Below are 225701 nucleotides of genomic sequence, written 5' to 3' on the forward strand. Positions count from 1 at the left end.
CGACACCGCACCCCCTAGAAGCAACAGCCACCCACGTTTGAGGAAAGGACCAACCATGCAAAAGCGCCTTCATTACTCCTCTTTGGAAATTAATCGTCGGGCGGAAGAGTTGATTAAGCACTCCGCCAATCGCTATCGGATTACGGTGCAAATTGCCAACCGGGCTAAACAGCGGCGGGGGCTAGAGGCCAGTGAAGATCTGGATGATCTGCCCCTAAAGCCGGTGATCCGTGCCATTATCGAAATGTCCGATGAAATTGCCCAACCAGAGTTGCTGGCAGATTCCTAGCCATGGGCAGACAACGAGGCTGGACGTTTTTGGGCTGGGTGACCTGGGGGTGCTTGCTGGCACTCCTATGGTTGCCCCTCAGTAGTGCTTGGAGTGGGGGGCGATCGCAGTCTGACCCCAATTGGCCCAATGCTACTGGTCAAATTTTCATTAACCCCCGTTTGGTGGCAGAAACCCTCTATCCGAAGTTGCCCGGTTTCCCGAAGGAAAATCACTACATCCGCCAAGAAAATCGTCAGCCAGCGCCGGAGAGTACGCTCCTAGAGCGATTCATTATCTATCACACGACTGTCAAAGGGCGATCGCCCCTCTACCGTTTTGACTGGAAAATTTCCCTTGCCGACTATCTTGGCCTCAATGACTTCCTGCGGGCAGAAACTTACCCGGGACACTCTTACCTAACAGTTAACCCCATGGAAGGGGATATTGCCGCCATTCGCCAACTCAATCGTCAACAACGGGATGCCCTAGTCAGCACACTGGCCACCTTCTACGCCCAACAGGCGGGGTTGACCCCTACCCCACCCCAACCTCCCCAACCCCAAACAATGCGGCCAGAACCGACACCGAACCCCCCCACCGTTTTCCCTGCGATTCCCCAACCCGGCAGTGCGGGTCTTTTGGCACCCGCCACCCCCCCGCGATCAATGCCCACTGGGGAATCTCGCTTTTTACTGCCCTAGAGATTTGCAATTGAGTTCATGTGTTATGGCTGTTCCAATTACTGAGTTGCTCACCCCTGAGATCCTCAAACCCGCTCGCTATTTGGGCAACGAGCGCGGTGCGGTTCATAAACCCTGGGAAGCTGCAACGGTGCGCTGGGTGCTCACCTATCCAGAAATCTATGAGGTGGGTGCTTCAAACTTGGGCCACATTATTCTCTACAACATTCTCAATGCTCTCCCCGCTCAGCTGTGCGATCGCGCCTACCTACCGGCAGCGGATTTAGCCGCCAAATTGCGAGCCACCCAAATGCCGCTCTTTGCTGTGGAATCGCGCCGTGCCCTACGGGAATTTGACATCATCGGCTTTAGCCTCAGCTATGAGTTGGGTGCGACCAACATTCTGGAAATGCTCGACTTGGCGGGGCTACCCCTGACTTGGCGGGAGCGACAACAGGCATCCCTAGAAGATATTCCCCTCATCTTTGCCGGAGGACAGACAGCGACATCGAACCCCGAACCTTACGCTGACTTCTTTGACTTTTTTGCCCTTGGGGATGGCGAAGAACTCTTGCCTGAAATTGGCCTTGTCGTGGCGGAAGGCAAACAAGCCGGCTTGAGTCGTCAAGATTTGCTATTGGATTTGGCACAGGTGCCGGGGGTCTATGTGCCCCAGTTTTATGATCGCCAGGGAGATGGCTCTGTTAAACCCAATCGCCCCGACGTCCCCGAGCGAATTTTGCGGCGGGTGGCTACTCCAATGCCCCACTATGCTATTGGCTTGGTGCCCTATGTGGAAACCGTTCACGATCGCCTGACGGTGGAAATTCGGCGCGGCTGTACGCGCGGCTGTCGCTTTTGCCAACCGGGGATGCTGACTCGGCCTGCCCGTGATGTTGCCCCTGAGGAGGTGATTGCTGCCATTGAAACGGGGATGCGTGCCACGGGCTATAACGAGTTTTCCCTACTCTCTCTGAGTTGCTCCGACTATTTGGCTTTGCCCGCCGTGGGGGTGGAAATTAAAAACCGTCTTCAAAACGAGAATATCTCCCTGTCGCTCCCCAGTCAGCGGGTGGATCGCTTTGATGAAAACATTGCCCACATTGTGGGTGGTACTCGCCAAGGCGGGCTCACCTTTGCCCCGGAAGCAGGAACGCAACGACTCCGGGACATTATCAACAAGGGTTTAACCAATGAGGAATTGCTGCGGGGAGTAAAAACGGCCTATGAGCAGGGCTGGGATAAGATCAAGCTCTACTTTATGATTGGCCTGCCGGGGGAAACCGATGCCGATGTTTTGGGGATTGCGGAAACCATCCGTTGGCTGCGGCGGGAGTGCTGGATCAAAGGACGCAAGCCCCTGAGCTTTAACCTGACCATCTCCAACTTTACCCCCAAGCCCCACACCCCCTTCCAGTGGCATGCTGTCTCCACCAGTGAGTTTCTGCGCAAACAGGAGCTGCTCAAGGCAGAATTTCGGACGATTAAGGGTCTGAAGGCCAACTTTACCGATGTGCGCATCTCGGCAATGGAAGACTTTGTGGGTCGGGGCGATCGCCAACTCGGCCCTGTCATCCGCCGCGCTTGGGAATTGGGAGCCCGTGAAGACTCTTGGTGGGAAAACCTGGATCGCGCCTATGCCGCCTGGACTCAGGCGATTCAAGAAGCCGGTTTGGACTGGAAATACCGCCAACTGGAAGCGGGCGAGTGGAACGTCTTTAGCGGTGGCAGCCACAACCTCGATGCCCCCCTACCCTGGGATCACATTGATACGGGCATTAGTAAAGCCTGGCTAAAGGAAGACTTACACCGCGCCCTGGCAGCGGTTGTGGTGCCCGACTGTTCCTTTGATGGTTGTTCCCACTGCGGCGTCTGTGGTATTGATTTTGGCCATAACGTGGTCGTGCCACCCCCGCCGCTGCCGCCCATTCAAGGTCAGCCCCAAGTTCCCCAAGAACGGGTTCAACGTCTGCGGCTCACCTTTGGCAAAACGGGCGAGATGACCCTCCTCAGCCATTTGGACCTGCTGCGCCTCTTTGAGCGGGCCGTCCGCCGTGCCCACTTGCCCATTGCCTTTAGCGGCGGATTTCACCCCTCACCGCGCATCTCTACCGCCAGTGCCTTGCCCCTCGGCGTGACCAGCTATGGGGAAATTGTGGACCTGGAGTTTTATCGTGAGGTCGATCCGGAAACGGTGCTGGCCCAATTGCGGCAGCAGCTGCCTCAGGAGATACCCCTCTATGGCTGTGAGGTGGTGCCCCTCAGTGAACCTGCGGCTAGTCAAGCCCTGCAAGCTGCCACCTATGAACTGCTCATCCGGGCACCTGAACCCCTAGAGCGGGAGACTTGGGAACAGTGGTTAGAGACCTTGCGAGCCACGCCTGAAATTCTCTATGAGCTAGCCACCAAGTCAGGGAAAACCCAGGTGGCTCAATTTGCGCGATCGCCTCCTGGAGATTCGCCTCAATGAGTACCAAGATCACTGGCCAACGGTGAGCCTGATCTACACGGGGGTCTGTCGCAACGATGGCACGTTCCTGCGGCCAGAGCATTGTCTCTACTTGTTAGAGAAAGTCAGTGGCCACTCCTTAGAACTGGGGGCGATCGCCCGTCAGAAACTGCACCTCGCAACACCATGAACCTAGCAACGCAAATTCACGGCGGTCTGATTGTCTCCTGCCAAGCCCCGCCAGATTCCCCTTTGGCAGCACCAGACATCATTGCCGCTATGGCCAAGGGCAGCGGTTTTGCGGGGGGCAGTGGCCGTGCGCATCAATACCCCAGCCCATATTCAGGCCGTGCGCCAAGCGGTGAATGTGCCCATCATTGGCCTCTGGAAGCAGACCTTGCCAGCGTACCCTGTGTATATTACGCCTCGCTTTGCCGATGCGGTCGCTGTTGCAACAGCAGGTGCCGATATCATTGCCCTCGATGCCACAGCGCGATCGCGCCCTGAACCTCTACAGGACTTGATTCAGCGAATTCACGATCAACTGGGCAAGCCTGTGATGGCTGATATTGACTCCCTGGAAAATGCGGCAGCCGCGGTTGCTGCGGGAGCTGATTGGGTAGGCACCACCCTCTTTGGCTACACCGAAACCACGGCGCATACCCCGCCCCCCAGTTGGTCGCTTCTGAGTCAGCTTGTCGAGCAGCTCAACGTGCCTATTCTCTGTGAAGGGGGAATTGCCAGTCCAACCATGGCCGCAAAGGCCTTGGGTTTAGGGGCTTGGGCGGTCGTTGTCGGCACCGACATTACCGGTATTGATCTTAAGGTGCAGCGGTATGTCGCGGCTCTCAAGGCTAATACAGCCCTTTCTTAGGGGAGTGGCTGTAATCTCTGGCTCCGGCAGACTGAGACCTACTCCTGATCCCAATGCCGCCTAGGGAAGGGGAAAGCTTTGGTGAGGGCGCTGCGCCATTGAAAACTTTTACCCTAGTTTATTCTAGGCCTGTCGAAGTTGAGGCGTTTGTATATTTTCCTCTCTATTCCGACCGATAAACGAGAGTTTGTGGCAAGATAGAGCCTATAGCGACTAATACACCTGTTAGCCTAGGAGCCACTATCTATGAGCCTAAAACTTGGGGATGTCGTACCCAACTTTACCCAAGCCTCCTCCATGGGAGACATCAACTTCTACGAGTGGGCAGGGGATAGTTGGGTTGTCCTGTTTTCTCATCCAGCGGATTATACCCCCGTTTGCACGACAGAACTGGGCGAAGTGGCGCGGTTACGCCCAGAATTTGAGAAGCGCAATGTCAAAGTCTTGGCTCTGAGTGTCGATAGTGTGGAGTCCCACCTCGGCTGGATCAAAGACATCGAAGAAGTGAACAACGTCAAGGTGGATTACCCGATTTTGGCCGACGAAGACAAAAAAGTCTCCAACCTCTACGACATGATCCACCCCAACTCCCTGAATAATCTGACGGTGCGCACGGTCTTTATCATTGACCCCCAAAAACGCCTGCGCCTGACCATGACCTATCCTGCCAGCACAGGCCGCAACTTTGCCGAGATTCTGCGGGTCATTGATTCGCTGCAACTGACGGACAACTACAGTGTGGCAACCCCGGCCAACTGGCAAGAGGGTCAAGAGTGCGTGATTGTGCCTTCCCTCAGCGATGAAGAAGCGAAGCAGAAGTTTCCCAAGGGCTTCAATGCCGTTAAACCCTATCTGCGCTTGACACCTCAACCTAACAAATAGCCTAGATTAGCCTAGACAAGTCATGGCACACCCTGAGCTGTTCGGGGTGTTTTTTTGTGCCTCGGCAGCATCCCAAGATAGGATAATTTTGCATGGCAAAACCAAGGAAAGGAATAGAGGCGGAATGCAGCGCTGGATACTTTGGCTTTTGATACCCCTTTTCGTCTGTTTGAGTGGATGCGTCCAAGCAGATATGGTCATCCAGCATCAGGGACAAACTGGGGGGAGCCTAACCTACACGCTAACGCTGCCTCAGCCCGATCCGCCCTTTACTGAGCAGGTCATCCAGCAGGCGCGCCGCTTGGGGGGAGCGGTCAAGGAACGCGATAAAATCCATCTGCAGGTGACGATCCCCTTTGACACCAGCCAGCAATTGGCCACCGTCCTCAATCGCATTGGTCGCGTGCCCTATCTCCCCCAAGTCACTGCTGAGGCGGATGTTTTTGACCAGAACCTGTTGCTCTTTGTCCGGGAACGCTTTCGCTATGACATTGACCTGCGGCCGTTGGGTATTGAGTCCCGTGATCAAGCCGTTCTGGTGGCACCGCAGTCATTGCTGAATTTTCAGCTTGCCCTAGAAACCCCTTGGGGGGCACGCCCGATTGAACGCCCAGCCATGGCCAAGGACACAGTGGTGAACCCCCATGTTCAGCGGGGGGGCGATCGCCTGACTTGGACATTGATGCCCGGTTATCTCAATCACCTAGAGGCAGTCTATTGGTATCCCAGTCCCTTGGGGTGGGGTACCTTGGTCATTGTTAGCCTACTGATGTTGGGCAGTTGGCTGCGCACACGTCTTAGCGGTTCTGCCTAAGATTCCCATGAGATGGTCTGGCCCCCCGGGGAGTTGGCAACGGTATCTTGCCTATTTAATTACAGGACCTCTGATTGTCCTCAACCTTTGGGTGGCGGAGCAAGTTTACCTCTACTTTGAATATCCGATTAATATCCTTGTCATTGCTGCCATCTTGGCTTTTTTGCTCAATCAAGTGGTGATGCGTCTTTGTGGTCGCGGCCTGCGGCGCCGGCAGGCGATCGCCCTGGTGTTACTGATTACTCTTTTGGTGGTCAGCGTATTGATGCTGTTGCTGCTCCCCCTTGCTATTCAACAGGCGGAAGAACTCCTGAATCAACTGCCAGAGTTGGCAGATACCAGCAATCAAAATTTGCGCCATCTGGATCAACTCCTGCGCCGCTACCAGTTCCCTGTGGGGGTGAATGACTTGATGGCAGAGCTGGCGATCCAGATCAAAGGAATTGCTGCCCTGTTACCCAGTGTCGCCATTACAACTGTAACTAGGTTTTTTGATACTCTCTTGGTATTGATTCTGACGGTATATATGCTCTTTTATGGTAGTGGGATTTGGCGCGGGCTCATGCAACTGGTACCCAAGCCCTGGCGGCAGGTGGTAGATGACACTTTGCGCCTAAATATTCGCAGTTTTTTTTCAGCGCAACTGTTTCTGGGGCTGTTTATGTTTCTTGCCCTCATTCCCTTTATGGTTGCCCTGCAGGTTAATTTTGGCTTTCTGTTTGCCCTTATCATTGGAGTTGCCCAGTTAATTCCTGTGGTAGGGGCAACGCTGGGGATTGGTTTTGTCACCCTGCTCATTCTCTTTCAGGATGCGTGGCTGGCTTTGAATATTTTCCTGATTGCTGTGGTTTTGCAACAGATTAAGGACAATGTGCTCGCCCCCAAGTTATTGGGGAATTTGATGGGACTCAACCCCCTCTGGCAGTTTATTGCCCTGCTCATTGGCGCACGGGTGGCAGGTTTCTTGGGAATTTTACTGGCGATTCCCCTAGCAGCAACAGTCAAGATGGTTCTGGAGTCGCCTCCTGCTCCGGAGGCCTAGCTGACGGCCGGGATTGGAAAGTTTTGATCAACGCACACACCCCATGGCCAAAAACATTCATGGTAATGGCGTTTGTGCCACCACCAATGACCCCACCAATCAAGGGCAGGGCCCGAACCATCACACTTTTGCTAGCAACTCTGCCAATAATCCGTTGAGCTAGGGGCCGCGGTAGCTGTTGTATTACTTTTTGCAGCAATTGGGGGAAGTTTTTTTTTACTGACCGTCTGACGACGGTGCTGAAAACTTGCCGACACAATTCGGCGCCAAAGTAGTCTGCGAGCTGATTAGCGGTAACTCCAGAGGCGACGGCAATCAGCACCCTCAGCACATTTTCATCTTCAACATCTAGGCCATAGATGGTAAAGAGGGCTGCTGTGAGCTTTGTTTGCGAATAGGCAAAATAGCTAAGATCCGGTATCAGGCCGAACCAACCCATCAGGCCAGTGACCACACCAGTGCCAAAGGACCAGAAACTGGCCTCGTAAATGGCATGATTGGCCATGCGATCGCGATCGCCCTGCCATTGAGGATCGCGGATAAACTGGTGTCCCCATTCTTGCCCCTCCTGTACAGCGTCGCGCAGGCAGGCCCAAGAGTTGAGCAGACCGGCCCAAGAGAAGTCAGCTTGCTGGGTCATAGGCACCCTCTGGATGGGGGATGGTTTACTGATTTATGTTATCCATTGGTTATTCATTGGTGAATTGCGGATATGCACGCCAAGCTAATAGATGACTATTTGGGCACCGCTGCCGTGAGTACCTCGTGTCCCGCAGCTGTGACAAGGACATCGTCTTCAATGCGCACCCCAATGCCGCGCCAGCGATCGCCAATCTCCGGTTGACCTTCGGCTGGCGTTGCTTCAGGGTGAATATAGATGCCCGGCTCCACGGTCAACACTTGCCCCGGCTGGAGGGTTACCCATGTCTCCTTGTTGTGCTTGTATAGACCGACATCGTGGACATCGAGCCCCAGCCAGTGACCGGTACCATGCATAAAGAAGGTGCGGTACTTCTGGGTCTGATTCTCTTTCCCTTCATTGATGAGGGCTTCAATTTCGCCGCGCAGCAGGCCAAGGTCAACCAAGCCTTCAACAATCACTCGCACAGCCGCATCGTGGATTTGGTTGTAGGTATTCCCCGGTCGCACCTGCGCAATCGCCGCTTTTTGGGCAGCGAGGACAATATCATAAATCGCCTTTTGTTCGCCGGTAAACTGGCCACTCACAGGAAAGGTGCGGGTAATATCGGCGTTGTAGTAACGATAGGCACAGCCCGCGTCAATCAGGAGCAAGTCTCCTGCTGCCATTTGCCGTTGGTTTTCGGTGTAGTGGAGCACACAGGCATTCGGACCTGAGGCAACAATTGAAGGATAAGCAGGGCCATCGCCCCCCCGCAGGCGAAACACATGTTCTATCTCTGCTTGGATCTCGTATTCCCAGCGCCCCGGAGCAGCCAGTTCTCGCGCCCGTTGATGGGCTTCGACAGTGATGGCGATCGCCTGCCGCAGCAACGCCAATTCTGCTGCCGACTTAATTTGGCGCATGGGTGCCAAGAGAATACTGGGATCGGCGATCGCCCGCGGACCGGTGCCCCGTTTCGGTAGCGTCGCCAGCAGCCGCTGGTAGTGCTTGAGAATCAGTTGATTAAAACACTCGTTGTGACCAAAGTGGTAGTACAGCGGATCCCCCGTCTCCAAATAGCGGGGCAGGTGCTCCTCTAGCTCACCAATGGGATATACGGCATCGGCGCCTAACTCCTCCTTGGCCGCGTCTACGCCAAGGCGTGCCCCTGTCCAAATCTCTTGGCTGAGATCCTTGGGCTGCACAAAGAGCACATAGCGGTGCTCACTGTGGTTGGGCGCAAAAACAGCAACCGCCTCTGGCTCATTAAAACCCGTGAGATAGTAAAAATTACTCTCTTGGCGAAAGTTGTAGTGCACATCATTGTGCATGATGGCGCGCGGGGCGCTGCAAAAAACAGCGACACCGCTGCCCAACTTTTCTAAAAACTGCTCTCGCCGCTGCTGATACTCTGCCTTGATCATGTTTTCTCAGGAGGGGTAATGCCCGAGGACAACCCCCTTGAAAAGGGCCTGGTGGGGGCGGAGGGACTTGAACCCTCACGACTTGTTTAAGGTCAGCGGATTTTCATCCTCCTGCCGCTTTCGCGACCACCCCTTGGGTGTTGAGGATTGGACTCTCCCTTTACCCGCGTAGAGGACCTACGGTAGGGTAGCTCCCGTCGAGTCTCTGCACCTTCCGTTTCCGCAGGTATGCTCCTGGGAAACGGCTTGGCTCAGGATTGCCATATTTGCGCTATGGGCAAACGTAGGTTTCCCTGAATTTGAGAGCCTTCACTTAATAGATTTCTCTACTAAGGCTCAATTGCTTAAGTCCGCAGCGTCTACCATTCCGCCACGCCCCCTTAAATACCGCTACTATACCACCTTGGCTTTGGGGGATGCAATTCCTACTGGCGTTGGTAATAAGCCCGCAAACCCTCCAGAAGAACCTGATTTTCGCTGTCACGGCGCACCGCTACCCGGAAGTAAGAGGCACCCAATTCGGGAAAGCTGCAACAATCGCGAATTAAGATGCGATGCTGCTGCAGGAGGTAGGTTTGCAGGGACAAAATGGAGCCGGTTGCTTGAATGAGTAAAAAGTTTGCCTTGCTGTTGGTCACCACCTTTAGTTCGGGCAAAGCGTTCAGCGCAGCGGCAAAGGCATGGCGGGCGGGTGGCAGCCACTGCCATGTGTGCTCCTGAAAGGGGCGATCCCCTAAAGCCGTAACGCCAGCGATGATGGCCAGACTGTTCACACTCCAGGGATCCCGCCATGCTCGCCAGCACTGCCAACGTTCGGGCGAGGAGAGGGCATACCCTAGACGCAGACCCGCTAGACCATAGAACTTCGTCAGCGATCGCAGAACAATTAGATTGGGGTACTCAGGCACAGCCGCGATTAGAGACTCGTTTGCCGCCGGCGGCAAAAAGTCCATAAAGGCCTCATCCACCACCACTAAGGCACCTGTCTCTAGCAGGGGTTGGAGATGACTCCGCGACCAGAGATGCCCACTGGGGTTATGGGGGTTGTTGACAATGATGGCATCTCCCGGCGTCAGTTCTGGTAAAACCTCTGAGAAATTGTTTTGTACCTGTGGCAAAGGAAGGGGAACCAGTGTACTGTCAAAGGCCGCCACTGCCCGCCGATAGTCGGCAAAGGCAGGAACAACCACAAAGACGCGCTGCCGCTGCCCACATTCACGCCCCACCCAGGTCAACAACTCCGCTGCACCATTCCCCACCAAAAAATAATCCTTAGGCAGCCGATGAAGGGTAGTCAGCGCCGCCACCAAAGGACGGCAATCGGGATCGGGATAGTCGCGAATTGTGGCAAGAGACGCCTGCAGGGCAGCAATCACTGACTTTGGCGGACCCCAAGGGTTGAGACTAGCAGAGAAATCCAAAATCTCATCGGGGGCACACCTCGCGATCGCTGCCGCCCAAGCTAAATTGCCACCGTGGCGCGGGGGATGCAACCTATTTTTTCTTGCCTTTGGCCGCTGGTTCCGCCGCCGCAGGAGGCGCAACTTTTTCTTTGAAGAGTTTCCCTGCTGAAAAGGCGGGAACGGTAGTTGCTGGGATTTGCATTTTTTCCTTGGTTTTGGGGTTGCGCCCTTCACGGGCTTTGCGCTCCCGAGGTTCAAAGGCACCAAAGCCCACCAGTGTTACTTTTTCTCCCTTGGCCACGGCCTCCATGATTTCCTCTACGGTGGCAGAGATAATTGCCTCAACTTGCTTTTTGGTGACGTTGTTGGCACTATGGGCACGATTAAACACAGCATCCACGAGCTCAGCTTTATTCATGGGGATAACTCCACAGAAACATTAAAGATTGTTTAATTGAGAAGATAATGGTGAAAGGCACGAAACCCTTGCCTCTGCTTGCTTTCAAGCCTCATTCTAGAATAGCTAGACTCCAAGTGTAACCCTGAAACCTTTAAAATATGTGCTTTTCCAGTGTTTTTATCCATTAGAAATCCCTGAAACCCTTGATTTATCAGTTCTTTGGCAGATTCTCCCTGCCTTTGAGACGGGGTTTAGGTCAGTGACAGTTGTTAGAAAAATTAACAAATGGCAGCAACCTGAGATTGAAACCTGGCTCCCACAGCACAAAAAAGCCCCCTGAAGGGGGGATGGAAAATTCACAACTTTGATGATTGGATTCAGAGATGATTGGATTCAGAAGCGTTGATCAAGGTTGATCGCGAAGAGGATGCCTGATTCACCACCTAGGCATCATCAAGGGCAGCAATACCCGGCAGTTCTTTGCCTTCGAGGAGTTCAAGGCTCGCTCCGCCACCGGTGGAAATGTGGCTCATGCGCCCGGCCACGCCAACTTTTTCCACAGCGGCCACAGAATCGCCGCCACCGATAATTGTGGAGACTCCTTGACTGGTGAGCTCGGCCAAACAGCGGGCGATCGCCTCTGTCCCCTTGGCAAATTGATCAAACTCAAACACCCCCATGGGGCCATTCCAGATCACCGTTTTGCAATCTTGGAGTGCCTCTTGGAAGCGCTTCACGGAAGCAGGCCCGATATCTAGCCCCATCCAGTTGTCAGGAATCGCTTCAATGCTGACCACTTGGCTATTAGCATCGTTGGCAAAGTTATCCGCCACCACTACATCTGTTGGCAAGAGCAACTCCACCCCTTTTTCTTGGGCCTTGGCTTCCAGGTGCTTGGCTAGCTCTAACTTGTCTTCTTCCACCAGAGACTTGCCAACATTGAGCCCCTGCGCTTTGTAGAAGGTGAAGATCATGCCACCGCCAATGAGCAATTTATCCACTTTTTCTAAAAGGGCTTCAATGACACCAATTTTAGAAGAAACTTTCGATCCCCCCACAATAGCCGCCAGGGGACGGCGGGGGTGTTCGATGGCATTTTGCAGATATTCCAGTTCTTTCTCCATCAAAAAGCCCGCCACGCAAGGACTGAGGTACTGAGTCACCCCAGCGGTTGAGGCATGGGCGCGGTGCGCAGTGCCAAAGGCATCATTGACATAGACTTCGGCACAGGCGGCTAGTTGCTTGGCAAATTCAGGATCATTTTTTTCTTCCCCCGGATGGAAGCGCACATTCTCCAGTAGGCAGACATCCCCGTTGGCCATGGCTTGGGTGTGGGCAATCACCGCATCGCCAATGCAGTCATCGAGCTTGGCCACGGGTTTGTGGAGCAGTTCTGAGAGCCGCTGGGCCACAGGGGTGAGGCGCAACCTGTCATCCACCCCCTTGGGACGGCCAAAGTGGCTGACCAGAATGACCTTTGCCCCTTTGCTGATCAGGTCTTGAATGGTGGGCAGGGCCGCACGGATACGCGTATCATCAGTGATGACGCCATTTTCATCGACGGGGACGTTAAAATCCACCCGCACGAGGACACGCTTGCCTTCTAAGTCGGCGGCGGATAACTGCGCTACGGATTTTTTAGACACGCTAGAGCCTCCTAAATGCGTTAAAAGATAGATGATAGTACTAGGGGTATAACAATCCCGGCTAGCGATGGAGTGATGCGCTACAAATCCCTCACCTGATTCTACCCAAGGGCGTGCCCTTCCACTTGACTCCCATGAGGTGAACTCTATGTTCAAAACCATTCTTTTTCCCATTGATCGTAGCCGTGACACCCAAGAAGCCATGCCCACCGTGGTTGAGATGGTGAAACTGTTCCAGAGCCAGTTGTTTCTGCTGTCGGTGGAGGAAAGCCCAGAACCTGATCCGGAGCTAGAGGCAGCGATCGCTGAATTTTTGAATCGAGTGAAGGACGCCTTTGCCCAGCACGCGATTGTGGCGGAAACCTTGCTACGGCGCGGCAAACCTGCCTTTGTGATCTGTGATGTGGCCGATGAGATCAATGCCAGTTTAATTATTATGGGCTGTCGAGGAACGGGGCTTACCCCAGAGGGGTTCCAAGAAAGTGTTAGCAACCGCGTGATTAATTTGGCGCCCTGTCCGGTCTTGATCGTGCCCTAGCGTAACTGAATCTTGCGGCGCTTGAAGTTTCGTCACAGACGGCCTAGCCGCTGGGGCGATCGCCGATGATCAAAAAAAGGAAACGTACCGGCTTATCCTGTGGTTGATCTGCATGCTGAATTCAACGGATGTGACGCCTATAGCTTCTGCCCCCGCTGCCGATCAACTGCAAGCCCTTGGGGTGTACATCACTATCCATGGCCATTTCTATCAGCCCCCCCGCGAAAATCCCTACCTCAATGCTATTGAACACCAACCCAGTGCCCAGCCATTTCACGATTGGAATGAGCGCATTTACTACGAGTGCTATCGCCCCAATGCCTTTGCGCGGATCCTCAACGATCGCGGTGAAGTCATTGATATTGTCAATAACTTTGAATACCTAAGCTTTAATATTGGCCCAACGCTCTTTAGTTGGCTTGAGCGCTACGATCTGGAGGTCTATCAGCGCATTATTGAGGCCGATCGCCACAGTTGCCAGCGCTTTAATGGCCATGGCAACGCGATCGCCCAAGTCTATAATCACATCATTCTGCCCTTGGCCAACTATCGGGATAAATTGACGCAGATTCGTTGGGGCAAGGCGGACTTTCGGCGGCGGTTTGGCCGCGAAGCGGAGGGAATGTGGCTGGCGGAAACGGCCATTGATTATGAAACCGTAGCGGCCCTGATTCAGGAGGGGATTCGCTTTACTGTTTTGGCGCCTTCCCAGGCCCAACGCTGTCGGCCGATTCTGCCTGAGGGGGATGCCGAGTGGATCGAGGTCAGCGGCAGCCAAATTGATCCAACGCGTCCCTATCGCTGCTATTTACCGGGGGGCGATCGCCAGCGGGATTACCTAGACATCTTCTTCTACGATGGTCCCATTTCGCGGGATATAGGCTTTAGTGACCTGCTCACTAGCTCGCAATTTCTGGCAGGACGGTTGGGGCAGGCCGTGCGCGGCGATCGTCGCCCCAGTCAAATTATTGCCGTTGCCACCGACGGTGAGACCTTTGGCCATCACAAGTATGGCGGTGAAAAAGCCCTCGCCTATGCCTTTAAGGTGGAATTTCCCCAGCGGGGCTGGCAGATTACCAACTTTGCCTATTACCTCAGTCTGTTTCCCCCCACTTGGGAAGTGGAACTCAAACCAGTCACCGCTTGGAGTTGTGCCCATGGCGTCGATCGCTGGCAGGACAATTGTGGCTGCGGCGGTGGGGGCGAGTGGCATCAACGCTGGCGACGCCCCCTGCGGGATGCCCTGAACTGGTTGCGGGATGAGCTAATTGATATTTATGAAACCCTGGGCAGTGATTTATTTCAGGAAGTTTGGGCTGCCCGCGATGCCTATATTGAGGTGATTGCCGATCGCTCCCCGGAGACCCTGCACCGCTTTTTGGCACACCACCAACGTCGCCCCCTGAGTCAAAGCCAGCAAATTGATGCCCTGCGTCTGCTGGAGATGCAGCACCATGCCCTGCTGATGTTTACCAGTTGTGGTTGGTTCTTTGATGAACTCTCGCGGCCGGAGGGGGTGCAAATTCTCCGCTATGCAGCACGGGCGATCGAACTGGCAGGGGATGTCGCCGGTGTACAGTTGGAACCCGAGTTTATTGAGCGGCTGGCAGCGGCCCCCAGCAATGTGCCGCAGTTTGGCGATGGGGCAAGGGTCTATCACCAGTTGGTCAAAACCGCTCAAATTAGCTTACAGCAGGTGGCTGCCCACTATGCCATCAGTTCTCTCTTTAACAGTTATTCCCGCCAACACCAACTCTACTGCTATGAGATTGAGCAGGGGGATTACCATCTCCAACGCATGGGCAGCCTGACGCTGGCGATCGGCCAAATTCAACTCACCTCGACGATCACAACCGAGTCACAACTGTTGATCTTTGCTGTCTTGCACCTGGGGGGCTGGGATTTCCACTGTGCTATTCAACCCTTTCAAGGGCGGCGCGAATATAGCCAGATCAAGACCCATCTCCTGCAAGCCTTCCAACAGGGCAGTGCGGCGCGGGTGGTGATGGCGATAACGGAACGCTTTGGGGGGGTGGCCTACAGCTTGGACGATCTCTTTGCTGAAGAACGACACCGCCTCATGGGGGTGCTGGCGCGGGAAACCCTGACCCGCTTGGATCAGCTGTATACCCAAGTCTATCGCGATAACTACGGCATCCTCATGGGGTTTCAGCGGGATGGCCTAAGTGTGCCCCAGGAGTTGCAGGTGGCCGCGGCGGTGGCGTTGACCCACCGTGCCATTAGCCATTTGCGCTCTTTAGAGCAAGACCTCAGCGATCTGGGTGATTTGCCCTTGGCAAATCTGCAAAGCCATTTGGCAGAGTTGGCGGCGATCGCCCGCGAAGCACGCCTGTTGGGCTGTCAGCTTAGCCTTCAGGAGCAACAGCGACCTCTTGAGCAGCAAATTAGCACCGGATTGCGTTACCTTGCCCACCACCTCAACGGCGACACCCTTAACCAGTTGAGTCCCTTACTGCAGGACTTGATCGCAATCGCCGATGCCTTGGGTTTGAACCTGAATCTAGATCGAGCGCAGGAGCAGCTTTATACCCTCATGGGTCAACTGCGACAGAAGGGCATGCCCCTCAGCGAGGGCGATCGCCGGCACCTGCAAACCTTGGCCACCCGCCTTAAGGTTGATCCTCACCTATTGGTTCCCCTTTCTTCCTAGGGAAGCATCGCTGCTCAGTCTAGAACCAATCCTGGGAGGAGATCTTCCCCAGAGCAGTGCCGCGGGGCGATCGCGACGGCAGGGCATGTTTGGGAGCGGTAGATGTCCCCTGCCCCAGTTCTAGCAGGTTAGGAAAGTTGCCTCTGCCAAGACCAAACCACATCTAGTTTCGTTAAAATCACCAAACTAGCCCCACAAACCGACCGAGGTAGGGGGAGTCGCTAGAAAAAGTTGTGAGGAGTAGGTATGTCGTCAACGTCGCCAGAAATGGCTGAGGCTTTGGTTGCTTCATCCCCTGTTACTGAGCGGGGGCTGATTCCACGGGTATTGCAACCGGCACTGCAGTGGTGGTTATCCTCACAGCTAGAGCAGGCAACCGGACTGGAAATTGAGATTCAAGGGGGCGATCGCCAGCTACTGCGCGGGTACTTACCGCACGTGCGCATTGCCGCCGCAAAAGCCAGTTATCGCGGGATTCAATTGCGCCAAGCGGCAGTCCAAGCAGAACAGATTCAGATTAATCTAGGGCAGGTATTGCGGGGCAAACCCCTAAAACTATTGGCACCGGTGCCGCTGCGCGGGGAACTGGTTCTCAGCCAAGAGGATCTGAACGCCTCCTTGGGGGCCCCTCTCCTGCAATCCGGCCTACGGGAACTGCTGAAATTGCTCCATCAGCGGGGCTTGGGCAAGGTGGGAGTAGATTTCCAAGAGTGGCAACTGCTGCATACGCAGGGAGAATTGGGGACTGGCTGCCTCAAACTGAGGTTCTCGATGGTAAATGCCCAAGGAGAGCAGGTGGATTGGCATCTAATGACCCATGTGCGCTTGCAGGATGAACGCAGGCTCTGCTTAGAAAAGGTGCACTGGCAAGGGGAACGTGATATTCACCCCACGGTGACCATTGATTTGGGTGATGGGGTCGCTATTCAAGAGTTGCGGCTAGAAGCGGGTGCCCTCAGGGTACAGGGAATGATTTGCATTTATCCCTAGGTTGCTCAGCAACGCTGCCACGCGCCCTAAGTCCTTGACCCCTGGCTGCCTTTCCACCCCACTGGCAAGGTCAATCCCTTGGGGTTGGGTTTGGGCGATCGCCTGACGGCAATTTTCGGGTGTAATGCCCCCTGCCAGCCACCAAGGGCAAGGAATATGTAACGCTTTAAGTAGCGTCCAGTCAAAGGGTTGACCCGTGCCCCCCAACTGCTGTGGATGGTAAGCATCCAAGAGAATGCGATCTACAATCGGGGTGTAGGCGGCAATCTCGGCGAGGGTGGCGGCCGATCGCACCCGCAGGGCTTTGATGAGCACGATATGGGGCAAGGTCTGGCGCACCGATTGGCAAAATTCAGGGGATTCACTGCCATGGAGCTGTAGCGCTTGTACCCCTGTGGTTGTAACTAAATTGGCTAATGCCTCTAAATCAAGATTGGCGACGACAGCTACCGTCAGTACGGAAGGGGGCAACTGCCGACAAATGTCTGCAATGGTTTGGGGGCTGACGTAGCGGGGCGAATGGGGAACACTAATAAAGCCAAGGGCACTGACACCCATTTGGGCGATCGCGATCGCCTGCTCTGGCAGAGTCAAGCCACAAATTTTGACAGCAATTTTTGCAGGGACGGTTGAGTTAAGCATTTGTAACGAGATGCACTATTTTGTAAAGAACTGGCGGTGGGCAAGCCGGGGGTTCCGTATAATTCATGGGCAATTGTACCCATTTAGGAGGAACCATGGTGTTAGCCACGCTCCCCGATACCACTTGGACGCCCTCTGTGGGGTTGGTGGTGATCCTCTGCAACCTGTTTGCGATCGCCATTGGCCGCTATGCCATTCAAGCGCGGGGAAAAGGCCCCGGCTTACCCATTGCCTTGCCTGCCCTCTTTGAAGGCTTTGGTCTGCCAGAATTGCTGGCCACCACCAGCTTTGGTCACCTTTTGGCGGCTGGCGTGGTCAGTGGCCTACAGTACTCCGGCGCCCTCTAGGGGGGGAATGCCACTGGCAATCTGACGGCAAATGAAGGGCAGTACCTCTGTATTTCTACTGGCAGTGGAATTTTCCGTAAAGACCACCAAGGTATAGGGGCAGCGATCCGGTAGTTCAATGTAGGCCGCATCATGGCGCACCCAACTGGTGAGTCCCGCCTTTGACCACAGCCTTGCCCCCGGAGGTAGCCCTTCCCCCAAAAAGCCCTGCACTTGGTTTTCTGGATCCTCAGCCAAAAGCTCTGGATCGAGCGATCGCTCCATCAGTGCCATCATCGCTTGACTGGCGCTGGCAGAAACCGCAACGCCGCCAACAATACTGTGGATTAACTTAGCCGTGGCATTGGTGGTCAGACGATTGGCATTGCGGCGATCGCGCCCGACAAATTCCTGCTCTCGTCCATAGGGGCCATCGCACCATGTTTTTTGATTCACGTTGATAGGCGTTAGCTCTGGCCACCCAAAGGACTGAAAATAGCGATTGACGATATTGCGCTGGTATTGCCACGTCCGAAAGGGCTCCGGCGGCAGCACGGGGCCACTGGTGGTTCCCGTGAGCATATCCACCACTAGGCTGGTGGCATCGTTGCTGGAATCCACAATCATATCCCGCATGGCGCGTTCCAATTCCGCATCTGGCTGAAGCATGCCACTGTGGAGCCACTCATGACAGGCCACAAGATAAAACAGTTTCACCACACTGGCCGGGTACATCGGCACATCGCCGCGATAGTGAGCGCCGGGAATCGGGTACTGCCAAAATTCTGTTGCCGTAAGCGCTCCGCCCGTATTCACGGGAATGGGTGGTGGATACACCAGCAAGGTCAGGGCAATGTCCTCTTGTCCTAGCCAAGGAAAGTGTTGCCATGTCCCTTGGAGCGTCCGCATCACCAGATCCGTGAGATAGGTGTTGGCCTGAAAAAAGGTCATTGGCTGCTCCCCTTCTACTCGGGCGATCGCTCCCCGCCATTGCGGGCACCGGAATAAACCAAGCCGCGTTCCACATCCATCGTCAGGATGGTGCCCTCACGAATCAGGCGAGTGGCATTTTTGACGCCCACAATCACCGGAATCCCCAGCCGCAACCCCAAGACAGCGGCATGGCTTGTGAGGCTGTCCTCCTCGGTAATAATGCCCGCCGCTTTGCGAATCGCTTCCACCAACTCAGCACTGGTGCGCTCCGCCACCAAGATTTCTCCACTATTAAACGTGCGCACCGGCATCCCTTGGCGTACCACCCGCGCAGGGCCACTAACAGAGCCATGGCCAATGCCACAACCCCGCCCCATCACTGAGGTAACCAGTTCCACCTTGATCATATCCGTGGATCCAGAAACCCCTTGCAGCGTGCCCGCCGTCATGACCACGAGATCCCCCTCCTCAAGGAAGCCCCGCTCCTGGGCGGCATTAATCGCTGCCTGGAAGGATTCGCGCATCGAGGGATGATCCAGTGTCAGCAGTGGTTCTACACCCCACACCAACTGCAAACGCCGCGCCACTTCAATGTGGGGAGTTGCCGCCAGAATGGGAATTTGGGGACGAAACTTAGAGACATTCCGGGCGGTGGCACCGCTCTTGGTTTGGGTAATGATGGCCTTGGCATTGAGTTGGGCCGCCACCTGTCCCACCGCTTGGCTAATGGCATTAGGAATGGAACGCACCACCATAGGGTCAGCAAGGGGAGGTTGGCGCAGTTGGGTTTCGTTGTCAATCCGCGCTGCAATTGTGGCCATCATCTTCACGGCTTCTACCGGGTAGTCGCCCATTGCCGTTTCATTGGAGAGCATCACTGCATCGGTGCCATCGAGGATGGCATTGGCAACATCAGAAATTTCAGCACGGGTGGGGCGGGGACTTTTGACCATGCTGTCTAGCATTTGGGTAGCCGTAATCACCGGAATGCCCAGGCGGTTTGCCGCGGCAATCAGCCGTTTTTGCAAAATGGGGACATCTTCGGCGGGCAATTCAACCCCCAAATCGCCGCGGGCCACCATGACCCCATCACAGACGGAGAGAATGGCATCCATCTGCTCGATCGCCTCGTGCTTTTCGATTTTGGCAATGACTGGCACCTGCTTCCCAGCGTTGGCAATCAGTTCTTTGATCTCCAGTACATCTTGGGGATTGCGAACAAAGCTGAGAGCCACCCAATCTACCCCTTGATTGAGGCCAAACATCAGATCTTCGCGATCTTTCTCTGTCAAGGCTTTAATCGAGAGGTAAACCCCCGGAAAGTTCACACCCTTGGCGTTTGAGAGCGTGCCCCCTACCACAACTCGACAGTGGAGCTCCCCCGCCTCCTTGTCTACTTCTTCCACCAGCATTTCCACGCGACCATCATCGAGCAAAATGGTGGCCCCGGTGGGCACCTCCTGAGCCAAGGGGGGATAGGTAATCGAGCTAATGTGCTGATTGCCCATGATGGGACGACTCGTGAGGGTAAAGCGATCGCCCCGCTTTAGAGCAATTGAACCATTTTCAAACCGCCCAAGGCGAATCTTCGGACCCTGCAGGTCCTGCAAAATGCCCACCGGTTGACCCAACTCATAGGAGATTTGCCGAATCAGGCGAATGCTGCGCTGGTGATCGTCGTGGGTACCATGGGAAAAGTTTAGACGCAGGGTGGTTGCTCCCGCTTGAATAATGGCGCGCAGCTTATCGGGGTGACTCACTGCTGGGCCAATAGTGGCGACAATTTTGGTGCGTCGTTGCAACGGCTGGTTAGACATGTTGAATTGAGTCGTTCTTAATTTTTTTTCGTTAAGCTCCAACAGGTTATCCTATTTTGTGGAGCCTTGATAGAGGGATGGCCGCAGTGGCTTTTTGAGGGCTTTGTTTCTAGCCTACAGCGATCGCTTCCCCCTTGAATAAGCAGTAGTGGCTATGCAGTAGTGGCTATAATGTGAGAACGATTCTCGCCTGTGATACACCGCCTATGATGACCCCTCCTCTTCCTACAACCGGCAAAATGGACGCACTAAAGCATGGGCTGCCCGTGACGATTATCACGGGGTTCCTCGGCAGCGGCAAAACAACACTCCTCAACCACATCTTGACAAACCAAGAGGGGCTCAAAACAGCGGTTCTCGTCAATGAATTTGGCGAAATTGGCATTGACAACGAACTGTTGGTTGCCAAAGAGGACGACATGGTGGAGCTCAGCAACGGCTGTGTCTGCTGCACCATTAACAGCGACTTGGTCAATGCCGTCTATCGGGTTCTCGAGCGGCCCTGACAAGGTGGACTATTTGGTCGTGGAAACGACCGGTCTGGCGGACCCCCTGCCTGTGGCGCTGACGTTTTTGGGTACCGATCTCCGCGATCTCACCCGCTCTGGACTCCATTATTACGGTGGTGGATGCGGAGAACTTTAGTCTGGATCTCTTCAACAGCAGCGCTGCCCAAAGCCAAATTGCCTATGGGGACATTATTCTCCTCAACAAGGCCGATCTGGTCACCGAGGAACGGTTGCAGGAGCTCGAACGGCGAATTCACGAGATGCGTGAGGGTGCACGCATCCTTCGTACCGTTAAGGCGCAGGTGCCGCTTGCCCTTGATTTTGAGTGTGGGCTTGTTTCAGAGCGATCGCTACTTTCATCCTGAACACCAGCACTCTGAGCATGACCACAATCATGATCACGATCATGAATGTGATGAACATTGCGATCATGATCATCATCACCACCCTCATCACTCCAATCACCTTGAGGAGGATGGCTTTACCTCCGTGTCTTTCCAGAGCGATCGCCCCTTTGAACTGCGAAAATTCCAGTATTTTCTTGACCACCAACTCCCCCAATCCGTCTTTCGCGCCAAGGGCATCCTTTGGTTTAAGGAAAGTCCCCGCCGCCACGTCTTTCACCTCAGTGGTAAGCGCTTTAGCCTCGATGATGAGGAGTGGAAGGGCGATCGCAAAAATCAACTGGTTCTCATTGGCCAGAACTTAGATCATGCAACCCTACTGAACCAGTTGGCCGCCTGTGTCACTGATGCATAGCTGATGCATAAAAGTCAATCATGGCCAAGCAACGTCGCAAAGCGGACTTTCCTAGCAAAATTTGTATCGTCTGTGGCCGTCCTTTCCAGTGGCGCAAAAAGTGGGCAGCTTGTTGGGAAGAAGTTAAATATTGCTCCGAGCGCTGTCGGCGGCGGCGATCGCAAATTCAATCATAATATACAACTCTACGCCTACTTAATCAGAGAAAGAGGCTTGAAAGTTAGCCATTGAGCTGCTGAAAGCGCTTGACTGTTTTAGAGGGCTCCTGTACACTGCTGCCATGGGGGAAAGCTTGATAGCCCTATTAATTGCAGACAGCTCAACAATGAGCTTGTCTTTCAAGGCTATCAAGTTATGCAAACAAAATTCGCTTCGACTTGCTGCGCATTTTTTGTACAGTCGCAGGAGTCGACTAAAACCATGATAAGCAAACATTCCTTTTCCCTCTATCTTCTTCTGCTGTTGTCAGTCTTTTGACCACTCCACTCTACGCAGTCTCACCAGCCCTTGGCCAAACAAGAGATTGTGGAAACCCCGGTGGTGGAGGCTTTTTCGACTCCACGTTAGGTCTCAACAGTGACAACCTCATTTGTGGTTCCCTAAATTCAGGCTTGGCTGGATTAACACGCGCAATAGCAGTTGGTATACAAAACACAGTGCAAAATGCCAATACGGAAATCACTGCGGTTGGCACTGGGAACACTGTGGAAAGTGTCAATGCACAGAACCACACACTGGGCTCTAATAATCAAATTGGAACCCCTGGTGGAGCTCCTCCCGGCTTGGACGTTGGAAATAACAACACAGCGATAGGCGCACAGAATACCGTTGCCACTACCGGTACGCCCTCTGGAAGTGGGTCATTCCCTAATGCTGCTCGCAATAACAATACAGCTGTTGGCTACCAAAACATCGCTGACGGCAATACCTCAACTACTGGGAGTAATAATACAGCCCTTGGTATGCAGAACCAAGCTATAGGCGACAGCAATACGGCCGTGGGGATGCAGAACTCAGCCAATGCTGTCAATGCCACTGCGATGGGGATGCAAAATAACTACAATCCTTCGACAAACGCCTACCTTACACCCGGTCAGCAGAGCACCGCTGTTGGCTTCCAGAACCAAGCCCAAGGGAACAACAGCACAGCTGTGGGGTTTGCTAACTTTGCCCAAACGGACGATAGCAGCGCAATGGGGTTTGCTAACCAAGCTCTAGGAGCCAGGAGCACAGCAATGGGGTTTGCTAACCAAGCTGTAGGGAACAACAGCACAGCTGTGGGGTTTGCTAACTTTGCCCAAACGGACGATAGCAGCGCAATGGGGTTTGCTAACCAAGCTCTAGGAGCCAGGAGCACAGCAATGGGGTTTGCTAACCAAGCTGTAGGGAACAACAGCACAGCTGTGGGGTTTGCTAACTTTGCCCAAACGGACGATAGCAGCGCAATGGGGTTTGCTAACCAAGCTCTAGGAGCCAGGAGCACAGCAATGGGGTTTGCTAACCAAGCTGTAGGGAACAACAGCACAGCTGTGGGGTTTGCTAACTTTGCCCAAACGCGGCACGCTGGGTTTCAACCAAGCCTAGGGCCAGCACAGCAATGGGGTTTGCTAACCAAGCTGTAGGGAACAACAGCACAGCTGTGGGGTTTGCTAACTTTGCCCAAACGGACGATAGCAGCGCAATGGGGTTTGCTAACCAAGCTCTAGGAGCCAGGAGCACAGCAATGGGGTTTGTTAACCAAGCCAATGCCGCCAATGCCACAGCCGTGGGGATGCGAACTCAGCCAATGCTCCAATGCCACTGCGATGGGGTATGCAAAATAACTACGATCCTGCGACAAACACCTACTTTACACCCGGTCAGCGCAGCACTGCTGTCGGTTTCCAGAACCAAGCCCAAGGGGATGACAGCACGGCAATGGGGCGTAGCAACACAGCACAACTCCGTGGCACCGCTGTCGGTTTCCAAAACCAAGCCCAAGGGGACGACAGCACTGCTGTGGGTTCTGCGAACCAAGCCCAAGGGAATGACAGCACCGCAATGGGGACGTAGCAACACGGCACAACTCCGTGGCACTGCCTCGTCGGTTTCCAAAACCAAGCCCAAGGGGTCAGCGAGCAGCACTGCTGTGGGTTCTGCGAACCAAGCCCAAGGGAATGACAGCACCGCAATGGGACGTAGCAACACGGCACAACTCCGTGGCACTGCTGTCGGTTTCCAAAACCAAGCCCAAGGGGACGACAGCACTGCTGTGGGTTCTGCGAACCAAGCCCAAGGGAATGACAGCACCGCAATGGGACGTAGCAACACGGCACAACTCCGTGGCACTGCTGTCGGTTTCCAAAACCAAGCCCAAGGGGACGACAGCACTGCTGAACCAAGCCCAAGGGGACGACAGCACTGCTGTGGGTTCTGCGAACCAAGCCCAAGGGAATGACAGCACCGCAATGGGACGTAGCAACACGGCACAACTCCGTGGCACTGCTGTCGGTTTCCAAAACCAAGCCCAAGGGGACGACAGCACTGCTGTGGGTTCTGCGAACCAAGCCCAAGGGAATGACAGCACCGCAATGGGACGTAGCAACACGGCACAACTCCGTGGCACTGCTGTCGGTTTCCAAAACCAAGCCCAAGGGGACGACAGCACTGCTGTGGGTTCTGCGAACCAAGCCCAAGGGAATGACAGCACCGCAATGGGACGTAGCAACACGGCACAACTCCGTGGCACTGCTGTCGGTTTCCAAAACCAAGCCCAAGGGGACGACAGCACTGCTGTGGGTTCTCAGCAATGGGGTTTGCTAACCAAGCTGGGACAACAGCACACTGGGGTTTGTTAACCAAGCCCAAGGGACACAGCACAGCAATGGGGTTTGCTAACCAAGCTGTAGGGAACAACAGCACAGCTGTGGGGTTTGCTAACTTTGCCCAAACGGACGATAGCAGCGCAATGGGGTTTGCTAACCAAGCTCTAGGAGCCAGGAGCACAGCAATGGGGTTTGCTAACCAAGCTGTAGGGAACAACAGCACAGCTGTGGGGTTTGCTAACTTTGCCCAAACGGACGATAGCAGCGCAATGGGGTTTGCTAACCAAGCTCTAGGAGCCAGGAGCACAGCAATGGGGTTTGTTAACCAAGCCAATGCCGCCAATGCCACAGCCGTGGGGATGCAGAACTCAGCCAATGCTCTCAATGCCACTGCGATGGGGATGCAAAATAACTACGATCCTTCGACAAACACCTACTTTACACCCGGTCAGCGGAGCACTGCTGTCGGTTTCCAGAACCAAGCCCAAGGGGATGACAGCACGGCAATGGGGCGTAGCAACACAGCACAACTCCGTGGCACCGCTGTCGGTTTCCAAAACCAAGCCCAAGGGGACGACAGCACTGCTGTGGGTTCTGCGAACCAAGCCCAAGGGAATGACAGCACCGCAATGGGACGTAGCAACACGGCACAACTCCGTGGCACTGCTGTCGGTTTCCAAAACCAAGCCCAAGGGGACGACAGCACTGCTGTGGGTTCTGCGAACCAAGCCCAAGGGAATGACAGCACCGCTGTGGGTTCTGCGAACCAAGCCCAAGGGAATGACAGCACCGCAATGGGACGTAGCAACACGGCACAACTCCGTGGCACTGCTGTCGGTTTCCAAAACCAAGCCCAAGGGGACGACAGCACTGCTGTGGGTTCTAATAACCAAGCTATTGGGGCTCGCAGTATTGCAATTGGTCGCGCAAGCTTAGCAAATGCTGACGATAGTACTGCGATAGGTCAAAATGCCCAAGTCACTGCTTCCAACAGCGTAGCAATTGGTGCCGGCTCAGTCGCCACCGCACCAAATGTAGTTTCTGTTGGTGCTCCTGGGCAAGAGCGAAAAATAGTTAATGTTGCTCCTGGTATCATTGCACCAACAAGTACCGATGCAATTAATGGCAGCCAGCTTTCTGCGCTCATTAATCAACTATTTGCCACCGGTATTTGCTCAATTACGGGTGCAACGGTGACATGTGGAAACATTGCCTTGGGAAATGGAGCGACTCCTGTGGGAGGGGGAGCGATCGCCATCGGTAATAATGCTGCGACCAATGCCAATAACGCGATCGCCCTTGGCCCATCCTCCCAGGCCCTTCATCCCAACAGTGTGGCCATTGGTGCCGGCTCCGTCACCACCGCACCAAATACTGTTTCAGTGGGTGCCCCTGGTGCTGAACGTCGGATTACCAATGTCGCTACCCCCATTTTACCCACTGATGCCGTCAACAAAGCCTATGTTGATGGTATAGGCGCAGTGGCCCTAGGAGCTGCCAATGCCTATACCGATGCCCAAATCAATCAATTACGGGGTGAAGCTTTTGCGGGTATTGCTTCTGCGGCTGCCCTATTGCCCGTTGTGCCGGCGCGCTCTGGTGAAACAACCTTCAACATTGGGTTTGGGTCTTATGGCGGCTATAGTGCCGTAGGCATGGCGATGGCCCATCAAGCAGGCCCAGTGGTCATTGATGCTGGCGCCAGTTTCTCGAGTGCCGGATCGCCGCTGGTTCGCCTGGGTCTTGGTTTTCGGTTTTAGCCCCATACATGATAACCCCGCCGTTAGGAGCAGACGGCGGGTCAACTCTCTCATATTTCATATTTCTCATATTTGAGCTATTTGAGCAGCTCCCTCCTTTGCGGGCGCTAAATCTCCAATTCAATTGCCGTGGATTGGTTGGGGCCAAGGGCCAGTCCGCTGCGTCGGCCGAGAATCCGAAAGACTTTGATTTTGCGCTCTTTACCCTTCAGGGGCAACGGTCCCCAGGGTTCAACTTCGTAGCGATCGCCCAGGTACTGCAAGGTTTCTTCGGCCACTAAAATTCGACAGGGACCAGGTTGCCGGTGCTTGTCTACACTTTCAAGGCGGGAGGCCGTATTCACGCTATCCCCAATCACTCCGTACTCTAGGCGGTTCTTGCTCCCCAAACTGCCAACAACAATGGGCCCGGTGTAAATGCCAGCGCGCATCATCATCTGCGGTAGCCCCTGGGCCGCCCATTCACGGTTGAGTTCCTCCAGGAGGTTGCCCAGGGCTAAGGCGCAATCCACTGCATTCCGAGCATCAATAGCAATTCCTTCGCGACTCGTGCGCTGAATGGGAACTCCGAATACGGCCATAATGCCATCGCCGGTGAACTTGTTAATGACGCCGTGGTAGCGGTGCACCACATCGGCCACTTTTTCCAAATAGACATTGAGCCAGTTAAACAGCTCCTCCGGCTCCATTTGTTCAGAGATGGTACTGAACCCCTTTAAGTCGGTAAAAAGGAGCGTGGCAATCAGGCGCTGGCCGGGCAACTTGCCCTCCTTGAGGAGTTGATCGCGCCGTTCCCACATCGTTGCTGCAATTTCCGGGGAGATACTCTGGCCAAGGAGGCGCATCACCATTTGCTGTTGCCGTTTGGCTTGCTGGGCGGTATAGGTAATGACTCCCCCACTGGCAACCAGGAAGGTCAATGCGGGTGGGACCAGGGGAATCCACCCCGACTTAAGAAACAGGGCGTAGCCGGTGAGGAGTAGGGTCACTAATGCAATTCCCGCAGCGGTTGCCAGGGCTAAGGGATGGCGCACTCGCCAAGCCAAAATTGCACCGATCAATGCCCAAAGTACAGTCCAAAGGTGCTCAACACTTTTGGGCCAAAACCAAATAAGCGCCCGATTCCCCAAACCCGCGTCAATGAATTGCCCCACCATTTGGGCATGGATAAATACCCCCGCCATCCGCTGATTGTCCCGCTGGCCGGAACTAAAGGGCGTATAGAAAAAATCTTTGCCACTTTCGGCAACGTTGCCAATGAGAACCACGCGATCGCGAACCAACGCAGGAGCAACCCGCTCATTGAGGACATCCTCTAGGGGCACCCATGTCACTGCCCGCTGATCACCGCGATAATTGAGCATAATCTGATAGCCCGCTGTATCCGCCCCCACATAACCGCCATCATTGGGTTGCAGGGGAGTAAAAATGCTCGGTCCTAGCTGCATTACACTGGGATCGGCATCACTGGCCCGCGGCTCTATTCCTTCATCGGCCAGATACCGCAGGGCAAGGCGCAAGGAAAAGGAGTACAGGGTATTCCCCTGATCGTCTGGCAAAAACAACAAACTGCGACGGACAATGCCACCCGTGTCAACCACAATATCGTTAAACCCCACTTGATCCGCACTCAGGGCAGCGGGAGGACGAATCGTGGCGTTCATGGCATCCCCCAGCTTGGTGACGGCAAACAGGCGATCGGAACTTAGCCAAAGGCGGTTTAATGCCTCATGCCCCGGCGGTACAGCAAAGTCGCGGTAAATATCCAGACCAATTGCACGGGGTTGATGTTTGAGAAGGTTTTGCAGGGCTTGGGCGTAGATTTGATCCGGTAGCGACAGAGATCGGTAACGTTGAATATCGGCTTCGGTGACTGCCACCACCAATAGTCGCGGATCGGGGCCGGGCATGGGGCGCAATTGCATCAGGCGATCGTAGGCACCCAATTCCAACGGCTGGAGCCCACCCATTTGGCGAATGCCAATCACCACGGTGCTGGCCAGGGCACTGGCGCCAAGAATCAACCCCAGATCGGCAAAGGTGCGGCGGAAGTGGGACAATAGGGGCAGCATAGCTTTGCAGGCAAGCAAAGGATTTCCTTCATCCTATCGCTATGAAAAATTACTTGGTAGCGACACTCGGCGATCGCCTCCAGGCTGAGGCCGTTTACACCCAGCTTGAAAAGGACGGTTTCCCCATGGAAAAAGTAGCTCTCTTGGGGCGAGGCTACAAACAGTGGTCAGAGTTGGGACTGACGGATCCATTTCAAGTCGCCCGCCAGCAAATGCAACGGATGTTGATCTGGCTGGTTCCCTTTGGCTTCTTTGCCGGTTTTACCTTTAACCAAGCAACTCAAATTGACATCCTGCCGATGCTGGATCGCCTAAACAATAGTCTTTTGGGGGGCATCTTTGGGGCGATCGCCGGCGCTCTCGGTAGTCTCACCGTGGGCGGTGGCCTCCAAGTAGTCATTACGGGTAAGTCTGGCATCCCCTTTGAAAAGCGATTGCAGCGCGGCAAATACCTGATCTTGATTCAAGGGAGCGACAGCGAGATTCGCCGTGCCGAACGCCTGCTCAAGGTCCAACCCCTAGAAACCCTGCAAAGCTACACCCTCGACGAGTAGGGAATTATTTTCTCAAAACGCTCAAAACGGGAACGCCAACTCTCCCCCCTGATGTGGTATCTTAGAAAATTGCAGTGAAAGGGTCGGTGCCCGAGTGGTTAATGGGGGCGGACTGTAAATCCGTTGGCTACGCCTACGCTGGTTCGAATCCAGCCCGGCCCATCTGAACAAAAGCCAATCAATCAGTTAAGACGAGCCAATTAAGGCCCAAAGAAGTTCTAGCCTTGCGGCCCAACTCTGATTCAGTTAAGCCAAGGGAACCAAGGGAACCTCCACTGCCCCAATCTGCGGCCAATTGACCTCACCCAGGGGCAATGGTCCAAGGAATCGTCCCCGAAAGCGGCCCCTGGCTCAGTTTCCCTCCCAAACTGCGCTAGGATTGTAACGGTTTGTCACACTCCTCAATTTTATATTAGGAAATTTTCAAGAAGAACCTATGAGTCTGCCGATTCGTAATGTTGCCATTATTGCCCACGTTGACCACGGCAAAACCACCCTGGTGGATGCCCTACTGCGCCAGTCGGGTACCTTTCGCGAAGGGGAAGATATTCCCGAGTGCGTCATGGACTCCAATGATCTGGAGCGCGAGCGCGGCATTACGATTCTGGCCAAGAATACAGCGGTTCGCTACAAAGACTTGACCATTAACATTGTTGACACCCCCGGCCACGCCGATTTTGGCGGTGAAGTGGAGCGCGTCCTCGGCATGGTGGAGGGCTGTTTGCTAATTGTGGATGCCAACGAAGGGCCAATGCCCCAAACGCGGTTTGTCCTAAGAAAAGCCCTTGAGAAAGGTCTGCGACCCATTGTGGTGGTGAATAAAATTGATCGGCCCCAGGCGGAACCCTATAAGGCTATTGATAAGGTGTTGGACCTATTCATTGAGCTAGGGGCAGATGACGATCAGTGTGAGTTTCCTTATCTTTTTGCTTCGGGCTTGGGGGGCTACGCAAAAACAGATCTAGACGAGGAGGGCAAGGATATGCAGCCCCTCTTTGAAGCCATTGTCCGCCACATTCCACCGCCAGTGGGCAATCCCGATGCGCCGCTGCAACTTCAGGTGACAACCTTAGATTATTCGGAATACCTAGGGCGGATTGTCATTGGCAAGATTCACAATGGCACCATCCAAGTGGGGCAGCAGGCAGCCTTGGTCAAGGAGAATGGCCAAATTGTCAAGGCAAAAATTACCAAACTCTTGGGCTTTGAGGGACTCAAGCGAATTGAACTGGACACAGCCAGTGCGGGCAATATTGTGGCGATCGCGGGCTTTAGTGATGCCAACATTGGCGAAACCGTTACCGACCCCAACAACCCCCAAGCCCTACCCCTGATTAAGGTGGATGAACCGACCTTGCAAATGACCTTTGCTGTCAACGACTCCCCCTTTGCTGGTCAGGAGGGAACCTTTGTGACCTCGCGGCAGTTGCGCGATCGCCTGTTTCGGGAACTGGAGACCAACGTGGCCCTGCGGGTCGAAGAAACCGACTCCCCCGATCGCTTTGCCGTTTCTGGTCGGGGTGAATTGCACCTTGGTATCCTCATTGAAACGATGCGCCGTGAAGGCTACGAATTCCAAGTGTCGCAGCCACAGGTGATCTACCGTGAAGTCAATGGCCAGCCCTGCGAACCCTATGAATGCTTAGTGCTCGACGTTCCCGATGAAGCCGTTGGCGGCTGTATTGAGCGCCTCGGCCAGCGACGCGGTGAAATGCAGGATATGCAGGTGGGGGGCAATGGTCGGACCCAACTGGAGTTTGTAATTCCAGCGCGGGGTCTCATTGGTTTCCGGGGCGAGTTTATGCGCCTGACGCGCGGCGAAGGGATTATGAACCACAGCTTTTTGGACTATCGTCCCCTCGCTGGCGAGATCAGCACCCGCCGCAATGGCGTCTTAATTGCCTTTGAGGAGGGCACAGCCACCTTCTATGCCCTAAAGAACGCCGAAGATCGCGGTGTCTTTTTCATTACCCCTGGCACCAAAGTCTATAGGGGCATGATTGTCGGTGAGCACAACCGTCCCCAAGACCTTGAAATTAATGTCTGCAAAACCAAACAACTCACCAACTTCCGCTCCTCAACGGGGGATGAACTGGTGCAACTGCAATCCCCCGTGGAAATGAGCCTAGAGCGGGCCCTGGAGTACATTGGCCCCGATGAGCTGGTGGAGGTAACGCCCCAATCGATTCGACTGCGGAAAATGAGCAGGAAGCTGGCACGCCGCTAATGCTCACGAATGCTTTTTTTGCCCTCTCACTGTTTCCCTATTTGGGGTTTTTGTACTTCATGACCCGCAACCCCCACACCCCCCGTTTAGCCCTCATTGGCTTTTATGGGACCCTGGTCTTTGTTGCCGTCACAATTCCAGCGGGCCTCTATGCCCAAAGGGTCTATGGCACAACCCTCGCCAATGTAGATAGCTTGCATGGGGGGGCAGAGTTTTTTCTGACATTGGCCAATATCCTGATTGCCTTGGGCTTTCGCCGCGCCCTCAAGGAATCGTCGTAGTTCACTGTGGTTCACCTATTGCCAGCGGCATAACCAGAGGAAGCGAAGCCAACTGCGCAGGAGCGCCAAGCCCGCCAGTGCCGCTACTGTAAAGAGGGCGATCGCTCCTCCTAGGGCTTTGGCTGACCACAACATTGCCCCCGCCAAGAGGGTAAAACCCGCCACCCCCAGATAAACCAAACAGATCAACAACCTCTCAATTCGCCGCAGTTGCCGCTCCATCGTCGGATGACGCACAGAGACTTGTAGTTCGCCGCGAGCCAGGCGATCCTCTAACTGTTGCAGCCGCACTTCAACCCGACTGGGCTGATGTAGTCGCTGGTTGATTAGGGTTTGGGTTTGACGAATCAATTCTCGCCAGCCCGGCCGTGAATGACGCATCAATTCCTGAACAAAGGGTTGGGCAGCGGCACTCAGGTTGTACTCAGGGTCTAGGCTGCGGGCAATGCCATCGAGGGTGGTGAGGGACTTGAGAATGTAGGTCATCTTTGCCGGTAGGCGAAAGGGTTGCTGCTCAAAAAGGGCATAGACATCCTGTTGCAGTTCTCTAAAGGCGGCTAAATCCACCGGCCGTTCAGTAAATCGATCTAGAATCAATTGCATGATGCGCTGTAGGGGTCTTTTGTCGGCCACCGGTATCAAGAGTCCCAGTTCCATCAAGGCAGCAATCACGCGATCGCTATCCTTTTGCAGCACGGCAAAAAATGTTTGCACCATCTGCTGCTGATTCAGGGCGGGCACCTCCGTCATCATGCCGTAGTCATAGAAGATGAGATCACCCTCTTTGGTCACGGCCAAGTTCCCCGGATGCGGATCAGCGTGGAAGAAGCCATCAAGCAATAACTGCTTGAGATAGCAACAAATTCCCCGCTGGTTAATCATCCGTGGATTCAAGCCAAAGGCTTCCAGGGCGGCGCGGTTGTCCACACGAATGCCGGGGAGATATTCCATCGTCAAGACATAGCGGCAGGTATGGCTCCAATAGACTTTAGGGACGCGGATGTGGGGATCTTGGGCAAAGTTGGCACGGAAGCGATCGGCATTTTGCCCCTCTTGAACATAATCAATTTCCCGCAACAAAATACTAAAGAATTCCTCATAAATCTCCTGAAGGGTATAGGGACGAAGAAAAGGCAGCCAGCGATCGGCCCAACGAATCAGCGCCCCAATGGCCAGATAGTCTAGATACAGTTGCGCCTCTAGGTGGGGACGCTGGACCTTCACTACCACCTTTTCGCCACTGTGGAAGGTGGCGCGGTGAACTTGACCGAGACTGGCGGCAGCAAGGGGTTTTGGATCAAATGTGGCGTAGAGATCCCCAAGGGGTTGCCCCAAGTGTTGCTCAATGAGGGCGATCGCCCGCCGTGAGTCAAAGGGTGGCACCTGATCCTGTAGTTGCCTCAGGGCCTCAATATAGGCGGGAGGCAGCAGATCAAAGCGCGTCGAGAGAAACTGACCAATTTTAATAAACGTCGGTCCCAAGACCAATAATTGCTGGACCAGCCAACGGGCCCGTTGCGATTGGGCGCGATCGCTCCGCCGCCGCCAAGTATAGTCCCACAGCAGTTGACTGCCAAAGCGCCCCAAAACCCCCACAATTTGGCCGATACGGCGCAACAGCAGCCAGCGACTGGGACGATAGGTAGTAAAGACAGCACCCCCCATGGAGCGGCAATCCCAAGAAAGCGGCCAACCTCAACAATACCGCCTTTTCCATGGACATAGAGACCGGAGCGACCCGCCTTTCGCTGATTCCCTGGCACTGTGTCTATGATGAAAGTAGAATCTTGATTGGAATTAATTATGGCGACTACACGTCAGTTTAGTAGCTTTACGGATCTCCTAGCCACAACGGATAAGCCCCTCTTGGTTGACTTTTATGCCGACTGGTGTGGCCCTTGCCGAATGATGGCTCCTATTTTAGAGCAGATCAAGAAACAGTTGAAATCAGAGGTCGAGGTGGTCAAAATTGACTCTGAGCGCTATCCTCAACTGTCGAGTCAATACCACGTTCAGGCCCTGCCGACACTGATTCTCTTCCACCGCGGCCGCGAGGTGCAGCGCTGGGAAGGGGTGCAGCCGCCAGAAGTGCTGATTGACGCCATTCGCCGCCTGTAAAATTCTTTGCAAGAAACGGCTTTGAGGAATCAGTCAGGGTTGGCCGATATTAGCTATTGGACATTGCTTGTACCACCGTTGGCAGGGGGGGTCATCGGCTACTTTACGAATGATTTAGCAATTACAATGCTCTTTCGGCCCTACAAGCCAGTTTATGTAGGCGGCAAGCAACTCCCCTTTACTCCTGGTCTCATTCCCCGCAATCAGGAGCGGCTGGCCCGTCGCATTGCCGATGCGATTTTGGGTTCCCTCTTAACGCCAGAGGAGCTGCAAAACTTAGCGCGGCGTCTGTTGCAAGTACAACGGGTGAAGGCGGTCATCCATTGGCTCCTCCAAACAAGTCTTAACCAAATTCAGGCTCAAAGTGAACAGCGATCGGCCCAAGTTTTGGCGAATATTCTGCGGGATTTTTTTGGCAGTGCCTTGCCCCGTTTGATTAAGGTGTGGTCGCGGCGGGACGATTTTTTGGAGGCGCAACTCAATCAATTGTTTGATCAGGTATTAGTGGAGCTGCAACTGAATGATGAACAGGCGGAGAAACTAGCGGATTGGCTGCTGTCGGTCATGCTGCCCCCCGATCGCCTGCGACTGGCGATTATTGACTTTCTCACCGATCGCACGATTAATGTCCTCGATCAAGAACTACGCCAAAATACCAGTGGCACCTACTGGGTCCTGGCCAATCTTGTGGGAGTGCGCAATACTTTGATTCGTCTGCGGGAGTATTGTCTCAATGAACGGGAGGCCTGTAACCGCCGTCTCGGAGACTTGATTACAGCATTGGCACTGCGGCAACGCTTGGTAGAAGCCCTGCAAAATATCACCCTGCAAAGTTTGCCCCTCGGCACGGTGCGGGAGCTACGGCAACTGTTTCGGCAGACGGTGCGCAGTTATATCCAAGAGCAGGGCTCTAGCGTCATTGAAACGGTCAGTCAAACGGTGGAGTGGGAAACGATTTCCCTGAGTATTTTGCGGCGACTGCGGGATTCGGCCAGTCTGGGGGCCTCCTTGGAAGTGGTCAGCGATGAGTTGGCCTTGGTGCTCGATCGCTATCTGGAACGGGATATGGAACTGATCATTGAGCGGGCCATTCCGATTTTGGATTTAGATCGGGTGATTGTGGATCGGGTTAAGGCCACCTCACCAGAAAATCTCGAACTAGCAATTCAGGGCATTGTTCGCAGTGAGTTGCAAGCGATTGTCCGCTTGGGGGGCATTCTTGGCTTTTTAATTGGGGTGGTCCAGGCGGGCTTTTTGTACTGGCAAAGTCTGCAAGTGCCCTAAATTGGCACTTTGACTTCAGATTCACCCACCAACTGGCGCAGGTTTTGGCAGCGAATCAGTTCAGTGACATCAAGAACGGGACGGCGTTCTAACTCTGCCACCTGAAAAATACCTGAAAGGAGCGCTTTGGCGGCCTCTTGTTCGCTGTAGCCGCGCCGTTGAGCCAAGAGCAGGGCCTGGCGATCGGCTGCCACTTCCACGGGAATCCCCCGCGTATTTTGCCACACTTGCAGCCCCGCAAAGGTAGTTAGCCCCCCCGCCACCAAAATACCAATGGGGTCTGCTTGGATGACCTGCAAGACGGTACCCAGTAAGCCGGCCACCGTGAGCCCTTGGTAGAGGTCAAGTTTAATCAAACCCGTGGTGTTAAACCAAGCCACTGCCCGCAGCAGTAACAGATCGCGCTCTCGGGTGTCGAGATGCTGCCACAGGCGAAAGTTAATTTCAATCGGGCGATCGCCCCAAGGGAGAGGGGGCTGATAGCGCAGGACCTGGCTTTGTTGTGGTCGAGAAACCAGCTTACAGCGCATCCGGGCCGACGCCGGCATTAGATCAAGCAGACGACGAATCTCAGCTTCTGGGGTCATAGGAATAGTGATGCAATCAATGCTCTGCCCCTAGTCTGCCATTGCTGTACGTTTCCGGCAATCTAGCAGATTCCTTAGAATAAAGGGGCATGTCTTTTTTGTGTCCAAATCAAAATGGTGATGACATCGGCCTTTGCCCCCTCAGAACAGTCGCTGGTTGCTTCTGCTCAGGAGCTGCCCGCCGTGGATGTGGCGATTGTGGGTGCCGGGATTGTGGGTCTGAGTCTGGCCTGTGCGCTACGCAACAGTGGCCTAGCGATCGCCCTCATTGAGGCAACTCCCTACAGGCGGGAAAACACCAGGGGTCAAGCCTACGCCCTCCACCAAGGGTCTCGCTACTTCTTTGAGGGAATAGGGGTGTGGGATAAGCTCATGCCCCATGTGCAGCCCTTTGAGGTGGTACAGCTGTCCGATGCTGATTGCCCGTTGATGGTTGACTTTTATCCCCAGGATTTGGGCACAGCGGCAGTTGGCTATGTTGCTGAACATGCAGCGATCGCCGAGACCCTTCAGGGCATTTTAGAGTCTGCCAGCAATGTCACACTCTACTGCCCGTGGCGGGTAGTGACCAACGAAGTGCAGGGCGATCGCGCTCAGTTGACCCTCGTTTCTGGTGACCCTACCGAAGCCAAGGTGGCTCACTTGGCAGCCCGTTTAGTGGTCGCCGCAGATGGTGGCAAGTCTCCCCTACGGCAGCAGATGGGCATTGAACCCAAGGGATGGAAATATCCTCAGTCCTGTGTGGTTGCCACCCTCGATGTTGCCCATCCCCAACCTGTGATGGCCTATGAGCGCTTTTGGCCGACGGGACCCATGGGGGTATTACCGCTACCGGAAAATCGCTATCGCGTGGTTTGGACCTTACCCCACCCAGAGGCGGAAGCCGTTGCCGCCCTCGACGATCGCGCCTTTCTTGCCAAACTGCAGCCCTATCTTGATCCCCAGATGGGAGAGATTACGGCTGTGAGCGATCGCTTTGTCTTTCCAGCCCAATTCATGCAAGTCAACTCCTACGCGGCGGATCGCTTTGTGGTCATTGGCGATGCAGCCCACCGCTGCCATCCCGTGGGGGGACAAGGACTCAATTTGGGACTGCGGGATGTGTGGAATCTGGCACAGCAGATTTTGGCTACCCCCCTTGAGGAAATTGGCGATCGCCACCACCTCATGCAATTTCACCGCCAACGCTGGTGGCAAAATCTCCTGACCCTTGCTTTCACCGACTTCCTTAACCGCCTGTTTTCCAATACATGGTGGCCTTTGGTGGCGGGGCGCCGCTGCGGGCTGTGGCTGTTGCGAACCGTTTCCCCCCTCAAGCGTCTGGTGCTACGGTTTATGGCAGGTCTCCTACTCCCCCTGCCGACCAATTGTCAATTCCCCAGAAGGCGTTAAAACTTTCTACGCAAGTCTCTCCAGTGCCAGCACTCTTGTAGGATCAATTTGACAGAGAAACCAACTGCTTGGGAGACAGGGATGGCTGCTACGGATGATCTAGAGAAAATTCGCCGCCAGTTCGACTATGGTCCCTATCCCCGTGTGGCCATTGACAAAACTCCCAAGGATGACCCCAACGTTCTTTTTGTCCACGATTTAGTGACCCCCTTTTATCTGCGGGATCATCGGGTACCAGAGACCAAGGGTAAGCGGATTCTCGATGCCGGCTGTGGCACGGGCTATAAGTCCTTAGTGCTGGCGATCGCCAACCCCGGCGCGGAAATTGTGGGTATTGATCTATCCCCTGAATCTGTGAAGTTGGCGGCGGAGCGGCTCAAGTTCCATCACGTTGATAACGTTTACTTTGAGGCGCGCTCGATTTTGGATTTGCCCAGTTGGGGCGAGCAATTTGACTACATCAATTGCGATGAGGTGCTGTATCTGTTGCCCGACCCCATCGAGGGCCTCAAGGCGCTCAAAAGTGTCCTCAAGCCCGATGGTATTTTGCGCGCCAACCTCCATAGTGCGCTGCAACGCTTCCCCTTCTTTCGGGCCCAAAATCTCTTTAAGCTGATGGGCTTGATGGACGAGAATCCCGAAGAAATGGAAATGGATATCGTCCGCGAGATCATGAAAGAACTCAAGGATGGTGTGGACCTCAAAGCCCGCACCTGGCACCCCCACTACGAACAGCAAGAGAGCAATGAGACCCTCTTGGCAAATCATCTCCTGGTGGCAGATAAAGGCAGCACCATGCCCCAACTGTTTCAATACCTAGCGGCGGCGGGTTTGGAATTTATTTCCATGGTCAACTGGCGCCACTGGAATCTGGTGGATCTCTTCAAAGACCCAGACAACCTGCCCACCTTTTTGGCCTTGAGCCTACCGGATGTGCCGCAGTCCGTGCAGTTGGAGATGTATGAGCTGCTGCATCCAGTGCATCGCCTCTTGGATTTTTGGTGTAGTCCGCAACCCCGTGCCACCGTAGCCGACTTGGGGGAATGGTCTGAGGAGCAGTGGGATCAAAGTACGGTTCATCTACATCCGCAACTGTGTACGGAGGCAATCAAGGAAAAATGGCTGGGGTACCTCAATGATCGGATGATTGTTGATCTGGGTACATTTATGTCCTTCCCAAGTCCCACCCCTGTCTATGTGGATGCCCTCGGTCTGGCAACCCTATTGCCCCTGTTTGATCACCCCTTGGCGTTTCCAGACTTGTGCGATCGCTATCAACGCTTAGCACCCCTTGACCCCGTCACACTTGAACCCCTTGAACCAAGGGTGGCACGGCAACAACTGCAAGCCCTCTTGAGCCGCTTGGAAGTCAATTTGTTTGTTCTCGTCAGCCTACCCTAGGCCAATCCAGGCCAGAACTTGGGCAAGCGCCAATCCCAAATAGTTGGCGATCGCGTATCCCAGCAATCCCAACGTCATCCCTACACCCAGCAGTTGGGGCTGATGCCGACCAGTGGCTTGGGCAACGGCGGTGGTCGGTCCGCCAATGGCCGCTTGGGAGGCAAGAGCCAACAGTTCTACATCCAACTTCAGGAGGACCCCAAGGCCAAAGGTGACGAGACCATGGGTAAAGACAATCACAGTGGTAAAGAGAATCATTTCCATTCCCACCGGAATTAGGGATGGCACATGGGTACCAGCACCAATCACCGTAAAAAAAAGATTCAGGCCAAACATCCCCAAAGCACCTGTGCCCCGCAGATAGCGCATCCACTGAAATTGCGCCAATGCCAAGCTGAGGGTGGTGAGCCAGACAATGGTGGGAATGAGCGGCCAAAACTGATGCAGTGCCCTTGACAGTACCAAGACAGCCACGGCCATGCTGAGGAGAATCGCTAAATCGAGGGGAGCGATCGCCGAAGCGGTGGGTAGGGAGGTTACGGTAACCGCTTCCCCCTCCTCCTGGGGTGGATAAAAGCGGGCCAACAGCGAAGGCAGACTCAGGGTGGTTGCCAGCCAAATAGCCGTGAGCAGGTTATCTGCTGTCGTGGCCGCACTAAAGAGCAAATCCGAAAGCTTAAGGGCACGCCCAACCCCCACAAAGTTAAGGCTGCCGCCAATATAGCTGGCTGCCAAACTTCCCGCCAAGCGGGGGGTATCCGCCAAAAACCGACTATGGAACAGTACACTGGCAAGGAGCGCACCCACCAAGGTTCCAAAACTGGCAAGGCCAAAGGCCAACAGGGCCGATCGCCCCAAGCGCCGCACATCCTGTAAATTCACCAGCAGCAGTAGCCAGACAATCGCCAAGGAGGTAATGGTGTCGTAGATCGTGTCGTAGACGGCAGATTGCTGGGGGATAATACCAACATTGGCACAGATCGCCGCCAAAATCAAAATGATCAGCGAAGACCCCAACCGTGCTGCCCAGCGAAAGCGATGCTCTAGCCATAGTCCTAGAGCCGTCAGTGTCAATAGAATGCCCCAAAGGATCAAGGATTCATCCATGGGGCGTCAATTCTGGTAGCCGCTGTCCCAAGCGGGTGGGTTGCTCATAGACCCGCCGCAGGGTATTCACATCCCGCTGCGAAATCGGGGGCGGATCCGCCACCTGGGCAAAATAGAGGGCATCCGTGGGTAGGGGGCTATGACCCCAAATGCCAAGGGCATGACCCAGTTCATGGCGCAGCGCCGCCAGGACAAACTTAGGGGCCTGGGTAGGACGCACCACCACCCGGCAGCGATGGCGCAGCACCCCTTGGCTATCCACAAAGAGTTCATAGGTGGTTTCGGCGGAGCGGACGCGCCGCTTGTTTTGATCCGTGGGTCGTTGAGAAAGAAGACGGATGTCAGCGGGACGGCTGGGATCAACAATTTCTAAGGGCAAATAGGCTGACCACTCCGCTACTGCCTGTGCCGCGGCTGCTTGCCAGACATGGTTCGGATCCCACTGGGGGGGTTCAATGGCAACGGTAACTGGGAACTGAGTCCACAGTAAATAGCCCACTTCCACCGGTTGGACGTTATCAAAATAATCTTCGCCTTTCCTAGGAATCTCAGCTAGGGAGGGGGGCAACGGATAGTGAACCGCTGGTGGTAATTGGATATTCTGGCGCCTCAGGTTTGGGGTGCCCGCCAAGGACTGCCAATTGCCTTGGGTACCGCCCAACATCAGTCCTAGGGCAACCATACACACCAAGAACCACCACCAACGCTTCATACTGGCTCCTCCTTGCTCCTCAACAGGTTGGCACAAAGGGCCAGCCCGGAAATTGCCAGAGAATCATGGGAATCGCCACCGTCCAGAAAAAGGCATTGAGCAAGGCAATTTGACCCGCCAGATTCATGGGTAAATGTAACCACCCCTGCAACACCCAGCGATCCAAGGGCAAGACCAACAGCCACATGAAACAGACGATGGCCATTCCACCCCAAAAGATTGGCCAGCGGGTGTTGCGATTGAAGCTTTCAAAAAAGGTTTGACCCACCAGTTCCTCAAGAAGGGCGACGGGAGCGGAGCGGTATTGCCCACCCGTGGCTGCGGTGGCCGCAGCCAGTTCTGGAGCATGATCACCCACGACAATGGCATTGATTCTCACCCGTTGCTGACGGGCATTGGCAACCACACCCGCGTCCACAGGGGCTGCACCATCGGTAATGAGGAGCACTTCGCGGCAGCGATTGGGCACCTGTTGCAGTTGTTGGGTGGCCATGGCGATCGCCCCCGCCAGATTTTTGGCCGTCGGATCCACCTGCGCTAACAAATCACTGCGATTGAGGGCTTGATCGAGTTGGGTGAGGAGCAGATCGCTATTGGTCTCAAACCGGGGCGTAAGAAACACTACATTGCGGCCAAAGCCCTGGATCATGACTTCATTGGGGTTGGTGAGATGCCGTTGGTTGCGTTGTAAGTAGAGCTTGGCCGCGAGCACCTGTTGGGCCATGACAGTTTGTGGTTGATTAAATTGCAATGGATTATTGCCAAACGTACTGCCGCTGAGATCAAGGGAGAGAACAACGGCAACACTGGGGCGTCCCCAATTCAACAGCGAAAAGAGCAGCGCCAGGAGGAGACAGCTTATTAAGAGAAGGAGGGGAATCTGAAAAAGAGGGTAATACCACAGTGGTCGCCGACGGGTCATAGCTCACCTAGGGCAAGGTACCGCTAAAGACGGCAAGGGCAGGTCCGGTCATATACAGATGTTGGCTAGGCAAATCCCAGCGAATCTGGAGATCGCCCCCTGGCAGTTCAACCGTGGCTTGGGCTTGATCGCCCCCAGGACTCAGGCAACCAGTCAAAACAGCAGCGACTAGGGTGGCACAGGCTCCCGTTCCACAGGCAAGGGTCATACCGGCTCCCCGTTCCCAGACGCGCATCCGCAGGCGATCGCTTCCTAGGACTTGCACAAACTCAGTATTGGTGCGCTGCGGGAAGGCTGGGTGATGCTCAAACTGGGGACCAATCACAGCTAAATCCAGGGCAGCTACATCCTCCACAAAGGTGACACAGTGGGGATTGCCCATACTCACGCATGTCACCAACCACTGGCGATCGCCCACCGTGAGGGGGACATCAATCACTTTTTGATCTGCAGCTGCCAAGGTGGTGGGAATCTGCTGCGCCAAAAGTTGGGGTTTGCCCATATCCACCGTGACCTGACCATCCGCTTGTACCTCCGGTACGATGAGGCCGGCAAGGGTGTCAATGCGGTAGCGCACAATTTCACCGCCAGAGCGACCCTCAAGGGCAAAAATGAACTTGGCCAAACAGCGAATGCCATTGCCGCACATTTCCGCCACTGAGCCATCAGCATTGTACATCCGCATGCGGTAATCACTTTCCCCAGTTCCCTGCAGTAAAAAAATGACACCATCGGCACCGACCCCAAAGTGGCGATCGCACCAGTATTGGGCTTGTTCCGGGGTTAAGAGCAGCTCTTCCTGATGGCGATTATCAATGAGGAGGAAATCGTTACCTAATCCTTGGTACTTCTGAAAAAATAGGCTCATAGAATTGAAAAAGTAAGGGAGGGGAAACCAATGACAGATGAATTTGACACGGCACTGCCTAGCATTCGCCAAGTACAGACCTTCATTAAAGATAGCACCGAGGTTGAAGTCAAGCTCAGCACCAGCGATCTTGTGGTTGGTAAAGTGCGCTGGCAGGATACGAATTGCCTCTGCGTTGTCGATCACTATGATCAACCCACAATTATTTGGAAGCAGGCCATTGTCTTTATTAAACCGAAGCTAGCCTAAGGGCCACAGTTGCAGTGCCACTGCCAAAGCCTCTTGATAGACCATCTGCCAAGGGTGCTGATGTTGACGAGCAAGGGCGGCACAGTCTTCGTATTCCGGCTGGACATTGATCCGCTTTCCTTGGTGCTCCGCTACTTTCACCCGCACTTTGCCAAAGGGGGTTGGGATTTCCTGCATTTGCCGCTCTAGAATATAGCGCTCCTGTACCTGACGCCGTAGCCCCAGGGTTGTGGTTTCACGGAAGAGCGTCTGCACACAGGCGGCCTCAGCACTAGGGGGACACAGTACCGTCACCAACACCCCCAAGCGCGATTTTTTCATCGTTATCGGCTGACAAAAGACCTCAATGGCCCCGACGGCATAGAGTTGTTCGCAGGCATAGCTAAGGGCTTGGGGGGGCATGTCATCCAGTTGGGTTTGCAGTTCCACAACTGTTTTTGCGGTTCCTGTTTCTGCTGAATTCAGCGGCGTTCCCAACCAGAGCCGCAGTAGATTGGGTAGGGGCAGCTCTTGAGTACCGGCGCCCAAGCCCACCCGTTTCAATGTCATTGCTGGCGGCGCACCAAATCCCTCACTGAGGGCACAAACAAGAGCAGCTCCCGTAGGCGTGACTAATTCTTTTTCAATGCCGTTGCTGTAGAGGGGCACTTGATAGCTTTGGTACAGTTGCAAAACAGCGGGAACAGGAACTGGCAGTTGACCATGGGCCGCTTTGACCATTCCGCCCCCAGTGGGTAGAGCCGAGCAGTAAATGTGACTCACATCGAGGTAATCCAACCCCAAGCAGGTGCCGACAATATCCACCAGGGCGTCCACCGCCCCCACTTCATGGAAGTGCACTTTTTCGGGCGCAATGCCGTGCACGGCACCCTCAGCAATGGCCAAGGCTTCAAAAACCTTAAGACTCCAGTCGCGGGCGCGATCGGGGAGATGGGCGGCCCGGATTTGGTCGGCAATCTCCGGCCAATGGCGATGGTGATGGGACTCGCGATCGCGCAGATGTACCTGTGCTTTTAACCCCCGCTGTCCCTTGCGCTGTACCGTTTCTGTAGTCAACTCAAACTCATCGGCAATCCCTAACTTTGCTAATTGGCTTTGGAGATAGTCAAGGGGAACCCCCAGATCAAGGAGGGCACCTAAGCACATATCCCCAGCCACACCAGCAGGGCAATCAAAATAGGCAACAGTCATGGCAGATTACAGGCGCAGCACTAAGGGATATGGTAACAAGGGACAATTGATTGATATGCTGCCTATTCTTATCCCACTTTTGCTTTTGCAGAGTCTGTTGCTGCCCCCTCTGACCAAATCAACTGTTGATACACCATTGGGGGGGCTGCCATTGGTAGCGCCTCAAGTTAATGCGATCGCCCCCCTCAAAGATAATCCCCTCTACCTCTAGGCGCCAGCGCTGCAATTCATCTGTCCCGCGGCGTTGGGGCCCATAGGAAATTTTGCCTTGAGCATTGACCACGCGGTGCCATGGAATGTCAGAATGGGGTGCCACCCGATAGAGGGCATAGCCCACATAGCGCCCATGGCGAGGCCAGCCACACAGGGCGGCAACTTGGCCATAGGTAGCCACACGCCCTAGGGGGATTTGCTGCACTAGCCAATAAATTTTTTGTTGAAACGTTAGTGCCCCTGTGTCCATCTTCATAGGACTTTATACTTTTTTTATACTTGCTTGTTTTTATGCTTGTCGGTCAGAGTCAGCCCTTCTAAATCCGTATTTCTACGGAAGCAAGCCTCAAAACGACCCACCTAGATTAAACATTAAGGGTAGTAACAGGATTACTAAGTTCAATTAAGAACAACTGCCCCCAAAAAGATAGATCGGTCATGATCTAAGCAGCAGCAATGCGGAGGCAGGGGAGGGTGGAATTCGTAGCTTGTTTTGAACCATTACGTATGTCTCATCTAATTGCTTTTTGCTCAATGATTGCTTCTATGCCTTTTTGACTTGACTTTTCCAGTGTCTTTGTCAATATTCCTGACGCTATTGGATGGAGTCCCCTATGACCATGACCAGTTCCCGACCCCAAGCCGCCGCTGGCGATCGCTACGGTGTTCACCATCTCCTGCGCAAAAAATACCCGAAACGCCACCATCACTATGCTTTTTGGGACTTCTTTCACTTCGATAGCGATAGCGGTACCTACACGGATTGGAACAATGCCCGCAACCTCCTAGTGACCGAAGATTTTATCATTGGTCTCATTGAAGGTCTGGAAGAGGAAGTGGGACCTGCTTCCAGCGTGGTTATGTACAAAATTGGCCAAGAATGGGGCCGGCGCGATGCCCAGTTTTTTGCAGAGTGGTTTCCCAGTGAATATGGCTATGAGCAGGGGATCAAGCAAATGCGGCTTCCCTATGTCCTCGAAGCGTGGTGGTGGCCCTGCACGACCCAAGGCTGGGGGAACTGGGAAGTGGATCTCAGCGAGCAAAAACACGGCTTCATGTTCATCAATATCTTTGATTCGGCAGTGGCGCGCACCCTAGGCGACGTGGGACGGCCAGTTTGCCACCTCTATGCAGGACTGTTTGCTGGTTTCTTTAGTGGCTTGGTTCAAAAAGAACTCGGTTGTATTGAAATCCAGTGCTACGCCATGGGCGAAACCTACTGCAAATTTGTCTTGGGCAGGCAGGATCGCATTGACGCGGTTGCCTTTTGGCAGAACGAAGGCGCCTCCGCCAAAGATATCGAAAAACGGCTCCGCAGTGGAGAATTGGTTTATGGGGAACCTAAACGATAGTTGGCAGCAGCAAACCGTTGCGGCATTCTTTGAGGAGCTGAACTGGCTCGGCTTGATCCGCCAGCAGCCAGTGACAGAAACGGTGGTTCTCAACTGGCAATCACTGAAGGTGGGAGAATTTTGGCAGCGCGTCAATTGGCTAGGTCTTGAGGTGAAAGGGGCGATCGCCCCCCCTAGCCCCCAGCAATGGCCGAACTACCGCGTTAGGGACTTCTTTGGGCGCATGAATTGGGAAGGGGTAGGCGTGATCTTGCCCACCGCCTCGCCGGTCGCCGCCGCGGAAATGACACCGCCGCCTACCCTAGCCAGCTCTTGGGCTGCTTGGTCAGTTGAAACCTTTTTCCGCCAACTCAACTGGGAGGGCCATCGCGATCAAACCATCTCCCTAGAGCCAAGTTTGTCCCTGTGGCACCTATCAGTCAAAGACTTCTGTGCCAGTCTGCCTTGGGCAGGCCAGCCCCTGATCGCCCAAGTGAGTAAGGTGGCAGAACCGCCCCCTGTCCCCGTAGAGCCCGAAGTCACCCTCTCACACTTAGCAAACCTGTTTTAGGAGACCCCTATGCACACCGAATTGCTGAATCTCTACTACAAAGCTGAAGAAAATTACCTCAGCAATGTGGACATCAAAGTCTTTCGCCACCACATCGAGTCGCTTCAGCAGCGGTTGAGCACCTATGAATTTCTGCGGGATCATGAAATTGCAATCTTCCAGCCAGTAGCTGACGCCCTGCAAAAGAAATATCCCACCGAACCCCCCCAAACCCTTGAGCAGGTGTTGCGGCAGGCGATCGCCCTCCTGCGCTATGCTGCCATGGCCATGCTCCTCAATAATCCAGAGTTTTTGCAGCACCGGCTCCTCGAATGGCTCACGGAAGTGGTCAAGGCCCACCAAACCCAAACCCTATGGAGCAGTTGCCATGAGCTTCTCAGTGCCCGCCTCAAGGAAATGCTCACTGACGCTCAGCAGGACTTGATTTTGCCGCTATTGGATCAGGCGCAAGCGACCCTTGTGGGCGTGCCAGCGGTGGTCTCTGTCCACGCCTAGATGACTGTTGAAATTGTTTGTCAGGCCTACGAATGAGGATGTCCTATGATCTCCGTTGCTGATTTGGTCAAAGATGCCGCCATCCCCGGCAATTACTACGCTGCCGATGCCTATGTGCAGGGGGATTTTGAAACCGGTCTCATTGAAAACCGCAAAGGTGCCCGTCTGATTGCCCTGCCGGATATTTTGCTGCAAGCCATCTATGCGGGCCTCCATCAAGAAGTAGGGCAGGCCTCTGGGGTTGTGCTTTTTAACTGTGGTCGCTGGTGGGGCAAAAACTTTTATCGCCGCTTTGTGGCTGAGGTGAGCGAGTACTATGGCCGTCCCCTTGCGGAGATGGAAATGGTGGAGTTTCTCCAATGCCTCAAGGAATGCTGGAAGACCCACGGTTGGGGCAGGATTGATCTCGATGTCAGCTTTTACCAGCAGGGCTTTTTGGTGGTGAAAACGTGGGACTCTCCCTTTGCGGCGGCAGCTCCCCAAAATACGGGCCAGCCCCAATGCGCTGCGGAAGCAGGGATTTTAGAATCCTTCTTTAGCCAATTGACCGGTCGCGATCTCCACTGTGTGCAAACCGCCTGTGAAACCCTAGGAGCAGCCAATAATTGCTTTGTTTTGGGGTTGCGCGAGCGCGTTGAACCGGCCAAGGCTTGGCTCCAGGAAGGACAGGGTCATGACACAATTATGGAGCGGCTATGTCGTGCTCAGGCCCCTTGAGTATGATCCTAAAGTAACTCCCTATGCGTCATTAATAATGTAAGGAGAAAAGAGCAGTGGCCAAAGTTGTCAAGCTTGAACCCATCTCGCGGGAAACCACGGTTAACACCAACGACAATTTGCTGTCTGCTCTATTGGACTCTGAACTCCATGTGCTCAAGGAGTGTGGCGGGCGCGGAATGTGTGCTACCTGCCATGTCTATATCAAAGAGGGGATGGAGAGCCTTTCCCCGATCACTAAGCGGGAGCAACGCACCCTTGAGGTGATTACGACGGCAAACGCAACTTCCCGCCTCGCCTGTCAGGCACGAGTTCTGGGGCCGGGGGTAGTGGTAGAGCTTCCCTCAGGGATGTATATCAATGCAGTAGAAGATATTGAGTCTTTGATTGGGCGGCGGGCAGAGCAGGATATTTTGCACCCCCTCGACGGTCGTGTGTTAGTGGAGGCAGGCAAGCTGATTACGCGCACGATGATTACCCAGTTGAAAGATACCCAAGTTAAGGTGAGTGAATACCTCGCCAATACGTCGGATGCTTAACAACCACTTCATTTTTATCCTCAGGGAGGCACTGTAGTATGGAAGACCGTAGTTTGAACTCCCATGACGCGCCATCGCCCAGAGGGCTCGAACCCGTAGAATGGGGCGCAACAGGTTTAACGGTTGTGTTGTCTGTGGCCGCTGCTGCAACCCAACAAACAATTTTGAGCGCGATCGCCCCCTTGCCCCTTTCGTTGGCGGTGGGCTTAAACTTAGTGAGCCGTAAAAAACTGGCTGACCAGCTCCAAGCCTTCGGCCAGCAACAGGAGGCCAAAATGGCTGAACTGGTAGCATCCCAAGGGCAACAGCAGTCAGAGTTGGCTAACCTCACCCTTGCCCTTGGTCGGGTGCGCGATCGCCTGGAGGACCTCCAGCAACAGGTGGAAAAACTAAGTCAAGGCACCCAGCATCTCCATGACTATACCCGCATTCTCGACACGGAGCAAAAAGAACTTGAACAGGTTCTTGACTGCCTGCGGGAAATTGAGAAAAATACCCAAGTTATCCAGGTGAATCCCAGCCATGCCAAGGCCTACTACAACCGCGGTCTGACCCATCAGCGGCTAGGAGACGTGGAAGCAGCCATTCTCGATTACACAGAAGCGATTCGCCTCAACGATACCTATGCCAAGGCCTATCATAATCGCGGTGTGGCGCGCTCAACGGTGGGCGATCGCAAGGGAGCAGTAGAGGATCTGCGTACAGCAGCGAAGCTGTTCTTTGAACAGGGGGATATTAGCAGTTATCAGCGAGCACGGGATCTGGCCAAGCGCATCCATGAAGTAGGGAGTATTGAACAGGACAATAAAGAACTCCCCTTAGAAATTCTCTTCTCTTAGGGAGCAGTTCATTTTGTTCCTGACCCTGCATTGACAGGGGCGCGATCGCGAATCATATTGAGAGCTGTTTTTGACAGATAGTTGAGGCTGGTTGTTGGCCACAGCGCATGCTGCTCTAAGTTCGCGTTACCGGCTGGTGGATCTTGCAGGTCAGGGCCAGTACGGACAGGTCTACTTGGCAGTCCATCGCCAGTCGGGGGAACTGGTCGCAATTAAGGTACTCAATGAGCAGCAATTGTTGACCCGTGGCTTTTTACGGGAGTTGAATTTTCTCCTGACCCTTCAGCATCCCCATGTAGTGGGCTGCCAGGCCATCGACTACATTTGCTTACCCACGAGCCCCCGAACTCGTCGTAGTTTGGTGATGGATTATTGTGTGGGGGGCACATTGCGATCCCTCCTTGATCAAGAGCAGGCGTTGCCTTTGGCTACCGCTTTGCGCCTAGCGCTGGATATTCTCTCTGCCTTAGCCTACGCCCATCACCGCGGCATTCTCCACTGCGATCTCAAACCCGAAAATATCCTCCTGGAGGTAACTGCTACGGGCTGGCAGGCAAAGGTGTCCGATTTTGGCGTGGCACGGCTAATTGAGGATGTCAAGGGCAGCGGTCAGACCGGTTCCCCGGCCTACATGGCGCCGGAGCGCTTTTATGGTCAAACGCTGCCCGCTTCAGATCTCTATGCAGTGGGAATCCTCCTGTACGAGATGATTGTTGGCGATCGCCCCTTCCACGGTACACCTGCTGAACTCATGGCTGCCCACCTCAGCCGCCCCTATACCCTTCCCGAGGGACTGCCCTTTCTGGTGCGGAGCCTTATTGCTAAGGCATTGGATAAATTACCGCAGCGCCGCTATAAAAGTGCAGGGGCAATGACGATGGCTGTGCAACTCGCTCTCGAGGTTATCGAAGCAGAGTGTCATGGGCAGCCTCTATTGTTTTCTAGGTCACCGGCGACGGTTTGGCTGGGGGAACCCCAAGGTTTTTCTTTGCCGCGACCGCCCCAACAGCTTGCCAGCACGGCCACAAGGTTCTATGGGGTGGTGGGCGATCGCCTGTGGGCTTGGCAAAGCAGGGATTCTCAGCCTGAAGTGATCGGTCAATGGCCGCTGCCACCCCTACCGCTACAACTCTATGGTGGTGAGTTCAGGGCTTGGCTGCGGCTTCAGGGGCTGCCCCCACGGCTTTACTGCATTGATGAGCAGCAGATTCCCCTAGGATGTCGTCTGCTGTCCACCCACAACAGCTTAGCCATTGATACCAGTGGTTACTGGTGTGCAGAAACCGAGATTGATCCTGATGTCGGAACATTGACGCTGCATATCCAACGGCTGCATGGTCAAGGAGAGCGCACCCTTCGCTGTGCGTGGCAGGGACGGGTGTGGGTCGATACACTCCTGCTCAATCGTCGCTATGGCGCGGTGATTAGTCGCTCCCAAGATCCTGAAACGGCGCATCCCATCACCCATTTTCAACTCTTTGACCGCCGAGGACACTGGCGACTATCCACCCAACTGCCTGCCCACTTGACGTTGTTCACCCCTGCCCATCACCAACCATGGCAAGTAGCGGCGTTTGAGGATCATCCGCAGCAACCTCTATTGATGCTTCTACATTTGCGGCCTTGGCGGATTCAACGCTTGGGGCTGCGGTTTCGTCCCCAATTTCTCTGTGCCACCCCCTGGGGCTATGTGGTGGCGGGTCGCCATAGTTTGAATTTAGTGACCCACAGGGGCGAAATTGTCGGTACGGCGGACAGTGAACAGGAGATTGAGGGCCTTGGCTTTACGGGCGATCGCCACCTTTGGTTGATTCGCCGGCAGGGAGGTGGGTGTCTGATACAAACGTGGGACATTACCACGTGGGACATTAACCTCATCCTCTAGGCCAGCAACCTATGATAGAAAGAATAGCCGTGGGATATGACCCATGAAACAGCCGCAGATTCTCAAAATTACCCGCAAAGCTGCCAGTCTTAAACAAAAGCAAAAACAGCAGTCATCTCCTGTGGCGCTTGATGTAACAGCAACAACGGTGGCCTCTGAACCCGTTGTTGAGGTAACAGCGGGCGATCGCGACAGTGCCCAGGGGCGTCAACATTGGTGGAGTGAACGCTGGATAGGTGTGCTGGAGTCCTTTGGCTGGCGACGGCGCCTAGAGCGGGCACGCAATTATGTGCGGGAGGGGCGAGTCCTAACCTTAGAGTTCAAGGGCAACCAAGTCCATGCCCAGGTTCAGGGCACGGCTGCCGACCCCTATCACGTCAAACTGCATTTGGATGCCTTTAGTGAAGAGCAGTGGCAATATGCCATTGACGGCATGGCCCAAAAAGCCTTCTATGCCGCAAAGCTCCTGGCGGGTGAACTGCCCCCCAGTATTGAAGAAGTCTTTACCCAAGCTGGACTGAGTTTATTTCCCTTTACGAAATTTGACATCCATAGCCGCTGCAATTGTCCTGACCCAGTCAATCCCTGCAAACATATTGGCGCCGTCTATTACTTGTTGGGGCAGTACTTCAACGAAGATCCCTTTCTGCTCTTTCAATTGCGGGGCAAAACCAAAGAAGAGATTCTCCAACGCCTGCGCCACTATCGGGCAACAGCTACCACCCCCTCTATGGCGCCTACCCCCCCACCCCTCTATGAGCCGCCGAAAACCGATGCTCACTTTTGCCAATATCGCCAGCCCCTACCTCCAGAGTTAGTGGTGCTTGTCCCCAGTGGCCAACCCCATGGCGTGCTTTCAGTCTTACCCCCCTTTCCCCACGAAGTTTCCAGTGAAGTGGCACAGTTAATGGCCACCCTAGAGCAGATGTACAGCAGTGCTAGTCTTGCCGCCTGTCGGTTGGCCATGAGTGAACCCCCTGGCGTAGAAAGTAACCAATGAGACCAAACCAGTATGACGGTTACAGCGAAAGTCTTAAACACGGTCTCAAAGTAGAGGACGTCTTCCTCCAAAGGCCCTAAAAAATATCAGGGATCCTGCTCTCCTGGTCAAAACCCATATTCTCCGTGCAAGCAATGTCGAGTGGCTCAACCCCCAGCAGATTCGCCCTTTGGCCAAATGAATTCAAGTGGTTACATCCCCTTAGCCCAGCGATCGCCCAACCTGTCAACAATATCCACCATTTCTGAATTGCTCCAACCCGCCAGGAGATGGCCAGCAATGGCACAGCCCCCCGCACCAACGCCTTCCTTGACAAATCCCTGTTCATAGGCCCGCAGGGCAGGATGACGGGATAAGCTGAAGTCAAGTTGCGTGTAAATGAGCGGACACTGGACACGCTCGGCCAAGCGGTGAATCTGAGCCGTTTGATCTTCAATCAGCCAACGAGTTGTGCCCACCACAATTTGTTCTGGCTGCCAAGGAAGCTGACGCCACTGGGCGATCGCCCGCCCAAACGCATAGACCGCGATCATTTGGGATCCCCCCGCCAGCAAAACGCTACAGGTTTGACTGGCCCGCAGGGCCATAGCAGCGACCACCACCTGCATTGGATCGCCAATGGCCGCTACACAGGTGAAGGGATTTGCCTTAGGAGGGAGATGGGCCAGCCCCTTTTGAACGAGCGACCACTTTTGGGCGTGGTTGCTTTGGCGATGGCTACTGCCTACACAATCGCGAGCGGCGATGCCCAGACTTTCACAGAGGGCAAGGGCCGTGGTTGTGCCCCCCACGACGCATTCAGCAATGATCAGCCATGGATATTGGCTGCTGAGCTTAGCACCCCAAGACCATCCCTGTTCCCAGAGGTGCGCTACCATGGGCGGTGTCATCGCCTGACCCGTGGTTAGGCAGCGAGCTGGGGTGCCCCCTAAATCAATCATCTCGGGCAAACGCGGTAGGGGTAAACCCGCATCAAAGACGTAAAGGGGCAACGCCAAAGCCTCAATGAGGGCACGAGTAATTAGGGCAGGGGAAGCACCCGCCGTCAGGGGTGGTAGGGGATAGTGGTAGTGGGGTTGAATGCCTCGCAGCAGGAACTCACCATCGGCCAAGGCGGTAATTTGGCGATCGCTGGCGGTTTGACCTGCCGCTGAGATACCCGGAATCAAGGCTGTTTCTGTAAAACCTAGGACACAGACCAGCGCAGGCAGTTGGTGGTTCTGATCGAGCAGGGGTAACAGGCGATCGCGCCACGATCGCGCCATGGCTTCACCCGCGGCAATGCCAATCATAGCAGCCGACTCACAATTCCTGACCACTGCACCTGCTTGAGGTGTTCACGGCGATAGGAGAAAAAGCACTCAGCATCGCGAAACGTACAGTGGGGTGATAGAGCAATTTGCTCATCCCGGAGTCCCCATTGCAGCAACTGCAGACGATTGATCCGTGCCACATCCACTCGCAGTCGCTCAGGATGCGGATCGAGAAAAACCACCTCTGGATCGAGGGCAGCTAAACGCTCGTAGAGCACTTCACGATCCATGGTGTCAGTCACTCCCTCAAGAATCGTCTGCGCCAAAGCACGGGCAACATTTAGCCCCACCTGATACACCTCACCACCGATCGCTGGCCCCATAGCAACCCGTAAATTGGCCAGATCACTCCCTAGGGCCGCCATCTGCTGCAGGGTGGCCCGAGTCACGCCTAGGGCTGTCCCCCGCCAGCCGGCATGAATGGCTGCGACCCGGCCACTGACGACATCAGCAACCAGCAGTGGCACACAATCGGCACTACAGACCCAGAGCGCTTGGTCAGACCCTGTGGCCACGAGGGCATCCGCCGCGAGACGTTCATCAGTGTCTAAGATCTCTGGGGCCAGAGCAACCCGATTGCCATGGACCTGTTGAGTCTGCAGGGGCTTGGCGGACGTTGTCAAAGCAGCGGTGAGGGTGCTGAGGTCTTGTCCTTGCCAATCGCGAGTAAAAAAACCATGGGGAAACCTCTGCAAGAGATCGCAGGTGAGAAAACGTCCAAGGTCAGTGGTTTGCCAGTGCCACATTGTCAGATTGGATCAATGGTTTTCTAAGGTATTGATAACTCACTGGCGACTCACCATTCCAATGTATCCTTGTTTTCTGAATCTGACTGATGCAGTTTATGGAGGAGAAAGCCCGCAATGGGATCTAAGCAGCGGGGGGCAAGTCAAAGAGAACTGTGGTCATATAACGTTCTGCCCAAGCGCTGCCAAAGGCTTTCTCAAGAACACGGCGCGTTTTATCGTTTTGCTGCTGCTGATGGCAGTACTGCCGTTGCCCGGCAATGACAGCTTCTAGGTGATCCGTGGGTACAGCCTGCTGGCTAAGTTGACAGTGGAGGGTGAGGTACTCACCAATGCGATTTAGAAATTGCTGTTCCTCCGTTTCTCCCTGTGGCCGAATAAAAATGCAAAAAGGCGAGAAGATATGCCCCCAAGGGGGCAACTCACGCGGTTGACTAAAGGTGAGCTTCGGCAAAGCATTTAAGGCAGCGGTGTAGGCAGCGGGTAACTGACCCGTCACAGGGGAAAGATCCACAATCGCAGCACTAATTTGCCCCCGGCCACCGACCAGATCGCAGCCAAACATGGGTAGGTCGTAGCGTGGCTCTGGAAACATGACGCAGTGCAAAATGTCCAAACTCTCCCCTACCCGTGCCAATTCAAGGTGGAGCTTGCGAAAGGGAGGGGCTTGGTAGCAGCGGTTCTCAATGGTGAGCCGTTCCCCTTCCAGTTTACCCTCGACATAACCGAGATCTTCAGGCAGGGCGTAGGGTGCCAAGGGCAGGAAAGCCTGCCAAATCGCCTCAATGCGATCGGCGAGCCGCTGAATCAGAGGATGCTGGTGTTGACGCACAGACATAGCCTTGATCGTAACCTAAGTCTGGGCCGCTTGCGAGGGAGCGATCGCCCCCGCTAAACTAACCAAGAGTCTAACAGCCGAGAGATTATGCCAACTCCACTTGCGACGGCCACTGACCCAAAGCAACTTCAACGGGCAATTCGCGCCAGCCAAGACTTTCTCTTTTCGCAACAATATGCCGAGGGCTACTGGTGGGCGGAATTGGAGTCCAATGTAACCATGACCGCAGAGGTAATCCTGCTCCACAAAATCTGGGGCACCCAAGAGCGACTCCCCTTGGCCAAAGCGGAACAGTATTTGCGCAACCATCAGCGGGATCACGGCGGTTGGGAACTGTTTTATGGCGATGGGGGTGATCTCAGCACCAGTGTTGAGGCCTACATGGCACTACGACTGTTGGGGGTCCCCGCCGATGATCCGGCCTTGGTCAGGGCACGGCAATTTATCCTTGCCCGCGGTGGCATTAGCAAAACGCGCATCTTTACCAAACTGCACCTTGCCCTCATTGGTTGCTACGACTGGCGGGGGATTCCCTCCCTGCCTTCTTGGATCATGCTGCTGCCAGAAGGTAGCCCCTTCACGATTTATGAAATGTCCAGTTGGGCGCGCAGTAGCACGGTGCCGCTGTTGATCGTCATGGATCGCAAGCCTGTTTATGGGATGGACCCGCCCATTACCCTCGATGAACTCTATGCCGAAGGACGGGCAAACGTGGTCTGGGAACTGCCCCGCCAAGGCGACTGGAGTGATGTTTTTATTGGCCTCGATCGCGTCTTCAAGCTCTTTGAAACGCTGAACATGCATCCCTTGAGAGAACAGGGGCTAAGGGCTGCTGAGGAATGGGTGCTGGCGCATCAAGAACCCAGTGGCGATTGGGGCGGCATTATTCCGGCAATGCTCAACTCCCTATTGGCCTTGCGTGCCCTTGACTATGCTGTTGATGACCCCATTGTGCAGCGGGGGATGGCAGCAGTGGATCGTTTTGCCATTGAAACAGAGACTGAATATCGCGTGCAGCCCTGTGTCTCTCCAGTTTGGGATACGGCCTTAGTGATGCGGGCCATGGTGGATTCAGGTGTGGCTCCCGATCACCCGGGCCTTGTCAAAGCTGGCGAATGGCTGCTCTCCAAGCAAATCCTTGACTATGGGGACTGGCACGTAAAAAACAAAAAAGGGCAGCCGGGGGGCTGGGCCTTTGAATTTGAAAATCGCTTCTACCCCGATGTGGATGATACCGCAGTAGTGGTGATGGCGCTCCATGCTGTGACCCTGCCCAATGAAAACCTGAAACGGCAAGCCCTTGAGCGGGCAGTCGCTTGGATTGCCTCAATGCAGTGTCGGCCGGGGGGCTGGGCGGCCTTTGATGTGGACAACGACCAAGATTGGCTAAACGCCATTCCCTACGGCGATCTCAAGGCAATGATTGACCCGAATACTGCTGATGTCACGGCCCGGGTGCTGGAGATGGTGGGGCGGTGTCAGGTGGCCTTTGACAGTGGTGCCCGCGATCGCGCCCTTGCCTACTTGCGCAATGAGCAGGAACCGGAAGGCTGTTGGTTTGGCCGCTGGGGGGTGAACTACCTCTATGGCACAAGCGGCGTGCTGGTTGCCCTCTCCCTTGTGGCTCCTCCCTACGATCGCTGGCGTATTCGCCGTGCCGCAGAGTGGTTGGTGCAGTGTCAAAATGCCGATGGCGGTTGGGGGGAAACCTGCTGGAGCTACAATGACCCTTCCCTCAAGGGCAAAGGAGACAGCACCGCTTCCCAAACGGCTTGGGCAATTATTGGCCTTTTGGCCGCTGGCGATGCCACGGGGGACTATGCCACAGAAGCCATTGAAAAGGGAATTGCCTATCTTCTCAAAACGCAGCGCCCAGATGGCACATGGCACGAGGATTACTTCACCGGTACTGGCTTTCCCTGCCACTTTTACTTGAAGTACCACTACTACCAGCAGCACTTTCCGCTGACAGCTTTGGGCCGTTATGCCCGCTGGCGCCATTTTTTGGCCAGTTAGTTGAAACTAGAAGGAACGCAGTTGTTGCTGATAGGCCAAGGTATCGGTGCCACAGAGGGGTTGGGGGCTAACCACGCATTCATTGCTGAGGCCAGAGCGGATTAAATTTTCGGCAGTTAGCTGGCGATCGCGGGGCGCAGGGTGTGTACTCAAAATTGTCGGCGGTGCCCCTCCCTCCCCTTGTAATTTCTGGAGAAAGGTCACCATTGCCCGTGGATCGTAGTTGCTGCGAGCCAATAGCCCCAACCCATAGCGATCGGCTTCTAGTTCCTGTTCACGACTGCGGGGACGGCGAAAGGCCAGTTCCATGGCAAGTTGGACGCCGCGATCGCGATCTAGGCCGGCTGCGGTCATTAACCCCTGGGCGATCGCCATTTGTTGCAGTTGCCGAATCACATGGCGCCGGTCAATATGGCCAATTTCGTGGGCAAGGACACTGGCTAATTCCGCCTCATTTTCTGCCCGCAGCATTAGCCCTGTCGTGACATAGACAAAGCCCCCCATCGTCGCATAGGCATTCACTTGCCGGTCTTGAATGATGTGAAACTGATAGGGCAGCCCTCGACGTTCACCGACATTAACCAAGCGGGTACCAATGCTATTCACATAGTTTTGAGCGGCGGGATTCCGAACCAGGCGCATTCCTTGCCGTAGCATCTGCTCGTGGATCTGTTCCCCCAAAGCCACCTCTTGGCGGGGTGAGATATTTGATAGTTGGATGACCTGAATTCCCTGCCACAGCAACCGCTGCCAGAGATTTTGTGCCTGTACCGCAACAGGATGGCAGGCGATCGCCATCCCCCAGACCAAGCTGGCAAAGAGGAGAAACCAACGTTGTTTTTTCACGACCCATGCTTCGCGTAAAATCCACACCCACGCCTAGCGGCTACTTGCCCGCTTCTGACTCCTCTATTTTAGACATTGTTCCCAAGGCTTAATGTTTTTTAATCTCTGGCACCCGTAGCCCTTTACTGGCCAGCCACTGTGGGTTGAACAGCCGCGATTGGTAGCGGGAACCCCCGTCGCACAGCACGGTGACAATGGTGTGGCCGGGGCCGAGTTCCTTGGCGAGGCGTACCGCTGCCGCCACATTAATGCCCACGGAGCCCCCCATGAAAAGGCCATCGTAGTACAGCAGTTGATAAATGATCTCCAGGCACTCTTGATCCTCAATTTGAATCGCATCATCAATGGGAGCGCCTGCTAAGTTTGCTGTAATGCGGCTATTGCCAATGCCTTCAGTGATTGAACTCCCTGTGCTACTGAGGGTACCCGTTTTTACATAGCTATAGATGGCACTGCCCATAGGGTCGGCAATCACAGTGCGAATGGCAGGATTTTTTTCCTTGAGAAACAGGGCGACACCTGCATAGGTGCCCCCAGTGCCAGTTGCTGCTACCCACGCATCAATTCGGCCATCGGTCTGCTCCCAGATTTCAGGGCCAGTGGTTTCGTAGTGGGCTTGGCGATTGGCAAGGTTATCGAACTGGTTCGCCCAGATGGCATTCTCCATCGCAGCAGCAATTCGACCAGAGAGCTTCACATAGTTATTGGGGTCTTTGTAGGGCACGGCAGGAACGGGGCGCACCTCGGCACCAAGGGTGCGCAACAGGTCAATTTTTTCCTGGGATTGGGTATTGGGAATCACAATCAGGCACTTGTAGCCCTTGGCATTGCAGATGTGGGCTAGGCCAATGCCGGTATTGCCAGCTGTGCCCTCGACCACTGTGCCGCCGGGTTTGAGAAGGCCTTTTCTTTCAGCATCTTCAACAATGTAGAGGGCAGCTCGATCCTTGACGGAGCCACCGGGGTTGAGGAACTCCGCTTTACCGAGAATTTCACAGCCTGTGAGGTCACTAAAGGAATTGAGGCGAATCAGCGGCGTCTGCCCGACGGTGCCGACAAAACCCTGTTTAATATTCATGCCGTCGTTGTTTTAAGTTGACTGAATACTTTTATGGTAAAAGGCTTTGCCGCTAGAATTCCCTTCAGAGAGAGCGATCGCCCAGTGTCCCTTTAGCATTCACCTTTGCTATGATTGGAGATCCGTGGAGAGGTGGCAGAGTGGTTGAATGCGCTTGACTCGAAATCAAGTTTAGGGTAACACCTAACGGGGGTTCGAATCCCCCCCTCTCCGTTGATAGCCGCGATCAAATGGGATTTGCTGTCGTCCATAAGTGGGCGATCGCGCGTCACCCGAATTGACCGCGCTGGAATTTCCGGCGTAATGCATTCATAGACAATACATTGGTAGAGAATAATTAAAGCCGCGTTTTTGGGCAATAGACACCACCTCGAAAGCGTGACCGTCAATCTCCAAGGGCGGTGTCAGGCGATCGACCATATCCCAGCCCAGTTCTTCAATAAACAGAGACTCAAACTTTTAGAGATACTTTGGGGCGCGTTAGCGATTCAGTGGCATCTTAGATTAACTCAAACAGCGTTCAAATCAGTGGGAAAGTCAGGATCAAGCTCGGACGTATAGGGGCAATTCTCGGGCAAGTCTGAATACTCTAAAGGTGTTTCCTGCATCACCAAATCTAGTCCAGCTTCATAGGCATCGGCGATCGCCTCTGATAGATAGGGCTGGAGGCTGGGGCTTTCCTTCAGGAGTTGCAAAATTTCTCGCCGCTGCTCACGAATGGTTACTCGCCAGCTTTTACTACGCTTTTCGGGTTGATAGTCCCACTTCAGCAGGTGCCCAATCAAAACACCGAGTCTATTTCTCAGTTCTTGACGCTGTTGTTTTCCCAATGACTCAATTTCCTCCACTAAATTAGGAATATCTAAATGCTTAAAATCTCCCTCCTTGAGCAACTTTGACTGCTCTAACGTCCAGGCGTAAAAATCGGTTTCATAGAGATTGGATTGCATCGTGTCCTCCTTTGTTCTACTTGCTCCTAATCTAATAAACCCATCGAACAGATAATCTGCACTCCATCTTGCCGTTCTTCCAGGTTGATCACACACAGGGCATCATGCTCCCGCAGAAATGTCACCAGTTTTGCTAACTGCTCATTGCTAATTCCTGCTTTGATCTCTCGATTCAGGTGCTTGATCGCATTCTGCTTCAGTGGCTACTAGTTAATCTCCTCGATCGCCCCTTCCAGGTTCTGCCACTCCGTGCCCATTGCCAATAGGGGGGTGGTTTCGCGACTGGGTTGAGTGTCGGCCATCAGGCGATCGTAAGTTCGTGCCGCCGCACTACGCTTATTGCCCAGGGTACCCGCCACCGTTTTGGTTTGCTCCGCGATCAGTTCTGCCCCCCGTTTCACGAGTTCATGATGTTGGGGATGGGGAGGCAACCACGGGGTATCAAGGCTGCATCGCGCCATGCGTAAAATTCGCATCTGAGACGGGGTAACCTTGTTGCCGTCTTTGTCTACCCATGCAAAGCATCGGTGCCGCTATCTGTTTCGAAATAGCTATAACTGAATCAAGGCTATTGGCATTGAATAGCCATGTATCCTTCATTTGCAAGAATGCTTTTTTGAGATGAAGGGCATTGACTGTCCTGTATGGTCTTCCCAAGATTAAAAGGGTTTCCATAGCTCTACGCCATCTCGCTGATCAATCCCCTGCACGAGGACCTTGACCACTTCATCGCGAGCTGTGGGCAGCACTTTACCAGTAAAGTCAGGGTGAATCGGCAATTCTCGGTGCCCGCGATCGATGAGTACCAATAACCAAATGGCATTGGGGCGACCGTAATCATGGACGGCATTGAGGGCGGAGCGAATCGTGCGACCACTAAAGATCACATCATCCACCAAGACCACAATCCGCCCGCAGAGATCGACTGGAATCAGGGTCTGACGGGGGGTACGCGGGCCAATGCGATCCAAGTCATCGCGATAAAACGTGATATCCAACTCACCAATGGGGAGGCTCACGCCTTCCAGTTGTTCAACTTGTTGTCCTAGGAGCTTGGCAAGGGGAACCCCACGGGTATGAATCCCCAGCAACACTAACTTGTCGAGGGCATCGCGAGCCTTTTCCACCACTTGGGAAGCTAAGCGCGTTACAGTGCGCCGTAAATCATCGGCACTTAAAATCTCAACAACTTCGCCAGCCATGGCCGTCACGGTAGGGAATTCCAAGATTCTAGCGAAATTCCCGCAAAAAGAGACCCTACGCCAAGCGGGTAGGGCCAAAGACGCAGTTAGGAGGTATCTTGCTTCCCTACGATACTGCCCATATTTTGAGGTGGCTAACGCTTTTACCAATTCTTTAGATTTAGCGCAATTAACTGTTACAATACATGAGAAACTGTTATTTAGAATACCAAACTTTACGGCTGCTTTCTAGAATGGGCGGGGAAATGGTTTTGACTGTTGCCAGCCTGTGCAACTCTCCTGAAAAAGACTGCGGCTGGCTCGCTCCACTGTTGCTCCGTTACCCTAAAAGCTAGGAAAGAATTCTTGAGAAATTGGGCAATGACCAGCACTCCCTTCCGTATCCATGCTCCCTTTGAACCCACGGGGGATCAACCCCAAGCCATTCAAAAACTGGTTGCCGGGGTACAGGCAGGACATCGCTTCCAAACGCTGCTAGGGGCAACGGGTACAGGCAAAACCCACACGATCGCTCGCGTTATCGAGGCCCTTGGCCGCCCCACCCTTGTTTTGGCGCACAACAAAACCCTGGCGGCGCAACTGTGCAATGAACTGCGCTCATTCTTTCCCCAAAATGCCGTTGAGTACTTTATCTCCTACTACGACTACTATCAACCGGAGGCCTACATTCCCGTTACCGATACCTACATCGAAAAAAGTGCCTCTATCAATGAGGAAATTGATATGTTGCGCCACTCCGCCACCCGCTCCCTCTTTGAACGGCGGGATGTGATTGTGGTGGCCTCGATTAGCTGCATCTACGGTTTGGGAATTCCCGCAGAGTACCTGAAGGCCGCGATTCCCCTCGAGGTGGGCAGAGAAACAGATCTGCGGCAACTGTTGCGACAGCTCGCAACCATTCAATATACTCGCAACGATGTCGAACTAGGGCGGGGGCGTTTCCGCGTCAAGGGGGATGTGCTTGAGATTGGTCCTGCCTATGAGGATCGCCTCATTCGCGTTGAGTTCTTTGGGGATGAAATTGAAGCGATTCGCTATGTCGATCCGCTGACGGGGGAAACCTTGCAAAGTTTGGAACGCCTGAATATCTATCCCGCGAAGCACTTTGTCACCCCTGCCGAACGCCTGGAAGCAGCCTGCCTTGCCATTGAAGCAGAACTCCAAGCCCAGGTGGCTAACTTGGAAGCCCAAAATAAACTCCTTGAGGCACAACGTCTGAGCCAACGGACCCGCTATGACTTGGAAATGCTGCGGCAAGTGGGCTACTGCAACGGTGTGGAAAACTACTCACGCCATCTCGCAGGTCGGGCAGCGGGGGAACCGCCAGAGTGTTTAATTGATTATTTTCCTGCGGATTGGCTCTTGGTGGTGGATGAGTCCCATGTAACGGTGCCGCAGATTCGCGGCATGTACAATGGCGACCAAGCCCGCAAAAAAGTGCTGATTGATCACGGCTTTCGCTTGCCCAGTGCGGCGGATAATCGCCCCCTAAAGCCGGAGGAATTCTGGCAGAAGGTGCAGCAGTGCATCTTTGTTTCGGCTACGCCTGGGGATTGGGAATTGGCGGTGTCCACACAGGTCGTGGAGCAAATTATTCGTCCCACGGGAGTCGTGGATCCAGAAATTTTTGTCCGCCCCACCCAAGGGCAAGTGGATGATCTCTATGGGGAGATTCGCTTGCGGTGCGATCGCCACGAGCGGGTGCTGGTGACCACCCTCACGAAGCGGATGGCGGAGGATCTAACGGAGTACTTCCAAGAGCGGGGGGTACGGGTGCGCTATCTGCACTCAGAAATCAATGCCATTGAGCGCATTGAGATTCTCGAAGCCCTACGCCAAGGGGACTTTGATGTCCTGATTGGGGTAAACCTGCTGCGGGAGGGATTAGATTTGCCGGAGGTGTCTTTGGTGGCAATCCTTGACGCGGATAAAGAAGGCTTCCTGCGGGCGGAGCGATCGCTCATTCAAACCATTGGCCGCGCTGCGCGGCATGTGCGCGGACAGGCTATTCTCTATGCGGACACCCTCACAGAGAGTATGCAAAAAGCCATCCAAGAAACTGAGCGCCGCCGCGCCATTCAACTGGCCTACAACCAAGCCCACGGCATTACCCCCCAGCCCATTGTCAAGAAAACCAGTAACGCTATCTTGGCCTTTTTGGATGTGTCTCGCCGCCTCAACGCTGAGTCAGCACCCGTCTTATCTTCCCAAACCCTACAGGAACTGAGCCTAGAGGACATTCCCCAACTGATCCAAGACCTTGAGGCAAAAATGAAGGCAGCTGCCCAAGAATTGGCCTTTGAGGAGGCCGCCCGCTACCGCGATCAAATTAAGCGTTTGCGCGATCGCCTTGTGGGGCACCCCTAAAATTATGAACTTTTGTAATAGTTCGCAACAGTCCGTAAACGGGAGCGAAGGCAGGGAAGCCCTAGCGTGGTAAGCTAAGTACGATTTTAGATCCGCACAATTTCGGCTGGCGTTCGGGTTGACGCTAGTTTTACCAGTTCTAGGAGTAAGAAAAACCTATGCGTGATGCCGTCACCACACTAATTAAAAACTACGACTCCACCGGTCGCTACCTCGATCGCGATGCTGTTGACAGGTTGCGCTCCTACTTTAATTCCGGTGCGGCACGGGTGAAAGCGGCAGCAGTGATCAATGCCAATGCCGCCGCCATCGTTAAGGAAGCAGCTTCTGCCCTCTTTACAGAGCAGCCGGAACTGATTCAACCCGGCGGTAATGCCTACACCACCCGCCGCTACGCCACCTGCCTACGGGATATGGACTACTACCTGCGCTATGCCAGCTATGCCATTGTGGCCGGGGATGTGGATGTCCTCAACGAGCGTGTCCTCGAAGGTTTACGGGAAACCTACAACTCCCTTGGCGTGCCCATTGGACCAACGGTGCGCGGCATTCAAATTATGAAAGAGATTGTGCGCGATCGCGTGGCTGCGGCTGGCATCGAAGACACCCGTATTGTTGAACAGCCCTTTGACTACATGTGCCGCCAACTTAGTGAAGTGAATATCTGAATATCCTAGGTTAGCCAAGGTAGAGGACTCTGCAACATCTGCAACAATAGAGAGCAGTGGCGCCGGCGATCGCCCCTCTCTATTTTCTAGGCAGCAGTCATGAAGATTCGCATTGGCAATGGTTACGACATTCACCGGCTGGTGCCGGAGCGTCCCTTGATTTTGGGTGGCGTCAAACTAGAGCATTCCCTAGGACTGCTAGGACACAGCGATGCCGATGTCCTCACCCACGCAATTATGGATGCCCTCTTGGGTGCCCTCAGCCTTGGCGATATTGGTCATTACTTTCCCCCCAGCGATCCGCAGTGGGCAGGGGCAGATAGTCAAGTGCTGCTGGCAAAAGTGGCGGCACTCATTGCCGAGCGGGGCTGGCAGGTGGGCAATATCGATGCTGTTGTGGTGGCAGAGCGTCCCAAGTTGAAACCTTACCTCGATCAGATGCGCGATCGCCTAGCAACCACCCTCGGAATTGATCGCGACCAAATTAGTATCAAAGCCACCACCAATGAAAAACTAGGCCCTGTGGGACGTGAAGAGGGCATTGCTGCCTATGCGGTGGCGCTCCTGCAGTCAGAAATGGAGGATACCCCCTAGGTAACATACAGGCTGTAGTGAAAGTCCGTTTGCTCACACTGGCTTTGCTGGAGATTGGCATGGCGAAAATTTGCCCAGCGACAGATGGCATGACTGAGGTTGGCACGCACAAAAAGGGCGTGGGCAAAATACCCCCGCGTCAGCCCCGCATAGGCTAAGTTGGCGGCATAGAAGTTGCAGCGATAGGCCTGAACCCCCTCAAGGGAAGCCTGCACCAATTGCGCAAACCGCAGCGTTGCTTCATTGAGGCTAGCACCCATCAACAGGGCAAAGGAAAAATCGCTAGTTGCCGCGCGGACATGGCTGAGATCCGCTTCGCACCAATTGCTGTGGCGACAATCCGCCTGCTCAAGGGTGGCCCAGGCAAAATCGGCATAGGTAAAACGGGCGTACTGCAAGTTAGCCAGTTGAAAATTTGCCCGCTGGGCAGTGGCGCGATCGCCCACAGTTTTTAAGAACAACGCCCCTCGGCAATCCGCATCGTCGAGGTTAGCCGCCGTCAGATCCGCCTCGTACAGGTTGGCAAAGCGCAAATCCCCCTGGGCAAGGTTCACCTCCCGCAGACAGGCACGGCTGAGATTACAGCCCCGCAGGTCATAGCCCCGCAAATCCATGCCCGTAAGATTCATTTCGCTAAAATCTACAGTAAGCTGAGGGTAAATTCGCCGCCATTCGTTCCAAAGGTGTTTTCCCCCCCGCAGGCGATCCTTCACTACCGGATTTAAGTGCCCTTTGATCATCATTCTTGCCTTGAGATTCCTCACATTTCATTATCGAGGCGCGAAATTTGATAGAATTTCGTCTATGTAGCCCTATCGCTGACGAAAGGAGAATGGGTTTGAAACAAGCAACCCTACATCAGCTTAAGGTTTTTGAGGTCACTGCTCGCCACGGCAGTTTTACCCGTGCTGCCGAGGAACTCTTTCTGACGCAGCCCACCGTCTCGATTCAAATGAAGCAGTTGACCCGTGCCGTTGGTATGCCCCTCTTTGAGCAAGTGGGCAAACGGCTCTATCTTACGGAAGCTGGCAAGGAACTGCTGGCCACCTGCCAAGACATCTTTGAACGCCTTGAGCGCTTTGAAATGGCCATTGCCAACCTCAAGGGTCTCAAGCAGGGACACCTGCGGCTGTGTGTCATTACCACGGCCAAATATGTGATTCCGCGGCTGCTGGGGCCCTTTTGCCAGCGCTATCCAGGTATTGATGTGGCGTTGACCGTCACCAACCACGAGCAGGTGGTGGAGCGTATCCGAGGGAATATGGACGATCTCTATATCCCCAGTTGCCCGCCAGACAATGTGGATGTGGAGTGCCACCGCTTTTTGGATAATCCCCTAGTGGTGGTTGCCCCCAGTCACCATCGCCTCAGGGGCCGCAGTAAAATCCCGATCCAAGAGCTGGCGGGGGAACCCTTTATTATGCGGGAGCAGGGATCGGGCACCCGCCAAGCTGTGGAGAAGCTCTTTGCGGAGCACGGTGTGCCGATTAATATCCGCCTTGAACTGGGGAGTAACGAGTCCATTAAGCAGGCGATCGCCGGTGGCTTGGGAATTTCTGTCCTGTCTCACCACTGCTTAGCCCTGGATCGCGAGTCCAGCCAGTTGACGATTCTCGATGTCGAACATTTCCCGATTCAGCGGCACTGGCATCTGGTCTATCCTGCTGGCAAACAACTGTCGGTGGTGGCCCAGGCCTTCTTTGACTATGTGTGTACCGAGGGACGGGAGATGATTGAATCGAGTCTCACCTATCCCGGTGGGGCGGCGCCGGCCAAGGAACTCAACCCTGTCTAGCATGGTAACCCTCGAATTTCTTACCTTGCCCGATCCACCGATCGCGACAGATCACAGCCTCCTGTTGCTCCACGGCTGGGGGGCCAATGCCAGAGACCTGATTTCCCTTGGTCCCTTGCTGGCTCCCCAAGCCCAAACCTATGCGGCGGAAGCCCCCTTTCCCCACCCCTATGTGACGCAAGGGCGGATGTGGTATGACCTGAATCAGCACAATGCCCTCAGTGGCTCATTACTGCTCGATGAGCGAGCCACGGATCTAGCCACCAATGAGGCGGCACTGCGGGCGTGGATTGCCAGCTTGCCCATTGATCTCAGTCGCACTATTTTAGGGGGATTCTCCCAAGGGGGAGCCCTGACATTGGCGGTGGGCTTAACGTTGCCCTTGGCGGGGTTATTAGTCTTTAGCGGCTATTTAGTCCGCCCACCAAGGGTGACAGCCACCTCGCCGCCGGTGCTGATGATCCATGGCACAGCGGATCCAGTGGTGCCCTTTGCCAGTGCCCAAGCCAGTTGGCAGGCCCTGCAAACCGCGGGAGTGAAGGGAGCATTTCATGCCCTACCGATGGCCCATGAAATTAACGGGGAGGCGATCGCGATCGCTCGCCAGTTTATCGAGAAGACCCTGCTTAAAGTCAACTCAGATTGAGTAACCCATAGGCAAGCAAAGCGCTACCGATTGGGACCGTCAGATTATCAATCCCTCGCCAAGCAATCAGTTCCAAGAGGGTTGCACCCACACCCACTAAAGGAGCAACCCAGAGCGACGCCAAGGGGGCAATGGGGGTCAGGGAGAGGGCCGCCACTAGAGTACTCACCCAAAACATCGTCAGGGTTCCTTCCCAGCTTTTACTGGTTCCCGGCAAGGGATGGCGTCCCCAGTTAATTCCCACCAGGGCAGCCAAGCCATCTCCCCAAGCCATCACTAAAATTCCCAGAACCGCCAGTTCCGGCAGCGTCTTCCAAAAGAGCGCCATTAATGTGCCAATACTCACCGCATAAAAAAAGGTACCCCAGCTTTGGCGCCCCACGCCACTAATACTGCGAAAGATCGGCACGCGGTACGAAACCAGTGTGACCATACCAGCGATCGCCGCAGCTACAATTCCCCAGCTCGTGGGTACCCCGAGGGCGTAGGCAATCAGGATGACTTGACCTGCACCAATGTGAACCACTTTCCGTGACCATTCCTTGGCGTTGGGAAACCAAGCGTGGATCAGTTCTGCAACTAACAGCACCAAGCCCAGCCAAGCTGTGACCCAAATTCCTGCCCAGAACATTCTCATTGCTATCCTCAGTGAACGGCCACTCCTTACTTTGTCTGCTGGGGCTGCTGGGCAAAAAACTGGGTCACAATCTCAAGGATGCGATCGCTAGCATGACCATCGCCAAAGGGATTAATCGCCGTTGCCATACGGTTGTAGGCCACTGGATCTGTCAGCAGTTCAATTGCTGCTGCGGCAATCCTATCCGCAAAGGTACCCACTAGTTTAGCAGTGCCAGCAGTGACCGCTTCCGGCCGTTCAGTGGTTTCCCGCAACACCAAGACTGGTTTGCCGAGGCTAGGGGCTTCCTCTTGTAGGCCCCCGGAATCCGTGAGTAGGAGGGTTGATCCCTTAATCGCCGCCACCAGGGTGGGATAGTCTAGGGGCTCCGTAAGAAAAACGCGGGGATGGTGTTCCAAATAGGCTTTGAGGGGTTCACGCACCGTGGGATTGCGGTGCAGGGGCAAGAGTAAGGCAGTATCGGGAAGGGTGTTTAAGATCTTCAGGAAGCCATTGGCAATGTCTTCTAGGGGGGCACCCCAGTTTTCACGACGGTGAACGGTGGCGAGGAGGACACGGTACTGTTGCCAGTCAAGGCCGGGAACCTCACAGACGGGCTGGCGATCGGCCACTTGCAGCAGCGCATCAATGACAGTATTGCCCGTCAGGTGAATGGTACCTGTGACGCCGGCGGCCTGAAGATTCTTGACAGCTTGTGCCGTGGGGGCAAAGTGCAACTGCGCCAATTGGGAAATGAGACGGCGGTTTGCTTCTTCTGGATAGGGATTATAGAGATCGTTGGTGCGCAAACCCGCTTCCACATGACCGACGGGGATTTGCTGATAAAAGGCGGCAAGGGTAGCGGCAAAGGCTGTTGTCGTATCCCCCTGTACCAAAACAAGACGGGGGAGGAGTTCTTGGTAGAGTTCCTCAAGGCCTTGGAGAGCGCGGCAGGTAATTTCAGTCAGGGTTTGCTTTGGCTGCATAATGGCCAAGTCCCGATCTGCCCGTAGGTCAAACAGTGCCATCACTTGATCTACCATCTCGCGGTGCTGTCCAGTGAGGACAACGCACGGGGCAAAGAGGGGCGATCGCTGCAAGACTTGAATAACCGGTGCCAACTTGATTGCCTCCGGGCGCGTACCCAACGTAATGCAGATCGGGATTGGGGAAGCAATCATAGCCGTCTAAATACCAAAAATAGTACTTTTAGTGTACCGAGAAGGGAGTGTCAAAAAGGCAAAACAAAAAGTCAAAAAGTGTCTAGTTGCCACTGCCCATGGACAGTTGTCTGTCAGGCCTTTGCCAACCTGTGGAGTCTCGCGGCGCCCCGCCAGGACTTCTTCCATAGGCAGTCGGGTGGGGGTGTGCCATCTTTGTAAGAAGAACTGTATGTTAATAATAGAAGGGAATGCACCGCCATTGCGCTCGCTGAGGTGGCCATGATTGAAATGACTGTTGCTGGGATTGCCCTTGATGCCACTAACCGCCGCACACCAATTGTGTTGCTCAAAGACGGTGCTGGACGGCGAGCACTGCCCATCTGGATTGGTGATAATGAGGCGCGGGCAATTTTAATGGCCTTGGAAAATCAACGGGCACCGCGACCGATGACCCATGATCTGATGGCAGATATTCTCAACGAATGGAATATCACCCTAGAGCGGGTGGTCATCCACTCCCTCGAAGACAACACCTACTATGCGGTGCTGACGCTGCGCCAAGGAGAAACGCGTAAAGACATTGATGCTCGTCCTAGCGATGCAATCGCGCTTGCCCTGCGCTGTGATTGCCCGATTTGGGTGATGGAAGCCGTTGTTGCCGATGCCTCGATTCCCGTCGATCGCGATGCAGACGAGGAAGAACGCCAAGCCTTTCGCCGCTTTTTAGATTCGATTCGCCCTGAGGATTTTGTGCAGCAGGGACGGGGAATGGAGGAGGATTCCTCCGCAGGTTAGGATGCGTTACCGCCCGTTTGGTCGCACCGGGTTAGAGCTCTCGGTGTTTTCCCTGGGAACGATGCGGGCCTTGGGCAGTCCAGAGGTGATGCAAGCGGTGATTGAGGGGGCGATCGCCCACGGCATTAACCATATTGAGACCGCCGCCGCCTACGGTGCCAGCGAAGCCTACATTGGCCGTGCCCTGAAGGCATTGGGGCAGCCCGCCGTCTTTATCACCACCAAACTATTGCCCCAAGGGGATGCGGATCACGTCCAGCGACAAATTGAGCAATCCCTTGAACGTCTCCAAGTCCCCCGCTTAGACGGTGTCGCCCTCCATGGAGTGAATACCCCTGAGCATCTGGCGTGGCTGAGCAGTGAAGGGATGGCCATGCTACGGCAATTGCAGGCAAAGGGGGTGATTGGCGCCCTAGGCTTTTCCAGTCATGGTCCCTTAGAGATCATTTTGTCGGCGATCGCCAGCAATCAATTTGACTTTGTGAATCTCCATTACACCTACTTTCAGCAACGCAATGCCCCAGCGATCGCTGCTGCCGCTGAGCAGAATCTAGGCATTTTCATCATCTCCCCAGCCGACAAAGGGGGAAAACTCTACCAACCTTCCCAACGGCTGCAAGATCTCTGTGCCCCTTTTCACCCGCTCCATTGGAGCTATCGTTGGTTGCTCAGCCAGCCTGCCATCACAACCTTGAGCATTGGGCCTGCCACCGTTGCCGAGTTGGCCTTTCCCTTGGCCGTGGCCGATCAGGTGGGTCCCCTCAGCCCCGAAGAGCAAGCCGTGGGCGATCGCCTCCAAGCGGTGATGCAGGCCGCCCTAGGCAGCGATCTCTGTCGCCAATGCTATGCCTGTCTGCCCTGCCCGCAGGAGATTCACATTCCCGAGGTGTTGCGACTCCACAACTTGGCTGTCGCCTACGACATGACCGAGTTTGGCAAATATCGCTATGGGATGTTTGGCCGCGCTGGGCATTGGTTTCCCGGACAACCCGCCAACCGCTGTACTGAATGTGGCGATTGTTTGCCTCGCTGTCCCAGTCGCTTAGAGATTCCGCGGCTATTGCGGGAAACCCATGAGCAGTTGCAGGGCAGCTCGCGATCGCGCCTTTGGCAGACGATCTAGGCCGCCGCCTTTGCCATCACTGCTAATAATTCTCGCCATAGCCGTTGGGTCACAGGTCCTGGGCAAACCGGAAAGATAACCTCATGCACTTGGCGAATCGGCATTAGCAGGCGCACCGAGGAACTGAGAAAGCCCTCACTGGCTCCTGCTAGATCCTGTGGGGTGAGAATCACTTCCCGATGGGGAATACCCAAGTCTGCAACGATCTGCAACAGCGTCGCGCGCGTAATTCCGTGGAGGATGCCAACGGCGGTGGGGGGTGTCTCGACCACACCATCACGGACAATCCAGAAGTTACTGGTCGTGGCCTCCGTAATCTGCCCTTGGGCATTGAGAAGAAGGGCGTCCTCAAAACCCGCCTGCTGCGCCTCCAATAGCGCCAAGATATTGTTGAGGTAATTGCCCGTTTTAGCTGCCGGATCAAGGGCAGCAGTGCTTGTGCGTTGCCGCTTTGCAATGGCAAGGCGAATGCCCTGTTCACTCAATGTTGGTTCGGGGGCGATCGCCATCAACACAATCAATAGCCGCGGTTGGGTGGTCGGTTCTGGCAATAGGCCAATGCGGCGATCGCCACCACGGGTCACCACAATCCGAATGTAGTATTCTCCTGTGGGGGCAGCCGCTAACGTGCGTTGAACTTCTTGGGTAATGTACTCATCAGACCAGGGCACACTCATGTAGAGATAGGCGGCTGAGGCGCGCAATCGTGCTAGGTGCTCTGGCAGGGCAAAGGGAATCCCCCGGTACGTACGAATCACCTCATAAACACTGTCACCGTAGAGAAACCCCCGATCAAAAACAGAAATGGAGGCCTCTGGCGTAATCACCCCATCCAAGTTGCACAGCAGCACCCGCCCTCTCCCCTAGGGTTGGCGTTCCACTTCGGCTTTCATGCGCTCAAGGGTTTGATGCATTTGATCAAACATGGTTTGGGGAGACATCCCAAACTGGCTCAGTTGAGTTTCCAGTTGTTTGATGGTCATCTGCGCCATAAAGTCATCGGACAACTCAAACCGCTTCATAAAAATACGGTAGCGGTCCATGAGTTCTTCCATTTTCTCGATATAAATTTTTTTACCTTCGCGGTCAAATTTGCCGTACTCGGAGCCAAGCTGCATCAACTGCTGGTAGTCCTGAAACAGACGTTGCGCTTCCTGTTGAACAATTTCTGAATCAAAGAATCCCATACGACCCTGCCCGATACAGCAACAACCAAAATGGCAACGCTTGACTCTTTGGTTTGTTATCTAATGGCATTTTATCAAAGGCACTTTAGGCGGGGGTGAGAGGGAAAACCGATCCTTTACTCAAAGTTTGGGCCCAAGCGATCGCCGCCAGAAAACTCTGGGGGTCTGCTACCCCTGTACCCGCGATATCAAAGGCCGTGCCGTGATCGGGAGAGGTGCGAATAAAAGGCAAGCCAATGGTTGTATTCACCGCCTGCCGAAAGGCGAGCATCTTCACGGGAATCAATCCCTGATCATGGTAAAGAGCGAGGTAGGCATCGTAGGCGGTGGCGGGGGCAGGACGTCCCCACCACGCATCGGCAGCCCCAATCCAGAGGGTATCGGCGGGCACAGGGCCAATCAGTTCAACTTCGGGATACTGCTGCTGGGCTGCTGCGAGCCATGGAATCAGCCAAGTCACTTCCTCTTGGCCTAAGTGTCCCTGCTCACCACTGTGGGGATTCAATCCAGCAATGGCAATGCGAGGCCGCTCTAGATGTCGCCGCTCCTTCAGGAACTGCACCAGCAGTGCCAGTTTTTCGCTTAGGCATTGCGGCGTCAGGGCTTTGGGAACGGCCTGGAGGGGGATATGGGTAGTCGCTAGCAGTGTAGTCAGAACCCAGCCGCTCACCGGCGATCGCCCCAGAAACAACATGCCCACATGGGCAGTTCCTGTGAAGTGAGCCAGCACTTCCGTTTGACCAGGAAAGGTATAACCGACCGCTTGCCAGCTGGCCTTAGAAATCGGTGCCGTTACAATTCCGGCCACCTCGCCGGCGATCGCCCGCTGAATGGCGGTTTTGAGATAGGCAAAGCTGGCAGCCCCACTGGCAACACTGGGATGCCCTGGCACAATCACCGCGTCGAGGGGATGCTCCCATATCTGAAGCTGGGCGGGATCAATGGCCACCTGTCCCTGTTGACATAGGCGAGCATAGGTCTCCTCTAATACTTGGCCTGTACCCGCAATAAAAAACTGCCCTAACATTTCTGAGGGCAGATGAGCTAGGGCTTTCAGGAGAATTTCTGGGCCAATACCCGCCGGATCCCCAAGGGTGAGGGCAAGGGACATCCTAGGCTTCTTGAAGAATCGGTGCCGCCGAATCGTCTTCGGTGGCCTCGGGAATATCCTCCATCCCTTCCTCAGTGGTCTCTCCTGCGGCCTGCTGCTGTTGTTGCAGGAGCTGCTGCCGATAGCGCTCTGCCATCTCTTCAGCTTTTTCATAGACCAGCTGGCGATTTTTCACCATATCACCGGGTTCTGGCTCCAGTTGCTTCGTGGAAAGGGAAATCCGACCCCGCTCCGCATCCAGGTCAATAATCATCACCTTGACCTGGTCATTGACATTGAAAACACTGTGGGGGGTATCAATGTGATCGTGGGAAATCTCAGAAATGTGCAGCAGCCCACTGACACCACCAATGTCAATGAAGGCACCGTAGGGCTTAATCCCACGCACCGTTCCAACCACCACTTCGCCCACCTCCAGTTTGTTCATCTTGCGCTCGACAAGGGCACGGCGGTGGCTGAGTACGAGGCGGTTGCGCTCTTCATCAACCTCTAAAAACTTCAGGGGGAGTTCCTCACCCACCAACTCTTCTTTGTTGACACGGGTGCTGATGTGGGAACCGGGAATAAAGCCCCGCAGCCCTTCAATGCGGACAAGGGCACCCCCACGGTTGGTGGCAAAGACCTGGGAGCGAACCGTGGCATCTTCGGCTTGGAGTTGGCGAACGCGCTCCCAAGCCCGCATGTACTCAATGCGACGAATTGAGAGGGTAAGCTGCCCTTCCTCGTTTTCATCCGCCAGGATAAAGAACTCGCGGGTTTCGTTAGGTTGCAGTACCTCTTCCGGACTCTCAATCCGGTTGATAGACATTTCTTGAATGGGGATATAGGCGGCGGTTTTCGCACCGATGTCAATCAGGGCACCCTTTGGTTCGATGCTAAAGACGGTGCCAGCAACAATGTCGCCGGGGTTGAAGTGGTAATCGTACCGGTCCAGTAAGGCTGCAAAATCAGCATGCGTAAAGCCCACGTCTAACGTTTTTTCCTGATTGACCATGCGAGTGTTTTCCTAGCTCCTTTAACGAAAATGGGGGTGTATAGTGAGTTATCAAGCGGGCAGAAGTGGGTGCCATACGCAATCATACCAGCGATCGCTCGAACACTTTCTGACTGGATCTACAATGTTAGCCTAGAGTTTGCCCGTTGGCTAGCGGAATCGATAAAATTTTGGTCACTGATGAAGATAAATGTTAATTTTTGTGTACTACTGAGGAGTGGGCATGGCGCGACTAAACCGCCGACAGCTCAAGCAATTTTGGCAGGAGTTCCGCGAATTTGCCCTGAGGGGGAATGTCATTGAGCTGGCGATCGCTGTTGTCGTCGGTGGGGCCTTTGGCCGCATGGTGACTTCCCTTGTTGAAGACTTGATCATGCCTTTGGTCAATCCCCTGATTCCCGGGGGCGACTGGCGCGACCTCACCGTCGGGTCAGGGCTTAGAATTGGCAAGTTCTTGGGCAGTTTCCTTGACTTTGGGGTAATTGCCCTGAGCCTGTTTATTCTCCTGAAGCTGATTTTACCTTTTCTGCCTAAGAAGCCCCCTGCCCCCGAACAACGGGAGTGTCCCTATTGCTTGGAGTGGGTACCCCTCAAAGCAACTCGCTGCCGTGCCTGCACTGCTGAACTGCCACCGCTTTAGGAGTCCTGGCAATGCAACGGTGGCAACGCTGGTTCTCTGGGCTATGGGTGGGGCTATGGCTGAGCATCCTAATCAGTTGCGCAACAGCACCGCCTCCCCCAGGCACCCAGATTGAGTTCTGGACGATGCAACTGCAACCGAAATTTACTGATTACTTCAATCGCCTGATTGCGGCATTTGAAGCCCAACATCCCGATGTCCACGTGCGCTGGGTGGATATTCCTTGGACGGCAATGCAGACCAAAATTCTCATGGCGGTGTTAGCGGGCACGGCTCCCGATGTGGTGAACCTCAATCCCGACTTTGCGGCGTTGTTGGCAGGACGCAATGCTTGGCTAAATCTCAATGACTATGTACCCCCCGCTGTCCGTGAGCGCTATCTACCGAATATCTGGCAGGCTACGACGTTAGAGGGCAAGAGCTTTGCCGTGCCGTGGTACCTCACCTCACGGGTAACGATTTATAACAAGGCGATTCTTGCCGCCGCTGGGGTCGATCGCCCCCCCCAAACCTTTGCCGAACTGGCCAGTGTAGCTAAAGCGGTGAAGGAAAAAACAGGCAAATATGCCTTCTTTATCACCATGGTACCCGAGGACTCTGCCGAACTGATGCAGGCCATGGTGCAGATGGGGGTGAAGTTAGTAGATGAGCAAGGCCGTGCTGCCTTTAATTCCGCCGCGGGCAAAGCTGTTTTCCAGTATTGGCTGGATCTCTATCGTCAGGGACTCTTGCCACCGCAGGTGCTCACCGAAGGCCACCGTCAAGGCATTGAGCTGTATCAATCGGGACAAACAGCTCTATTGATGACCAGTCCGGAATTTTTGAACGCGATCGCCACCAATGCCCCCGGTATTGCAGCGGTTTCAGCCCCCGCTCCCCAGTTGACGGGCGAGACTGGCAAAAAAAATGTTGCTGTGATGAATTTACTGGTGCCCCGCCAGAGTCGCCATCCTGAACTGGCCGTAGAATTTGCCCTCTTTGTTACCAATGATCACAACCAACTTGCCTTTGCTAAGGAAGCAAATGTCCTGCCTTCTACACAAGCAGCCTTAGCGGATCCCTACTTTCGTACCATTGGCGCAAATGCCACTCCTGTAGACATTGCCCGCTCCGTCAGTGCTGCTCAAATGGGCCAAGCAGAGGTTCTCATTCCCCCGCTGCGGGATATTAAGGAGCTACAACGACTCCTCTATGAGAATTTGCAGGCAGTTCTCTTAGGACAAAAGACAATTGATCAGGCACTCGCGGATGCAGAAAGCGCATGGAATAGCCGCTTAGGATAAATTTCCCCAGGTCTCAAATCTCTACCTGCATACCAAGCTCCACCACCTGTTCAGATGGCAGGCGGAAGTAGGTCATGGCATCCTCGGCGTTGCGGTATAGCCAAGCAAATACAACCTTTTGCCAATAGGTCATGCCGGGGGAGTGGGTTGGGATGATTGTCCGACGGCCTAAGAAAAAACTCATGGGTTGGCCCTTGAGGGGGAGATTGAGGGCATGTTGGCAAGTTTCAAGGGCAAGTAGCAGATCCGGGCGATCGCGAAACCCCGAGGTAAGGATGATTTCATAAATACCGACATCTGTGACCCTATAGGCCAATTGTTCCGATAGGGGCACATGGGGTGAATTCGCAGTTGCTAAATGGATAAAAATCGTCTGCTGATGCAACACATGGTTGTGCTGAAGGTTTTGAATAAAGCTGGGTGGAATCGTGTGGGGAAGGGGTGAGAAGAAAACAGCAATCCCCGGCACACGGGCAACCCCTTGACTGAGCAGCTCCTTGAGGGAGAAACGCGCATTCGCTTGCAGGAGTTGCTGACGCAGCAGAACCTGCCCTTGTCGCCACGTCCCTAAGAGCATATAGACAACCCCACCGAAAGCGAGGGGATACCACCCACCGTGGGGAATCTTGAGAGCGTTGCCGATTAGGAAAGCAATTTCAATAACTAAAATACTGACCCAAACAAGGCCAATTTGCAGAATAGACCACCGCCATAGGTGCCGCGCCACCAGAATCAAGCAGAGGGTTGTAACCACCATGGTTAGGTTAACCGCCAAACCATAGGCACCTGCAAGTTCCGATGACTTTCTAAAGGTCATGACCAACAGCACAACCGTCACCAGTAACAACCAGTTGATCACAGGAATATAAATCTGACCACGGTGATGATCATCCGTAGCATCAATGCGCAGGCGAGGCAGATAGCCTAACTTTATGGCCGCCGCCGTCATTGAAAAAGCGCCTGAGATCACTGCTTGAGACGCAATGACGGTGGCCAATGTACTGAGGATGACTAGGGGCAATACGCTCCACTCAGGTACAAGTTGAAAAAAGAGATTATGGGTGGCTGTTGGATGCTTGAGAATGAACGCACCCTGCCCCAGATAATTCAAGGCAAGGGCGGGAAAGACCAGACGATACCACGCCAAGCGAATTGGCTGGATGCCAAAGTGTCCCATATCGGCATACATGGCCTCGGCACCCGTCAGTGCCAAAATCACTACTCCCAAGAGGAAAAACACTTGGGGAGGATGGCTGTAAAGCAGTTGTACTCCCCACCAAGGATTGAGGGCATTCAGAATTCGGGGCTGCTCGAAGATGTGGATGGCCCCAAGGATGCCTAGGGTCATAAACCAGAGGAACATGATAGGGCCAAAGACCTGCCCCACTTGGGTGGTACCCCGATGTTGAAACCAAAACAACCCCACTAAAATAACCACCGTCAGTGGAACTGTCCAAGCCCCAAGCTGAGGACTGAGTACCTCTAACCCCTCAACGGCAGAGAGGACACTAATTGCAGGGGTAATCGTGCTATCTCCATAAAACATGGCCGCCCCCACCAGGCCGAAAATGATCACCCAGCGCCGCCATTGGGAACTGAGGCGAATTCGCGAGAGGACAAGGGCCATCAGGGGAAAAATGCCCCCTTCACCACCGTTGTCAGCACGCAGGGCAAAGGTTGCGTATTTCAGGGTTGGAATAAGGACAAGCGCCCAGAGGATCAAAGAGAGAATGCCGTAGATATTGGCAGGGGTAACTGCTAGGAGGTGGAGAGGGTTAAAGGTTTCCTCAAAGGCATAGAGGGGACTTGTCCCGAGATCACCATAGACGACGCCGAGGGCACCCAGAATAAGCAACCTTGAGGGTTGATGGTCAGCATTCGTTTTAGTCATGGCTGGATGGAGTGAGTTAGTGACTTAAGCTATCGAAGCGGATATTCGCTTGAGCCATGCGTTTAAGGGCTTCACCTAGGCGATCGCAATCGGCAATGAGACTGATCCGCACGTATCCTTCACCGCCTTCGCCAAAGGCATTGCCGGGGGTCACAACAATACCCGTTTCCTGAAGCAGCTTGAGGGCAAAATCTGTCGAACTCATGCCCAGGGGGACGGGCACCCAGAGATACATGGTTGCTTGGGTTGGGGTGAGTTGCCAGCCAAGTTCATTCAAGCCTTGAATCAGAAAATCTCGCCGCTGACGATAGCGATCGCACACGGAGGCAATGTAGCTATCGGGCAGGCTCAGGGCGACCTCTGCGGCTTTCTGTAAAACCGAAAAAACCCCATAGTCCAAGTTGGTTTTCAGGGTACGCAAGCCCTGGATAATGTGGCGGTTGCCCACGACAAACCCAACCCGCCAACCCGCCATGTTATAGGTTTTTGAGAGGGTATGGAACTCAACGCCGATTTCCTTGGCACCGGGGATTTCGAGTAAGCTGGTGGGTTGATAGCCATCAAAGGCCAGTTCGGCGTAGCAAAGGTCATGCACTAAAAGGATTTGATATTCGCGGGCAAAGGCAACCACTTCTTCAAAAAAGGAGCGGGGGGCGATCGCCGCCGTGGGGTTGCTGGGATAGTTGAAGTACAAAACCTTGGCTTGGCGGGCAATGTCGCTGGGAATCTCACTGAGATCAATGAGCCAACCCTTTTCCCGTTTGAGAAGGAGGGAATAGATGTTGGCACCGGCGATCGCCGGCCCCCGAAAATGGGCAGGATAGGCCGGGCTAGGCACAAGGACGACATCCCCCGGATTCACGTAGGCAAGGGCAAGGTGCGTCAGTCCCTCCTTTGATCCCAAAAGGGGTAGGGCTTCACCCTCGGGATCCAGGAAAACATTATAGCGGCGCTGATACCAGCGAGTAATGGCCTGCCGGAAAACGGCTGTGCCTTCAAAGGGGGGATAACCGTGGTAGCTGGGTTCCTCAAAGGCAGCAATAGCGGCTTCAATCACTGGCCGCGGTGCTGAGCCATCGGGATTACCCATGCCCAAGTCAATGAGGTCGAGTCCCTGCTGCCGCGCTTTCAGCTTGAGTTCATCAAGGCGAGCAAAAACGTAGGGGGGCAATGCCCCAAGGCGATCGGCTGGCTGAATCCACTCTAACCCCATCTAGCGGGCACTCCCATCCAAGACTTTGGCGCTGTAGCCGACCACGGTGGACACCATTGCTTCTAGGACTAGGTCAGGGGTCACGGGAAACGGCAGATAGTGAATATCGGAATGGGGTGCACAGGCAACCGTAGCTGCGTGCTGGAGTTGCGCCAAGCTGGCCTCTCGGAAGCCCAAATCCTCTAAACTCAGGGGCAGACCCACCTGTTCATAAAACTGGCAAAGTTGATGGCGAGCACTGGTGGCCAGTTGACTGCCTTGGACAATCTCTTCCAAGCGTAGTTGGACAAGAATACCGTAGGCCACTTTTTCACCGTGGAGGGTGCCCTTACTTTGGGGCAGTTGGGTCAAACCGTTGTGGATGGCATGGGCTGCTACTGTGCGGCATTGGGCACCCCCCAATCCACCGATCATTCCTGCCATCAGGACACTGGCATCAACCACATTTTCCCAAGCGGGACTGCCCACATTCGCCAGGGCTTCGGCAGACTGCTGTAGGAGAATATCGCGCAATACCCGCGCTTGCTGTACAGCAGCGACAATCAGGGTTTCTTGGCGGTGGCCACTACTCACCGAAGCCTCATACCACTTGGCCAGGGCATCACCAATGCCGGCAAGCAGGGTTCGCTTCGGAGCTGTTTGAATCAGGGCGTAGTCCAACAGCAGCAGATCTGGGCAACGGTGGAGTGCCACATCATAGGCAAAAGCACCGGCCTCTGTATAAACATTGGAAAGGGCTGTCCAAGCAGCGCAGGTGGCTGCCGACGTGGGGATGGTCACCACGGGCAAGTGAAGTTGGTGCCCCAAGAGCTTAGCGGTATCCAACGCTTTGCCACCGCCAATGCCGATGATCAGATCACTGCCTTGAGCCTCTTGGCGGAGTTGGGCAAGGATAGACTCACTGCACTCCCCGTGGAATGTTCCTACGGTGAAGCTAAGATCATAGCAGTGGGCGATCGCCTGCCACTCCTGCTCAAGCAGCTGATACCGCTGCGGTGAAACCACTAAAAGGGGATGATGCCCCAATTGTGCAATAGCTTCCCCGGCTGGGGAGAGAATTGACCAACCGCGATAGACGTGGGTAGGCGCGATGCAAAGGGATGAAAAAGCAGCAGTCACAGGCTGTACAAACAAACGGCAGGAGCTTCTCGCAGCATAGAGCGGTTTTCGCTCTTGCCATAGAGATTTTCCACTATCTTAACTACTTTTCTGCTGACTTTCCGTTTGCACGTACAAAATAATCAAAAACACGCTTGGCACCAGCACAAACAGGGCAGTTGCAATCAAGCCGAGTTGGTTGACTTCCATGGTATCTGTCCCAATAACGCTGAATTTTATTTTATCAATGCTGTGCGCCCCTGGGGGCGATCGCTCCCAGCCAAGGTGGTGATCACAGATTCGGCAATGTTTTGGGCGGTTACGGGAGCCAGCAAAATACCGTTGCGGTAGTGCCCGGTGGCAAGCCAAGTGTGGTCGTCTATTTTTTCGATGATTGGTGCTGGGCGATCGCTCGGACGCGGTCGCACTCCCTGCCACTGTTGCGTTAAGGGAGCTGTTTGCAAAACCGGCCAAAGCTCGCTGGCTCGTCTATGGAGTTGAGCAAGGGTTTGGGGATTCCCAATTAAAGTGTTGCCCTCCACAGTGGCACCCACCCAGACCTGCCCCCAAGGCAAAGGGACAAAATGAATCCCTTCAGCGGTCATCACTGGTGTATTCGCCTCAACCTGACAGGCGAACTCTAGGGCTTGTCCTAAAACCGGTTCCAGAGTAACAGGGCGATCCAGGGCTTGAGTGAGGGGCGTTGTCCCGAGACCCGCCGCTAAAATTAGGCATTCGGTCTCAACCGAGCCCTGATCCAATTCCAGAACCCACCCCCGCGATCGCTGTAAAGACCTGACGGGGCTTTGATAGCGGAATTGCACCCCCCGTTGACGAGCGGCTTGGCGCAAGGCTTGAGTGAAGGGTTTCGGTGCGACCTGGCGATCGCCCGTTGCCCACAGGGCGCCGTGAACAAGCTGAGGATTCACAAGGGAAAATTGATCCTGCACCGCCTGGGCCGAGAGCCACTGCGCGCCTTGGGGGGCCTGTTCTTGCAGCCATGCTTGGGTAGCGATCGCCGCCGCTTCTGTGGTGCAAATTTCCAGAATGCCTTGGCGTTGGTAGGGGATCTGGATCCCAGTTTGCGCCTCCAGTTCTGGAATCAGGGTTTCGTAGCGTGCCAAGCTGGCCTGGCGCAGTTGAAAGTTGCGTCCGCGCCGCCGCCGACTGAGATGGACAATGAGAACCCCTAGGGCGGCGCCTGTCGCTTGCCAATCTTCCTCCCCCTGGGCTTCAAGGACAAGAATCGGTGTTGCCGCTGCATCAAGAACCCGACTCAGTTCATAGGCGATCGCCGAACCCACCACGCCGGCGCCCACAATCGTCACCGTTGCATTTGCTGGCAGCACCGTCACAGCGTGGCAACTGTATTCACTAATTCCCAGTTTTCATTTTCGGCGATGGCGCGACTCACACGGTCAAACCATTCAAAGCAGTGATTATTTTTCTTGAGGGTCAGTTCCTTGTTCTTGAGCACCAGATCAAACTTGGTGACATCCTTTTGGGGTGTGGTTTTATCAATCAGGACTTCAACGGTAACCAGTTGGGACATTGAAATAGTATCGACCGTCCTCTCCCGTGCCACCACGTAATCATCCCCGACATGGGTCACTGTCAAATCGCAGGCCTCTAGGGTTTGCACCAGCTCTTCCTTTAGCCGTGCCCGGGGGAGTGCAATCGTAACAACACGAGCATATCGAGCCATAACCGCCAAGTGGTAAACTAATAATCTGCAAATAATGGTTCTGGTGTGATCACGGCGCAAATGGAGTGCTGTCGCTGCTAGGGCGTCTAGGACATCACAGGGAATTAAGCATTACGCCCATTGTATGGGTTCCTTGCATCGTACCGGCCGCCTGCCGCGATTATATCAAACCTTTTCTTGAAATTGCTGGATTCATGCATTCTGCTACCCATCCCTATGCGGGTTTATTTATTGTCCTAGAGGGGGGAGAGGGCGCCGGCAAAACCACCCAAATGGGGGCGATCGCCACCTGGCTCGAAGAAAGTGGCTGGTTGGCAAAATTACGAGCCTCTGATATTGATCCCCCCTTGCTTTTGACCCGTGAACCGGGGGGGACGCCCCTTGGCCAAGGCCTACGGCAATTGCTGCTCCATAGTGATTTAGAGATTGATCCCCTAGCGGAGCTGCTCCTCTATGCCGCCGATCGCGCCCAACATGTGGCCACCTGTATCCGTCCGCAACTGCAACGGGGGGGCATTGTCCTGTGCGATCGCTATACGGCTTCTACCGTTGCCTACCAAGGCTATGGGCGGGGGCTGGACTTGCAGATCATTGAGCACATCAACCGGATTGCTACGGGGGGTTTAGGAGCGGATGTAGTTCTCTGGTTAGATCTTCCCGTCGGTGTTGGTCTTGCCCGTACCCAACAGCGGGGCATAGCGGATCGCTTCGAGCAGACTGCGGTGGCCTTTCACGAGCGGGTTCGGCAGGGATTTATGGCCCTAGCTCAGCAAGGGAGCGATCGCTGGCAGCGGATTGACGCCCACCAACCCCTAGATCAGGTGAGTAAAGCTATTCAAGATTGCCTAGCAGCTCATCTGCACCGCTGGTTTGAGACCTTGAAGAAGCGCCTGACTGGGGGCGATCGCGACTTGCCATAGCTCTAGTCCTTCCCGAAAAATTTGCTCCATGGGCAGCATCTGGCCCCTGGTGGTCATAAAGCGGTGATCCGGTGTTGCACAAATGGTCGAGCCATCCTCCAATTGATACTCATACACGGGACGGAAGCCCTGAAAATGCCACTGGGCAATGGGCTGCGTGTAAAGATGACCTTGGGCATCAAGACTATACACGTGACAGGTCAACCGCTCCTGCACCAAGCGCCGAATGGGAACCGCACCATATTCCACGGTCATCACCGCAGTCTCACCACTCAGGCAGTATTCAGCGAAATCCAGCATCTGCTTAAAAAGTTCTTGGGCTACGGCACTGGGCACCCCATTTTTAGCTGCTCCCTCGATGAAGAGGGCTTCATGTTTTTCCATTTCCTCTTTTTTCTTTTTGCCCATCGCCCGGCGGAGGAGATCCGCTTGACCCAGGGAATAGCCCGCCAAGTCCTGTGCCATCCGCATGATCTGCTCCTGATAACACAGGACGCCGTAGGTTTCGCTTAATATCGGCTTCAAACGCTCATGTTGATACTGAATGGGCTCGCGGCCGTGCTTGCGGTTAATGAATTTCGGGATCAGCCCAGCATCCAAAGGCCCCGGTCGATAGAGTGCCAGCACCGAGGAAATGTCCTCCAGATTCGAGGGCCTCAGTTCACGGACAATTTGGCGCATCCCCGAGGATTCCAGTTGAAAAATTCCCTCCAGTTTACCTTCCGCTAACAGTTGATAGGTTTTGGCATCATCGAGGGGTAAAGCATCAAGGTCAATCCGCTGACCATGGTTTTTTTCGATCAGTTCTTGGGTTTTTTGGATCATGGTCAGATTTTTCAGACCCAGAAAGTCCATCTTCAGAAGGCCGAGGGATTCTAAATCCTCCATGAAGTACTGGGTAATCACGGCGCCATCGTTGTTGCGCTGCAGCGGCACCAGTTGATCCAAGGGTTCTGAGGCAATGACGACGCCAGCCGCATGGACACCATAGGTTTTGTTGGTGCCCTCAATGCGCATGGCCATATCAATCCAGCGGCGCACGAGCGGATCAGTGTCGTACTTTTCCTTGAACTCCGGCGCAGGGGTTTCCTCGGAGATCATGACTGCCAATTTGACGGGTTTGCCCCGCACCACGGGAATCAGTTTCGCCATTTGATCGGCTTGGCTATAGGGAATATCCAGCACCCGTGCCACATCCTTGAGCACCGCCTTGGAGGTCATGCGGTTGAAGGTGATGATCTGGGCGACGCGATCGCTGCCGTATTTTTGGGTCACGTACTGGATGACTTCCTCGCGGCGGTCAATACAAAAGTCCGTGTCAATGTCGGGCATGGACTTGCGCTCAGGATTCAAAAAGCGCTCAAAGAGCAAGCCATGGTGAACCGGATCAATGTTGGTAATGCGCAGGGCATAGGCCACCAGGGAACCCGCTGCCGATCCCCGCCCCGGACCTACGGGGATGTTGTGGTCGCGGGCATATTTGATGTAGTCCCAAACGACTAGGAAATAGTTGGAGAACCCCATCTGCTGGAGCATTTTGAGTTCGTATTCCAAACGCTGCCGATAGGTGGCCTCCAACTGCTGGCGATTGCTGAGGTGAAATCGCTCTAGCAGTCCTTGCCATGCCACTTGCTCTAGGTAGGTATCTGCTGTATGGCCAGGCGGCACCGGAAACTCTGGACTTTGGGGTTCACGAAAGATGTTATAGGCTTCAATCTTGGCGGCTACTTCGAGGGTATTCGCCAAGGCCTCTTGAATGACCTGATCGGGCAAATGATCCCGAAACAGCCGAGCCATTTCAGCGGCGGATTTCAGGTACTCTGTACCGCTATAGCGCATCCGCTTCTCATCGCTGAGCAGCTTGTTGGTTTGGATACAAAGCAGGGCGTCGTGGGCTTCAACGTCATGACAGGAAATAAAGTGGGAGTCATTGGTGGCAATAATTTTGATCCCCAACTCACGACCAATGCGCACCAGTTCAACGTTGACCACCCGATCCTCTTGACTGCCGTGGTCTTGGATCTCAAGGTAAAAATCCTCACCAAAGGTCTCTTGATACCAAGCAGCAACACTGCGTGCTAAATCCGGTTTGCCCTGCAAAATAGCTTGGGGAATTTCCCCTCCCAAACAGGCACTGGTGACGATCAGCCCTTCGCGGTATTGGGCGAGGAGTTCCTTGTTGATACAGGGGCGGGCAAAAATCCCCTTTCCCTGAAAGCCCTGAAGGTGAGAGATGGTGGTGAGTTTGCAGAGGTTGTGGTAGCCTTGCTTATTTTTGGCCAGCACCACTTGGTGAAAGCGGGGTTTGCGCTCCTGTTTGGTGATGTCGCCATTGATGACGTACATCTCATTGCCAATAATTGGCTTTAGGGGCTTGCCGCGACAGAGCTTTAGCAGTTCAATGGCACCATACATTACCCCATGGTCCGTGAGGGCGATCGCCGGCATTCCCAATTCCATTGCCCGTGCCACTAGGTCGGGAAGCTGACTAGCACCATCAAGCAGACTGTAATCACTGTGAATATGCAGACCGACAAAGGACATGGGCAACGGCTACCAACTTAGGAGAAAGGCAGGAGACTAGGACAACTCAGGCAAGCTGTTGAGATAGGCCTTGAAATCCGCTTCAGCCTCGCGGAAGCTCTCTTGAGCTACGGGAATACTATCGAGATCGGCGCCTTGATCAATTTTCAGGAAGTCATCGGTCAGGGCACGGGTCAAGGCCGTGGGGGTGGGTTGGTCCTTTGCCAAAAGGTTGCGGTTGAGGGCTCGCATATCCATCAACATTTCACCGAGGGGGCCGCGCATAATGTTGCGGGCTTCCTGCCAATCGCCTTTGGCGATGCTGACCTCTAAATCAGCAAAGCGTTCGGCATTTTTCTCAATGTCGCTCAGGTAGTCTTGAATGCGAGTAATTTGCAACTCACTATAGGTGGGTGGGGGTGAGGTTGTGGCACTGGGGCCGCCACAGCCGACTAAAATAATAGCAACAATGCTTAATAGGATTGAAATTAAGGACTTTTGATTTAGACGCAGCATAGAACCTCAGCAGTCAATAGTGTCTTCAAAAACACGGTTCTATTCTGCCATGATCCCGTCGCGATCGCCCGCCGTGCAGCGAAGCTGTTTGCTCCTTGAGGGTATCTCTGCGGGGCAATCCCTGACCCTGAGGGGATGCCCCCACACCACGGTTGCCTGATCGTAGATCACCATTCCCGGATTAGCACCCTTCGGTTTTTGCACATACTTGCGGCGGGTATAGACGACGGGCACTTGGGCACTGGCTCGCGCTTGACTATGGTAGGCCGCCAAATCCGCCACGTATTGAATATCTTTGTCACTGGGGACATCCCCCGCTTCAAGGCGGAGAATGACATGACTGCCGGGAATCTCTTGGGTGTGAAACCACCAATCGTAGGGACTGGCAACGCGAAAGGTGAGATCGTCGTTCTGACGGTTGTTGCGCCCCACAAGAACCGTAAAGCCACTCGGTGTTGTATAGCGTAGGTAGGGACTAGGGGTGGTTGGCGGACAATAGTAATCGGGGGCTATCAGGTATCCCTGTTGAATCAGTTCAGCCCGAATCTCCTCAAGGACATCTAAGGATGTGGCCGCAGCCAGGGTGACCGCCACCTGATCCAAATAGGCAAGTTCCCCTTCAGCAGCCGTGAGGAGTGGCGTAATGTGCTGCTGGGCACGTTTCAGTTTTTGGTGTTGCCTGTATAACTCCTGAGCCGTTTGGATGGCACTTTTTTCTGGGGAGAGGGCAATGGCGAGGGGTTCTTGGGTGGTAAAGTCCGTCACGATCAGTTCGGTCATGCCGGGTTGCCACAGGTGGGCATGGGCCATGAGTAAATCTGCGAGGTACCGTGGGCGATCGCCCCCCACCGCTGCCGCCAATCGTTCCCGAAAGCCCTCAATCTTGGCGATGAGTTTTTGCCGTTGTGCCTGTAGGCTCTGGTGCAACTGTTGCTGAAGTTGCTGTGTTTGCTGTTGCTGGAGTTGGTCTTGGTAATAGGTGGCCAGGATCTCGTGGATGCTGCCGGTGGAGGAGGTCTGCACTCCAAGCGGGGGAATGACGCGATAGCCCGTTGCTGTGAATTGAGGCACAAAATGCCCCCTCTCTAAACACTTCAGCCAGTGCTGCCAATGGTCAAACAGCCGCCGCCACTCTGCAGCGCTTAGATCTGTAGTGCGACACTCTGGGGGCAAAGCGGCATCGGCCAGTAATTGCTGTACCAACGCAGGACTCAAGCCCCGATAGGCCTTCAGGAGTTGCTGCCGCAGCAGTCCGGGGATCACACTCACCTGTTGTTGCCATTGCTCAAAGGGAATCTCGCTACTGGGCAGCGCTGCCGTCAGGGGGGGTGGGGGCACATAGGGCTGACCGGTGAGAATTGGCCGCAAGCGGGACTGCTGGGGGCTGACTTGGTGGGCGGCGGTAACAATTTCCCCCTCAGCGTTTACCAGGATCACGTTGCTGTACTTGCCCATGATCTCGGCATAGAGACGCCACTGCGTTGCTTCCTGCAGACGGGGTGCAAATTCCAAAACCACAACGCGCTCCCAGGGGTTGATTAAACCAACCCGCACAAGGGCAAGGCGATTGAGTTGGGCATGAAGCTGCTGACTAAAGGTAAAGGTGTCTGGCTGGCGGGGGGGCGGTGGTTCAAAGGCAACGCGTGCCGCTTGGGGATGCCAACTGAGGGTCAGCCAACCCTGTTTTTTGAGTGTGCGTAGAGCCAAGGCAATCGTGTGGCGATCGCGCTGGTAAACCGTTTCGAGCCGTGCTGGTAGCCAATGTTGGAGATCGGCACAAACAGCACGCAGAGTAGTTAAATCAACGGGTTGCACCGTCCAAACTCCGCAGGATTTTTTGAGGGAATCGGCATCAAGCTATACTAGTCTAGCCACTCTCTGGCCTTTTGCCACCCTGTGCTCGCTATGGCACTTTCCCGTCAATATCCACCCCCCTTACCCCTGGCTCAGCCTTGGCGACGGGCGATCGCCAGCAGCATTGACTTTATCCTAATCTGGCTGACGAGCGTTGTCGGTATCACACCGGGAGCGGCGATTCAGTGGGGGCAACTCTTTGTCTTTGCCATCGTTTGGTGGTTACTGCGGGTGGCGATGGTCAACCGCAATAAGGGTCAAAGCCCCGGCCATTGGTTGATGAATGTGCGACTGTTGGATCAGCGGCAGCGGACACCGGATCTGCTCTCCCTCAGCAAGCGAGAACTGGTGATTGGCATCGGGGCACTGCTGACATTGGCGGGCTTGGAATCCTATGGCCCTAGTATGGCCCTCATTATTTTGGCGCTGCCCTTAGCCGTTGACTGCAGTCTGGCCTGGATTGATGAAGAACACCGCACGCTCCACGATCGCCTAGGCGGCACAAAGGTGTATCGTTGTCGGCGGGGCTTTGCCCTCGATCGCAAGCTGATTGAATTGGTCAGCAAAATCCGCAAAGATCTGCCATAATTAGAGATCGGCTCACTGGATAGATAGGCAAGACCATGGCTAAAGCAAAAGGCGCCAGAATTATTATCACCCTAGAGTGCACAGAGTGCCGTACTAATCCGGCACAGCGATCGCCCGGTGTCTCTCGCTACACCACCACCAAAAATCGTCGCACCACCACAGGGCGGTTGGAACTGAAGAAATTTTGCCGCTACTGCAACAAGCACACCGTTCACAAAGAAATCAAGTAATTTAGAGGACAGCTATGGCATTTTATCGGCGACGCATTTCCCCCATTCCCCCTGGCCAACCCATTGACTACAAAGACGTGGATTTACTGCGACGTTTTATCACGGAGCGGGGAAAAATCTTGCCGCGACGGGTGACCGGTCTCACTGCCAAGCAACAGCGGCAACTGGCAGTAGCCATTAAGCGGGCACGGATCATGGCCCTCTTGCCCTTCTTGAATCTCGAAGGCTAGGAACTCGCGCTCGCCAATTGGTTTTTGTGAAGGGGTAGGTTGAAGCTTACCCCTTTCTAAATATGCCAATAAAGAACAAAACACTATCCAGCATCACCATCGCCAATCACCTCATGGAACTCATCTGTTTTTTTCCGCTGAGGCCCCTCTCGTCGAGGAGGTAACTAATCCTGGAAACTTCCACCCCAACTTCCTGGGCCTGATCGATTAAACGGTCATCGGGGTTGGCAGCAACATCTAGCACTAAGGCCGCCCCCTCAAGTTTCCAAGGACGAAGGGGACCACCTTGGGCACTCAGTGGTCTCGTTTCAGCCAGCGATGGAGGGTGGCGCGACTTACCTGAAAGATTATTAGGTGGCCTCATTGATTTTGCCACCTTGCTTGACATAGGAGACAACTCCTCATGTTCTTTAAGGAGCCTTTGAGGATATTCGGGATGCGGCAGGGGTAATCTATTTCCCTTTGCAATATATCACTCCCTTTCGAAATAGCTATATTTTTGCTTGCTCTCCCTACCTAGCTGTGTAAACATGAGAATGGTTATCATTCATCTGTTTCTCTATGGCTATTCAAGCGCACCTTAAACGCTGGGGGCTGCTGCTAATTCTGGGGGTATTTTTGGGCAGTTGTGCCCCCCCAGCCCAGTCGCCACAGGAGCGGGAGACCTCACAGACCTCACAGACAGCAGGGCAATTCACGATTGTGACGACTTTTTTACCCATCACTGCCTTTACAAAAGCGGTCGTGGGCGATCGCGCCACTGTCGAGCAACTGTTGCCCCCTAATGTTGATGCCCACGACTTCCAAGCCCGTCCTGAGGATGTGCGGCTTTTGGGGACGGCAAGGGTCTTGGTCAAAAACGGCCTTGGGTTGGAAACGTTCCTTGACCCCTTAATCAAGAATGCCGCCAATACAGACCTTAAAGTCATTGATACCAGTGCTGGAGTAACCCCAATTGCCAGCGCAAAGGGTGATCCCGACCACACCCATGATTACGACGACCATAGCCACAGTCATAGCCATGGTGAATTCAATCCCCACATTTGGCTAGATCCCCAGCGTGCTGTCCAGCAGGTAAAAAATATTCGTGATGGTTTGATTGCCGTGGATCCTGAAGGGGCTGCCATCTATGAAGAAAATAGTGCTGCCTTTATTCAAAAGTTAGAAGCACTCGATGCCCTGGCACGGGAAAAGCTCACTCCCTTTGCCGGCAAAACATTTGTGATCTATCACGATGTGGCCCCCTATTTTGCCGAGAGGTATAACCTGAAAGCGATCTATCTCGTGGGCAATCCCGCCGTTAACCCCTCACCAGCGGACGTGCAACGGGTGATGCAGGCGGTGCAGCAAAGTGACCTGAAAACGCTCTTGACTGAACCGGGGCAAGAACAGGCCTTTGAAAGTTTAGCGCGGGATTCGGGGGCAAAAGTGAGTGTGTTTGATCCCCTAGAGCGTGCCCCTTCCGCAGCAGATCTCACCCCTGCCTATTTCCTGGGCAAGATGGAGCAGAACATTCTCAACCTTGCTGAAGCGTTTGGGGCGCAACGGCAAGCCCATCGTTCCCCTTATTCCTTGGCGGTTTTGGAGTTGGCGTGGATACCCCTGTGAAGGAATACCTACTGGAGGTGGAAAACCTCTCCGTGCGGCGGGGCGATCGCTGGGTGGTGGAAAATGTCTCCTTTACCCTCGCAGCCAATACGAATATGGCCATTATTGGTCCCAATGGGGCAGGCAAAAGTAGCCTGATTCAAGCCATTTTGGGAATTATTCCCTACCAGCAGGGACGGGTGACGCTCCTAGGGTATGGCATGACCTATCGCCGCACACTCCCCTATGTCCGCCAACAGGTGGCTTATTTGCCACAGAACTTCCAGTGCGATCCCCGCATTCCGATCACAGTGGCTGAATTTGTGGGTTTGGGCTGGGGGCAACCGACATGGCAGTGGCCTTGGCAGTACCGCCAGCAGCGCGATCGCGCCATCTTTGAGAGTCTCCAACGCCTGAACATAGAGCATCTTGCGGCGCAACCCATGAGTTCCCTTTCCGGCGGCGAAACAAAACGCGCCCTCTTGGCCTATTGCTTGGTGCAACCCCGTCGTCTCCTGATTTTGGATGAAGCTCCCGCTGGCTTAGATTGCCGAGGTGAGCAACAGTTTTACGATCTCCTCGAGACCCTCAAGGTGAGCGAGGGCTGGGGGATTTTACAAATTTCCCATCACTTGGAGCGGGTCAGGGCAACCTGCGATCAGGTGCTGTATCTTGATCGCTCTGTCCAAGGACTAGGAACTCCCGAAGGGGTGCTGCAACAATTTGCGGCCTAGGGGGCTGATTCTCTCCTGAATTGAGCAAAGAAATCAAGCAGAATCCGCTGGTGGATGGCTCCTAAGGGGCGATCCTCCCCGAGGGCTTGGGCATAGTGAACGCCAGCCACCACAGAAGCGTAGGGTACTAAGTCCATCCCCTGTCCTTCGTTGAGTACCAAGCTGCCCAATTCACAGGTTAAAGGGCCTGTGAAAATATAGCGATGTACTTGGGGATCGCTGTACTCGCCAAAAAAGGTGAGCTGGGGTGGGCAGTAGCCAATCTCCTCATAGACTTCCCGCTGAACGCCCGCGAGCGGTGCTTCTTCAGGTTCAAGGTGGCCGCCAAAAAGTCCCCAGTGGCCAGGATACAAGATATGGGCATAATCATCTCGCAGTTGCATAAGAACGCGATCGCCTTGGTAGAGAATGGCAAGGGCAACGGGAACAGTCGTAGTTGCTGGCATCGTCTTGCAGAATGTGTCCTTAGGGCTAGGTTACCCTAGAAACGGGAATCTTAAAGTAAAATGAAAAACATAGCCCTTGAGAGATATGGCAGGCTGCTATTGCGACGGTAATCAAAACGGTAGGCAACGGTGAACTAGACATAAAGCTACGCCTTTAGAGGGTATTGCCGTTCCATCTGAGCAAAATCAACGCTGCCCATACCCATAGCAAATTTTAGATTTTTACATCTTTTTTATAAGATTTTACAAATTGGTATACGGTGGCACATTCTTAAGATTGTCTTAATATTTCTCTTGGGGTTGCGCTATTCATTTACTCGTTTTCTGGAGTTAATTGTCCTATGTTTTACCGCTTAGCCGAACAACACCGCCAGTTTATTCGCGACTTGGTGCTGAACCTGCAAGCCCTAGCGATCGCCCTCGAAAATCGAGGCTACATGGCCTCCTGCTACACCTGTGGCGGTGAACTCAACAGTGCCTCCTTCATGGTCAGCTTGGCCGACAACCACCTAATTCGCTTTTTGGTCTCTGATTATGGAATTACTTGGACTGAAATGCGGGACGACCGCGAACTGATGAAACTAGAAGGGGCAGAGGCCATCAACCAACTGCAAGAACTGGCCAATCTCCTCAAGGAAGTACGGGTCCCCACTGCGGTTTAACCCTGGCGGGGCTACCCTCGCCGCTTTTGTCGGTGCTAGCTTAAAAGTAGCTGGGCTTCCCTTCTGCTTTAATCCTCACCCTCAATGACTGAAGTTTCCCTTAGTTGGCAACACCAGTACCGCAGCGTTAACCAAGTGCGCCTGCACTACGTCACCCAAGGCAGCGGTGATCTAGTGATTTTGTTGCATGGCTTTCCAGAGTTTTGGTACTCTTGGCGATTTCAAATTCCCGTTTTGGCTCGTCATTTCAAGGTCGTAGTGCCAGATCTGCGGGGCTACAATGACTCCGAGAAGCCTGCCCACGGCTATGATCTCGATACCCTCAGCCAAGATGTAACGGCGCTCATTCAAGAGCTGGGCTATGAACGAGCACACATTGTCGGCCATGATTGCGGTGGCCTCATAGCTTGGCATGTGGCGGCACGCTTTCCGCAGAGGGTGCAGCATTTAGCGGTTTTGAATACCCCGCACCTCTACCCTGTGGGACTGGAACTCTGGCAGCAGTTGGAGCATTTTTGGCGCAACTGGCCGCTATTGGCTTGCCACATCCCCGGCTTAGCGGAATACTGGCTAGGGCACAATCTGCGGAGTTTTTTGCAGGATTTCTTTCAGCGCTACTCCATCCGCAAGGCGGCCTTTTCAGCAGAAACTGTGCAACTCTATCAAGCGGCTCTTGAAAAAGCGGGAGCGATCGCGGCTGTCCTCAAAAGTTATCGCCATCTTTTTTCACCCCAACAGTGGTGGCACCTACTGCAACAGCACACGGAAGCCATTACCAGCCCCACCCTGATCCTCTGGGGTGCCGATGATCCCCTCGCCCCGCCCCGCCTTGCCAATGGTATTGAAGCGTTGATCCGTGCACCGTGGCGGCTGAAATACCTGCCTGAGTGTGGCCATTGGGCCCAACAGGAAGTGCCAGGGCTCGTCAATCGCGAACTCCTTGCCTTTTTGCGGGCATAAAAAATCCCCCCACCCCTGAGGCAGAGGGAAAGGTATTTAATTTAATAAGGCATTTACTGAGCCAATCAACGTCCTTAGGCGAGCCACTCCAGCACCGCTTCTTCCTTGGTATTGGTGCGGCGTTCGGGGGTTTCGCGAGTGAACTTCATGTGAATGGCGCGGTTTTGTTCCCCATCTGCGGCCACTGCTAAGATCGGGAAGTCGATGAGGCCATCTTGGAAGGACATTTGGAAGCGGAACGTGCCATCGGGATTGAGTTTGATGGGGCGCCCACCAATGGTGACGGTGGCATCTGGCTCCGTAGCCCCATAGACAATGAGTTCAGCATCCGCCACTAACCAGAATTTGCGCGGACGAATGGGAGCCGCCGAAGCTGAGAAGCCAACGCCCGACATCGTCAGACCCGAAACCGTCGGCACCGCCCATAGCCCAACTCCAGAGGGGAAGACATAGGAACTGATGGCCATTTCTGGCAACTGGGAGATGGAGCCGGGGACTTGGTGCATAGAACCAAAGAGGGAACCCGCCACCCGTTGCGCTTCTGCCCCTTCGGCCATGGCAAAGATGCCCTCATAAATGGGATTGGGTTCGGCAGTGCCTGCCAAGGGTGCCCCCAGATCAAAGAGGGTTTTGCCCCGCAGATCCATATCCCAATCCACGGTAATGAATTGATCCCAAACCCAATCTGAGGGGTAGGCGGGGGGAATATGAATGGGGGCAGAACGAGCTAGAACTAACCAGCGGCCATCGGCACAGCGATAACCAATTTCCACTACATAGTCGCGATCGCTCACGGGGATGGGCAGATACCACTCCCGCGCCAACTCATCGCAGGGGTACTCCTGAACACTGTGGGGAATTTGGCTATCGAGGTTGATATTGGTGGCATCGTAGAGGCGTAAAGCCAGTTGCTGCCCCCCTTGCCGCCGCAATTGTTCGCGGTGCTCGTTGGGCACATCCCAATAGGCGTAGGCCCACTGGGGATCACGGGGCATGAGGACAATGCGGCTTTCACCATAGCCACCCGGCAAATCCCCAAGGCCTTCATCCACTGCGGCCAAGAGAACATCATCTTGAGCAGGACCGAGGTCAAACTTTGCGGCTTCCACTTTTTCTTGTGACTCCAGACTAGAGGGGACAGGTTGGATAGAAATGGTGGTGGTTGATCCGTTGGCTTGCGCCTGTTTTTCACGGATGGCAGCGAGGAGCTCATCTTTGCGCATACGGCTATAGCGGGATACTTGCAGTTCACTGGCAACACGCCGCAACTGCCGCAATGTCATTTCTTCTAACGGGGGGCGATCTTTTGGCATGGGTGCCTCCTTCGTAGGTTGATAGACGAAGCTATCGTTTGCCCTTGATCTTTGGCAAAAAACTCGTGGGGCGTCAAGGGAATTGCCAAACATCCCTAGGGATTTATACGCAGTTTATCCCTTTGTGGGGATCAAATGTTAGAGTTTCGTGACAATTCTGCGGTGTGGGGATCAAGGGAGTGGCTGCCATTCCCTCTCTAGGCCGCCTTCTGTAGGGGGCAAGGGAGTATAGTTAAAGATGTATGCCTGCAATCTCCCTAGGCGTTGGATCACGTAACCAAGATCATTCCAAGTGCTATGACGATCGCCCCGAGCCGCTCCCTTGCTGACCTGTGCCGTGCTGACTTTCCGATTTTGGCGCGACAGGTCCACGATCGCCCCTTGATTTACTTTGACAATGCGGCCACCTCCCAGAAGCCCTTGGCAGTTCTCAATACCCTTGAGGACTACTATCGGCGCTATAACTCTAATGTCCATCGGGGGGTACACACCCTCAGTGCTGAGGCCACGGCCGCCTATGAAGGGGCACGGGAAAAGGTGGCGCGTTTTGTCAATGCTGCCCATGCCGAGGAAATTATCTATACGCGCAATGCCAGTGAGGCGATTAACCTCGTGGCCTATAGTTGGGGCATGAATACGCTGCGGGACGGGGATGAAATTATCCTGACGGTGATGGAGCACCACAGTAATTTGATTCCGTGGCAGTTTGTGGCCCAAAAAACCGGTGCTCGCCTCAAGTTTGTCGAACTGACGCCAGAGCAAACCTTTGACCTCAACCACTACGAAAGCCTTTTGAGCGATCGCACGCGCTTAGTGGCCGTGGCCCATGTATCTAACACGCTGGGGTGCCTCAACCCGATTCCCGAGATTGCCCGTCTTGCCCATGCCAAGGGGGCGCGGGTATTGGTGGATGCCTGCCAAAGTGTGCCTCACCTCCCCATTGATGTGCAGCAGTTGGGGTGCGATTGGCTGGTGGCCTCCGGTCATAAAATGTGTGCCCCCACGGGCATCGGCTTCCTCTGGGGACGCTCGGAACTCCTGCGGCAAATGCCGCCTTTTTTGGGGGGGGGCGAAATGATTGCCGATGTCTTTCTTGACCATGCCACCTACGCCGATATTCCCCATCGGTTTGAAGCGGGAACGCCGGCCATTGCGGAGGCGATCGCTCTGGGGGCCGCGGTGGATTACCTGAGTCAGTGGGGGATGGCACGCATCCATGCCTACGAGCAGGAACTCACGGCCTACCTCTTTGAACGCCTCCCAGAGCTTCCTGGTGTCACGGTCTATGGCCCTACGTCGGGCGATCGCGCTGCCTTGGCCAGCTTTACCGTGGGTGAGGTGCACCCCCACGATCTCTCGACCATCCTGGATCAGGCGGGAATTGCGATTCGGGCAGGACACCACTGCACTCAGCCTTTGCACCGCTATTTAGGGGTTCAATCCACGGCACGGGCTAGCCTTTACTTCTACAACACCCGCGCTGAAATTGATCAGTTTATTGCTGCCCTGGGGGAAGCGATTGCCTTCTTTAGCGACGTCTTGGCCTAGGGCTTGAGGCTGAGCAGTTCACTGGCTTGCGCCTGAAAGCCGGCACTAGTGAGGGCATGGCGGGCGCGATCGGCATCCTCAACGCGAAACTGTGGCCCTAGGCGTACGTACTGGGCATGGTAGCCATCGGTTACTTTAATCACCACCGGCACCTTGGGCATTTCTCCCGCCTGTTGCTTGAGCACTTCCGAGAGACGACTTTGGGCCTGAATGTCCCCCGCCTGCTCTACGGGCAAATCCACAAGCACCAGTTTCACCGCTTCAAGGGGCTCGGCATCTTCAATCAGGAGTTGGGGGCGATCGTCACGCATTTCTAGGGTGCCCCACAGCAATAGGCGGTGATCAAGCTGCAATTGCCCCTGAATTCGCTCATAGGCCTTGGGAAAAACCACCGCTTCCGCCTGACCTGTGAGGTCTTCCAACTGGACAATGGCCATTCGCTCGCCGCGCTTGGTGGTAATGGGCTTGAGTGCCGTCAGCAGGGCAATCACACTCACCACCCCTTGACCCGTGTGCTGCTCGAGATCCGCCAAGCTAATGGGGGCAATCATGGCCGCTGGCCGGTGAATATCCTTGAGGGGATGGTTCGATACATAAAATCCCAGCAGGTCTTTTTCTTGGCGGAGCTTTTCGGCATCGGGTAAATCATCAACCGGGGGCGCACTGGGGGCTGGGTCATAGCTGCCGCTGGATTCATTGCTGGAGCCCCCTGCCAACATGTCAAAGAGATTTACTTGCCCCACCGCCCGATCTTTGGCGCGCGCCTGTGCCCACTCCAGCACGAGGGGGAGATCCTGCAGTAGTTGGTTGCGGTTGCGCTGGGGATGGAGACTATCCATGGCACCACAGGCAATCAGGGATTCAAGGGCGCGACGGTTGAGAATGCGACTATCGCCCCCCGCACGGGGAACTCGTTCGCAAAAATCCGCCAAACTTTGAAAGGCGCCCCCCTCTGCCCGCGCCTGCAAAATGGCCTCAATCATCCCTTGGCCAACGTTGCGTACTGCCGACAGACCAAAAAGAATTTTTTCGCCCACGGGGGTAAAGTCAATATCTGAGTGATTCACATCGGGGGGTAACACCTCAATCCCCATACTCAGGCAGGTGGCAATATAGCGCTGTACCTTGTCTTGGTCGCCACTATTGGCCGTGAGCAAAGCTGCCATATACTCGACGGGAAAGTTGGCCTTGAGAAATGCCGTTTGATAGGTAACGTAGCCGTAGGCCGTCGAGTGGGACTTGTTGAAACAATTAGCGGCGATCGCCCCATTGGCCAAAAGAAAGTTGTGATCCCTGGCTAAACCAATGTCATAGACCGCTTGCCAACCCACCAACCGCCGGCCGACAATCTTCACGCTTCACCTTTCCAAACGCTGCGCTCCCTATTCTAATCGTCGCACTGTGTCGCGAGCGGGAATTCGCACATCTCGCAGGGGTATCCCCCTGAGACACTGGTAATGGGCGGTGAACCAGTCGGGGGTTTGCACCCCTATACTGGCTAAGGCGGCTGTGGTGGGAAAAGGCCACAGTTGCTCAAAGATCACTTCCCCCTGCCAGTCAAATTGCAGAAAATAACAGCCCACGGGGGCCTGCAAGTGATCTAGGAGTCGTCGTCCAAGGGCATAGAGGGTTTGTCGCTGGCGATCGCTGGCATGGATGGGTAACTGCCATGTCCCTTCGATGCAGCCAATAATTTCGCCAAAGAGCGTCCCCTTTGCCGTTTGGGCCAGGGGCAACTGATAGAGACCCCCGGTGCCGGTTCCTATTCCCCACCGGGAAACCAAGGCACTCAAAGCTTGACACTGCTGCCAAAGGTGGGATGATGCCCAATGGGTAAGGCTATAGTCCAGTACCGCTGCTTGGGGAGCGATCGCGATCGGGGCATCGAGGGGACAAACCACAATCTCAGCACTCCTGTGACATTGTTGCAGCACGGGTACCACGTTTGTCACTACTTGCTCCGCAGACACTTCGGCCTGCCTTGGCTGTGCTGCACACCAGATCCGTAGTTTCAATCCTCCAACCCTCCTGCTGCCAGGGCAGCTCACCAGCGCTCCATGAGCATCGCCTGCTGAGCTCAGAAAATCACATCCGCCAAAGTTTCATTGTAGGTGTGGGCGGTCAAATTGCCATCCTCTGCCCTTGGCAGTACTAAGCGGACTGGCTCTTAAGCACTTCCTGCAAAGCTGCCTGTGCCCTTGGGGCGATCGCTCATCCTTCCCTAAACCGATCTACTCAATGCCGGCTGCGATCACCGGCGATCAAAAGTTGGCGGACACTTCTGACAAATCCACCCCAGCTGCTGCATCGCTCAAGTTAGACATCTCTAGGCGCATCCGCAACTCACCTAAAAGCCCCACGGCTAGCCGAGCCGAATCGCTGGACCTTGACGGGAAGCCCTACCAAAAGTCTTCTAGGATGTTTTTGAGTTCCCGCGGAGGTCACCCCTTGATTTCTGCTCACCTAAGTATTAAAGCTGGGAATCAGGCCAATCCGCGCAGGTTGTAATGAGGCTAATCCCTGCTGTTGCTGCTGGCGGGCCTGGGCAGCCAAGAGGGTTTGCAGATTCCGCAATTCGGCACGCAGTTGAGCGTTTTCTTTTTCGAGGCTTTCAATCTTCAGTTTCACTTGAGTGAGTCGCTCACTAAATTTTTGCCGATAGACTTCGGGCATTTCTTGGATGACGCGCTCCAGCATCTCATTGCGGTCGCTCAATGCAATCACTTGAGCCTTCAAGTCGTTCATTTCCGCTTCGCGGTTTTGTGCCTGCTGTTGGTAGGCAAGAATCTGCTCTTGATAGGCTGCGATTTGCGCCTCCACCTGTTGCACCTGTGCTTGCAACAACCTCAGGGCTTCGGCATTGGCGGCCTCAGTCTTGCGGGCTTGGTAAAAGCGCACAAATAACTCAGGATGCTGCACCATGAGTTGATAGAGTTCCTCTGAGAGTTGCTGCACGAGTTGATCCCGTATCAGCAGTTCATCGGCGAAGTTGAGGGAAGTCTCGTTCACGGCGGCGGCTCTCCAAGGGATTGTGCTGTGGCCAATTTTACGTTGATTCTGATCCACCCATGCAAGATTTAGAATTTTCCACCTACCATCGGCCGGTGTTGGCCACGGCGGTGCTTGAGGCCCTCCAGCCCAAATCGGGCGGCTTCTACTTGGATGCCACAGTGGGCGGGGGCGGCCACACAGCACTGCTATTGCGGCGTGAACCCACCTGTCGGGTGCTGGCGGTCGATCAGGATCCGATGGCTCTAGCGGCAGCTCAAGCATTCCTTGCCCCTTTTGGCGATCGCGTCCAGTTTTGGCAGGGCAACTTTGCTGATCTGCCTGTGGCTGAAGCGATGTTTGATGGCATTCTCGCCGATTTAGGCGTGAGTTCTGCCCAGTTGGATCGCCCAGAGCGAGGGTTTAGTTTTCGCTTTGATGCCCCCCTCGATATGCGCATGGATCCCGCTAACCCTTTGACAGCTGCAACGGTGATCAATCACTACAGCGAGCGAGAACTGGCGGATATTTTCTATGAATATGGGGAAGAACGGTTTGCCCGCCGCATTGCCCACCAAATTGTGGCCCGTCGCCCCCTCAACAGCACCCAAGAATTAGCGCAGTTGGTTGCCCGTTGCCTCAAGGCTGCCCCCCGACAACGCATTCATCCAGCCACACGGGTTTTTCAGGCCTTGCGTATCTATGTCAACCAAGAGTTAGCGGTGCTCGACCAATTTTTGGCGCGATCGCCCCACTGGTTAAAGCCCACAGGGCGCATTGCCGTTATTAGTTTCCATAGCTTGGAGGATCGGCGGGTGAAGCAGGCGTGGCGTGCCAATCCCCTCTTGGAAGTCCTGACGCGTAAACCAATTGTGGCGGATGCCGTGGAGGTGAGCCTTAACCCGCGGTCGCGATCGGCAAAGCTACGAATTGCGGCGCGTACTTGTGCATGAATTGTTCGAATGATGGTTTATTTATGGGTATCTTTACAGTGCGTCCTAATCTTTTAGGGCAATCCATTCCTGAGGAGTGCTGGAGTTTATGGTTGCTGCCCCTAAATTCAAATCCCGATTTATTCCCCAATCCTCGCCAAGGCTGACGGAAATTCGGCCCCTCCCCCAGCCGCCGGTGCCCCTTTGGCAAAAAACTTTGCTGGGGATTCAATGGGTTTCTGGGGTGGCCGCCACCGGTGCCCTCGTCGCTGTGCTGCCTCTCTATGGTTGGTCAGCCCTCTCTCAGCAGCAGTGGAGCCAAGCCTATGAGCGCTTGGAAACCCTAAAACGGCAGGAGCGGGAGCTCCTGGTGAGCAATGAAACCCGCCGCTATCGGGTGACGCAGCAAGTGCAACGGGCGCCCCAAGGTCTTGTGCCCCAAACACCACAACATGTTCTTTTTGTCACTAATGAAAGCAAGATTGCTGCCAAGACTCATTTTGAAGGGCTCCCCGTGATGCCACCGCCTCGGCGCACTGTCAATTACTGACCGCTATCCATGAAAACTGCCCGCCCCCAAAATCAATTCCTGCCCCCCTTGCGCGTCGGCCTGATCTTTGGCTTTTTGCTCATGGGGATGGGGGGAGTGGTTGCGCGTTTGGTTTATTTGCAAGTGGTTCAGGGGGAAACCTTAGCGGCACGGGCACAGCAACAACAACGGCGCTATACCCCGCCAACTTTGGCACGCTACCCAATTACCGATCGCCGAGAGACGGTTGTTGCCCTAGATCGGCCCGTGTTTACCCTCTTTGCCCATCCGATTCAGTTCAAAGTGGCGCGGCCAGCGATCGCCCGCGATCTAGCTCCCTTACTCCAGCAATCCCCAGAGCAACTCTTGGCCAAATTCAGCTCCTACCCTACGGGCGTCCCCATTGCCTACGACGTCGATGAAGAAACCGCCGCCAAAATTCGCGCCCTCAACTACGATGGCCTAGAACTGAACCAAGCCTGGCAGCGCATTTATCCGCAGCAGGAACTGATGGCGGGCATTGTTGGCTATGTGGATCGTGACCACCAGGGTCAGGCGGGGATTGAGTTTAGCCAGAATCAATTTTTACAGGTTCCCCATAGCCGCCACCTCCTCTCGATGAATGCCCTAGGGGAGTGGCTGCCAACGCTTGCCCCTGCGGATCCACAGGCCTTGAATCAGGGATACCATGTGCGCCTCACGATTGATAGTCGTCTGCAACAAACGGCACGCCAAGCCCTGCAACGGCAGTTACGCAAATTCAATGCCAAACGCGGCACCGTCATTGTCCTAGAAGTGAAAACTGGGGCGCTGCGAGCCTTGGTCTCGGAACCCTCCTACGATCCCAATCATTACTACCGTGCTGATCCAGCCCTTTTTCGCAACTGGGCGGTGTCGGACCTCTATGAACCAGGATCAACCTTTAAGCCAATCAATACGGCCATTGCCCTTGAACTAAACGCCATTACTCCTGATACGGTGTTGCCCGATGAGGGACGAATTTTTGTTGGCGGTTGGCCCATTCAAAATAGCGACTATAGTCAACGCGGCGGCCGCGGTGCCCTTAGAATTGCCGAAGTTCTCGCCTACTCTAGCAATGTGGCCATGGTGCACATGATGAGTCGCATTCCAGCCCGCCACTACTATCGCTATCTCCATCGCTTGGGACTCACAGAGACAGTAGGCAGTGATCTCCCCTTTGAAACAGCCGCCCAGTTAAAACCGCCGGAGCAATTTATTAACTATCCGATTGAACCGGCAACGGCCGCCTTTGGTCAAGGCTTTTCTCTGACGCCCCTTCATTTGGCTCAACTATTGGCGGCGATCGCCAACGGTGGGGAGATGGTCACTCCCCATGTCATTGACGGCCTCTACGATGAAAATGGCCGACTGCAAAAACGCCTTGAGCACCGCCCCCCGCGACGGGTCTTTTCGCGGCGCACCAGTCAAGCGGTGGTCAAAATGCTGGGAGAAGTTGTGCGCTTTGGTACAGGGAAAGCCGCCCATATTCCCGGCTATCGCTTGGGGGGCAAAACGGGCACAGCGCAAAAGGCGATTGGCGGTACCTATGGCAATCTGCGTATTACCAGCTTTTTTGCTGTCTTTCCCCTCGAGCAGCCCCAATATGTGATTTTGGCGGTGGTGGATGAACCCAAGGGAGATGATGCCTATGGCTCAACGGTGGCCCTTCCAATTGTGCGAGCGGTTACGGAGTCACTGATTACGATTGAGGGCATTCCTCCCTCACATCCACAGGAATTGCGGCGCCCCACTGCACCAGCTTCAGTGTCACAATAGGGAAGAACAGCGCAAAAGGACGGTATGCTTCAACGGTTTTTTGCCACAGCGTTGGCTGTTTTCGTGGTGTTGCTGGGAGGCTGCTCTGCTGCCAGTGGACTGCAAGCCTATGTGGATAGCTACGATGGCTATGAATTCCTTTACCCCCGCGGTTGGGTACAGGTCCAGGTCAAGGATCCGGTGGATGTGGTTTTTCACGACATTATTGAGACGACGGAAAACGTCAGCGTGGTGGTCAATCCCGTGTCTAGTACGAAATCCCTTGAGGAATTGGGGTCGCCTGCGGAGGTGGGCGATCGCCTGCTGCGCAATATCATTGCTCCCAGTGAAAGTGGCCGCAGTTCCGCCTTAATTGCCGCCACCTCCCAAAAGGCTAATGATAAGACCTACTACATTCTGGAGTATGCGGTCACTCTACCGGGGGATGGCACCAATGCTCAGCAGCGGCACAACTTGTCGAGTATTGCCGTGAGTCGAGGTAAAGTCTATACCCTCAGTGTGTCAGCTCCTGAAGAGCGCTGGCCAAAAGTGGAAGACCAATTTAAGACCATCGTGTCCTCGTTTACCGTATATTAAATTAAAATACTAAAGCAAGAATCGGGGAGTTAGCTCAGTTGGTAGAGCGTCGCGATCGCACCGCGAAGGTCAGGGATTCGAGTTCCCTACTCTCCATGGTACTGCCCTATCCACCGTTGACCCGCTGCCGTAGTCTGTTAACGATTGGCGGCGATCGCAACCCATGACCCATCCACCACAATTTCCTTACGCTTCGTTTCAATCCTCAATCGCCTTCACTGCGACTGCCGCTGACCAGCTTAAGGTACTGCCGCCTTTCCTCTGGGAGGAATTTACCCGGTGTCAGTGACAATGCTGGGCAACCTCCTGCCCAACGTTGTAGAGTGAGGACAAGATATCGGCGCTTTGATTTTAACGTTGATCTTAACGAAGTCCTTGAGTTGGGAACATAACGGGAATATTGGGATTGACCCATACTTGACAATTGAGTTCGCTACTGGCGGGGAAAAAAGGAATTGGGTTGCCTGCGGCATCGGTGACTTCTGGCAGGTATTCAACGGTTCGGGCATCAAATTGACAGGTGTAGGCACCATAAATGACACGCTGGCGATCGCGCAGGATCAACTGATAGCCAAAGCTGCGACTGGCATTGCCCAACTGATAGATCAGGGCAAAACGCCGTAAATAGGGCAAGCGTCCCCAAGCAGCGGCGGTCACAAAGGCTTCAATTTTGCCCCCTGGCCCCGCCATGGCTGGAAAGGCTTGCCAGCGTTGAATCACCTGGTCACCAAACTGCTGCACGGCCCACCATAGGCTGGGTACTGTTAAACCCACTGCTGAGGGGGACTCGCTAACCACAACTTGCTTTTCATTGACAGGCAGTGCGATTGCCGCCGCCACCGCTAGCGGTAAGTCTTCTGTCGAGGTATTAGCAGCCGTTTTGAGGGGATGCAATCCCAATAGAGCGATCGCTCCCACGGCACTCAACCATTGGCCCCAGGCCTTAGGGGGGAAGAGGGTTCTCATTTGCCTTGAGTCAAGCAGGAACTTACCCCTATGTTACGAATGCAGCCATGCCTTCAATACATCGAAGAGGCTATTGCCGCCCCAAGCAAGGGCAATCAAAATTGATGTGGTGACTGCTAGACCAATCAAAGAGATAACTACCCCTGCCAGACTAATCAAACCATCGTCATCCAAAAGACCAAACCCAATCGTAAAAATGCCCATCGCGGGAATTGTGTTGGTGCCGGGAATAGGCAAAATCATCGAGATCGCCATCAGCGATACAACAACTCCCAAGCCCAAACGTCCGCCTCGGGTAGTGCAAATGGCGCGCAAGCGGGGACGGGAGATCAATTCAATCCGTCGCAGCCACGGTAAAGCTGTGCGCACAATCTTCTGAATCTGGGATCGCGGCATCGTGCGCTTGAGCAGCCGCGGGGGCAGCCAAGGGATTGAGGCACCCCCAAGCAATTGCCAGCCCAACAGTAACAGCACCATGCCAAAGGGCGTGGCGTAGCCGGGGGCAGGCAGCGGTAGGGCTGAGGGTAAGGAAAGAACCGTCAACAAAAACCCAAACATCCGCTCGCCGGCCAATTGGAGAATCTCTTCTAGGGAAACCAGTGGCTGAGTTTCTCCTGTGATCGGGGTGGCCAAGGAGCCTAAAAAAGCGCGTTCAAGGTCAGTTGACAGTTTTGCCATGGCCAATGGGAAAAAGTGCCGTCAAGTTAGGTGCCTTCGCCAATCCATACTACAGCCCTTTGCCCAAGTTTTATACGATAAAATAGTCAGACTGTTGGTGATGCTGAGCACCCGTGACCAGCGATCCCAGGGGTGCGATTAAACTAAACCCATGGCAACCCCACCCGACTTACCCACAGAGTTGCACCTGATCAACCCGCGGCGATCCCTGGGGAAAGTATACCTTGACTGGATGCCCCAACCCGGTTCCCATGTAGATCACGAAGGGGAAACCTATACCGTGTTAGAACGCCGTCATCGCTATCAGTTTCGCGGTGGCCGCTATCAACTGGAAAAAATTGCCCTCTATGTGCAGCCCAGTGACACCCTTCGCGATCGCCAGGTTGTCAATGGGCAGTGGGTCATTGGCGATCCCACCTGCCGTTGGAATGCCCTTTCACCCTTGCTGCGCTGTGCGGTGAACCCTCAAGGCTCCTGCCAAGCGTGTCAAGATTACCAGCCTCGAGAACCTTAGCATTTCCTTTCTGAGCTCAAACATCCCCGCCAGGGCGGGGGAGGGTTGTTGAACTCGGTACCGTCCAGCTACTGCCCTGGGGAGGTCATGTAGGACGTTGCCGGTAGGACAATTTTCACCGGTTGAACGTGCCAGATGTCTTGGCAGTACTCGCGAATGGCGCGATCGCTAGAAAACTTACCCATTCGCGCCACATTGAGAATTGACATTTTTACCCACTGGGCTTGATCTTGATAGACCTGAAGCACCCGCTGGTGGCAGTCCACATAGCTTTGGTAGTCTGCCAAAAGGCAGTAGCGATCCTGTTGCCAGAGGTGTTCAACCAGGGGCCGAAAGAGTTCCGTATCGCCATGGGAAAAGTATCCAGAGGCAATGAGGTCAAGCACCCGCTTCAGCCTTGGATTGCCATGGGCAAACTCCCAGGGGCGATAGCCGTTGCGCCACAATTCCTGTAACTGCTCCACCGTGTGGCCAAAGAGGAAGAAGTTTTCAGCCCCCACCTCTTGACGAATCTCCACATTGGCGCCGTCGAGGGTGCCAATCGTCAGGGCACCATTGAGGGCAAATTTCATATTGCCGGTGCCTGAGGCCTCATACCCTGCCGTTGAGATTTGCTGGGATAAATCTCCTGCTGGATACACCTGCTGTCCCAAGGTGACGTTATAGTTGGGCAAAAAGACGACCCTCAGGCGATCGCGCACCGCTGGATCACGGTCAATCACCTCAGCCACGGAGTTAATGAGCTTAATGATTAACTTGGCCATATAGTAGCCCGGTGCCGCCTTGCCGCCAAAAATAAACGTTTGCGGCACCATCTCCAGTTGGGGGTTGTCCTTCAACATCTGATAGAGCGTGATGACCTTGAGAACACACAGGTGCTGCCGTTTGTATTCGTGGATGCGCTTCACCAAGATCGAGAAGAGGGAATGGGGATCCACCGTTACCCCTAGGCGATCGCGAATGTATTGCGCAAGGCGTTCCTTGTTTTGATGCTTCACCGATCGCCACTGGGCTGCAAACTCGGCATCCTCTGCCAAGGGTTCCAATTGCCGCAGTTGATCCAAGTGCTTCACCCACTCTTCGCCGATGTGTTCAGTAATCAAACGCGTTAATCCCGGATTGCTGAGCAGCATCCAGCGCCGGGGGGTGATGCCATTGGTTTTGTTGGAGAATTTCTCTGGTGTCAGTTCGTAGAAATCCTTGAGCACTGTTTGTTTTAAGAGTTCTGAGTGCAGCGCCGCCACCCCGTTAATGGCATGACTGCCCACTGCTGCCAAGTGGGCCATGCGCACATAGCGGCAACCACTTTCATCAATGAGCGACAGTCGCCGCAGGCGATCGTTGTCCCCCGGGTATTGCAGGCGCACCTCATCTAGGAAACGGCGGTTGATTTCATAGATAATTTGCAAGTGGCGGGGTAGGAGTGAGCCAAAGAGATCTAACGGCCATTTTTCGAGCGCCTCGGGCAAGAGGGTGTGGTTGGTGTAGGCAAAGGTTTGGCGAGTAATGTCCCATGCCTGTTCCCAAGGCATGAGATGCTCATCCACTAACAGGCGCATCAGTTCCGCCACGGAAATGGCCGGGTGGGTATCGTTCAACTGAACGGTGAACTTTTCATGGAAGCGGCTCAGATCCTGTTTGCCCAATTGTTTGTAGAGGCGGATCATATCCTGAAGGGCACAGGAACAGAAGAAATACTGCTGCATCAGCCGCAGTTCTTTGCCCTGCAACTGCTCGTCGTTGGGATAGAGGACCTTTGTGATGTTTTCTGAGGCAATTTTTTGGTTGACGGCACCGTAGTAATCCCCCGTGTTAAAGGCTTGAAAGTCAAAGGACTCCACCGCCTCTGCCCGCCATAGACGTAGAAGATTGGCGGTATTCACCTTGTAGCCCAAGATCGGGGTGTCATAGGCCATTCCCTGAATCACTTGGTGGGGTTCCCAAACGACCCGATAGCGGCCCTGATCATCGGTGTAGCTATAGGTATAGCCGCCAAACTTCACCTGCAAAATCAATTCCGGTCGTGGGATTTCCCACGGGTTGCCATAGCGTAACCACTTGTCGGTAATCTCTACTTGCCAACCATCGCGGATCTCTTGGTCAAAGATACCGTACTCATAGCGAATGCCATAGCCAATGGCGGGGATTTCCAAGGTAGCCAAAGAATCCATGTAGCAGGCGGCCAAGCGACCCAAGCCGCCATTCCCCAAGCCCGGCTCTTCCTCCTGATCGAGGAGTTCTTTGAGGTTCAAACCCGCTTGCCGCATGGCTTCTTCAACGGCTTCATAGAGTCCGAGGTTAATCAGGTTATTGCCAAGGTGGGGCCCTAGCAAAAATTCAGCGGAGAGATAGCAAACGGTGCGGCTTTCTTGATCTCGATAGGTTTTCGCCGAATTCAGCCAGCGCAACAGCAGGCGATCGCGCACGGTGTAGGCCAAGGCCAAGTAGTAGTCATTTTTTGTCGCCACTTCGGGGAATCGCCCTTGGATAAAGAAGAGATTATCCATAAAGGCGCGGCGCAGCGTTTCAATGCTCGTACCGGTGCGATCGTCTTCCGTGAGGACTGTCGGACAACCGGGCGGAATGAGACTGGTCATTGTGGGAATCCTCGCAAAGAATGAACGCGATGAGTAGTCAGCCCTTCCCTTCTGTTCTATCGCGATCGCCCAGGATTCCCCGTTAAGTACAGAATCTCTTTACTAGCACTCTTTGCCAGCAAAGGGGGGCAAGCCCTTCCCTAGCCTTCATTCACTGTGGGAAACAGTTGACAGGTCAGTTCTTCATCGGCGGGGTCAGGGGGAGGACTGTCGAGGGTTTGGGGGTGTTGATAGCGTTGATAGAGTGTACTCAGAAGTTTGATCAAGCGATCGCCCCCACTGGCATAGAGAGGATCCTGGGGCAAACGTGCCAAAGCAGTAGCCATTTGCGTCTGCAAAATCTCTAAATCACCATAGCGGCGGGTCAGCCGTTGCAGCAAATCCATGAGGGTAAACCGCTCTAGGCCTTGGGCATGCACCGGTTTGCTGGTCAACAGAGCGGCCACAAGAAGCTTCATATGCAGGGGGGTACAGTAGCGGGTGACTTCCAATCGCAAATCGTAGAGATCTGCAGTGCTGAGGGTGGGCGCCTCGATGGTCAGTGTAGCCGTCGCAGCTTGGCTGTAAAGGGGGACCAAAATTTGCAGCAGTACAGCTGCGGGAACCTGATAGGCCTGTGCTTTGTTGAGACTATTGACAATAGCAGTTAGGTGCTGTCCCAAGAGGGTGGGGGTTTTTAGCCGTTCAAGGATTTGGATGATTACCTGTTGCAGGTCGCTCACGGTCCATGGCGGTGCTTGGGGCGGCCACTGATTTTGCTCAAGGGCATACAGTAGCTTAAAAAGGCGGCTCTGCTGCGGGTGCTGGGCAATTTGTTGGGCAGCGGTGGCAATTGTAGAAGTCCTTGGGGTCACAGGTTGGCTAACAGTCCCTCGATACTGCATTGTAGCCAATTTTCCTCAACAGTCATTCATTAACAGTCATTCATTTAATCCTCCTGATGGCCAAGGGAGGATTAGTGCTTCTGCTAGGATTGGGAGAGTTTAGGGGTGGCAGAACAACGGTGAGAGCGCTTTTCCATCGTTTGCAGCAGCGTCTCAATGAGATGGTGGTGGGTCGGGGGCATCGTCCCCTTGAGGCCCTTGGCTCCCGTAGATCAGGTTGCCCCCCTCGATGAACAGGCTACTGCTCTCGATCTGCTGCCTCAGTAATAACGTGCCCTTGCCCATTGGCAGCAACAGAAGGTCTTGTCCTCGACCCTCTTGCGGATCAAACCCTAGGATTGGCTAGCTTCAATCCCACAAGTTGCCCGCAAACGCGCTTGCAGGAGTTGACTCACCACCTGACGTCGAATAAATGCTTGCTCAATTGCTGGGGAGACTGAACGTGGCAGTTCCATAGGTTGCCTTTAATTCACCGTTGCTCACGGCGACACCAGCTTCCGTGCGCTCCCTACACCCACAGATGATAGGCCTCAGTTTGATCTTAGCGACCATTGCCGGCGATCGTAAAAACGACTGCCAAAATGCAGCTTGTGGGGATTTGCTGACACTATTGCGAAGAGGATACATTCCCAGACTGGGGCGACGGCCCTTTGGGTTCGCAAAACCCGTAGATCACCTTACTGCCATGAATAACAACATAGAGCGTCACGCCACTGAGGATAACAGGCATGAGCTGCTCCAGCCAAGGCAGGTGGCAACCGAGGCGAGTGAGCACAACGGCAAGGGCATCGTCCAAGAGGCTAATCAGCAAAGGTAACAACCGCTGCAGCAGAGCAAGAATCTCTGATAAATAGCCATCACTATCCATAAATGTCTTCTCAGATAATTTGACGCAGAGAATAATTTTAAGTACAGCTTAAGTAGAAGCTGCTTTGCAGGTATGGAAAATACTTAAATTGAGTCATTTTGAGTCATTACTTACACCCTTTTGCACAAGGGTTGAAACCCGAATCAATACTGTATAAATCAATCATTATCCCCCCATGAAAGATATATCCTAATGTTTAGAAATTTTGTTTAGAAATTTTGAAAAATGAGCCGCAGGCTGTGATGGGTTGTGCTACAACAGCACCAAGCTGAGGGATTTTTGGAAACTTTTAAAAACCATAACACTTCTATTATAAACAACCGCCATGCACGGGGGAAGATAGCCTTTCTCTAAAGTAGAGAGTACATAAATAGGCTGTAATCCTGTCATAAAGCGGTTTTGACTTTTCCAAGCAGGATGAATCTTCGCGAACAGAGCTGTAACTGTAATTAATTGTTACATCAACATATATTTCAAGGGTCAGTATCTAGGATGGAAGGGGCAACAGCGGCAGGTGACCTATGAAACGGTTGTTGAGCAATCGGTGCTGTTTTACAATTCTGTTGGCGATCGCCACCGCCACAGGAGTTGGTTTCCCGGGATTTGCGCAAAATGAAACTCAACAGTTGCGCGATATTATGCAGCGGTTGGATGCCCTCCAACAGCGCTATAGTGCTGCCGTCAGTGAACTAGATGTGATTCGTAAAACCCCCTTTGGCGGCGATACTCATAATGTCATTGCCCTTACAAATCAAATTGAGCAGTTCCAAAAACAGGGGAATTATGGCGCAGCGGTGGCACCCTCGCAGGACTTGGTGGCGATCGCCGAGCGGGTTTTAGGGCCTAATCACCCCACCGTTGCCGCCGCCTTGAATAACCTTGCCGTCACCTATAAAGAACTCGGCAACTTCGGTGAGGCTATTCCCCTTTACCAGCGCAGCTTGGCCGTTCGGGAAAAAGCCCTTGGCCCCAATCATCCCGATGTGGCCACCAGCCTCAATAACCTCGCCAATCTCTACACCGATCAGGGTAACTACGGTGAGGCGCTGCCCCTCTACCAGCGTGCCCTTAGGATCCGTGAGCAAACCCTTGGCAAGAACCACCCCGATGTCGGCTTGAGTCTCCACAACTTGGCAGTGATGTACCATTTGCAGGGCAGCCTAACCACCGCCTTGCCCCTCTACCAGCGCAGTCTTGGCCTCCTTGAACCCGCCTTAGGGGCAGCACACCCCCTTGTGGCAACGGTGTTGAATAACCTTGCCGAGGCCTATCGTGCTCAGGGCAGTTATGGGGCAGCGCTTCCCCTCTATCAACGTAGTTTGACGATCCGGGAAAAGGTGCTGGGGACAGATCACCCCGATGTTGCTACGAGTCTTAACAACTTGGCTGAACTCTACCGGGTACAGGGGAATTCCGGGGCAGCCCTTCCCCTCTATCAGCGCAGCATTGCCCTGCGGCAGCGCACCCTGGGTGATGAGCATCCCTACTTGGCCCTGAGCCTTGCCAACTTAGCAAAAGCCTACTGGGCGCAGGGGAATAGCAATGAAGCCCTAACGGCTCTCAACCGGGCCCTTGAGATTGAAGAGGTCAACCTCAGCCGTAACCTAGTGGTTGGTTCCGAGGAATATAAACGCAACTATCTGGCCACATTTCAAGACTCCACCAATACCGCCATTTCCTTCCATTTGCAGGGGAATCCGCAAAATCCAGCAGTAGCCAACCTGGCGCTGACAACCATTTTGCGCCGTAAAGGTCGGCTGTTGGATGTTTTAGCGGCAACGATAAGCCGCCTGCGCAATCAACTGGATGCATCGGCTCAGCAGCAACTGGAGGAATTAATTCGTGTGCGCACCCAGATTGCCAGCCTCACCTTTGGGCGCGATCGCCCCTCCTCCGCCCATCAGATTAGTCAACTGGAACAGCGGGCCAAGGCACTAGAAGCACAACTGGTGAGCCAAAATGCCAACTTCCGTTTGGAAGTCACCCCCGTAACCCTCAGGGCTGTGCAGCAAGCCATTCCCGCCAATGCCGTGCTGCTGGAGTTTATTGAATATGTGCCCTACAACCCAAAAACCAACCGTTGGCAAGCTCCCCGCTATGCCCTCTATGCGCTGAAGAATAGTGGTGCCCCCCAATGGCGAGACTTGGGGACGGTGGCTGATCTGAATACGGTCATTAAAGCGGCGCGCCAGCGGATGGCGGATCCAAGATTGCCAGCTACGGTAACGAAGCCCTCTTTGCAGGCGGCCTATGAGCGCCTCTTGGCTCCTCTGGAACCCTTCCTAGCGGGCAGCACCCATCTGCTAGTGGCTCCCGATGGGCAGTTGAACACTCTGTCCTTTGAGGCCTTGGTGGATCGGCAGGATCGCTATCTAGTGCAATCCTATACGATCACACTGCTCACCTCAGGCCGCGACTTGCTGCGGCTGCAACAGCAGCGCAAACCCGCAACCCCCCCCTTGGTGGTGGGCAATCCCACCTTTAGTCAAGGGAGTGGTCGTGCCCTGGCAGGGACTCAGCGGGGGGTCAACCCGCGATCCCTGGATTTGCGCAGCCTCACATTTACAGAATTGCCGGGGACGGCCACCGAGGTAAAAATCCTGAGCACCCTGTTGCCCCAAGCTCAAGTGCTCACGGGCAGGGATGCCACCGAAACGGCGATCAAAGAAACCCGAGGCCCCCGTGTGCTTCACTTGGCCACCCATGGATTTTTCTTGGAAAGGCCGTCCGTGTCTCCCCAAGTCCTGCAAAATAGCCGCGGCCTCAATGGCGCGGTTCCCTTGGGTGGTGAAAATCCCCTCTTGCGCTCTGGCCTGGCGCTGGCGGGCTTCAATCAACGGCAGAGTGGGGTGGATGATGGGGTGCTAACAGCTTTTGAGGTCACTGGCCTCAACCTCGATGGCACCGAGCTGGTGGTGATGTCCGCCTGTGATACGGGGCGCGGCGATATTCTCAATGGCGATGGTGTCTATGGATTGCGGCGAAGCTTTACCTTGGCGGGGGCGCGCACCCAAGTGAGTTCCCTTTGGAAAGTGGACGACGCCACGACCCAACAACTCATGGTTCTCTTTTATCAACAGCTGGCAGCGGGCAAAGGACGCAGTGAAGCTCTCCGCCAAGCTCAGTTGCAGTTAATGACTGACCCCCGTAAGCAAATTCCCTATTTTTGGGCTGCCTTTGTCAGCAGTGGTGAGTGGCGACCGCTTCCTTAGGGCCGGGGATAGGTGATAGGGGTTTGTAATTGGATGCCGAGGGGGCGATTGCGATCAATCCAAAGCATTGCCCCTTGCCGCCGCGGCGGTGGCTCTCCCCAGAGCACAGTGACACTGCCGGCGGGCAAAGGTTCAGGACTAGGCCATTGACTAGTGAGCCAGACAAGGGAATCAAGGGGATACTCAGCAGCGTGGTCGCCGGGGGCGATCGCCGCCAGGGCCCGCAGGACGGTTGATTGACCGTGGAGCATGCCCGTGACCGGACTCCAAAACTGAACGGGAATTTGCTGTTGCAAACTGTAAAGGTAGAGGCTGGCCGCCGCAATGACTGCCTGCTCAAAGTCTTCCGCGCTCCAGTGGGGACGGGTATCAAGGGCAACAGTCACCGCATTGCCACCGCTAAAGGTATCAAACTCTCGCACCCGCAGTTCTCCATAGCGCGCGCTGGTGCGCCAATGCACCAGACGCAGAGGGTCTCCCCAGCGGTAGGGACGTAGGGCCCGGGTGATGCCCTCTTGGGCAACGTGAAGATGATGCTGGCGATCGCGCCACTCTTGGGAAATCTCTTGCCCCAACTGATCTAGCAAAGGACACTGTTGCAGTTGCAAAACCTGCGGATAAACGACCACCTGTTGCGGTACAGCAAAGGAGCGCTGACACCAAAAGAGTCCCAGGGGGGCGGCAGTGCGCAGTCGAAGTTGTTGCCACGCATAAATGCCCCGACGGGGCGGGATAAGCTCGTACTGCCAAGGCACAGTTTGCTGTGGCAGCAGTTGCTCGATCGCCTGTTGGGGAAATTGGCGCTGGGTGGCTGACCAGAGGCCACGGGGAACAAGGTCAATCACTTGCAAATTGTGGCGAGGCATTTGGGTGGCGTTGGTGAGTAAGACCGTGAGGCGGAGGCGATCGCCCGCATGCACTGGATCCACCTTTGTGCGCTCCAGCAGTAATCCCTGCAAATGGCGCGGTGGTAAAATTGCCGCCACCAAGAGCAGACCAAAAATGATCCCCGTAATAACGTAGAGCCAACCCGCCATGGAGTTAATGGCAGCGGCAAAGAAAAACAGATTCATTCCCAGCAGCAGCAGTCCGCCATAGGCGGGAGCCACCCAACGTTCCTCCAAAAACTGATTGAGGCGACGCAGCTTGGTCATTGCAAATTTTGGTCTTAGGAGCGGTGGGACTCAGCGGGCAATCGGCTAGGAAACAGGTGGACAAGCAGTTGCTGCAAAGCTTGACGAAAGTCCCCCCTAACACAGCCAGGATCAAACCGCTGCACCAATTCCCCGCGATCAAAAAAGAGAAGGGTTGGCAAGCTCGTCAATTGAAAGTGACGACTGAGGGCAAAGTTTTCATCGGCATTGATCCTGAGAATTTGCAACCGTTGGGGTAGCGACTGCTCCAGTTGATCCAGCAACGGATCAATGAGGTGGCACAGGCCACACCAAGGAGCCCAAAAATGCACGATCACAGGCACGGGGGCACTGCGAATTTGTCGCTGGAATCCTTCAATATTAAACTGCTGAATGCCCTTCACTTTGTTATCTCGTTTTGCCTTGGGATCATGGTACCAGTCAGCGGCGGTTTTGCAGCAGCCCTCTGCGGCGATCACATGCCGTAGGATCAAAATAGTTCATAGGATTTCGATTGACCTTCCCAATGACCCCCCGTCCTTCCCCCAAGCCCACCCTTTGGCAAAGACTGTTCCCCCTGCTGTTACGGGAAGCGATCGCCACGCTTCAGGGGATCAGCCACCTCCTCAGCAGAGCCACGGAGCAACTCACGGGGATGGCCACCCAGCAGGGGATCGCTACAGAACAATTGCAGCCCGAACGTTCATGGGTCAGTCGAGGGGCAGCCCTATGGTGGCAGAGCCTGGGCTGGGTACAGCGACGGCTGCCGAGTCACCTCCAGCAGCGTTATAACCGCACCACATTGACCGGGATCGCGATCGCCCTCCTTTTCATTCTGCTTTGGTTGAATCCTCTCCGTTGGTTTCAATCTCCCGCGCGGTCAACGGTGAAGGCGACCCAGCCTGCTCCACCCACTGTGCTGGTGCAACCCCGCCCCGCCCCGCCACCAACAACGGCAACACCACCTCCCCCACCCGCACCGCTGCCCACTCCCTCACCGGCGGCGATCGCTCCTTCCTCTGCCGTCAGTGACAGCCTCACCGTCCGCCAGCAACTGCTGGCCATTTGCGATCGCTACAGCAACGCCCTTGATCCCACCTTTACCCTCACCCCCAGCGAGCAGCGCCTGGAACTAATGCTGGCCAACCATTGGTACGATCTCAGTCCTGCAAAGCAAGATCAGCTGGCGCAGAACCTTTGGCAAACCGCCCATGACTTGGGGTATCAGACCGTAATTGTGATGGATACCGAGGGTCACCGACTGGTGCGTGATCCTGTGGTGGGTGACAATGCTATCGTCATCCGGCGCAAGCTGATCTAACCCTCCCTCTTGGCCGTCAGTTTCACCAATCCGCTAACTTAGAAAAGTGCCAACTTCTGCAGGCTTCTATGAGTAACACCATCCTTTCCCCCGAAAAGCGCAAAGCCCTTGAGTTTGCCATCTCCCAAATCGAACACAACTTTGGTAAGGGCAGCATTATGCGCCTTGGAGATGCCGCCCGCATGAAGGTGGAGACTATTTCCAGTGGCGCACTCACCCTGGACCTGGCGTTGGGCGGCGGTCTACCCAAAGGACGCATCATTGAAATTTATGGGCCTGAAAGTTCAGGGAAAACCACCTTAGCCCTCCACGCCGTAGCCGAAGTCCAGAAAGCCGGTGGAGTTGCTGCCTTTGTGGATGCCGAACATGCCCTGGATCCCACCTATTCTGCTGCCCTAGGGGTGGATATTGAAAACCTGCTGGTGGCGCAGCCGGATACTGGAGAAGCGGGCTTAGAAATTGTTGATCAACTGGTGCGCTCGACGGCTGTGGATATTGTGGTGGTGGACTCTGTTGCTGCCTTGGTGCCCCGTGCTGAAATTGAAGGGGACATGGGAGATAGCCATGTGGGGCTGCAAGCCCGCCTCATGAGCCAAGCCCTGCGCAAAATTACCGGCAATATCGGTAAAACGGGCTGTACGGTGATTTTCCTGAACCAATTGCGGCAAAAAATTGGCGTCACCTACGGTAACCCGGAAACGACAACGGGGGGAACAGCCCTCAAGTTCTATGCCTCGGTGCGCCTAGATATTCGCCGGGTGCAAACCCTGAAGAAGGGAACAGAGGAATTTGGGATTCGCGCCAAAGTCAAGGTCGCCAAAAACAAGGTGGCGCCTCCCTTTCGCATTGCGGAGTTTGACATTATTTTTGGCCAGGGGATTTCCAAGCTCGGCTGCATTCTCGATATGGCCGAGGAAACCGGTGTGATTACTCGCAAAGGGGCTTGGTATTCCTACAACGGCGAAAATCTTGCCCAAGGCCGCGACAACACAATTCAGTACATGGAGGAGAACCCCACCTTTGCCCAAGCGGTTGAACAGCAGGTGCGGCAAAAGCTAGACCAAGGAGCAGCGGGCTTTGCCAATAGGGTGACTCATACCCATGAGGACATTGGCGAAGGGGAATAGGGGCGATCGCTCGCGAGGGACTTGCGCAGCAGCAGTTTCCGCTCTCCCCAAAAGGTGAAGCCTTCCTCAATCACTTCAAAGCCACAGCGGTCATATAACTGCCGCGCTGCTTGATTTTGGGCAAGGACGTGAAGATAGAGATCGGAATAGGTAGAGCAAAGGTGGGTCTCAACCGTGTGTAATAGCCGCCGGCCAATGCCCCGTCGTCGGTAGTCGGGATGCACGGCCAAGTTAGAGAGATAAGGGCTGGGTTGACCCTTGATCTCACGGAGATGCACCTCAACACTTCCTACACAGCGAGAAGCGTGTCCTATCGGGATGACGGCTAGCCAACAGTGGTAGTGGGGACGCTCGCGCTGCCAGCGATCGCGCAAATCCTGCTCAATCCCCAACTGGAGAAAACCGCGCCAAAGGGCTTGCCAACCGCCACCGGGATGAAAACTCAGCGCCACCAGCTGAGCCACACTTGGCAAGTCGGTGATCTCCGCTGCCCGAATCTCAATCATGCTAGGGCTGAGGCAGGGCAGATTGCTCCAGTTGGCTCATCAGTGCCCGCAGGGGGGGCTTGGCCAATAGGGTTTGCGTATCCGCCACTAAGCGATCGCCCCAGAGGTTCTCCCGTTGAAACTCCACCGTGCCGTAGCGGCTATCGAGACGCAGCGCTTCCTCTGCCAGTTGGAGTGCCCTTGCTTCTTGCCCCAGTTGGAGGAGAGCCGTTGCCAAGGCCAGTTTAGGCTCACTGGCCTTGGGGTCAATCTCTGCCGCCCGTTCCCAGTTCTTTGCCGCCTGCTGAATCCTGCCTTGCTCATAGAGCACCAAACCAATGTTGGTGTAGGCTGGCCAAAACTGACGATCCAAACGCAGGACACGGCGGTATTGCGCGATCGCCTGCTCCTTTTCTCCCAGTTTGAGATAGGCATTGCCCAGATTAAACCATTCCTCTGTGGCATCAGGTTTGAGAGCCAATCCCTGCGCGATCGCCCGCGCTGCGGCTCCATAGTGCCCCAGGCGAAAATGAGCAGCGCCTAAGTTGAAATAAGCCCCTGGATTTTTGTCTTTGAGTTTCAAAGACTGCTCTAGGGCTGGCACCGCGTCCTTGGGTTGATTAACTGTTAGGTAGAGCCCCCCCAGTAAGGCCCAAATTTCGTAGGCTCGGGGTGCCAACTGCACTGCCAGTTTTGCCCGCACCAACGCATCTTGAAATTGCTGGAACTGGGCCAGTTGCAGGGCTTCTTGTGCCACGATAAAACCATTTTGTTCCATCTCCTTGGCATTGAGTTCAAGGGTGCGCGGCAGCACCACTTGGGCTGTGGCTACACTGCTACTCAGGAGGGCTAGACTAAGACCAAGGACAAAGCGGGCAGTTGTTTTAAACACGGTGGGCGTCTCGGTGTGAACTGAGCAGGGGAGATTCCTCTTTAGTTTGCCACAACCTGTCAGCATTTGGTGTTTGCTGCTGCCACCTTGGCGCCAAGACGCTTGCTTGCTGAAAAACAATAGATTAGTTTAGACCTTGGCTAGGGTCTCAATTTATATTTTTCTTCACATTTTCTAAACAAAATTAAATGTGTTTTTGAGGAAACTTAAATGTCAAGAGGTGCAGATCAAAACATCCCCAACTATCTTGTTCCAGCGATTCTTTCAACACTTTGTTGTTGTTTACCTGTTGGGGTTATTGCAATTATCTTTGCCGCCCAAGTTGACTCAAAATTGGCCGCTGGGGATCGCGCCGGGGCGCTCGATGCCTCAAATAAGGCCAAGTTGTTCACTTGGATTGCCGTCATTTTAGGATTGCTGGGAACTGTTCTTTATGCGGTGCTCATAGTTCTCTCAATTATGGCCGAGCAGGGGGGCAAGTAGCCGGCAGGCGTTCATAATGGTCAGGCGATCGCCAGCGCAACAGGTGAGTGGCCGGTTGTTGTAATAGTTCAGTCCTCAAGCCCAGAGCCCGGCGCGGGTTTACCGTCGCCAATGTTAACGCTGCTTCAAAATTGCACACTCCCCAGTCCACCAATCGTCCCACCATGGCCAGAAGCGGCACTGTGGTACCGCAGAGGGTGCCATCGGCCAATCGTGCAGTGCCATTTTTAACCTCAATGTGCCGCTCATCCCAAGGGTACAGGCCATCCCCTAACCCCAGCGGTGCCAGCGCATCACTGACTAAAAACAGGCGATCGCCCGCGCATTGCCACAACAGCCGCAGCATTTGCGGGTGAACATGAACCCCATCGGCAATCACTCCACACCAGACCCGCTGATCGGTCAAGGCAGCCGCTAACAGTCCCGGCTCTCGATGGTGGAGGGGAGGCATCGCATTAAAGGCATGGGTAATCATGGTGGCACCCGCCTCAAAAGCCGCCTGGGCCTGCGCGAGGGTGGCCATGGAGTGCCCTAAACTGACGGTAATTCCTAACTTCCGCAAGTAGGGCAAAACCTGATGGCTTGTATCTAGTTCCGGCGCTAGGGTGAGAATGCACACTGCTGGGCTAAACGCTGCCAGAACCGCTTGAACGGCTTCCAAGGTCAAGGGTTGCAGATACTCTTGGGGGTGGGCCCCCCGCTTGTGGGGATTGAGAAACGGCCCCTCTAAATGGACGCCGAGAATCTTAGCTTCTGGCTCCAGCGAATTTGGCACATACTGGTGAATCAGTCCCAAAGCGGTGTGAATTGCCCCTAAGGGAGCAGTTACGATGGTGGGGGCATAGGCATCAATCCCCTGTTGCCAAAGGTAGCGACTAATTTTAGGCAGCGGTGCTGCCGTCTTCAAGCCCGAAAAAGGAATGCCTAAGGCACCGTTAATTTGTAAATCCACCCCCCCCAAGGAGAGATAATCACCAGCAAAATCAACAACGCCAACCGCTTGCGGTGGAATTAAATCTGCGCCAATGGCGACTACCTTGCCATCGGCAAGTTGGACCTGTTGCAGGCGATCGCGCCCCAAAAGCCGGACCCGATCCAGCCATTGCGGCGCCATCATGCGGGCGTTGCTTGTAAATCAGGACGTTCTTCGGGCACAATTGCCCCCTCGACAGGACACACCTGCAGACAGATACCGCAGTCAATGCAAGTGGCAAAATCAATCCAGAACCAATCCGTACCTTTGGTATTTTTGCCCGGCCCTGGATGGATACAGGCCACCGGGCAGGCCTCGACGCAATCAGCAACCCCTTCACAGGTATTGGTGACAATGGTGTGGGCCACAGTGTTTTCCTCACTGAGAATGGAATTCACCTATCAATTGTAAATCCCGCGGCTAAATCCCCAAATCTGACTTAGCCGCTTCAGCTGCCTCTAAGAGCGCAGGTGTGGGTAGTTCCTGCCAGTCGCGATCGCCGATTTCCCCATAGAACCTTTCATCATAGCTACGGGTTTGAATCACCACCGGCATCGGCACTGCATGGCCAAGAACCAGAGCCTGTTGTTTAGAATCTAGCTTTGCTAACACCGAACGCAACTGCTGTGATCCGGGCACCCCCGTGAAAATTGCCTCAATGTCTTTTTCATCGTTGAGAAGGGCAGTAATACGAGTACCGATTTGGGACATGATTTCGCTATCAATGCCCGAAGGCCGTTGATCCACAACTAGCAAGGTCACGAAATACTTGCGCATTTCGCGGGCGATCGTGCCAAAAATGGTTTGCCTTACAGTGGCAGGATCCAGGAAGCGGTGGGCCTCCTCAATAGTGATTACCAGTTGACGGGGGCGATCGCTGGGATTTTTGGTCTGTAAAAACACCTCCGATTGCTGGACGTAGGCTTGATGGATGCGACGGGCAATAATATTGGTTGCCAGCATATAGGAGAGCATATTGGCTTGGGAGCCAAACTCAATGACCACATGGTGACCGGCAGCCAGGGTCTCTAAAATCTGACCGATGTAGTTTTTAGCGCAGGTATTCCGTAGGTACTTCAGTTGTTCTAGCCGCGTGAGTTTGCGCTGCAGCGCCATGATGGAAGCCTTGCTGCCCATTTTCGTTTCACAAAACTCCTGAATCTCCTGATTGGTCATCATCAGCAGGCGAGTGATCCAGCCTTTGCCAAACTCATTGCGCAGAATCATGGCATTTTCGAGGCTGGCCTCCGGGAGGTTGAGTTCTGCCTGCACCAGCGCCAAGTCCTCGACCTCGATTTGATCAAACCCAATGTAGAGTTCCTGGGCGTCGCGCACACCCCGCCGTTGGGTGGATTCCGGGTCAAGGGTATAGATCTTTACTTGGCTTGGAAACAGTTGCCGCAATCCCTTAACGGTACTCAGTTGCTTGCCTTCCCGGGTGGCCTCCCAGCCATACTCCGAGTGCATATCAAAAATCAGGTTCACCGCCGCCTGTTTGCGGATAATCCCCGACAACAACAGCCGCGTCAAAAAGGACTTGCCCGTTCCCGACTTGCCAAATACGCCATTGCTGCGCTCGACAAAGCGATCTAAATCCAAACAAATGGGCACCGCCATATCCAAGGGCGTACCAATGGCAAAGTTGCGCCGCTGCGGATCATCCTCCCAGCCAAAGACGGCGCGAAAGTCCCGTTCACTAGCTTCGTAAACCGGACTGAAGTGGGCAGGAATGGTTTTCACAGGGCGTAATTCCTGCTCCTCGTCGAGAATCATCACCATTGGCGCCACACTTAGGGTGGCAAAGGTGCCACTGCCCGCCAGCACCTCCTGCAAAAAGGTATCTTCAAGGGCGGGGGGATTGAGGAGAATGCGGGGATTGGCAGTGCCGAGAGCAACATCGGTCAGCAGGCAAAAGAAGCGCCCTCGCCGGCCTTGCACCACCAAAAATTGCCCCACCCGCAGTTCCTCCACTGAAACCTGACCGCTGAGTCGCACTTCAAGGCCTTGACTGAGGGAGCCTTGGACGACTATTCCCAGTTGTTGAGCCGTCATCTTTATTGCGCTGTCACAACTTGGATCCGTTGGGGATCGCCAAAGCGGGGAGCACCAGCTTGGCTGCGGAATTCCGCCCCCGGTCGTTGAGGCGGTTGGAGGGTTTGACTGAGGTGCTGCACATAGCGATCCTGTGCCCGCCGAAAGCCCTCTAGGTTGCTGCCACCATTCAGGAATGCAAAACAGACAGTGCCGTATTGAGCCGTCGGCAAGACCCCCACAAGGGCACTCACACTCCAAAGGGAACCGGTTTTCACTAGTGTTGCCGCAGGCAATTGCCGATCCTCTAATGTGCCGCCGTCGCGTCCCGCCATAGCGAGCACCTCTGCCAAGCTGTGGTTTTTCGCCGCCAACGCCTGTTGGAGGGCAAAGAGCATCCCGCAAGCAGCCCGTGGGGAAATGCGATTCTCTTCCCCTAGACCTGAGCCATTGATCAGTTGAATTTCCTGGGCAGGCACCTGGGCTTTACGGGCTGCCACCTGAGCAACCGCCGCCGCCCCCCCCGCCATTTCAGCGAGGCTTTCAGCAATCTGATTGTTGCTGTAGATATTCATTTGCCGCACAATTTCCCCCAAGGGCAGGGAGCGATGCTCTAGGCGAATTGTGACCTTGGCAGGGATTGTGCCTTGGAAGCGTGTGCGACCGGCAATACTCACTTGGGGGCGCGGTTGTTCCTTGAGGTGCTGGGCATAGGCCGCGGCAATTTCGGGGGTCCAACGGCGATGATCTAGGGCAAGTTTAAATAGTGCTGCGCTGGTCTGTAGCTCAGGGTAAAAATTCATCATAAAGGGAGGGACGATGACTAGGTTCCCTTGCACGTGGCGAATCCCCAAGCGATTGAGGGCGTTCCCGAGGGCGATCGCTTCCTCCCAAACAAAGAGGGGATCATTGCCGCCAATCAAGACCAAATCCCCCCTGAGCACACCATTGTCTAGCCTGCCTGTCGTGCCAATGCGAGTGAGGAACTGATAGTCAAAGGGGTATTTGTCGAGCACAGCGAGGCTCGTGGCGATTTTGGTGACCGATGCAGCAGCAAGGGGGCGATCGCCCTGGTGGTTTACGAGTAACTGCTGGGCACTTTGAATCCAAATCCCCTGTTGGCTGGGGGCAAAGCCTTCTTCAGCTAGCGTTTGCAGGTAGCGATCGCGATACTGATACAGCGCCGCATTATAGGGAAAAATCACTGCTTTGAGAGCCTCAAAGGGCGGCTGTCCCCAGTACCATGCTACTGCTGCCAATAGCTCCAACATGGGCCCTCTAATTCACCGTCAATTCCCACCAGCCGAAACTGGGGCCGATAAAACGCACTGTTAACCAAATCACCACTAGTAGGCCAATCCCCAGCCACGTTCCTCGCGTCACCCATTTCTGAATCAGCAACAGTTGCTCCTTTTTTAGCCAGCCCCCCTGTTGTTGACCGTAGGCCTCACCGAGGGTTTCTTTGCGCCGTTTTGCCTCACCCATAGTTGCTGCCAGAACAGTTACAGTCCCTATCCTAGAGCTTTTGGGGAGCAATGGTGAGCAATCTGGACCAGTCTCTAGAGCAACCGCGGCCACGGGCTTACCTTTAGGACTCTAGGACGAAGTTCACCAACTTGCCCGGCACAACAATGACTTTTTTAATGGTTTTACCCGCGAGATAGCGTTGGCCAATCTCTGAGTGCTTGGCAGCTTCCTCAAGTTCGGCTTGGCTGGCAGCGGCTGGCACTTGGATCGCGCCACGGGTTTTACCCATGACCTGAATGACAAGGGTAATTTCATCGGCAACGAGGGCAGTGGGGTCTGCTTTTGGCCAAGGCTGGCGGTGAATTGAATCAGTGCCCCCCAGTTGGTGCCAAAGTTCTTCGCTGATGTGGGGGGCAAAGGGAGCAAGGAGGGTGAGTAGGGTTTGGATGCCTTCGCTATAGACCCCAGAGGTGTAGCAGTCGGCACTGCTGAGGGCATTACTGAGTTTCATGAGTTCAGCAACAGCCGTATTCAGTTGATAGTCACCTTCAATGTCCTCACTGATTTCTTTAATGGCTGTGTGAATGGCACGGCGCAGATCTTTTTCGGCTTTGGTTAGGGTTGTGGGCAGGGGTTGCCCCAGCCGACCCCCCTTGGCTTTGAAGGTTTGTACGAGTCGCCAGACGCGGTTGAGAAAGCGAAACTGCCCTTCAACATCAGCATCGTCCCATTCCAGGTCTTTTTCGGGGGGCGCTTTGAAGAGGATAAACATCCGCGCTGTGTCGGCGCCGTACTGTTGGATGACATCGCCAGGAGCAACGCCGTTGTACTTCGACTTGGACATTTTCTCGTAGACCACCTCTAGGGCTTCCCCGGTGTCGGGGTCGGTGGGTTGGTTGAGATCGGCGATGCGGCTGGGAATGATGTATTTACCAGTGCGCGGATTTTTGTAGGTGCGCCCTTGAACCATGCCTTGGGTAAGCAGTCGCTGAAAGGGTTCACTCACATGCACGAGCTGGCGATCGCGCAAGACTTTGGTAAAAAAGCGCGAGTAGAGCAAATGTAGAATGGCGTGCTCAATTCCCCCCACGTACTGATCCACCGGTAACCAGTCCCTGATGGCTGCGGGGTCAAAGGGGGCTGCACTGTTGCGAGCATCAGCGTAGCGGAAGTAGTACCAAGAGGAGTCAATGAACGTGTCCATGGTATCCGTTTCCCGCTGAGCCGGCCCACCACACTGCGGGCAGGGGACATCGCGCCATGCAGCAAGCTTCGCCAAGGGAGAAGGCCCGCGACCGGTAAACTCCACGTCTTCAGGGAGGAGCACCGGTAATTCGGAGCGCGGCACCGGCACTGGCCCACACTGCGGACAGTGGATGATGGGAATGGGGACGCCCCAATAGCGTTGGCGGGAAATGAGCCAATCCCGCAGCCGATACTGCACTTGCGCCCGTCCCCAGCCTTGAGCCGCTGCGTATTCGGTAATCGCTACTTTAGCGGCGGTGGAGTCCATGCCATCAAATTGACCACTGTTGATCAATCTCCCCGGCTCTGTATAGGCGGCCTTGGGGCGGGCACTGGCTTTGCCGTCTGGGGGGATAATCACCTGGCGAATGGGGAGCTTGTGGGCTTTGGCAAACTGAAAGTCCCGCTCATCGTGGGCAGGTACACCCATCACGGCACCGGTACCGTATTCGTAGAGGACATAATCGGCAATCCAAATGGGGATTGCTTCGCCGGTAAAGGGATTTAGGGCTTTGCCGCCGGTGGCCACACCCCGTTTGGGGCGATCGCCGGCTGTACGTTCCAGTTCACTTTCCTGTTGCACACTGGCAATAAAGGCTTCGACAGTTTTGCGGCGGCGGCTCGTGGTCACTTTCAGTGTGAGGGGATGTTCTGGCGCCAGCACCACGTATGTTACGCCGTAGACGGTATCGGGACGGGTGGTAAAAACACCAATTTTCTCATCGCTGCCCACAATTGGGAATTCCAAATAGGCACCGGTGGACTGACCGATCCAGTTGGCCTGCATTAATTTCACCCGCTCTGGCCAGCCGGTCAGTTGTGCCAAGTCATTCAGCAGTTCCTCGGCATAGGCGGTAATTTTCAGGAACCATTGCTTAAGCAGTCGCCGTTCCACCAAGGCCCCCGATCGCCAGGACCGTCCCTCGCTGTCCACCTGCTCATTGGCCAAAACCGTTTGATCCACGGGATCCCAGTTCACCGCTGCCTCTTTCTGGTAGGCCAAGCCCGCCTCAAAAAATTCCAAAAACAGCCATTGTGTCCAGCGGTAGTAGTCGGGGTTACAGGTGGTCACCTCCCGTTCCCAATCGTAGGAGAGGCCAAGGCGTTGCAGTTCTTGGCGCATTTGGCCAATATTCTGGTGTGTCCAAAGGCGGGGATGAATGCCCCGTTCAATGGCGGCATTTTCCGCCGGCAGGCCAAAGGCATCCCAGCCCATGGGGTGGAGAACGCGGTAACCCTGCATCCGCCGACAGCGGGCAATGACATCGGTAATCGTATAGTTGCGGACGTGCCCCATGTGCAGATTCCCTGAGGGGTAGGGAAACATGGAGAGGGCATAGAATTTGGGCTTTTGCGGATCGGTGTCGGTGCGATCCAGTTGGCGTGCAGCCCATTCCTGTTGCCACTTGGCCTCAATCACTTGGGGGTCGTAGCGATCGTCCACAACAGTTTTCCCGAAAGAACAGCTTATCTATTGTATCTGGCCCCTCACCCTCCAAGATGCTGCAACGGTGGCCTTAGCTTTCAGGTGCAGCAACCGGACGTAGCCGATAGCCTTGACCATAGACCGTTTGAATCAGGGAGGGTTCATCCCTATGCTCAATTTTGCGCCGTAGGAGCCGGATCTGGGCTGCCAATAGGTTGCGATTGACACAGGGCTGATCCGGCCACAGTTGACTGGCAATCAATTCATGGCTGAGCAGTTCCGTCGGGTGCTTGAGGAAGAGCGCCAAAAGTGCCGTTTCCTTTTCCGACAGGCAGATGCACTGTTGTCCCCGGTAGAGCAAACGACCTTCAACATCTAAACGCAAATCCTGCCAGCAAAGAATGGGGGCTGTACACCCCATCGTATGCCGCCGTCGCAGCAGTGCCCGTACCCGTGCCAGCAATTCCCGTAGTTCAAAGGGCTTCACCAAATAGTCATCGGCACCGGCATCCAGACCGCATACTCGGTCATCGACGGTATCCCGAGCAGTGAGGAAGAGAACGGGGGTCTCATCACCGGCTTGGCGCCATCGTTGACAGAGTTCTAGCCCTGTGGGCGGGGGTACCATCCAATCCAAAATCAATAGGTGGTAGGGGCGCTGCCTTTGCCAGTAGGCTTGAGCCGTTTCACCATCATAGGCCACGTCAACGTGGTAGCCCTCTTGACGTAGGATGTGACCTAAGGGGTCGGCTAGTTCCGTTTCATCCTCTAGTAGCAGAATGTGCTCCACAATTCAATTGATGGCCGACGGACACCAAAGTTTGAGCAAGGTCTTTTTGAGTTAGGCCGCTGCTTGTAGCAATTGAGGAGGAACAGGAATTCCTGCTGCCATTGCCTCTGCTGGGAGCGTGGGTAAAAGGCGATAGCAGTAGAGAATAAATTGCTCTAACCACACTTGTAACAGATCTTGCTGCTCCTCGTTGAGGTAGCGATCGGGAGCAGACCCTTGGGCATTGTAAAAGGTCTCAACCCGAATGGTGCGCAGCCAGGCATTGTTAGGGCGGGTAATCAACCAGTAGTTACGCACAAGGTCGCAACCGAGGTGATTCTGGGCAATCTGGCTGGCCTTCCTAAACCATGGCAGATAGTTTTGCAGCTTCTGTAGGACTGGCGGTGTCAACAGAGGGCGTACTGGGGATGTCACACCAAGTAGATTGAGGATTTCACCCTCTAGTGCCAAGAGCTAGGCCAAGTTGATGGGCACAGACGCGTTAGCTCTGAGAGTAGCACATCAGCAGTGTTGCTAGGGTGGCACGGGTTGCTTCTGGGAGTGCCTCAATCAGAAGAAGAAGCTGGTTTTCGGTTGGCAGGGGGCTCTCAGAGAGCATTGAGGCTTGGTGTTGATAGATTTCTTGGAGTGTACTGAGGAGCGGAGGAGGTAGGCACATGGTTAGTTTACTTTTGCGGGTTTTGTAAGTTAGCGCTGCTACATCTAGTCTGAGTCAGATAATTAAAATAATCTATTTCTTCAATAGTATTTTATTTACTGATGGCGCTGTTTCTAAAACAGGGGATAGCTCAAGGGGATGAAATTCTTTTCAATTGGAGCTTTTGCTGTTTTGAGCCCGTTCTATGCAAAAAAGGGTTGTCAATCCGCTGGCGATCGCTTGCCAAGCCCCTAGACAATACGCTATGCTAAGTAGGCTAAAGCAACGCGGGGTAGAGCAGTCTGGTAGCTCGTCGGGCTCATAACCCGAAGGTCCATGGTTCAAATCCATGCCCCGCCATTTCAAGTTTTAAAGGAATCCCAGAGCCTACTGACTCCCGATGTCTTTGTGCTCGGCTGATGCATGGGTGTCGGCCTTGATTTGGTGCAGGGCAGCAATAAGACGCTGGCGATCGCCCTCTAGCGCTTGATCCAGTTCGGGCAAAAAGTAGTTGTCTGGCCACAGCGGTGCAAACAGAGTTACCATCGGCAAGTTGTCAATGGCAATGAAAAAGTCTGTGGGTTGAGGGCCATCAATGTGGCGGCTATTCACGCCAAAACCGGCGCGGGTATAGGTAATGGCAACGGCAGGTGCCGCAGAACGCAGCCAATCAAGGGGGGTTGGCTGACCGGTCATGGAGCGCACGAGTTGTTCCAGTTGCTCTGGGCTACCCGACCAAATGGAGGCCAGGAGGTCACGGCGGTTGTTGGGGGCAGCCCACGCCTTGAGAAAGACTGCCAGCGTTGTGGGAGCCTTTAGTGTCGTCTCCCTGGGGTTGGCCAAGGGGCGCAGCCACACAGCGAGGGGGTCAGTAGCCGCGGGCAATTCCCCTTGCCACCAGCGCAGTAGGGTTGACACTTGACGCACATAGTCTCCGGCGGGGCGATCGCTGGGAATTTCCTGCCCTAGCTGACGATAGCGCTCCGTGACCGCCTTCAAAACTGGCTGGTAAAAGGGTGCCAAAGGGGCCACCCGCCAAGCTGGACTGGTGATGAAGATGGGATGGCGCAGCACCTCAAGGGTCAAGGCTTGGGTGGCAAGTTGGGGTTGATCAGCACCAATGAGGGCTAAGCCTAGTCCCAGAAAATTCCCCCGTTTAGCGGGTACCAATTGAGCCGCTTTCACAAAGGTAGGAATTGCTGCTGCAAAATTGCCACTGCGCCAGTAAAGCCATGCCAGATTACTATAGCCAAACTCGAGGTGGGGAGACAGGGCAATGCCTTTCTCAAACTCCAGGATGGCAGTACGCAAGAGATTGCTCTGGGCCGTCGGGTTATCTGTCATCATGGCTCGTTGACCATAGTTCCAGCCCAGTTGCAGCGGATAGTAGGGTTCCCAAGGGGCGAGTTCCTGGGCATGGAAGAGCTTTTCGCTAAATTGATTCCAGTCGGGGGGGCGCGTCAAAAGTGCTAGGAAGCCTGCGCTGCTGCTGCTCCAAGCGCGATGGATAGGGGTGAGCCAAGCCACCATTGCCACGATGATCCCCAGACCAGCAGCCACCAGAGAGAGTGCCCAGCGGGTTCGTAACCGTTCGGGAGGGATTTGACCCTGACCACTGCGAATCAGGGTGGTTAGGAGTGTCAGTTCAATCAGAAAGAGGCCACCAATACCGACGTTATCGAGCTGAAAATCGGTGAGACTGAGAACCCCATAGCCCCAAAGGGCGAGGTAGAGGGCGATCGCCAGCCGTTGTTCCCGCTCTTCTAAGTTCGGCCACCAGCGACGGTAGCGGCTGCCCCAATAGACGAGGAGCCCTACCCCTAAAGCCAAAGCGGCTGTCCCACCGATCCCCAGCTCTGCCCACACTTGCACAGGAGTACTGTGGAGCTGATAAATCCACTCCGCTTCGCGGCCAGCCCAGCCCGGACGATAGTGCTGATACCAGAGGGGCACACTGCCCAAGCCATTCCCCCTAAGAGGCTGGGCAGCTCCCATGCGCCAGCCAACTATACTGGTAATCCAGCGGTAGGCCAGTTCGCTCCCTTGTCCTCCCTGCAAAAGAGCCGCTAAGCTGCGTCGGAGGCGATCGTTGGCCAGAGCAACCATTGCTAAGCCCACCAAAGCCAAGAATCCCCACCCAGAGCGGCGCTGGCAGCGATAGTGCCAAATCCAACCCACCCCAAGGGGAATCACCATTGCCAGCAAGCCGAGGCCGCCCCCCCGTGAAAATGTGGTGTAGAGGGTGACTAGACCCAAAAGCAGCACGACAATCCAAAATGGGCGCGATCGCCACCACGGTTCACTGGCTTCTGCTTCAATGGCCAAAAGTCCCACCAAAGGCAACGCTAGCAGCAGATAGCCCGCCACATAGTTTTGGTGGCCAAAGGGTGCCCAGTTGCGGAGTTCCAAACTGTCCCCATTGAGGTGGGGGGATAATCCTTGGGGGGTATCAAAAATTGCCGTGGTGATCGTTGTGCCCAGCCAAAGGCTTAAACTGACAAAGATCACGAGGGCAGTGAGATAGCCTTGAAAGCGGACGATTTGCCAGCGTCGCTCTGGAGTGCGCAACCAAGCCCCCAGCGGATAAAGGACAGCGATTCCCCCCAAGAGTGCCCAGCCATACCAGCGAGCCTGATTGGGAAAGGCACTCAAGGTTCCAGAAATCCCCAATGCCAACAGGAGTAACAGCACCACGCCATCAAAGCCATTCCCCAAGGGCTGCACCCGCCGTTGATAGGCCAACACCTGCAAAAACCAAAGAAGAGGCACCCCCACTGCCGCTTGCCACAGGAGTACCCAAGGCCAAGCTACCATCAGGCTGTGACTGTCCGGCAGAAGGGTAAAAAGGGCATAGCCGGCTGCGCTGAGGAGCCCCAGCAATATCCCTTCTTGCCTAGCGGCTTTTTCCTGCCAGCTTTCCCCCTGGCTCATCCAGTCTCCTCAAGCAAAGGCTGCCACGACCCGGTCCATGGCCTCAACCACGTTCTCGCGGCTATTGAAGGCCGAAAGACGCAGATAACCCTCGCCCGCGGCCCCGAAGCCAGCACCGGGGGTACCCACTACAAAGCAGGTGTGCAGTAATTTATCGAAAAAGTCCCAACTACCCATACCGGCAGGTGTCTTCAGCCAAACGTAGGGGGCATTGACGCCGCCATAGACCTCAAAGCCTGCTTGGGTCAGTTTTTCGCGGATAAGACGGGCATTTTCCATATAAAAGGTCACCAATTCCCGTACTTGGGCTTGGCCGGCTTCAGAATAGACAGCTTCGGCGCCCCGCTGCACAATGTAGGAGACGCCATTAAACTTCGTGGATTGTCGCCGTAGCCAAAGCGACCAGAGCTGCACCACTTCACCACCGCTGGTTTCTCCCTTGAGATCCTTGGGCACAACGGTAAAAGCGCAGCGGGTTCCCGTAAAGCCGGCATTTTTGGAGAAGGAACGGAATTCAATGGCGCACTCGCGGGCACCCGGGATTTCATAGATCGAGTGGGGAATAGCCGGATCGGTAATAAAGGCTTCGTAGGCAGCATCGAAGAAGATGATTGCTTTGTGGGCACGGGCATAGTCTACCCAGGCCTGCAAATGCTCCCGCGCGGCCACGGCTCCGGTGGGGTTGTTGGGGAAGCAGAGGTAGATGAGGTCCACAGGTTCACTGGGTAGCGTGGCAGTGAAGTGGTTTTCAGCGGTAATTGGCAAATAGACCAGTCCAGCGTACTCCCCCCGTTCATTGGCTTCGCCCGTATGCCCTGCCATGACATTGGTATCCACATAGACGGGATAGACGGGGTCTGTAACCGCAATGCGGTTGTTGCTGCCAAAAATGTCCAGGATATTGCCGGTGTCGCACTTGGAGCCATCAGAGATAAAAATTTCACTGGCATCAATGTCACAGCCCCGCGCTTGGAAGTCGTGGGCAGCAATTTTTTCCCGCAGCCAGGGATACCCCTGCTCAGGGCCATAGCCTTTGAAGGTGGCGCGATCGCCCATTTCTTCGACGGCTTTGATCATCGCCTGCCGACAGGCCGCCGGCAGCGGTTCGGTGACATCGCCAATCCCTAGGCGAATCAGGGGGGCATTGGGATGGGCTTGCAAAAATTGATTGACACGGCGGGCAATTTCTGGAAAGAGATACCCTGCTTTGAGTTTGAGGTAGTTTGCGTTAACAAAGGCCATAGTGCGGTTGAGTGGCAACAGAAGGTCAATATATCAGGATTCGAGAATCCCTTTCAGGCGAGAGTGCGCCAATGCCAGCGCCTCGGCCAATTTTTCCGGTTGAGATCCCCCCGCTTGGGCAAAGTTGGGACGCCCCCCACCGCGCCCGCCACAGACTTGGGCAAGTTCTGCGATTAGTTGACCGGCATGCACACCCCGCTGCACAACATCCTGACTGGCAGCTACTAAGAGGTTCACTTTGTCAGCAGCAGGTTGAGTGGCCAACACCACAGTTCCACTACCCAATTTATTTAGGAGCCACTCGGCGGCGGTTTTTAGCCCTTGGGGATCCACGCCCGCCAGCGAGGCAATGAGAAGGTGGGTATTGCCGACGGCTTCAGCCTGCTCCAAGAGGGCTTGGGTCTTAGCGAGGGTCAGTTCCGCTTTGAGATGTTCCAGTGCCTTTTGCTGGGCTTTGAGATCTGCTTGTAGTTGGCTAATGCGATCGAGAACCTCTTCCGGTTTAGCTTTGAAGCGATCGCACAGCTCGCGGACAATGCTATCGCGCTGTTGCAAATAGTCACGCACCGCCGGGCCAGCAATGGCTTCAATGCGACGAATTCCAGCGGCCACCCCACTTTCACTCACAATCTTAAAGAGGCCAATTTCAGCGGTGTTGTGGACATGGGTGCCACCACAGAGTTCCATAGAGACACCGGGAATATCGAGAACTCGCACCTGCTCACCATATTTTTCGCCAAACATGGCGATCGCCCCCCTGGCCTTGGCTTCCTTGAGGGCCATGATATAAGTGTGGGTGGTGTGGCTTTCACTGATCCAGGCGTTAATTTGATCTTCAATCTGTTGCAGTTCCTCCCGGGTCAGGGCACGGGGACAATTAAAGTCAAAGCGCAGCCGATCAAAGGCCACCAGTGACCCTGCTTGGGAAATGTTCTCGTCAATCAGCTTTTTCAAGGCCGCCTGCAAGAGGTGCGTTGCTGTGTGGTGCGCCTGTACCCGCCGCCGACAACTGAGATTAATTTGTGCAGTCACGCGATCGCCCACCTTTAGGCTGCCGCGCTCCACTTTGCCGTAGTGAACAAACAATTCCTTTTGCTTTTGCACATCGTGGATTTGCACCAGGGCATCACTGCTGGCCAAGTACCCGCGATCGCCAATTTGACCCCCCGATTCGGCATAAAAAGGGGTTTCCTCAAGGATCACCTGCACTGCCGTTCCTGCCGTTGCCGTTGGTGCCGGATGACCCGCCACCAAAACCGCTGTTACTGTCGTCGTCAAACTAAACTCGTCATAGCCCCGAAACTGCGTAGGATGCAGTTGATCCGCCAGGGAATCAATTCCCTCCTGAACGGTAATATCAATAGTTTCGTGGGCTGCTTGGGAACGTTGTCGCTGCTCCGCCATACAGGCTTCAAACTCAGCCACATCCACACCAATACCTTGCTCTGCGGCAATCTCTTGGGTCAACTCCAATGGGAAGCCATAGGTATCAAAAAGAACAAAGGCATCCCGCCCTGCCAGTTGCGGTTGACTGCGTTTTTTGCCCTTAGCCTTCTTCAGGGGAGACAGCATCTGCGCCAAGAGCTTCTCACCCCGATCCAAGGTTTTGAGAAACTGTTCCTCCTCCCGCTGGAGCTCGCTGAGAATGACTGCCTGCCGCTCGCGGACATTGGGATAGACAGTGGCAGCCAGATCAATCGCCACTTGAGCCAGATCAGGGGTTACCAGCCCATTGATCCCCAACAGCCGACTATGGCGCACAATCCGCCGAATCAACCGCCGCAGGACATAGCCACGCCCCACATTACTGGCAGTGACACCATCGGCAATGAGATGAACCACCGCACGGGTGTGATCGCCAATGACTTTGAGGGAAGTTTGGGTGCTGGTATTGGCTTTGTGGTACTGAATCCCGGCTCGCTGCGCCGCTGTCTCAATAATTGGGAAAATTAAGTCCGTTTCGTAGTTGTTGGGTACCCCTTGGAGCACCTGCGCCATCCGCTCCAAGCCCATACCGGTATCAATGTTTTTCGCTTTGAGGGGGGTACGGCGACCTTGGTCGTCTTGGTTCAACTCCATGAACACTAAGTTGTAGAGTTCGATGAAGCGGCCATCGTCATCGAGATTAACGTTCGCTAGCCCCTTTTCTGGATAGAAGTCGTAGTAAATCTCAGAACAAGGGCCACAGGGACCCGTCGGCCCCGCTGTCCAAAAGTTGCTCTCCTCGCCCATGCGCTGGATGCGCTCCTTGGGTAAGCCCACGTGGCGATGCCAAATGTCATAGGCCTCATCGTCATTTTCAAAGACGCTCACCCAGAGCCGTTCCGGGGGTAAACCATAAACCGTGGTCATCAGCTCCCATGCCCAAGCAATGGCCTCTGCCTTGAAGTAGTCACCAAAGCTAAAGTTGCCTAGCATTTCAAAGAACGTGTGGTGGCGAGCGGTGCGACCCACATTTTCAATGTCATTGGTGCGCAGACATTTTTGAGCGGTGGTGGCGCGGGGCACCTTCGGCGCTTCTTGACCGAGGAAAATCGGCTTGAAGGGAAGCATGCCGGCGATCGTCAGCAGCACCGTTGGATCGTCAGGAATCAGGGACGCACTGGGTAAGATGGTGTGTCCTTTGGCGGCATAGAAATCGAGGAATTTCTGGCGAATTTGATCACCGGTGAGAGCAGTGATCGCCGACGCAGAGGGGGAGGAGGTCATTGGAGCAAAGTCTCAACGGAGCGTAGTAAACGGCAAAAATACTATTCCATCATACTGGATTGTCTTGGATGTGAAATCCATGGGCGATCGCCAAGTTGAAGTCTCTACATCCATGGCATTCGCTTAGGGAACAAACACGCCGCGTAAAAAGGTTTCCAGGTAAAGATGAATCAATTGGCGGCCAAAGAGACCGCTAAAGATGGCCGCCACTGCTAGAAAAGGGCCAAAGGGAATGGGCTGGCGGCGCTGAATCCAACCCAGGGCAATACCGAATCCCCCCATGAGGCCACCGAGGGCAGAGGCCAAAAAAAACGTAACAAGCAGCCCCTGCCAACCCAGCCAAGCGCCGATCATCGCTGCTAGTTTACCGTCTCCGCCGCCCATTACCTCTTGATTCAGGGCGATCGCTCCCCCCCAGCGAATGAGATCAAAGAGCCAAATGCCAATCACTGCGGCAATGATCCCCTCTGTAAGGCCCCCTAGACCCGTTGTTAACCCTCTCACCACCAACCCAGTGATCAACCCCCACTTCGTCAGGGGATGGGGCAGCGTCATCGTCTCAAGATCAATCAAGGCCAAGGCCAACAGCCATGCACTCAGCAGCCACAGCACCAGCGTTTGCTCCTGCCAACCACTGACAGCCACAATCAGGACATAAAGCAGTGCCGTCAACAGCTCAATCGCAGGATACCGCCAAGCAATCGGCGCATGGCAATAGCGACATTGCCCCCGCAGGAATAGCCAGCCCAAAATCGGGATATTGTCCCAGGGCTTGAGCGTTGTCAAACAGATCGGGCAGCGAGACGGTGGATAGAGGAGCGATCGCCCCCTTGGCACACGGTAGATCACAACATTGAGAAAGCTCCCCACCGCTGCCCCAAGGCCAAAGACAAGGCAGTAGCTGGCAACGGTCAAAAAAGTTAGTGCATTGATAGGCGTGTTACTTCCGGCAGATGATCGTAGGGAATAAAGCATTCCTGGGGCAGCAGCACTGGCTGGCTAGTAAACAGCACATACCCCCGTAGGGTTTGCCGATTAATAGCGACACCTGCCGGCACCGTTTTTGCCCCATGAACCTGCTGGTAGAGATTATAGATGGATTGAGCAGCGGCTAATAGGGGGGTATCAAGGGTTTCCATGGTTTGCAAAGCTGGCATCTGCCCCACTCCTCGGCAATCGAACAATGAGAAACGGTGATGTTTGGTTTTGAGTCAACGATTTAGTTCTCACCAAGTGCTCCGCCTATGCAAAAGCAGACCTGAACCCCTGTCACCGATTTTGGCCCACGCTATGGCCGCGAAGAAGTTGCCTTGATTTTGCCCAATACGAATCTCAGGGGCAGTCTGCACGTAGCCAAACGCATCCAACGGCTTCTCCATGCCTTGGCAATTCCCCACATTGCCTCGCCAGTGAGCGATCGCGTCACTCGAGGTATGGGCATTGTCGGCTTGCTGCCTCAAGTTGGCCAACTGGTGAATGGATTCATCGCCCTCACCGAGCAGCAGCTCTATCTAGCCGGGCGGGGCGGGCGCGATTGAGCAAGGATTCCCTTAGGGGGAGCATGACTTGCCCGGGCTTGCGTTGAGGTCAAATACCCTCCCCTGGTTGCAGCAATGTCTGGGCATGAATGACGCCGTTGCTACGGTAGAGGGGTAATTCAGTGGGAGAAGATCGAGAAGGTTGGCAGAAGTGGCGTGGACAACAATAGACCTCCTGCAGAGGTAGCTGTGCGGTGGCCAAAAGTCCAGTGTGATTCTTTTAAAGGTCATAAATCAACCGCCAAGACCGTAAAGAATTGCAACATGTGCCCTTGGAGGGTTAAGGAGCAGAAGAATTGCCTATAATACTGTGAGCACGCCAATGCTTGAGGGAGTTGACGTTGACCACGACTGTTTTTCAAACCACAAAATCCCAAGAAATTTTTGCTGCTGCCCAAAAACTCATGCCCGGTGGCGTCAGTTCACCCGTGCGTGCCTTCAAGTCCGTTGGTGGACAGCCCATTGTCTTTGATCACGTCAAGGGTGCCCACATTTGGGATGTGGATGGCAATCAATACATTGACTATGTGGGGTCTTGGGGACCCGCGATCGTTGGCCATGCCCATCCTGAAGTCATTGACGCCCTCCATGCCGCCCTCGAAAAGGGAACTAGCTTTGGTGCCCCCTGCGTGCTTGAGAATATCTTGGCGGAAATGGTGATTGCCGCTGTCCCTAGCGTCGAGATGGTGCGCTTTGTCAATTCCGGAACCGAAGCCTGTATGGCCGTGCTGCGGCTAATGCGTGCCTATACCCAGCGGGAAAAAGTGATCAAATTTGAAGGCTGCTACCACGGCCATGCTGATATGTTCTTGGTCAAGGCGGGGTCGGGCGTCGCCACCTTGGGTTTACCCGATTCTCCCGGCGTGCCGAAAGCAACCACCGCCGCCACATTAACGGCGCCCTACAACGATCTCGAAGCGGTCAGTCGCCTCTTTGAACAATATCCCGATGACATTGCGGGGGTGATCCTTGAACCCGTGGTTGGCAATGCTGGCTTTATTCCCCCCGATGCGGGCTTTCTCGAAGGACTGCGGGAACTGACGAAACAATATGGTGCCCTCTTGGTCTTTGACGAAGTGATGACGGGCTTTCGCATTGCCTATGGCGGTGCCCAAGAAAAATTTGGTGTCACACCGGATCTAACTACCCTCGGAAAAGTGATTGGCGGTGGTCTGCCCGTCGGTGCCTATGGCGGTCGCGCCGACATTATGAAGATGGTGGCGCCGGCGGGGCCTGTGTATCAAGCGGGTACCCTCTCTGGCAATCCCTTGGCAATGACAGCGGGCATTAAAACCCTGGAAATTCTCAGCCGCCCCGGCAGCTATGAGCACTTGGATCGGATCACCGGCAAGCTGGTACAGGGACTTTTAGACGCTGCACGGGAGTTTGGCCACGAGGTGTGTGGTGGGCACATCAGTGGCATGTTTGGTCTCTTTTTCACCGCTGGTCCGGTGACCAACTATGAGCAAGCCAAGCAGTCCGATTTGAAAAAGTTTGCCGCCTTCCATCGCGGCATGCTGGAGCAGGGGATTTACCTTGCGCCATCCCAGTTTGAAGCGGGCTTTACCTCCCTTGCCCATACGGAGGCGGACATTGAGCGCACCATTGCCGCGGCGCGGACAGTGCTGAGTCAGCTTTGAGCCTTGACCGTTGCGGCAAGGAGCACCACATCCATTAAGTCCTCAAGGTTGAGGCAGGGAAAGACCATGACATCTCCCAATTGATGAATGGCTCGGCTGCTATCTTCTGCCAAGGTAATCACGGGGAGTTTTCGTAGTTTGGGGTGATTCTCCAGCTGGGGGACTTCCTCAGCGGGCAAATCCCAAATCAGAACGTCAGGCTGCCAAATATCCACCAAGAGATTGGCCTGTTCGAGGTCTTCCGCTTCGAGAAGCCGCAGGTGGGGCAGGTTAATTTCATGGAGTAAACCGAGGCGAAGGACCGTCTGATTCAGGGGGGGATGCTCAAAGGTCGGTTTTTCCGCCGGAGAAGTCAGTCGTGGAAAACACCAGCGATCGAGGACATCGATGAGCAGACTGGGATGACTACTCAAGGGCAGCCGTTGCACAAAACCAGTCAAGCCCAAGGGAGTGGCTTCGTCGGAGAGGATGATCAACGGGACAGTGGCAGTGAAGGGACTGGTGGCAAGACTTTCAACCACATCAGCCAAAATGAGACTACTGGCGGGGCGGACGACAATTGCTGTGGGTTGCAGTTGCTCCAGCTTATCCAGCGCTTCAAGGGGATGGCGAGCAACCATATATCCGTAATGGCTACCTCGCAATGCCGCAGTGGTGTTCATGATCCAGGTGGCATCATTACTGATTAAAAGGATCAATTGAGCTGTAGTGGGCAATTCAGGGGGCAGTCCCTCCCTAAAGGGCAGCAGCACTGTCCACTCACTCCAGCTATCAGCTTGGGCGATAAAGGAAAGCTCACCATTGTGGAGACGACAGAGTTGGTGGGCTAGCATCAGCCCCATCGTTACTTCGGCGTAGTCCTCAAGGCATTCGTGGAGCAGGCGATCGTGATCCTGAAGAGGAATACCATGTCCCTCTTCCCACAGTTGCAGCGCCAGCCAATTTTGCCAGCGACTCAAGCGCAGTCCATAGCGATCGCTGGGAAAGAGCATCAGCCACCCTAGGAGATGGCCAAAAATCTGCCGTAGCCGCAAAGCATCGCCCCAGAGGTACACATGACTCAAGGGCTGATCAATTTGCCAGTGGCAACTCGGCGGGCTCAGATTGTAAAGATGCTCCGCCAACTCCTGCGATCGCAACCACAAATCCGCCAGTTCTACAGTTTCCCATTGCAATTCCAACTCTCGCCAGAGGGCACGGGTGTAGTCCTGCCATGCCTGAATAAGGCGATTCATTTGCCAACCGCTACGCTGGATTAGGGCAAGGTAGTCCTGTTGCTCTGGTAGGGGGTGTTGCCCCAGGAGTTGGGTAAGGCCGAGGATTGCCGTTAGGGGATTTTTGAGTTCATGTCCCAAGCTCAGGAGGAGGCGCTTTTGCTGATGGAGTCGGAGTTGCTGCAAGCGGCTGGGGGTCGTTGGTTCAGCCTCTTGGCGCTGTTGGGCAAAAAATAACCAATAGCGATCGCTAGCGATCGCTACACTGCTCTGGGCTTTCTCCCAGTCCAACGACATTAAATTCAAGGGAAATGAGCACACCTGCCAGAGCGATCGCCCCTCTAGCGCCTGACAACTCATGCCCTCAAATTTAGTCTGTGCCAGTGGCAAAAAGTCCGTTAAGTATTCTGACCAAGCATGATTTTGCCAAATGACTCTCCCTTGGGCGCTTTGAATTTGCACCGGCAAAGGCAATTGTTCAATCACTTCCAGCCAAGGCAAAGGGGGCTGGCAGGCCCAGTGATAGAGCAAGCGTTGCTGATCCAGCAGTCCCACAAAGCACTCCTGGGCATCCACAACCGCAATATAGGAGGGCATCTGGGCTTGAGTGCGCAGCCATCCCTGAAACTGCAATAGCGTCCACGCTGCCGGTACCTCCACCACGGGCGATCGCCAAGGAGCCGTCACACTGCCGACCGCGAAGTCGGCTAACATCCCTTCCCGCTCCAAACTCAAAGCCAACCGCCAGCCCTGCACCACCCCCACCGGTTTTTGCCCCTCATCCACAATGACGATCGCTTCTGGGAGGGTTTCTTGCCAACGCTGATACACCTCCTTGAGAGACAGACCGGCCCCCACCGTCATTGCCGGTTCAGTAAAGCTAGCTAGGGAGAGGGAATTCATGGATACAGCCCTCTTCTGAACTGGGGTACATCAAATAAGGAGATAGGATGCCCTTTTCCACTGGTTTTTCCATTGTTGAGTGTGTTTTGTACTTGCGAGCAGGGCTGGCGAGCTCAAGCTTGTAATGAAATGGCAACAGGCCTCCAGAAGACACTGCCACCACCTGCGGGAAAGTGATAGGATGCTATCAGATGCAAACTTCAGTTCTGAAAGCACGTGGCGCAGTCAACCGCACTAACAATTTGTGGCTTAGTTTACTCGCCCGCTATTGGCCAAGAACTAGTTCGTTTGCACACCTCTGATATTGATGAGCTGGTTTACTTTGCAAGCGAGAGGGAGTTTTGTAACTATTTAGAGGCACGGCGCAATAGCGTCGCTTGTTTAATTTTAGAATGGGGAGAGGGGACTCCGCAAATCATTACCTATCTTCACCACAGTGCCACCCTGTTGCCCGCCATCCTCATTTTTCCAGCCGCGCCAGGTCCCCCACCTGCTGGTCCCTACTATCACATTGCCGAAGTGATTTTGACAACCGATCAGCTGGAGCAGCTCAACCGGCAAATTGAGGAAGCTATCGCGGGATTTGTCAAGCTCTGTCCGGGATGTGCAGTGCCGCCCCATGTCCTGTTTCGCATGCCAGCCCTCAAAGAGAGCAGTAATATTGACCCCCAGCATCGTCTTTCCCAAAAATTGAAGGAACGACTCGGCTACCTGGGGGTGTATTACAAACGAGATACAGCATTTTTTTTCCGACGGATGTCCCCTGCCGATAAACGCAAACTGCTGGACGAACTGCGTTCAATTTATCGTACCATTGTCCTTGAATACTTTAACACCGATGCCAAAGTTAATGAGCGCATTGACGAATTTGTTAGTAAAGCATTCTTCGCAGATATTTCTGTTTCCCAAGTGCTAGAGATTCACGTCGAACTCATGGATAACTTTGCAAAGCAACTCAAACTCGAAGGCCGCAGTGAGGACATTTTGCTCGACTATCGCCTGACCCTCATTGATGTTATCGCCCATCTGTGCGAGATGTATCGTCGTTCGATTCCGCGGGAGGTGTAATGCCGATGGCCCCCTTGCGGAAAACCTATGTTCTCAAGCTATACGTTGCGGGTAACACCCCCAACTCGGTGCGTGCCCTAAAAACTCTCAATAACATTCTTGAAAAAGAATTTAAGGGAGTCTATGCACTCAAGGTAATCGATGTCCTCAAAAATCCGCAACTGGCTGAGGAAGATAAAATTTTGGCCACGCCTACCCTTGCCAAAGTCCTACCGCCACCTGTCCGCCGCATTATTGGGGACTTGTCGAATCGTGAGAAGGTGCTCATTGGCTTAGATCTCTTGTATGAAGAGATTGGTGACCAAGCCGAGGATGACTTAGGCTTGGAATAGGCACAGTCTTTAGAGACTCTCAGTTTAGAATAGCTTTTTGGAATTTTTACGCAATACCGAATCTAAAAATCTTCTATGACAAACCTACCTGAACATCAGTCCAGTCCAACGGAGCAGTCCTCTGCGGAAGTCAAGAAAATCCCGACGATGATTGAGGGCTTTGACGATATCAGCCATGGGGGACTTCCCCAAGGACGCACCACCTTAGTCAGCGGCACTTCAGGCACAGGGAAGACCCTTTTTGCAGTTCAGTTTCTCTACAATGGCATTACGATTTTTAATGAGCCAGGTATATTTGTTACATTTGAAGAATCCCCCCAAGATATTATTAAAAACGCCCTCAGTTTTGGCTGGAACCTGCAAAGTCTGATTGACCAAGGCAAGCTATTTATCCTGGATGCTTCTCCGGATCCCGATGGCCAAGAGGTGGCCGGTGACTTTGACTTATCTGCGCTGATTGAGCGCATTCAGTATGCCATTCGCAAATACAAAGCAACCCGGGTCTCCATTGATTCGGTAACAGCGGTTTTCCAGCAATACGATGCGGCCTCGGTGGTGCGGCGGGAAATTTTTCGCCTGGCTTTTCGCCTCAAGCAACTGGGCGTGACCACGATTATGACCACCGAGCGGGTAGATGAATACGGCCCTGTGGCGCGTTTTGGGGTTGAGGAGTTTGTCTCCGATAATGTGGTGATTTTGCGTAATGTTCTTGAGGGAGAAAGGCGGCGGCGCACGGTCGAAATTCTCAAGCTGCGGGGCACCACCCACATGAAGGGGGAATATCCCTTTACCATCAACAATGGCATTAATATCTTCCCCTTGGGAGCAATGCGTCTTACCCAGCGCTCTTCGAATGTGCGGGTGTCTTCGGGGGTTAAGACCCTCGACGAGATGTGTGGCGGTGGCTTCTTCAAGGATTCGATTATTTTGGCCACGGGCGCTACGGGGACTGGCAAGACTCTCTTGGTCAGTAAATTCTTGGAGACGGGCTGCCAACAGGGAGAACGGGCACTGCTGTTTGCCTATGAGGAATCGCGGGCGCAGTTGTCGCGCAATGCCTCCTCTTGGGGCATTGATTTTGAGGAGTTGGAACGGCGTGGTTTGTTGCGGATTATTTGTGCCTATCCAGAGTCAGCGGGGCTTGAGGATCACCTGCAAATTATCAAGTCGGAGATTGCGGACTTTAAGCCCTCCCGGGTGGCCATTGACTCTTTGTCTGCCTTGGCGCGGGGGGTGAGCAACAATGCCTTCCGGCAGTTTGTAATTGGGGTTACTGGATTTGCCAAGCAGGAGGAAATCACTGGCTTTTTCACCAACACCACGGATCAGTTTATGGGGTCGAACTCGATTACCGAGTCCCATATCTCCACAATTACAGACACAATTTTGCTTTTGCAGTACGTGGAAATCCGCGGTGAGATGTCACGGGCAATTAACGTCTTTAAGATGCGTGGCTCTTGGCACGATAAGGGAATTCGGGAGTATGTGATCACTGAGAAGGGGGCAGAAATCCGCGATTCCTTCCGCAACTTTGAGGGGATTATTAGCGGTACCCCCACCCGCATTTCCGTGGACGAAAAAACAGAGCTGGCGCGAATTGCCAAGGGGATGCAGAATCTAGAGAACGAGTAGCCCCATGCAGTTAAACCAAGTCATTGTGGTGCACAAGGCGGGCGATCGCCAGAGCAAGGAATGGGCAGATCGCGCTTCCCGTCAGCTGCAACAGCGTGGCGCCAAGGTGCTGGTGGGGCCGAGTGGGCCCAAGGACAACCCCTACCCTGTCTTCATGGCCTCAGTGACAGAGCCGATTGATCTGGCCGTTGTTCTGGGAGGAGATGGCACCTCCTTAGCAGCGGCACGGCATCTAGCGGCGGCTGGGGTTCCAATTCTAGCAGTGAATGTGGGGGGGCATTTGGGGTTTTTGACGGAGCCGCTGGAGCTGTTTCGCGATATGGAGGCAGTTTGGGATCGCCTGGAGCGGGACGAGTACGCGATGCAACAGCGGATGATGCTGCAAGCCCAGGTTTTTGAGGGGTCAAAGGCTCATCCTGAAGCGGTGGGCGATCGCTACTATGCCCTCAATGAAATGTGCATTAAGCCGGCCTCTGCTGATCGCATGATCACCGCCATCCTCGAGATGGAAATTGATGGCGATGTTGTGGATCAGTACCAAGGGGATGGGTTGCTGGTGGCCACCCCTACCGGCTCCACCTGCTATACGGTCGCCGCCAATGGCCCCATTTTGCATCCGGGGATGGCAGCCCTTGTGGTGACGCCCATTTGCCCTTTGAGTCTCTCTAGCCGCCCCATTGTCTTACCTGCGCGCTCCTCGGTCAGCATTTGGCCCTTGGAGGATCATAGCCTCAATACCAAGCTGTGGATGGATGGCGTACTGGCTACCTCCATTTGGCCAGGACAGCGGGTACAGGTGACAATGGCCGATTGTCAAGCTCGCTTTATCATCCTGCGGGATCACTACTCCTTTTATCAAACCCTACGGGAGAAGTTGGCCTGGGCAGGGGCACGGATTCCCTATCACAACAATCACCGCAATTAGATCACAACCGCCCCTGCAGAAGGTCTCTATAATTTAGGTGCATTCCTCACTCAACCCTGGTTATGATTCTCAGTCCTTTTGAACGCGCTGTTGTTGGCCAAGAGGCGCAAGCCCTGGTTGATCAGCTGTTAGAAATTGGGATTGCCCTCTCTGCCAGTCAATCCCTAGAGGAATTGCTGCATCTAATTCTCACCAAAAGTCGCCAAATTACTGCTAGCGACGCCGGCACGATTTTTCTAGTGCAGCGCGAACGGGCGGTGCTGGAATTCAAGGCAGCTCAAAACGATAGCGTCACCCTTCCTGAGCAAGTGCAGCACTATACAATACCCCTTACTGCCGATAGCTTGGTGGGCTATGTCGCTCTCACGGGGGAATCGCTGAATATTGCCGATGTGTATGCCCTCAGGGGGAGTGAGATGTACCAGTTCAATCGTTCCTTTGATGAAGCCCTACACTATCGAACCTGTTCGGTGCTGGTGGTGCCGATGCAAAATGTCAGTGGTGAGGTGATTGGCGTTCTGCAACTGATTAACCGCAAGCGATCGCCCGACACCCTACTGACACCGGAAACCAGCGTAGCTCTCACGCAGCCCTATAGCCCTTGGGAAGAACACATTGTGCGATCCCTGGCCAGTCAGGCCGCGGTGATTATTGAGCGCAACCATTTACTTGAAAGTATTGAACAGCTCTTTGAGGGATTTATCACCGCTTCGGTTCAAGCCATTGAGACCCGGGATCCAGTCACTGCGGGGCATTCCGAACGGGTGGCGGCTCTGACGGTGCGCCTCGCTGAGATCACCAGTGCCACCTCTAGGGGAGTCTTTCGCGATGTTTTCTTTAGCGATCGCCAGCTCCAGGAAATCCGCTATGCTGCCCTGCTCCACGATTTTGGCAAGGTGGGCGTGCCGGAGGCGATTCTCAACAAGCAAAAGAAAATTTACCCCGAACAACTGGCGGTCATTCGCCAACGCTTTGCCCTTGTCCGCCGCACCCTAGAAATGGAAACCGCTCAAGCCAAAGTCAATTACTTACTCTCCCATCCCCATCGGCCCCATACCCCAGAACAGGGGTGTCAGCACTGCGCTTTTCTACGACACCTGGATCAAGAACTCCAGCAAAAACTCCTCATCCTAGAAGACTACTGGCAGTTATTGGAGCAAGCCAATGAACCGCAAATTCTTGATCAAGAACCCCTGGAGCGCCTTCGGGAATTGACCCAGTTTTATTACCGCGGTGTTGATGGCGAACTCCATCCCCTCATTACGGCCACTGAACTTGAACAACTCTTGGTGCGCCGTGGCAATCTCACCCAACAGGAACGACGGATCATCGAAGCCCACGTGACCTATACCTACCAGTTTCTTGCCCGCATTCCTTGGACCCCCCATCTCAAAAATGTGCCCACCATTGCCTATGGTCACCATGAGCGCTTGGACGGCAGTGGCTACCCACGGGGTATTGGCGCAGCTGAAATTCCGCTGCAAACCCAGATGCTGGCGATCGCCGACATCTACGATGCCCTCACGGCCAAGGATCGCCCCTACAAAAAGAGCCTGCCGGTGGCGAAGGCCCTCGAGATCTTGTGGCAGGAGGCCAAGGAATTTAAGATCAATCCCGATTTAGTGGAACTCTTTGAGCAGCAGGAGGTCTTTCGGGTGCTGGGGCACCAGCGCTAGGGTTAATCGGCGGACGATTGCAAAAACGAGACTTTCCAGAGCGTAGCTGCCAGCCAATTGGTACAGGTATGGGCAACGATCACTAAGAGTAAATCATTCCTGGCCACGGCACTATAGGCAAACAAGCCGCCAACAATGGTTGCCCACAGGGCATAGGGCCACTGCTGCCGCGATCCAGCGTGCAAGATGCCAAAGCACACAGAACTGCCAATAATCCCTGCCCAGTTGAGCCCCAAACTCGGCAGGAGCACGCCGCGAAAGAGCAGCTCTTCACTAAGGCCGGGCAGAATGCCAATCCAAAACAGATCAGGCCACAGCAGTGGTGAAAGCACAAGTTTCAGGTAGGTATCTGACGCGTGGCGGTAGGCAGGCCAGAGGCGATACAAAATAGCGCTGATGCCGGTAATTCCTAGGCAGAGGGCAATCCCTAAAACCACTGCCCAGGCATCCCAGCGCAGCGGCAGAAGTCCCCCAGAAAAGGGGGTAAATAACCACACCCGCGCCAAAATCAGCCACAGGATGGCCGTTAACGCCATGGCCACTAAGACCTGTGTGCGACTCAGAGGCTCATCGGGCAGGGGGGACTCCTCCATAGGCCTACGCTTTCTGGAACTGACCAAATTGCAAGTTATAGACCTCTTCCTCTTTTTCCGAGATCAGTTTCAAATTTGAGCAGGGGCGGGCCACACAGAGGAGGACATAGCCTTTTTGCCGCAGTTCGGGACTCAGACCCATCGCATCCCCGTGATCCACGGTACCCTCCTGAATTTGGGCAGCACAGGTGGTACAGACTCCAGCATTACAGGAACTCGGAAGATCAATTCCCGCAGCGGTGGCCGATCGCAGGATGGGTTTATCGGCACTGGCTTCAAAGGTGTAGGTTTGCCCTTGGTGCAGGATCTCAACACGAAAGGTTTGGGTCATTCTGGCAGTGAGCTATGACGCAACATCTTCCCTATTATCCCCCTAATCCTCGCGATCGCTGGCTTCCTCGGGGGCAGACTTCACCCATGCCCGCAACGGATCAGGAATCGCTACTCGCTGGCGTTGGGGCAGCTGCAGGCAAATGTGTTGCGTCTGGGCAATGGCTACTCGATCGCCTGCCCCATTGTAGAGAGTATAGATCAGTTGAAAACGGCTAGTATCCAGTCTTTGGGGGTCAATGGTCACCCGCAGGCGATCGCCACAGTAGAGGGGCTTCAAAAAGCGGATCTGCGCCTCCGTAATCGGCACAATCAGGCCACTGTTGCTGAAAAATTGCCGCAGATCTACCCCCAACTGGGCAAGGGCATCCTCGTAGGCCTCATGACAAAACCGCAGCACATTGGCAAAGTAAACGACCCCAGCCGCATCGGTATCAGCAAAATGAACCGTGCGCTCATAGTCGCGCAGGGGTGTTGTATTCATCTATCGCCATTCCATCGCCATCCCATTGGGTTGTCCAACACAAGTCAGGCGCAAAAACACGCCACAGCCTTTATTGTTAATATAGGGTACAGCTTTTTGGCAAACCATTCGCATACCTAAACCGATGAGTAACAAAGGCAGTTCTGATCTTCGACTTCTTTTAAGCACGCTGGTGATCAGCGGCTTAGTCGCAGGACTGGCCTATTGGCAACTCAGTCAACACTGGATGCCCTCTCCCGATCAAAACGCTGGCTCCCCCCTACAGACCACAACCGCCAAGTGGCAAAAAATTGCGCTTGCTGCGACGTTGCGGGGCCATCAAGATGAAGTGAACGCGATCGCCCTGAGTCCCGATGGCAATTTACTCGTCAGTGCTGGCGACGATCGCAGGCTGCACTTTTGGAACTTGGCTACGGGAACTGCCCTAGGTCAAGCCAGCGGTCACACCGACTGGATCTATGCCCTTGTGATTACTCCCGATGGTCAAACGGTAATTAGCGGCAGCAAAGACAAAACCATCAAACTATGGAGTGTGGGCGATCGCCAACTCCAGGCCACCCTTAAGGGTCACCGTGATTTTGTCAATGGCCTAGCGCTCAGTCCCGATGGCCGCACCCTTGCCAGCGCCAGCTATGATCACACCGTCAAACTGTGGGACGTTCCTAGCCGTCAGGAAATCACGACCCTAGAAGACAATGGGGGCATCATGCTCAGTGTTGCCATCAGTCGAGATGGGCGTTTTTTAGCCACCGGTGGAGTGAATAAGCTCATCCGCATTTGGGATTTGCCCTCCCGCCGACTCCTGCGCACCCTCGAAGGGCACACCAGTGATGTCAATAGCCTTGCTTTTACCCCCGACAGCAGCCAATTGGTGAGTGGCAGTGACCAAGACGGTATCAAAGTCTGGGACCTGACCACAGGAGAACTTCAGCAGCAGTTTGGCACTGAGGGCGGGCAAGTTTTTAGTGTGGCGGTCAGTCCTGAGGGTAGCACCCTTGCCAGCGGCCATGGCGATCAAACCGTCAAGCTCTGGTCCCTCTCCGGTCAACTCCTACGCACCCTCAAGGGGCACTCCGGCGCCGTCTATAGCGTTGTCTTTGGCCAAGATCAACTGATCTCCGCCAGTGAAGACAAAACTATCAAAGTGTGGCGTCTCTTTCCCGAAACTCCATAGAGAACTCGTAGGCCTCAGCTGCAGAACAAAAAACGGCTAAGACCCCCAAGCATCTTAGCCACGGAGAACAACGGCTTGAATTTTTTTAGCCCACACTTCCCTCTAGCTTCACGCTCAGCAGGCGATCGGCCTCGACGGCGAATTCCATCGGCAATTGATTAAAGACATCGCGACAGAAGCCACTAATCATCATTGAGACGGCATCTTCAGCGGAAATGCCCCGCTGGGCAAAGTAGAAGAGTTGATCCTCGCCAATTTTCGACGTTGAAGCCTCATGCTCCACCTGGGCAGTGGGGTTTTGCACCTGAATATAGGGGAAGGTATTGGCGGCGGCGGTATCCCCAATGAGCATTGAATCGCATTGGGAGTAGTTGCGTGCCCCTGTGGCCTTGGGGCCAATTTTCACTAGGCCGCGATAGCTATTTTGGGAGTGCCCTGCCGAAATGCCCTTGGAGACAATCGTGCTGCGGGTATTTTTGCCAATGTGGATCATCTTCGTGCCCGTGTCCGCCTGCTGGTAATGATTGGTGAGGGCAACGGAGTAAAATTCACCCACGGCGTTATCCCCCACCAAGACACAACTGGGGTATTTCCAAGTAATGGCGGAACCCGTCTCTACCTGTGTCCAGGAGATCTTGGAATTGCGGCCAAGGCAGAGTCCCCGCTTCGTCACAAAGTTGTAAATGCCCCCTTTGCCATTTTCATCGCCGGCATACCAGTTTTGCACCGTGGAGTATTTGATTTCGGCATTGTCCAGAGCCACCAGCTCCACTACTGCCGCGTGGAGTTGATTGGTGTCAAACATGGGAGCCGTACAACCTTCAAGATAGCTCACATAGCTCCCTTCATCGGCAATGATGAGCGTGCGCTCAAACTGACCCGACTCACCGTTATTGATGCGGAAATAGGTGGATAGCTCCATTGGACAGCGGGTATTCTTGGGAACATAGACGAAGGAGCCATCGGAAAAAACTGCGGAGTTCAAGGCAGCATAGAAGTTATCGCCAATGGGAACAACACTGCCTAAGTATTTCTGCACCAACTCGGGATATTCCTGGAGGGCTTCAGAAATGGAGCAGAAAATGATCCCCTGCTTGGCCAACTCCTCGCGGAACGTGGTGGCTACTGACACACTATCGAAAATGGCATCTACGGCCACATTGGTGAGCCGCTTTTGTTCTGAAAGGGGAATCCCCAGTTTTTCAAAGGTTTCCAGCAGGACAGGATCTACTTCGTCCAAGCTTTTCAGCTTTTCCTTCTGTTTCGGAGCTGAGTAATAGACAATGTCTTGATAGTTGATCGGGGGATAGCTCACCCGTGGCCATCTGGGCTCGCTCATCTTCAGCCATTGGCGATAGGCACGCAGGCGAAACTCCAGCATGAACTCTGGTTCGTTCTTCTTGGCGGAGATGAGGCGAATAATGTCCTCGTTGAGACCCTTGGGAATGGTTTCCGTCTCAATTGGGGTAACAAAGCCATATTTATAAGGCTGATTGACGAGGGATTGTACCGTTGCTGACATCGAGTGTTCTCTTGGGTGAAGGAATGGCCAAAACTTAGAGTATATTAAGCAACAAGGTGGTTGCTTTATCCATAGGACTAATTTAGCAACAAAACGGTTGTTTTAGTCAAGGGGGCGTTGCGTGACGCTCACATCGGATACTAAACAGGACATCTTACACTGCCTTCTCCGGGACGGTCACCTCAGTGCTCAGGAGTTGGCGGCTCAACTGGCCATTAGTCCGCAGGCGGTGCGCCGGCATCTCAAGGATCTAGAGGCGGAGCAACTAGTGACCTATGAAGTCCTGTCGGGTACGGTGGGACGTCCCCAATACCGTTACACGATTAGCGAGGCGGGACGGGAAGAACTGCGGCAACTGCAACTGCGCCAACAGTCTAATCATCCCAAGGGGTTTGCCCTTGAACTCTTGGAATCCGTAGCAGCAACCCTGGGTCCAGAGCAGATGCAGGATGTGTTGCAGGCCGCTTGGCAACGCAAGGCACTGGCCTATCGCGAGCAAATGGGGAGCGGTACCTTGGCGGAACGCTTGGCGCGGCTGGTGGCACTGCGGCAACAGGAAGGCTATATGGCAGAGTTTTACCCCGTGAGTGAGCCTAAAGGTGCCTATTTGTTTACGGAGTACAATTGTGCGATTTCCGCCGTTGCTCAGTCTTTTCCCACAGTCTGTCATCATGAGTTAGAGATGTTTGCGATCGCCCTAGGGGATTGTGCTGTTGAGCGCACCCATTGGCTGGTGGATGGTGAACATCGTTGCGGTTACCTCATCCGTCCCTTGAAGTAGCATGGCTTTTTGTCCACCCACCTTTGTGCAGCAGAGCCTCACCACGGCAATGGGCCGTATGGTCTATTACACCCCCAGCGATCGCTACTGGGGTCCGGTGCAATCGCGACCTCCCCTGGTCTTTCTCCACAGTTTGGGGGGTGGCTCTAGCCACTATGAATGGTCGCCGGTGTATCCTGCCTTTGCACCTGATTATCGCGTCATTGCTCCGGATCTCATTGGCTGGGGAGAGTCCGATCATCCTGCCCGCGACTACACCAGCAGCGACTACTGGTTAATGATTGCGGAACTGCTGCGAATGCTGGGAACGCCCGTTACCGTTGTTGCCTCCTCCTTGACGGCAGGGATTGTTGTGCGCTTGGCAATCCAGCAACCGCATCTCTTTGAGCGTTTGTGTCTGGTCTGCCCCAGTGGGTTCAATGACTTTGGCGAAAATCAAGGACAGGCGATCGCCAGTGCCCTCCTGGGTGTACCGATCCTTGATCGCCTCATTTACACCCTTGCTGCCGCTAACCCCTTGGCGGTGCGCAGCTTCCTCACCCAATTTATTTTTGCTGATCCGCAACGGCTGCGCTCGGAAACTGTTGAAGCCTACCTGGATGCGGCCTGTCGTCCTAATGCCGAGTGGGCAGCTCTAGCGACCCTGAAGGGAAATCTCTCCTTTGATCTCAGCCAGTATTTACCCCAGTTAACCATCCCCACCGTAATTCTCTGGGGAGAAAAGGCGAAGCTCACCCCCCTCTCCCTTGGGGAGCGACTCTATGCCACCGCCCGCGATCGCCTGCAACAGTTTCGAGTGATCCCCAAAGCAGGGGTCTTGCCCCATCTGGAGCAACCTGAATGGGTGATTTACAGCCTGCGGCGCGATTTGTTGGTTTGAGCTGTCCCCGATACAGGTATCCTAGAAGTATTGCTTGAAGTGTTGATGCAATGGCAGAAATTCAATTTATCCGTGGCGTTGATGAAGAAGTGGTTCCCAATGTGCGTTTGACCCGGGCACGGGATGGCAGCAGTGGTCAGGCCATCTTTTACTTCGACAATCCGAAAATCGTCCAAGGGGGTAACCTGGAGATCACGGGGATGTACATGGTGGACGAAGAAGGGGAAATTGTGACCCGGGATGTCAATGCTAAGTTCATTAACGGCCAGCCCGTTGCCATTGAGGCCACCTACACCATGCGCAGCCCCCAGGAGTGGGATCGCTTTATTCGCTTTATGGATCGCTACGCCGCTAGCCATGGCCTTGGCTTCCAGAAGTCTTAGAAGTCTGAAATTAGCGGGTGCCGATTCAAAAAGATTGTGCTAGCTTAAAAGTACAATGCCTTTTTTGTCTTTATTCAGGACGCAAGGCAGCTGCAAATCCTATAGCGATTACAGTAGGGACATCAATGGATTATCTAGAGAGCCTGCTTGACACCCTCAAATCGTGGTTAAAAAAACTACTGCAACTTCTAGGGGGCGCCGAACCCACCCCTGAACTGGAGCCAATTCCGATTCCGGTGCGCGATCGCCAATAAAGCAGCGGTCCTAAACAGAATTGAGTCGCTTGAACGGTTAGGTTGAGCTTGGCCTTTCATATTCTAGTGCTTCATGGCCCCAACTTGAACCTGTTAGGGCAACGGGAGCCGGGGATCTATGGGGTGGTAACACTCGCGAGCATCAACCAATCCTTGGAAGCCTTGGCACAGGAGCTAGGGGTAACTATTGAATGCCTCCAGTCCAATTATGAAGGGGTCTTAGTAGATGCTATTCAGGGGGCTATGGGACGTGCCCAAGGCATTTTAATTAACCCTGCGGCCTATACCCACACCAGTGTTGCTTTGCGGGATGCGATTGCGGCGGTTGCCCTACCAACCGTTGAGGTTCACCTGAGTAACATTCATCAACGGGAAGCATTTCGCCATCATTCCTACATTGCCCCGGTGGCGATCGGTCAAATTGCTGGCTTTGGTGCCGACAGTTATCTTTTAGGTTTGCGGGCACTGGTGAATTATTTACAGCAAAAGGCTAATTCTTAGCAGGGGGCGCGATCGCCAGCGGCGTTCCCAACTGTCGTGCCAGCCAAAACTCCACACTGCGTATCCAAGATTTACCATCAAGGGGCTTGACGAAAAAGGGTTGCACCAAAATCGTGAACATCCCCAAGCGATTGCCCGCAAGAATATCCGTAAACAGGCGATCGCCCACCATGGCCACCTGAGCGTAAGGTAAATTCATGGCTTGCACGGCCTGACGAATCTTACGTCGAGAGGGCTTACTCGCCCCCGCCAAAAAGGGTAACTCCACCTGCTGGGCAATACATTCAATGCGGCGGTGGTTCAAGTTATTGCTCACTAACCAGATCGGCATTTGATGCTTGACCTCCAGGAGCCACGCCAGAATTTCTGGCGGCAGATCGACCTCCCGCGCGGGGAGGAGCGTATCATCTACGTCCAGCACCATGCCTCGCAGGTGATATTTTGCCAACAGACGGGGGTGCAACTGTTCAATGGTGGTTTCAAGAATTAAATCCGGTTGCAGCAGGGCTGCCAGAGACCCAGTGGCCATTGAAAATGCAAATAGTGAAGAAGAAGCTTTTGACAGACTATCACGATTTTAGGGAAGGGTGGGAACGCCAAAAATCTTCTTTAGTCTTACTTCAACAATAAAAAATATCCTACGAATATGCTACCATTTGAGAGAATGCCGCGTGTCAACGGATATGGCGAAGGTTCTGGTACTCAATGCCTCCTATGAACCACTCAATATTACGAGTTGGCAGCGAGCAGTTGTCCTTTTAATCAAGGGCAAGGCAGAACAAGTCGAGCACAATGGCAAGATGGTTTACAATAATTTCCCCTTGCCGACCGTTATTCGTCTGCGGCATTACGTCGTTACTCCCTACAAAGAAATCCCCCTCACCCGCCGTAACATCTTGCATCGAGATGGCCACTCCTGCCAGTACTGTGGTTACACTGGTGATGAGTTGACCCTTGATCATGTGATTCCTAAGTCGCGCGGTGGCGGTGAAACGTGGGAGAATATTGTGACTGCCTGTGTTCGCTGTAACGTCAAGAAAGGGAATCGCACCCCCAAAGAAGCAAATATGCCCCTCCGGCAGACACCGCGCCGTCCCATTAGCAGTTTGTACTTTGAAGTCACAAAACACGTGCGCACGGGTACTCACCAAGAGTGGCGCAAATACGTCATCGGTGCCTAGTCTTAGCTGTGGGATTGAAAGCTGTGGCGAAGATTTAAGGTGTCCCTCCTTGAACAGGTTACCGATACTTGGGGGAATCCTCTGTGGCTAATCAGGTAACCCTTAAGGGCGGCTGGGGGCGATCACATATTCTAGTATCGTAGAGGAGAACCTCTTACCTTGGAAAACTCAAACTCAGGTCATTATGTCAGGTATTGAGATAGAAAACTTTAGTCAACTCTTTCCACTTTTTGGTGCCAGTTCCCAAGAGGCGCTTTCCTCAATGCTCTCAGTGGCCTGGCATAACACCTACCCGGCAGGGCGTGCCATTCTCATTGAAGATGCCTGGGGCAACGCGGTTTACTTTATCCTTTCAGGCTGGGTAAAGGTACGACACCTGCTGGCCAATGGCGATTTCCTGACGCTGGCGATTCTGGGGCCAGGGGATTTTTTTGGCGAAATGGCGATTCTTGACCAGTCTCCCCGCTCAACAGATGTGGTGGCGCTGTGTGCAGCGGAAGTTCTGTCGGTGCCGGCGCAAAAATTTGTCCATGTTCTGCGCCACGACCCAGACTTACACTATCGGATGCTGCAATTGATGGCACAACGACTACGCCTGACCAATGCTCGCATTGAATTGTTGCACAAACCTCCTGCTGTCAAACTCGCCCATGTCTTGGTGAATTTGGCACGGCGCTATGGTCAACCTCTGGGGGGTAATGCCAACACCGCTGTCATCTTCAATGTGCCCATCAAGGATTTAGCGGATGTAGCCAATATTAGCCCTGATGAGGCACAGCAACTGCTGGATAAAATGGTGGCGAAAAACTGGCTGAAAATTGACGCTGCCAAGCAACAACTACAAATTCTCAATTTGCCGCAGCTAGAGCAATTGGCACAGCAAGGGCTGAGTTAAAATTCCGTTGTCTTGTTGAGGAGCCGTGACCTCGCCTAGGATAGCAATAGTTGCACGCTATTTCTGCTATGGCGATCGCCCCCAACCTCTACGAACACACCTTGGTTCGTTACACGGATCCGCTGCACGCGACAGAACTTTTGCGGCAATATCGCCCGTACCTCGAAATGATTCCCAGTATGCGGCGACCTCAAGAGAGTTTAATTCCAATTCCGTTGCCGATCGCCCATATTCAGATTCCTGCGGCCACAACGACCAACCAACGTCCCCAGGTGAAGTCGGTGATGGTGCCCTGTGATTTGGTCTTTGTCATGTGCGATCCCGAGTGGAAAGTGAAAACCGACATTGAACTGCTGGTCTTTATTCATCGTCCGGGGGAAAGCTTTACAGAACTGCTAACCCGCTGGCGCCAATCCCAAGTGCTCCTCAGTCGCACTTATAGCTGGGATATGCCCTTGTCCCATCGGGATGTCTTTAGTGAGGGCGCTAATCGTCAATTTCCCCTCTTTGTTCTCTTTCAAGAAACCCTCGCCGTAATCAAGCGCGGTCTCAAAGCTGCCCGCTTACCCTACGTGATTGACACCACGATTCTTAAGGAACAGCCGTCTTCAGGCACAAAGCTTATGACGGGTTCATCAGAAAGTACAGAATAGGTTGATCGATATCACAACTGGCGAACAGTTCCATCACTGCCGCCTCCTTCGCCAAGAACAGAGAATACCACTATCGAGCTGAATTCTCGATATTGGTGAGTTGAATTGTTCTACGGTGACTATTCCCCTTCAACCTTCCTCCGACCGTCCATTGACAACGGATTTGGTGCGGCAGTATTTGCAAGAAATTGGCCGTGTACCCTTGCTCACCCCTAGCCAAGAACTGCGCCTTGCCCAACAGGTGCAACACTACCAAGCCCTGCTGGCAGTGCGAGATCAGTCCGATGATCCCCAGATCAAACGCTATGTGGCGGCTATTACGGAGCGCGATCGCGGGCAGCGGCAGTTGGGGCGTCCCCTAAACCGTGCCCAATGGGCTGGGCGACTCAATGTGAGTGAGGCTGAATTGCAAACCTGGGTGCAGGCGGGGCGTCAGGCTTGGGCAAAGGCAGCGAATATTACCCTAAGTGAACTGCAGCACATTGAGCGTCAAGGACAGCGGGCAAAAACCCAACTGCTGCAAGCCAACCTGCGCTTGGTCGTGAATATTGCCAAAAAATATCAACATCGCGGCGTGGAATTTTTAGATTTGATCCAAGAGGGGAGTTTGGGTCTAGAACGTGCCGTTGAAAAATTTGATCCGACCAAGGGATTTCGCTTTAGCACCTATGCCTATTGGTGGATTCGCCAAAGTATCACCCGTGCTGTTGCTAGCCAAAGCCGTACAATCCGCCTACCCATTCACATGGTGGAAAAGCTCAATAAAATTAAGCGTGTCCAACGGCGTCTTGCGGCTCAACAGGGAGCGATGCCCAGTCTGGCAGACATTGCCCAAGAACTGAATCTTGAGGTGTCGCAGGTGCGGGAGGTGCTGATGGCGGTTCCCAAATCCGTGGCCTTAGAACAGCGGGTTGGTTCCGACCAAGAAACAGAATTGCAGGAGTTGATTGAATCCCCTGCCCCTACCCCCGATGAGGTGATCCTGCGTGAGTCCCTACGTACGACTTTGAAGCAACTTTTGCAGGATCTATCCCCCCGTGAGCGCCAAGTGATGGAACTGCACTATGGCCTAGGGGAACAGCCTGCCCTTGAGATGGCGGAAATTGCAGTACTGCTGGGACTGAGTCGGGAGCGGATTCGCCAAATTGAGCACCGCGCCCTGCAAAAATTGCGGCAATCCCAACGGCGGCGGGAAATTCAAGACTATCTGGAGGAGTTTGCCTAGGAGGTCGCCAACTGAATGCCGTGGGGACAGCACTCACATACCCATAGATCAAGGTCGGGGTCTGGTAGGGCGCGCCGTACCCGTTGCATGATCCTGTAGCCCTCATCGGCAGAGGGCGCTAGGGCAAAAACCGTTGGCCCGGATCCCGACATCATGCTGGCGATCGCCCCCGTAGCGAGGAATTGCTCCTTTAGCTCTGCCACCAAGGGATAGCGGGGCAACACTACTTTCTCTAAATCATTACGGAGGTTGGCGGCCAATTGGGCGATATCACGCTGCTGAATGGCCTGTAATAGGATTGCGGATCCCCCCTCCTGGCGGGCTTTTTCCTGCTCACTGGGGGTTTGGGCATAGGTGGCGGCAAATTCCTGCCGATAGGTTTGATAGGCCCAAGGGGTAGCCACACTTAGGGAGCGATACTTCCCTAGAATCACAGTTAATCCCTGTAAATCCGCCAGGGGAGTCAACTGTTCACCGCGCCCTAAAGCCAGGGCAGTACCCCCCTGCAGACAGAAGGGAACATCGGCCCCCAATTGCGCTGCAAAGGCTTGCAATTCTTCTTGGGTCAATCCCAACTGCCACAGGAGATCTAAGCCCACGAGTACCGCTGCTGCATTGGTTGACCCTCCCGCCAAGCCCGCCCCCAGAGGAATCCGTTTTTCAATGAAAATTTCAATACCATCGCGATCGGGAAAATGCTGCTGGAGCAATGCCGCGGCTTTGTAGGCAAGATTTCGTTGATCGCAGGGAACAGCGGGGTTCGTGCAATGAACCTTAATCTCGCGATCGCGCCGAGGGATGAGTTCAATGCGATCCATGAGGGAAACCGCCTGCATGACCATGACCAGCTCGTGGTAACCACTACCATCCAAACAGTTGCCAATAATTTGTAAAAAGAGATTAATTTTGGCAGGCGCCAGCAGACGATACACGTAACCCCATCCTCACAACCACCTCGTTCAATAGCATATTATTCTTCTATTACTGTTTGGCAGGCTCTAACGAGAAGTCCCCATGGTGTTGGCACGCATGATTGAACTGTTGCAGTTGCCCTTTATGCAGCGAGCACTGTGGGCAGGCATCTTTACGGGAGGGATGGCGGGTGCCCTCGGCAGCTTTACCATCCTGCGGCAACTGTCCTTTTTTAGTGATGCTTTGGGGCATTCGGCACTACTGGGAATTAGTTTAGGGATTATTCTGGGGCTGAATCCGTCCGTGATGTTGCTGCCCTTTGCGGTGGTTTTTGCCCTTGGTGTCACCTATTTGCTCGAGCATGCCCGGCTGTGGACCGATGCCCTCTTGAATATCATCTATTCAGGATCGTTGGCACTGGCGGTGGTGCTGCTTAGTTTGAGCGATCGCTACCAAGGGGGGTTGAATAACCTACTGTTTGGCGATATTTTGGCGGTGCGCCCAGCCGATCTGGTTATGAGTGGCACACTCTGCACCCTTGTTGGCATTTTCATCCTGCTCACGTTACGGGTGCAATTGTTAATCACGGTGAATGAGGCTTTGGCAGTGGCCCAGGGGGCGGCAGTGAGAACGCAGCGTTTACTCTTTATTACCCTATTAGCCTTGGTGGTGGCAGTCTCCATTAAAACAGTAGGGGTACTCCTGATCAGTGCCTTTGTCGTCATCCCCGCCTGTGGTGCCCGCCTTTGGAGTCGGCAATTTTCGCAGTACGTGGTTTTGGCAGCCCTAGTGGGGGTGGGCAGTGCCATTGTCGGCATGTTCGTGTCAGCAGGCATGAATTGGCCCTCTGGGCCCAGTATTGTTGTCTGTCAACTGGCGTTCTTTTTAATCTCAATTGCGCTTAACTCACTGCCAGGGGCGTGGGTCCATAGAGGGCAGAAATCTCCAACAAGCTAAGGCGTGAACGCGCGGTTAAGTCTAAGGGGGAGCGATCGCCCCGCTGGAAATGGTCGACCGCCGCACAGCCAATCATTGCCGCATTATCGGTACACAGCCGCAGGGGCGGAAAAATTAACCGTAGGCCCAAGGGTTCAGCAGCCGCAGTGAGGTGTTGTCGCAGGCCAGAATTTGCCGCGACTCCTCCCCCAATGGCGAGGGTTTGGAAGCCATGATCCACCGCTGCCGCGATCGCCCGCTTGGTCAAGGCCTGGGCCACAGCCTTCTGAAAACTGGCCGCGAGGTCAGCCACCGGCAACTCAGTATGGCTTTGACGCAGCTCCTCCACCAGCCGTGCCACTGCCGTTTTCAGGCCACTAAAACTGGAATCGTAGGGATGCACCTTGCCATCTGGGAGGCGGATATTTCCCTCTGGTAGATCAAAGGCCTCTGGATTCCCCTGCTGGGCCCAGCGATCGAGGACTGGTCCCCCCGGATACCCCAAGCCCAGTAGGCGGGCTACCTTATCGTAGGCTTCCCCTGCTGCATCATCCCGCGTTTGCCCCAAAAGCTGGTACTCGCCACAGCCATAAACGCCAATGAGACTGGTATGCCCACCAGAGACCAAAAGGCAGAGAAAGGGTGGTTCAAGGGTTGGGTCCGCCAAGTAGGAGGCATAGAGGTGGCCTTCAAGGTGGTGAATTCCCAAGAGGGGTTTTTGCTGCACAAGGGCAAGGGTTTTGGCGGCCGTAACCCCAATAAGCAGTGACCCTACCAAGCCGGGGGCACAGGTGACGGCAATGGCATCAATGGCAGACCAATGGCAACCAGCCTCGTCCATCGCTGTTGTGATGACCGCATTAATGTTTTCGAGATGGGCACGGGCGGCAACTTCCGGCACCACACCGCCAAAGGGTTGATGGGCGCGCACTTGGGAGGCAATCACATTACTTTCAATGGCGCGATCGCGCACTACGGCAGCAGCCGTTTCATCGCAACTGGTTTCAATGGCCAGAATTCTTACCATCGAGCAGACTTGGGCCTCAACCTAGAGCCTCTCTTAAGTCTAACCTGTTTTTCAAATAAACTTGTTGAGGGGTGTTTCCGCAATGCCGTGAATTCTTGGGGTTTCAAGCCGCGCTACGGTGAAGATTCCTAAGAATCTCCTAAATCCCGATCAAGAACTAGGATATACTATGGGTTAGGCAATCTGCTCAATGTCGTGCGTGGGCCAAATGTCTTGTGGAACTGTCTGCCAAAAGTGAGTACGCCCTCTTGGCGCTCTTGGAAATGTCAGCGGCCTATGAACAGGCGGAGCCGCTACAAATTCGCCAAATTGCTGCCATGCACAACATTCCCGATCGCTATCTGGAGCAACTGATGGCAACCCTCCGCCGCAAGGGTCTCATTCGCAGTCAGCGGGGTGCACGGGGTGGCTACTTGCTGGCAAAAGCACCTTGGCAAATCTCAATTTTAGACGTGCTCAACTGTATTGAGGGAATCGAGTCCAAGCTGGCGCAAAAGCTGCCCGACAACGGTGATCTGGAACGTAGCTTGATCCGCTCAGTGTGGCTTGAGGCCTGTGAAGCGGCCAAGGATGTCTTGAAAAAGCACACCCTTCAGGATTTGTGCGATCGCCGGCAGGCTTACCAGCAAGTGGATGTCATGTACTACATCTAGGCTGGGGCTGGCATTCATCGGATTTTCCTAACCTTTTTGTCTTGAATTGGAGATTGACACCCCCATGAATATTGCCCCCGATATTACTGCCCTCATTGGTCGGACGCCCCTCGTACGCCTGAACCGCATTCCCCAGGCGGAGGGCTGTGTTGCAGAAATTGTTGTCAAGCTAGAGAGCATGAATCCTGCGGCCTCGGTTAAGGATCGCATTGGCCTCAGTATGATTCAGGAAGCAGAAGCAGCGGGTCTCATTGCCCCTGGTAAAACGGTTTTGGTGGAGCCGACATCGGGAAATACCGGGATTGCCTTGGCAATGGTAGCAGCCGCAAAGGGCTACCGGTTGATTCTCACCATGCCAGAAACCATGAGTGCAGAGCGCCGAGCCATGCTGCGGGCCTATGGAGCAGAGCTGGATTTGACCCCCGGCACCGAAGGGATGAGTGGCGCTATTCGTCGTGCTGAAGAGATTACTGCCTCCCTTGAAAATGCTTTCATGTTACAACAGTTCAAAAATCCCGCCAATCCAAAGATTCACCGTGAAACCACTGCCCTCGAAATTTGGCAAGATACGGACGGCCAAGTCGATATTTTGGTGGCTGGCGTTGGTACGGGGGGCACGATTACGGGGGTGGCAGAAGTGATCAAAGCCAAGAAGCCTACCTTTCAGGCGATCGCCGTCGAACCCAGCAATAGCCCCGTTCTTTCAGGAGGCAAACCGGGACCCCACAAAATTCAAGGCATTGGTGCTGGCTTTGTACCCCCCGTTCTCAAACGAGAACTGATTGATGAAGTCATCCCTGTCTCCGACGATCAAGCCATCCATTTTGGTCGCCGCTTAGCCCGTGAGGAAGGCCTCCTCTCAGGAATTTCCAGCGGGGCTGCCCTTTGTGCGGCTATTCAGGTGGCTCAACGTCCTGAAAATGCCGGTAAGTTAATTGTCATGGTGCAGCCGAGTTTTGGCGAGCGCTACTTGACCACTCCCCTGTTTCAGGATGCCCTGCCCTTGGTACCCAGTTACTTGCAAAGTTAGGCACAATTGCGTTTACACTCCCAGGGCGTCACATCTCCCTTGAACGCCAAATTGGCATTTGGGAAGCTGGGCAATCATCAGCCTAGCTGAGGACAAGCCACAGCTGCCCCTGTAATGATAGCCTTGGGAGATATAGCTATCCCAACAAAGAATGAGAGACTATCCAGCACAATACCAGCACACTAATCGCGAATCACCTCATAACACTTATCTGTTTTTTCGGCTGATGCCCCTCTGGTGAAGGGCGTAACTCATCCTGAAAATTTGTACCTGAAATCGCTGGGCATGATCGATTAAACGGTCATCGGAGTGTGCAGCGACATCTGCCGCTAACGCCTCCCAAACCACTTTCCAAGGACAACGGGGGACCACCGTGGGCGCTGAGTTGTCTCACTTCAGCCACAGCAAATCGCCACTCGCATCTGTCGAGCCATCATCGACCACAATAATCTCATCCGCTGGACTGCTTTGTGCCCGTACACTTTCCACAGCTTTTATAAAGCTTTTATATTTATAGTATGTGGTGCTTTGGCAAGGATTTGCTCTTGGCCTACACGAGTCTCGTCGGGATTGCGCACTTGCCATAAACGGAGTTAGTGCTAGCTGGCGATCGCCTGTAGAATGCCCGAAGCTGCTTTCATGGCGGGGGTACCTGAGGGGCCATTCAGGTCTGGCCAGTCTGGGGTGTCTTGATAATGCTTGGCGAAGTTTAGTGCTCCCTTAGCTTCTGCGACGGCAATGGTGGGGTTCATCGGATCCGCGGAGAAATCACTACTGAGCGCTTCTGAACGGATGACCGCAGGAGAAATTGGCAACTCACTGTGGAGCCAGTCCTTGGTGGCGATCGCCCGCTGCTGAAAATCTTCGGTGTAAAGCAGTAGCACCTGTTTGATAGGGTGTTGCTTGTCTTGGACTAGAAACTTAGTGAGTGAGACAATTCAGCGTTCCTGATTGGTTTTCTCAGGGCAAGCATCCTGATCACCCACAAAAGCAAGCAAAATACTAGCCTTGGAGTCCATAGGAATTTTTTAAGATTTTTTGATTTGGCTAAGCATCTATAGCCTTAGAATATGGCTGTGTCTGCAGCGATGCTGGTGCCATTGCCAAGCGTGGTGAATGATCTGCTCAATGTCGGGGTACTGGGGCTGCCAGCCTAGGATGCGACGGGCGCGATCGCTATTGGCAATGAGGATCGCGGGGTCTCCTGCCCGGCGATCGCCTTCAATGACTGGAATCGAACAACCTGTGACCCTCTGAGCTGTTTCAATAATTTGCCGCACTGAAAACCCTTGGGCATTCCCCAAGTTAAAAATTTCCGAGTTGCCGCCGCTCAAGAGGTACTTTAATCCCAGCACATGGGCTTCGCTTAAGTCCACGACATGGACATAGTCGCGAATGCAAGTGCCATCGGGGGTAGGATAGTCTGTACCATAAATGGCGATGTGGGGGCGTCGTCCCATGGCTGCCTGCAAGACGAGTGGAATCAGATGGGTTTCTGGATGGTGATCTTCCCCTAGACGAGAGTGGGGATCCGCACCCGCGGCATTAAAATAGCGGAAAATCAAGGACTTGAGGCCGTAGGCACTGCCCATATCGGCAACTATTTGCTCCACCATCCACTTAGAGCGACCATAGGGATTAATGGGGGCACAGGGGCAGGTTTCGCAAATCGGTACCTCTGGAGGCAAGCCATAGACTGCGGCTGTGGAAGAAAAGATAAAATAGGGAATCTGGGCAGCCACCATCGCCTGTAAGAGGGTCAGGGCCCCATGGACGTTATTTTGATAAAAGCGATCGGGATAGCGGATAGACTCGCCCACCTCAATGTAGGCAGCAAAATGCATCACTGCCGTCACAGGATAGGTTTGAAAAAGCCAATCTAAGAGGGGGCGATCGCCAATATCACCAACAATGAGTTCTGTTTTGAGGACCGACTCCACCAAGTCGCGGTGTCCCCGCTCCAGCGTATCTAAAATAAGCACTTGAAAGCCGGCCTGCTGGAGTGCCAAAACGGTATGACTACCGATATAGCCCGCGCCCCCTGTCACCAGAATCAGCGGCGAATTATTATCATTGTTGGTTGTCATTAAAGCCTATCTGTTACACTAGGAGGACACCTACCGATTCTGCCATGACCAGTGACTTGCACCATGAAATCACCCAAGAGGTGAAACGACGTCGTAATTTTGCCATTATTTCCCACCCAGATGCCGGGAAAACGACGCTCACAGAAAAGTTACTGCTCTACGGTGGTGCCATTCACGAGGCAGGAGCCGTCAAAGCACGGCGAGCTCAGCGCCAAGCTACCTCCGACTGGATGGCCATGGAGCAACAGCGGGGCATTTCGATTACCTCCACGGTCCTGCAGTTTGAATATCAAGGTTATCAGATTAACCTCCTGGATACCCCTGGTCACCAGGACTTCAGTGAAGATACCTATCGCACCCTGGCGGCGGCTGATAATGCAGTGATGCTTGTGGATGCGGCCAAGGGTCTAGAGCCCCAAACCCGCAAGCTCTTTCAAGTGTGCCAGTTGCGGGGTTTACCGATTTTTACCTTCATCAACAAGCTGGATCGGCCGGGGCGCCAGCCTCTGGAACTCATTGACGAAATTGAACAGGAGCTGGGGCTAATTCCCTATCCGGTGAACTGGCCGTTGGGAATGGGCGATCGCTTTCGTGGTGTCTATGATCGCCTGCGGCAGAACTTTCACTTCTTTGAGCGCACGACCCACGGTAGCCGTGCTGCGGCTGAAACGGTCATTGCCCTCGGGGATCCTGCCATTGATCCCTACATTGAGCCCTATCGGCTGGAATACAATCAACTTAAGGATGAACTGGAACTGCTCGATGGCCTGGGTGCTGAGCTAGACCTTGATCTTGTGCATCGCGGCAAAATGACCCCTGTCTTCTTTGGCAGTGCCATGACCAACTTTGGCGTGCGCCTGTTTCTGGAGCACTTTTTAACCTATGCGCTGCCGCCTGTGGCCTACAGGAGCGATCGCGGGCCCATTGATCCAACTCAGGAGCAGTTCACGGGCTTTGTGTTTAAGCTGCAGGCCAATATGGATCCCAAACATCGCGATCGCGTGGCCTTTGTGCGGGTCTGTAGCGGCAAATTTGAGAAAGACATGACCGTGAACCATGCCCGCACCGGCAAAACTATCCGCCTCTCCCGTCCGCAAAAACTCTTTGCCCAAGGTCGCGAATCCCTGGAAACGGCCTATGCGGGTGATGTCATTGGCCTGAATAATCCGGGAATGTTTGCCATTGGCGACACCCTTTATGTCGGCCGAAAATTGGAATACGAGGGGATTCCCTGCTTCTCGCCGGAACTTTTTGCCTATCTGCGCAACCCCAACCCCTCCAAGTTCAAATCCTTCCAAAAGGGAGTCAACGAACTGCGGGAAGAGGGCGCCGTGCAAATCATGTACTCTACCGATGAGTCCAAGCGGGAACCGATTCTGGCGGCGGTGGGGCAACTGCAATTTGAAGTGGTGCAGTTTCGCCTGTTGCATGAATACGGCGTGGAAACTCGCCTTGACCCTCTCCCCTATACCGTTGCGCGTTGGGTACTAGATGGTTGGGCAGCCCTCGAAGCAATTGGCCGCATCTTTAATGCAGTAACCGTCAAAGATAGCTGGGGACGGCCCGTGCTGCTCTTTAAGAATGAGTGGAATCTGCAACAGACAATGGCAGATCATCCAAAATTGCGCCTGAGCGCGATCGCCCCCCCTACTGCTGCGGTGCCTGCCTAGCTGCCCCATGAGTAGCGTCTATACCCGTCCCCTCGCTCGCCTCATTGAGCAGTTGCAGCGCCTGCCAGGGATTGGTCCAAAGACCGCCCAACGGCTGGCTCTTCACCTCATCAAACGGCCCGAAGCGGATATCCAAGCCCTAGCTCAAGCCCTTCTTGAGGCCAAACAACAGGTGGGGCTGTGCTCAATTTGTTTTCACCTCTCGGCAGAGCCGGTGTGCGAAATCTGTGCCTCGCCCCAGCGAGACAGTCACACAATTTGCGTGGTTGCGGATTCCCGCGATGTCATTGCCATTGAAAAAACCCGCGAGTACCACGGCAAGTACCACGTTTTGGGCGGACTCATTTCACCCCTAGAGGGTATTACCCCCGAACACCTCCACATTCAACCGCTCCTGCGGCGCGCCAGCCAACCGCAAGTGGCAGAAGTGATCCTGGCCATCAATCCCAGTATCGAAGGGGAAACCACCACCCTCTATGTCGCGCAGTTGCTGCGCCCCTTTGTCAAAGTAACCCGCATTGCCTTTGGCCTACCCGTGGGCAGTGATCTCGACTATGCCGATGAAATAACCCTGGCCCGAGCCCTCGCTGGCCGCCGTGAGATCGAGTGGCAGTAGTTAGTGTCCCCCCTGCAAGCGCCGCAATGCTGTCACAATTTGGTGGATAGCTCGCTTCAGTTGTTCCACCTCCTGGTGTAACCGCTGGTTTTCAGCTTCTAGGGTAGCAAGGCGATGTTCATCGCCACCACTGCCGGTTGCTGCCGGTTGCTGTTGCAGTTGAGCAACTGTTGCTTGGAGTTGAGCAAAGTCATTTGCACTGACAGCTTGTGCCTGCAAGGCTTGAATGGCGCCCTCAAGGGTGGCCAGTTTGTCGTAGACGGGGGTGAGATCCCCAGCTACTGGAGCAGCCACTTCCGTAGGAACTGCCGCTTTGACGGGTCTGGGCTTACGGGCCTTGCGAAAGGCTTCTTGAATTGCTGCTTCCAGTTGTTCTTTTTCAAAGGGCTTCTCGATAAACTCAAACCACTCAAAGGGTTCTTGGAGCTTCTCGGTGACCTCTTCCTTACGCCCCGACATGATCACGAGGGGAATAGCGCCTAGAAGATCATTTTTCTGCAATTCCTGGTAAACTTCCCAACCGCTGACCTTCGGCAGCAGAAAATCCAGCATGATCAGGGTTGGATCAGACTGCTCAATGAGTTGCAGCCCTTCACGGCCATCCTTGGCCTCCAGAATCTCATAGTCACCCTCTGGCAACATTTCACGGACGCGCATCCGGATGACTTTACTGTCATCAATGACAACGACTTTACGGCTACTCACGGAAACACTCCATTCCTCTACGAGATTTCTATACAAGATATGGTGAATAGAGGGCGACAGTGGCATGATCACTACGTGATTTCAACCTTAGCATAGCCATGTCTTTTCCAGTTGGCCACCGGCGATCGCCCCCACCCGCCCCGCAAAAATTCGCGGCAAATCGCCCCAGCAGAATGTCACAATAGAAGTCTCACCCTCATTCAAGATTTGTTCAATATCCATATGCCAGAGTCTGCTGCTGCCCCTATTCACCTCCCCAAAACCAGTGAGTCAGAGCGGCTAAAGCGTATTCGCCACACCACGTCCCATATTTTGGCAATGGCCGTCCAGAAGCTGTTTCCCAAAGCACAGGTAACGATTGGCCCTTGGATTGAAAACGGGTTTTACTACGACTTTGACCACCCAGAACCCTTCAGCGAAAAAGACCTGAAGCTCATTGAAAAGGAGATGGTCAAGATCATTAAGCGCAAGTTACCAGTCATCCGCGAGGAAGTGAGCCGTGAGGAGGCGGAGCGCCGCATCCGTGAGCTGGGGGAACCCTACAAGCTAGAAATTCTCCAAGACCTCGAAGAACCAATTACGATTTACCACTTGGGGGATGAGTGGTGGGATCTCTGTGCAGGGCCCCACGTTGAAAATACCGGCGAGATTAATCCCAAGGCGATCGCCCTCGAAAGTGTTGCCGGTGCCTACTGGCGGGGGGATGAAACCAAAGCCCAACTCCAGCGCATCTACGGCACCGCCTGGGAAACTCCAGAACAACTGGCAGAGTATAAACGCCGCAAAGAAGAAGCCCTCCGCCGCGATCACCGCAAGGTGGGTAAAGAACTAGGCCTGTTTATCTTTGCCGATCCGGTGGGGCCAGGGCTACCCCTATGGACCCCTAAGGGAACTATTTTGCGCTCAACCCTGGAAGACTTTCTCAAAAAAGAGCAACTGAAGCGGGGCTATCTACCGGTGGTCACTCCCCACATTGCCCGTGTGGATTTGTTTAAGACCTCTGGCCACTGGCAAAAGTACAAGGAGGATATGTTTCCTCTGATGGCCGAAGATGCTGAGGCTGCCGCCCACGAGCAGGGGTTTGTCCTCAAGCCAATGAACTGCCCTTTCCACATTCAAATCTATAAAAGTGAGCTGCGCTCCTATCGCGACTTACCGCTGCGGCTGGCGGAATTTGGCACTGTCTATCGCTATGAGCAATCGGGAGAATTGGGGGGCTTAACACGGGTACGCGGCTTTACGGTGGATGACTCCCATCTCTTTGTCACCCCAGAGCAGTTGGATGCCGAGTTTTTGAATGTGGTTGACCTCATCCTTACCGTTTTTCGCTGTCTGCGCCTAAATAAATTCAAGGCCCGCTTGAGCTTTCGCGATCCTAAATCCGACAAATACATTGGCTCCGATGAGGCGTGGTCAAAGGCGGAATCCGCAATTCAGCGCGCCGTAGAACAGTTGGGCATGGAGCACTTTTTAGGCATTGGTGAAGCCGCCTTCTATGGGCCGAAACTGGACTTTATCTTTGAGGATGCCCTCGGTCGTGAGTGGCAGTTGGGAACGGTGCAGGTGGATTACAACCTGCCTGAGCGCTTTGATTTAGAATACGTTGCTGAGGACAATACCCGCCGCCGACCAGTGATGATTCACCGGGCTCCCTTTGGCTCCCTGGAGCGGCTTATTGGCATCCTCATTGAGGAGTATGCCGGGGATTTCCCCTTTTGGCTGGCACCGGAGCAAGTGCGCCTGTTGCCTGTGGGGGATGAGCAACGTCCCTATGCCCAACAGGTGGCGGCGCAACTGCAAGAGCGGGGGGTGCGCGTGAGCGTGGATCGCAGTGGCGATCGCTTGGCCAAACAAATCCGCAATGCTGAAACCCAGAAAATACCGGTGATGGGCATCATTGGCGCTAAAGAAGTGGCAAGTCAGACGGTGAGTATTCGCACCCGTGCTGTGGGGGATGTCGGTACCTTTGCCGTTGGTCATTTGCTCGAAAAGCTGACATCGGCAATGGATGCCATGCAGGGTGAGGTTGAGTGGGCTTGAGCTCTAAATCTCAGTTTTGCTCCCAAATGTGCTCCCAAAGAGGAGAGAAATGGGGCTGGGGTGCAGTAAATCCGATAAGCTTAAAAGGAGTATCGCGGCTGGGAGTTGTTACCTGTGAATTCAGCCCCCTTGCCCTGACTACTCAGCTCTTTGGCAGTTTTACTCACCCCTGTTCAATAAGGCTGTTCAATAAGGCGATAGTTTTGAGACGGTTCTATGCTTGTGCTTGGGAAAAAGGTGGTGACCCATGACTGAGACACCCGTTTTAGCAACAACGATTTTGCAGCAATTACAATGGCGGTATGCCACAAAAAAGTTTGATCCTGGCCGCAAAATTCCTGAAGATCTTTGGCAAGTGCTCCTGCAAAGCCTGGTCCTTGCCCCTTCCTCCTTTGGTCTGCAACCGTGGAAGTTTTACGTCATTGACACCCCAGAACTGCGGCAGGCGCTGCTGCCTCACACCTGGAATCAACGGCAGGTGGTGGATGCCTCTCACTTAGTGGTCTTTGCGATTAAAAGTAATCTCAATGCTGCTGATGTTGATCGCTACCTTGCGCGGCAAGCAGAAGTTCACAATACATCTGTGGAAAAATTACAAAACTACGGTAATTTGGTCAAGGGCTTTTTGCAATCGCCCCCCTATCCTCTCAACATTGATGAATGGTCAGCCCGCCAAGTCTATATTGCCTTGGGGCAGTTCATGGTGACGGCGGCTTTGCTTGGAATTGACACCTGTCCGATGGAGGGCTTCTTGCCCCAAGAGTACGACCGCCTGCTGGATCTCCCTACCCAAGGCTACCATGCCGTGGTTGTCTGTGCAGCGGGCTATCGTGCGGCGGATGACAACTATGCAAGGTTGCCCAAGGTGCGCTATCCCCTAGAGGCGGTTGTGGAAGTGCGTTAGAATTGCCCGCCTGACGCCAATGAGCATGGGTTAAGCTAGAAATAGCTCCCTACAAACGTTTGTATGTCTTTGCACACCGATGATCCCATCGACCACAATTTAGCTGATTTAGACATCGTTCCCGCCAAAGAAGAAGAGCACTTTGAACCTCCTAACATTGTTATTCGCGAGATGGGGATTGATGACATTGCCCCCGTGTTTCACCTTGGCGAGGAACTTTTTACGAGTGATTTGTATCCTTCCCTCTATCGCATCTGGGATGAATGGGAGGTGATTGGTTTCTATAACACCGATCCCGAATACTGTCTGGTGGCCGAAGCCGATTCGCAGGTGGTCGGGTTTATCTTGGGCACAATTATTAGCAAAGCGCCGTGGGTTTATGGCTACATTAACTGGCTAGGGATCCACCCGCAGTATCAACGGCGGGGTATTGCCGATAAGCTGGTGGATAAGCTCATCGAACGCATGATTGAAGAGGGGGCACGGTTTATGCTGGTGGATACCGACCCTGCGAATACCCCCGCAGTGAAGTTTTTTACCCGTAAGGGTTTTGGCAATCCGCGGCGGCATGTCTTTTTTTCGTTAAACTTAACCAAGCACGAAATCTATGGCCGGCTCATTGCCTACGAGCGCGATCGCTCCGAGCGACTGAGCTATCGTCGTCCCCGCCGCCGTTGAAAAGTTAGGTAGTGATTCCCTGGAGGTGTCTGCCCCGGTGACTCTTTATTCTGACCCCTCAGATGAGGTTCCCGTTCCTGCCCATATTCATTACGAGCTAGTGCTGAAAATTTTGGAACAGGTTTCCTTACCCGCCCTCCCCCCCAACTCTACTGCCTATCAACAACTCCACAGTGCGGTCATTCATCTGCGCAAAGCCCTACGGCTGCAAAAGCAGTTTGAGGAGGAATGGCAACTGAGCGGCGGCAGTGTTGAATACCAGTGGTCACTGCAGCGCGATCGCCCCCAAGCTCAGGGCAAATAGCCCAGTCCCAAGAGCAGGCTACTCCAAAAATGCAGTTGCACGGCAATAAATTTTGAGTTCTTGATTTGCTCAGGCACACTGTGAAATTGCGCCAGCCGCCGGCACAAATAAATGGCCCAGGGGAGTGAAGCCAAAGCCAGCAGTGTTGGCCACGGCAGGACTCCCCAGGCGACACTGGCCACCAACACCCCATAAAACAGACCACAGGCACCATAGACCAGTTGGGCACTGCGAGCCGTCCCTAGGCGTGCCACCGGGGAACGTTTGCCAGCGGCCAGATCATCGGCCACCTGGTGAAAGTGGGAGCAAAAGAGAATTAGCGTGGTTGTCAGACCATTGAGGATGGCCACCGGCCAGATGTGGGAACTAAACATTTGCACTTGGCTATAGTAGGCAGCCGCGATCGCCAAGGGGCCAAAGCAGATAAAACAAATCGGCTCCCCCAGGCCCAAATAGCCCAAACGAAAGGGCGGGCCTTGATAGCTATAGCCCAGGGCACAGCAGAGCAATACCAACCCTAAAACCGTTGCATCCTGTTGCAGCCAACTAATGGCGGCAATCCCCAATAGCCCCAGGAGTAAGCACAGGTTGCTCAGCCAAAAGATCAGTTGCTTTTTGCCCGTGAGATTGACCACAGAATGGTACTTGTGGCGATCGATCCCCGTTTCGGCATCAAACACATCATTACTGAGATTCAGCCAAACCAAAATCAGCACTGCCGCTGTCAGAAACAGACTAAAAGGCCACCAGTGCACCCGTCCTGTCTCGGCGATCGCCACCGCCGTGCCCAACCAAATGGGCATCACCGCCACGCTGTACATGGGAAGTTTAATCGCCGCCCACCATAAACGCGAGCGATCCATCGATTCTGAGGAACGAGCCATCTCCCTTAACTTTGAGTCACCTTGGTCAGCATATCATTGCTGCCCCTGCCCATAGATCGCTTGTTTTGCTGCCCAAATCGCTTGCCGCAACGCTGGATTGTTCAGCTTATAGCTATAGACGCCCAAATCCCGGGCTAAGGCCACCAGTTGTGGGCGGTTTAGCCGCTCTAGCTCGGCGCTCGTCAGGGTTTCAATAGTGGGTTGAGGGGGGCACAGTTGGCGTTCAAGGGCCGCCACTTGCTGTTCTAGGGCACTCAGGCGTTGTAAAACCGTTGGACAGGTCATCTCCGTCGGCTGAAGGGATTGTTGCAAAAGTCTCCGAATTGCCTCACTCAGGGAACCGCATCCCTGCTGCACCTGCCAGCGTTGAAGTTGGCCATAGAGTTTGGCATCTAAACGAACGGTGATCTGTTTGTGGCGCCTGCCTGAAATTATCTAAAAAAAACCGACAAACTGACCTACAGTCTGTCGGCTCGTTGTGTGTTCCCTGTTGATGACTCGGATAGTACTGAGTCACTATCTAGTATGACCTATCCCTCGATAGAATGACTGTGACGATGATCACAACTTAGCCGCCTTTGATTGCGTTTCGCCAAAGTCTCTCATTTGAATTGCTGAATCTCCTATGACCTCTACCCTCGACGGCACGATTCTTTTGCCCCAGAAACCCCTCAGTGCTTCCCCGCGACGGCGTTTACTCCATGTGAATGGGATAGGTAGCGATGCTGCCAAGCAACGGCGGGATTTGAACCGCCTTGCCGAACTCACGGCCACTTATCCTTTAGAAATTCGTGGCATTCACAATCAAACCCATGGCTTCCAAGCGGATCTCTTGGAAAGTTTCCTCGGTAAGGCAGAACTCTACCATTTTTGGTCCCAGACCGCAGCTCCCGACCCCAGCAAGGATCGCCGCTATCAGTATGCCAAACTCCTTGGCCAACTGGTGAGCAAAGATCTTGCCGACGATGCCGATATTCTAGCGATCGCCCAACCCAGCCAAATCCAACAGCGCCCCCTCGATATCAATAGTACCGCTGAGCTCACGAAACTCCTTGATCTATCATTCCTACAAAAATTGAGCTGGTGGGATTTTGCCCAGTATCTCTACGGTGCTTTTCCAGCCGGGGCGCCACGTCCCACCCTGCGGTTGGCCTATGAAATTGTCAAGGGGTTACAAGCGGGGGCTGAATTGTATCTTGTTGCCCATAGCCAAGGGTTAATTATCACTGCCGTTGCCTGTCACATTGTCCGCCAATTATTGCTGCCGCAAACGAAATGGATGGAGACCGTTCACCTCATTGGCTATGGCCCCGCCATTTTCTTTGCGGATTTACCCCCAGAGCTCCAGCCGCGAACCATCTTAATTCAACACCGTCAAGACGTGGTGGCCGAAACCCTGAGCAATCTCCGCAATGTAGATTTATGGACCAGCGTGCAAACCCAAATGGCAAAAGCCATTCACTACGCCGATGATCTGCTGAAGGTTCTGGATCAAGATAGCCACCACTCTGCTAGTTTCTATTTGGGGTTACAGGGTAGCCCCAGCGGCCGGCGATCGGCAGAACTGATACAGATTTTATTGACCCAAAGTTGGACAGCTACCCCCAGTCTTGCGGTTCTTGGGGGCACACGGCTAATCCTTGAACTTTAGCGGATGAGTGGCAGAAGCGGCTATCCTAGTAGAGAGAAAGAAATAGGAAGTAAGGACACAATAGAACGCAAATGAAGGGTCTAGAAAAGATTATCCCCCTAGATGGACGGGATGTTAAGGTAGTATTGCAAAAATTTGCCCCCCAAGCCGCCGGCTCCATTCTCATTAGTTCGGGAGAAACGGCTGTACTTGTAACGGCCAATCGTGCTGCCCCCCGCGAAGGTATTGATTTTTTGCCCCTGGTTGTGGATTACGAAGAGCGCCTCTATGCCGCTGGCCGGATTCCCGGGGGTTTTTTACGGCGTGAGGGGCGCCCCCCCGAAAAAGCCATTCTCATTGGGCGTCTGATTGACCGGCCGCTGCGCCCTCTGTTTCCCCAATGGTTGCGCGATGATCTCCAAGTGGTGGCAACGACGGTTTCCCTCGATGAAAATGTTCCCCCCGATGTGTTGGCGGTAACGGGAGCCTCAATTGCCGTTCTCTTGGCACAAATTCCCTTTAATGGTCCGATGGCGGCGGTGCGCGTCGGCCTGGTGGGGGATGAGTTTGTTATCAACCCCACCTACAAAGAAATTGAGCGCGGTGGCTTGGATCTTGTCGTTGCCGGGTCCCCCGATGGTGTGGTGATGGTGGAGGCCGGTGCCAATGAACTGCCGGAAGCCGACATGATTGAGGCCATTGACTTTGCCTATGAGGTGATCCAGGACCTGATTCAAGCGCAGCGGGATCTCCTCAAGGAATTGGGCATTGACATTGTCCGCGCTGAGCCACCGGCCATTGACCCCACCTTAGAAAACTTTATCTACGATCGCGCTGCTCAACCAGTCAAAGCCATTCTCAAACGCTTTGAAAAGGACAAAAATGTCCGGGATGCGGCCCTCGACGAGGTGCAAGGGGCGATCGCCCAAGAAATTGCTGCCCTGCCCGAAGATCACCCGGTGGCTGTGGCGGCGGCGGAAAACCCCAAAGCCCTACCCACCCTCTTTAAGGCCGTCACGAAAAAGCTCATGCGGCAGCAAATTATTGAGGAAGGGGTGCGAGTGGATGGCCGCCGTCTCGATGAAGTGCGTCCTATTTGGTGTGAGGTGGGGGTTCTCCCAGAGCGGGTTCATGGCAGTGCCCTCTTTAATCGTGGCTTGACGCAGGTGATGTCCGTGACCACCCTCGGTTCGCCTGCCGATGCCCAAGCCCTGGATGATCTGCATCCTGAGGACAGCAAACGTTATCTGCACCACTACAACTTTCCTCCCTACTCCGTCGGTGAAGTCAAACCCCTGCGATCGCCGGGGCGGCGCGAAATTGGCCATGGTGCCCTTGCTGAGCGTGCCCTTGAACCCGTCCTTCCCCCCAAGGAGGAGTTTCCCTACGTGATCCGGGTGGTATCGGAGGTGCTCTCGTCCGATGGCTCGACCTCCATGGGATCCGTTTGTGGTTCCACCCTCTCCTTGATGGATGCCGGGGTACCAATCCGCAAGCCCGTCAGTGGTGCGGCCATGGGGTTGATCAAGGAGGGCAATGAGGTGCGCATCCTGACCGACATTCAGGGGATTGAAGACTTCCTTGGCGACATGGACTTCAAAGTGGCCGGCACCGATAGCGGCATCACCGCCCTGCAAATGGATATGAAAATTACCGGCTTGCCCGTTGCCGTGATTAAGCAGGCGATCGAACAGGCGCGGCCGGCGCGGCTCCATATCCTTGAGAAAATGCTAGCGGTGCTCGATAAACCCCGTCCACAACTGCCCCCCAGTGCGCCACGGCTGCTGACGTTGCAAATTCCCCCCGATATGATTGGCCTGGTCATTGGTCCAGGGGGCAAAACTGTGCGCGGTATCTCTGAGCAATACAACGTCAAGGTGGACATCAGCGAAGAGGGGCTAGTCACCATTACTGCCCCCAATGAAACCAATGCGAAGCAAGCCCGGGCTGCCATTGAGGGCCTAACGCGAAAGCTCAACGCCGGTGATGTCTATCTGGGCAGGGTGACACGGATTATTCCCATCGGTGCGTTTGTCGAGTTTCTGCCGGGCAAAGAGGGGATGATCCACATTTCCCAGTTGGCGGAGTATCGCGTCGGTAAAGTCGAAGATGAAGTGAAAATTGGCGATGAAATTGTCGTCAAAATCCGTGAGGTGGACAGCAAAGGCCGCATTAACCTCACCCGCCTTGGCATTCATCCCGACGAAGCGGAAGCTGCCCGCAGTAGCTCGATGCTCTAAAACCAATGATCACCATGCCTGAGTCATCACTGCATACCTTTCTCTTGGAGGTGGGGACCGAGGACCTGCCTGCCCGTTTTGTCAGTAGTGCCCTCCGCCAGTGGCACACTTTGATTCCGCAAACCCTCAAAGAGCAGGGACTTACGGGGAAGGTCCAGGTTTGGGGAACCCCCCGCCGCCTGGCAGTCCTGATTGAAGGGCTACCGCCCCAACAGCCGGATCAAGCAATTGAGATCAAAGGGCCAGCGGCCACCGTGGCCTTTCGGGAAGGGGAACCCACCCCTGCCCTATTGGGGTTCCTGCGATCGCGCCAAGGCACCCTCGAGGAGATTGAAATTCGCGCCACAGAAAAGGGGGAGGTGGTCTATCTCAAGCAAGTTCGCCCTGGCCAACCAACTCCTCAACTCTTGACCGCCTTGGCGCAACAGTGGATTGCTGCCCTTGAGGGTCCTCGCTTCATGCGCTGGGGAGATGGCGATCTGCGCTTTTCCCGTCCCATTCGCTGGTTGGTGCTGCTGTGGGATGAGCAGGTGTTGCCCTTGGTCTTGGAAAGTCATTCTGTGTCCATTGCCAGCGATCGCACCACCTATGGCCATCGGGTGCTTTCTGAAGGCGCTATTGTCCTTAACCATGCCCAAGACTACGCCTCTGCCCTTGAAAAGGCAGGGGTCCTGGTGGATCCAGAAGCCCGCCAGCAACGGATTCGCGAGCAAATTGCCGCCCTTGCTGCCCAGGCAGGGGGATGGGTAGATTTAGAAGTGCCCCTTTTGGAGGAAGTCACCCACCTTGTGGAATGGCCCACAGCGGTCTTGGGGAGTTTTGAAGCCCGGTTTCTTGCTCTGCCCCTTGAGGTGATTACCACCGTATTGGTGTCCCATCAGCGGTATTTTCCCGTGTACACCGATGCGACTCGCCAGGCGTTGCTGCCGGTGTTCATCACGATTAGCAATGGCGATCCGGCGGCCACGCCCTTAATTCGTGCTGGGAATGAGCGGGTGATTCGGGCCCGCCTAGCGGATGCTGAGTTCTTCTACAGAGCGGATACGGCACAGCCCCTAGAGCACTACTGCGGAAAACTAGCCACGGTGACCTTCCAAGATGAATTGGGATCGATGGCGGACAAAGTGAAGCGGCTAACCGCTCTGGCGCGTCAAATTGCCACCGCTTTAAATTGTGCGGCTGCGGATATTGCTGCCATTGAACGCACAGCTTGCTTATGCAAAGCGGATCTAGTGACGCAGATGGTGGGGGAATTTCCTGAACTGCAGGGCTACATGGGACAAGTCTATGCCAGGGTCTCTGGGGAAGCCCCAGCGGTGGCCATGGGAATTTTTGAACATTATCTGCCTCGTTTTGCTGGCGATCGCCTGCCCCAAAGCCTCACGGGTCAGGTGGTGGGATTGGCTGATCGCTTGGATACCCTCGTCTCCCTCTTTGGCCTCGGCCTGTGTCCCACGGGTTCTTCGGATCCTTTTGCCCTACGGCGGGCGGCCAATGGGGTAATCACCATCCTCTGGCAGGGGGAACACCACCTAAATCTCCTCGCTCTGCTACAGGAGGCTGCCCAAGCCTTTTGTCGCCAATTTGCTGCCAAGCTCAGTGCCGCTGATTTAGAACAGCAACTGCGGCAGTTTTTTAGCCAACGGCTGCGGACACTGCTTCAAGAAGACCTAGGCATTGAGTATGACTTGGTGAATGCTGTGATTCCAGAGGATCAGCCGGAGTTGCAGACTCGTGCCCTCCAGGATGTGGTTGATGCCCGCGATCGCGCCCAATTTCTGCAAAAACTGCGCCAATCTGGTGACCTCATGGCCATTTACCCCACGGTGAACCGCGCTGCTCGCTTAGCACGCCAAGGCACCCTAAAGACAGACTGCCTCAATATCCGCGCAGTCAAGGCCAAGCACCTGCAAGCCCCCATTGAAAAGGAATTCTACAGTGCCCTCAAGGACATCTTGCCAACGGTGCAACAGGCCCAGGGGCAGCGGGCCTATGGCGAAATTGTGCGTGCTTTAGCCTCCCTTGCCCCGATTGTCAGTCGCTTCTTCGATGGGGAAGAAAGTGTGTTGGTGATGGCAGAGGATGCGACGCTGCGTGCCAATCGTTTAGCCCTCCTTGGTCTGTTGCGCAACTGTGCGGCAATTATTGGCGATTTTGGGGCGATTGTCCAAACCGAGAGCGTTCCATCAGCCCCATAGTTCTCAAACGTTTGGCAGGAATTTGGGCAAGCCTAAAAGTGTTGCTTAGCTCACAGCGGCAACGCATAATTGAGAGTACCCCAATTGAGAATTGCCGTGGCCTGTTCATCTGAACAGTTACTCAGTTGGTCTTTAGCCTGTTTGCGAGAATTGCCATGACTGCTGAACCGCCCGCCAAGCGCCCCCGCGCCAAGAAGACCCCAGCGACGCCGCCAACGCCTTCCCCTGATTTAGAAACCAAGCCTCGCCCGGAAATTCTCGGTGTTGCCGCAGCGGGTAGCTCACTGCCCAAGGTCAATGCTGCTCCTGAAGAACCCATTCCTAGGCAACCGGATCTTCCTTCCTGCCCCCAACCCATCCCACCCCCCAGTGAACGGATGCAATATCGGGCGATCGGAGTTGTGCGGGGTCGCTATATACCCGCTTCGGAGCAGGAGTTCAACCGAGGGGTAATGATTACCGAGGATGGTGTGGAAATTGAAACCGTCCTCTTGGGGCAGGTGATGAACCTGATTAAAAAGTATCTCGACTTGAATGAACCCCACCTCTGGGTAGTCTACCCGCGCACCCGTGATGCTGACAAAAACAAAGAAGCGGTGAAACTGCACCTGCAAATTGTCGGCGTATGGGAACCGGAGCGCCTGCAACAGGCCAATGCCACAGCAGTGGATCCCGGCGTCAATGACGGTTACTTTTCTGTACGCGGAGAAGTGATCTTCAACTCCCAAGAAAAGAACTTTGTCGTCGTTAAAATCCAGCAGTTGCCGCGGCGGCGGGGTGAAAAACCCAAGGCCTTTAAACTCAAACTGCAGGGGACAGTCCCCATGAAGTCACCAGGATACTTTTGGGATCTTCAAGTGCAGCGGCAGGGAACACAGTTAGTGGTCCAGGAGGCAACCACAGTGGGCATTCTGCCCCCGCGCAAAATCAAGAAGCCCAAGAAGAAAGCCAAGGCCAAGGCGCGGCTAGCCCGCCCCCAGCGCCCCGCTGCATCGCCCCCAGCGCCCCGTCCGACGTCCTTTCGCTCGGTTCGGCGATCGCCCAACCCACCACTGAACTAGCGCCAAACCATGGCTTGTCAAGGTGTTGTAAATTTTTGTAAATTTGTTCCACTGCCCACAACAGCTCAAACCCGGTACTTATCATTTAGCCTACCAACTGCGAGGAACACCATGACAATTCAACTAGGGGGACATCGCACCGCCCGCCGCGCCTACGGTATTGATGAAATTGCCCTTGTCCCCGGCAACCGCACCCTTGATCCTCAATTGGTGGATACCCGCTGGCGCATTGGTGCCATTGAACGGGAAATTCCGATTATTGCCAGTGCCATGGATGGGGTCGTGGATGTTACGATGGCCGTCAAACTCAGCCAAATGGGGGCACTGGGCGTCCTCAATCTTGAGGGGATTCAAACCCGCTATGAAGATCCCGCACCGATTCTCGAACGCATTGCCAGCGTCAGTGTGGATGAATTTGTGCCCCTGATGCAGCAGTTGTATGCCCAGCCAATTCAACCCCAGCTCATTGAAAAACGCATTCAAGAAATCAAATCCCAAGGGGGGATTGCGGCCGTCAGTTTAACCCCAGCGGGGGCCAGTCGTTTCGGTGATGTGGTGGCAGCGGCAGGGGCGGATTTGCTCTTTGTGCAAGCAACCGTTGTCTCACCGGCTCACCTTGCGCCTGCGGGGACAGATCCCCTAGACTTGGCTGCCTTTTGTGAGCGGATGCCGATGCCCGTTATTTTGGGGAACTGCGTCACCTATGAGGTGGCCCTCAGTCTTATGCACTGTGGCGCGGCGGCAATTCTGGTGGGCATTGGTCCAGGGGCGGCCTGTACCTCCCGTGGGGTGCTTGGAGTGGGCGTGCCTCAAGTGACGGCGATCGCCGACTGCGCAGCGGCACGGGATGCCTATTTTGAACAGACGCAGCGCTATGTGCCTGTGATTGCCGATGGCGGCCTTGTCACCGGTGGCGACGTCTGCAAATGTATTGCCTGCGGCGCAGATGCAGTGATGATGGGGTCGCCCTTTGCCCGTGCTAAAGAAGCCCCTGGTCGCGGTTATCACTGGGGTATGGCCACGCCTAGTCCTGTCCTGCCTCGGGGGACGCGCATTCATGTGGGCACCACAGGTACCCTTGAGCAGATTCTCCGGGGACCCGCCCAGTTGGACGATGGCACCCACAACTTCCTGGGGGCCCTGCAAACCAGTATGGGGACCCTTGGGGCCAAGGATCTGCGGGAAATGCAGCAGGTGGAGATTGTCATTGCTCCTTCCCTCCTCACGGAAGGTAAGGTCTATCAAAAAGCGCAAAAACTAGGGATGGGTCGCTAGGGGCAGATAACTATACTCAATGCGGCCCCCACCGCGAAACTGCTGCTGATAGGCAATGCTCACGGCATCCTCACTGGGGAAGAGGGTATCAATGCCAATGCCATTGCGGCCATATTCCTTGCCAGAGCTATGGATATACTGGCCCTGCCCCAGATAGAGGCCCACATGGGTCGCCTTTTCACAGCTGCCGAAAAAGACCAGATCGCCCCGCTGAAGTTGGGGTAGGGTTTCCGCAATCGAGTTGCTCCCTAGGGGGGTGGCAAAGGCCTCCTGCTGATAAGCATCCCGCGGTAGCCAAATGCCCTGACTGGCAAAACTCGCCTGTATTAAGCCAGAGCAGTCATAGTGGGGGGCGACGGTTCCGCCCCAAAGATACTCATGGGGGACCTGCTGTGCCGCCAAGCAAAAGGCAATAACGTCTTCAAGGACAGCCTCGATGTCGGCGCGATCGCGGGCAATGGGTTGATAGGGCTGGGTGGCGGGTGTGAGATGGCGGTAATCCTCTGGATCTAACCAGCCCCAGTATTCATCTTCCGCCAGTTGTACGTAGGTCCCTTCAGACGCCAGAGCAGATACCCAGAGAAACCGTCCTGCTGCCCCTTGGGTTGCCAAGCGATCGCCCCTGGGGGCGTCGTAGAGGTTCACCGTTGCCGTGAGTTGGTGCAGTTGGTAAACGTGGGCACCCTTGGTTGCAAAAATTGGCATTTGGATGGACTGGATAGCTATTGATAAGAGGACGAACTACGCTAGCTCAACAAGGGCTGGAGGAGCGCCAGACTGCCGTCGGCAATGAACTGGACGGCGATCGCTAGAATAAAAAAGCCCAACAGTCGTGTCAAAGCTCCCCGACCGGTAATTCCCCAGGCTTGACTGAGGGGTTCTCCCAAGATCAAAAGGAGGTAAACCATTGTGCTCAGCAACAAAATTCCCAGCCATGCCCCCAAATATTCTAGCCAGGTATGACAGCGAGTAGAGAGGCTAATGGTCATGGCGATCGCCCCCGGGCCGCTGAGGAGGGGAACAGCCATGGGGGTCAGGGAGATGTCCGCCTTATCTGCTGCTTCCGTTTGCTCCTGATGGGTCAACCGGTCCTGAGATGTCACCATCTGCCAAGCGGTATGGCTAACAATCAAGCCACCAGCAATACGTACCACCGGCAGAGAAATGCCAAAGAAGGCGAGAATCCCTTTTCCCATGAGGAAAAAGACAGTTAGCACCGCCGCCACGTTGAGGGCTACCTGTTTTGCTTGCTGACAACGGCGTTGGTGAGATTGCTTGGCAGTGAGGGCATAGAAAATGGGAATCGCTCCGATGGGATCAACAATGGGAAAAAGGGCTGCAATTGCTCCCACCAGATAAGACAGCAGTGGCTCCATGGAGATGCATTAGCTGGGCACTGTTCCTCTAGCAACAGACAGGGGCCCCTAGCAGTGACTGAAACAATTGTAGGCCCTCCAGGGTATGGTCACTGGGGGAGTTGATCAAGGCAGGGTCAGCCGCCCGCTCAGGGTGGGGCATCATGCCCACAACATTGCCGGCCGCATTGCAAATACCGGCAATATTATTCAGGGAGCCATTGGGATTACTTTCGGGGGTGACATTCCCCTGGGCATCGGCATAGCGAAAGAGGACCTGGCGGTTGGCTTCCAGTTCGGCGAGGGTGGCGGGATCGGCATAGTAGCAGCCTTCACCATGGGCAATGGGCAAGCGAATCACGGTTTTATCGCCATAGGCCTGCAGCCATGGCCGCTCTTTGGCTTCTAAGCGCAAATGGACGCGATCGCAAATAAAGTGCAAGTCCCGATTGCGCACTAGGGCACCCGGCAGCAGTTTTGCCTCCGTCAGGATTTGAAAGCCATTACAAATGCCTAGAACCCACTTGCCAGCGGCGGCATGGTCTTTGACGGCAGCCATGATCGGTGAGAAGCGGGCGATCGCTCCACAGCGCAAATAATCGCCAAAACTAAAGCCCCCCGGCAGCACAATCAAATCGTAATCCCGCAGATCGGTCTCCTCGTGCCACAGCAGTTGCGTGGGCCACTGGAGAATTTCACTGGTGACGTAGGCCACATCGCGATCGCAATTAGATCCGGGAAAAACGACAATCCCTACGTTTAGGCCATGACTCACAGCAATCCATCCATCACATCAGTAATTGGCTTTAACTTGGCGGGGGCATGGAGGAGCTCAATGTCCCGTAGCCAGACCACACCGCGTCCCATGAATTCCACCCCAATTTTAATCAAGCCGGGGGTCTGGGGTTCTGGTTTGAGGTGAAAAGGCACCTCGCACAGGTGCCAGTCGCGATCGCCCACGAGGGAAACCGTGCGCGAAAATGTCCAACCCAAGGGTTGACTGCGGCTGAGGAACAGTTGTGCCCCCTCCGGCAAGCTCCCGGTTTTGACTAAAGCACGGCACAGGAGCAGTTGATCTCCCCCTTGGGCAGAGGGCACTTCCAGCCACAGATGGGCTTCCGGGAGTTCAAAGAGGGGAACTGTCTGCGGCCAGTGGGACTCCAGACACCAAGCAGCCACCTTCGACTCTCACGCCGGAGCCAGCGATCGGTTGATCCACCCCCGCCCGCAAGAAGGCAATGCGCTGGAAGGGAGCTGTGGCTTCCGGCACTTGCAGCAAAGGGGCAAGGGTGTGGGCCAGGGACTGTAATCCCGATTCAATGCCGGCCTTGATGCCCGCCTCGATACTGGCTAATAGATCATCCCACCAGTTGAACATCGTGCCTACGCTGCGGCAGTCGCCAGCTCCTGCAATTCAATGCGAAAGGTTTCAATCACCGGATTGGCTAACAGTTGATCGGCAATGTCGGTGAGTTGTGCCTCGGCAGTGGCGCGATCGCGGGCCTCTAGGGTCAGTTCCACCAGTTTGCCAATCCGCACCGATTGCACATTTGTATAACCCAGATGATGGATCCCCGCCTGTACGGCGACTCCTGCGGGATCTAACACCGATGGTCGCAGTGTCACAAACACCTGTGCCCGGAATTGTGCCATGGACTATACCTCGCGGGGAGACTGCTCGATTAGGGACTTTACCCCCTCAATCGTGGCTGGGATACTGCTGGGGTCTATAAATAGTACTTTACTGCTATCACTGTGGCCAATGGTGCGTCCCATATCCAAGTAGCTCTGAGCAAGGAGAAACTGGAGCGCTTCCTTCGTCTTGGGATCTTCGTGCAGTGCTGCCGCAATAATCTTCATCGCTTCTGCAGTTCCTTGGGCACGCAAAATCTGATCTTGACGCTCGGCTTGGGCACGCAACACGACCACTTTTTGTTCTGCTTCCGCTGCCAGAATGGCGGCTTTTTGTTCTGCCTCGGCGGCTAACACTTGAGCTTCTGCTTTACCCCGAGCAGAGTTGATGGCCGCTTCCCGTTCCCCTTCGGAGGTGAGAATAGCAGCGCGTTTTTTGCGCTCCGCAGACATTTGCAGCTCCATCGACTCTTGGACTGCCTGCGAGGGGGCAATATCCCGCAGTTCCACACGGGTCACCTTCACGCCCCACGGATCTGTAGCAATATCAAGATCCCGTAGCAGGGTCTCATTCACTTGGGTACGGGCGGTAAAAGTTTCATCCAGTTCTAGCTTCCCCATTTCTGCCCGAATCTGCGTTTGCACCAAATTCACCATCGCCATTTTCAGGTTTTCCACCCTATAGTAGGCGCGCTCCATATCAATAATCCGCCAGTAAACGACGGCATCCACGGTAATCGTTACATTGTCACGGGTGATACACTGCTGCGGCGGAATATCTAGGACCTTTTCCCGAATCGTTTCCTCAAAGGCCACGCGCTCAAAGATTGGCAATATAAAATTCAACCCCGGTTCCAAGCGACGGTGATAGCTGCCCAACCGCTCCACCAGCGCCATATTGCCCTGATTGACAATCCGCACAGAGCTAGCGACACCCCAGGTCCCAAACCCCAAGAAAGACAGCAAAGCAAAGAGCTCATTCATGGTTGTGGTTCCCAAACCAGTTCACTACTACTCTAGTGGCTTGCCCTTTGAGCGTCATGCCCAGCGGCAGAGAATTCATAATCTGTTACCCATTCCCCTGGGAGGGGTGTTGCTACTTATGATATTTGTGATGCAACCGCACATCTCTTTTCCGCAGATTCCGTTAGCTGCTTTAATGCACCAACGCCCTCTCTAGAGAGAAAATTGTTCTGAGATGCTCAGCAAAACAAAAATAGAAAAATATGCACCATATGGAGTTTGGATATTTTTTACCTACTTTTGTCGTTATTACGCAATAGAAATTTTGAATGGCGGAAACAACTGGAAAACGGGTGATTGGCTAATCAATTACAGTGCAGGATTCGTACGAAGAGGACTAATAGGGAGCTTCTTCTTAAAAGTCTCAGATTTTGGTTTACCATTGTTATGGGTAACCTATATCACACAAGTAGCTGTCTATGCTCTAATTTTTGGTCTTGTACTAAAGCTCTATTATAGAAAGAAAAGAAGTTTGTTTTGGCTTTTAATTCTATTTTCGCCAGCATTTTTGCTCTTCCCTTTTTACGATATACAAGGTGGATTCCGAAAGGAAATTCTTATTTTCCTAATCTTTGCTTTTTTTTGCCTGATATATGCCAATAAGAATGTCACCCCTTTTAAGCTAACCTTGATATCTGTTGCTTGGAGCGTAGCAGCACTCTCGCATGAATTAACTGTTTTCACGCTACCGTTTTTTATTTATTTGATTTATGTGAGTACAAAAGACGGACTTATCACTAGTCGTACCGCTATTGCCTACAGCTTAATCCTCACCATAGCAAGCTCAGTAATTTTGCTTCTCGCTTTTTTTTATAAAGGCAATGAGGCTTTAGAGCAGGCCATTTGTCAATCTTTAACAACTCGCAACCTTGATCCCAATATCTGTAAAGGATCTATCGATTGGCTTAGCGAAGATATCGGTCCTGCGCTAGGACGTGTACTAAGTTCTTTGAATCACCGGTCTATCTTTACCCCTTTATTCCTTTGGCTTGCACTACTTCCTCTTTCATTTACTACATGGTGGAACAAAGAACGAAAAATTCTGTTTTTGGCTAGCATAGCAACAATCTTTCCTCTTTTTCTCGTTGCAATTGATTGGGGTCGTTGGGTTCATGTCATCATATTTATGTTTTTCTGTCTTGCTCTTGCAAGCGAAGTAGACATTAAGTATCGCTACAGACGAATTTTTATCGTTACTGGACTAATCTATCTAACAACTTGGTCCATACCACACTGTTGTGTTGGTGGATATGACACTGGTTTTTTAAGACGTGCATTAAAGTGGCTAATAGACAATCTGGGTTAAAAAAACAATGGTTTATGCGGGTGTTGGTACACAATTAGCTTTATTGATTAATATACCTATGGGTTGAATCACCGGTTTCCAGCATAATCTTCCCCTCTCTCCATCCTGATTCATGCAGCAGGCGCACTATGCCCAGCCCGCACGCACTGTGGCGTGTCAAGATAGGTCAAAGTCTTGATGATCGCCGCACGCACATGACTCTCCGCAACCTGCCAGTCAAAGGCCCGTGGGAAGAGATGATCCCCAGTTGCTTGAACCAGTACATCATATTCTCGGCAAGGCTGCCCAGGTGATGGCCAGATTCTTCCTTCCAACCTTCCTGTTCCTTGGCGGCAATCTCGGCGAGGATCAGGTCACGGGGAGGACTATTCCCCCAAGGCACCGCCTCCTCGCGCGGCGGTATGCTTACCTTCACCTGAGGTTCGCTGGTGGCAGCATGCACTGCCTCGGCGTCGTAAGTGCCATCGGCACTGACTTCGGAAATGTCGCCTTCGACTTTCGAGAGCAGGTCAGGAAAGACTTCACTGTCGTGCCAGTGGGTAGTGGTGATCTCGATGCGGACGATGTTCTTTTGGTCGTTGCATCTACCGACAGATCGATTTTGCGCCAGGTGCAACGCTTGAGTGCCCCATGCTGGTGCACCTTACCATTCACTTTCACGGAAAATCTTCAAACCGATCGAGTCCACCACGACATGGATCGCACCTGTTCTCCAACGATGTGGAATCTTCACTTCCAACGTGGCCGCCTGGCGCGACAGATGAGCGTGATTCAGCACCGGCAAGTTCAGCCCACACAGGCGCATCAGGGAGTTCACCAACCCTTCCGCAGCACGATAGGGCGGACGGGACAGAATCTTGATCATCAGACAGAATTGAATGGCCCAGTCAGAATAAAGCCTCGACCTACCTCGCCCGTTCGGAGGAAGGGGCGTCCAGTTCTTGGCAATGTCCTCCTCATCAAACTAGATCGTTTGGTTGCTATGATTGACCAGTGCATGGTCATATTTCGCCTAGTTCTTCACCTAGTAGCGATGTTTCTCCTCTGCCATGCGCTCGTTTCGCTGGGTTCTTACTACCATTTGCTTTCCCTTTGTCTGTCAAACGACCATCTATTAGTGTAGAAGTAAAATACTATTGTTATTGCACCAACGCCCAGCAAAACCTTAAATTGTAAAAAATGGTTTATCTTCTTGTTAATCTCGATAACACCCTACTGACAACGGATGTTCTTCTAGAATTAATCTGTTTGTCTTTTGGTAGGTCTCTAATTCAATTCTTCAAAATAAGAAGCTTCAATCCTGCTCAGATCAAAGGAAAATTAGCTACCTGTGCTGATTTAGACATTACCACATTACCCTATAACTCAGAAGTTATTCAGTATATTCAAGATTGGAAAGCCAAGGGGGGTAAGGTTGCCCTCATCACTGCCACTGATCAACTCGTTGCTGAAACGATTGCTGCCCATTTGGGGCTTTTTGATGAGGTTTATGGTTCTGATGGCCAGCTTAATTTGAAGGGAGAAAACAAGGCAAGGTTTATCCTAGAGCACTTTGGTGAGCAAAATGTTATCTACATGGGCAATTCTGTGGCTGATTTACCTGTGTGGGCAGTTGCGGCCAAAGCAATTACCGTCAATGCCTCTCCTCGGCTACGCCAAAAAGTCGAGCAAATCAATCCCAATGTGGAACATCTAGGGAGTGCAAAACGCAGCATTCAACCCTACTTCAAGGAAATTCGGCCCCATCAGTGGGTAAAAAATGTGTTGGTCTTTGTGCCGATGCTTGCAGGGCATCAGTTTAATTTGCCCACTTTTTGGATTGCGCTGGTGGCAGCAATTGCTTTTAGTCTGACGGCGTCCAGTGTCTATGTTTTAAATGATCTTTTAGATTTGCAGGCCGATCGCGCCCATCCCCGCAAGCGTCATCGTCCCTTTGCCGCTGGAGATATTCCCCTCTCCCACGGGATATGGCTGATTTTGATCCTCCTCGGCGCCGGCATGGCGATCGCCACCACCATTAGTTGGTCATTTCTGGGCCTTCTCCTTGCCTATTATGGTCTCACGACTGCCTACTCCTTTTACCTAAAGCGGCAGATAGTTATTGACATTTGCCTCCTTGCTGGCCTTTACACGATTCGCATCTTTGCAGGTGCGGTTGCCACAGGGATTTCCCTCAGTGTGTGGCTTTTGGCGTTCTCCATCTTTTTCTTCTTTTGTCTGGCAAGTGTCAAGCGGCAAGCAGAACTGGTGGATCACTATCACCGCAAACAGCTCAAGGCCAGTGGTCGAGGCTACCACGTTGACGATTTGCCGATTATTAGCATGATGGCCATTGGGGCGGGTTATGTCTCAATTTTGGTGCTGGCGCTCTATATCAACTCTCCCCAAGTGCAGCTTCTTTACACAAAACCGCAGGTACTCTGGGGCATTTGCTGTGTGCTTCTATACTGGATTACCCGAACCATCATGCTGACCCACCGCGGTTTGATGCACTATGATCCAATTGTTTATGCAATTAAAGATCGACAAAGTCAAATCTGTTTCTTGATTTGTCTGGTTTGCTTTATCCTAGGTGGAGTTTTATGACTTTACAAACCCTAATTATTCGCTATACTGCTTTTGCGGTGATTGCTACCTTGATGAATTTATTTTTTCAGAGGATAATATTAATTATTGATAATAGCTTGCCTTATTTTATGGCCGCAGTGGCAGTGGGTACGCTCGTGGGATTGGTGGTGAAATACTATCTGGATAAGCGATGGATTTTCTTTGATCATAAAAAGGGTATCCATCATTATAGCCGTCAATTTAGTCTGTATGCTTCAATGGGAATTTTTACAACCGCCATTTTTTGGGGATTTGAAACCGTATTTTGGTTGATTTGGCAAAGCCATTTTATGCGGGAAATGGGTGCCATTATTGGTTTAGCTATTGGCTATGGGGTCAAGTATCACTTGGATAAACGATATGTCTTCTCTAATGACTCCTAGGAGTTCTCTTAAAAGGCTCTGCGGCTGGGGACGCTATCCTGTGCAGACCTGTCATGTTTATTGCCCGCGCTCAGAATCCGAGATTATCCAGCTTCTCAACAGAGGTTTGCCACTCATTGCCCGTGGAAATGGCCGTGCCTACGGAGATAGCGCCCTCAATCGGCAAGCAACACTGCAAATGAGCCACTTCAATCGCCTATTGGGGTTTAATCCGCAAACTGGTCAATTGATTGCTGAGGCAGGGGTTCTGCTGGCAGAGATTCTAGAGATTTTTGTGCCTCGCGGTTGGTTTCCCCTGATTACCCCCGGCACGAAGTTTGTTACGGTGGGGGGTATGATTGCCGCCGATGTGCATGGAAAAAACCACCACAAAGAGGGCAGTTTTGTTCAGAGTTTAGACTGGCTGGATCTCCTAACCAGCGAGGGGCAAATGTATCGCTGCTCCCCTTCAGAAAATCGAGATTTGTTTTACTGGACGGTGGGGGGAATGGGCTTGACGGGGGTGATCCTCAGGGCAGCCTTTCGATTGCGCCCCATTGAGACGGCTTGGGTTCGCCAAACTACCTATGTCGCCAGGAATTTGGACGAGGCGGTTGATCTCTTTGAGGCTGCGCAGGATGTGACCTACGCCGTGGCTTGGATTGATTGTCTAGCGGCTCGTTCTCAGTTGGGGCGGTCTGTGGTGATGCTAGGGGAACACGCGACACGCCAGGAGCTGCCAACCAAATATCGGCAGAGGCCACTGCAGACTCCGCAACGACGTCAGTTCTCGATTCCTGTGGATTTTCCCAATGGTGCCTTGAATTCATTAACTGTGCGTGCCTTGAATCAACTGTATTTTCTCAATAGTCAACGCAAGGCTGGCCTGTCCTTTGTCGATTGGGATACTTTCTTCTATCCCCTGGATAGTCTCTTGGGATGGAATCGCATCTATGGGCGGCGTGGTTTTGTCCAGTTCCAATGCGTCTTGCCCCTGAGCACTGCCCGCGAGGGTCTAGGGGCGTTACTGCATTGCACGTCAGTCGCAGGAGCGGGGTCCTTTCTCGGAGTTTTGAAGAAGTTGGGTGATCAACAGGGTTATTTTTCATTTCCGATGGCGGGTTATACCTTGGCTCTGGACTTTCCGATGTGCCAACGCACCCTCAAGCTTTTGGATCAACTGGAGGAGATCACTCTACAGCATGGGGGTCGCTTTTACCTTGCCAAGGATAGCCATTTAACTCCGCTGCGCCTGCGCCAGTCCGATTGTCGGGTAGAAACGTTTGTAAAAGTCAGGGATGCCCACCAGTGGAGGGTGAACTTTGCTTCAGAACAGTCGCAGAGGTTAAATTTATGACGGCTCCTGTGTTAATTCTGGGAGCGGCCTCTGATATTGGGCGGGCGATCGCCCACCGGTTTGCAGCTCAGGGCTATCCAATGCAGTTGGCTGCACGGCAGGTGAGCCGCCTAGCGCCAGATAAAGCCGATTTGGAAATACGCTATGGTGTGGCTGTCAGTATCCATGAATTCGATGTCTTGGCGCTGGAGACCCATGCAGCCTTTATCCAGCAACTCCCGGAGCAACCGGCGATTGTGATCTGTGTTGTTGGTTTCATGCCAGACCAAAAAGCATGTGAGCAAAATTTATCCCTTGCTCTTGAAGTGATGCGCACCAATTATGAAGGCCCAGCGGTTATTTTAAGTCTCTTTGCCAATCTGTTTGAGCAGCGGGGGTTTGGTACGTTAGTGGGGATTTCCTCTGTAGCTGGGGAACGGGGGCGGGCGAGTAATTACTTCTATGGTTCTGCGAAAGCTGGCTTCACAGCATTTTTGTCGGGATTGCGGCATCGCCTTGCCAAATCGGGGGTACAGGTCCTAACGGTGTTGCCCGGCTATGTGAAGACGCGGATGACCGAAGGGATGACATTGCCCCCCCACCTTACGGCGGAGCCAAAGGAAGTGGCCGATGCAATCTTCTCAGCTATAGAAAAAAAGAAGGACGTGATCTACGTGCGACCCACTTGGCGCTGGATCATGGCGGTGATTCGTTGGATTCCTGAACCCTTATTTAAGCGACTGTCTCTGTGAACTGTCCATGGCTTCTTGGATCACATTGCTGACGGATTTTGGTTACCGGGATGTCTATGGGGGGGTGATGAAGGGGGTCATTTTCAGCATTTGCCCCCAAGCTCAGGTCATTGACCTATGCCATGACATTCCACCACAGGATTGCCGCACAGCCAGTTTTCAGCTGCTGCAAGCGGTGCCCTATTTTCCCCCTGAAACGGTGCATGTCGTGGTAGTGGATCCGGGGGTGGGCACAAGTCGGCGGGCGATCGCCCTCGATCTGGGGGTTGGCTATTGTGTGGGTCCAGATAATGGGGTCTTTAGCCAGGTGTGCGATCGCTATCCTCCCCGGCGCGTCGTTGAGCTAACCCAACCGCAATTTTGGCGCACCTCTAGTCCCAGTTTGACCTTCCATGGGCGGGACATTTTTGCCCCCGTGGCTGCCCATTTAGCCGCCGGAGCGGATTTTGCTCTCCTTGGCTATGCCATTGCCCCAGACAGTTTGGCGCGCTTGCCCCATCTCACCTATGAGGTGACCCCCCAGGGCGTCCAAGGCTGGATTCAAGCCATTGATCACTTTGGTAATGTGATTACTACGCTCCCTGGGCATTTGGTGGCTAAGGGCTATCACCAAATCCGGATTCAGGGGCAGCAGATTCCCCTGGTCCACACCTATGGCGACGCCCTACCTCACCATCTGATTGCCTTGGTAGGCAGTCATGGGTTTATTGAGCTAGCGGTGAATAGTGGCAGTGCCCAATCCCGCCTAGGTTGCCAGAATGGCGATGCCCTGTGGCTAGTTTGAGGGGGCATTGCTCAGGACTGTTTTTGAGGCAATGCGCGTGCGCTTGAGGGCAGATTCACTGAGGGTAGATTGTTGCTGTAGCTCTTGGGCAGAGGCTTCAAGGACTTTTGCTGCTGCCGTATCCCCCAGTTGTAGAGCAGTTTTGGCCGCACTCTGAAGAAAGGTGGCAGCGCCAGCGGTATCCCCCGCTTGCAACTTCGTTTCCGCCAGCTTGGTTTTGCGGTATTTTTCGAGGATGAGAATGCTTTGCTGTACCTCTGGATCTACTTGGGGCACGTGCTCTGGTTCTGCTGTGAGCGTCAGGGGAATCCTCTCAGAGAAAAGGCCCCCGGACTGCTGCACTGGGTCATCATAGCGGACTTGGACAAAACCGATGAGGTGAGACCCCGGTGGCAAGGGCTGGGTCGTTAGGGTAATGAGGAGTGTCCGCCTGATGGTTGCCGAGACATCACCGACGCGAATCACATACTCGTGGGGATGGGGGCTTGCGTAGGTGAGTTCAATCGTGTCGGGCGCAACTTGGTGCACGGGTTTGAAGTTCCCCAGTTGAGCGGCCTCACTCAAGGTGAGTAGGACATGGGCATTGGTGTAGTCCACGCTGCTGATGTGGCTAAAGAGGGATTGAAAACAGGCGATCGCCTGCTCAGCATATTCAATAAACACCAGCCGTCCGCCAGCGGCATCGGCAATTTGTTCGAGGACATCTTGGTTCCAGTGGACGCCAAACCCTAGGGCATTCAAGGTAATGTTGTACTCCGCAGCCAGCTTGGCCAACTCAAGGCAACGCTGGTTGTCGCCGTGTTCATTTTCACCATCTGTGAGCAGAAAGATTTGGGAAATGGTACCCTGCTTGCCCGTGGCAATTTCCTTCAACCCTAGTTTCATACCTTCATCAATGGCTGTTCCCCCCCCCGGTTCGAGGGTGGCAATCTGGGCTTTAATGGCCTCCTTGTCCCAGACTGTCTGGTTGGGCACCAGAACCTTCGCTTTGTGGTCAAAGGCAATGACACTCAGGCGATCGCTCGGCATTAACCGATCGACCAAGGACTCGGCTGCCCGTTTCACCATTTCTAAGGGCTCCCAGGCCATTGATCCACTGTGATCCAAAACCAAACAGAGATTCAGGGGAGGGCGTTGCTGTTCCTGTCGCTGAGCACTGAGGGTCAGTTCCAGTTGCCGCTGCGCGCTTTGGCCGGCGCTGATAATGGGATCGCTGAGCTTGGCAATGAGTTCAACCGTCATCGTTGCAAAGGGGTTTTTCCTGAGCCTACTCTACCATTTTGGCGAAAAGACCAACGATGGGCCTAAGTGATGATGCTCAGTTGGGAGGCCCCGGCGACTTTGGTAACCTCAATGCGGGTTTGAAAGGCTTCCTTGAGGGCAGGAACATGGGTAATGGCGAGAATGCAGTGAAATTCGGGGGCGATCGCGTTCAAGGCGGCAATCAGCCGTTCACACCCCTGGGCATCTTGGGTACCGAATCCCTCATCAATAATCAGAAACTGGACATCACTCCCCGATCGCTGGGCCAATAGTCGTGCTAAGGCTAAGCGCAAAGCAAAATTGATGCGAAAGGCTTCACCCCCCGAATAGCTTTCGTAGGGACGAGTCCCTTGGCAATCGGCAATGAGAATATCAAGGGTTTCAATGGGCTTGGTGTCGGCTCCACTGCGACGGCGGCTGCGCTGGGTAATGAACTGCACATGGAGTTGGTGGTTGCTGAGGCGACCGAGGATATGATTGGTTTCTGCCTCTAGATGGGGCAAGACGGTTTCAATGAGCAGGGCGGGAATGCCATTTTTGCCTAAGGCTTGGGCTAGCTCGCAGTAGAGGCGGTATTGATGGCGGAGGTGGGCAAGGGTTTGCTGTCCCTGGTCGTATTCTTGTTTCAGGCGCTGGAGTTGCTCTATTTCGGCGCTGAGTTTGCCATGCTGGGCAAGGGTGGCCTCAAGGGTCTGCTGTTGCTGGAGGAGGTGCTGTTGCTGTTGATGGAGATCGGCGGCCAGGCGGCTGGCGGTGCGAGTGGTTTCTTCAAGGGTGGCGAGTTTGTCAGTGATGCGTTGCAGTTGTGCCCGTTGTTGCTGCAGCGTTTCCTCTAGGTGCTTGAGGTCTTGGCGGAGTTGGGGTTGGCGCGATCGCCCCCGTTGCAGGGCCCCATAGGCCTCATAGTCCGCTGCGAGTGCAGCCAGTTGGGCCTGAATTTGGGCATGGCGGTCTGGATCGTAGGCTAGGGCGGCCAATTGCTGGTCAATCCTTGCCAAGGTCTGAGCAAGAGGGGAAGTGGTTGCAAGGGCGTTGAGCTGCTGTTGCAGTTCCTCCTGTTGGGCAATCAGGTTTGGCAGTTGTTGCTGAATCTGCTGGTATTGTCGTTGGGCTTGGCGGAGTTCCTGTTCCTTGGCTTCGGCCCAACGCCATTTTTCCACTTGGCCGCGGGCGATCGCCAGATTTTTCTCATCATAGTTCAGGCGTGCCAGTTCCGCCTCAATCGCTTGCAGTTCCCCAAGGCTTTCCTGATGGCCGTTCCGGAGCTGTCCCTCAATCTGCTGAATTTCCCCAGCTAGGCGATCCAGTTGCGGTTCTAAATCTTGGGTGCTCTGGAGTTGTTGCTGCAGTTGCCCCCGCTGCTCAAACAGTTGCGTCAGTTGTGAGATCTCATAGCCCACCGTTAGATATTCCCGCCGTAAAACTTGGATTTCGCGCTCGGTAACTGCCAGCTGCTCGCGGATGACCCACACCTGATTCAGCAGTTCCTCTTTTTCGGCGACATGGCGTTGCCGGACAGCCTGGTAGTGCTCGCGATCGAGGGGACGTTGACACAGGGGGCAAATGGCTCCCGGTTGATTCAGTAGTTCCAAGCGCTGCTCCAGTTGATTAATTTGCCGCTCATACTCCCGTTGGCGGGCTTGCAGTTGTTCGAGGAAGCGGCGGCGCTCCAGTCCCTTTTCCCGCACATGGTCTTGATAGATACGCTGTTTTTCAAGGGTTGCAATCTGCGCTGTAATCAGGGTCACTGCCTCTTGGAGAGCGGGTTGCCGTTCTATCTGTTGACGGAGATGCTGCCACAACTGCTGCAATTCATCGCGCCGGCTGCGCAGGCGTTGTTCCTGCTGTTGCTGTTCCAGTTCGAGGCGCTGTTTGGCTTGCAGGAGGGGAAAGACTTTTTGTTGCAGCTCTTCTTGGGCTTGGAGGTGAGCGCGCGCTCGCTGTAACTGTTCAAAAGCAGCAACAATCTGATTTTCTTGCTTGAGGAACTTTTCCAACTGCTGGCATTGTTCCAGAAGAAATTGCTGCTGGCTCTCCAATCCATGGAGGGTGCGCAGCAGGTCTTGCCGCTGTTGGTCGAGGCTCTGCTGGTGGCGATCGCGCTGTTGGCGCAGCTGTTGATAGTTACCAAAACACTGCTGCAATTGCGCTTCGGCAATTTTCAGGCTCTCCCATTGCCTGACGGCGGCTTCCAATAGGGGGGCACGGGCTGCCAAATCCGCAATAGCCGCCTGTTCTTGGCGAAGGGTCTGGCACTGCTGCTCCAGATGGGCGATCGTTGCCGCCAGCGTATCGCGCTGCTGTTGCAAGTGTGCATAGTCCCGCTGTTGGAGTTGATGGATATGGTAGGCAGCCTGTTGCTCTTGGAGTCGTTGTTGGCACTGCTGTACCTGCTGCCGTTGCTGTTGAATCTGCTGGTTCACCGCTGCCTGTTGGGCACGCAGGTGGGGCTCTTGGGCCAGTTGATCGGCTAAAGTCTGAAGCCGTTGTTCCAGAACACTGATTTGGGCTTTGTAGTCACGGGCGCGATCGCGCGCCGCTTCCGCTAGGGTCTCGTATTGATCCAAGCCCAAAAGGGTGGCCAGCAGTTGCTTGCGCTCACTGGGGCGTTTGGCCATAAATTCATCGGCACGGCCTTGGCGCAAATAGGCGCTGTTGACGAAGGTGGCGTAGTCAAGGCGAAGAATTTGAATGATTTTTTCCTGTGTCGCTCGTAGCGATCGCCCCGTTAGCGGAGTGTAGCCCGCCGCCGTCTGAATCTGCAACTCCAAGACCGTCTGTTGCTCCCGTCGCCGCAACCGTACCACCCGATAAGTCTGCCCTTGGACGCTAAACTCAAACGTCACTTGGGCTTCCATTTCGCCGTAGTAGATCACATCATCCTCACGGCTAGCGCGGCTTTGCCCCCAGAGTGCCCAAGCGATCGCCTCAAGGAGCGAAGACTTGCCCGCCCCATTGGCACCACAAATACAGGCCAGGTGTAACCCCGCAAAGGGAAGAGTGGCTTGGCGATAGCTGAGGAAGTTGCGCAATACCAGTTGACGTGGAATCATAGGGCACCACACCCTTGACACAGTTTAGGGCATTCCTATGGGGAAGAATGTGCCACCCGTGAGAGTCGGCCTAAAATTAAAATCAAAGTATACTCTTGGGGTTCCCCTTACTTTCTGTCTGGTCGTTCGGGTTTTTCAGCGAATTTAGGATTGCCTTTACTTTAGCAATGTCTGGACTAAAGTCACCCTCGGGCTTTTCCACCTCCCACTGAAGCGACTGTTGTGCGTATATTCAATTCTTGCAAAAAGCGCCGTAAGTTTTATTAGAGTCATGTTCTGAAGTATGGAGCATATACCACCCTTGTCTTAACTATGGGATCTATAAGCGGTGATAGAAGAAGATTCCATCGTGGCTTTTGTAGTGTTGAGCCTCTACTACAAGGGGTGTAAAAGAGGTAGAGTCCTTTCCTACAGTAGCCCTCACATTTTTTGAGCCTCTTCTGTGCCTGTGAAACGGGCTATCAATGTAACTCATCCAAAGGAAATGTAAAACCCCGACTCAAGGGCGATCACAACTTGAATTCCGAAAAAAATTATGGTTTGCTAAAGATAGACACTCATTGATTACGACTTCGCTGTCACGCTTTGGCAATCTTTGATCGAATCGCCAATGAATAGACAGTACTTGATCATTGAATAAGGTAGGTTAAAATGGGACGCAAACCAGTAGAACCCTTGACAGGTGCTGCTTTATTAGAAAAGTACAAACAGCTGCAACATCTCAGCCACGAAGAAAAAGCAAAGGCCTGTGGCTACTATACCGTGACCAAAACCGGCAAGGAGCGGATCAGCAAACTGAAGTTTAATAAGGCACTTCTTGAAGCCTTAGGCGTCAATCTTGACAGTAAGTCAGGCCGCGGTGGCAGCCGGGGGGGGCGCAGTGCCAGTTATCGAATTACGGTACAAGCCAATGGCAATTTGCTCATTGGGGCAGCCTATACTAAACAAATGAATCTCAAACCGGGGGATGAGTTTGAGATTACCCTTGGCCGGAAGCACATTCATTTGAAACAAGTGAGCAGCAACGGTCAACCCACCGATGATGAAGAGTAACTTGATTGATATATCTAATCTGAGGGATACAGATTAGGTACCCCAAAACCGCCACCGCCGGGAGTACAAATGCGCAGGCGATCGCCCGCTGCAACAGTAATGGTGGCCGTTCCGGGCAAAGGATAGGGGGGTTCGCCGAGTTTCAGCCATTGATTTTCACCCACTGCCCCACATTCACCCCCAAACAGCCCAAAGGGGGGGATGTTCCGCGATTGGCTGAGGAGGCTGACGGTCATGGGTTCACGAAACTCAAGGACGCGAATGGCCCCATCGCCGCCCGATTGCTGGCCCTTGCCACCACTGCCCCGGCGGCGGCAAAACTCCCAGACAATTACGGGGTAGCGGCTTTCTAGCACTTCGACATCAGTGAGCCGAGAGTTGGTCATGTGGGTTTGCACAGTACTGGCTCCGGCAAAGGTGGCTCCTGCCCCAGCACCGCCACAAATGGTTTCGTAGTATTGATAGCGATCGCTCCCAAAGCTGAGGTTGTTCATCGTTCCCTGAGCCGCCGCCATAATACCGAGGGCGCCGTAGAGGGCATTGGCCAGCGTTTGCGAAGTTTCCACATTCCCAGCCGCCACCGCCGCTGGAAATGTTGGGTTTAACAGGCAGCCTTCCGGCACCCGCAGCTCAATGGGCCGCAGACAGCCGGCATTGAGGGGAATATCCTCCCGCACCAGTGTCCGCAGGACGTACAGGACTGTCGCCTTGGTAATGGCGAGGGGGGCATTGAAGTTGTCGTGGGTTTGCTTGGAGGTTCCCTCAAAATCTAGGCAAGCTATACCTTGAGTGGTATCAATCGTGATTTGCACCTGAATTTGGCTGCCGTTGTCCATGGCAACGCAAAAGCGGCCCCCTGGGAGCGATCGCAGGCATTGGCGCACACATTCAGCCGCATTGGCCTGGCTAAATTCCATATAGGCAGCGACTACCTCGCGACCATAGCGATCGCACAGCGCCATCAGTTCCTGTGCCCCCCGCTGATTGGCAGCAATTTGCGCTTGTAAATCGGCGATATTTTGTTCCGGATAGCGGGCTGGCCAGGGCCCCTGGGTCAATAGCTGATAAATGGCGTCCTGTTGAAACTCCCCGCCATCTACCAGCAACACATTGTCAAAAAGAATCCCCTCTTGGCGGACATCGGTACTATTGGCAGGCATTGATCCGGGACTGATGCCCCCAATGTCAGCATGGTGCCCCCGCGAAGCAACAAAGAAGGCGGGGTGTGCTTCCCCCTTGAAAAACACGGGCGTAATCACAGTAATATCCGGCAGGTGGGTACCACCGCGATAGGGATTATTCGTGGCAAAAACCTGACCCGCACGGAGGGCGTTGTTTTTCTCTGCCAGGAGTGCCTTGACACTTTCGCTCATTGACCCCAGATGCACAGGGATATGGGGAGCATTGGCCACGAGGTTGCCGGCACCGTCAAAGAGAGCACAGGAAAAATCCAACCGTTCTTTGATATTTACCGAGGCACTGGTCTGCTGGAGTGTGACCCCCATTTGCTCAGCAATGGCCCGAAACAGCTGCTGAAAAATGGCCAACTGTACGGGATCGGCAACCGTAGGAGCAATCTGCTTTGGTGTCGCTGCTAAGGCCTGGAGAGGACGCAGCCACAGCCCCCCTTGCTCATCCACTTCCGCCTGCCAGCCCGCCTCTACAACATTTGTTCCTGTGGCATCTAAGATCAAGGCCACCCCTGCAATGACCTGATGGGCCGGCAGGCGATCGCGCTCATAGACTGGCGCCTGGTGCCATTGGCCTTTGCTGTAAACTGGTACATGGTCAAGGGGAATGAGTTCGCCAGTAGCTGCAGGTACGGTGACGGTTGCCATCCCTTGGAGGGCAACGGCCTCAACAGCAATTTGACCCACCCGCAGCGATCGCCCCCGTAAATTGAACCCATAGCGATCCCGATGCGCTTGGGCAAAGGACGCTGCCATGGTCTCTTGATCTGACCAAGGCACCCACAGCGTTGTATCGGTGCCGACATACCCTAGGCCAATGCGCACTTGACTTTGAATTTGCGCCGGATCCACCCCCTGGGCAACCAGTTCAGCCACCGCTTGAGCCTTTAGGCGCTCAATTTGTCCCTGGAGTTCAGCAAATCCATCGGAGATCAAGGGTTGTTCAATCGTCTGCTCCTTGAGCACCCGCAACTCCGCCTGACCGATGCCGTAGGCTGAGAGCACCCCCGCGTAGGGGTGAATATAAACTTGGGGCATTCCCAGGGCTTCAGCAATTAAACAGGCATGTTGCCCACCGGCACCGCCAAAAGCGCACAAGGTGTACTCGCGCACATCATGCCCCTGCTCCAGGGAAATTTTCTTAATTGCCTGTGCCATTGTATTCACGGCCACCTCAATAAAACCAGCGGCCACATCGGCAACACGGCGGGCATCCCCTGTGCTCCTGTAGATTTCCTGGCGCAGTTGAGCAAATTGCTGTTCGACCGTCTTGCGATCTAAAGGCTGTTGACCATCGGCCCCAAAGACAGCAGGGAAATAGGCGGGCTGAATTTTTCCCAAGAGGAGATTGGCATCGGTAATCGTCAGGGGGCCACCACGACGATAGGCCGCTGGTCCGGGATTGGCGCCCGCAGACTCTGGCCCCACTTGGTAGCGACCCTGATCAAACCGCAAAATGGAGCCCCCACCGGCTGCCACCGTATGCACTGCCAGGAGGGGCGATCGCAACCGCACACCTGCAATCGTGGTTTCCTGCCACCGCTCATACTCTGGCCAAGGGGCATTAGAATTGTGACGATAGTGGCAGACATCGGTGGAGGTGCCCCCCATATCTAAACCAATCAGCCGTTCAATCCCTGCAGCTAAAGCAGTACGCACCACCCCCACCATCCCCCCCGCAGGGCCTGAAAGCAGACTATCCTTACCGCGAAAGCAGGAGGCCGCCACCACACCGCCATTGGACTGCATACAGTAAACGGCGATCTCCCCTAGCTCCGCCTGCACCCCCTGAAGATAGCGATCCAGTACCGGTGACAAATAGGCATCAACAACCGTCGTATCACCGCGGCTCACCAGCTTAATGAGGCCGCTCACCTCATGGGAAACGGACACTTGGGTAAAGCCCATTTCCCTTGCCAAGGCAGCTACCTGTTGCTCATGGTCAGGGTAACGGTAGCCATGGACGAAGACAATGGCACAACTGCGGATGCCTTCGTCGTAGACCGCTGCCAGTTGCGGTTTCAGCGCCGCCAAATCAAGGGGGATGAGAATTTCCCCTTGGGCACTGATCCGCTCTTTGACTTCGATGACCTTGGTGTAAAGAGGCGGCGGTTGCTCAATTCCTAGGGCAAAGAGATCGGGGCGGTTTTGGTAGCCAATGGCTAGCGCATCCCCGAAGCCTTGGGTGATGAGTAGAACCGTTGGCTCGCCTTTGCGCTCCAAAAGAGCATTGGTGGCCACCGTTGTCCCCAGTTTCACAATTTCAACGGCTTCACTGGGAATGGGTGCATCCCCTGCCAATCCCATGAGGGTACGAATTCCCGCTACCGCCGCATCGCGATACTGCTCTGGATTCTCTGAGAGCAGCTTGTGTACCACTATGTGGCCATCGGGACGGCGGGCGACGATATCCGTGAACGTGCCGCCGCGATCGATCCAAAATTGCCATTTACCCTGGACCTGATGACTGCTCATTGAGGGTGATACTATCAGGGTTGCCAGCGGTAGAGAAACTCCCTAATGAGAGATGGAGCGGTTGAGATCACCACTGGTGGGCATTCCCTCACTGTGAAAGCCATTGGTCGTTTCCTCTTGGAGTCGTTGCTGATGCTGGCGAATCAGTTGGATCGTGCGGCTGACTTCCGCTGGAAAGATCACCACTAAGGATCCTTTGGGAGCGCGATCGAGGGCAAATTGAATCGCTGCTACCTCGTCATGGATGATATCGTATTGCCGCTGGACACTGTGGTGATGCACCCCCCGCTCAATCCAATAGGCGGCATCGCCACGGGGCCGGCCACGGGTATCATCATCTTCCTTAATGATGATCCAATCAAAGATTTTCGCCGCCAGTTCCCCCAGTTGTTCCAAGTCTTGATCGCGGCGATCCCCCGGTCCTCCAATGACACCAATGCGCTGCCCCGGCCATTTTTGGACAAATTCACCAATGGCCTCATACCCTGCTGGATTGTGGGCATAATCCACCAAGACACTAAATTGCCCCAAATCAAAGAGGTTCATCCGACCGGGGGTTTGCTCCACCGAGGTTCGGAAGGTGGTCAAGGCAGCGCGAATATGCTCAATACTGATGCCTTGGGCAAAGGTGGCTAGACTGGCAGCGAGGGCATTGGCAATCATAAAGCCCGCTCGAGCGCCCAGGGTCAGGGGCACATTTTCTGCCTGCTCAATCCGCAGCGTCCAGTCCCCTTTCAAAATTGAGAGATAGCCATTTTCATAAACAGCGGCGAGTCCCCCCTGCTGGATATGCTGCCGAATGATTGGATTGTGGGGATTCATCGAGAAATAGGCCACTTGCGCTTTGACTTGGCGTGCCATTCCCGCCACTAGGGGGTCATCGGCATTCAAAACAGCGTAGCCATTCGGCCAGGCGGATTCCACCACCACTGCCTTTAAGTCCGCCAATTGCTCAACGGTGTCAATATCGCCAAGGCCAAGGTGGTCAGCCTGCACATTGAGCACCACGCCGACATCGCAGTGGTCAAAGCCCAAGCCGGAGCGGAGAATTCCGCCGCGCGCCGTTTCGAGGACGGCAATCTCAACGGTGGGGTCTTGCAGGATTAGTTGGGCACTTTGGGGGCCTGTGGTGTCTCCTTTTTCCACCAGATAATCCCCAATATAGATGCCGTCTGTGGTGGTGTAGCCAACGGTTTGTCCCGTTTGTTTGCAGATATGGGCAATGAGACGGGTGGTGGTGGTTTTACCATTGGTGCCCGTAATGGCAAAGATCGGGATGCGGCAGGGCGTTCCCGGTGGAAAGAGCATATTCAACACTGGTTCAGCAACATTGCGGGCAATCCCTTGGCTGGGGTTTGTGTGCATGCGAAAGCCGGGAGCAGCATTGACTTCCACAATCACACCGCCAACTTTAGGCAGGGGCTGACTAATATCGGGGCTGACAACGTCAATACCGGCAATATCAAGGCCAATGAGCCGAGCGGCCCGCTGGCAAATCCAAACATTTTCCGGGTGAATTTCATCGGTGCGATCAACGGCAATGCCACCGGTACTCAGGTTCGCCGTGGCCCGTAGATAACAAATTTCCCCCGGTTGCAAGACCGTATTCAGGGTATAGCCCTGTTTTTCCAGGAGTGTCCAAGTGTCGTGGTTGACCTCAATGCGGGTGAGGATATTATCGTGACCGTCTCCCCGCTGCGGGTCTTGGTTCGTTTTCTCAATCAGTTCTTCAATGGTGGAGCGGCCGTCGCCAATGACATGGGCGGGCACCCGTTCAGCAACAGCAACCACTTTGCCGTTGACCACCAGAACCCGGAAGTCGCGACCCGCATGATAGCGTTCCACAATGACTGATTTGGAGATGCTGCTGGCAATTTCAAAGGCTTCTTCAGCTTCTTCTAGGCTGTTGATGTCAATCGTAATCCCGCGACCGTGATTGCCGTTAAGGGGCTTAATGACAATGGGGTAGCTACCGATCTCCTCAATGGCTGCGGGGAGGTCTTCAATATAGCGGACGACGGTTCCCTTAGGCACGGGAAGTCCTGCATCCTCAAGCAGTCGCTTTGCCCCTTCTTTGTCCCCTGCGAGTTCAACGGCCAGGATGCTACTGCGATCGCTCAACGTGGCTTGCATGCGATGACTGCGGGCACCATAGCCCAATTGAATAATCGAGCGACTGCTCAACTCAAACCAAGGGATATTGCGGGCTTCGGCTTCGCGGACAATCGCTTCCGTACTCGGGCCAAGGGAGGCTTTTGCTTTCAACTGCCGCAGATCGGCGAGATCCTGATCCAGTTCTCGCTGGGGATAGGTGCCCGTATCGATAATGCTTTGGCACAGTCGCACTGCGGCTCGGCCGGCATAGCGGCCTGCTTCTTCCACTTGGTATTCGTAGACTACTTGATAGACCCCCGGTGTTGAGGTCTCCCGCGTGCGGCCAAAGCCAACGGTCATCCCTGCCAGTTCTTGGAGTTCGAGGGCGACATGTTCAACCACATGACCAAGATAGGTGCCTTCTCGTAGGCGGGTGAGAAAGCCCCCTGCGTGGCCAAGGGAGCAAAAATGATTGTAAAGACTGGGTAAAACCCGCACCAACCCATCCACAAACCCGGGAATCTGGTTGGAGGGGGTGTTGGCCACCTCTTCTAGATCTAAACGCATGACAATCAGCTTATGACGCCGAATGCTCCAGTAATTGGGACCCCGCAGCGTTTGTACTTTGAGAATCTTCATAGAAGAGTGGCTTTTTTAAGGACAACTTACCATTTTTAGTTTTGAGGGGAGTGACGCAATAAACTGTATCTTAAACAACACTTTCCCGAAAACTTAATTTAGGGGAGGCAAAATGCACTTATGCTGCACTTGATGGGTGCGGAGATCGTAGCAGTCACCATCACTGAGGATATGTAGGCGCAAGTTGTAGATACTCAGAGGTTCGTTGACATCGACATGGGCATAGTTCGTGTAGCTGACATCTCGAGGATCAATAATAGTGACAGAGCCACGACCAAGAACCCGCAGCGTACCATTGGCTTCAAACATGGCACAAGTATCTTCATCAATGCCAACGCCCAGCTTGTCGGGATGAGCAGAAATGGCGCTAATCAGGCGCGCCAAGCGATTGCGGTTGTGGAAGTGCTGATCGACTAAAATATCGGGAAGAATACCCAAGCCTGTGGCCAAATCTACTAGGGAGCGGTTTGGGGCTTCATTGCTGCCCCCACTGGCAATCATGCACTCACCCATGACAGCGGCACCGGCACTGGTACCCGCAAGGATGGATTTGCCTTCCCAGACTTGATGGCGCAATTGGTACAGGAGGGGGGTTTCATCCAGCAGCGCCGACAAGCGCAGTTGATCGCCTCCAGACATAAAAATTCCAGTACAGCGACTCAAGCGAGTCAGCATCTCTTCCTGTTCAGCATCGGCGCGATCGCCCACCAAGAGAACGTCCACTTCCCGCACGCCAATATCGCGGAAAATATCCTGGTAGAGCCGCCCCATGGCATCGGGTTCACGGGAAGCAGAGGGAATAACACCAATGACCGCATCTAGACCGCCCGCGCGTTGGCAAAAGGTGGTGAGAATTTGTCGCCCACGGACTTTGTCCTCCGCTCCCCCAATTGCCATCACTAAACCTTTGTGACCAGAATGTTGATGGGTCGTTTTGGAAATGGGGTCTAATTGCAACATAGGGCTACGGTGAATAAAACGTTCAAGCGGCAGACAGAATTGATGCATTTGGCAAGGGGGATGCCAATACCCGACTACTGACACGGGGATTCTATACAGCATAATGCCAGATTAGGCAAAATTTTTAAGTCGCGATCAAGATTTGCACAAATGCTTGATGTTCAGGTGCTTGATGTTTAGGGGTGACCAGTCCCTGTTGTAGCACCTGCAAGAGAGTACCCCGATCATGGGCAAGTAATGCCCTAAGGGCAAGCCGACGTCTCCGGGCAATTGCCCACTGTGGATAATCCCCTCAGATCCTGTTCAAGGGCCAACCGTTGCTATACCCAACAGAGGGCTGCCTAATCCTCCGATAGGGTGGCTGCTAAGTGCCCCCGTTCCGCCGTTGTTTGCCGAGAAGCATCCCCATTATGGATGTAAAACAGTGGCACCAGGATGAGCCTGCTGAATAACTGTGTTGACAGTGCGATCGCTCGTTTGCCCAGGTAACCAATCCTGTGGTTTCGCTGATCGGATCACCCCACCGTAGTCCTCTTGGCCGGCGCGACTCACAAAACCCCTATGGGCAATTCCGCCTCACCCCCTAGCCCCCATTCTCAAGCAGACTTGCAGTGGCCCAGGCAATCAACCGAAACGACCATTGACGTAATCGGCGGTCTTCTGCTCCACGGGCTTCGTAAAAATAGACATGGTGTCGTTGTACTCCACCAACTCGCCGAGGTACATAAAGGCAGTGAACTGGGAAATGCGAATGGCCTGCTGCATATTGTGGGTCACAATCAAAATAGTGACTTGATCCTTGAGCTCCGTAATCAGGTTTTCAATACTGACTGTTGCAATTGGATCCAAAGCAGAGGTAGGCTCATCAAAGAGAATCAGCTCCGGATTAGTGGCAAGGGCACGGGCAATACAGAGCCGCTGCTGCTGTCCTCCCGAAAGAGAGGTCCCTGGCTCTTTGAGGCGATCTTTAACTTCATCCCAGAGAGCGGCATTGCGCAGCGATCGCTCCACCACCTCATCAAGAATGGCACGGTTAGTGATGCCACGGATGCGCAGGCCGTAGGCCACATTTTCGTAAATGGACTTAGGGAAAGGGTTTGGCTTTTGAAAGACCATGCCAATCTGCATGCGCACTTCGATGGGATCCATCTGCAAAAGATTGCGCGGGTTTTCATCCCCCAACCAGATTTCCCCTTCGTAGCGATTACCAGGATACAGATCATGCATGCGGTTGAAGCAGCGCAGCAATGTCGTCTTGCCACAACCAGAAGGGCCGATTAAAGCTGTTACTTGCTTTTCATAAACCGCCAGGCTGATATTCTTCAGTGCTTGGTTGCTCTTGTAGTAGAAGTTCAGATTTCGCACCTCAGCCAGCTTTTTTAAGGACTGTTGGGTTGGGGGAACTCCCTGTCCTGAATCTGTTGGTTTTACCATTTGATGCTCTTCCTAAAACGATAACGAAGGTAAATGGCCATTGCGTTGACACCCAAGGTCAAAACAAGCAGGACAATCCCTGCTGCCGCTGCATTTACCTGAAACTCTTCTTGCGGGCGTGACACCCAGTTAAACATTTGAATTGGCAACACAGTAAAGGGTGACCAGAGCCATTGGAACGAAATATAGGGAAACTCGGCCTTTAATGGGGCTTCCGGCAAAAAAGTGATAAAGGTTAACGCACCAATGGTTACTAGTGGAGCCGTTTCTCCCAAGGCTCGCGACACCCCCACAATCACACCAGTGAGAATCCCACCCATAGAGTAGGGTAGAATGTGGTCAGCAATGGTTTGCCAACGGCTGGCTCCCACAGCATAGGCGCCCTCACGAATACCTTGGGGAATTGCCCGAATCGCTTCCCGTGTGGCGACAATGATCACCGGTAAAATCAACAAGGCTAGGGTACAGCCAGCGGTAAGAATACTTTCACCCCACTTGAGAATATAAACAAAAAACCCTAGAGCCAACAGGCCATAAATGATGGAAGGAACACCGGCCAAATTGGTGATGTTGATTTCAATGAAATCAAGAAGCCAATTCTTCGGCGCGTACTCCTCAAGGTAGATGCCGGCTGCCACTCCCAGTGGTACGGCAACCACAATTGTAACTAGAATAACCAGTAGGCTACCTACCCACGCTGTTAAAATACCTGCTTCAGCCGGATCTCCACTAGGAGGTGACGTGAAAAACCTCCAGTTCAGGAGCGGAGCTCCCCGTAGGAGCAAATCTCCCACTAGGAGTACCAGTGTCAGTAGGGCAATAAAGATAGAAAAAAAGCCCAAGAAAATAAAAAACTTTTCCCAGCGCGTTCGGACCTCTATAGAGGCTCGAATTGCCAGCGGATTCCGTAATATGTCAATCATTTAGTACACCTCCCGATAGCGGCGGCTGATAAAGTAACCGGCCACATTCATGAGGAATGTCACTAAAAAGAGCATGATGCCTGCTGCAAAAATAGATTGGTACTCCAAGGAACCATGGGGCAAGTCTCCAAGACTCGCCGAGACAATATAGGCTGTTGTTGTTGCTGCCCCTTCCAGGGGATTGAAGGTAAATTTGGGTTGCAAACCAGCAGCCACAGCAACAATCATTGTTTCCCCGACCGCCCGTGCTAAACCCAAGATGTAGGCGGCAATTAAACCTGAGGTTGCCGCAGGTAATAGTACCCGCAAAGCTGTTTGTAGGCGAGTTGCCCCCATAGCGTAAGAACCTTCCCGTAGGTGTGAAGGAATAGCTTGCAGGGCATCCTCAGACATACTCATAATATAGGGAATAACCATCAAACCAACCACAATGCCAGCGCCTAGCATATTGAATCCGGGTAGCTCGTAGTATTCCCATGGTTCCTTCCCGGGCGCATACCATTGCTGTACACCCAAAATGATTTTCTGGAGCAATGGCGTAACAAATAGGAGGGCAAAATAGCCATAGACCACTGTGGGTACAGCAGCCAATAGTTCCAAAATCGGCTTCAGAATTTCTCGCACCTTTGCCGGAGCAAACTCACTCAGATAAATTGCACCAATCGTGCCAAATGGGATCGCAACAAAGCTGGCAATAACACAGGTCGTAATAGTTGCCGATAGCAGTGCCCACACCCCAATGCTGACCGGCTCAATCAAAGGGGACCACTCTGTGGTTGTCAAAAATTCTGCAAGGGCACCTATTAGCGATTCCTGATGAACCTCCATCACTTTCTGGAAAAAGATAGCAGTTTCACTCAGGAGAATGTAGATGATCACAGTGGTGATCATCACCGAAGAAAATGCCGCTATAAAAAGGAAAGACCCAATAATGCGCTCTACCCAGATACGTTTTTGTCTGGCACTTGCCGAAATGGGCAGTTCAATGCGTGGGGCTAAGGGTTGATCGACCATAGGTAAAATTCTGCCACCTAAAATCAATTGGGGAAAGAGGCCTCAAGTTAGGCGTCCTTCCCCCTATCTTAGACTACTCCTTGGCCTCTAGACTCAGTAACTCATTGATGGTGAGACCAACTGCCTCCTTACCGCCAAAAATGGTGCCAATGCGATTCTTGTTAAAGTTGGCAAGAACTGTCTTATAGGCACTAGCGGGAAGAGGAACATACTTAACTTTCTTGACCATCGCAGGAGCGTTGTTCAGGTAGTAGGTGATAAATTTTTTCACCTCAGGACGTTGTGCAGCTTTAGCGTTGACATAGATAAAGATGGGTCGGGAGAGTGGCTGATAGGTACCGTCAACCACTGTTTTTTCAGAGGGCATCACCGGACCCTTGCCGTTGTCAATGGCCACTGGCTTCAGCTTGCTTTTGTTTTCTGCGTAGTAAGCATAGCCGAAGTAGCCTAGGGCTCCCCGCTCGCGGGATACCCCTTGCACAAGAACGTTATCATCCTCACTGGCAGTGTAATCCTTGCGGCTAGCTTTTGCTTTACCGTTGATGGCCTCAGTGAAATAGTCAAAGGTACCGGAATCTGCTCCTGCACCAAAGAGTTTCAGAGGAATATTCGGAAACCCTTTGCGCACTTGGTTCCAGTTGTTGATTGTAGAGCCTGGTTCCCAAATCTTTTTCAGTTCAGCAACAGTCAGGCTTTTCGCCCAAGTATTTCGGGGGTTCACAACTACGGTGAGGGCATCATAGGCAACGGGCAGCTCAATGTACCGGACGCCAGCTGCTTTGCAGGCTTCCATTTCCTTGGCCAAAATGGGGCGGGAGGCATTGGAGATGTCGGTTTCACCGCGACAAAACTTTTTGAAGCCGCCACCGGTACCGGAGATGCCTACAGTAACACGAACTTTGCCGCCTTCAGCTTTTTGAAAAGCTTCGGCAACTGCTTCAGTGACAGGATAGACTGTACTGGAGCCATCGATACGAATCGTGGCGGCTTCTTGGGACAAGGTAGGGGGTATCAGGCTAGCGGAAAGAGCCGCCACGGCAGCGAATATCCCCAGAGGGGCATAGCGTTTTGCAGATGTCAACATGGTACTGTTTCCTAGCGGAGTAAACAACCCTTTACGTACAGTAGCTTCGGGGTGGCGGTTACCCACACGTTTCCAAGTGGTGAGCCGCTACAATGTCCCCATCGCCAGCATAGTCAAACATTTACGGGATGGAGTTAAGAGAAGGTAAAAGTTTGTTTAAAATACCCCTACACATTGGGGATCAACCCTGTTGTTCACGCCGGTGACTTACTGTTGGGTTTAGTGTTAGACGTTAACTCTGGGCTAGGGAAACATTGAAGGATTGTCTGCAATGCCATCATTCATCTCTAAAATCTATCAGTGGCAGGGCTTTTCCTGCGCCTATCGCTTCAGTTCTCAAGCAGGATGCTCCCCCATTCTCTTTATCCATCCCGTGGGGGTGGGGCTCTCTGGGCAGTTTTGGGAGCGCTGTGTCAGCTATTGGCAATCTCAAGGGGCAGGTTATTCATTTTATATCCCTGATTTGCTGGGCTGTGGCCAGAGTGATTTGCCCCATTGCGCCTACTATCCGGAAGATTGGGCAGCGCAGTTACATTTCTTCATTACATCTGAGATCTGCCAACCAGTGATCCTCGTTGTTCAAGGGGCATTGTTTCCCGTAGCGATGGAGCTAGTACATCTTGATCCTCAAGGAGTAAGAGCACTGATCCTCAGTGGCCCACCTGCCCCTGCTTTGGTGTCTGAAAATACTGACCCTAGGTGGCAGAAGGTACGTTGGAATCTTTTTGACTCGCCATTGGGTCGCGTCTTCTATCTCTATGCGCGTCAGAAAAATTTTCTGCGTCGGTTTTCAATCAATCAACTGTTTGCCAAGGGGGAGGATGTGGATGACGAATGGCTGGGAATGCTGGCGGCGGGTGCTGCTGATCTTGAGAGTCGCCATGCAGTGTACTCTTTCCTCTCAGGTTTTTGGCGGCGGGATTACCGTCAGAAAATGCGGGATATTCGTCAACCAGTGCTTGTCGTGATGGGGGATCAGGCTTCCAGTATCAGTCGCGAGGGTGGGGCTGAATCACCTGCAGAACGCCTAGAGTTTTACGCCAAGACATTTCTCAATGTGCAAGGGGAGGTAATTCCGGGGCGCAATGTCCTGCCCTATGAGTCAGCCCCTGCTTTTGTGGAGGTGTGTCAGGCGTTTCTGCGTGCCCAAGCCCTCTAAAGCCAACCGCGCAGCCTATAGATGAGAAGACCTTGATATTCCCGCAGGGCAATAGTGGTGATGTCCACGTTGTAGGGATTGGGGATCAGGCTGAGGAACAGGTTTTGCCAGGTGGGCGATCGCGCGATCGAGGGGTAGCGATAGTCTGTGGGTGCTGGAATGATGTTCATCCCCAAACGGCGAAAAATGGCGACGGCGCGGGGCATGTGGTAGGCGGATGTCACCAGCAGTAGCTCTCCCTGAATGGAATGCTTTTCAAGAAGGGCTTTGACGTTCACGGCATTTTCATAGGTATTTAGGGAGGTGGTGTCCAGCAGAATCTTGTCCATTGGCACGCCGCAGGTGGTGGCAATTTCCGCCATATCTGCCGCCTCGCCCCGCTGAAAGGGTTCGCCGAGCCAGTCAATGCGGCCACCGCTAAGGATGAGGTAGGGGGCATAGCCTTGGCGAAAGAGGTGGGCACCGTAGAGAATGCGATCGCCCGTTTCTGTGACTTCGATCCAAGGGCGCGGGGCACTTTGGGGAACAACAGCACCACCGAGAACAACGATGGCTGCAGCTTTGGGCATCGGATCAGGGGGTAAATACTGCCGCTCTAGGGAAGCAATGAGAGCGGCTGCCACATAGTCATTCCCGCTCAAGAGTAAAATACCTAGGGCAATGACCAGGGCGATCGCTGCCTGTTTGGGGGCACGCCAAAAGCGCACAATGGCAAAAACTAGCGCCCAACAGGCCAAAGACAATGGATACAGCAGCGGTGGCAGCAATTTCGACAACAGTAGATCCATGGCTTTAGCGAATCCGCTCCATCTGAATGCGGTAGCGCTCCTTCTTGGTGACTTGAATGGCTTGAATCTGCAATCGCCCTTTGCCGCGAATGGCAATGAGGTCATTGACCTTAAGGAGATGCCGCGGTTGCTGCACCATTTGCCAATTGACCCGCACTAGCCCTTGGCTAATCCACTCGCTCATCTTACTGCGGGAAACCCCAAATCCGGCTGAGGCCACGGCATCCAAGCGCAATGATGCTTCGACGGTACTGAGGGATTTCCGTTGGGGGGGCGCTACGGCCAGTTCTGACCAGTCACAGAGATCAACAGTCACCGGTACTGTGCGCACTTGTTTTAACTCTTTTTGTAGGGTGGAGACTTTCTCAGGGATGAGAATGACCTGTGCTCCCCGTTCTCCCAGGAGAATGACATCCCCATAATCCCCTTCTTCGAGACCCCCATTGGCGATCGCCTGCTCAAAATCACTGTAGGTAGCCGCATCAAAGAGAAAGTTGCCGGTGATTCGCACCAAAGCCAGGGGAGGCTGTTGCTCCTCAAGACGCAGTTCAATGGGGGCGATCGCCAGCCGACAGCGCTCCGCTTGAGGATAGCCTCCCCAGGCTAGGCCATGGACATCGGCTCGTTGCTCAAGGGTGCCTAGTACCTCCACCACCCGATCTGGGGGCAAAAAGGGGGTATGCACCACCGACCAGGTTTTAATGGCTGTGTCAAGGGCGGTTCCTAGGTCAAACATTTAGGCCTCGAGAAATTGCGGCAGTTCCAGCCATTGGGCTAAGTAGGCTTTCACCTGTTGGCAAAATTGGGGGCGATCGCCAAATTTTGCAGTGCGGATGGTTTTGCGCTGTGCATCCAATGTCCAGCCGTAGTCACTGCTGAGGCGGATTTTCCCCTGCCAGTCGGCAATCGAAAGGATTAATTGCGGTGCTGGACTATTGTCAACCCCCTTGACCCGAAAGAGATAGTTAAAGGTGTTTTGCTTGGCAGCAGCCACAGTCGAGGCCTGACCAAACCGCTCTTGCAAGCGCGATCGCACCCGCTCCACAAATGCCGCATCGCCTAAATCTTCTAGGGTGCGCATGGCCAGTGTAAGGGCAAAATAAAACTCTTCGACAGGAATAAACTCCAGTTCCATGCAGCTTGCCAAGACTCTCTTCAAAATAGTACACTAGTAAGCTGTGTCTAAAATAGGGCAAAGCTATGCCAAAGCTAAAAACACGTCGCGCTGCTGCTAAACGATTTCGGACGACGGGTAGTGGTAAGTTTGTCCGCCGCAAGGCCAACAAAAATCACTTACTCGAACACAAGGGGAGCGATCGCAAGAATCGTCTTTCCCATAAAGCTCTGGTCGATCCACGGGATATTGAGCGAGTATCGCTGATGCTGCCCTACGCTTAATTTATCAATTTTCAGTTTTTCAGTTTTTGATTAAGGGTGAAGTTGAACTATGGCAAGGGTCAAGCGGGGTAACGTTGCCCGCAAACGGCGTAAAAAAATTCTCAAGCTCGCCAAGGGCTATCGGGCGGGGCACTCGAAGCTCTTCCGCACGGCAAATCAGGTGGTCATGAAGGCACTGTGCAATGCCTATCGCGATCGCCGGCGGCGCAAACGCGACTTTCGGCGGCTCTGGATTGCCCGCATTAATGCTGCTGCGCGTCAACATGGCATGAGCTACAGTCAACTCATGGGTGCCCTGAAAAAAGCAGACATTCAACTGAATCGCAAGATGCTGGCTCAATTGGCTGTCCTGGATGCCGATGCCTTTGCCACTGTCATTCAGACTGCTCGCGCCGTTTAGAACTTGCCCTAGGCATGATCGCCACTTTCCAATCCCCCGGTGCCACCCTTGAGCTAGGGTTTATCACCCTTCGGTGGTACGGGTTATTGATTGCTGTCGCTGTTTTTATTGGCCTCTGGCTGAGTCAGCGCTTGGCACGCCAGCGGCAGATTGACCCTGATCAGATTGCGGATCTATCCATTTGGCTTGTGGTTGCAGCTATTCCCGCTGCACGACTCTATTACGTCGCCTTTAACTGGGGTTTTTATCAAAAACACCTAGATCAAGTGCTTCAAATATGGAAAGGCGGCATTGCTATTCACGGCGCTATTCTCGGTGGCATGGTGGCGATGGCTATCTTTACCTATGTGCAGCGGCTTTCCTTTTGGCAAGTGGCGGATGTGGTTGCCCCTTCATTGATTTTGGGACAGGCCATTGGTCGCTGGGGGAATTTTTTTAACTCCGAAGCCTTTGGGGCCCCCACGGATTTGCCGTGGAAGCTGTATATTCCTCCGGAGCACCGCCCCCCAAAGTTGCTCAATGAAGCCTACTACCACCCCACGTTTCTCTATGAGTCTCTTTGGAATTTAGGGGTTTTTCTTCTCCTGCTGTGGCTCTTTCGTCAACCTCGCTATCAAAAGCCGGGGACGCTTCTGATGGTCTATGCCATTACCTACAGCTTGGGTCGCTTTTGGATTGAAGGGCTACGCATGGATAGCCTGATGCTGGGCCCCCTGCGAATTGCGCAAGTGGTTAGCTTGGTAGCGATCGCCCTGGGAGCTTGGGGACTCTTTCGGCTCTATTACCAAGGCAAGCGGTTGCCAGATTGGCAAGCCGCCTAGGCAGTAACTTCATCAGCAAAGCTCTGCCAGCGCACAAAGTGAAAGGGACCGGCTACGGATCCCCAAACGTGCTCATCGGTTTCTGGATCCCGTCCGCGATCATGGCTAATGAAGCGATCGCCATCAATTTCGAACGTGCTATCGAGATAGGTTTCGCGTCCCTTACGCACGACTTTACAGGCTTTGCCCGGCTCCACTTCACCGCGAAAACTATGTCCTGTCCAGTAGGTGAGCATATTGCAGCCGCAGAGGAGTTCAAGATCATCGGCTCTCATGGCCTGAAGCCGCTGGCGATCGCGAGCTGCCCCAAAGAAGCGTTTTTCATCCTTGAGTACGTAATTTTTAATGACAATGTGGTCATTGGCGGGCACTAGTTCCAAAACCCGTGTGCGGTAGGGAACGCCTAGGAGATAGTCATAGGCCTGTTCCACATAAAGGGCAATGCCCTCCAATAGACCCTTGGGCAGGGGGCGCATGCACACTCGAATATGGGCATAGAAAGGTGGATTTTCAAAGGCTTGGGCTTGGTTACTAAAATCTGCCGCCATCCAACGGCCAAGGGTCAACACATCGGTTGCGTGTGTCATGCTCCACAATTGCTCTACAACAGTCCTTTTCTCACACTAGCGGATTGAGGTACCTTCTTCATCCCCACGTCCTAAGTGAGCCGTAATAATGCCTGAAGGACTCCCTCAAGGGTATGTTCTGTTGCTTCAGTATCCACCCGTCCCAAGAGCTCACGGCAGGTTTGGGAGGTTTGGGGACCAATACTGACAATCTGAACCGTTTGGAGTAAATTGGCTGCCTTCGCACCCACCAATTGGCAAAAATGTTTCACTGTCTTGGAGCTGGTAAAGGTGACCATATCCACTTGGCCAGCTTGCAGCGCTTCTAGAATGCGGGCATCGGCAGCTTGGGGGCAGCGGGAATCATAGGCAGGGACCTCAACGACCTCAGCGCCGGCAGCGGCAAAGTTCTCCCTTAAGATTGGTCGTCCGCCCGTTTCCACCCGCGGAAAGAGAAAACGCAAGCCGGCAACAGGTTCTGGGAATTCTACCACTAAAGCATCGGCGACAAATTCCCTGGGGGTGAAGTCAGCCACTAAGCCGTAACTGTTAAGGGTTTGGGCAGTTTTTTCACCGACGACAGCAATCTTGAGACCCGCGAGGGCACGGCTATCCTTGCCATGATGGTGTAACCGTTGCATAAAAAACGTAACGGCATTGTGGGAAGTCAGAATCAGCCAGTCAAAGGTATCGAGTTGTGCCAGGGCCTGATCGAGGGGCTGCCAAGAACTAGGGGGAACGATTTCCAGTGTCGGCATTTCTAAAACGGCGGCACCGGCTGCTATAAGTTGCTGAGTAAACTCACTCGCTTGAGCTGCCGCACGAGTGACGAGAATCGTTTTGCCGTAGAGGGGAGACATTGATGATGGGGAAATCCTCAAAAATTCAGGGAAGACCAGATCTAGACTAGCCAAAGGGTAGCGTTTTTGGGCGATCGCGCCAATGACAACGACCGCAGGAGCCATGTCTGGAAAGTGAGGCATCTTCAGATAGGTCTCTAGGGTGCCCAACCAGAATTGTTGCTGGGGTTGCCCCGCCCATTGCAGAATCGCCAATCCTTCAGTGGGCGATCGCCCCTGCCGCAGCAGTTCCTCGGCAATATATCGCAGCGAACGGGTGGCCATCAAAAAAATCAGGGTCTCCATTTGGGCGATCGCTGGCCAGGGAAGTGTCTCTGGCGCATGCCCCGACAGAATGGCTACGGACTGACTCACGTCCTTTGCGGTAACACAGATGCCAGCCAATAAAGGTGCCGCCAGCGCTGAGGACACCCCCGCAATCACCACAGCCTCTAAACCTGCCCCCAAGACAGCCTCAAGTTCCTGATGCAAACGGCCAAATAGCCCCGGATCGCCACTTTTGAGACGAACAACCCGCGGGTACTGCTGGCCGTAGGCCACTAAAAGGCGGTTGATTTCCCATTGGGGAACGGCCTCAGCTCCTGCGCGTTTGCCCACCGCCACCCGCAAGCAATCAGCGGGGGTGAGTTCAAGAAGGCTAGGGGAGAGCAGGGCGTCGTAAAGAACCACCTGCGCCTGCCGCAGGCAGGTCCATGCTTCGAGCGTGAGAGAGCTTGGGGTACCTAACCCCGCACCCACAAAATAGACCGTCAATGACTACCCTTGGCTGCGTTGCAGGAAGATCATTGGGTTAACAGCACCCTGTCCTGGGGGATGCACTTCAAAGTGGACGTGGGGACCTGTGCTGCGACCCGTACTGCCCATTTCAGCAATCTGCTGACCCTGCTCAACGTATTGGCCCACCCGCACCAAGTTGCGATGGTTGTGGGCATAGAGCGTCAGCGTCCCATCGGTGTGGCGAATTTCCACAAGATTGCCGTAGCCACCAGAGTTCCACTGGGAGTAGGTGACCACACCGGCGGCGGCAGCATAAATGGGGGTGCCAATGGGGGCCGCAATATCAATCCCCCAGTGCATCCGTCCCCAGCGGGGGCCAAAGCCAGAAGTCAACACGCCCCGCGCCGGCCAAATAAAGTTTGTGGTTAGGCTCGGCAGGAAGCGATCGGCGTTGGGTAGAGGGGGTAAGTCAAGAGGACTGGGTAACGGTGGATTGATAATTGAGCGTGCCACCTTGACGGGCACAGGGGGCGCAATGGGTTGTACAGCGGCAGGGGGGGGTGCCGTTACCGTTGTTGTTTGCGGGCGCCTCATAACGCTGGGCTGGGGTAGAGCCGGGCGAGTAGGGGGTTGCTGGACTGCAAGCAGCGCAGGGCTGGTGCGACGCTGCCGCTCAGAAGCACGCCCAAAGGGGACAGACCCCAGGGTTGAAGTGGAAACAGGTGCTGCTGAGGAGTTCACAAATGCCACCTGCTCGGAGAGTGGTGTGGTTTCCCCCTCGGTGAATTGTGGTTCAACTTTGGTTGTGGTTTGTTCCAAAGAGCCACCGATCCCAAGGGAGGTATCAATGGCCAAGGAAGCAACAGCAGAGGTGGTGGCTTGCGTCACCAGATCTGCCAAGCTATTGGTGCGAACCCGCCGATCCACCACTGTGAAGGTCGGTTCAAGTGGACGACTGAGGCGGTCAAAAGCAGCAGAGGCAGAGAGGGTCAGCACTGGTCTTTTCAGGGAGAGGGGGGCAAAACTCACCTGCGGCTGGAGAGTGCGTTGCCATGCCCCTTGGCTAACACCCACGAGGAAGTCGGTTTTGTCGGCGGATAGAAGATTTTCAAAGTCAGTAGGGGAGTCTTGGCTTTCAGTGCTGAAAAGAGAGGGCATGCTAAGGGATTCGGGGCGAACGTCCTTTGAACCTAGATCGTTCGCAAGAGTGGTCAGATCAAGGGCGTGGGTAGGCTGAATCAGAACAAAGGTACCCAGCAGGGGCAGATAGGAACAAAGGGAGCGCAGCGAACGACCAAGCATAGCAGCAGACACAAGAGGTGCATCCTGAGAGGCGGTAGGGGTAAAACTATCGTTGCTCAAGGTAATCCTCCTCGCACACAAAATTGACAGTGATTCGACAAAGCGGTGAACCGAGAACACACATCATGAGCAATCCTTCAAGGGAGCCGGATGCCACTCGCCGCATCTATGCCTAAAACTGTCCCAATCTGTTGTTGATGCAAAGGGTGTTTTGGCACCACGACGAAACTTTTAGGTGACTTTACCCAATCCCCAACCAAATGACAAGCCTTTGCCTCCGCCTTGCCTTGCCACCTCCGGCGGATGAATGATTTGCCAAAAAACAAAAATACGAATTTCCTACCTACTGGTTAATAATCAGAAAGCCCGAATTCATCACGCTTTGGGCTTGATTAATTCCCATGGGAGAAAAATTGCTATTTTCGATAAATTAATAAGTATAATTAAAGTCTGATAATTAGTGTGTATAGTTTTTTTAATAGTTTAAGTCAGTTTAGATCCCTCTTCTCCTTGGTCGTCACCCCAAAATTGTCCTATAACACTTGTGCCAAATTGAGTTAAAAGTGGCACATATCCATCTTTGCTCCTAGGGACAATCAAAGCAAGCTTGCTTGGTAGAATAAACGAGTTTGTAACGATTTTTGGCGATCGCCCTTCTGACGGAGCTTTGTCCCCATGACTTACCACAAGCTGTGGTTTCAACAAACAGCGAGCCACCTCAAAGTCTTGCGTCCTTTTCCTCCATTTAGTGTTGTCCAAAACTTCATTCGCGAATATCTCCCCAACCTCATTGACTATATGGATGGCCAAGGATTAGATCTCAGGGATCCACGGCACTGGTGGGAGAGTATCCACATTGATGCCATTTTGGAATTAGAAAATAGCCAGGGGGAAACCCTGCGGGTCGCCGCTGGAATTATTGAGCAGTGGCGCAATGCCAACGCCGCCTTACGGCTGATTACAACCCCTGCAATGGCCAAGCTGCGGCGCGAGTCCCTCAATGTCAGCCAGCATTGGCTTTTTTATGTCTCTAGCCGTAAGCCTTATCCAGAGTCCCTGTGGATTGATTTGCTCTATGAGCAGGCGGATACGCCCCCCACAGAAACGGGCTGCACCATTATTGAGGTGACGGAACCGGACGCCTAGACGGTAGGTAGCCGACTACGAGAATGTCTTCGCCCACGGCTTGCCAAGTCACGTCCTCTAGGCACAAGGCCTCATGCATCTTGGTTAAGCCTAAATCGGCCACTGGGGCGGGGGCATCGAAGCCACCGATAATTTTTGGCGCAATAAATGCCCACACCTTCTGTACCATGCCTTCGGCGATCGCTGCCGCTGCCAGGGAACCGCCACACTCCCAAAGCACGGTCATGATGCCCCGTTGATAAAGCAGTGCCATAACGGCGGTCGGTGTTAGCGGCTCTCGGTGCACTACCTCCACACCCTGTGCCTGCAGTTGCGGAATTAGGGGATGCTGGGGCGAAGCGGAAGTAACCACCAAGGTTGCAGCGGTGGTGGTTTCCCACAAAGAGGCATCCCGCGGCAGATCAAGGGTACGGCTCATCACCACCCGTAGGGGATTGTGCTCATGGCGGGAGGTCAAGAGGGGATTATCCAGCCGCACGGTATTGCCCCCCACAATGACAGCATCGCATTCAGAGCGCAGTTGATGCACCATGGCGCGTGCGGCTTCGCCACTCACCCAGAGACTATGGCCCGCCCTAGAGGCAATTTTGCCATCGAGGGTCATGGCGTACTTAAAAATGCCAAAGGGACGCTGGTAGCGCACCCGATGGACAAACGCTTCGTTCAGGCGTTGACAGTCTGCTTCCCGCACGCCAACAGTGACTTCTATGCCCGCTGCGCGCAGCCGCTCTACCCCTGCTCCGGCCACTTGGGGATTCGGATCAATCATGCCCACCACCACCTTGGGAATACCAGCAGCAACAATTGCCTCGGTACAGGGGGGTGTGCGGCCATAGTGGTTGCAGGGTTCAAGGTTAACGTAGAGGGTGGCCTTGCTGAGGAGGGGGCGATCGCTCTCCCTGACACTGCGCAGGGCAAAGACCTCGGCATGGGGTTCCCCCGCCTTGGGATGAAATCCCTCCCCAATGACACGTCCCTCCGCCACAATCACACAGCCCACGAGGGGATTCGGGGCCGTACGGCCTTTGGCCTGAGCCGCTAACTCAAGGCAGCGCCCCATGTACTGGGCATCAATCGTGGCTATTTCCTCCACAACGGGGGCTGAGCGCATGAGTCAGAATCAACGCTCGTGTTCGGTTTCCGAGGAATGCTTCGGCAATTGCTCCGCCTCCGGACATTCATCCGCGATGGCTAACTCCGCATAGCCCCGGGGGACTGCTGCCAGTCGCCGTGAAATGGAGCCAATGCTTTCGATATTGACGATTTCCTCCCAAGCACACACTTCGTCGTCTTCCTCCGTTTCGTAGCGGATGGTAACCACATTCCCTTCGATGTCCACAATGCGTGCCCGGTCAATCAGGCGTTGTTGGTCCCGCAAGTAAATCCAGACTTCTTGGCCGTCGGTATAGAGTTGATAAAGCTTGCGGTGTAACATAGAGCAGTCTCCTTCTCGGAATTGGGCGTAGCAACAGTTGATAACCTGTGCTGCAACCTCTTGAGTGTCATCTTACCCCCAGAATTTACAGATGAGCAGCGGTGAAGGTGAAGTGCGGGGACTGAGGTTGTCCGTAGCGTCGTGGCGATCGCGCAGCACAGGGAAAAGAGTGATTCTGACGGTCTGGGGCAGATCTCGTACAATCGAATAAGCGTAACAAAGGGTAAATAATCCGTTACTATAACGCTATTCATTTATTCTAACCAGTGCGGAGTCGTTCAAACGGCATGGGCAAAATTGTTGGCATTGATCTGGGGACAACCAATTCCGTCATTGCTGTACTGGAAGGGGGAAAACCGGTAGTAATTGCCAATGCAGAAGGCTCCCGCACCACTCCCTCTGTGGTGGCCTTTGGCAAAGACGGCGAGCGCCTTGTGGGGCAGTTGGCGCGACGGCAGGCGGTGCTCAATCCCCAAAACACCTTCTATGCCGTGAAGCGCTTTATTGGCCGTGAATATAGTGAACTGACGGCTGAATCCAAACGGGTACCCTATACGATCCGCCGCGATGAATCGGGAAAGGTGCGCATCAAGTGCCCCCGGCTGCAACGGGAATTTGCCCCCGAAGAAATTTCAGCCATGGTCTTGCGCAAGCTGGTGGAGGATGCCAGCCGCTACCTCGGGGAACCGGTCACCGATGCGGTGATTACTGTACCGGCCTACTTTAATGACTCGCAGCGGCAAGCCACCCGTGATGCGGGACGTATTGCGGGTCTCAATGTGCGGCGGATTATCAATGAACCCACCGCGGCAGCCCTAGCCTATGGTCTCGATCGCCAGCAGGAGCAGACGATTCTCGTTTTTGACCTGGGCGGTGGCACCTTTGATGTCTCCATTCTCGAGGTTGGTGACGGCGTGTTTGAAGTGAAGGCCACCAGCGGCGATACCCAACTGGGGGGCAATGACTTTGATAAGTTGATTGTGGACTGGCTAGCCGAAGACTTCCTCGCTAAGGAAGGCATTGATTTACGGCGCGATCGCCAGTCGCTGCAACGGCTCACCGATGCTGCCGAAAAAGCCAAAATTGAACTTTCCGGCCTACTGGAAACCAATATCGATCTGCCCTTTGTCACCGCCACAGCAGAGGGGCCAAAACACATTGAAACCACCCTCAGTCGTCGCCAATTTGAAGACCTTAGCCAAGACCTATTGCAACGGCTGCGCTATCCGGTCGAACAGGCCCTAATGGACGCCCATTTAACTCCCAGTCAAATTGATGCTGTGGTACTGGTGGGTGGTGCGACGCGGATGCCCATGGTGCAGGATCTGGTGCGGCAGATGATTGGCCGTGAACCCAAGCAAAATGTCAACCCCGATGAAGTGGTGGCCGTCGGTGCCGCGATTCAAGCAGGGATTCTCGCAGGGGAGGTGAAAGATATCCTGCTGTTGGATGTAACGCCCCTTTCCTTAGGTGTGGAAACCATTGGCGGCGTGACTAAGGTGCTGATTCCCCGCAATACGACAATTCCGGTGCGTCGCTCCGATATTTTCTCAACCTCAGAAAATAACCAAAGCCAAGTGGAAATCCACGTGGTTCAGGGGGAGCGGGAACTGGCAGCCCACAATAAGTCCCTGGGACGCTTTAAGTTAACGGGAATTCCGCCAGCCCCTCGGGGGGTGCCCCAAATTCAAGTGTCCTTTGACTTGGATGCCAATGGCCTGCTGCAAGTGGTGGCCTTGGATCGCTTTAGCGGTCGTGAGCAAAGTGTGGTCATTCAGGGGGCATCAACCCTAAGTGAAGAGGAAATTCAGCAGATGCTCTTGGATGCCGAGTCCAATGCAGCGGGCGATCGCCAGCGGCGGGCACGCATTGAGAAGCGCAACCGCGCCCAGGATTTGATTAACCGAGCCGAACGCCAGTTGCGGGAAGCGGCTCAGGAATTTGGCTATCAATTTGCCGCTGAGCAGCGCCGTGGTATTGAGGCCCTAGTGCGGCAATTGCAGGAGGCCATTCGCAATGAAGACGATCGCCAGATTGACCTCACCTATGCTGCCCTTGAAGAGCGGCTCTACGACTTTGTCCGTCAACTGCGCCTGAGGGAAGAGGAGGTGGAAGACGATGAAGAGATCTTTAAGCTGCCCAACCTTAGGGAAGCGGTAAATAAAGGTCTGGATGTGGTGCGGGGTCGAGAGCGGCGGCGGGATGATTATGAGGACGAGTGGGATGAGCCACCGCGCACGCGGCGTTCCCGCAGCTACTCCCAGCGCAGTGATTCAGCCCCATGGGACGATTGGGATGACGATGACTGGTAGGGCTTTTTTGTATTCTTTGCGGCAACTGTGAGTGTAGATTAGGACTGTCGATGCGTAATTTTCGAGATTACTACCAGCTTTTGGGCGTGGATCGCGATGCCAGCCTTGAGGAGATTAAGCGCGCCTATCGGCGGCTGGCTCGGCAGTATCATCCCGATCTGAATCCCGGCGATCGCGCCGCTGAAGAGAAGTTCAAAAACATTAGTGAAGCTTACCAAGTCCTCAGTGATCCGGCTCGCCGTGAGCAATACGATCGCTACGGTGAATATTGGTCACAGCCTGGCTTTCGCACTCGCCCTTCCCAACGCACCGCTATGGCTCGTCGCAATGGTACTAGTCTTAGGGAAGAACCCGACCTCAGTGAAGATAATTTTCAAGAGTTTTTGGATCAACTGTTGGGTCGGCGATCGCCCCGCACTTCTACGGTTTCTGCGGATCCCCCCCGTCGCTCGTCTACCATAGAGACAGACTACTTTCGCCCCGGCACCGTCAAAACCGTCTATACCGCTGTGAGTCGTCGCGATGCTGAAGCCACGCTAGAAATCCCCCTCGAAAAAGCCTACGCAGGAGGACGGGAGCGGATTCGCCTTGGAGATGGGCGCTCCCTAGAAGTGACGCTGCCACCGGGGATGGTTACGGGTCAGCGGATTCGGCTGCGGGGTCAAGGCACGGGTGGCGGTGATCTTTATCTGAAAATTCAAGTGACTCCCCATCCCCTCTTTCGCCTGGAGGACTATGACATTGTCTGTGAACTGCCCGTGACCCCCAGTGAGGCTGCCCTTGGCGGGCAAATTGAAGCTCCGACCCTCGATGGTTGGGTAAAAATGGTGGTTCCAGCAGGGGTACGGACAGGGCAGCGTTTGCGACTGGCGGGCAAGGGCTACCCTCGTCCCGATGGCGATCGCGGTGACCAACTGGTGGAAATTGTCATTACACTGCCGCCCCAACTGAGCGATGCCGAACGGGATCTCTACCGGCAGCTTCAGGCCATTGAGTCCTACAACCCCCGTGCCCATCTGGCCTACTCCTAAGCGATGGATGCCCTAGCTTTTGCTGATTTGGCAGCGCCGCCTCTTCTAAAGGACATTCAGAGGTACCTCACTAGCGTTGTCGCTCCCATGGCCAACCGCCTTGATCAGCAAAACTCCCTTTTATCGGAGAGCCTGCAAGCCTTAGGGAACTTGGGCATTTTTCGTTTGGGGGTACCCAAAGCAGTCGGGGGATGGGAGTGCGATCGCCGTACGCTGTGGCATTTGAGCTTACAACTGGCACAAACCTCCGGTGCCCTTGCCTTTTTGGTGGCACAACATCAATCTGCCTTGGGCATCATTCTCGAACACCCTGAAGGGAGGGTTGCCCAAGCCTACTTGGCGGACTTAATCAAGGGGCAGGTGTTGGTGGGTGTCAGCTTTTCCCATCTGCGTCACAACCTAGGGGAGCTGCAAGCTCAACCCACCAGTGAGGGCTATCTCCTGCGGGGAACGTTGCCCTGGCTCAGTGGCTTTCAGCATATGACGATGTTTATCGCTGCCGCTCCCCTACCGGATCAGCGGATTCTCTTTGCCCTCATGCCTTTTATCAATGCCCAACAGGCCGGCGGCGGCATTTTGCACCTCTCATTGCCCCTACCTCTAGCTGCTGTGCCCTCAACCCAAACGGTGCAGGCAGAGCTGGTGGATTGGTTAGTCCCGCCGGCAGAGGTGGTGGGTATCGCTGCGGCAGATTGGCTGGCTGTTCGCGATCGCCAGCAGTTGCTGCGGGGCAGTGCCGCCCCCATGGGCTGTGCCCGTGCTAGTTTGCAGATTCTAGCTGAGAGTGTCGACGCCAAAGACCTCTATCACCACTTGCGCGATCGCTGGCACCGCCTTTACGACCAGATTCAAAGGGAGCTAGAGGAGGTCAATCCCCCCTACCATGCCCAACTGCGCGCCGCCGCCATCCACCTTGCCGTCCAAGCAGCTCAAGCTGCCCTGATTACGACGGGTGGCAGTGCCTTAATGTTGAGTCACACCGTGCAGCGTCTCTATCGCGAAGCAATGCTCTACACCGTCTCTGGCTTGAATGGGCCGCTACGCCATGCCTTGATGGAGGATTTGTGGCTTGAACAGAGTTTCCATTGAGCAAGACCAGTGTCTGCCCCTTGATTGGTTTGCGCGTCCGGCCCCAGTGGTCGCTGCAGAATTACTGGGGTGTATTCTCGTGCGTCAACAGGCCAATGGTCAGCTCTACCGTGGCCGCATTGTCGAAACCGAGGCCTATATGGCCGGAGATCCCGCTTGCCATGGCTACCGTCGCCAAACTGCTCGCAATGCTCCCATGTTTGCGGCACCGGGCACCATCTATGTCTATCAAATCTATGGCATTCACCACTGCTTGAATATCGCTAGCGATCGCCCAAATTTTGCCAGTGCTGTTCTCATTCGTGCCCTAGAGATGCTCAGCCCCCCCTTACCGCCCCCTATGGCCGCTGGTCCGGGAAAACTGTGTCGAGTCCTGGGGATCGATCGCCGGCTTTCTGGCCTGATGCTAGGGCAAGAGAGCGGTCTCTGGTTAGAAAAACCGCCCCAGCCCCTGACAGACCCGGTGGTGCAGACCACCCGCATTGGTATTTCCCAGGGGCAGGAGACGCCGTGGCGGTGGTATGTGCAGGGAAACCCTGCCGTCTCCCGCTATTCCTAGCTACCCGTTGTCGCCTCCAGCAATTCGTTTGGTTGGCGAAGAAACTGGATGGCCTTTTCGAGGGCTTGTCGGCGATCGCTCACCACATGATCAGCGGGCAACCGATCCAAAATGCGGAAGCGTTGGAGCCGCTCTTGCACCTTATCTGCCGAACCATTCACCAGAAAAATCGCTAAACCATGCTTTTGCGCCTCTTGGATGAGTGACTCAATGGCCAAGGCTGCCGTCACCCCCAACAGCGGCACACTGCTGACGTCCAGAATCAGCACCCTATAGTCCGCCATGATTGCCTGCCGCTGCGAAATTGCCCAAGCGGAGCCAAAACTCATCGGGCCCCCAAGGTGCAGCAGCAACAGTTGACCCTTGGCTTCGTGGAAGAGTTCTTTTTCCTCAGGGGTCAGGGGGGTTTGATCATCGGCGTGGGTAATCGCCTTCACCTCCTCCGATTGCAGATCCGCCAAGCGCTTGATCGTCAGCATATTGGCAATAAAGACACCAACCCCCACAGCCACAATCAAGTCCACAAAGACCGTCAGCAGCATCACGCCATACATAATGAAAGCTGCCCGCAGTGACAGCAGGTGGGCGCGTTTGAGAAAATTCCAGTCAATGATGTCAATCCCCACCTTGATGAGAATCCCCGCCAACACGGCATTGGGAATCGGTTCCGTCAATGGGGCCGCCCACAGCACCACCATCAGCAGAATCACGGCGTGGATCATACCCGATAAGCAGGTGCGTCCCCCCGCTTGGATATTGACCACTGTACCCATCGTCGCACCGGCACCGGGCAAACCGCCGAACAAGCCCGACACCAGGTTGCCAATGCCTTGGCCGATCAGTTCCTTATCGGAATTGTGCTGAGTACGGGTAATGCTATCGGCAATCACCGAGGTAAGGAGCGAATCAATACAGCCGAGCATCCCCAGCATTGCCCCGTCCACAATCATCGTTTTCAGAGCAGGCAGCGTAAACGTCGGCGGCACAAACTCTGGTAGACCAGTGGGAATCGTGCCAATGCGTGCCAAACCGGCATCCGCAAAAAAGATCATTGATAGAATCGTGCCCAAAACCAAGGCGAGGAGCTGTGGCGGCACAAGCCGACGAATTTTCTGGGGTGTGAAATAAATGAGTCCGAGGGTGAATAAGCCCAAAGTAAGGGCAGCTGGGTTCAGTGTTTGAATCCACTCTGGCAAGTTTTGCACGGCCCCCAAGACCCCACCTTTACTGCTGTGCCCCAACAGTGGGCCAATTTGCAGCAGGATCATGATCAGGCCAATCCCCGACATAAAGCCAGAAATCACGGTGTAGGGCATGAGGGTGATGTATTTGCCCAACCGCAATAGACCAAAGAGGATTTGAAAACAGCCCGCTAGCATCACCACCGTAAAGGCCATGTATAACCCCTGTTCGGGATATTCACTGGTCAGTCGGGTGATCACTGCCGTAATCACGACGGTCATTGGCCCTGTGGGATTGGAAATGAGTGTTGGCGTGCCCCCAAAAAGAGCGGCAAAAAAGCCAAGACAGATGACGCAGTAGAGTCCTGCTGTGGCACCAGCCCCAGAGGTGACCCCAAAGGCCAAGGCCATTGGCAAGGCGACAATGGCAGCAGTTAGCCCACCAAAGAGATCACCGCGCCAATAGCGAAAGTCAACTCGATTAACTAAATTGGTTAGCATCTCTGCCCCTTTTGACGAATTTAGAGAGGGTTTCATAGCTAGAGCATGATTGAGGCGAACCCCTAGCCCTGAGGGAGTATCCTTATACCTTGCTTATAGCTATGATAAGAGAAGATTTAATTGAAGTAATTCTATGCCTTTCTGGGGACAACTTGGCTAGTAAAATATCAAAGAGTTTCTTATCGCCTCTATAGGAAAAAGCTGGAGAAGGGGGACAAGGCAAGGCCTGTTCACTGTAAAACTTTGTTACACTCAGGGATTGAGAGACGCAACCTATGAGGAACGACACTCCTATGAGTCAATCGCCGCTGGAGGCCTTTTTCCTTGGTCGAGCGACTGCAACGCTCCTGCGTGATCAGGCGCAGCATCTGTTTGTCGAATTCCTGAGTCAAGTGGGGCGATTTGATGCCGAACAGCGGCAGCGGCTCCATGAATTCATGGAAGAGGTACAGACTCGTGCCCGCCAAGAAGCCGCAATGGTGGTGCCGCGAGGCAGCCAACGGGTGGACTGGCAAGCTCTAATTGATGATTTGCGCGCTGAAATTGCAGCCCTACGCACGGAACTGCAACGCTATCGCAATCGTGAAAGTTAACGACGGGGAACAACGATATATCCTGTTTTCAGGTAGGCATCGGTGGTTGCTGGCGCTGGTGAAAATGACTCGGTGCCGAGCACCCAGTGGCGATCGCTCCCCCAGTACCACCAATAGGCTGCTGTATAGGCACAGAGAATGGCATCCAGTTGATCTTCCAACACTTTGAGATCGCGCCCACTGGTGGGCAGGGCTGCCGGGAACTGCAACCTTAGGGACGGCTCACAGTGGCAAAGGCGGGTTGTCATTAACTCGCGAAGACGAGCTAACCCCCTGCGTCGCTCTGCCAGGCGGCCTTTTTTGTACTTGATGATTTGATCAAGCTCAAAGAGGGCGATCGCCGTAGCATGGGGGAAAACTTCAATTTGAAACCGTCCCGATTGCTGCGGCCGGATGGTAGGAGCATGGCGAAAGCCCCGTTGGCTGAGGGCTTCACTAAAACCCGTGGTGTGGCTTGCAAAGGGGGACTGCTGATTCGCAGGATAACAGCCAGCATGGTAGCGCCCAAGGACTTGATGGGACTGGCGATCGCAGGAGCGCATTCCCCTGGGATTGGGAATAATTAGGGGCGCATCCACCGCCACTATTGCTGCTTGCGCAGAGGGTGCCTCCCGATCAATCCATGACAGGAGTTCCGCCGTATTGCGGGAGCGATCCAGAGCCACAAGCTCCAGATCCTGGGCCTGCCATTGTAAACAGCAGTACCCCGATGCTCCCCCCTTCCAGGCCAGATCAACGCCGAGAAACCGCATTCGCTGCCATCAACTGTTGTTGCGGTGGATGATCTTGCATGAGCAAAGCAGCAGCCACCACCCCCACTGCCGGTACCAGTACCAAACCCACTAAGGGGATCAACAGCCCCAAAAACTGCGCCAAACCAAGGCCATAGATCTGTGGCCTATAGGCACGGGTCAAAAGTTTCCGCTCCCTGAGGGAGGTGCTGTGTTTCTCTAAAAGGTAGTCAAAACTGCCCCGTCCCAGAAAATAACTGTTGGCGATCGCCATCACGATCGGTTGCAGTGGCCCCGTTAAAAATGAAAGCAGCAGGAGGATCACTTGTAGCACCGCATCCCGCAGTGCAAACCAGCTACCGACAGCGGCATTCAATAAATCACGTTGCCACCCCACCTCTATTGTTTGTCCCGTGGTAATTTTTTCAACACGGTTAAGCAGGGGGCCAAGGAAAGGAATCACCACAAGGGGAATCAGTGTTTGATAGCCAATCAGGGCTAAAAAGACAGCAATGAGGGTTGCCAAAATATCAATGAATCCTTGGTAGAGCCACTGCCATTCTTCAGCAACAAACCAATAATCACCAACGACTTGAACAGCCCAGAAAGCCACAATGATGAGCGTTACCCCCAGAACAAGGCTCAAGCAGGCAGGTAACAGCACATAGCCCCAAAGATGATAACGGGCTATAAAAAAAAGACCACGACCAAAGGCAAAGAAACCCGCCTGAAACTGTTGTCCTGCTGACCAAAGCTGCTTGATCACTCAATTAGCCAGTTCTAGTCTAGAATCTCCTAGGGAAATCCTAGCCTATCCACGGCGGGGCGGTGTACCTTCATCATCCGGCGGTGGGGCATCGGCAACAAAATTAGGGGTATTGACCTGTTCAGCACGGGAAATTGGCGTTGCTGTCGGTCGCCACAGCCAACTTGTCAACAGTCCAAGGGTGAAGAGTCCCACCAGCAGGGGGATAAGTAGATCCGTCATTGTTGTTTGCCTCATTGAATTCATCATTGTCCAGAATTGGAGGAGTCTCCCTTGAGCGCTAGTGACCCTGACGCAGGGTCACTCCTATAGGTTCCAGTAGGACTCTTTTGGCAAGCATTGAAGCATTCAACCCAGTTAAATCCGCTCGCTGGAGCAGGGAAGTTTAAGCTATTGTTGAAGTAGCGACCTTGGGTGATAAGAGCAATGGCCCTGTCTCCCTTTTTGATTTGGTTCATTCTTGCCATCATCCTTTTTGTGATGGAGCTTGTTTTGCCGACGGCTTTTATGGAAGCTACCATCGGCCTCAGTGCTCTTATTGTTGCATTTCTTTCGTTTCTAATTCCCAGCTTTTCAATACAGATTCTCCTTTGGATGGTGCTCTCCATTCTTGTGGTCTTTCTGTTGCGGCGCTATCAACCGAAGCGAGTTCCGCCAGTGCTCCAGGAACCTGCCGAGGCCGAAACAATTACGAGAATTCCCGCTGGCGAGACGGGGCGAGTACTGTACGAAGGGATTTCCTGGCAGGCTCGCTGTGACGATCCCCACTTGGTCATTCCCGAACATCAGCGGGTGATTGTCATTGGCCGTCAGGGAACAACGCTCATTGTGATGCCTGCAGATGCTATTCAGCTCTAGGGGGCGATCGCCGTTTCTTGCGGTGGGTAGTGGCTGGATCAATGGGAAAACCGGCAAGGGGAACGACCTGGTCGAGGCGCTCTTTTTCCAGCCGTTTTAACTCCGTGTAATCTACCCAGTGGATACAATCAACCGGACAGGTATCAATGGCTTCTTGAATCAGTTCCAGGGGGTCACCATCTTGGCGCACCACCCGCGATCGCCCGTAGTTGGGCTCGATGTAAAACGTATTTCGCGCCACATGGGCACAGTGTTTGCAGCCAATACAGGTAATTTCATCGA

At 54.1% G+C, this 225701-nt stretch carries 224 protein-coding genes, 4 tRNA genes and 6 pseudogenes (2 of these 234 cut by a window edge); 117 read left to right on the forward strand and 117 right to left on the reverse strand.

The window, feature by feature from the left end:
* From mnmA to Q0W94_RS02025, 8 genes and pseudogenes are all read left to right on the forward strand, one after another.
* On the forward strand, window positions 1-41 hold the final stretch of the coding sequence (gene mnmA, locus Q0W94_RS01990; protein ID WP_297760387.1) for a tRNA 2-thiouridine(34) synthase MnmA. 1069 nt of this gene lie to the left of the window's left edge; the window shows 41 of its 1110 coding nt (coding positions 1070-1110); its start codon lies off the left edge, out of view; it ends in the stop codon at window positions 39-41.
* A 14-nt stretch (window positions 42-55) separates the two neighbouring features.
* The gene (locus tag Q0W94_RS01995) at window positions 56-289 is read left to right on the forward strand and encodes a DNA-directed RNA polymerase subunit omega (protein WP_024125247.1); all 234 of its coding nucleotides are present in this window, start codon (window positions 56-58) and stop codon (window positions 287-289) included.
* 2 nt (window positions 290-291) lie between these two features.
* Window positions 292-972, forward strand: coding sequence for a hypothetical protein (locus Q0W94_RS02000; RefSeq protein ID WP_297760390.1), 681 nt, complete (start codon window positions 292-294; stop codon window positions 970-972).
* A 25-nt stretch (window positions 973-997) separates the two neighbouring features.
* A pseudogene (locus Q0W94_RS02005) lies at window positions 998-3590 on the forward strand (TIGR03960 family B12-binding radical SAM protein).
* A pseudogene (locus Q0W94_RS02010) lies at window positions 3587-4274 on the forward strand (N-acetylmannosamine-6-phosphate 2-epimerase). The pseudogenes Q0W94_RS02005 and Q0W94_RS02010 overlap by 4 nt, the downstream one beginning before the upstream one ends.
* Window positions 4275-4520: 246 nt before the next feature.
* The gene (locus Q0W94_RS02015) at window positions 4521-5156 is read left to right on the forward strand and encodes a peroxiredoxin (protein WP_024125251.1); all 636 of its coding nucleotides are present in this window, start codon (window positions 4521-4523) and stop codon (window positions 5154-5156) included.
* A gap of 193 nt (window positions 5157-5349) precedes the next feature.
* Entirely contained in the window at window positions 5350-5970 is a 621-nt protein-coding gene (locus Q0W94_RS02020; RefSeq protein ID WP_297760397.1) for a DUF3153 domain-containing protein, read from the forward strand.
* Between the two features lie 7 nt (window positions 5971-5977).
* Window positions 5978-7012 (forward strand): AI-2E family transporter, encoded by a 1035-nt coding sequence (locus tag Q0W94_RS02025; protein ID WP_297760400.1) that lies wholly within the window; start codon window positions 5978-5980, stop codon window positions 7010-7012.
* On the opposite strand, the gene Q0W94_RS02030 is transcribed toward Q0W94_RS02025, so the two are convergent.
* The 5 genes from Q0W94_RS02030 to Q0W94_RS02050 form a co-directional block, all read right to left on the reverse strand.
* Complete coding sequence (locus tag Q0W94_RS02030; RefSeq protein WP_297760403.1) at window positions 6972-7652, reverse strand: EcsC family protein; 681 nt, start codon at window positions 7650-7652, stop codon at window positions 6972-6974. The two genes, Q0W94_RS02025 and Q0W94_RS02030, sit on opposite strands and share 41 nt — an antisense overlap.
* A gap of 95 nt (window positions 7653-7747) precedes the next feature.
* Window positions 7748-9058 carry an aminopeptidase P N-terminal domain-containing protein gene (locus tag Q0W94_RS02035; RefSeq protein WP_315863081.1) on the reverse strand — a complete coding sequence of 437 codons (1311 nt, stop codon included), beginning with the start codon at window positions 9056-9058 and terminating at the stop codon, window positions 7748-7750.
* A 425-nt stretch (window positions 9059-9483) separates the two neighbouring features.
* Window positions 9484-10551 (reverse strand): threonine-phosphate decarboxylase CobD, encoded by a 1068-nt coding sequence (gene cobD, locus Q0W94_RS02040; RefSeq protein ID WP_297760406.1) that lies wholly within the window; start codon window positions 10549-10551, stop codon window positions 9484-9486.
* Between the two features lies 1 nt (window position 10552).
* Window positions 10553-10879, reverse strand: coding sequence for an HU family DNA-binding protein (locus tag Q0W94_RS02045; protein WP_024125257.1), 327 nt, complete (start codon window positions 10877-10879; stop codon window positions 10553-10555).
* A gap of 425 nt (window positions 10880-11304) precedes the next feature.
* The gene (locus Q0W94_RS02050; RefSeq protein ID WP_297760412.1) at window positions 11305-12507 is read right to left on the reverse strand and encodes a phosphoglycerate kinase; all 1203 of its coding nucleotides are present in this window, start codon (window positions 12505-12507) and stop codon (window positions 11305-11307) included.
* A 148-nt stretch (window positions 12508-12655) separates the two neighbouring features.
* Between Q0W94_RS02050 and Q0W94_RS02055 the strand changes: the two genes are divergently transcribed.
* From Q0W94_RS02055 to Q0W94_RS02065, 3 genes are all read left to right on the forward strand, one after another.
* Complete coding sequence (locus tag Q0W94_RS02055; RefSeq protein ID WP_297760415.1) at window positions 12656-13045, forward strand: universal stress protein; 390 nt, start codon at window positions 12656-12658, stop codon at window positions 13043-13045.
* A 112-nt stretch (window positions 13046-13157) separates the two neighbouring features.
* Window positions 13158-15716, forward strand: a complete 2559-nt coding sequence (locus Q0W94_RS02060) for a DUF3536 domain-containing protein (protein ID WP_297760418.1) — start codon at window positions 13158-13160, stop codon at window positions 15714-15716.
* Window positions 15717-15962: 246 nt separating this feature from the next.
* Window positions 15963-16706, forward strand: coding sequence for a DUF2993 domain-containing protein (locus tag Q0W94_RS02065; protein WP_297760421.1), 744 nt, complete (start codon window positions 15963-15965; stop codon window positions 16704-16706).
* On the opposite strand, the gene Q0W94_RS02070 is transcribed toward Q0W94_RS02065, so the two are convergent.
* On the reverse strand, window positions 16656-17348 hold the full coding sequence (locus tag Q0W94_RS02070; protein WP_297760424.1) for a phosphoribosylanthranilate isomerase: 693 nt from the start codon (window positions 17346-17348) through the stop codon (window positions 16656-16658). The two genes, Q0W94_RS02065 and Q0W94_RS02070, sit on opposite strands and share 51 nt — an antisense overlap.
* Before the next feature lie 95 nt (window positions 17349-17443).
* On the opposite strand from Q0W94_RS02070, the gene psaK reads away from it, so the two are divergent.
* Window positions 17444-17695: a photosystem I reaction center subunit PsaK gene (psaK, locus tag Q0W94_RS02075; RefSeq protein WP_297760427.1), complete on the forward strand. Its 252-nt coding sequence runs from the start codon at window positions 17444-17446 to the stop codon at window positions 17693-17695.
* Here psaK and Q0W94_RS02080 read toward each other — a convergent pair.
* Both Q0W94_RS02080 and pyk read right to left on the reverse strand, forming a co-directional pair.
* Window positions 17672-18625 carry a serine hydrolase gene (locus Q0W94_RS02080; protein ID WP_297760430.1) on the reverse strand — a complete coding sequence of 318 codons (954 nt, stop codon included), beginning with the start codon at window positions 18623-18625 and terminating at the stop codon, window positions 17672-17674. The two genes, psaK and Q0W94_RS02080, sit on opposite strands and share 24 nt — an antisense overlap.
* A 14-nt stretch (window positions 18626-18639) precedes the next feature.
* Entirely contained in the window at window positions 18640-20424 is a 1785-nt protein-coding gene (gene pyk, locus Q0W94_RS02085; protein ID WP_297760433.1) for a pyruvate kinase, read from the reverse strand.
* 206 nt (window positions 20425-20630) lie between these two features.
* On the opposite strand from pyk, the pseudogene Q0W94_RS02090 reads away from it, so the two are divergent.
* The 8 genes and pseudogenes from Q0W94_RS02090 (at window position 20631) to Q0W94_RS02115 (ending at window position 26256) form a co-directional block, all read left to right on the forward strand.
* A pseudogene (locus Q0W94_RS02090) lies at window positions 20631-21692 on the forward strand (CobW family GTP-binding protein).
* A gap of 20 nt (window positions 21693-21712) precedes the next feature.
* The gene (locus Q0W94_RS02095; RefSeq protein ID WP_297760436.1) at window positions 21713-21868 is read left to right on the forward strand and encodes a DUF2256 domain-containing protein; all 156 of its coding nucleotides are present in this window, start codon (window positions 21713-21715) and stop codon (window positions 21866-21868) included.
* A gap of 786 nt (window positions 21869-22654) precedes the next feature.
* Entirely contained in the window at window positions 22655-23314 is a 660-nt protein-coding gene (locus Q0W94_RS02100) for a hypothetical protein (protein ID WP_297760439.1), read from the forward strand.
* Window positions 23290-23433 (forward strand): annotated as a pseudogene (locus tag Q0W94_RS12335) (hypothetical protein); the annotation flags it as partial. The gene Q0W94_RS02100 and the pseudogene Q0W94_RS12335, both read left to right, overlap by 25 nt.
* Before the next feature lie 53 nt (window positions 23434-23486).
* Window positions 23487-23744, forward strand: a complete 258-nt coding sequence (locus tag Q0W94_RS02105; RefSeq protein ID WP_297760442.1) for a hypothetical protein — start codon at window positions 23487-23489, stop codon at window positions 23742-23744.
* A 118-nt stretch (window positions 23745-23862) separates the two neighbouring features.
* Entirely contained in the window at window positions 23863-24129 is a 267-nt protein-coding gene (locus Q0W94_RS12340) for a hypothetical protein (protein WP_399372366.1), read from the forward strand.
* Window positions 24014-24529 carry a hypothetical protein gene (locus tag Q0W94_RS02110; protein ID WP_399372369.1) on the forward strand — a complete coding sequence of 172 codons (516 nt, stop codon included), beginning with the start codon at window positions 24014-24016 and terminating at the stop codon, window positions 24527-24529. The genes Q0W94_RS12340 and Q0W94_RS02110 overlap by 116 nt, the downstream gene beginning before the upstream one ends.
* The gene (locus tag Q0W94_RS02115) at window positions 24481-26256 is read left to right on the forward strand and encodes a YadA-like family protein (RefSeq protein WP_297760448.1); all 1776 of its coding nucleotides are present in this window, start codon (window positions 24481-24483) and stop codon (window positions 26254-26256) included. The genes Q0W94_RS02110 and Q0W94_RS02115 overlap by 49 nt, the downstream gene beginning before the upstream one ends.
* A 107-nt stretch (window positions 26257-26363) precedes the next feature.
* On the opposite strand, the gene Q0W94_RS02120 is transcribed toward Q0W94_RS02115, so the two are convergent.
* Window positions 26364-28328 (reverse strand): adenylate/guanylate cyclase domain-containing protein, encoded by a 1965-nt coding sequence (locus tag Q0W94_RS02120; RefSeq protein WP_297760451.1) that lies wholly within the window; start codon window positions 28326-28328, stop codon window positions 26364-26366.
* A 53-nt stretch (window positions 28329-28381) separates the two neighbouring features.
* Here Q0W94_RS02120 and Q0W94_RS02125 point away from each other — a divergent pair, with 53 nt between their 5' ends.
* The 4 genes from Q0W94_RS02125 (at window position 28382) to Q0W94_RS02140 (ending at window position 31390) form a co-directional block, all read left to right on the forward strand.
* The gene (locus Q0W94_RS02125; RefSeq protein WP_297760454.1) at window positions 28382-28882 is read left to right on the forward strand and encodes a hypothetical protein; all 501 of its coding nucleotides are present in this window, start codon (window positions 28382-28384) and stop codon (window positions 28880-28882) included.
* Window positions 28883-28962: 80 nt separating this feature from the next.
* A tRNA-Tyr gene (locus Q0W94_RS02130) sits at window positions 28963-29044 on the forward strand.
* 274 nt (window positions 29045-29318) lie between these two features.
* Window positions 29319-31109, forward strand: a complete 1791-nt coding sequence (gene typA / locus Q0W94_RS02135; protein WP_297760457.1) for a translational GTPase TypA — start codon at window positions 29319-29321, stop codon at window positions 31107-31109.
* Window positions 31109-31390 (forward strand): DUF3593 domain-containing protein, encoded by a 282-nt coding sequence (locus tag Q0W94_RS02140; RefSeq protein WP_297760460.1) that lies wholly within the window; start codon window positions 31109-31111, stop codon window positions 31388-31390. The genes typA and Q0W94_RS02140 overlap by 1 nt, the downstream gene beginning before the upstream one ends.
* A gap of 15 nt (window positions 31391-31405) precedes the next feature.
* Here Q0W94_RS02140 and Q0W94_RS02145 read toward each other — a convergent pair whose 3' ends face one another.
* Window positions 31406-33055, reverse strand: a complete 1650-nt coding sequence (locus Q0W94_RS02145) for an AarF/ABC1/UbiB kinase family protein (protein WP_297760462.1) — start codon at window positions 33053-33055, stop codon at window positions 31406-31408.
* Between the two features lie 138 nt (window positions 33056-33193).
* Between Q0W94_RS02145 and trxA the strand changes: the two genes are divergently transcribed.
* Both trxA and Q0W94_RS02155 read left to right on the forward strand, forming a co-directional pair.
* The gene (trxA, locus tag Q0W94_RS02150; RefSeq protein WP_297760465.1) at window positions 33194-33508 is read left to right on the forward strand and encodes a thioredoxin; all 315 of its coding nucleotides are present in this window, start codon (window positions 33194-33196) and stop codon (window positions 33506-33508) included.
* A 39-nt stretch (window positions 33509-33547) separates the two neighbouring features.
* Complete coding sequence (locus Q0W94_RS02155; protein ID WP_297760468.1) at window positions 33548-34792, forward strand: DUF445 domain-containing protein; 1245 nt, start codon at window positions 33548-33550, stop codon at window positions 34790-34792.
* On the opposite strand, the gene Q0W94_RS02160 is transcribed toward Q0W94_RS02155, so the two are convergent.
* Window positions 34789-35379, reverse strand: a complete 591-nt coding sequence (locus Q0W94_RS02160; protein ID WP_297760471.1) for a DUF3318 domain-containing protein — start codon at window positions 35377-35379, stop codon at window positions 34789-34791. The genes Q0W94_RS02155 and Q0W94_RS02160 overlap by 4 nt on opposite strands.
* A 120-nt stretch (window positions 35380-35499) precedes the next feature.
* Between Q0W94_RS02160 and Q0W94_RS02165 the strand changes: the two genes are divergently transcribed.
* On the forward strand, window positions 35500-36771 hold the full coding sequence (locus tag Q0W94_RS02165) for an FAD-dependent hydroxylase (protein WP_297760475.1): 1272 nt from the start codon (window positions 35500-35502) through the stop codon (window positions 36769-36771).
* A gap of 81 nt (window positions 36772-36852) precedes the next feature.
* The gene (locus tag Q0W94_RS02170; protein WP_297760478.1) at window positions 36853-38172 is read left to right on the forward strand and encodes a class I SAM-dependent methyltransferase; all 1320 of its coding nucleotides are present in this window, start codon (window positions 36853-36855) and stop codon (window positions 38170-38172) included.
* Here Q0W94_RS02170 and Q0W94_RS02175 read toward each other — a convergent pair.
* The 4 genes from Q0W94_RS02175 to dapF are packed head-to-tail and all read right to left on the reverse strand — an operon-like array spanning window position 38164 to window position 41781.
* The gene (locus tag Q0W94_RS02175) at window positions 38164-39279 is read right to left on the reverse strand and encodes a DUF819 domain-containing protein (RefSeq protein WP_297760481.1); all 1116 of its coding nucleotides are present in this window, start codon (window positions 39277-39279) and stop codon (window positions 38164-38166) included. The two genes, Q0W94_RS02170 and Q0W94_RS02175, sit on opposite strands and share 9 nt — an antisense overlap.
* On the reverse strand, window positions 39272-39991 hold the full coding sequence (locus Q0W94_RS02180; RefSeq protein ID WP_297760484.1) for a peptidase: 720 nt from the start codon (window positions 39989-39991) through the stop codon (window positions 39272-39274). The genes Q0W94_RS02175 and Q0W94_RS02180 overlap by 8 nt, the downstream gene beginning before the upstream one ends.
* A gap of 19 nt (window positions 39992-40010) precedes the next feature.
* Window positions 40011-40913 (reverse strand): vWA domain-containing protein, encoded by a 903-nt coding sequence (locus Q0W94_RS02185; RefSeq protein WP_297760486.1) that lies wholly within the window; start codon window positions 40911-40913, stop codon window positions 40011-40013.
* Window positions 40914-40920: 7 nt separating this feature from the next.
* Window positions 40921-41781 carry a diaminopimelate epimerase gene (gene dapF, locus Q0W94_RS02190; RefSeq protein WP_297760488.1) on the reverse strand — a complete coding sequence of 287 codons (861 nt, stop codon included), beginning with the start codon at window positions 41779-41781 and terminating at the stop codon, window positions 40921-40923.
* A gap of 30 nt (window positions 41782-41811) precedes the next feature.
* Between dapF and Q0W94_RS02195 the strand changes: the two genes are divergently transcribed.
* A complete protein-coding gene (locus tag Q0W94_RS02195) occupies window positions 41812-42030 on the forward strand; it encodes an Hfq-related RNA-binding protein (RefSeq protein WP_297760491.1) in 219 nt (72 codons plus the stop codon).
* Here the strand turns inward: Q0W94_RS02195 and larC are convergent.
* Entirely contained in the window at window positions 42022-43221 is a 1200-nt protein-coding gene (gene larC, locus Q0W94_RS02200; protein ID WP_297760493.1) for a nickel pincer cofactor biosynthesis protein LarC, read from the reverse strand. The two genes, Q0W94_RS02195 and larC, sit on opposite strands and share 9 nt — an antisense overlap.
* A 118-nt stretch (window positions 43222-43339) precedes the next feature.
* Window positions 43340-43690, reverse strand: coding sequence for an MGMT family protein (locus tag Q0W94_RS02205; RefSeq protein WP_297760496.1), 351 nt, complete (start codon window positions 43688-43690; stop codon window positions 43340-43342).
* A 358-nt stretch (window positions 43691-44048) separates the two neighbouring features.
* On the opposite strand from Q0W94_RS02205, the gene Q0W94_RS02210 reads away from it, so the two are divergent.
* The 8 genes from Q0W94_RS02210 (at window position 44049) to Q0W94_RS02245 (ending at window position 50811) form a co-directional block, all read left to right on the forward strand.
* Complete coding sequence (locus Q0W94_RS02210) at window positions 44049-44786, forward strand: V4R domain-containing protein (RefSeq protein ID WP_297760499.1); 738 nt, start codon at window positions 44049-44051, stop codon at window positions 44784-44786.
* Window positions 44767-45336: a hypothetical protein gene (locus tag Q0W94_RS02215; protein WP_297760502.1), complete on the forward strand. Its 570-nt coding sequence runs from the start codon at window positions 44767-44769 to the stop codon at window positions 45334-45336. The genes Q0W94_RS02210 and Q0W94_RS02215 overlap by 20 nt, the downstream gene beginning before the upstream one ends.
* Before the next feature lie 9 nt (window positions 45337-45345).
* The gene (locus Q0W94_RS02220) at window positions 45346-45831 is read left to right on the forward strand and encodes a phycobilisome protein (RefSeq protein WP_297760505.1); all 486 of its coding nucleotides are present in this window, start codon (window positions 45346-45348) and stop codon (window positions 45829-45831) included.
* Between the two features lie 45 nt (window positions 45832-45876).
* Window positions 45877-46548 carry a V4R domain-containing protein gene (locus tag Q0W94_RS02225; RefSeq protein ID WP_297760508.1) on the forward strand — a complete coding sequence of 224 codons (672 nt, stop codon included), beginning with the start codon at window positions 45877-45879 and terminating at the stop codon, window positions 46546-46548.
* Between the two features lie 56 nt (window positions 46549-46604).
* On the forward strand, window positions 46605-47087 hold the full coding sequence (locus Q0W94_RS02230; RefSeq protein ID WP_297760511.1) for a 2Fe-2S iron-sulfur cluster-binding protein: 483 nt from the start codon (window positions 46605-46607) through the stop codon (window positions 47085-47087).
* A 38-nt stretch (window positions 47088-47125) separates the two neighbouring features.
* On the forward strand, window positions 47126-47926 hold the full coding sequence (locus Q0W94_RS02235) for a tetratricopeptide repeat protein (RefSeq protein WP_297760513.1): 801 nt from the start codon (window positions 47126-47128) through the stop codon (window positions 47924-47926).
* A gap of 94 nt (window positions 47927-48020) precedes the next feature.
* Window positions 48021-49811 carry a serine/threonine-protein kinase gene (locus tag Q0W94_RS02240; protein WP_297760516.1) on the forward strand — a complete coding sequence of 597 codons (1791 nt, stop codon included), beginning with the start codon at window positions 48021-48023 and terminating at the stop codon, window positions 49809-49811.
* A 43-nt stretch (window positions 49812-49854) separates the two neighbouring features.
* Window positions 49855-50811 (forward strand): metal-binding protein, encoded by a 957-nt coding sequence (locus tag Q0W94_RS02245; protein WP_297760518.1) that lies wholly within the window; start codon window positions 49855-49857, stop codon window positions 50809-50811.
* 191 nt (window positions 50812-51002) lie between these two features.
* On the opposite strand, the gene cobT is transcribed toward Q0W94_RS02245, so the two are convergent.
* The 3 genes from cobT to Q0W94_RS02260 all read right to left on the reverse strand — a co-directional run bounded on the left by cobT (window position 51003) and on the right by Q0W94_RS02260 (window position 53708).
* Entirely contained in the window at window positions 51003-52103 is a 1101-nt protein-coding gene (gene cobT, locus Q0W94_RS02250) for a nicotinate mononucleotide-dependent phosphoribosyltransferase CobT (protein ID WP_297760521.1), read from the reverse strand.
* A complete protein-coding gene (gene pgeF, locus Q0W94_RS02255; protein ID WP_297760524.1) occupies window positions 52100-52870 on the reverse strand; it encodes a peptidoglycan editing factor PgeF in 771 nt (256 codons plus the stop codon). The genes cobT and pgeF overlap by 4 nt, the downstream gene beginning before the upstream one ends.
* A 124-nt stretch (window positions 52871-52994) precedes the next feature.
* Window positions 52995-53708, reverse strand: coding sequence for a phycocyanobilin:ferredoxin oxidoreductase (locus tag Q0W94_RS02260; RefSeq protein WP_297760527.1), 714 nt, complete (start codon window positions 53706-53708; stop codon window positions 52995-52997).
* 87 nt (window positions 53709-53795) lie between these two features.
* Here Q0W94_RS02260 and shc point away from each other — a divergent pair, with 87 nt between their 5' ends.
* Window positions 53796-55724: a squalene--hopene cyclase gene (gene shc, locus Q0W94_RS02265; RefSeq protein ID WP_297760530.1), complete on the forward strand. Its 1929-nt coding sequence runs from the start codon at window positions 53796-53798 to the stop codon at window positions 55722-55724.
* 6 nt (window positions 55725-55730) lie between these two features.
* Here shc and Q0W94_RS02270 read toward each other — a convergent pair whose 3' ends face one another.
* Together Q0W94_RS02270 and Q0W94_RS02275 are read right to left on the reverse strand one after the other, a co-directional pair.
* Entirely contained in the window at window positions 55731-56570 is an 840-nt protein-coding gene (locus Q0W94_RS02270; protein ID WP_297760533.1) for a M48 family metallopeptidase, read from the reverse strand.
* Between the two features lie 88 nt (window positions 56571-56658).
* On the reverse strand, window positions 56659-57648 hold the full coding sequence (locus Q0W94_RS02275) for a cysteine synthase A (RefSeq protein ID WP_297760536.1): 990 nt from the start codon (window positions 57646-57648) through the stop codon (window positions 56659-56661).
* A gap of 126 nt (window positions 57649-57774) precedes the next feature.
* On the opposite strand from Q0W94_RS02275, the gene Q0W94_RS02280 reads away from it, so the two are divergent.
* A tRNA-Ser gene (locus Q0W94_RS02280) sits at window positions 57775-57861 on the forward strand.
* 296 nt (window positions 57862-58157) lie between these two features.
* On the opposite strand, the gene Q0W94_RS02285 is transcribed toward Q0W94_RS02280, so the two are convergent.
* The 3 genes from Q0W94_RS02285 to pyrR all read right to left on the reverse strand — a co-directional run bounded on the left by Q0W94_RS02285 (window position 58158) and on the right by pyrR (window position 59800).
* On the reverse strand, window positions 58158-58598 hold the full coding sequence (locus Q0W94_RS02285; protein WP_297760539.1) for a DUF29 domain-containing protein: 441 nt from the start codon (window positions 58596-58598) through the stop codon (window positions 58158-58160).
* Between the two features lie 206 nt (window positions 58599-58804).
* Entirely contained in the window at window positions 58805-59059 is a 255-nt protein-coding gene (locus Q0W94_RS02290) for a hypothetical protein (protein WP_297760542.1), read from the reverse strand.
* 198 nt (window positions 59060-59257) lie between these two features.
* Entirely contained in the window at window positions 59258-59800 is a 543-nt protein-coding gene (pyrR, locus tag Q0W94_RS02295) for a bifunctional pyr operon transcriptional regulator/uracil phosphoribosyltransferase PyrR (RefSeq protein ID WP_297762334.1), read from the reverse strand.
* A gap of 360 nt (window positions 59801-60160) precedes the next feature.
* Here pyrR and uvrB point away from each other — a divergent pair, with 360 nt between their 5' ends.
* The 3 genes from uvrB (at window position 60161) to ispF (ending at window position 63429) form a co-directional block, all read left to right on the forward strand.
* Window positions 60161-62167 (forward strand): excinuclease ABC subunit UvrB, encoded by a 2007-nt coding sequence (gene uvrB / locus Q0W94_RS02300; RefSeq protein ID WP_297760545.1) that lies wholly within the window; start codon window positions 60161-60163, stop codon window positions 62165-62167.
* Between the two features lie 158 nt (window positions 62168-62325).
* Window positions 62326-62835, forward strand: coding sequence for an allophycocyanin subunit beta (apcB, locus tag Q0W94_RS02305; RefSeq protein ID WP_297760548.1), 510 nt, complete (start codon window positions 62326-62328; stop codon window positions 62833-62835).
* 99 nt (window positions 62836-62934) lie between these two features.
* Window positions 62935-63429 (forward strand): 2-C-methyl-D-erythritol 2,4-cyclodiphosphate synthase, encoded by a 495-nt coding sequence (ispF, locus tag Q0W94_RS02310; protein ID WP_297760551.1) that lies wholly within the window; start codon window positions 62935-62937, stop codon window positions 63427-63429.
* Here the strand turns inward: ispF and Q0W94_RS02315 are convergent.
* A complete protein-coding gene (locus Q0W94_RS02315; protein ID WP_297760554.1) occupies window positions 63426-64172 on the reverse strand; it encodes a pentapeptide repeat-containing protein in 747 nt (248 codons plus the stop codon). The genes ispF and Q0W94_RS02315 overlap by 4 nt on opposite strands.
* Window positions 64173-64267: 95 nt before the next feature.
* On the opposite strand from Q0W94_RS02315, the gene Q0W94_RS02320 reads away from it, so the two are divergent.
* Window positions 64268-65224 carry a LysR substrate-binding domain-containing protein gene (locus Q0W94_RS02320; protein ID WP_315863082.1) on the forward strand — a complete coding sequence of 319 codons (957 nt, stop codon included), beginning with the start codon at window positions 64268-64270 and terminating at the stop codon, window positions 65222-65224.
* 1 nt (window position 65225) lies between these two features.
* Entirely contained in the window at window positions 65226-65870 is a 645-nt protein-coding gene (locus tag Q0W94_RS02325) for an alpha/beta hydrolase (RefSeq protein ID WP_297760560.1), read from the forward strand.
* On the opposite strand, the gene Q0W94_RS02330 is transcribed toward Q0W94_RS02325, so the two are convergent.
* Both Q0W94_RS02330 and wecB read right to left on the reverse strand, forming a co-directional pair.
* Window positions 65857-66501 (reverse strand): diacylglycerol/polyprenol kinase family protein, encoded by a 645-nt coding sequence (locus Q0W94_RS02330; RefSeq protein WP_297760563.1) that lies wholly within the window; start codon window positions 66499-66501, stop codon window positions 65857-65859. The genes Q0W94_RS02325 and Q0W94_RS02330 overlap by 14 nt on opposite strands.
* Before the next feature lie 32 nt (window positions 66502-66533).
* Window positions 66534-67667 carry a non-hydrolyzing UDP-N-acetylglucosamine 2-epimerase gene (wecB, locus tag Q0W94_RS02335; protein ID WP_297760566.1) on the reverse strand — a complete coding sequence of 378 codons (1134 nt, stop codon included), beginning with the start codon at window positions 67665-67667 and terminating at the stop codon, window positions 66534-66536.
* Window positions 67668-67928: 261 nt separating this feature from the next.
* Here wecB and Q0W94_RS02340 point away from each other — a divergent pair, with 261 nt between their 5' ends.
* Both Q0W94_RS02340 and Q0W94_RS02345 read left to right on the forward strand, forming a co-directional pair.
* Window positions 67929-68444, forward strand: a complete 516-nt coding sequence (locus tag Q0W94_RS02340; protein ID WP_297760569.1) for a bifunctional nuclease family protein — start codon at window positions 67929-67931, stop codon at window positions 68442-68444.
* A gap of 1 nt (window position 68445) precedes the next feature.
* Window positions 68446-69567 carry an aldo/keto reductase gene (locus tag Q0W94_RS02345; protein ID WP_297760572.1) on the forward strand — a complete coding sequence of 374 codons (1122 nt, stop codon included), beginning with the start codon at window positions 68446-68448 and terminating at the stop codon, window positions 69565-69567.
* Here the strand turns inward: Q0W94_RS02345 and Q0W94_RS02350 are convergent.
* The 4 genes from Q0W94_RS02350 to Q0W94_RS02365 form a co-directional block, all read right to left on the reverse strand.
* Window positions 69564-70418: an aminotransferase class IV gene (locus Q0W94_RS02350; protein WP_297760575.1), complete on the reverse strand. Its 855-nt coding sequence runs from the start codon at window positions 70416-70418 to the stop codon at window positions 69564-69566. The genes Q0W94_RS02345 and Q0W94_RS02350 overlap by 4 nt on opposite strands.
* A 12-nt stretch (window positions 70419-70430) precedes the next feature.
* Window positions 70431-70754, reverse strand: coding sequence for a DUF1825 family protein (locus Q0W94_RS02355; RefSeq protein WP_011057879.1), 324 nt, complete (start codon window positions 70752-70754; stop codon window positions 70431-70433).
* Window positions 70755-70839: 85 nt separating this feature from the next.
* A complete protein-coding gene (gene pdxA / locus Q0W94_RS02360) occupies window positions 70840-71865 on the reverse strand; it encodes a 4-hydroxythreonine-4-phosphate dehydrogenase PdxA (RefSeq protein ID WP_297760578.1) in 1026 nt (341 codons plus the stop codon).
* 1 nt (window position 71866) lies between these two features.
* Window positions 71867-72859, reverse strand: a complete 993-nt coding sequence (locus Q0W94_RS02365) for a 30S ribosomal protein S1 (RefSeq protein WP_297760581.1) — start codon at window positions 72857-72859, stop codon at window positions 71867-71869.
* Window positions 72860-73082: 223 nt separating this feature from the next.
* Here Q0W94_RS02365 and mscL point away from each other — a divergent pair, with 223 nt between their 5' ends.
* Together mscL and Q0W94_RS02375 are read left to right on the forward strand one after the other, a co-directional pair.
* Window positions 73083-73499 (forward strand): large conductance mechanosensitive channel protein MscL, encoded by a 417-nt coding sequence (gene mscL / locus Q0W94_RS02370; protein ID WP_297760584.1) that lies wholly within the window; start codon window positions 73083-73085, stop codon window positions 73497-73499.
* A gap of 11 nt (window positions 73500-73510) precedes the next feature.
* Window positions 73511-74782 carry an ABC transporter substrate-binding protein gene (locus Q0W94_RS02375; protein WP_297760587.1) on the forward strand — a complete coding sequence of 424 codons (1272 nt, stop codon included), beginning with the start codon at window positions 73511-73513 and terminating at the stop codon, window positions 74780-74782.
* Between the two features lie 13 nt (window positions 74783-74795).
* Here Q0W94_RS02375 and Q0W94_RS02380 read toward each other — a convergent pair whose 3' ends face one another.
* The 6 genes from Q0W94_RS02380 to Q0W94_RS02405 form a co-directional block, all read right to left on the reverse strand.
* Window positions 74796-76673, reverse strand: coding sequence for a potassium transporter Kup (locus tag Q0W94_RS02380; protein ID WP_297760590.1), 1878 nt, complete (start codon window positions 76671-76673; stop codon window positions 74796-74798).
* 16 nt (window positions 76674-76689) lie between these two features.
* On the reverse strand, window positions 76690-77886 hold the full coding sequence (locus Q0W94_RS02385; RefSeq protein WP_297760593.1) for an aspartate aminotransferase: 1197 nt from the start codon (window positions 77884-77886) through the stop codon (window positions 76690-76692).
* On the reverse strand, window positions 77887-79005 hold the full coding sequence (locus tag Q0W94_RS02390) for an iron-containing alcohol dehydrogenase family protein (protein WP_297760596.1): 1119 nt from the start codon (window positions 79003-79005) through the stop codon (window positions 77887-77889).
* 78 nt (window positions 79006-79083) lie between these two features.
* Window positions 79084-79194, reverse strand: coding sequence for a photosystem II reaction center protein PsbM (psbM, locus tag Q0W94_RS02395; RefSeq protein WP_011057887.1), 111 nt, complete (start codon window positions 79192-79194; stop codon window positions 79084-79086).
* 26 nt (window positions 79195-79220) lie between these two features.
* Window positions 79221-80339 (reverse strand): FAD-binding oxidoreductase, encoded by a 1119-nt coding sequence (locus Q0W94_RS02400; RefSeq protein ID WP_297760599.1) that lies wholly within the window; start codon window positions 80337-80339, stop codon window positions 79221-79223.
* On the reverse strand, window positions 80336-80689 hold the full coding sequence (locus Q0W94_RS02405; protein ID WP_297760602.1) for a hypothetical protein: 354 nt from the start codon (window positions 80687-80689) through the stop codon (window positions 80336-80338). The genes Q0W94_RS02400 and Q0W94_RS02405 overlap by 4 nt, the downstream gene beginning before the upstream one ends.
* 194 nt (window positions 80690-80883) lie before the next feature.
* Between Q0W94_RS02405 and tmk the strand changes: the two genes are divergently transcribed.
* A complete protein-coding gene (gene tmk, locus Q0W94_RS02410) occupies window positions 80884-81609 on the forward strand; it encodes a dTMP kinase (RefSeq protein WP_297760605.1) in 726 nt (241 codons plus the stop codon).
* Here the strand turns inward: tmk and Q0W94_RS02415 are convergent.
* The 3 genes from Q0W94_RS02415 to Q0W94_RS02425 are packed head-to-tail and all read right to left on the reverse strand — an operon-like array spanning window position 81535 to window position 86463.
* Complete coding sequence (locus Q0W94_RS02415) at window positions 81535-84153, reverse strand: DNA polymerase III subunit alpha (protein ID WP_297760608.1); 2619 nt, start codon at window positions 84151-84153, stop codon at window positions 81535-81537. The genes tmk and Q0W94_RS02415 overlap by 75 nt on opposite strands.
* A gap of 36 nt (window positions 84154-84189) precedes the next feature.
* Window positions 84190-84648 (reverse strand): photosystem II protein PsbQ, encoded by a 459-nt coding sequence (gene psbQ / locus Q0W94_RS02420; RefSeq protein WP_297760611.1) that lies wholly within the window; start codon window positions 84646-84648, stop codon window positions 84190-84192.
* A 39-nt stretch (window positions 84649-84687) separates the two neighbouring features.
* Entirely contained in the window at window positions 84688-86463 is a 1776-nt protein-coding gene (locus Q0W94_RS02425) for an NFACT family protein (protein ID WP_297760614.1), read from the reverse strand.
* 90 nt (window positions 86464-86553) lie between these two features.
* On the opposite strand from Q0W94_RS02425, the gene Q0W94_RS02430 reads away from it, so the two are divergent.
* The 5 genes from Q0W94_RS02430 (at window position 86554) to Q0W94_RS02450 (ending at window position 89871) form a co-directional block, all read left to right on the forward strand.
* On the forward strand, window positions 86554-87090 hold the full coding sequence (locus Q0W94_RS02430) for an RDD family protein (protein WP_297760616.1): 537 nt from the start codon (window positions 86554-86556) through the stop codon (window positions 87088-87090).
* Between the two features lie 35 nt (window positions 87091-87125).
* Window positions 87126-87320, forward strand: coding sequence for a 50S ribosomal protein L33 (rpmG, locus tag Q0W94_RS02435; protein WP_024125325.1), 195 nt, complete (start codon window positions 87126-87128; stop codon window positions 87318-87320).
* Between the two features lie 14 nt (window positions 87321-87334).
* Window positions 87335-87550, forward strand: a complete 216-nt coding sequence (rpsR, locus tag Q0W94_RS02440) for a 30S ribosomal protein S18 (protein ID WP_011057896.1) — start codon at window positions 87335-87337, stop codon at window positions 87548-87550.
* Between the two features lie 561 nt (window positions 87551-88111).
* A complete protein-coding gene (locus Q0W94_RS02445; protein WP_297760621.1) occupies window positions 88112-89158 on the forward strand; it encodes a metal ABC transporter substrate-binding protein in 1047 nt (348 codons plus the stop codon).
* Window positions 89143-89871, forward strand: coding sequence for a metal ABC transporter ATP-binding protein (locus Q0W94_RS02450; protein WP_297760624.1), 729 nt, complete (start codon window positions 89143-89145; stop codon window positions 89869-89871). Before Q0W94_RS02445 ends, Q0W94_RS02450 begins: the two co-directional genes overlap by 16 nt.
* On the opposite strand, the gene Q0W94_RS02455 is transcribed toward Q0W94_RS02450, so the two are convergent.
* The gene (locus tag Q0W94_RS02455; protein ID WP_297760627.1) at window positions 89868-90317 is read right to left on the reverse strand and encodes an NUDIX hydrolase; all 450 of its coding nucleotides are present in this window, start codon (window positions 90315-90317) and stop codon (window positions 89868-89870) included. The genes Q0W94_RS02450 and Q0W94_RS02455 overlap by 4 nt on opposite strands.
* 341 nt (window positions 90318-90658) lie before the next feature.
* On the opposite strand from Q0W94_RS02455, the gene Q0W94_RS02460 reads away from it, so the two are divergent.
* A complete protein-coding gene (locus tag Q0W94_RS02460) occupies window positions 90659-90979 on the forward strand; it encodes a DUF1815 family protein (protein ID WP_297760630.1) in 321 nt (106 codons plus the stop codon).
* 84 nt (window positions 90980-91063) lie between these two features.
* The gene (locus tag Q0W94_RS02465) at window positions 91064-91939 is read left to right on the forward strand and encodes an alpha/beta fold hydrolase (protein ID WP_297760634.1); all 876 of its coding nucleotides are present in this window, start codon (window positions 91064-91066) and stop codon (window positions 91937-91939) included.
* A 74-nt stretch (window positions 91940-92013) separates the two neighbouring features.
* Here the strand turns inward: Q0W94_RS02465 and Q0W94_RS02470 are convergent, their stop codons facing one another.
* Window positions 92014-93252 carry a DUF4912 domain-containing protein gene (locus tag Q0W94_RS02470; protein WP_297760637.1) on the reverse strand — a complete coding sequence of 413 codons (1239 nt, stop codon included), beginning with the start codon at window positions 93250-93252 and terminating at the stop codon, window positions 92014-92016.
* Window positions 93253-93549: 297 nt separating this feature from the next.
* Here Q0W94_RS02470 and Q0W94_RS02475 point away from each other — a divergent pair, with 297 nt between their 5' ends.
* Entirely contained in the window at window positions 93550-94800 is a 1251-nt protein-coding gene (locus Q0W94_RS02475) for a SufS family cysteine desulfurase (protein ID WP_297760640.1), read from the forward strand.
* Here the strand turns inward: Q0W94_RS02475 and Q0W94_RS02480 are convergent.
* The 3 genes from Q0W94_RS02480 to Q0W94_RS02490 all read right to left on the reverse strand — a co-directional run bounded on the left by Q0W94_RS02480 (window position 94797) and on the right by Q0W94_RS02490 (window position 97809).
* Window positions 94797-96155: an OB-fold nucleic acid binding domain-containing protein gene (locus Q0W94_RS02480; RefSeq protein WP_297760642.1), complete on the reverse strand. Its 1359-nt coding sequence runs from the start codon at window positions 96153-96155 to the stop codon at window positions 94797-94799. The genes Q0W94_RS02475 and Q0W94_RS02480 overlap by 4 nt on opposite strands.
* A 27-nt stretch (window positions 96156-96182) precedes the next feature.
* A complete protein-coding gene (locus Q0W94_RS02485; protein WP_297760645.1) occupies window positions 96183-96752 on the reverse strand; it encodes a hypothetical protein in 570 nt (189 codons plus the stop codon).
* 511 nt (window positions 96753-97263) lie between these two features.
* Entirely contained in the window at window positions 97264-97809 is a 546-nt protein-coding gene (locus Q0W94_RS02490; protein ID WP_297760648.1) for an Npun_F5560 family protein, read from the reverse strand.
* Window positions 97810-97868: 59 nt separating this feature from the next.
* Here Q0W94_RS02490 and rsmH point away from each other — a divergent pair, with 59 nt between their 5' ends.
* The 5 genes from rsmH (at window position 97869) to Q0W94_RS02515 (ending at window position 101718) form a co-directional block, all read left to right on the forward strand.
* A complete protein-coding gene (rsmH, locus tag Q0W94_RS02495) occupies window positions 97869-98741 on the forward strand; it encodes a 16S rRNA (cytosine(1402)-N(4))-methyltransferase RsmH (RefSeq protein ID WP_297760651.1) in 873 nt (290 codons plus the stop codon).
* 88 nt (window positions 98742-98829) lie between these two features.
* Complete coding sequence (locus Q0W94_RS02500; protein WP_297760654.1) at window positions 98830-99270, forward strand: hypothetical protein; 441 nt, start codon at window positions 98830-98832, stop codon at window positions 99268-99270.
* 9 nt (window positions 99271-99279) lie between these two features.
* A complete protein-coding gene (locus tag Q0W94_RS02505) occupies window positions 99280-101046 on the forward strand; it encodes a penicillin-binding protein 2 (protein ID WP_297760658.1) in 1767 nt (588 codons plus the stop codon).
* 24 nt (window positions 101047-101070) lie between these two features.
* Window positions 101071-101622, forward strand: coding sequence for a photosystem II reaction center PsbP (psbP, locus tag Q0W94_RS02510; protein ID WP_297760661.1), 552 nt, complete (start codon window positions 101071-101073; stop codon window positions 101620-101622).
* Between the two features lie 23 nt (window positions 101623-101645).
* Window positions 101646-101718: transfer RNA gene (locus tag Q0W94_RS02515), tRNA-Ala, on the forward strand.
* A 267-nt stretch (window positions 101719-101985) separates the two neighbouring features.
* On the opposite strand, the gene Q0W94_RS02520 is transcribed toward Q0W94_RS02515, so the two are convergent.
* Window positions 101986-102588, reverse strand: coding sequence for a hypothetical protein (locus Q0W94_RS02520; protein WP_297760664.1), 603 nt, complete (start codon window positions 102586-102588; stop codon window positions 101986-101988).
* Window positions 102589-102621: 33 nt separating this feature from the next.
* Window positions 102622-103266 carry an exopolysaccharide biosynthesis protein gene (locus Q0W94_RS02525; protein WP_297760667.1) on the reverse strand — a complete coding sequence of 215 codons (645 nt, stop codon included), beginning with the start codon at window positions 103264-103266 and terminating at the stop codon, window positions 102622-102624.
* Between the two features lie 151 nt (window positions 103267-103417).
* Here Q0W94_RS02525 and Q0W94_RS02530 point away from each other — a divergent pair, with 151 nt between their 5' ends.
* On the forward strand, window positions 103418-103780 hold the full coding sequence (locus Q0W94_RS02530; RefSeq protein WP_297760670.1) for a DUF6464 family protein: 363 nt from the start codon (window positions 103418-103420) through the stop codon (window positions 103778-103780).
* A 68-nt stretch (window positions 103781-103848) separates the two neighbouring features.
* Here Q0W94_RS02530 and Q0W94_RS02535 read toward each other — a convergent pair whose 3' ends face one another.
* The 4 genes from Q0W94_RS02535 to Q0W94_RS02550 all read right to left on the reverse strand — a co-directional run bounded on the left by Q0W94_RS02535 (window position 103849) and on the right by Q0W94_RS02550 (window position 108129).
* Window positions 103849-106377: a glycogen/starch/alpha-glucan phosphorylase gene (locus Q0W94_RS02535; protein ID WP_297760673.1), complete on the reverse strand. Its 2529-nt coding sequence runs from the start codon at window positions 106375-106377 to the stop codon at window positions 103849-103851.
* Between the two features lie 140 nt (window positions 106378-106517).
* The gene (locus tag Q0W94_RS02540; RefSeq protein ID WP_297760675.1) at window positions 106518-107261 is read right to left on the reverse strand and encodes a hypothetical protein; all 744 of its coding nucleotides are present in this window, start codon (window positions 107259-107261) and stop codon (window positions 106518-106520) included.
* A gap of 332 nt (window positions 107262-107593) precedes the next feature.
* Complete coding sequence (locus tag Q0W94_RS02545; protein ID WP_297760678.1) at window positions 107594-107716, reverse strand: hypothetical protein; 123 nt, start codon at window positions 107714-107716, stop codon at window positions 107594-107596.
* 152 nt (window positions 107717-107868) lie between these two features.
* A complete protein-coding gene (locus Q0W94_RS02550; protein ID WP_297760681.1) occupies window positions 107869-108129 on the reverse strand; it encodes a hypothetical protein in 261 nt (86 codons plus the stop codon).
* Window positions 108130-108650: 521 nt separating this feature from the next.
* Between Q0W94_RS02550 and Q0W94_RS02555 the strand changes: the two genes are divergently transcribed.
* On the forward strand, window positions 108651-111341 hold the full coding sequence (locus Q0W94_RS02555; protein ID WP_297760683.1) for a CHAT domain-containing tetratricopeptide repeat protein: 2691 nt from the start codon (window positions 108651-108653) through the stop codon (window positions 111339-111341).
* On the opposite strand, the gene Q0W94_RS02560 is transcribed toward Q0W94_RS02555, so the two are convergent.
* Both Q0W94_RS02560 and Q0W94_RS02565 read right to left on the reverse strand, forming a co-directional pair.
* On the reverse strand, window positions 111338-112495 hold the full coding sequence (locus Q0W94_RS02560) for a DUF58 domain-containing protein (protein ID WP_297760686.1): 1158 nt from the start codon (window positions 112493-112495) through the stop codon (window positions 111338-111340). The two genes, Q0W94_RS02555 and Q0W94_RS02560, sit on opposite strands and share 4 nt — an antisense overlap.
* Before the next feature lie 14 nt (window positions 112496-112509).
* On the reverse strand, window positions 112510-112968 hold the full coding sequence (locus tag Q0W94_RS02565) for a co-chaperone YbbN (protein ID WP_297760689.1): 459 nt from the start codon (window positions 112966-112968) through the stop codon (window positions 112510-112512).
* 20 nt (window positions 112969-112988) lie between these two features.
* Between Q0W94_RS02565 and Q0W94_RS02570 the strand changes: the two genes are divergently transcribed.
* Together Q0W94_RS02570 and recA are read left to right on the forward strand one after the other, a co-directional pair.
* Window positions 112989-113795: a hypothetical protein gene (locus Q0W94_RS02570; protein ID WP_297760692.1), complete on the forward strand. Its 807-nt coding sequence runs from the start codon at window positions 112989-112991 to the stop codon at window positions 113793-113795.
* A gap of 68 nt (window positions 113796-113863) precedes the next feature.
* A complete protein-coding gene (gene recA / locus Q0W94_RS02575) occupies window positions 113864-114922 on the forward strand; it encodes a recombinase RecA (protein WP_297760696.1) in 1059 nt (352 codons plus the stop codon).
* Here recA and Q0W94_RS02580 read toward each other — a convergent pair.
* Together Q0W94_RS02580 and Q0W94_RS02585 are read right to left on the reverse strand one after the other, a co-directional pair.
* Entirely contained in the window at window positions 114889-115428 is a 540-nt protein-coding gene (locus Q0W94_RS02580) for an N-acetyltransferase (RefSeq protein WP_297760699.1), read from the reverse strand. The genes recA and Q0W94_RS02580 overlap by 34 nt on opposite strands.
* Window position 115429: 1 nt before the next feature.
* Window positions 115430-116299: a tetratricopeptide repeat protein gene (locus tag Q0W94_RS02585; protein WP_297760703.1), complete on the reverse strand. Its 870-nt coding sequence runs from the start codon at window positions 116297-116299 to the stop codon at window positions 115430-115432.
* Between the two features lie 210 nt (window positions 116300-116509).
* On the opposite strand from Q0W94_RS02585, the gene Q0W94_RS02590 reads away from it, so the two are divergent.
* Window positions 116510-116782 (forward strand): CD225/dispanin family protein, encoded by a 273-nt coding sequence (locus Q0W94_RS02590; protein ID WP_297760705.1) that lies wholly within the window; start codon window positions 116510-116512, stop codon window positions 116780-116782.
* Here the strand turns inward: Q0W94_RS02590 and nagA are convergent.
* The 9 genes from nagA to Q0W94_RS02635 form a co-directional block, all read right to left on the reverse strand.
* Window positions 116757-117899, reverse strand: a complete 1143-nt coding sequence (nagA, locus tag Q0W94_RS02595) for an N-acetylglucosamine-6-phosphate deacetylase (RefSeq protein WP_297760708.1) — start codon at window positions 117897-117899, stop codon at window positions 116757-116759. The two genes, Q0W94_RS02590 and nagA, sit on opposite strands and share 26 nt — an antisense overlap.
* Window positions 117896-118123 (reverse strand): ferredoxin family protein, encoded by a 228-nt coding sequence (locus Q0W94_RS02600; protein ID WP_297762336.1) that lies wholly within the window; start codon window positions 118121-118123, stop codon window positions 117896-117898. Before Q0W94_RS02600 ends, nagA begins: the two co-directional genes overlap by 4 nt.
* A 52-nt stretch (window positions 118124-118175) precedes the next feature.
* Window positions 118176-119807 carry a helicase HerA domain-containing protein gene (locus tag Q0W94_RS02605; RefSeq protein ID WP_297760712.1) on the reverse strand — a complete coding sequence of 544 codons (1632 nt, stop codon included), beginning with the start codon at window positions 119805-119807 and terminating at the stop codon, window positions 118176-118178.
* A gap of 2 nt (window positions 119808-119809) precedes the next feature.
* Window positions 119810-121057, reverse strand: a complete 1248-nt coding sequence (locus Q0W94_RS02610; RefSeq protein ID WP_297760715.1) for a D-alanyl-D-alanine carboxypeptidase — start codon at window positions 121055-121057, stop codon at window positions 119810-119812.
* A gap of 7 nt (window positions 121058-121064) precedes the next feature.
* Window positions 121065-121271, reverse strand: coding sequence for a DUF2839 domain-containing protein (locus tag Q0W94_RS02615; RefSeq protein WP_024125360.1), 207 nt, complete (start codon window positions 121269-121271; stop codon window positions 121065-121067).
* Between the two features lie 103 nt (window positions 121272-121374).
* Window positions 121375-123942 (reverse strand): leucine--tRNA ligase, encoded by a 2568-nt coding sequence (leuS, locus tag Q0W94_RS02620; RefSeq protein ID WP_297760718.1) that lies wholly within the window; start codon window positions 123940-123942, stop codon window positions 121375-121377.
* 73 nt (window positions 123943-124015) lie between these two features.
* Window positions 124016-124714: a response regulator transcription factor gene (locus Q0W94_RS02625; RefSeq protein ID WP_297760721.1), complete on the reverse strand. Its 699-nt coding sequence runs from the start codon at window positions 124712-124714 to the stop codon at window positions 124016-124018.
* Window positions 124715-124765: 51 nt separating this feature from the next.
* The gene (locus Q0W94_RS02630; RefSeq protein ID WP_297760724.1) at window positions 124766-125128 is read right to left on the reverse strand and encodes a hypothetical protein; all 363 of its coding nucleotides are present in this window, start codon (window positions 125126-125128) and stop codon (window positions 124766-124768) included.
* A gap of 67 nt (window positions 125129-125195) precedes the next feature.
* Window positions 125196-125372: a hypothetical protein gene (locus Q0W94_RS02635; protein ID WP_297760727.1), complete on the reverse strand. Its 177-nt coding sequence runs from the start codon at window positions 125370-125372 to the stop codon at window positions 125196-125198.
* Between the two features lie 265 nt (window positions 125373-125637).
* Between Q0W94_RS02635 and Q0W94_RS02640 the strand changes: the two genes are divergently transcribed.
* Window positions 125638-125711 (forward strand) — tRNA-Met (locus Q0W94_RS02640).
* A gap of 27 nt (window positions 125712-125738) precedes the next feature.
* Here the strand turns inward: Q0W94_RS02640 and Q0W94_RS02645 are convergent.
* The 5 genes from Q0W94_RS02645 to Q0W94_RS02665 form a co-directional block, all read right to left on the reverse strand.
* Window positions 125739-128282, reverse strand: a complete 2544-nt coding sequence (locus Q0W94_RS02645) for an O-antigen ligase family protein (RefSeq protein ID WP_297760730.1) — start codon at window positions 128280-128282, stop codon at window positions 125739-125741.
* A 9-nt stretch (window positions 128283-128291) separates the two neighbouring features.
* Window positions 128292-129524, reverse strand: coding sequence for an LL-diaminopimelate aminotransferase (locus Q0W94_RS02650; protein ID WP_297760732.1), 1233 nt, complete (start codon window positions 129522-129524; stop codon window positions 128292-128294).
* A gap of 33 nt (window positions 129525-129557) precedes the next feature.
* The gene (alaS, locus tag Q0W94_RS02655) at window positions 129558-132233 is read right to left on the reverse strand and encodes an alanine--tRNA ligase (RefSeq protein ID WP_297760734.1); all 2676 of its coding nucleotides are present in this window, start codon (window positions 132231-132233) and stop codon (window positions 129558-129560) included.
* Window positions 132234-132356: 123 nt separating this feature from the next.
* Window positions 132357-133208 carry an A24 family peptidase gene (locus Q0W94_RS02660; RefSeq protein ID WP_399372054.1) on the reverse strand — a complete coding sequence of 284 codons (852 nt, stop codon included), beginning with the start codon at window positions 133206-133208 and terminating at the stop codon, window positions 132357-132359.
* Window positions 133154-133390, reverse strand: a complete 237-nt coding sequence (locus Q0W94_RS02665; RefSeq protein ID WP_297760737.1) for a hypothetical protein — start codon at window positions 133388-133390, stop codon at window positions 133154-133156. Before Q0W94_RS02665 ends, Q0W94_RS02660 begins: the two co-directional genes overlap by 55 nt.
* 126 nt (window positions 133391-133516) lie before the next feature.
* Here Q0W94_RS02665 and Q0W94_RS02670 point away from each other — a divergent pair.
* Window positions 133517-133771, forward strand: a pseudogene (locus tag Q0W94_RS02670) (diguanylate cyclase domain-containing protein); the annotation flags it as partial.
* A 404-nt stretch (window positions 133772-134175) separates the two neighbouring features.
* Window positions 134176-135411 (forward strand): glutamate-1-semialdehyde 2,1-aminomutase, encoded by a 1236-nt coding sequence (hemL, locus tag Q0W94_RS02675; protein ID WP_315863089.1) that lies wholly within the window; start codon window positions 134176-134178, stop codon window positions 135409-135411.
* Here hemL and Q0W94_RS02680 read toward each other — a convergent pair.
* The gene (locus Q0W94_RS02680) at window positions 135402-137528 is read right to left on the reverse strand and encodes a histidine kinase dimerization/phospho-acceptor domain-containing protein (protein ID WP_297760743.1); all 2127 of its coding nucleotides are present in this window, start codon (window positions 137526-137528) and stop codon (window positions 135402-135404) included. The two genes, hemL and Q0W94_RS02680, sit on opposite strands and share 10 nt — an antisense overlap.
* Before the next feature lie 216 nt (window positions 137529-137744).
* Here Q0W94_RS02680 and Q0W94_RS02685 point away from each other — a divergent pair, with 216 nt between their 5' ends.
* The 5 genes from Q0W94_RS02685 to Q0W94_RS02705 all read left to right on the forward strand — a co-directional run bounded on the left by Q0W94_RS02685 (window position 137745) and on the right by Q0W94_RS02705 (window position 143161).
* Window positions 137745-138596, forward strand: a complete 852-nt coding sequence (locus tag Q0W94_RS02685; protein WP_297760746.1) for a circadian clock protein KaiA — start codon at window positions 137745-137747, stop codon at window positions 138594-138596.
* 5 nt (window positions 138597-138601) lie between these two features.
* The gene (gene kaiB, locus Q0W94_RS02690; RefSeq protein ID WP_011056333.1) at window positions 138602-138928 is read left to right on the forward strand and encodes a circadian clock protein KaiB; all 327 of its coding nucleotides are present in this window, start codon (window positions 138602-138604) and stop codon (window positions 138926-138928) included.
* A gap of 75 nt (window positions 138929-139003) precedes the next feature.
* The gene (gene kaiC, locus Q0W94_RS02695; RefSeq protein WP_297760749.1) at window positions 139004-140560 is read left to right on the forward strand and encodes a circadian clock protein KaiC; all 1557 of its coding nucleotides are present in this window, start codon (window positions 139004-139006) and stop codon (window positions 140558-140560) included.
* A gap of 4 nt (window positions 140561-140564) precedes the next feature.
* Window positions 140565-141485 (forward strand): NAD(+) kinase, encoded by a 921-nt coding sequence (locus tag Q0W94_RS02700; RefSeq protein WP_297760752.1) that lies wholly within the window; start codon window positions 140565-140567, stop codon window positions 141483-141485.
* A 62-nt stretch (window positions 141486-141547) separates the two neighbouring features.
* Window positions 141548-143161: an HD family phosphohydrolase gene (locus tag Q0W94_RS02705; RefSeq protein ID WP_297760755.1), complete on the forward strand. Its 1614-nt coding sequence runs from the start codon at window positions 141548-141550 to the stop codon at window positions 143159-143161.
* A 2-nt stretch (window positions 143162-143163) separates the two neighbouring features.
* On the opposite strand, the gene Q0W94_RS02710 is transcribed toward Q0W94_RS02705, so the two are convergent.
* Genes Q0W94_RS02710 through Q0W94_RS02720 form a run of 3 tightly spaced genes read right to left on the reverse strand, consistent with a single transcriptional unit; the run spans window position 143164 to window position 144568 of the window.
* Complete coding sequence (locus tag Q0W94_RS02710; protein ID WP_297760758.1) at window positions 143164-143754, reverse strand: CPBP family intramembrane glutamic endopeptidase; 591 nt, start codon at window positions 143752-143754, stop codon at window positions 143164-143166.
* Between the two features lie 4 nt (window positions 143755-143758).
* The gene (locus Q0W94_RS02715) at window positions 143759-144085 is read right to left on the reverse strand and encodes a 2Fe-2S iron-sulfur cluster-binding protein (protein WP_297760761.1); all 327 of its coding nucleotides are present in this window, start codon (window positions 144083-144085) and stop codon (window positions 143759-143761) included.
* Between the two features lie 42 nt (window positions 144086-144127).
* Window positions 144128-144568 carry a thioesterase family protein gene (locus Q0W94_RS02720; RefSeq protein WP_297760764.1) on the reverse strand — a complete coding sequence of 147 codons (441 nt, stop codon included), beginning with the start codon at window positions 144566-144568 and terminating at the stop codon, window positions 144128-144130.
* Window positions 144569-144692: 124 nt separating this feature from the next.
* Between Q0W94_RS02720 and Q0W94_RS02725 the strand changes: the two genes are divergently transcribed.
* Window positions 144693-145742 carry a WD40 repeat domain-containing protein gene (locus Q0W94_RS02725; protein ID WP_297760767.1) on the forward strand — a complete coding sequence of 350 codons (1050 nt, stop codon included), beginning with the start codon at window positions 144693-144695 and terminating at the stop codon, window positions 145740-145742.
* Window positions 145743-145827: 85 nt separating this feature from the next.
* Here Q0W94_RS02725 and sufB read toward each other — a convergent pair whose 3' ends face one another.
* Window positions 145828-147264 carry a Fe-S cluster assembly protein SufB gene (gene sufB / locus Q0W94_RS02730; protein ID WP_297760770.1) on the reverse strand — a complete coding sequence of 479 codons (1437 nt, stop codon included), beginning with the start codon at window positions 147262-147264 and terminating at the stop codon, window positions 145828-145830.
* A 121-nt stretch (window positions 147265-147385) separates the two neighbouring features.
* On the opposite strand from sufB, the gene sufR reads away from it, so the two are divergent.
* From sufR to aroQ, 5 genes are all read left to right on the forward strand, one after another.
* Window positions 147386-148045 (forward strand): iron-sulfur cluster biosynthesis transcriptional regulator SufR, encoded by a 660-nt coding sequence (gene sufR / locus Q0W94_RS02735; protein WP_297760773.1) that lies wholly within the window; start codon window positions 147386-147388, stop codon window positions 148043-148045.
* Window position 148046: 1 nt separating this feature from the next.
* A complete protein-coding gene (locus Q0W94_RS02740) occupies window positions 148047-148925 on the forward strand; it encodes an alpha/beta fold hydrolase (RefSeq protein ID WP_297760776.1) in 879 nt (292 codons plus the stop codon).
* A gap of 50 nt (window positions 148926-148975) precedes the next feature.
* Entirely contained in the window at window positions 148976-149308 is a 333-nt protein-coding gene (gene psb28 / locus Q0W94_RS02745; protein ID WP_297760779.1) for a photosystem II reaction center protein Psb28, read from the forward strand.
* 125 nt (window positions 149309-149433) lie between these two features.
* Window positions 149434-149562 (forward strand): hypothetical protein, encoded by a 129-nt coding sequence (locus Q0W94_RS02750; RefSeq protein ID WP_297760782.1) that lies wholly within the window; start codon window positions 149434-149436, stop codon window positions 149560-149562.
* 48 nt (window positions 149563-149610) lie between these two features.
* On the forward strand, window positions 149611-150063 hold the full coding sequence (aroQ, locus tag Q0W94_RS02755; RefSeq protein ID WP_315863090.1) for a type II 3-dehydroquinate dehydratase: 453 nt from the start codon (window positions 149611-149613) through the stop codon (window positions 150061-150063).
* Here aroQ and Q0W94_RS02760 read toward each other — a convergent pair.
* Entirely contained in the window at window positions 150053-150592 is a 540-nt protein-coding gene (locus Q0W94_RS02760) for a YqeG family HAD IIIA-type phosphatase (RefSeq protein ID WP_297760784.1), read from the reverse strand. The two genes, aroQ and Q0W94_RS02760, sit on opposite strands and share 11 nt — an antisense overlap.
* Window positions 150593-150746: 154 nt before the next feature.
* Here Q0W94_RS02760 and Q0W94_RS02765 point away from each other — a divergent pair, with 154 nt between their 5' ends.
* From Q0W94_RS02765 to Q0W94_RS02780, 4 genes are all read left to right on the forward strand, one after another.
* Entirely contained in the window at window positions 150747-151244 is a 498-nt protein-coding gene (locus Q0W94_RS02765) for an HNH endonuclease (protein WP_011056347.1), read from the forward strand.
* 184 nt (window positions 151245-151428) lie between these two features.
* Complete coding sequence (locus Q0W94_RS02770) at window positions 151429-152139, forward strand: Crp/Fnr family transcriptional regulator (protein WP_297760788.1); 711 nt, start codon at window positions 151429-151431, stop codon at window positions 152137-152139.
* Window positions 152140-152189: 50 nt separating this feature from the next.
* The gene (locus Q0W94_RS02775) at window positions 152190-152792 is read left to right on the forward strand and encodes a hypothetical protein (protein WP_297760791.1); all 603 of its coding nucleotides are present in this window, start codon (window positions 152190-152192) and stop codon (window positions 152790-152792) included.
* 115 nt (window positions 152793-152907) lie between these two features.
* On the forward strand, window positions 152908-154017 hold the full coding sequence (locus tag Q0W94_RS02780) for an RNA polymerase sigma factor, RpoD/SigA family (RefSeq protein ID WP_297760795.1): 1110 nt from the start codon (window positions 152908-152910) through the stop codon (window positions 154015-154017).
* Here Q0W94_RS02780 and ispE read toward each other — a convergent pair.
* Complete coding sequence (gene ispE, locus Q0W94_RS02785) at window positions 154014-154949, reverse strand: 4-(cytidine 5'-diphospho)-2-C-methyl-D-erythritol kinase (RefSeq protein ID WP_297760798.1); 936 nt, start codon at window positions 154947-154949, stop codon at window positions 154014-154016. The genes Q0W94_RS02780 and ispE overlap by 4 nt on opposite strands.
* 82 nt (window positions 154950-155031) lie before the next feature.
* On the opposite strand from ispE, the gene Q0W94_RS02790 reads away from it, so the two are divergent.
* The gene (locus Q0W94_RS02790; protein ID WP_297760801.1) at window positions 155032-155886 is read left to right on the forward strand and encodes a metal ABC transporter permease; all 855 of its coding nucleotides are present in this window, start codon (window positions 155032-155034) and stop codon (window positions 155884-155886) included.
* Here Q0W94_RS02790 and tsaD read toward each other — a convergent pair.
* On the reverse strand, window positions 155831-156892 hold the full coding sequence (gene tsaD / locus Q0W94_RS02795; RefSeq protein ID WP_297760804.1) for a tRNA (adenosine(37)-N6)-threonylcarbamoyltransferase complex transferase subunit TsaD: 1062 nt from the start codon (window positions 156890-156892) through the stop codon (window positions 155831-155833). The genes Q0W94_RS02790 and tsaD overlap by 56 nt on opposite strands.
* Before the next feature lie 215 nt (window positions 156893-157107).
* Between tsaD and Q0W94_RS02800 the strand changes: the two genes are divergently transcribed.
* Complete coding sequence (locus tag Q0W94_RS02800) at window positions 157108-157545, forward strand: Rrf2 family transcriptional regulator (protein ID WP_297760807.1); 438 nt, start codon at window positions 157108-157110, stop codon at window positions 157543-157545.
* A 64-nt stretch (window positions 157546-157609) separates the two neighbouring features.
* Complete coding sequence (gene cysK / locus Q0W94_RS02805) at window positions 157610-158575, forward strand: cysteine synthase A (RefSeq protein WP_297760810.1); 966 nt, start codon at window positions 157610-157612, stop codon at window positions 158573-158575.
* A 207-nt stretch (window positions 158576-158782) separates the two neighbouring features.
* Here cysK and Q0W94_RS12345 read toward each other — a convergent pair whose 3' ends face one another.
* From Q0W94_RS12345 to galE, 4 genes are all read right to left on the reverse strand, one after another.
* Window positions 158783-158947: an IS630 transposase-related protein gene (locus tag Q0W94_RS12345; protein ID WP_399372070.1), complete on the reverse strand. Its 165-nt coding sequence runs from the start codon at window positions 158945-158947 to the stop codon at window positions 158783-158785.
* An 18-nt stretch (window positions 158948-158965) separates the two neighbouring features.
* Window positions 158966-159160 (reverse strand): glycosyltransferase, encoded by a 195-nt coding sequence (locus Q0W94_RS12255; RefSeq protein WP_315863083.1) that lies wholly within the window; start codon window positions 159158-159160, stop codon window positions 158966-158968.
* 14 nt (window positions 159161-159174) lie between these two features.
* Window positions 159175-159459, reverse strand: a complete 285-nt coding sequence (locus tag Q0W94_RS02810; RefSeq protein WP_297760812.1) for a hypothetical protein — start codon at window positions 159457-159459, stop codon at window positions 159175-159177.
* Window positions 159460-159630: 171 nt separating this feature from the next.
* On the reverse strand, window positions 159631-160662 hold the full coding sequence (galE, locus tag Q0W94_RS02815; protein ID WP_297760815.1) for a UDP-glucose 4-epimerase GalE: 1032 nt from the start codon (window positions 160660-160662) through the stop codon (window positions 159631-159633).
* Window positions 160663-160706: 44 nt separating this feature from the next.
* Between galE and prfC the strand changes: the two genes are divergently transcribed.
* Window positions 160707-162332, forward strand: coding sequence for a peptide chain release factor 3 (gene prfC, locus Q0W94_RS02820; protein ID WP_297760818.1), 1626 nt, complete (start codon window positions 160707-160709; stop codon window positions 162330-162332).
* 7 nt (window positions 162333-162339) lie between these two features.
* A complete protein-coding gene (recR, locus tag Q0W94_RS02825) occupies window positions 162340-162948 on the forward strand; it encodes a recombination mediator RecR (protein WP_297760821.1) in 609 nt (202 codons plus the stop codon).
* A 165-nt stretch (window positions 162949-163113) separates the two neighbouring features.
* Here recR and Q0W94_RS02830 read toward each other — a convergent pair.
* Window positions 163114-163653, reverse strand: a pseudogene (locus Q0W94_RS02830) (response regulator); the annotation flags it as partial.
* Between the two features lie 87 nt (window positions 163654-163740).
* Window positions 163741-163875, reverse strand: coding sequence for a hypothetical protein (locus tag Q0W94_RS02835; protein ID WP_297760827.1), 135 nt, complete (start codon window positions 163873-163875; stop codon window positions 163741-163743).
* Here Q0W94_RS02835 and thrS point away from each other — a divergent pair, their 5' ends adjacent.
* From thrS to Q0W94_RS02855, 4 genes are all read left to right on the forward strand, one after another.
* On the forward strand, window positions 163876-165693 hold the full coding sequence (gene thrS / locus Q0W94_RS02840) for a threonine--tRNA ligase (protein ID WP_297760830.1): 1818 nt from the start codon (window positions 163876-163878) through the stop codon (window positions 165691-165693).
* A gap of 247 nt (window positions 165694-165940) precedes the next feature.
* Window positions 165941-166597, forward strand: coding sequence for an NAD(P)H-dependent oxidoreductase (locus tag Q0W94_RS02845; RefSeq protein ID WP_297760833.1), 657 nt, complete (start codon window positions 165941-165943; stop codon window positions 166595-166597).
* A gap of 63 nt (window positions 166598-166660) precedes the next feature.
* Window positions 166661-167275, forward strand: a complete 615-nt coding sequence (locus Q0W94_RS02850) for a GNAT family N-acetyltransferase (RefSeq protein ID WP_297760836.1) — start codon at window positions 166661-166663, stop codon at window positions 167273-167275.
* A gap of 37 nt (window positions 167276-167312) precedes the next feature.
* On the forward strand, window positions 167313-167579 hold the full coding sequence (locus Q0W94_RS02855; RefSeq protein ID WP_297760840.1) for a DUF5340 domain-containing protein: 267 nt from the start codon (window positions 167313-167315) through the stop codon (window positions 167577-167579).
* Here Q0W94_RS02855 and menA read toward each other — a convergent pair.
* Together menA and Q0W94_RS02865 are read right to left on the reverse strand one after the other, a co-directional pair.
* Window positions 167567-168463 (reverse strand): 2-carboxy-1,4-naphthoquinone phytyltransferase, encoded by an 897-nt coding sequence (gene menA, locus Q0W94_RS02860; RefSeq protein WP_297760843.1) that lies wholly within the window; start codon window positions 168461-168463, stop codon window positions 167567-167569. The two genes, Q0W94_RS02855 and menA, sit on opposite strands and share 13 nt — an antisense overlap.
* A 33-nt stretch (window positions 168464-168496) precedes the next feature.
* Window positions 168497-168775 (reverse strand): hypothetical protein, encoded by a 279-nt coding sequence (locus Q0W94_RS02865; RefSeq protein ID WP_297760848.1) that lies wholly within the window; start codon window positions 168773-168775, stop codon window positions 168497-168499.
* A 313-nt stretch (window positions 168776-169088) separates the two neighbouring features.
* Between Q0W94_RS02865 and Q0W94_RS02870 the strand changes: the two genes are divergently transcribed.
* From Q0W94_RS02870 to Q0W94_RS02890, 5 genes are all read left to right on the forward strand, one after another.
* Window positions 169089-170114, forward strand: a complete 1026-nt coding sequence (locus tag Q0W94_RS02870) for a hypothetical protein (RefSeq protein WP_297760851.1) — start codon at window positions 169089-169091, stop codon at window positions 170112-170114.
* Window positions 170115-170185: 71 nt separating this feature from the next.
* Window positions 170186-172333 carry a polyribonucleotide nucleotidyltransferase gene (locus tag Q0W94_RS02875; RefSeq protein WP_297760854.1) on the forward strand — a complete coding sequence of 716 codons (2148 nt, stop codon included), beginning with the start codon at window positions 170186-170188 and terminating at the stop codon, window positions 172331-172333.
* A 14-nt stretch (window positions 172334-172347) separates the two neighbouring features.
* Entirely contained in the window at window positions 172348-174531 is a 2184-nt protein-coding gene (glyS, locus tag Q0W94_RS02880; protein ID WP_297760856.1) for a glycine--tRNA ligase subunit beta, read from the forward strand.
* Between the two features lie 155 nt (window positions 174532-174686).
* Window positions 174687-175592: a hypothetical protein gene (locus Q0W94_RS02885; protein ID WP_297760859.1), complete on the forward strand. Its 906-nt coding sequence runs from the start codon at window positions 174687-174689 to the stop codon at window positions 175590-175592.
* A 111-nt stretch (window positions 175593-175703) separates the two neighbouring features.
* Window positions 175704-176867: a GuaB3 family IMP dehydrogenase-related protein gene (locus tag Q0W94_RS02890; RefSeq protein WP_297760862.1), complete on the forward strand. Its 1164-nt coding sequence runs from the start codon at window positions 175704-175706 to the stop codon at window positions 176865-176867.
* Here the strand turns inward: Q0W94_RS02890 and Q0W94_RS02895 are convergent.
* The 7 genes from Q0W94_RS02895 to Q0W94_RS02925 are packed head-to-tail and all read right to left on the reverse strand — an operon-like array spanning window position 176850 to window position 180838.
* The gene (locus tag Q0W94_RS02895; RefSeq protein WP_297760865.1) at window positions 176850-177572 is read right to left on the reverse strand and encodes a C40 family peptidase; all 723 of its coding nucleotides are present in this window, start codon (window positions 177570-177572) and stop codon (window positions 176850-176852) included. The two genes, Q0W94_RS02890 and Q0W94_RS02895, sit on opposite strands and share 18 nt — an antisense overlap.
* A gap of 41 nt (window positions 177573-177613) precedes the next feature.
* On the reverse strand, window positions 177614-178243 hold the full coding sequence (locus Q0W94_RS02900) for a MarC family protein (protein WP_297760868.1): 630 nt from the start codon (window positions 178241-178243) through the stop codon (window positions 177614-177616).
* Between the two features lie 28 nt (window positions 178244-178271).
* Entirely contained in the window at window positions 178272-178997 is a 726-nt protein-coding gene (gene purQ / locus Q0W94_RS02905) for a phosphoribosylformylglycinamidine synthase subunit PurQ (RefSeq protein WP_297760871.1), read from the reverse strand.
* On the reverse strand, window positions 178994-179401 hold the full coding sequence (locus Q0W94_RS02910) for a hypothetical protein (RefSeq protein ID WP_297760874.1): 408 nt from the start codon (window positions 179399-179401) through the stop codon (window positions 178994-178996). Before Q0W94_RS02910 ends, purQ begins: the two co-directional genes overlap by 4 nt.
* Complete coding sequence (locus tag Q0W94_RS02915) at window positions 179349-179600, reverse strand: hypothetical protein (protein ID WP_297760877.1); 252 nt, start codon at window positions 179598-179600, stop codon at window positions 179349-179351. The genes Q0W94_RS02910 and Q0W94_RS02915 overlap by 53 nt, the downstream gene beginning before the upstream one ends.
* Before the next feature lie 5 nt (window positions 179601-179605).
* Window positions 179606-179875 carry a phosphoribosylformylglycinamidine synthase subunit PurS gene (purS, locus tag Q0W94_RS02920; protein ID WP_297760882.1) on the reverse strand — a complete coding sequence of 90 codons (270 nt, stop codon included), beginning with the start codon at window positions 179873-179875 and terminating at the stop codon, window positions 179606-179608.
* Between the two features lie 3 nt (window positions 179876-179878).
* Window positions 179879-180838 (reverse strand): SPFH domain-containing protein, encoded by a 960-nt coding sequence (locus Q0W94_RS02925; protein ID WP_297760886.1) that lies wholly within the window; start codon window positions 180836-180838, stop codon window positions 179879-179881.
* 214 nt (window positions 180839-181052) lie between these two features.
* Between Q0W94_RS02925 and Q0W94_RS02930 the strand changes: the two genes are divergently transcribed.
* The gene (locus tag Q0W94_RS02930; RefSeq protein ID WP_297760889.1) at window positions 181053-182183 is read left to right on the forward strand and encodes a hypothetical protein; all 1131 of its coding nucleotides are present in this window, start codon (window positions 181053-181055) and stop codon (window positions 182181-182183) included.
* Window positions 182184-182349: 166 nt separating this feature from the next.
* Here Q0W94_RS02930 and Q0W94_RS12350 read toward each other — a convergent pair whose 3' ends face one another.
* Both Q0W94_RS12350 and Q0W94_RS12355 read right to left on the reverse strand, forming a co-directional pair.
* Window positions 182350-182799 (reverse strand): hypothetical protein, encoded by a 450-nt coding sequence (locus Q0W94_RS12350; protein WP_399372086.1) that lies wholly within the window; start codon window positions 182797-182799, stop codon window positions 182350-182352.
* Window positions 182800-182826: 27 nt separating this feature from the next.
* On the reverse strand, window positions 182827-183132 hold the full coding sequence (locus Q0W94_RS12355) for a transposase (RefSeq protein ID WP_399372374.1): 306 nt from the start codon (window positions 183130-183132) through the stop codon (window positions 182827-182829).
* A gap of 230 nt (window positions 183133-183362) precedes the next feature.
* Between Q0W94_RS12355 and Q0W94_RS02940 the strand changes: the two genes are divergently transcribed.
* The 5 genes from Q0W94_RS02940 (at window position 183363) to Q0W94_RS02960 (ending at window position 188024) form a co-directional block, all read left to right on the forward strand.
* Window positions 183363-184769, forward strand: coding sequence for a UbiA family prenyltransferase (locus Q0W94_RS02940; protein ID WP_297760892.1), 1407 nt, complete (start codon window positions 183363-183365; stop codon window positions 184767-184769).
* Complete coding sequence (locus Q0W94_RS02945; RefSeq protein WP_297760894.1) at window positions 184766-185173, forward strand: GtrA family protein; 408 nt, start codon at window positions 184766-184768, stop codon at window positions 185171-185173. Before Q0W94_RS02940 ends, Q0W94_RS02945 begins: the two co-directional genes overlap by 4 nt.
* Window positions 185174-185279: 106 nt before the next feature.
* Window positions 185280-186509 (forward strand): FAD-binding oxidoreductase, encoded by a 1230-nt coding sequence (locus Q0W94_RS02950; RefSeq protein ID WP_297760897.1) that lies wholly within the window; start codon window positions 185280-185282, stop codon window positions 186507-186509.
* On the forward strand, window positions 186506-187240 hold the full coding sequence (locus Q0W94_RS02955) for an SDR family oxidoreductase (RefSeq protein ID WP_297760900.1): 735 nt from the start codon (window positions 186506-186508) through the stop codon (window positions 187238-187240). Before Q0W94_RS02950 ends, Q0W94_RS02955 begins: the two co-directional genes overlap by 4 nt.
* Before the next feature lie 7 nt (window positions 187241-187247).
* Entirely contained in the window at window positions 187248-188024 is a 777-nt protein-coding gene (locus tag Q0W94_RS02960; protein WP_297760902.1) for an S-adenosyl-l-methionine hydroxide adenosyltransferase family protein, read from the forward strand.
* Here the strand turns inward: Q0W94_RS02960 and Q0W94_RS02965 are convergent.
* The gene (locus Q0W94_RS02965; protein ID WP_297760905.1) at window positions 188016-189266 is read right to left on the reverse strand and encodes a VWA domain-containing protein; all 1251 of its coding nucleotides are present in this window, start codon (window positions 189264-189266) and stop codon (window positions 188016-188018) included. The genes Q0W94_RS02960 and Q0W94_RS02965 overlap by 9 nt on opposite strands.
* A gap of 62 nt (window positions 189267-189328) precedes the next feature.
* On the reverse strand, window positions 189329-192340 hold the full coding sequence (locus Q0W94_RS02970) for an SMC family ATPase (protein WP_297760908.1): 3012 nt from the start codon (window positions 192338-192340) through the stop codon (window positions 189329-189331).
* A gap of 651 nt (window positions 192341-192991) precedes the next feature.
* Between Q0W94_RS02970 and Q0W94_RS02975 the strand changes: the two genes are divergently transcribed.
* On the forward strand, window positions 192992-193393 hold the full coding sequence (locus Q0W94_RS02975) for an AbrB family transcriptional regulator (protein ID WP_297760911.1): 402 nt from the start codon (window positions 192992-192994) through the stop codon (window positions 193391-193393).
* Window positions 193394-193407: 14 nt separating this feature from the next.
* Here Q0W94_RS02975 and Q0W94_RS02980 read toward each other — a convergent pair whose 3' ends face one another.
* The 7 genes from Q0W94_RS02980 to Q0W94_RS03010 all read right to left on the reverse strand — a co-directional run bounded on the left by Q0W94_RS02980 (window position 193408) and on the right by Q0W94_RS03010 (window position 205206).
* Window positions 193408-197058: a hydantoinase B/oxoprolinase family protein gene (locus Q0W94_RS02980; RefSeq protein WP_297760913.1), complete on the reverse strand. Its 3651-nt coding sequence runs from the start codon at window positions 197056-197058 to the stop codon at window positions 193408-193410.
* A gap of 42 nt (window positions 197059-197100) precedes the next feature.
* The gene (gene cphA / locus Q0W94_RS02985; RefSeq protein WP_297760917.1) at window positions 197101-199791 is read right to left on the reverse strand and encodes a cyanophycin synthetase; all 2691 of its coding nucleotides are present in this window, start codon (window positions 199789-199791) and stop codon (window positions 197101-197103) included.
* Window positions 199792-199884: 93 nt separating this feature from the next.
* Window positions 199885-200853, reverse strand: a complete 969-nt coding sequence (locus Q0W94_RS02990; RefSeq protein WP_297760920.1) for a cyanophycinase — start codon at window positions 200851-200853, stop codon at window positions 199885-199887.
* Window positions 200854-201375: 522 nt separating this feature from the next.
* A complete protein-coding gene (gene pstB / locus Q0W94_RS02995; protein WP_297760923.1) occupies window positions 201376-202185 on the reverse strand; it encodes a phosphate ABC transporter ATP-binding protein PstB in 810 nt (269 codons plus the stop codon).
* Window positions 202179-203108, reverse strand: a complete 930-nt coding sequence (gene pstA / locus Q0W94_RS03000) for a phosphate ABC transporter permease PstA (protein ID WP_297760925.1) — start codon at window positions 203106-203108, stop codon at window positions 202179-202181. Before pstA ends, pstB begins: the two co-directional genes overlap by 7 nt.
* The gene (gene pstC / locus Q0W94_RS03005; RefSeq protein WP_297760928.1) at window positions 203109-204122 is read right to left on the reverse strand and encodes a phosphate ABC transporter permease subunit PstC; all 1014 of its coding nucleotides are present in this window, start codon (window positions 204120-204122) and stop codon (window positions 203109-203111) included.
* Between the two features lie 73 nt (window positions 204123-204195).
* A complete protein-coding gene (locus Q0W94_RS03010) occupies window positions 204196-205206 on the reverse strand; it encodes a PstS family phosphate ABC transporter substrate-binding protein (RefSeq protein ID WP_297760931.1) in 1011 nt (336 codons plus the stop codon).
* A 271-nt stretch (window positions 205207-205477) separates the two neighbouring features.
* Between Q0W94_RS03010 and Q0W94_RS03015 the strand changes: the two genes are divergently transcribed.
* Window positions 205478-206365, forward strand: coding sequence for an alpha/beta fold hydrolase (locus Q0W94_RS03015; protein ID WP_297760934.1), 888 nt, complete (start codon window positions 205478-205480; stop codon window positions 206363-206365).
* On the opposite strand, the gene Q0W94_RS03020 is transcribed toward Q0W94_RS03015, so the two are convergent.
* The 3 genes from Q0W94_RS03020 to Q0W94_RS03030 are packed head-to-tail and all read right to left on the reverse strand — an operon-like array spanning window position 206362 to window position 208288.
* Complete coding sequence (locus Q0W94_RS03020) at window positions 206362-207153, reverse strand: YdcF family protein (protein ID WP_297760937.1); 792 nt, start codon at window positions 207151-207153, stop codon at window positions 206362-206364. The genes Q0W94_RS03015 and Q0W94_RS03020 overlap by 4 nt on opposite strands.
* 4 nt (window positions 207154-207157) lie before the next feature.
* A complete protein-coding gene (locus Q0W94_RS03025; RefSeq protein WP_297041775.1) occupies window positions 207158-207889 on the reverse strand; it encodes a photosystem II S4 domain protein in 732 nt (243 codons plus the stop codon).
* The gene (locus tag Q0W94_RS03030) at window positions 207890-208288 is read right to left on the reverse strand and encodes a hypothetical protein (protein ID WP_297760941.1); all 399 of its coding nucleotides are present in this window, start codon (window positions 208286-208288) and stop codon (window positions 207890-207892) included.
* 65 nt (window positions 208289-208353) lie between these two features.
* Here Q0W94_RS03030 and rpmI point away from each other — a divergent pair, with 65 nt between their 5' ends.
* The 3 genes from rpmI to lgt are packed head-to-tail and all read left to right on the forward strand — an operon-like array spanning window position 208354 to window position 209772.
* The gene (gene rpmI / locus Q0W94_RS03035; RefSeq protein WP_024125171.1) at window positions 208354-208551 is read left to right on the forward strand and encodes a 50S ribosomal protein L35; all 198 of its coding nucleotides are present in this window, start codon (window positions 208354-208356) and stop codon (window positions 208549-208551) included.
* 49 nt (window positions 208552-208600) lie between these two features.
* Window positions 208601-208951 (forward strand): 50S ribosomal protein L20, encoded by a 351-nt coding sequence (gene rplT, locus Q0W94_RS03040; protein WP_024125170.1) that lies wholly within the window; start codon window positions 208601-208603, stop codon window positions 208949-208951.
* A 14-nt stretch (window positions 208952-208965) separates the two neighbouring features.
* The gene (lgt, locus tag Q0W94_RS03045; protein WP_297760945.1) at window positions 208966-209772 is read left to right on the forward strand and encodes a prolipoprotein diacylglyceryl transferase; all 807 of its coding nucleotides are present in this window, start codon (window positions 208966-208968) and stop codon (window positions 209770-209772) included.
* Here the strand turns inward: lgt and Q0W94_RS03050 are convergent.
* The 3 genes from Q0W94_RS03050 to Q0W94_RS12360 form a co-directional block, all read right to left on the reverse strand.
* Window positions 209769-210359 carry a chromophore lyase CpcT/CpeT gene (locus Q0W94_RS03050; protein WP_297760948.1) on the reverse strand — a complete coding sequence of 197 codons (591 nt, stop codon included), beginning with the start codon at window positions 210357-210359 and terminating at the stop codon, window positions 209769-209771. The genes lgt and Q0W94_RS03050 overlap by 4 nt on opposite strands.
* A 71-nt stretch (window positions 210360-210430) precedes the next feature.
* A complete protein-coding gene (gene cobA, locus Q0W94_RS03055; protein WP_297760952.1) occupies window positions 210431-211951 on the reverse strand; it encodes a uroporphyrinogen-III C-methyltransferase in 1521 nt (506 codons plus the stop codon).
* A 3-nt stretch (window positions 211952-211954) separates the two neighbouring features.
* The gene (locus tag Q0W94_RS12360; protein ID WP_297760955.1) at window positions 211955-213277 is read right to left on the reverse strand and encodes a M23 family metallopeptidase; all 1323 of its coding nucleotides are present in this window, start codon (window positions 213275-213277) and stop codon (window positions 211955-211957) included.
* Window positions 213278-213892: 615 nt separating this feature from the next.
* Here Q0W94_RS12360 and Q0W94_RS03065 point away from each other — a divergent pair.
* Complete coding sequence (locus Q0W94_RS03065; RefSeq protein WP_297760958.1) at window positions 213893-214363, forward strand: hypothetical protein; 471 nt, start codon at window positions 213893-213895, stop codon at window positions 214361-214363.
* Here Q0W94_RS03065 and ribD read toward each other — a convergent pair.
* Together ribD and Q0W94_RS03075 are read right to left on the reverse strand one after the other, a co-directional pair.
* Window positions 214335-215474 (reverse strand): bifunctional diaminohydroxyphosphoribosylaminopyrimidine deaminase/5-amino-6-(5-phosphoribosylamino)uracil reductase RibD, encoded by a 1140-nt coding sequence (ribD, locus tag Q0W94_RS03070; RefSeq protein WP_297760961.1) that lies wholly within the window; start codon window positions 215472-215474, stop codon window positions 214335-214337. The genes Q0W94_RS03065 and ribD overlap by 29 nt on opposite strands.
* 9 nt (window positions 215475-215483) lie before the next feature.
* Entirely contained in the window at window positions 215484-215798 is a 315-nt protein-coding gene (locus Q0W94_RS03075; RefSeq protein WP_011057985.1) for a DUF6679 family protein, read from the reverse strand.
* Window positions 215799-216085: 287 nt separating this feature from the next.
* Here Q0W94_RS03075 and dnaK point away from each other — a divergent pair, with 287 nt between their 5' ends.
* Genes dnaK through Q0W94_RS03095 form a run of 4 tightly spaced genes read left to right on the forward strand, consistent with a single transcriptional unit; the run spans window position 216086 to window position 220789 of the window.
* Complete coding sequence (gene dnaK / locus Q0W94_RS03080; protein ID WP_297760964.1) at window positions 216086-218110, forward strand: molecular chaperone DnaK; 2025 nt, start codon at window positions 216086-216088, stop codon at window positions 218108-218110.
* Between the two features lie 50 nt (window positions 218111-218160).
* The gene (locus Q0W94_RS03085) at window positions 218161-219141 is read left to right on the forward strand and encodes a J domain-containing protein (protein WP_297760967.1); all 981 of its coding nucleotides are present in this window, start codon (window positions 218161-218163) and stop codon (window positions 219139-219141) included.
* 3 nt (window positions 219142-219144) lie between these two features.
* Window positions 219145-220230, forward strand: a complete 1086-nt coding sequence (locus Q0W94_RS03090; protein WP_297760970.1) for an acyl-CoA dehydrogenase family protein — start codon at window positions 219145-219147, stop codon at window positions 220228-220230.
* Window positions 220211-220789, forward strand: coding sequence for a DNA-3-methyladenine glycosylase (locus Q0W94_RS03095; RefSeq protein WP_297760973.1), 579 nt, complete (start codon window positions 220211-220213; stop codon window positions 220787-220789). The genes Q0W94_RS03090 and Q0W94_RS03095 overlap by 20 nt, the downstream gene beginning before the upstream one ends.
* Here Q0W94_RS03095 and Q0W94_RS03100 read toward each other — a convergent pair.
* Window positions 220786-222471 carry a SulP family inorganic anion transporter gene (locus Q0W94_RS03100; RefSeq protein WP_297760976.1) on the reverse strand — a complete coding sequence of 562 codons (1686 nt, stop codon included), beginning with the start codon at window positions 222469-222471 and terminating at the stop codon, window positions 220786-220788. The two genes, Q0W94_RS03095 and Q0W94_RS03100, sit on opposite strands and share 4 nt — an antisense overlap.
* Window positions 222472-222764: 293 nt before the next feature.
* On the opposite strand from Q0W94_RS03100, the gene Q0W94_RS03105 reads away from it, so the two are divergent.
* Window positions 222765-223064 (forward strand): DUF6825 family protein, encoded by a 300-nt coding sequence (locus Q0W94_RS03105; RefSeq protein WP_297760979.1) that lies wholly within the window; start codon window positions 222765-222767, stop codon window positions 223062-223064.
* Here the strand turns inward: Q0W94_RS03105 and Q0W94_RS03110 are convergent.
* The 3 genes from Q0W94_RS03110 to Q0W94_RS03120 are packed head-to-tail and all read right to left on the reverse strand — an operon-like array spanning window position 223061 to window position 224783.
* Window positions 223061-223816: a DUF429 domain-containing protein gene (locus Q0W94_RS03110; protein WP_297760982.1), complete on the reverse strand. Its 756-nt coding sequence runs from the start codon at window positions 223814-223816 to the stop codon at window positions 223061-223063. The two genes, Q0W94_RS03105 and Q0W94_RS03110, sit on opposite strands and share 4 nt — an antisense overlap.
* The gene (locus tag Q0W94_RS03115) at window positions 223797-224561 is read right to left on the reverse strand and encodes an EI24 domain-containing protein (protein WP_297760985.1); all 765 of its coding nucleotides are present in this window, start codon (window positions 224559-224561) and stop codon (window positions 223797-223799) included. Before Q0W94_RS03115 ends, Q0W94_RS03110 begins: the two co-directional genes overlap by 20 nt.
* 45 nt (window positions 224562-224606) lie before the next feature.
* Window positions 224607-224783 carry a hypothetical protein gene (locus Q0W94_RS03120; protein ID WP_297760988.1) on the reverse strand — a complete coding sequence of 59 codons (177 nt, stop codon included), beginning with the start codon at window positions 224781-224783 and terminating at the stop codon, window positions 224607-224609.
* Window positions 224784-224987: 204 nt separating this feature from the next.
* On the opposite strand from Q0W94_RS03120, the gene Q0W94_RS03125 reads away from it, so the two are divergent.
* Window positions 224988-225419: an NfeD family protein gene (locus tag Q0W94_RS03125; RefSeq protein WP_297760991.1), complete on the forward strand. Its 432-nt coding sequence runs from the start codon at window positions 224988-224990 to the stop codon at window positions 225417-225419.
* On the opposite strand, the gene Q0W94_RS03130 is transcribed toward Q0W94_RS03125, so the two are convergent.
* Window positions 225406-225701, reverse strand: the 3' portion of a protein-coding gene (locus Q0W94_RS03130) for a ferredoxin (RefSeq protein ID WP_297760995.1). The gene runs 115 nt beyond the window's last position; the window shows 296 of its 411 coding nt (coding positions 116-411); its start codon lies beyond the right edge, outside the window; the stop codon is at window positions 225406-225408. The two genes, Q0W94_RS03125 and Q0W94_RS03130, sit on opposite strands and share 14 nt — an antisense overlap.

It is taken from the genome of Thermosynechococcus sp., from assembly GCF_025999095.1.
In the GTDB taxonomy this organism is placed as follows: Bacteria; Cyanobacteriota; Cyanobacteriia; order Thermosynechococcales; family Thermosynechococcaceae; genus Thermosynechococcus.

What these genes read in the sequence shown, in the direction of transcription:
- Q0W94_RS01995 (WP_024125247.1), top strand. Translation starts at nt 56, where the DNA reads ATGCAAAAGCGCCTTCATTACTCCTCTTTGGAAATTAATCGTCGGGCG.
- Q0W94_RS02000 (WP_297760390.1), top strand. Translation starts at nt 292, where the DNA reads ATGGGCAGACAACGAGGCTGGACGTTTTTGGGCTGGGTGACCTGGGGG.
- Q0W94_RS02015 (WP_024125251.1), top strand. Translation starts at nt 4,521, where the DNA reads ATGAGCCTAAAACTTGGGGATGTCGTACCCAACTTTACCCAAGCCTCC.
- Q0W94_RS02020 (WP_297760397.1), top strand. Translation starts at nt 5,350, where the DNA reads ATGGTCATCCAGCATCAGGGACAAACTGGGGGGAGCCTAACCTACACG.
- Q0W94_RS02025 (WP_297760400.1), top strand. Translation starts at nt 5,978, where the DNA reads ATGAGATGGTCTGGCCCCCCGGGGAGTTGGCAACGGTATCTTGCCTAT.
- Q0W94_RS02030 (WP_297760403.1), bottom strand. Translation starts at nt 7,652, where the DNA reads ATGACCCAGCAAGCTGACTTCTCTTGGGCCGGTCTGCTCAACTCTTGG.
- Q0W94_RS02035 (WP_315863081.1), bottom strand. Translation starts at nt 9,058, where the DNA reads ATGATCAAGGCAGAGTATCAGCAGCGGCGAGAGCAGTTTTTAGAAAAG.
- Q0W94_RS02045 (WP_024125257.1), bottom strand. Translation starts at nt 10,879, where the DNA reads ATGAATAAAGCTGAGCTCGTGGATGCTGTGTTTAATCGTGCCCATAGT.
- Q0W94_RS02055 (WP_297760415.1), top strand. Translation starts at nt 12,656, where the DNA reads ATGTTCAAAACCATTCTTTTTCCCATTGATCGTAGCCGTGACACCCAA.
- Q0W94_RS02060 (WP_297760418.1), top strand. Translation starts at nt 13,158, where the DNA reads ATGCTGAATTCAACGGATGTGACGCCTATAGCTTCTGCCCCCGCTGCC.
- Q0W94_RS02065 (WP_297760421.1), top strand. Translation starts at nt 15,963, where the DNA reads ATGTCGTCAACGTCGCCAGAAATGGCTGAGGCTTTGGTTGCTTCATCC.
- Q0W94_RS02070 (WP_297760424.1), bottom strand. Translation starts at nt 17,348, where the DNA reads ATGCTTAACTCAACCGTCCCTGCAAAAATTGCTGTCAAAATTTGTGGC.
- psaK (WP_297760427.1), top strand. Translation starts at nt 17,444, where the DNA reads ATGGTGTTAGCCACGCTCCCCGATACCACTTGGACGCCCTCTGTGGGG.
- Q0W94_RS02080 (WP_297760430.1), bottom strand. Translation starts at nt 18,625, where the DNA reads ATGACCTTTTTTCAGGCCAACACCTATCTCACGGATCTGGTGATGCGG.
- pyk (WP_297760433.1), bottom strand. Translation starts at nt 20,424, where the DNA reads ATGTCTAACCAGCCGTTGCAACGACGCACCAAAATTGTCGCCACTATT.
- Q0W94_RS02095 (WP_297760436.1), top strand. Translation starts at nt 21,713, where the DNA reads ATGGCCAAGCAACGTCGCAAAGCGGACTTTCCTAGCAAAATTTGTATC.
- Q0W94_RS02100 (WP_297760439.1), top strand. Translation starts at nt 22,655, where the DNA reads ATGCAGAACCAAGCTATAGGCGACAGCAATACGGCCGTGGGGATGCAG.
- Q0W94_RS02105 (WP_297760442.1), top strand. Translation starts at nt 23,487, where the DNA reads ATGCCACTGCGATGGGGTATGCAAAATAACTACGATCCTGCGACAAAC.
- Q0W94_RS12340 (WP_399372366.1), top strand. Translation starts at nt 23,863, where the DNA reads ATGGGACGTAGCAACACGGCACAACTCCGTGGCACTGCTGTCGGTTTC.
- Q0W94_RS02115 (WP_297760448.1), top strand. Translation starts at nt 24,481, where the DNA reads ATGGGGTTTGCTAACCAAGCTGGGACAACAGCACACTGGGGTTTGTTA.
- Q0W94_RS02120 (WP_297760451.1), bottom strand. Translation starts at nt 28,328, where the DNA reads ATGCTGCCCCTATTGTCCCACTTCCGCCGCACCTTTGCCGATCTGGGG.
- typA (WP_297760457.1), top strand. Translation starts at nt 29,319, where the DNA reads ATGAGTCTGCCGATTCGTAATGTTGCCATTATTGCCCACGTTGACCAC.
- Q0W94_RS02140 (WP_297760460.1), top strand. Translation starts at nt 31,109, where the DNA reads ATGCTCACGAATGCTTTTTTTGCCCTCTCACTGTTTCCCTATTTGGGG.
- Q0W94_RS02145 (WP_297760462.1), bottom strand. Translation starts at nt 33,055, where the DNA reads ATGGGGGGTGCTGTCTTTACTACCTATCGTCCCAGTCGCTGGCTGCTG.
- trxA (WP_297760465.1), top strand. Translation starts at nt 33,194, where the DNA reads ATGGCGACTACACGTCAGTTTAGTAGCTTTACGGATCTCCTAGCCACA.
- Q0W94_RS02160 (WP_297760471.1), bottom strand. Translation starts at nt 35,379, where the DNA reads ATGACCCCAGAAGCTGAGATTCGTCGTCTGCTTGATCTAATGCCGGCG.
- Q0W94_RS02165 (WP_297760475.1), top strand. Translation starts at nt 35,500, where the DNA reads ATGACATCGGCCTTTGCCCCCTCAGAACAGTCGCTGGTTGCTTCTGCT.
- Q0W94_RS02170 (WP_297760478.1), top strand. Translation starts at nt 36,853, where the DNA reads ATGGCTGCTACGGATGATCTAGAGAAAATTCGCCGCCAGTTCGACTAT.
- Q0W94_RS02175 (WP_297760481.1), bottom strand. Translation starts at nt 39,279, where the DNA reads ATGGATGAATCCTTGATCCTTTGGGGCATTCTATTGACACTGACGGCT.
- Q0W94_RS02180 (WP_297760484.1), bottom strand. Translation starts at nt 39,991, where the DNA reads ATGAAGCGTTGGTGGTGGTTCTTGGTGTGTATGGTTGCCCTAGGACTG.
- Q0W94_RS02185 (WP_297760486.1), bottom strand. Translation starts at nt 40,913, where the DNA reads ATGACCCGTCGGCGACCACTGTGGTATTACCCTCTTTTTCAGATTCCC.
- dapF (WP_297760488.1), bottom strand. Translation starts at nt 41,781, where the DNA reads ATGAGCCTATTTTTTCAGAAGTACCAAGGATTAGGTAACGATTTCCTC.
- Q0W94_RS02195 (WP_297760491.1), top strand. Translation starts at nt 41,812, where the DNA reads ATGACAGATGAATTTGACACGGCACTGCCTAGCATTCGCCAAGTACAG.
- larC (WP_297760493.1), bottom strand. Translation starts at nt 43,221, where the DNA reads ATGACTGTTGCCTATTTTGATTGCCCTGCTGGTGTGGCTGGGGATATG.
- Q0W94_RS02205 (WP_297760496.1), bottom strand. Translation starts at nt 43,690, where the DNA reads ATGAAGATGGACACAGGGGCACTAACGTTTCAACAAAAAATTTATTGG.
- Q0W94_RS02210 (WP_297760499.1), top strand. Translation starts at nt 44,049, where the DNA reads ATGACCATGACCAGTTCCCGACCCCAAGCCGCCGCTGGCGATCGCTAC.
- Q0W94_RS02215 (WP_297760502.1), top strand. Translation starts at nt 44,767, where the DNA reads ATGGGGAACCTAAACGATAGTTGGCAGCAGCAAACCGTTGCGGCATTC.
- Q0W94_RS02220 (WP_297760505.1), top strand. Translation starts at nt 45,346, where the DNA reads ATGCACACCGAATTGCTGAATCTCTACTACAAAGCTGAAGAAAATTAC.
- Q0W94_RS02225 (WP_297760508.1), top strand. Translation starts at nt 45,877, where the DNA reads ATGATCTCCGTTGCTGATTTGGTCAAAGATGCCGCCATCCCCGGCAAT.
- Q0W94_RS02235 (WP_297760513.1), top strand. Translation starts at nt 47,126, where the DNA reads ATGGAAGACCGTAGTTTGAACTCCCATGACGCGCCATCGCCCAGAGGG.
- Q0W94_RS02245 (WP_297760518.1), top strand. Translation starts at nt 49,855, where the DNA reads ATGAAACAGCCGCAGATTCTCAAAATTACCCGCAAAGCTGCCAGTCTT.
- cobT (WP_297760521.1), bottom strand. Translation starts at nt 52,103, where the DNA reads ATGATTGGCATTGCCGCGGGTGAAGCCATGGCGCGATCGTGGCGCGAT.
- pgeF (WP_297760524.1), bottom strand. Translation starts at nt 52,870, where the DNA reads ATGTGGCACTGGCAAACCACTGACCTTGGACGTTTTCTCACCTGCGAT.
- Q0W94_RS02260 (WP_297760527.1), bottom strand. Translation starts at nt 53,708, where the DNA reads ATGTCTGTGCGTCAACACCAGCATCCTCTGATTCAGCGGCTCGCCGAT.
- shc (WP_297760530.1), top strand. Translation starts at nt 53,796, where the DNA reads ATGCCAACTCCACTTGCGACGGCCACTGACCCAAAGCAACTTCAACGG.
- Q0W94_RS02275 (WP_297760536.1), bottom strand. Translation starts at nt 57,648, where the DNA reads ATGAATATTAAACAGGGTTTTGTCGGCACCGTCGGGCAGACGCCGCTG.
- Q0W94_RS02285 (WP_297760539.1), bottom strand. Translation starts at nt 58,598, where the DNA reads ATGCAATCCAATCTCTATGAAACCGATTTTTACGCCTGGACGTTAGAG.
- Q0W94_RS02290 (WP_297760542.1), bottom strand. Translation starts at nt 59,059, where the DNA reads ATGGCGCGATGCAGCCTTGATACCCCGTGGTTGCCTCCCCATCCCCAA.
- pyrR (WP_297762334.1), bottom strand. Translation starts at nt 59,800, where the DNA reads ATGGCTGGCGAAGTTGTTGAGATTTTAAGTGCCGATGATTTACGGCGC.
- uvrB (WP_297760545.1), top strand. Translation starts at nt 60,161, where the DNA reads ATGACCAGCACTCCCTTCCGTATCCATGCTCCCTTTGAACCCACGGGG.
- apcB (WP_297760548.1), top strand. Translation starts at nt 62,326, where the DNA reads ATGCGTGATGCCGTCACCACACTAATTAAAAACTACGACTCCACCGGT.
- ispF (WP_297760551.1), top strand. Translation starts at nt 62,935, where the DNA reads ATGAAGATTCGCATTGGCAATGGTTACGACATTCACCGGCTGGTGCCG.
- Q0W94_RS02315 (WP_297760554.1), bottom strand. Translation starts at nt 64,172, where the DNA reads ATGATGATCAAAGGGCACTTAAATCCGGTAGTGAAGGATCGCCTGCGG.
- Q0W94_RS02325 (WP_297760560.1), top strand. Translation starts at nt 65,226, where the DNA reads ATGGTAACCCTCGAATTTCTTACCTTGCCCGATCCACCGATCGCGACA.
- Q0W94_RS02330 (WP_297760563.1), bottom strand. Translation starts at nt 66,501, where the DNA reads ATGTTCTGGGCAGGAATTTGGGTCACAGCTTGGCTGGGCTTGGTGCTG.
- wecB (WP_297760566.1), bottom strand. Translation starts at nt 67,667, where the DNA reads ATGATTGCTTCCCCAATCCCGATCTGCATTACGTTGGGTACGCGCCCG.
- Q0W94_RS02340 (WP_297760569.1), top strand. Translation starts at nt 67,929, where the DNA reads ATGATTGAAATGACTGTTGCTGGGATTGCCCTTGATGCCACTAACCGC.
- Q0W94_RS02345 (WP_297760572.1), top strand. Translation starts at nt 68,446, where the DNA reads ATGCGTTACCGCCCGTTTGGTCGCACCGGGTTAGAGCTCTCGGTGTTT.
- Q0W94_RS02355 (WP_011057879.1), bottom strand. Translation starts at nt 70,754, where the DNA reads ATGGGATTCTTTGATTCAGAAATTGTTCAACAGGAAGCGCAACGTCTG.
- pdxA (WP_297760578.1), bottom strand. Translation starts at nt 71,865, where the DNA reads ATGTCCCTTGCCCTCACCCTTGGGGATCCGGCGGGTATTGGCCCAGAA.
- Q0W94_RS02365 (WP_297760581.1), bottom strand. Translation starts at nt 72,859, where the DNA reads ATGGTCAATCAGGAAAAAACGTTAGACGTGGGCTTTACGCATGCTGAT.
- mscL (WP_297760584.1), top strand. Translation starts at nt 73,083, where the DNA reads ATGGCGCGACTAAACCGCCGACAGCTCAAGCAATTTTGGCAGGAGTTC.
- Q0W94_RS02375 (WP_297760587.1), top strand. Translation starts at nt 73,511, where the DNA reads ATGCAACGGTGGCAACGCTGGTTCTCTGGGCTATGGGTGGGGCTATGG.
- Q0W94_RS02380 (WP_297760590.1), bottom strand. Translation starts at nt 76,673, where the DNA reads ATGACTAAAACGAATGCTGACCATCAACCCTCAAGGTTGCTTATTCTG.
- Q0W94_RS02385 (WP_297760593.1), bottom strand. Translation starts at nt 77,886, where the DNA reads ATGGGGTTAGAGTGGATTCAGCCAGCCGATCGCCTTGGGGCATTGCCC.
- psbM (WP_011057887.1), bottom strand. Translation starts at nt 79,194, where the DNA reads ATGGAAGTCAACCAACTCGGCTTGATTGCAACTGCCCTGTTTGTGCTG.
- Q0W94_RS02405 (WP_297760602.1), bottom strand. Translation starts at nt 80,689, where the DNA reads ATGGCTCGATATGCTCGTGTTGTTACGATTGCACTCCCCCGGGCACGG.
- tmk (WP_297760605.1), top strand. Translation starts at nt 80,884, where the DNA reads ATGCATTCTGCTACCCATCCCTATGCGGGTTTATTTATTGTCCTAGAG.
- Q0W94_RS02415 (WP_297760608.1), bottom strand. Translation starts at nt 84,153, where the DNA reads ATGTCCTTTGTCGGTCTGCATATTCACAGTGATTACAGTCTGCTTGAT.
- psbQ (WP_297760611.1), bottom strand. Translation starts at nt 84,648, where the DNA reads ATGCTGCGTCTAAATCAAAAGTCCTTAATTTCAATCCTATTAAGCATT.
- Q0W94_RS02430 (WP_297760616.1), top strand. Translation starts at nt 86,554, where the DNA reads ATGGCACTTTCCCGTCAATATCCACCCCCCTTACCCCTGGCTCAGCCT.
- rpmG (WP_024125325.1), top strand. Translation starts at nt 87,126, where the DNA reads ATGGCTAAAGCAAAAGGCGCCAGAATTATTATCACCCTAGAGTGCACA.
- rpsR (WP_011057896.1), top strand. Translation starts at nt 87,335, where the DNA reads ATGGCATTTTATCGGCGACGCATTTCCCCCATTCCCCCTGGCCAACCC.
- Q0W94_RS02445 (WP_297760621.1), top strand. Translation starts at nt 88,112, where the DNA reads ATGGCTATTCAAGCGCACCTTAAACGCTGGGGGCTGCTGCTAATTCTG.
- Q0W94_RS02455 (WP_297760627.1), bottom strand. Translation starts at nt 90,317, where the DNA reads ATGCCAGCAACTACGACTGTTCCCGTTGCCCTTGCCATTCTCTACCAA.
- Q0W94_RS02460 (WP_297760630.1), top strand. Translation starts at nt 90,659, where the DNA reads ATGTTTTACCGCTTAGCCGAACAACACCGCCAGTTTATTCGCGACTTG.
- Q0W94_RS02465 (WP_297760634.1), top strand. Translation starts at nt 91,064, where the DNA reads ATGACTGAAGTTTCCCTTAGTTGGCAACACCAGTACCGCAGCGTTAAC.
- Q0W94_RS02470 (WP_297760637.1), bottom strand. Translation starts at nt 93,252, where the DNA reads ATGCCAAAAGATCGCCCCCCGTTAGAAGAAATGACATTGCGGCAGTTG.
- Q0W94_RS02475 (WP_297760640.1), top strand. Translation starts at nt 93,550, where the DNA reads ATGACGATCGCCCCGAGCCGCTCCCTTGCTGACCTGTGCCGTGCTGAC.
- rsmH (WP_297760651.1), top strand. Translation starts at nt 97,869, where the DNA reads ATGCAAGATTTAGAATTTTCCACCTACCATCGGCCGGTGTTGGCCACG.
- Q0W94_RS02500 (WP_297760654.1), top strand. Translation starts at nt 98,830, where the DNA reads ATGGTTGCTGCCCCTAAATTCAAATCCCGATTTATTCCCCAATCCTCG.
- Q0W94_RS02505 (WP_297760658.1), top strand. Translation starts at nt 99,280, where the DNA reads ATGAAAACTGCCCGCCCCCAAAATCAATTCCTGCCCCCCTTGCGCGTC.
- psbP (WP_297760661.1), top strand. Translation starts at nt 101,071, where the DNA reads ATGCTTCAACGGTTTTTTGCCACAGCGTTGGCTGTTTTCGTGGTGTTG.
- Q0W94_RS02520 (WP_297760664.1), bottom strand. Translation starts at nt 102,588, where the DNA reads ATGAGAACCCTCTTCCCCCCTAAGGCCTGGGGCCAATGGTTGAGTGCC.
- Q0W94_RS02525 (WP_297760667.1), bottom strand. Translation starts at nt 103,266, where the DNA reads ATGGCAAAACTGTCAACTGACCTTGAACGCGCTTTTTTAGGCTCCTTG.
- Q0W94_RS02530 (WP_297760670.1), top strand. Translation starts at nt 103,418, where the DNA reads ATGGCAACCCCACCCGACTTACCCACAGAGTTGCACCTGATCAACCCG.
- Q0W94_RS02535 (WP_297760673.1), bottom strand. Translation starts at nt 106,377, where the DNA reads ATGACCAGTCTCATTCCGCCCGGTTGTCCGACAGTCCTCACGGAAGAC.
- Q0W94_RS02540 (WP_297760675.1), bottom strand. Translation starts at nt 107,261, where the DNA reads ATGCAGTATCGAGGGACTGTTAGCCAACCTGTGACCCCAAGGACTTCT.
- Q0W94_RS02545 (WP_297760678.1), bottom strand. Translation starts at nt 107,716, where the DNA reads ATGGAACTGCCACGTTCAGTCTCCCCAGCAATTGAGCAAGCATTTATT.
- Q0W94_RS02550 (WP_297760681.1), bottom strand. Translation starts at nt 108,129, where the DNA reads ATGGATAGTGATGGCTATTTATCAGAGATTCTTGCTCTGCTGCAGCGG.
- Q0W94_RS02555 (WP_297760683.1), top strand. Translation starts at nt 108,651, where the DNA reads ATGAAACGGTTGTTGAGCAATCGGTGCTGTTTTACAATTCTGTTGGCG.
- Q0W94_RS02560 (WP_297760686.1), bottom strand. Translation starts at nt 112,495, where the DNA reads ATGACCAAGCTGCGTCGCCTCAATCAGTTTTTGGAGGAACGTTGGGTG.
- recA (WP_297760696.1), top strand. Translation starts at nt 113,864, where the DNA reads ATGAGTAACACCATCCTTTCCCCCGAAAAGCGCAAAGCCCTTGAGTTT.
- Q0W94_RS02580 (WP_297760699.1), bottom strand. Translation starts at nt 115,428, where the DNA reads ATGATTGAGATTCGGGCAGCGGAGATCACCGACTTGCCAAGTGTGGCT.
- Q0W94_RS02590 (WP_297760705.1), top strand. Translation starts at nt 116,510, where the DNA reads ATGTCAAGAGGTGCAGATCAAAACATCCCCAACTATCTTGTTCCAGCG.
- nagA (WP_297760708.1), bottom strand. Translation starts at nt 117,899, where the DNA reads ATGATGGCGCCGCAATGGCTGGATCGGGTCCGGCTTTTGGGGCGCGAT.
- Q0W94_RS02605 (WP_297760712.1), bottom strand. Translation starts at nt 119,807, where the DNA reads ATGACGGCTCAACAACTGGGAATAGTCGTCCAAGGCTCCCTCAGTCAA.
- Q0W94_RS02610 (WP_297760715.1), bottom strand. Translation starts at nt 121,057, where the DNA reads ATGTTGGAGCTATTGGCAGCAGTAGCATGGTACTGGGGACAGCCGCCC.
- Q0W94_RS02615 (WP_024125360.1), bottom strand. Translation starts at nt 121,271, where the DNA reads ATGGGTGAGGCAAAACGGCGCAAAGAAACCCTCGGTGAGGCCTACGGT.
- Q0W94_RS02635 (WP_297760727.1), bottom strand. Translation starts at nt 125,372, where the DNA reads ATGTGCCTACCTCCTCCGCTCCTCAGTACACTCCAAGAAATCTATCAA.
- Q0W94_RS02645 (WP_297760730.1), bottom strand. Translation starts at nt 128,282, where the DNA reads ATGAGCCAGGGGGAAAGCTGGCAGGAAAAAGCCGCTAGGCAAGAAGGG.
- Q0W94_RS02650 (WP_297760732.1), bottom strand. Translation starts at nt 129,524, where the DNA reads ATGGCCTTTGTTAACGCAAACTACCTCAAACTCAAAGCAGGGTATCTC.
- alaS (WP_297760734.1), bottom strand. Translation starts at nt 132,233, where the DNA reads ATGACCTCCTCCCCCTCTGCGTCGGCGATCACTGCTCTCACCGGTGAT.
- Q0W94_RS02660 (WP_399372054.1), bottom strand. Translation starts at nt 133,208, where the DNA reads ATGCTTTATTCCCTACGATCATCTGCCGGAAGTAACACGCCTATCAAT.
- Q0W94_RS02665 (WP_297760737.1), bottom strand. Translation starts at nt 133,390, where the DNA reads ATGCCAGCTTTGCAAACCATGGAAACCCTTGATACCCCCCTATTAGCC.
- hemL (WP_315863089.1), top strand. Translation starts at nt 134,176, where the DNA reads ATGCCCGGTGGCGTCAGTTCACCCGTGCGTGCCTTCAAGTCCGTTGGT.
- Q0W94_RS02680 (WP_297760743.1), bottom strand. Translation starts at nt 137,528, where the DNA reads ATGAATTCCCTCTCCCTAGCTAGCTTTACTGAACCGGCAATGACGGTG.
- kaiB (WP_011056333.1), top strand. Translation starts at nt 138,602, where the DNA reads ATGGCCCCCTTGCGGAAAACCTATGTTCTCAAGCTATACGTTGCGGGT.
- kaiC (WP_297760749.1), top strand. Translation starts at nt 139,004, where the DNA reads ATGACAAACCTACCTGAACATCAGTCCAGTCCAACGGAGCAGTCCTCT.
- Q0W94_RS02700 (WP_297760752.1), top strand. Translation starts at nt 140,565, where the DNA reads ATGCAGTTAAACCAAGTCATTGTGGTGCACAAGGCGGGCGATCGCCAG.
- Q0W94_RS02705 (WP_297760755.1), top strand. Translation starts at nt 141,548, where the DNA reads ATGATTCTCAGTCCTTTTGAACGCGCTGTTGTTGGCCAAGAGGCGCAA.
- Q0W94_RS02710 (WP_297760758.1), bottom strand. Translation starts at nt 143,754, where the DNA reads ATGGAGGAGTCCCCCCTGCCCGATGAGCCTCTGAGTCGCACACAGGTC.
- Q0W94_RS02715 (WP_297760761.1), bottom strand. Translation starts at nt 144,085, where the DNA reads ATGACCCAAACCTTTCGTGTTGAGATCCTGCACCAAGGGCAAACCTAC.
- Q0W94_RS02720 (WP_297760764.1), bottom strand. Translation starts at nt 144,568, where the DNA reads ATGAATACAACACCCCTGCGCGACTATGAGCGCACGGTTCATTTTGCT.
- Q0W94_RS02725 (WP_297760767.1), top strand. Translation starts at nt 144,693, where the DNA reads ATGAGTAACAAAGGCAGTTCTGATCTTCGACTTCTTTTAAGCACGCTG.
- sufB (WP_297760770.1), bottom strand. Translation starts at nt 147,264, where the DNA reads ATGTCAGCAACGGTACAATCCCTCGTCAATCAGCCTTATAAATATGGC.
- Q0W94_RS02740 (WP_297760776.1), top strand. Translation starts at nt 148,047, where the DNA reads ATGGCTTTTTGTCCACCCACCTTTGTGCAGCAGAGCCTCACCACGGCA.
- psb28 (WP_297760779.1), top strand. Translation starts at nt 148,976, where the DNA reads ATGGCAGAAATTCAATTTATCCGTGGCGTTGATGAAGAAGTGGTTCCC.
- Q0W94_RS02750 (WP_297760782.1), top strand. Translation starts at nt 149,434, where the DNA reads ATGGATTATCTAGAGAGCCTGCTTGACACCCTCAAATCGTGGTTAAAA.
- Q0W94_RS02760 (WP_297760784.1), bottom strand. Translation starts at nt 150,592, where the DNA reads ATGGCCACTGGGTCTCTGGCAGCCCTGCTGCAACCGGATTTAATTCTT.
- Q0W94_RS02765 (WP_011056347.1), top strand. Translation starts at nt 150,747, where the DNA reads ATGGCGAAGGTTCTGGTACTCAATGCCTCCTATGAACCACTCAATATT.
- Q0W94_RS02770 (WP_297760788.1), top strand. Translation starts at nt 151,429, where the DNA reads ATGTCAGGTATTGAGATAGAAAACTTTAGTCAACTCTTTCCACTTTTT.
- Q0W94_RS02790 (WP_297760801.1), top strand. Translation starts at nt 155,032, where the DNA reads ATGGTGTTGGCACGCATGATTGAACTGTTGCAGTTGCCCTTTATGCAG.
- tsaD (WP_297760804.1), bottom strand. Translation starts at nt 156,892, where the DNA reads ATGGTAAGAATTCTGGCCATTGAAACCAGTTGCGATGAAACGGCTGCT.
- cysK (WP_297760810.1), top strand. Translation starts at nt 157,610, where the DNA reads ATGAATATTGCCCCCGATATTACTGCCCTCATTGGTCGGACGCCCCTC.
- Q0W94_RS12255 (WP_315863083.1), bottom strand. Translation starts at nt 159,160, where the DNA reads ATGGCAAGTGCGCAATCCCGACGAGACTCGTGTAGGCCAAGAGCAAAT.
- galE (WP_297760815.1), bottom strand. Translation starts at nt 160,662, where the DNA reads ATGACAACCAACAATGATAATAATTCGCCGCTGATTCTGGTGACAGGG.
- prfC (WP_297760818.1), top strand. Translation starts at nt 160,707, where the DNA reads ATGACCAGTGACTTGCACCATGAAATCACCCAAGAGGTGAAACGACGT.
- recR (WP_297760821.1), top strand. Translation starts at nt 162,340, where the DNA reads ATGAGTAGCGTCTATACCCGTCCCCTCGCTCGCCTCATTGAGCAGTTG.
- Q0W94_RS02835 (WP_297760827.1), bottom strand. Translation starts at nt 163,875, where the DNA reads ATGGATATTGAACAAATCTTGAATGAGGGTGAGACTTCTATTGTGACA.
- thrS (WP_297760830.1), top strand. Translation starts at nt 163,876, where the DNA reads ATGCCAGAGTCTGCTGCTGCCCCTATTCACCTCCCCAAAACCAGTGAG.
- Q0W94_RS02845 (WP_297760833.1), top strand. Translation starts at nt 165,941, where the DNA reads ATGACTGAGACACCCGTTTTAGCAACAACGATTTTGCAGCAATTACAA.
- Q0W94_RS02850 (WP_297760836.1), top strand. Translation starts at nt 166,661, where the DNA reads ATGTCTTTGCACACCGATGATCCCATCGACCACAATTTAGCTGATTTA.
- menA (WP_297760843.1), bottom strand. Translation starts at nt 168,463, where the DNA reads ATGGCTCGTTCCTCAGAATCGATGGATCGCTCGCGTTTATGGTGGGCG.
- Q0W94_RS02870 (WP_297760851.1), top strand. Translation starts at nt 169,089, where the DNA reads ATGACCTCTACCCTCGACGGCACGATTCTTTTGCCCCAGAAACCCCTC.
- Q0W94_RS02875 (WP_297760854.1), top strand. Translation starts at nt 170,186, where the DNA reads ATGAAGGGTCTAGAAAAGATTATCCCCCTAGATGGACGGGATGTTAAG.
- glyS (WP_297760856.1), top strand. Translation starts at nt 172,348, where the DNA reads ATGCCTGAGTCATCACTGCATACCTTTCTCTTGGAGGTGGGGACCGAG.
- Q0W94_RS02885 (WP_297760859.1), top strand. Translation starts at nt 174,687, where the DNA reads ATGACTGCTGAACCGCCCGCCAAGCGCCCCCGCGCCAAGAAGACCCCA.
- Q0W94_RS02890 (WP_297760862.1), top strand. Translation starts at nt 175,704, where the DNA reads ATGACAATTCAACTAGGGGGACATCGCACCGCCCGCCGCGCCTACGGT.
- Q0W94_RS02895 (WP_297760865.1), bottom strand. Translation starts at nt 177,572, where the DNA reads ATGCCAATTTTTGCAACCAAGGGTGCCCACGTTTACCAACTGCACCAA.
- Q0W94_RS02900 (WP_297760868.1), bottom strand. Translation starts at nt 178,243, where the DNA reads ATGGAGCCACTGCTGTCTTATCTGGTGGGAGCAATTGCAGCCCTTTTT.
- Q0W94_RS02915 (WP_297760877.1), bottom strand. Translation starts at nt 179,600, where the DNA reads ATGTTCAACTGGTGGGATGATCTATTAGCCAGTATCGAGGCGGGCATC.
- purS (WP_297760882.1), bottom strand. Translation starts at nt 179,875, where the DNA reads ATGGCACAATTCCGGGCACAGGTGTTTGTGACACTGCGACCATCGGTG.
- Q0W94_RS02925 (WP_297760886.1), bottom strand. Translation starts at nt 180,838, where the DNA reads ATGAATGAGCTCTTTGCTTTGCTGTCTTTCTTGGGGTTTGGGACCTGG.
- Q0W94_RS02930 (WP_297760889.1), top strand. Translation starts at nt 181,053, where the DNA reads ATGCTCAGCAAAACAAAAATAGAAAAATATGCACCATATGGAGTTTGG.
- Q0W94_RS02940 (WP_297760892.1), top strand. Translation starts at nt 183,363, where the DNA reads ATGGTTTATCTTCTTGTTAATCTCGATAACACCCTACTGACAACGGAT.
- Q0W94_RS02945 (WP_297760894.1), top strand. Translation starts at nt 184,766, where the DNA reads ATGACTTTACAAACCCTAATTATTCGCTATACTGCTTTTGCGGTGATT.
- Q0W94_RS02955 (WP_297760900.1), top strand. Translation starts at nt 186,506, where the DNA reads ATGACGGCTCCTGTGTTAATTCTGGGAGCGGCCTCTGATATTGGGCGG.
- Q0W94_RS02960 (WP_297760902.1), top strand. Translation starts at nt 187,248, where the DNA reads ATGGCTTCTTGGATCACATTGCTGACGGATTTTGGTTACCGGGATGTC.
- Q0W94_RS02965 (WP_297760905.1), bottom strand. Translation starts at nt 189,266, where the DNA reads ATGACGGTTGAACTCATTGCCAAGCTCAGCGATCCCATTATCAGCGCC.
- Q0W94_RS02970 (WP_297760908.1), bottom strand. Translation starts at nt 192,340, where the DNA reads ATGATTCCACGTCAACTGGTATTGCGCAACTTCCTCAGCTATCGCCAA.
- Q0W94_RS02975 (WP_297760911.1), top strand. Translation starts at nt 192,992, where the DNA reads ATGGGACGCAAACCAGTAGAACCCTTGACAGGTGCTGCTTTATTAGAA.
- Q0W94_RS02980 (WP_297760913.1), bottom strand. Translation starts at nt 197,058, where the DNA reads ATGAGCAGTCATCAGGTCCAGGGTAAATGGCAATTTTGGATCGATCGC.
- cphA (WP_297760917.1), bottom strand. Translation starts at nt 199,791, where the DNA reads ATGAAGATTCTCAAAGTACAAACGCTGCGGGGTCCCAATTACTGGAGC.
- Q0W94_RS02990 (WP_297760920.1), bottom strand. Translation starts at nt 200,853, where the DNA reads ATGCTGTATAGAATCCCCGTGTCAGTAGTCGGGTATTGGCATCCCCCT.
- pstB (WP_297760923.1), bottom strand. Translation starts at nt 202,185, where the DNA reads ATGGTAAAACCAACAGATTCAGGACAGGGAGTTCCCCCAACCCAACAG.
- pstA (WP_297760925.1), bottom strand. Translation starts at nt 203,108, where the DNA reads ATGATTGACATATTACGGAATCCGCTGGCAATTCGAGCCTCTATAGAG.
- pstC (WP_297760928.1), bottom strand. Translation starts at nt 204,122, where the DNA reads ATGGTCGATCAACCCTTAGCCCCACGCATTGAACTGCCCATTTCGGCA.
- Q0W94_RS03010 (WP_297760931.1), bottom strand. Translation starts at nt 205,206, where the DNA reads ATGTTGACATCTGCAAAACGCTATGCCCCTCTGGGGATATTCGCTGCC.
- Q0W94_RS03015 (WP_297760934.1), top strand. Translation starts at nt 205,478, where the DNA reads ATGCCATCATTCATCTCTAAAATCTATCAGTGGCAGGGCTTTTCCTGC.
- Q0W94_RS03020 (WP_297760937.1), bottom strand. Translation starts at nt 207,153, where the DNA reads ATGGATCTACTGTTGTCGAAATTGCTGCCACCGCTGCTGTATCCATTG.
- Q0W94_RS03025 (WP_297041775.1), bottom strand. Translation starts at nt 207,889, where the DNA reads ATGTTTGACCTAGGAACCGCCCTTGACACAGCCATTAAAACCTGGTCG.
- Q0W94_RS03030 (WP_297760941.1), bottom strand. Translation starts at nt 208,288, where the DNA reads ATGGAACTGGAGTTTATTCCTGTCGAAGAGTTTTATTTTGCCCTTACA.
- rpmI (WP_024125171.1), top strand. Translation starts at nt 208,354, where the DNA reads ATGCCAAAGCTAAAAACACGTCGCGCTGCTGCTAAACGATTTCGGACG.
- rplT (WP_024125170.1), top strand. Translation starts at nt 208,601, where the DNA reads ATGGCAAGGGTCAAGCGGGGTAACGTTGCCCGCAAACGGCGTAAAAAA.
- lgt (WP_297760945.1), top strand. Translation starts at nt 208,966, where the DNA reads ATGATCGCCACTTTCCAATCCCCCGGTGCCACCCTTGAGCTAGGGTTT.
- Q0W94_RS03050 (WP_297760948.1), bottom strand. Translation starts at nt 210,359, where the DNA reads ATGACACACGCAACCGATGTGTTGACCCTTGGCCGTTGGATGGCGGCA.
- Q0W94_RS03065 (WP_297760958.1), top strand. Translation starts at nt 213,893, where the DNA reads ATGACTTACCACAAGCTGTGGTTTCAACAAACAGCGAGCCACCTCAAA.
- ribD (WP_297760961.1), bottom strand. Translation starts at nt 215,474, where the DNA reads ATGCGCTCAGCCCCCGTTGTGGAGGAAATAGCCACGATTGATGCCCAG.
- Q0W94_RS03075 (WP_011057985.1), bottom strand. Translation starts at nt 215,798, where the DNA reads ATGTTACACCGCAAGCTTTATCAACTCTATACCGACGGCCAAGAAGTC.
- dnaK (WP_297760964.1), top strand. Translation starts at nt 216,086, where the DNA reads ATGGGCAAAATTGTTGGCATTGATCTGGGGACAACCAATTCCGTCATT.
- Q0W94_RS03085 (WP_297760967.1), top strand. Translation starts at nt 218,161, where the DNA reads ATGCGTAATTTTCGAGATTACTACCAGCTTTTGGGCGTGGATCGCGAT.
- Q0W94_RS03090 (WP_297760970.1), top strand. Translation starts at nt 219,145, where the DNA reads ATGGATGCCCTAGCTTTTGCTGATTTGGCAGCGCCGCCTCTTCTAAAG.
- Q0W94_RS03100 (WP_297760976.1), bottom strand. Translation starts at nt 222,471, where the DNA reads ATGCTAACCAATTTAGTTAATCGAGTTGACTTTCGCTATTGGCGCGGT.
- Q0W94_RS03105 (WP_297760979.1), top strand. Translation starts at nt 222,765, where the DNA reads ATGAGTCAATCGCCGCTGGAGGCCTTTTTCCTTGGTCGAGCGACTGCA.
- Q0W94_RS03110 (WP_297760982.1), bottom strand. Translation starts at nt 223,816, where the DNA reads ATGCGGTTTCTCGGCGTTGATCTGGCCTGGAAGGGGGGAGCATCGGGG.
- Q0W94_RS03120 (WP_297760988.1), bottom strand. Translation starts at nt 224,783, where the DNA reads ATGACGGATCTACTTATCCCCCTGCTGGTGGGACTCTTCACCCTTGGA.
- Q0W94_RS03125 (WP_297760991.1), top strand. Translation starts at nt 224,988, where the DNA reads ATGGCCCTGTCTCCCTTTTTGATTTGGTTCATTCTTGCCATCATCCTT.